Origin of the sequence: Rhodococcus sp. UNC23MFCrub1.1, from assembly GCF_000686025.1 — a bacterium.
Lineage (GTDB): Bacteria > Actinomycetota > Actinomycetes > Mycobacteriales > Mycobacteriaceae > Rhodococcoides.
In genome coordinates, this window is sequence record NZ_JMLQ01000003.1 from 460,371 (window position 1) to 627,891 (window position 167,521).

Here is a 167,521-nt window from a genome sequence, read left to right on the forward strand (position 1 = left end):
CCCGGCCTCGAGTCTCCGACGCTGTCCCCGCTCGCGGACGAGGCGTGGGTGGCCATTCGTGCCATGGTTCCGCGCAAGGGACACAACGCCGTGATGGACGAGCTCGCCGAGCTCGGCGCCAAGGCGATTCTCGCGTCCGACATCCGGTCGTGCCGCGCATTCTGACGCGTCCGCTCCGTTGTGATCGGTCCCAGTAGTTCCTGATCGGTACCGACCAGTCTCCTCTCGTCGCTAGAGTCGCGTCGTCGAGAGGATCCGTCATGACCGTCGTCGATTCTGCGAGCCCCGACCTGCTGGTCTCGCTCGCCGCTGCACTCACCGGAACACTGTCGCGTCCGGGGGAGCCCGGATACGAGCGGTCGGTGCCGTGGAACGTCGCTGTCCCCGTCGATCCGGTGGCAGTCGTCGCGGCCGCCACCGCGGACGACGTCGCCGCCACCGTGCGGGCAGCGCGCGAGGCCGGGCTTCGCGTGGCCGTGCAGGCCACCGGACACGGGGCGGTGCGCATCGGTCCGGACACGATTCTGGTCCTCACCGGTGATCTCGACGAACTGACGATCGACCCCGACACGCGCGTCGCCCGGCTCGGCGCCGGGGTCCGGTGGCAGCAGGTTCTCGACGCCGGCGCGCCGTCCGGATCGGCGCCGCTGTGTGGGTCGTCGCCGAACACCGGCGTCACGGGATTTCTGACCGGTGGGGGAATCGGGCCGGTGGCTCGGACGTACGGGGTCTCGTCGAGTCGTGTGCGCGCGTTCGATCTCGTCACGGGCGACGGCACACTGCGCCGGGTGACACCGGACACCGACGCCGATCTCTTCCGCGGCCTGTGTGGGGGCAAGTCGACACTCGGCATCGTCACCGCGGTCGAGACGGAGCTGCTGCCGATCGCCGAGTTCTACGCGGGCGCACTGTATTACGACGACCGGCACGCGGCGGCGGTACTCGAGGCGTGGCGGGTGTGGAGCGCCACGCTGACCGAGGAGCACAACACCTCGCTCGCGTTCCTCCAGCTTCCACCGCTGCCCGGCGTGCCGGAACCGTTGGCCGGGAAGTTCGTGGTCGCGGTGCGTTTCGCATCGGTCGCGGAGCCGGGGATCGCAGCCGACGTTCTCGCACCGATGCGCGCTGCGGCCCCGACCGTCATCGACACGGTCACGACCATTCCGTACGCGGCGGTGGGGTCGGTACATGCCGACCCGGTGGATCCGATGCCGACACGTGAGGCCACGACGATGCTCCGCGTGTTCGACGAGGAGGCGGCAGCGACCGTATTGGTCATGACCGGCCCCGCGTCGAGTTCACCGCAGGTGATCGTGGAGCTGAGGCTGCTCGGCGGCGCTCTCGGCCGGCCGGGACCGCATCCCGACGTGTACTGCCATCGCGAGGCCGCCTACAGCCTCCTGTGCATCGGAGTGCTGGCGCCTCCCGTCGCCGATGCGGTGATCGCGCACGGCGAGGCAGTCGTGGAGGCTCTGGCACCGTGGTCGACCGGTGGCGCGTTGCCCAACTTCGCGGCGTCCGACGACCCCGCTCACCTCGCACGGGTCTACGACGAGGACACTCGGGCCTGGCTCGGAGCCCTGGCCGAACAGCACGATCCCGCGGGGATCTTCCGCGTCGGACAGGTGGTCCGGCTCGGCTGATCCGGTGTGGAGACGTCAGGCGCGAGCGCGCACCTCGAGTGTCTGGAACGTGCGGCCCACCGACCCCGTCGCGTCGTACAACGTCGAGGTGCACAGCCCGATGCCGTCGTCGCCGATCGCGGTGCGGGCCTGCACACCCACCCATTCGCCGACGGGTTCGCGCACGATCTGCACCGTCAGATCGGTGTTGAGGAACGTCCACTCCGTCGGATCGAGAAGTGCCGCGACGCCGTTGGCGATGTCGGCCACGGCGAACAGTCCGACGATCGGCGACGTCTGCTCGCCGGCCACCACGGGATACCTGGGACGTGCCCACACCCGGCCGGGCTCCGACGCCGTCACCGGGCGGGCGCCCCGGAACTCGAGACTCTCGAGGAACCCGCCGTGCCAGTGGTCCGGAAAGGCCCACCCGGCCTCGGACTCGTCCGGACCGGGCACCAACGGTGGATCGAGAGTCTGCCCGGCCGCCGAGGTGTCGGTCATCGCCACGCGCCAGGCCGTGGCACGCGCGACCGCCCTGGTCGACCCGTCGGGCAGATCCGCGACGAGGTCGGCCGTCAGCATGGCGACCCGGCGACCGGGGCGTTCCACACGGGCCTGCACGGTGAGTTCTCCGACGGGCACCGGCCCGAGGATCTCCATCGTCACCCGCGCGAGCCGGGTGCCCGGCACCGGCGAACACTGCTCCAGTGCTCGCGCGAGCAGCGCCGACGGGGGAGCGCCGTGTTGCATGGTCTCCGCCCACACACTCGTGGTGAGCCGCGTGGCGCGATAGCGATCGGTTCCCTCGACACGGACGAAGAGTGCATCCTCGCTCACGCCGTGACCTCCGTCGGCTCGCTCGGCCACCCCGGGTACTCGGGCGGAGTGCCGCCGAAGGACGGGCACAGGGCCTGGAAGTCGCACCACCCACACAGCTTTCCGGGCTTGGGGCGGAAGTCGCCCGTCTCGCCGGCGGATCGGATGGCCGTCCAGATGGCGGACAGCGTCCGTTCGAACCGGCGGAGCTCGTCCTCGTCCGGGGCGTAGGTGAGAATCTGGCTGTCCTTCAGGAACAGCAGGCGCAGCTGCGCGGGAACGATGCCGCGCGTGCGCATCAGCACCACCGCGTAGAACTTCATCTGGAACAATGCCTTGGCCTCGGCGATCTCGCGCGGCGCCTTGCCCGTCTTGTAGTCGACGACGCGCAGCTGCCCGGTGGGCGCGACGTCGATGCGGTCGATGTAGCCGCGCAACAGCACGCCGTCGTCCAGTTCGGTCTCGACGAGCTGCTCGCACGACTCGGGGTCGAACCGTGTGGGGTCCTCGAGCGAGTAGTAGGACGCCACGAGCGACTGCGCCTCGGCGACGAACTTCTCGCGCTCGTGCTCCTCGACGAGATCGGCCGCGTACTCGTGCGACACGACCATGGCGTCCCATTCCTCCTGCACGAGGGTGCCGGCCCGCGTCGAGACCCGGTCCGCCGCGGGCAACGCGTAGAGCGACTCGAGGGCGGAGTGCACGAGGGTGCCGCGCAACTGCGCCTTCGACGGCGGTGCGGGCAGGCGGTCGATGGCCCGGAACCGGTAGAGCAGGGGGCACTGCTTGTAATCCGCTGCGCGCGAGGGCGACAACGCGGGACGACGGCGAGGACGGTCGGGTGCCGCCGCGGCGACGTCGGTGACGACGGGGTCTTCGGTCGAGATGCTCACGGCGCCGACACTATGCCCGCTCACCGACACGATCCGGTATCTGCCCTACAGTTCCCCGGGGCGCGTCGCGCCCCGAGAGCGCCCCGCTTCGTGGGCGGGACCAGAGTGCACCGGAAAGAGGACCACCCGTGGAACCGACCGACACCGACACGTCTGCGCGCGCGAGCGGACCGTTCCGCGTCGGTGATCGCGTGCAGCTCACCGACGCCAAGGGGCGGCACTACACGGTGGTGCTCGACGCGGCCAAGGAGTTCCACACCCACCGCGGCGGGATCCGCCACGACGATCTGATCGGTGTCGACGAGGGCAGCGTCGTGAAGTCGACGAACGGCACCCCGTATCTCGCTCTGCGCCCGCTTCTCGTCGACTACGTGCTGTCGATGCCGCGCGGCGCGCAGGTCATCTACCCCAAGGACGCCGCCCAGATCGTGCACGAGGGCGACGTCTTCCCGGGTGCCCGCGTGCTCGAGGCCGGCGCCGGTTCCGGCGCCCTGACGTGTTCGCTGCTGCGTGCCGTCGGTCCGCAGGGGCGCGTCATCTCCTACGAGGTGCGCGAGGACCACGCCGTGCACGCGGTGCGCAACGTGGAGACCTTCTTCGGCGAGCGGCCGGAGAACTGGGACCTGGTGATCGACGACGTCGCCGCGTTCGACGTCGCGCGTCACGAGGGCATGGTCGACCGGGTGGTGCTGGACATGCTGGCGCCGTGGGACGCACTCGACGCCGTCGCCGGTGCGCTGGTTCCGGGCGGCGTGCTGATCGTCTACGTGGCCACCGTCACGCAGTTGTCCAAGGTCGTCGAGGCCCTGCGTGCGCAGGAGTGCTGGACCGAGCCGCGGTCGTGGGAGTCGATCGTGCGCGGGTGGCACGTCGTCGGGCTGGCAGTGCGACCCGAGCACCGCATGCAGGGGCACACCGCGTTCCTGGTCAGTGCGCGTCGTCTGGCCGAGGGCACCGTCACCCCGAAACCGCAGCGACGGGCCGGCAAGACCCCCACCGAACCCGCCTGACACCGGGGGTTCATGCACCGACCGTGTGCCGTTCGTCCGCTGTCTGTCGGTGGTCGGTGACAGTGTCTGACCACGGTCGTCACACACGTTTGCGTTTCGCCCGGTAGCGTTGAGAAATCGCTTTGGGAGGAGTCCTGCATGAGCCCTACAGACAACCCGGACCAGTCCGCAGTCCTGGCCGAACTCGATGCCCTGCGAGCCGAGGCCACCGTCCTGCGCCGACAACTCGACGCTTCCCGTGGGGGTGCGCCGTCGGCGGACACCCGTAACACCGACGTGCGTGATCTCGAGTCGCGGGTCGACTCGCTCTCCACACGCAACACGAAGCTGATGGAGACGCTCAAGGAGGCGCGCCAGCAGCTCATCGCCCTGCGCGAGGAGGTCGACCGGCTCGGCGCACCGCCCAGCGGTTACGGCGTCCTGGTGCACACCTACGACGACGCGACGGTGGACGTGTTCACCTCGGGCCGCAAGATGCGCCTGACGTGCTCGCCGAACGTCGACGCCACCGCACTCCGGCCCGGCCAGACCGTGCGTCTGAACGAGGCCCTCACCATCGTCGAGGCGTGTGAATTCGAACGCGTCGGCGAGATCAGCTCCCTTCGCGAGATCCTCGAGGACGGCAAGCGCGCCCTCGTCGTCGGCCACGCCGACGAGGAACGTGTCGTGTGGTTGGCGACTCCGCTGCAGGAGATGGCCGACGACGAGGCACCGGAGGATCCGGACGGGCCGTCGCGCCGCCTGCGCCCCGGCGACTCGTTGCTGGTCGACACCAAGGCCGGCTACGCGTTCGAGCGCATTCCCAAGGCCGAGGTCGAGGACCTCGTGCTCGAGGAGGTCCCCGACGTCGGCTACGAGGACATCGGCGGCCTCGGGCGGCAGATCGAGCAGATCCGCGACGCCGTGGAACTGCCCTTCCTGCACAAGGATCTGTTCCGTGAGTACTCGCTGCGCCCGCCCAAGGGTGTGTTGCTCTACGGGCCTCCCGGGTGCGGCAAGACACTCATCGCCAAGGCGGTCGCCAACTCACTGGCGAAGAAGATCGCCGAGGCACGGGGGCAGGACGCACGCGACGCGAAGTCCTACTTCCTCAACATCAAGGGCCCCGAGCTGCTCAACAAGTTCGTCGGTGAGACCGAACGCCACATCCGGTTGATCTTCCAGCGGGCTCGCGAGAAGGCGTCCGAGGGCACTCCCGTCATCGTGTTCTTCGACGAGATGGACTCCATCTTCCGTACACGTGGGTCGGGCGTCTCGTCCGACGTGGAGACCACCGTCGTCCCTCAGCTGCTGGCCGAGATCGACGGTGTCGAGGGCCTCGAGAACGTCATCGTGATCGGTGCGTCCAACCGCGAGGACATGATCGACCCGGCCATTCTGCGCCCGGGCCGTCTAGACGTGAAGATCAAGATCGAGCGCCCGGACGCCGAGTCCGCGCTCGACATCTTCTCGAAGTACCTCGACGACTCGCTGCCCGTCAACGCCGACGATCTCGCGGAGTTCGGCGGCGATCGCGCCGCCTGCATCCGCGGCATGATCGAACGCGTCGTCGAGCGCATGTACGCCGAGAGCGACGACAACCGATTCCTCGAGGTCACCTATGCCAACGGCGACAAGGAGGTCCTGTACTTCAAGGACTTCAACTCGGGCGCGATGATCCAGAACATCGTCGACCGCGCGAAGAAGTACGCCATCAAGTCGGTGCTCGACACCGGGACACCGGGTCTGCGCGTCGGACACCTCTTCGACTCCATCGTCGACGAGTTCGCCGAGAACGAGGATCTGCCCAACACCACCAATCCCGATGACTGGGCCCGCATCTCGGGCAAGAAAGGTGAGCGGATCGTCTACATCCGCACGCTCGTCACCGGTAAGAACGCCAGTGCGAGCCGCTCGATCGACACCGAGTCGAACACGGGTCAGTACCTCTGACCGCCCACCTGTAGCAGCGCCGAGACGATCACGCGGGTGTCCGGAACGAAGGGCCACGCGGGATCGTCCAGGTGTGTCAGCACCTCGACGTCCGACCACCACCAGCCGTCCGCGATCTCGGACGGCTGGTGGTGCATCGGCCCGTCGTGGCGCACCTCGTACGCGAACAGGTGGCAGCGCACCGTCGCAGCGCCGGATCGTCCCGTCCAGCGGCCGACCACCGGGTCGCCCGTCACGTCCGCTACGACGCCGAGTTCCTCGGCGAGTTCTCGCGAGGCGGTCTGTCGAGGGTCCTCCCCGGCATCGACGACCCCACCGGCCAGAACGTCGTGCATTCCCGCGAACACCGACTTGGTCGTCGTGCGGCGGTGGACGTACACGCGTGACCCGTCGGTGGATCGCACCAGCACGCCGGCACTCGCGTGCCACAGACCGCGCTCGTACACCTCGGTGCGCGGCGCCGCGCCCACCACGTGGCCACGCTCGTCGTACACGGCCACGATCTCGTCGTCAGGCATGCGTCACCGCTCCCACTCGATCAGGGGTCACAGGGTCGATAGCCTAGGGTCGAGAGCATGCAGCGCATCATCGGCATCGAGGTCGAGTACGGAATTTCCTCCCCTACCGAGCCTTCCGCCAATCCGATCCTGACGTCCACCCAGGCGGTGCTGGCTTACGCCGCCGCGGCGGGTGTGCCGCGGGCCAAGCGGACGCGCTGGGACTACGAGGTGGAATCTCCGCTGCGTGACGCACGCGGGTTCGACCTGGGCCGGTTCAGTGGCCCGGCGCCGATCATCGACGCCGACGAGGTCGGCGCGGCCAACATGATCCTCACCAACGGCGCGCGTCTCTACGTCGACCACGCCCACCCGGAGTACTCCGCACCGGAGGTGCGCGATCCGCTCGACGCCGTCATCTGGGACAAGGCGGGGGAGCGCGTCATGGAAGCGGCTGCGCGCCATGCCTCGAGCGTGCCCGGCGCCCCGCGCCTGCAGTTGTACAAGAACAACGTCGACGGCAAGGGCGCGTCCTACGGCACCCACGAGAACTACCTGATGTCTCGCGAGACCCCGTTCTCCGCGATCATCGCCGGGCTCTCGCCGTTCTTCGCCTCCCGCCAGGTGTTCACCGGCTCGGGCCGCGTCGGCATCGGTCAGTCCGGGGACGAGCCCGGATTCCAGCTCTCGCAGCGCGCCGACTACATCGAGGTCGAGGTGGGCCTCGAGACGACGCTCAAGCGCGGCATCATCAACACCCGCGACGAGCCGCACGCCGACGCCGACAAGTACCGGCGCCTGCACGTGATCATCGGTGACGCCAACCTCGCCGAGATGGCGACCTATCTCAAGGTCGGAACGACGGCCCTGGTGCTCGACATCGTCGAGGCCGGCGTGGACCTGTCCGATCTGCAGCTGGCCCGTCCGGTGACGGCGGTGCACCAGATCAGTCACGACCCGACGCTGCGCCGCACGGTCGCGCTCGCGGACGGTCGCGAGCTGACGGCGTTGGCACTGCAGCGCATCTACCTCGAGCGCGTCTCCGCGCATCTCGACGCACAGGGCGAGAAGGATCCGCGCGCCGCCGACGTGGTCGAGAAGTGGGCGATGATCCTCGACAAGCTCGAGCGCGACCCGATGGACTGCGCGTCCCTCCTCGACTGGCCGGCGAAACTGCGGCTGCTCGAAGGGTTCCGCAACCGCGAGGGACTCGGCTGGTCGGCGCCGCGACTGCACCTCGTGGACCTGCAGTACTCGGACGTCCGCCTCGACAAGGGTCTCTACAACCGGCTCGTCGCGCGCGGATCGATGGAACGGCTGGTCTCCGAGCAGGACGTCATGGACGCCGTCTCGAACCCCCCGACCGACACCCGCGCGTACTTCCGCGGCGAGTGCCTCCGCAAGTTCGGCCGCGACATCGCGGCCGCGAGCTGGGACTCGGTCATCTTCGACCTCGGTGGAGACTCGCTGGTGCGTATCCCCACCCTCGAGCCACTGCGGGGGAGCAAGGCCCACGTCGGTGCTCTGCTCGAATCGGTGGACTCGGCCGCAGAACTGGTGGACCAGCTCACCACCTGACGGTCCGCCCGTGCCGGACGTACGGTGGGTTGTCACCCTGTGACGGCGCATGCTCGGTAGGGTGAAGTTTCGCTGCGTGTCGAGAGAACACGCGGTTCGTGACGAGGAGGTCGGCTATGGCACAAGAGCAGACCACACGCTCCGGCGGTGGCGATGACGACGACGGTTCGGCCGAGGGCGCATCGGGTCAGGAACGACGCGAGAAGCTCGCCGAGGAGACCGACGATCTCCTCGACGAGATCGACGACGTGCTCGAGGAGAACGCGGAGGACTTCGTCCGCGCCTACGTGCAAAAGGGCGGCCAGTGACGGACGCGAACTCCGTTCCCCGTCCCCACGAGAGTGACACCACCCTGCGCTACGGGTCGCCGTTCTCCTCCTTCAGTGAACACCTGCGGGCCTACGCACCGCACCTGTTGCCCGAGAACCGTTTTCGTGCGGATCTCGCTCTGTCCCCGGAGGCGACGATGCAGTCCGACATCGCACCGCACGGCACCACCATCGTGGCCGTCACCTTCGACGGCGGCGTCATCCTCGCGGGTGATCGCCGCGCGACGATGGGCAACCTCATCGCCAGTCGCGACGTCGACAAGGTGTACGTCACGGACGACTACTCGGCCGCCGGCATCGCGGGTACCGCCGGCATGGCGATCGAGCTGGTGCGGCTGTTCGCGGTCGAACTCGAGCACTACGAGAAGATCGAGGGCGTCTCCCTCACCTTCAACGGCAAGGCCAACAAGCTGTCCTCCATGGTGCGGGCCAATCTCGGTGCGGCCATGCAGGGTCTGGCTGTGGTTCCGCTGCTCGTCGGCTACGACCTCGACGCCGCCGACGCCCGCCATGCGGGGCGCATCGTCTCCTACGACGTGGTCGGTGGCCGCTACGAGGAACGGTCCGGCTACCACGCGGTGGGATCGGGATCGCTGTTCGCGAAGTCGGCGATGAAGAAGCTCTACCGCGAGGACATGACCGAGGACGAGGCACTGCGCGTCGCGGTCGAATCGCTGTACGACGCTGCCGACGACGATTCGGCGACCGGCGGACCGGATCTGACCCGCGGCATCTACCCGACGGCGGTGGCCATCGGTGCCGGCGGAGCGAACCTGGTGGGATCGGACCGCATCGAGGCTCTGGCCCGTGCGGTACTGCAGGACCGATCGGAAGAAGGGGGTGCGCGCCGATGACGATGCCGTACTACGCGTCCGCCGAACAGATCATGCGCGATCGTTCGGAACTGGCGCGCAAGGGAATCGCACGCGGTCGCAGCGTGGTCGTGCTGACCTACGCGGACGGCGTGCTTTTCGTCGCCGAGAACCGGTCCTCCGCACTGCACAAGGTGAGCGAGCTGTACGACCGCCTCGGCTTCGCCGCGGTGGGCAAGTACAACGAGTTCGAGAATCTACGCCGCGCCGGCATCGTGCACGCCGACACCAAGGGCTACACCTACGACCGTGCGGACGTCACCGGACGATCGTTGGCCAAGGCGTACGCGCAGACGCTCGGCACCATCTTCACCGAGCAGCTCAAGCCGTACGAGGTGGAGATCTGCGTGGCCGAGGTCGGTGCCGTCGACGAGAGCCCCCGGTCCCAGCTCTACCGCATCACGTACGACGGCTCGATCGTCGACGAGGTCGACTTCGTGGTCATGGGCGGTGCCACCGAACCGATCTCGACGGTCCTGCGCGAGAAGTACCGCTCGGGGCTCGATCTCGACGCGGCGGTCGCGCTGGCAGTCGGTGCGCTCCAGGACTCCACGTCGACGCCGCCGACCAACGGTGCCGCGAGCGAGCCCGCGGAGAAGCGCGTCCTCGAGGTCACGAGCCTCGAAGTGGCCGTTCTCGAACAGACGCGGCCGAGGCGTGCGTTCCGGCGGATCTCCGGAGCGGCGCTCCAGGGACTGTTGCCCCCCGGTTCGGAACCTGCGGGCACCTGACCGATCGGGTACGAAGCACCCGTCACGCGCGCGGCGCGTTGGCGGTGCCCGTTCCGTACAGCGTGAGCAGCGAGGGCCGGGCCCGGTAGTCGAAGGCCCGGCCCTCGCCCGCCACCTCCCCGTCCACCGCCACCGCGACCGTGGTCTGCAGGTTGCGCACCGAGACCGCCGGCACCCGCAGATGGCGGTAGGTGGGCGACGTGCCGAGAGTCCCGGTCATCGCGGCGAGTGCGAGGCGGGTACGCGAGAGCCGCATGTGCGCGCGCAGGAACCGCACGTCCAGCACACCGCTCGCGATCGACGGCCGCGACATGGGCACCTGATCGCCCGGCGTGTAGGTGCCGTTGCCGACGAACATCATCCACACCGAGTCGCGGCGCCCGTCGATCTCCACGTGCATCGGCTCGGCCACCGCCAGGACGGCCACCATCGCGGCCGCGGCCGCGGGCCACTTCCCGATGCGTGAGCTCCACTTGTCCCGCAGCCGAACCGAATCCGGGTAGCCCCCGATGCTGGCGGTGTTGACGAAGAGGATCTCCTCACCGCCGTCGATGCTCACACCGCCGAGATCAACCCGGCTGGACGCGCCGCGAGTGACGGCGTCCGCGGTGACCGACACCTCGACCGCGCCGACGTCCCGTGCGAAGTGGTTCAGCGTGCCGCCGGGGAACACCGCGAGAGGAAGCCCCGTCCGCACCGCGGCCGCGACGGCAGCGGCCACCGTGCCGTCGCCTCCGCAGACTCCGAGCGCGAGCACGTCCGATCCTGCGGCGCGGACGAACTGGGCGGTGAAGTCGTCGTCGGCGTCCGGCTCGAGGAACCGCGCCCTCGGCAGGGCCTTCGCCACATCGGCCACGACCTCCGAATTGTGGGTGCCTGCGCCCGGATTGACCAGCACGAGCATTCCCTCACCCTCGTGCAGGGCGGGCGCCAGCCCCGCGGGGCCCAACTCGGCCGACTCGGTGGAGCGCACGGCCCACCAGCGGCGGGTCGACAGCGCGACCGCGACCCCGAGCGCCGCGCCCACCACCACGTCGGACGGCCAGTGCACACCGACGTGCACTCGCGAGTACGCGACGGTCGCGGCCAGCGGGGCGACGAGGAGACCGGCGAGCGGAGCCTCGAGCGCCACGCCCGTCGCGAACGCCGCGGCGGAGGCGGCGTGACCGGACGGGAACGACGAGGAAACGGGCGGGGTCATGATCCGCCGGAGCGCGGGGACCGACGCGGCCGGTGGACGATCGCGGGGGAGCAGCGGCTTGAGCACCCCGTTCGCGAGCGAGCTGGCACCCACGACCGCGAGCATGCCGCGTACGGCACCTCGTCGTCGGGGGCCGCCGGACGCGGCGAGCGCCGACGCCACGATCGCCCACAGAACGCTGTGATCGGCGAGCCCGGTGAGCGTGCGCAGCGCCGGGTCCAACCCCGACGGTCGCGACGCGAAACTGGCCTTCACCAGCGCCAGATCGACGGAACGGGTACGGCCGCGCAGCGATCGGGGATTCACCTGCGCCACACTACGGCTGCCACGGGCTCGGGTAGCCGATGCCGCGGTCGATGCCGTTGTACTGTCGAAGTGTGCAGCGACGAATCATGGGGATCGAGACCGAGTTCGGTGTGACGTGCACGTTCCACGGGCACCGTCGACTCAGCCCGGACGAGGTGGCCCGGTATCTGTTCCGGCGTGTCGTGTCGTGGGGACGCAGCTCCAACGTGTTCCTGCGCAACGGTGCGCGGCTCTACCTGGACGTCGGCTCCCATCCCGAGTACGCCACTGCCGAGTGCGACAGCCTTCTGCAGCTGGTCACGCACGACCGCGCCGGCGAGCGTGTTCTCGAGGACCTGCTCATCGACGCCGAGCAGCGTCTCGTCGAGGAGGGCATCGGCGGCGACATCTACCTGTTCAAGAACAACACCGACTCCGCGGGCAACTCCTACGGCTGCCACGAGAACTACCTCGTGGTGCGCGCCGGCGAGTTCTCCCGCATCTCCGACGTGCTGTTGCCGTTCCTAGTCACCCGCCAGCTCATCTGCGGCGCGGGCAAGATCCTGCAGACGCCGAAGGCCGCCACGTTCTGCCTCTCGCAGCGCGCCGAGCACATCTGGGAGGGCGTGTCGTCCGCGACCACCCGCTCACGGCCCATCATCAACACGCGTGACGAACCGCATGCCGACGCCGAGAAGTACCGTCGTCTGCACGTCATCGTCGGCGACTCCAACATGGCCGAGCCGACGACCATGCTCAAGGTCGGCACCGCAGCGCTCGTCCTGGAGATGATCGAGGCGGGCGTCTCGTTCCGAGACTTCGCCCTGGACAACCCGATTCGCGCCATCCGCGAGGTGTCCCACGACTCGACGGGGCGGCGCCCCGTCCGTCTCGCGGGGGGACGCCAGGCCAGTGCACTCGAGATCCAGCGCGAGTACCACGCCCGCGCCGTCGAGCACCTGCGCAACCGCGAGCCGGACGCGCAGATCGAGCAGGTCGTCGACCTGTGGGGCCGCACCCTCGACGCCGTCGAGGCGCAGGACTTCGCCAAGGTGGACACCGAGATCGACTGGGTGATCAAGCGCAAGCTGTTCGATCGCTATCAGGACAGGTACTCGATGGATCTGTCCGACCCGAAGATCGCCCAGCTGGACCTGGCCTATCACGACATCAAGCGCGGCCGCGGTGTCTTCGACGTGCTGCAGCGCAAGGGACTGGTCAAGCGCGTCACCGAGGACGACCAGATCGACGAGGCGGTGAACACGCCGCCGCAGACGACACGCGCGAAGCTGCGTGGCGAGTTCATCAGCGCCGCACAGGAGGCGGGACGCGACTTCACCGTCGACTGGGTGCATCTCAAGCTCAACGACCAGGCTCAGCGCACGGTGCTGTGCAAGGACCCGTTCCGCTCGGTCGACGAGCGCGTGGAGCGCCTGATCGCGTCGATGTAGAGGCCGACGGTCCTCCTTCTCCACAGGAGTCCCGTCCTCCCCACCCCGGCGATGCGCACGGGTGGGGAGATGCTCAGCCACTAGGCTGGGTCGGTGGCGATCTCCAAAGTCGAGCGGTTGATGAACCTCGTCATTTGCCTGCTCTCGACACGGCAGTACCTGACCGCCGAGCGCATCCGCGAGTCCGTCGCCGGATACGAGGACTCGGCGAGCGACGAGGCCTTCAGTCGCATGTTCGAGCGCGACAAGAACGAGCTGCGTGATCTCGGCGTCCCGCTCGAGACCGGTCAGATCTCGCGCTTCTCGACTGTCGAGGGGTACCGCATCAATCGCGATCGGTACGAACTCCCCGATGTCGACCTGGCCAGCGACGAAGCCGCTGCGGTCGCCGTGGCCGTCCAACTCTGGGAGTCGCCCGAGCTCACCTCCGCCGCTCAGAGCGCGATGTTGAAGTTGCGCGCCGCGGGCGTGCAGGTGGACACCGAGAACTCGCCGGCCGCCGTGACCGCCGTTCCGTCCCGCAGTCGAGGTTCCGAGCCCGCGCTGGGCAAGCTGCTCGCTGCTATCGACGCCGGCCGGTCCGTGCGGTTCTCGCACCGTTCCACCCCGGCCGCCCCCTTCCGGGAGCGCACCGTCGAGCCGTGGGGAGTGGTCACCCACTCCGGACGCTGGTACCTCGTCGGGCACGACACCGAGCGCGACGCCGTCCGTACCTTCCGCCTGTCACGGATCGGGGACGACGTCGTGGCCTTCGGACCGGCGGGATCGGTGCGCAAGCCCGACGACGTCGATCTCGGTGTCATCGTGGCCCGCGCCGCCGCGAGCGGTGACGTGGCGGGCAGCGCCGACGTCTGGGTGTCGGAGGGACGCGGACTCGAGCTGCGCCGTCTCGGCACCGCGGTGGAGACACGTGATCTCGTGGGGCGACGCGGTTCCGTGGTCCGCATCCCGGTGCGGTCGTGGGAGTGGATCGCCCGGGTGGTCGCCGGCCACGGCGCCGACGCGATCGTGCTGTCGCCGACCGAACTCCGCGACATCGTCGTCGGCACCCTGTCCGTGAGCGCGCACCGCGCGCCGACCGACGCCATCTCGCCCGGGAGCAGCTCATGAGCGTTCGCCTGTCCTCGCGGCTGGCCCGGCTGCTCAACCTCGTGCCGTACTTCATCGCCAATCCGGGTATCAGCGCGGCCGACGCCGCGGCCGAGCTCGGGGTCACGACCAAACAGCTGATGGACGACCTGAACCAGCTGTGGATGTGCGGACTGCCCGGATACGGTCCGGGCGATCTCATCGATCTGTCGTTCTCCGAGGACAGCATCGAGGTCACGTTCTCCGCCGGTATCGACAGGCCGCTGCGTCTGACGTCGACGGAAGCGACCGCGCTGCTCATCGCGCTGCGGTCACTCGTCGAGATGCCCGGCATGGTGGACCCGTCCGCGGCGTACCGCGCCATCGCGAAGATCGAGGCCGCGGCGGGTGTCGCGGCGGCCGAGGGGCCGGACGACACGCCCGAGCCGCAGGAGAGTCCCAGTGTCACGACCGTCCGTGGGGCGCTCGCCCGCGGTCGCGCGCTGCACATCACCTACTACTCGGCATCGCGGGACGTGGTGTCCGAACGCACCGTCGATCCGTTGCGCATCGTCCTCGTCGACGATCAGAGCTACCTGCAGGCCTGGTGCCGCGACGCGGAGGGCGTGCGGCTGTTCCGGCTGGACCGCATCGATGCCGCGACCGAGCTGGACGAGCCGTCCGCACCGCCCGAGCAGGCCCGGACCGGTGGGGACGCACTCGATCTCTTCCACGACGATCCGTCGCTGCCGCTCGCACGGCTCGTCGTCGCACCCGACCACGTGTGGATTCTGGACTACTACCCCATGACGCAGACCGCTGCGCACGACGACGGCTCGATCGAGGTCTCGATGCGATTCGCGACGCTCGACTGGATGAGCCGTCTGGCGCTGGGTCTGGGGTCGGGAGTGCGGGTGCTCGGACCGCCCGCACTGGTTCGTGAGGTCACCGCTCGGTCGCGCGACGCCCTCGACGTCTATCGCGCCGTCTCGGGAGCGTGACCGGCCCATCTCGAGTCGTCCGGACATGCAGGACTCGTCCGGTGAACTCTCGGCGAACGGTCGGTACGCGGGTCCACCGGACACCGGGTGGGAGCCCTCGGGTCCGGTAGCATCGAATCCACCGAAACTGGGAGGTTTTCATGGGTGCGTTACAACCCTGGCACTGGATCGTCCTGATCGTCGTGCTCGTACTGCTGTTCGGATCGAAGAAGCTGCCCGAGGCCGCACGTGGCCTGGGACGCTCGATGCGCATCTTCAAGAGTGAAGTGCAGGAGATGCAGAACGACGGCAAGAAGCCGGACACCACCACGAACACGGCGCCGGCACCGCAGTCGCAGTTGCCGTCCCCGAACACGGTCACCCCGACCGTCGCGTCGACCGAACCGACGCACGAGCAGCACCCGCGCTCGGCCTGACACTCGCAGGCACCACGGTCGGGGCGATGTCGCCTCGGCCGTTTCGTGGGTGGTGACCGAGGTTCGCGCCCGCTGCGGCGTGCGCACCTCGGCACCCGTCACCGCGAACCACAGTCTTCAGTCCAGGCACCGCAGTCGACAGGCGAAGAGTCACCGTGCGCATACCGTTCGATCCGCGACAGCGCAGGCGTCGCGTCAATCCCGACGGCACCATGTCGTTGGTGGAGCATCTCTACGAGCTCCGCACGCGTCTGCTGTGGTCGATGCTGGCCATCGTCCTCACCACGATCGTGGGGTTCTTCTGGTACTCGCACTCGCTGCTGGGCATCGAGTCGCTCGGTGACCTGCTCCGCGGGCCGTACTGCTCGCTCCCGTCCGAGAGTCGCGCCGAGCTCACCGACGACGGCACGTGTCGGCTGCTCGCCACCGGACCGTTCGAGCAGTTCATGCTCCGGTTCAAGGTGGCCATCACCGCGGGCGTCGTGCTCGCCTGCCCCATCTGGCTCTATCAGGTGTGGGCGTTCATCACGCCCGGCCTCTACCGCCAGGAACGGCGCTACGCCATCTCGTTCGTCACGGCGGCGGCCGTGCTCTTCGTCTCCGGCGCCGTCCTCGCCTACATCGTCGTCGCGAAGGCCCTGCACTTCCTGCTGACCATCGGCGACAACGTCCAGGTCACCGCTCTCAGTGGCGCCGAGTACTTCGGCTTCGTCATCAACCTGCTCGTCATCTTCGGCGTCAGCTTCGAGATCCCGCTTTTGATCGTCGCGCTCAACGCTGTCGGCGTCCTGAAGTACGAGAAGCTCCGCGGCTGGCGTCGCGGGCTCATCTTCGCGATGTTCGCCTTCGCCGCCGTCGTCACGCCCGGCGGTGACCCCTTCTCGATGACCGCGCTGGCGCTCGCGCTGAGCATCCTCGTCGAGTTCGCCATCCAGATCGCGCGCGTCAACGATCGACGGCGCGCACGGCGCGAGACCGAGGAGTGGGGGAACGTCTCCGACGACGAGGCGTCGCCTCTCGACACCTCCGCCGCCCCGGTCGGCAGGCCCGTCCCGGTGCGTCACGACGCCGAGGCCGACTACTCCGACACTCTCTGAGCTGCCCACGCTGTCTGAGTGACCCCCATCGGCGGACACCCTCTAATCTGGAGTCGTGGCCAATCACAGCGGGCAGCAGAACACCGGCGACATCCGGACTCGACTCGTGGACGGGCCGAAGCTGACGGAGTTCGCGGCGTCGCTTCCGTTCCCGCTCGATCCCTTCCAGATCCGCGCCTGCTCGGCCCTCGAGGACGGGCACGGCGTGCTGGTGTGCGCGCCGACCGGAGCCGGCAAGACCGTCGTCGGCGAGTTCGCCGTCCACCTCGCACTCACCAGCGGCGCGAAGTGTTTCTACACCACCCCCATCAAGGCACTGAGCAACCAGAAGTACGCCGAGCTCGTCGCGCGCTACGGCAAGGGCTACGTCGGCCTGCTGACCGGTGACCAGAGCATCAATTCGGACGCACCGATCGTCATCATGACCACCGAGGTGCTCCGCAACATGCTGTACGCGGAATCGCCTGCGCTGCGCGGACTCTCGCACGTGGTGATGGACGAGGTGCACTACCTCGCCGACCGGTTCCGCGGCGCCGTGTGGGAGGAGGTCATCCTGCACCTGTCCGAGGACGTCCGGCTCGTCAGCCTGTCGGCGACGGTGAGCAACGCCGAGGAGTTCGGCGCCTGGATGGAGACGGTGCGTGGCAACACCACCGTCGTCGTCGACGAGACCCGCCCGGTTCCGCTGTGGCAGCACATCCTCGTCGGTCGCCGCCTGTTCGACCTCTTCGACGCCGAGGCGAACAACGGTGCTCCGGGCGGCGTGGTCGTGGACAAGAACCTCGTCCGGTACGTCAAGGAACGAGTGCAGGCCGAGCGCATGGGCGCCTGGGAGGCCCCACGCGGCCGTGGCCCGCGGTCGGGTCGGTCCGGTGGCCGCCCCGGCCGGCCGGAATCTCGTCCGATCCCGCGGCCCGACGTCATCAAGCTCCTCGACGAGGAGGGGTTGCTTCCCGCCATCACGTTCATCTTCAGCCGCGCCGGGTGCGACGGCGCCGTCGATCAGTGTCTTCGATCGGGACTGCGGCTGACCTCCGAGGAGCAGGCGCGCGAGATCACCGAGGTCGTCGAGCGCCACACCGCCGAGATCCCGCGCAGCGACCTCGAGGTGCTCGGCTACTGGGAGTGGCGCGACGCCCTCGAGCGGGGCATCGCCGCGCATCACGCAGGGATGCTGCCGGTGTTCCGGCACACGGTCGAGGAGCTGTTCGTCCGCGGTCTGGTCCGCGCGGTCTTCGCGACGGAGACCCTCGCCCTCGGCATCAACATGCCGGCGCGGACGGTGGTGCTCGAGCGCCTCGTGAAGTTCAACGGTGAGGCGCACGCCAACCTGTCGGCGGGGGAGTACACGCAACTCACCGGCCGCGCCGGTCGTCGCGGTATCGACGTCGAGGGTCATGCGGTGGTGCTGTGGCAGTCGGGTGTCGAGCCGACGGAGGTGGCCGGGTTGGCCTCCACCCGTACGTTCCCCCTGCGGAGTTCGTTCCGCCCGTCGTACAACATGGCGGTGAACCTGGTCGACCGGATGGGTGTCGACGCGTCCCGGATGCTGCTCGAACGGTCGTTCGCGCAGTACCAGGCCGATGCGTCCGTCGTCGGGTTGGTGCGCGGTATCGAGAAGAACGCCGTGGCTCGGCGCGAGTTGCTCGGCAAGTTGGGCGGCGAGGACTCGCCCTACGTCGAGTACACCGCCCTGCGCGCGCGCCTCAAGGAGCGCGAACGCGAGCTCGAGCGTCAGGGCCGCACGGATCGTCGCAACGATGCCGTCACGTCGCTGGTGTCGCTGCGGCGCGGCGACGTCATCTCCATCCCGTCCGGTCGACGCTCGGGACTGGCTGTCGTCCTGGAGACCGACGCGAACTCGGTGGACCCGCGGCCGCTGGTGCTCACCGAGGACAAGTGGGCGGGGCGCGTGTCGTCGGCGGACTTCCCCACACAGGTGTCGGCTCTCGGCCACATGCGCCTTCCCCGCCACGTCGATCACCGCACGGCGCAGACCCGTCGGGACCTGGCGTCCGCGCTCCGTGGAACGGGAATCAGCGCGCCGGGACGCGGTCGGCGCCGGCAGTCGTCGGCAGGCGACGATCGCGAGCTCGGAGTGCTGCGCCGCGCCGTCCGCTCGCATCCGTGCCACACCTGGCCGGATCGTGAGCATCTCGCCCGGCTGGCCGAGAAGTACAGCCGGCTCGAACGTGACACCGATGCGATGAAGCAGAAGGTCGCCGCGACCACCAACTCGTTGGCCCGTACCTTCGATCGCATCCTGGCGCTGCTCACCGAGCGCGGCTATCTGGCCGCCGGTCCTGACGGCGAGGTCGCGGTCACCGACCGTGGAGCCAAGCTCGGACGTCTGTACTCGGAGTCGGACCTGCTGGTCGCGGAGTGCCTCGCCGAGGGAATCTGGCGAGGCCTCGGGCCGGCCGAGCTCGCCGCCGTGGTCTCGACCGTCGTGTACGAGTCGCGCCAGGAGGGTGAGAGCGCGGAGCAGGGTCCGACCGGGAACATCCGACACGCGTTGACCCGCACCGTCGCCGCGTGGCACGAGCTCCGCGCGGACGAGATCCGACTGAAGCTGCCTCCGACGCGGGAACCCGACACCGGGTTCGCGGTGGCCGTCTACAAGTGGGCTCGCAAGGAGTCGCTCGAGGACGTGCTGTTCGCCGCGGGTCAGCACGGCCGCGCCCTGTCCGGCGGGGACTTCGTACGGTGGTGCCGCCAGGTCATCGATCTGCTCGACCAGATCCGCTCGGCGTCCCCCGACGACGAGGTCACCGCGACCGCCACGAAGGCGATCTCGGCGATACGGCGCGGAGTCGTCGCCGTCGATGCCGCATGATGGTCTCCACAGTCACAGCAGTCACCACAGGCACCCACCGGAGGCGATGATGAGCGGCCCGTACAACCCCGACGACCGTTCCTCGGCCGGTGAGGACACGCCCACCAGCCAGTACCCGAGCGGACAGCAGCCGGGCCACGACCAGCAGGCCTACGGTCAACAGCCCTACGGTCAGCAGCCCTACGGTCAGCAGCCCTATGGTCAACAGCCCTATGGTCAGCAGCCGGGCTACGACCAGCAGGCCTACGGTCAGCAACCCCAGTACGGGCAGCAGCCTTACGGCCAGCAGCCCCAGTACGGCCAACAGCCTTATGGCCAGCAGCCCCAGTACGGCCAGCAGCCTTACGGCCAACAGCCCTACGGCCAGCAGCCCCAGTACGGCCAGCAGCCCTACGGACAGCCGGGTTACCCGCAGGGCAACCAGCAGTGGAACGCCGCGCCGGCGCAGAAGCAGTCGAAGGTGCCGTTCATCGTGGGCGGCGTCGTCATCGCCGCGATCGTCGTGGCGGGTGGGATCTACGCGGCCACGTCGCTGGGCGGCGACACCCTGGACAACTCCGCGGTGCAGAGCGGGGTGGCCAAGATCGTGACGGAGTCCTACGGCGCGATCGACGTCTCCGCGGTGTCCTGCCCGTCGGGCCAGAAGGTGGAGGCGAACACGACCTTCTCCTGCGACCTGACGGTGGACGGTGAGGCGCGCTCGGTGACGGTGACCGTCAAGGACGACCAGGGCACCTACGAGGTCGGCCGGCCCCAGTAGCTCACCGCGCCATCGCGGTGAGAAGGCGGCCGACGGAGTTCTGCACGCCGAGTTCTTCGGCGAGCGCCGCGAGGCGTTCCGGATCGACGGGCTCGTGCGGCAGCACGTCGGGGCGCGACCAGATGATGTCCGCATCGGTCACCACCCGTACCACCGGGAGTGCAGCGTCGATGTAGTCGCGGGAGCTCTGGATCTTCGCGCGCACCCCGGCCGACATCTCGGGGTCGCCCGAGTCGGCAGCGGCGAGCAACGCCTCGAGGGAGCCGAACTTCTGCATGAGGGACGCCGCGGTCTTCTCCCCGACGCCCTTCACCCCGGGCAGTCCGTCGGACGAATCACCGCGCAGCAGTGCGAGTTCCGCGTAGCCCGGCCCGGGTCGGTCCGCGGGCACCCCGTACTTCTCGGCCACTTCTGCCGGGCCGAACAGCTCGGCTTTCGCCAGTCCGCGTCCCGCGTAGAGCACACGCACCGGAACCGGATCGTCGGAGACGACCTGCAACAGGTCGCGGTCTCCGCTGACCACCACCACGGTGCCGTCGCGCTCGGTGGCGGCGAGGGTTCCCAACACGTCGTCCGCCTCGAGACCCTCCGCTCCGGCCGTCGCGATGCCCGCGGCCTCGAGGATCTCCAGGATCAGGTTCACCTGCGGACCCAGTGCGTCGGGTGCCTCCTCCGCGTCCGGGCCCGCAGCGGACTCGGTGAGCACCCGATGCGCCTTGTAGGACGGCACCAGATCGACCCGGAAGGTGGGACGCCAGTCGAGGTCGAGGCAGACGGCCAGTCGGGACGCACCCGTCCGCGTGATGAGGGACGCGACCATGTCGGTGAAACCACGCACCGCGTTCACCGGCCGACCGTCGGGCGCCGTGATCGATTCGGGCAACGCGTGGAAGGCCCGGAACCACAGGCTCGCCGCATCGAGGAGAAGTACCGTGTCTCTGCTCTCGGCCGTCATGCGCCACATCCTGCCGCATGTGGGCGGCACCGGAGTCGATAGCCTGGCGTCATGACGTCTCGGTTTCCCTCCTCCGTGTATCGCACCCGCCTCGACCGAGCGGCGGCTCTCGCTGCCGAGGCCGGTCTCGACGCGCTGCTGATCACGCCCGGACCCGACCTGCGCTATCTACTCGGCTCGCGCGCCGAGTCGTTCGAGCGTCTGACCTGCCTCGTCGTCCCGGCGGACGGCACGCCCGCGTCGGTGGTGGTGCCTCGCATCGAACTGGCGGCGTTGAAGGACTCGGCCGCGGCCGACCTGGGAATCGAGCTGCGGGACTGGGTCGACGGCGTGAATCCGCATCAGGCAGTCGCGGCGCTGCTTCCCGGCCCGGCCCGGACCGCTGTCACCGACGCCATGCCCGCCCTGCATCTCGTTCCGCTGACCGAGGCGCTCGGCGCGATGCCCGTCCTGGCGACGGCGGTCCTGCGCGAGCTCCGGATGACCAAGGACGACGCGGAGATCGGCGCGTTGCGCACGGCGGGCGCCGCCATCGACCGCGTCCACGCGCGCATGGGCGAGTTCCTCGCGGCCGGGCGCACCGAAGCGCAGGTCGCTGCCGACATCTCGGCCGCGATCCTCGAGGAGGGACACACCGAGGCGGCGTTCGTCATCGTCGGCTCGGGCCCGCACGGCGCCGACCCGCACCACGAGGTGTCCGAGCGCGTGATCGAGGAGGGCGACGTCGTCGTCATCGACATCGGTGGCCCCGTCGAGCCGGGCTACAACTCGGACTCCACCCGGACCTACAGCATCGGCGAGCCGTCGGACTCGGTCGCTGCGACCGTGGCGGTCCTCGAGCGCGCGCAGCAGGCAGCCGTCGATGCAGTCCGTCCCGGAGTCACCGCGGAGTCGATCGACGCCGCCGCACGCGACATCCTGGTCGACGCCGGCTACGGCGACGTCTTTGTGCACCGCACCGGGCACGGCATCGGCCTCTCGGTGCACGAGGAGCCGTACATCGTGGCGGGCAACGACATTCCGCTCGAGGTGGGGATGGCGTTCAGCATCGAGCCGGGGGTGTACTTCACCGGCGAGTGGGGCGCCCGCATCGAGGACATCGTCATCGTGACTCCGGAGGGCTGCGAGTCGGTCAACACGCGGCCGCACGGCCTGACCGTGCTTCCGGTGCGATGAGCCTCGATCTCCTCGCCACACTGCGACGCGAGGGCGACCGCCTCGCGTCGATGCCTGTCGAGGCGCTGACGGCGCCGGTACCCACCGTGCCGGGATGGACGCTCGAGCACGTGGTCCGACACACGGGCAAGGTCCACCGGTGGGCGAACGCGGTGATCCTGGCGGGCCCGGGTGCGGACACGGGCGCGGTGGCGAAGCAGCAGGTCGAATCGTTACCCAAGGGCCCGGACAGTCTCCCCGCGTACCGCTCGTCGCTGGAGGCGATGGTCGCCACGTTCGAGTCGACGGATCCCGAGGCGGTCGTGGAGACGTTCGTCGGCGCGCGCACGGCCGCGTGGTGGCTCCGACGGCAGGCACACGAGGTCGCCGTGCACCGCATCGACGCCGCCGACGCCGTCCGCGCCGCCGGGGGAGTGGCGCCCGAGGCGCTCGATCCCGACGCCGCCGCGGACGCCGTGGCCGAGCTGACCGAGGTGCAGTATCCGCACCGACTGCTCCTCGACCGCCTGACGCCCGAGTCGATCGGGCGCACCGTGCACGTGCACGGAACGGACGTGGACGACCTGGAGTGGACGTTCACGCTCGGGGCCGACGTCCTCGCCAGTGCGCGCGGGCACGGGAAAGCCGATGTGGCACTGCGGGGTACGGCAGAGCACCTGCTGCTGGTGCTCTGCCGTCGTCGACCACTCGACGTGCTCACCGTCTTCGGTGACACTTCGGTCGCGGAGTCACTGCTCGACGCGTCCCGCTTCTGACGTCACTCGAGGAAGTCGAGCAGCGCCGTGTTGACCTCCTGGTAGTGGGTCCACAGGAGACCGTGGGGCGCGCCCTCCACCTCGACGTAGGTGGCCTCGGGGAAGGCGTCGTGGAACGGGCGACCCGTCGAATCGATCGGCAGGATGTTGTCCGCGGTGCCGTGCAGGATCAGCGTGGGCTTGCCCGACTCGCGAACGGTGCGGACGTCGTCGCGGAAGTCGGTGAGCCACGTCGGAACCACCGCGTACGCGGCGATCGGCGCACTCGCCGCCGCGACATTCCAGCTGTTGCGGACGGCGGCCTCGCTGATGCGCGTGCCGAGCGTGTCGTCCAGGTTGTAGAAGTCCTTGTAGAACGCGTCGAACCAGGCGAAGCGGTCTCCGCGTGCGGCGGCTTCGATGCCGTCGAACACCGACTGCGGCACACCCGTCGGGTTGTCGTCGGTCTGCAGGAGGAACGGCTCGAGCGACGCGAGGAAGGCGAATTTCGCCACACGGTCGGTCCCGTATCGCGAGGCATACCGCGCCAGTTCACCGGTACCCATGGAGAATCCGACGAGAATCACGTCGCGCAGATCCAGCGCTTCGAGCACCTCGTTCAGGTCTGAGGCGAAGGTGTCGTAGTCGTACCCGGACGTGGGCTTGCTCGACTGTCCGAAGCCTCGACGGTCGTACGTCACGACGCGGTGGCCGGCGTCGAGCAGAGCCGCGGTCTGGCGCTCCCACGAGTGTCCGTCGAGCGGATATCCGTGAATGAGGACGACGGGCTGTCCACTGCCGTGATCCTCGTAGTAGACGTCGACCGGGGTGCTGTTCTCGTGTCCGACAGTGATGTGTCCCATGGCGTGCGCGACCTTTCGACGGGAATGTCTCTCGTGGAGAACGAGCGTTCTCGCTCGTGTCGGCTACAGTAGAGAACGTTGGTTCTCGCCGCAAGTGCTCATGACGACAGGAGGGTTCGTGGAGACCGATCATCGCGCCAGGATCCTCTCGGCGGCAGACACGCTGTTCTATGCCAAGGGGGTGCAGGCCGTCGGTATGGACGAACTGCGCACCGAGGCGGGCGTTCCGCTCAAACGGCTCTACGCGGAGTTCCCGTCCAAGTCCGCGATCGTCACCGCGGTGCTCGACGGCCGGACGACGATGTGGAACAGCCGCATCGACGAGGCCGAGAGCGCACACGAGTCACCGCGGGACAAGCTGTTGTCTATCTTCGACTTCCTGCACGACTGGTTCCTCGAGGACGACTTCCGCGGGTGCGCGTTCATCAACTCGTTCGGGGAACTCGGCGCCACGATGCCCGCGGTGTCCGATGCCGCGCGCGCCCACAAGCTGACGTTCATCGACCATGTCACGACGCTGGCCGTCGCGGCCGGGGCGTCGCCCACCGTGGGACTGCAGATCGCGCTGTTGGCCGAGGGTGCTCAGACCACCGCGGCCATCACGCGGTCGAGCGAGACCGCGCGGGCGGCCAGGGAGGCCGCCGCCCGATTGCTCAGTCCCGCAACGACTGGGAGCCCATCACCCGGGTGACGGTGATCTCGATGACCACGCGCTCCGCGTTCTCCCGCGGCGTCCGGTAGCGCTGGGCGTAACGGTTCTCCGCATCACGCACGGCGTCGGGTTCGCGCAGGATGCGCGCCGGCCCCTCGAGGGTCAGCCATCGCGCCCCGTCGACCTGAGTCACCGCGCCGTAGCCGCCGCGCTCGGCGTTGCGCACCTTCTGCGATCCGTCCCGCGTGATCACTCGCGCCAGACCTGCCTCCGGATCCCACGTGAATCCCACCGCCACCACGTGCGGTGTGCCGTCCTGACGCTTCGTGGCCAGCGTTGCTAGATGACGCTCGGTGAGGAAGGTTCCGGCGTCGGCGTTCAGCGAGGAGGGGGTGGCGGGCATGACCGCCACGATAATCGAGGACACTGGACGCCGTGACCCACCCACCGGCCGGCCGTGACCTGACCACACCCGACCAGTCGAGCACGGGCATTCTGCTGCTCCTCGGTGGTCGCAGCGACATCGGTCTCGAGATCGCGGAGCGCCTCGCGCGCGGCCGCCACGTCGTCCTCGCCGCCCGGCGGTCCGACGATCTGGTCGCCGAGTCGGACCGAGTGCGCGCGGCCGGCGCGAGTCGGGTGACGATGCTCGAGTTCGACGCCGACGACCTGGCGTCGCACGACGGTCTCGTGACGTCAGTTCTGGCTCACGGGCCGATCGACACGGCGGTCCTGGCCTTCGGCATCCTCGGCGATCAGACGCGCGCCGAGACGGATGCGGCGCACGCGGTGGCCGTCGTCCACACGGACTACGTGGCGCAGGTCAGCATGCTGACACATCTCTCGACGGCGTTGCGCGAGCAGGGATCCGGCCGGCTCGTCGTCTTCTCTTCCGTCGCCGGCGCTCGGGTCCGCAGGGCGAACTACGTCTACGGGTCGGCGAAGGCCGGACTGGACGGATTCGCGTCCGGTCTCGCCGACGCGCTGCACGGGACCGGCGTGCGGTTGCTGCTGATCCGACCGGGTTTCGTCATCGGCCGGATGACCGAGGGGATGTCTCCCGCACCGATGTCGAGCACACCCGGCCAGGTGGCCGACGCGGTGGTCCGCGCGTTGAGCTCGCGGACCGACGTCGTGTGGGTGCCCGGCCGTCTGCGCCTACTCGTCGCCCTGATGCGCGTCCTCCCACGTCCGATCTGGCGCCGGATGCCGCGATGATCGACGTCGTGGGCGTGGGCGCCGACGGGTGGGCCGGGCTGTCGCCGACCTCCCGTGACGCCGTCGAATCCGCGGACGTCCTGTTCGGCTCCGAGCGTCAACTCGACGCGGTGCCGGGCACCGCGGCTCGGCGAATCGCGTGGCCCACCCCGATGCTGCCCGCCCTGACCGGTCTCCTGGACGAGCATGCCGGTACGCGGCGATGCGTGCTCGCGAGCGGTGACCCGATGTTTCACGGGATCGGCGTGACGTTGACGCGGCTCCTCGGTGCTGATGCGGTGCGCGTCCTTCCGCACCCGTCGTCGGCGTCGCTCGCGTGCGCCCGTCTCGGCTGGGCGCTCCACGACGTCGAGGTGGTGTCCCTGGTGAACAGGCCGATCGAGACCGTACTGCCCGCCCTGACACACCGACGCCGCGTCCTCGTGCTCGCCGAGAACGAGAGCACCGCAGCCGAACTCGCGACTCTGCTGCTGAGCCGTGACCTCGGCTCCAGTGCCATGTCCGTGCTCGAGCAACTCGGGGGACCGCGCGAGCGGGTGCGTGCGCTGCCCGTCACCGACTGGGTACACGCGCGCGACGTCGACTCACTGAACGTCGTCGCGCTCGAGGTGCGGGGCCGCACCGTCTCGCGCGCACCCGGACTCGACGACGCGCTCTACGTGGGCGACGGTCAGCTGACCAAACGCGAGGTCAGGGCGCTGACTCTCAGCGCCCTCGCGCCCTCACCGGGTGAACGTCTGTGGGACGTCGGCGGCGGGTCGGGAAGCATCGCGATCGAATGGATGCGCACGCATCCGGCATGTTCCGCGATCGCGTTCGAGCGCGTCGAGTCCAGATCCGCCACCATCCGGACCAATGCTGTCGCCCTGGGCGTTCCGTCGCTCGTCGTCCGCGGCGCGGCACCCGATTCCTTGTCCGGTGCGCCCGAACCCGACGCCGTGTTCGTCGGGGGCGGCGCGACGCAACCCGGAGTGATGGACGCCTGCTGGGACGCCCTGCCCGAGGGTGGGCGGCTGGTGGCCAATGCCGTCACCGCCGAGTCGGAATCGCTACTTCTGCAGTGGTATTCGCAACACGGCGGTCTGCTGCGACGACTGCAGGTGCACCGCGGCGAACCGCTCGGCGGATTCACCGGGTGGCGTCCGCAGATGCCGGTGACGCAGTGGAGCGTCGTGAAGAACGAGAAGGAGACAGCGTGACCGTCAGATTCGTCGGCGCGGGACCCGGTGCAGCCGATCTCGTGACCGTCCGCGCAGCCCGCATCATCGCGTCGAGCCCGGTCTGCCTGTACGCCGGGTCGTTGGTGCCACGCGAACTGCTCGACACGTGCCCGGCAGACGCCCGCGTCGTGAACACCGCTCGCATGACGCTCGACGCGATCGTCGACGAACTCGTCACCGCCTCGCGTGACGGCCTCGACGTCGCCCGCGTGCACTCCGGCGATCCGTCGCTGTACAGCGCCGTCGCCGAGCAGTCGCGACGACTCGACGCGGCGGGCGTGGACTACGAGATCGTGCCGGGTGTTCCGGCGTTCGCCGCGGCTGCGGCCGCGCTGGGTCGCGAACTCACCGTGCCCGGGATCTCGCAGAGCGTGGTGTTGACACGGGTGTCGACGTTGTCGACGGCCATGCCCGACGGCGAGGATCTGCCCACGTTGGCACGGAGCGGGGCGACACTGGTCATTCATCTCGGTGCGCGCCAGATCCACAGCATCACCGAGCAACTCGTGCCGCACTACGGATCCGACTGTCCCGCAGCGGTGGTGGCCTTCGCCAGCCGCGCGGACGAGGTGATCGTGCGGGGCACACTGGCCGATCTCGCGGACGCGACGGTGGCGGCAGGCATCGTCAAGACGGCGGTCGTGGTCGTCGGCCGCGTCTTGTCGGCCGAGGGCTTCCCGGACAGCTTCCTGTACTCGGCGGCCCGGCGACGGCTCGATCACTGACTGTCCGGGGCCGGTAAGGTCGCCCCAATGCATGTTCTGGTTCTCGGTGGCACGTCCGAAGCACGTCAGCTCGCGATCAAGCTGGACGGACTGCACGGCACCACCGTGACCTCCTCGCTCGCCGGCCGAGTGGCCGATCCCGTGCTCCCGGTGGGGGAGGTGCGGATCGGCGGCTTCGGTGGAGTGGACGGTCTGCGCGAGTGGATCACGGAGCACGAGGTGACGCACGTCGTCGACGCCACGCATCCCTACGCCGCGACGATGACGGCGCACGCGGTCGAGGTCTGCACGGCGGCCGACGTGCCGCTGGTGCTGGTGCGTCGCGCGCCGTGGAGCCCGCTGGCCGAGGACGACTGGATCACGGTGCCGTCGATGGAGGCGGCAGCGCAGGCACTCGCCGACCGACCCGCTCTCGCCCGCGTCCTGCTCACCATCGGCCGACAGGGCGTGCACCACTTCGCGTCCCTGGACGACCGGCACTTCATCGTGCGGTGCATCGATCCGCCCGAGGGCGAGGTCCCCGCGCACTCGAGCATTCTGGAGTCACGCGGGCCGTTCGACCTCGAGGGCGAGCGCGAGCTGTTGGACGAGCACCGCATCGACGTGGTGGTGAGCAAGAACAGCGGCGGCAAGCTCACGTCGGCCAAGCTTCAGGCCGCCCGCGAGCGCGGCATCCCCGTCGTCATGGTGGAACGGCCGCCCGTTCAGGATGACGTTCCCGTGGTGCCGACAGCCGACAAGTGCGTGACCTGGTTACTGAAGCGACGCACTCCCCGCGCCGCTCCCGACGCGGCCGATGGGATCGACGGTGTCGTAACGTCGTGACGTGAATACCCGCGGGCCGTCCGCGGTGTGATCGACCGTCGTGGTGGACGCTCCGACGATGAGCAGACAGCGCATGTCGATCGTGGCCGGGTCGAGATCCCCGAGCCGGACGACGGTCACCGATTCCTCGGGTCCCGAGACGTCGCGGCCCACGACGACGGGAGTGTCCGGGCCACGGTGCTCGAGCACGAGCGTCTTCAGCGCCTCCACCTGCCAGGTCCGCGAGCGCGAGGCCGGGTTGTAGACGGCGAACGCCATGTCGGCCGCCGCGATCGCGCGGATGCGGCGCTCGACCACGTCCCACGGCTTGAGGCGATCGGACAGGGACAGAACGGCATAGTCGTGGCCCAGGGGAGCGCCGACGCGGCTCGCGACCGCGTTGGCGGCCGTGACCCCGGGGCAGACGCGCACGGGAACGTGGCGCCATCGGTCCTGCGCCGCCACCTCGAGAACCGCTGCGGCCATGGCGAACACGCCGGGATCGCCGGAGGACACGACGACGACCCGACCGCCGCGAGACGCGAGATCGAGTGCCATCTCGGCCCGTTCCGATTCGACTCGGTTGTCACTCGCGTGTCGACGCTGGCCGGCTCGAACGGGCACCCGGTCGATGTAGGTGGTGTAGCCCACGAGATCGGTGGCGCGGAGCAGCTCGCCGCGCACCTCCGGCGTGGTCCACTCGGCCGAGCCCGGCCCCAATCCGACGACCACCACCTCGCCCGACGCAGCGGGTTCGCCGACCACGTAGGACGGGCTCGAGACCACGGCGATGGAGAAGTACGGAACGTCCGTCGCGTCGTCGGCGGCGAGAACGCGTTCGCCGGTGGTGCTCGCGCGCTCGACGTAGCGGGCGCGGTCGATCATGCCGCTGTCGCGCAAGGCTTCGCGCACAGCGGGATACGTGCGGCCCAGCTTGAGGATCGCGGCAGAGTCGGTGTCCTCGAGTCGCCGCGTGAGTTCAGCGCGGGGCAGGGTCCCCGGCAGGATGGTCAGGACCTCGTCACCCTCGACGAGCGGTTCCCCGACCGCCGCGGACGCCGCACTGACCGACGTGACGCCGGGGATCACCTCGGTGTCGAAGCGGTGCGCGAGACGAACGTGCATGTGCTGATACGAGCTGTAGAACATCGGGTCGCCGGCGGCGAGCAGCGCGACCGATCGCCCGGCCTCGAGGTGCGCCGCCAGACGTTCGGACGCTTCGACGTAGAAGTCCGCGAGCGCGCCGTCGTACCCGCCGGGGTGGTCGGTGCCCTCGGTGGTCACCGGGTAGACCAGGTGTTCCTCGATCTGCCCCTCGCGCAGGTACGGCTCCGCGGTGCGGCGCGAGATGCTCTTGCCGTGCCGGGCGCTGTGGAAGGCGACGACGTCGGCGGCGGTGATGACCCGCGCGGCTTTGACCGTCACCAGCTCCGGATCACCCGGGCCGATACCGACACCCCAGAGCTTGCCGCTCATTCGCGTTCCGTCGCAATGGCATTGACGGCGGCCGCGGCGATGGCGCTGCCACCGCGGCGGCCGAGGACGAGCAGGTGGTCGAGGCCGAGACCGGAGGCGACGAGATCGTCCTTCGACTCCGCGGCGCCGATGAAGCCCACGGGCCCACCCAGGATCGCGGACGGGCGCGGAGCGCCCTGCTGGATCAACTCCATGAGCCGGAACAGTGCGGTGGGTGCGTTGCCGATCGCGACGACGGCGCCGTCGAGGTGGTCGACCCACAGATCTACCGCTGCGGCCGTTCTGGTGGTGCCGCGCTCGCGCGCCATCTCCGGGACGTCCGGTGCGTTGAGGGTGCAGATCACCTCGTTGTCGGCCGGGAGCCGTCGACGGGTGATGCCGGACGCGACCATGGTGGCGTCGCAGAGGATGGGAGCCCCCGCGCGCAGCGCAGCACGGCCCTTCGCCACGACGTCGGCCGTCGACGCGATGGACTGCGCCAGATTCACTTCTCCGCACGCGTGGATCATGCGCACGACGACCTGGGCCACATCGTCGGAGAACGCCGACAGATCGGCTTCCGCTCGGATGGTCGCGAAGGAGCGCCGGTAGATCTCGTCGCCGTCGCGAATGTAGTCGTGCATGGCTCCACGATAGGGAGCGATGACGCGCCGTGGTCGGCCAGGGTCCGGCGCCGCGGCACGGGGGAGAGGCACCACGGATCGACACCGAATCGTAACGATGGGTCTGTTCCGATCGGGCTGCACCGTCCGTAACGTTGCCGAGACGAACGACCGCGGGGTCGTCGACGAGAACGGAGCCGAACCATGTTTCCGAGCGATCTGTTCGACCTCGCCGGCCACTGGCTGGTCGACAACTACGCCTTCCCGGGCCAACAGATACTGGCTATCGGTGCCACGCTGTACTACCTGATCGTGACCGCACCGGGCTCCTGATCGGATGCAGGCGGCTCAGGAGCGCTGGTAACCGCTCTCGGTCGCGACCACGTCGGTGACCTCACCGCGGGGTCGGCCACATCGGCGCTCACACCCGACCCAGTGCTCCCGGCCGTCGCCCACCTCGCCGTTCTCCACGGCGGCGTCGAGATCGGCGCGCACGTCCGAGTGCGACTTCGCGCAGCCGGGAGAGCCGACGCACGAGCTTGCCCGCACCCACGGTGACTCCGCGTCGAAGATCAGGCCCATCGGGGCCAACACACGCACGACCTGCTCGGCGACGCCCTCGTCGAGATCGAGGAGCACGATGCCGCGCCACGGCGTGACGTGGATCGGCTTCTCGACCGCCGCGAGGAAGAGGGCGGTGCGGGCCGGCAGCACGCCGTGGGCGAGTGCGGCACCGAGCGCGACGGTGGCGTCGTCCTGCACGAACCATCCGATCGGCGGCTCCACCGACGTCTCGACGGCAACCCGAGGGTGGTCGCCGACAGCGTGATCGACGTGACCGAGCACAGCCTCCACACCGTTCGGCATCTCCGCGATGCGCCAGTGCCCCTGCCGCTCGCGGCGGAACCCGCGCGCCGCGTCGAGCATCACCGCGACCGCGTCGGCCCGCGGGACCCGGACGCCGCTGTCGGCGCCCGCGAGGATGAGGGCGAAGGAGTCCTCGTCGACGGCGTGGACGCCGATGTCGGCGCCGAAACCCGTCACATCGCCGCGGCCGTCGTCGACCGAGAAGAGCACCCGACCCGGCAGGTCGGCCAGCTCAGGATCACTCGTGAGCGAGGTGTCCAGCGATGACACCAGGTCGCGGACGTCGGCCGTTCCGCCGAGACGACCCGAGAGTGGCGACGCCAGGATGTTGCGGACCCGCTCGTGGGTCTCCGACGGCAGAAGTCCCGCGGCCGCGAGCCGGCCGGCCAGGTCGTCGGGATCGCGTACCGCGCGGAGCTGGATGTTCCCTCGGGAGGTGAGCACCAACTCACCGTCGGACAAGTCTGTCGACGCCGCCGCGAGCACACCCATCTGCTCGGCGCTGAGCGCGCCGCCGGGCAGACGCACCCGAGCCAGCAAGCCGTCCTTCGCCTCGTGCAGTTGGAGCGCCCCGGGGCAGGCGTCCCGTCTGCTCCTGTCCCCGGCATCACTCATGCAGTCCAGGCTACGACGTACGATCATCGCGAAGCACCCCGGAAGCCGGTGAGACTCCGGCGCGGTCGCGCCACTGTGACTCCAGCGTCTCCGGAGAAGTCAGACCTGGGGTGCACACCGACGCCGACGGGGCGCGAAAACCCCAGGGAAGGCTCCACCACCGTGATCTTGCTGCTCTCGACATCCGACACCGACTTGCTGAGCGCACGTGCGTCCGGCGCCGAGTACCGCTGGGCCAACCCGTCCCGCATCCTCGTCGACGCCGATCTGCCGACGCTCATGGACGGTGTCGACCTGGTGGTCGTGCGCATTCTCGGCGGGCGCCGGATGTGGGAGAGCGGTATCGACGCGGTGCTCCGCGGCCCCGTTCCGGTGGTCATGCTGGGCGGCGAGCAGGCTCCTGATGCCGAGCTGATGGAACTGTCGACGGTTCCCGCGAATGTGGCAGCGCAGGCGCACCAGTACCTGGCCGAGGGCGGCGCGGACAACCTCCGCGAGCTGTCGTGGTTCCTGTCGGACACCGTTCTGCTCACCGGCCACGGATTCGAGCCGCCCGCCCATCTCCCCACCTGGGGTGTGCTGCGCACCCGTGCGCCTTTTGCGCATCCAGAGGTACGCGAAAGGCGCACGGGGGCAGAGCCCACGATCGCCGTCCTGTACTACCGAGCCCAGCACCTCGCGGGCAACGTCGACTACATCCATGCCCTGTGCGACGCCATCGAGGCGAAGGGCGCCCGCGCGCTCCCGATCTACTGTGCGTCGCTGCGCAGCGCGGAACCCGAACTGCTCGAGGCGTTGCGCGAAGCCGACTCCATGGTGGTCACCGTGCTCGCGGCCGGCGGAACCCGTCCCGCCAACGTGGGCGCCGGTGGCGACGACGAGGCCTGGGACGTCGCCGAGCTCGCCGCGCTCGACGTGCCGATCCTGCAGGGCCTGTGCCTCACCAGCTCCCGCGCGATGTGGGACGCGAACGACGACGGCATGTCCCCGCTGGACGTCGCGACCCAGGTCGCGGTGCCCGAGTTCGACGGTCGCATCATCACCGTTCCGTTCTCGTTCAAGGAGATCGACTCGGACGGCCTGAGCACGTACGTGCCGGACCACGAGCGGTGCGCACGCGTCGCCGGCATCGCGGTCCGGCATGCTCGACTGCGCCGAATTCCCGCAGCCAACAAGCGCATTGCGCTGATGCTGTCCGCGTACCCGACCAAGCACGCCCGCATCGGCAACGCCGTCGGACTCGACACCCCGGCGTCGGCGATCGGTCTGCTGACGCGGATGCGCGAGTTGGGCTACGACATCGGACCCGTCGACGGTGACGACGCGGTGCCCGGCCTCGCCGCGCAGGACGGCGACGCCCTCATCCACGCGCTCATCGCCGCCGGTGGGCAGGACGCCGACTGGCTCACCGCCGAGCAACTCGAGGGCAACCCCATCCGTATCTCGGCCGCGCGCTACCGACGCTGGTTCGACACGCTGCCAGAGGACCTGCGATCCGGCGTCGTCGAACACTGGGGCGAGGCACCGGGCGAGCTGTACGTCGACCGTTCGGCGGATCCGGAGGGCGAGATCGTCATCGCCGCACTGCGGTTCTCCAACGTCGTCCTCATGGTGCAGCCGCCTCGCGGGTTCGGCGAGAACCCCGTGGCGATCTACCACGATCCGGATCTTCCCCCCAGCCACCACTACCTCGCCGCCTACCGCTGGCTCGCGGCCCCGGAGGAGGACGGCGGTTTCGCCGCGGACGCCGTCGTGCACCTCGGCAAGCACGGCAACCTCGAGTGGTTGCCCGGCAAGACTCTCGGCATGTCCGCCTCGTGCGGCACCGACGCCGCGTTGGGCGATCTTCCACTGATCTACCCGTTCCTGGTCAACGACCCGGGCGAGGGGACACAGGCCAAGCGCCGCGCGCACGCGACTCTCGTCGACCACCTCATCCCGCCGATGGCCCGCGCCGAGAGCTACGGCGACATCACCCGCCTCGAGCAGTTGCTCGACGAGCACTCGAACATCTCGACGCTGGACCCGGCCAAACTGCCGGCGATTCGTCAGCAGATCTGGACGCTCATGACCGCGGCCCAGATGCACAAGGACCTCGGCCTGGAGGAACGCCCCGACGAAGAGGTGTTCGACGACATGCTGCTGCACGTCGACGGCTGGCTGTGCGAGATCAAGGACGTGCAGATTCGCGACGGGCTCCACGTCCTCGGGCAGGCTCCGCGCGGTGAGGCGGAGGTCGACCTCGTGCTTGCCATGCTGCGGGCCCGTCAGATGTGGGGTGGGGAGCGCACCGTTCCGGGTCTGCGGGAAGCGTTGGGTCTCAGCGAGGACGGCGACGAGGCCCGTACGTCGGTCGATGCCGTCGAGGAGCAGGCACGTGGTCTCGTTGCGGCACTGCACCGCGCCGACTGGTCGGTGGACGCCGTCGACGGCATCACCGCGGGACTGCCCGACACCGTCGCCGAGATCCTCCGCTTCGCGGCCACCGAGGTGGTTCCCCGTCTGCGCGGAACCGACCAGGAGATCGACCGTGTACTGCATGCGCTGAACGGCGGATTCATCCCGGCCGGTCCCAGCGGGTCGCCGCTGCGTGGACTCATCAATGTGCTGCCGACCGGCCGCAACTTCTACTCGGTCGATCCCAAGGCGGTGCCGTCGCGTCTCGCGTGGGAGACCGGCCAGGCGATGGCCGAGTCGCTCGTGGCCCGCTACCTGCAGGATCACGGCGAGTACCCGCGCTCTGTCGGGTTGTCGGTGTGGGGGACCAGCGCCATGCGTACCTCGGGTGACGACGTCGCCGAGGTGTTCGCACTGCTCGGCGTGCTGCCCGTGTGGGACGAGGCGTCGCGCCGCGTCACGCACCTCGAACCGATCGCTCTGGACGAGCTGAAACGGCCGCGTATCGACGTGACGGTCCGCATCTCCGGCTTCTTCCGCGACGCGTTCCCGCACGTGCTCGCGATGATGGACGACGCCGTCCGCATGGTCGCGGGCCTGGACGAGACCGACGAGCAGAACTACGTGCGTGCGCACGCACAGGCCGATCTCGCGGAGCACGGCGACGACCGCCGGGCCACCACCCGCATCTTCGGATCCAAGCCCGGCACGTACGGCGCGGGACTGCTGCAGTTGATCGACAGCAAGAGCTGGCGCAGTGACGAGGATCTGGCGCAGGTCTACACGACGTGGGGCGGCTTCGCGTACGGCCGCGGACTGAACGGCGTCCCGGCAGCGGACGACATGCGTTCGTCCTACCGGCGCATCGCGGTGGCGGCGAAGAACACCGACACCCGCGAGCACGACATCGCCGACTCCGACGACTACTTCCAGTACCACGGCGGCATGGTGGCGACCGTGCGTGCGCTCACCGGAACGTCTCCCGAGGCGTACATCGGCGACAGCACCCGCCCGGAATCGGTGCGCACCCGCACGCTGCACGAGGAGACGTCCCGCGTGTTCCGTGCGCGCGTCGTCAACCCGCGCTGGATGGACGCGATGCGGCGGCACGGGTACAAGGGCGCATTCGAGATGGCTGCGACGGTCGACTACCTGTTCGGGTACGACGCCACCACGGGAGTCGTGCAGGACTGGATGTACGAGAAGCTCACGCAGGAGTACGTCCTCGACGAGACCAATCGGAAGTTCATGTCGACGTCCAATCCCTGGGCGCTGCACGGAATCTCCGAGCGACTGCTCGAGGCCGTGGAACGCGGCATGTGGGCGGAACCGGACCCGGCAGTGCTCGCGGACCTCCGTGCGGCCTACCTCGAGAGCGAAGGCGAGCTCGAGGGCGACTGACCGGCCTATCCTGTCTCGTATGAGCAACCCGTTCGGTGACGTCGGCACCGCGAAGTACGTCCTCCTGACCACGTTCACCAAGGACGGCACCCCCAAGCCGACACCCATCTGGGCGGCCCTCGACGGGGATCGGCTCCTCATGTGGACTCAGCGGGAGTCGTGGAAGGTCAAGCGGATCCGCAACACGCCGCGCGTCACGGTCGCGACCTGCGATCGCAGTGGAAAGAACGTGGGCCCGGCCATGGACGCTGTCGCCGAGGTGCTGGACGACGCCGGCACCGCGCGTACCCGCGACGTGGTGATCGAGAAGTACGGCATCACCGGCCGCATCGCCGTCACGATGAGCTCCCTGTTCAAGGGCAAGAGCAGCACCGTCGGGTTGGCGTTACGCGTCGCCTGACAGCACACATTTTCTGTCGATGACGTCACCGTCTGGCAACTCAAGGTCGCGCAGATTTTAGATAGGACGAGAACACGCGGGCACCTGTGCCGGGCTGGAGAGTCTGTGCCAAGGTGGCCACGGCGCGGCTCACCGTCGGACCATCAAAAGTCTTTAACAGAAACCTGCAAAGCGCGCCGATCAGTGGGTCTACCTCGGTCGCACCTGGGTAGTGCTCCGCACAAAGTGCGTCTGATACTTCGATAATTCGCTCGGTTATCCGCCCTGCGCCCGATGGAATGTCCGACAGATCTGGTAGTTCGGCGACCCGGTTCAACGATGCGAAATAAGAATCTGTGGAAAGAATTGTCCATACAAGAAGTGCAGAAACAACCGCAGGGCGCGCCGATGGTTCCGTAGACGTGGCCAACCCTGCGGCGGCGGCTCGCGTCCATGCGACTACATCGTCCACATTCACGTCATTGGGCAACGAGCGGATCAGGCTTCGGAACTCACCAAAAGACTTCGATACATCGTCCCATGCTGCGGGCCGTGATATTGCTAGTGCGAGCGCACCGTCGGTCTTCCACTCCGCTTTTTGGGCAAGCATGAACCAAGGCTCATGAATAGGAAGATCGACGACGAAATGGTCGCGCAGTGAATCGGTTGCGATCTTCAGTGCATCTCTTGACCCAACTACTCTAAGCAAATCCAAAGTTCCGAATGCTTTGACACCCATCAGTCTTGCTAGTCGACGTATTACAACGTCGTCGGCCCAAACGGGCAAACCGTTCTCTTGAGCGATAGTTATCACATTTAGCCACTGGTTTCGCTTCATGGAAGTATCAGTGTTCTGCACTGGAAGACGTTCAATGTTGCGCCAAATTTCATTGGCTTCACGGGCATACGATTTAGCATCCTCGTGCGAAAGCGCGAACATCACAGGACGTTGTTCCTGAGTGTCCCATCCCAATGTGGTTGTCGACAGAAGAGAGAGGCTTGCACGGGCCCGCGCGACGTCTTGCCGGACGGATGCTGGAACTGTAACCGTGTCCATATGAGCCGCCAACTTCCGGAATGGTTGATCCGTCCATGGAGCGACTACTAGGGCGGTGGTGTCGACAACAACTCGTCCACCGATCGAGGACCGCGCCGCTTCGACACCTGCCTCGGAGTCGCCAGAGACTGCTAGGACTAAGCCCAAATCGCGCCGAATCATGCTCTCGACACAAGAACGACCGGCAGCTTCCGCGAGCATAGCGAGCGGGAATCGCCCTTCCCTTACCCCGCGTGCCAATTCGTCAACTGCATTGCTCTGCGAAGCACTGTTTCTTAAGAACTCAACGAGGGGGCCGAGATCATCATCCACGAGCGTTATTTGGGTAATTGATGCTCTTTCCCCGTGTTTCGTGAAATAAGCCTCCATGTACTGGCGAAAATCAGAAATCTGAAGTTCGGTGAAACTTGGATCAGGGGCCGTAAGAATAATGGAAATCGCCGCAGCAGCTATTTGCTCATCATCAGCCCAGTCGGCGGCAGCTCGCATTAACATCGAAAACAACTTCGCGTCGCCGAGATCTACGGTTGAGGCCGGGTCTACATCTGTCGGTGCATGTTGTTCCCGGCTAATCGACGACTTTAATATTGCCAGGAAGAGCTGAGCTTTTTCGCGCGCCGAAAAACTTATCGCGGGAGCATTGACAAGAGTGCCTAACGCTTTTGTGTGTTGATTAAGAAAGTACAGTGCCTCCGCGATTCTCCAGTGTTCTATTTCAAGAACCGGCAAATCACGCTGTTGATATTTTTCCAGGAGCTGATTAGTGTATTTGATCACCTCATACCACTTGCCATCTTCGTAGGCTATGTATTGGAGCGCGCGCAGTGCGGTGAGCGTCATGGCAGATTGATGCCAACCAACGAGAACGTCTTGTGCGATTTGGCGTGCGTGGGACAAAAGCCCGTTGTCCATTGCGATCGTCAGTGCCTGCGCTGCCAGCGTGGCATCACCGCGGGCGGCCCCCTCGTCCACGAATAACTCAACGGCCTTGGCTGCCTGACCTACTGCAACCAACGCTTCGGCGTGTGCTTCGAGAACAAGCTCACTACGTTCAAGGCCACGTAATAGTGGTAAAGCAGTTTCTGGCTTGCCCTGACTAAGTAGTACTCGTGCTTGCAAGACATTCGAGAGATCGCCGTCTATCTCACCAATTTCCTCAGTCTTTGCCTTTACTATACGTTGCTCTGACATGCTGAGGGATTCGAACTTTCGGGATAGGGCCATCAACGCCTGAAAGCTCGCGTGGTGTCGACCCGCTGCATGTTCAAGTGCCTCGAAGAGCGCTTCCTTCGCTTCGGTATCCATCTGTGGTCGTACGAGAAGGATCGATGCACGCATGAGCGCGCCTTCCGCGCGGTCTGGATTCTCGGCGGCTAAAGCCAAGGCCAAGTCGTCCCGACCGGAAGACTTGGCGATGAATGCTGCAAGTCGAACCACCTCAGGATCGCGCGACTCTTTGTGTGAAGCGACGCCGTCAGGCGCAGCTAAAAGTAACTTCAGCGCGCCAGAATAATCACCTTGTATTGATCGCGCTCGTGCTGCAACGGCCAGGGCGCTCGCGGAGGATCCGTGCCACGAGATGAGCGCGTCGCGAACCTGAAGCGCCTGTGACTCGACGAGTCTTGCCCGTCGTGAGACTTCGTCGTCCATGTCAGAGGCAGTTCGTCCCACCATGGACACCAGCACGCCGAGCATGGTCTGGGCTTCTGTCAGTTGCGTCCCCTCGGTATTCGGAGACAGGGTGCGTGCCCATTGCGCGAGTTGCAGACCGTCATCGGCGAGGTCTCGGGTCACCGGATTACCGCGCATACGGTGTGCAGCCAACCCCGACTGAATGCCTAAGTGGTCGGCAGATCCAGGATCAAGCATCATCAGCGCAAGTTGTCGAAGAAGTGTCGCCGCTACCAAGTTGCGAATGAGGGGGTTCATTCTAATTGCCACGGTTTTTGATCGCGAGGCAAAAGACGAGTCTGCGGGCGGTTTTAATCCCAGATCTGCGATAGCTTGCTCGGCGAATGACTTGGCCTCAACCAGCTTATTGTTGATCGCGGAGATGTAGAACGCTACGACATTGCCAAATCGTTCAAGCGTTGGGGCGTCGAAATTGGGAGGGCTGGAACTAAACTTCACCTCGTCGTTTTTGGGTTCGTCTAACGCGGTGCCAGTGGACAGTCGTTGAATCCAACCGGTCAGTTTGAAATATGCAAATCCATCGTCATCGCCTGTTAATTTCGCGGCTTCCGCAGCCAGTTCAAATCCGCGTTCGACAACATTTGAGCCGGCTATGTGGGCAAGGGTCGACACAAGGGCCCAACCGTCACCGGTATCGTCTTCACGGAGCCACGCTGGCGGTCGATGGAGAGCACGACTGAACCATGTGGCCGCGGTAGTGCCCGAACCGCGCATCTGTTCCAACGCAGCAGTCGCTGCGTCCGCCCTGGCCGACGAGCGGTCCCTGAGCCTGTCCATCCAAATCTGCGCAGATCCGGGCAAGGGAGTAGGTGGCGGTACATGCTGGTCGGCGGACGGATCGGGAACAGGATGCACTCTGCCATGGCCGCGCTTGAAGTCGTCGGGATGGGCGAACTTGAGGATGTCGCGAAACAGCCTCGCGGCGTTTCCTGCGGCCGCTGGCTGTGATTCGTCGTTGCCGGCGGCGTCCTTGTCTCCGATGAAGTCCGAGATCCCACGCACCGCGAGGACAGGCAGGTCGTGTATGTCCGAACCTGCGGCGAGTCCGAATGACTCCATATCGCAGGCGGCGGCGTTCTGAAACCGGCGTCTTATTTCGCGGAGCATTGGCCCGTTCGGATCCGTCTGCACTGCCTCCACGGAGACGATCGGCGAAACGAATGCATGGGCACTGTTCGCACTAAAGTATTGGCTGCGAATAGTGGGTGTCCATTCACTTTCGGCGATGCAGGCTTTGACGACTCCTAGTAGCGGCGCTGGCACATGGTAGGTACTGTCTCGGCCGAGCAGTTGGCTGCCGGATTCGCTCGGTACCTGTTTGCCGATGTACGGATTGTGAATGGCGCTTGCGACTATCACGTCTGACATACGGTGGTCATCAGGTTTGAGGCCGCCAGCGACGCCTACGAATGCCACTAAATTGGCATCGAGCTCACTGGCGGCGAGCCCCACCAACGCGGCCGATGGTGCGTTCCCCATTCCCGCACGACCGAGGTAGACTGTCCAGTCGATGTGATCCCCAGGAATCTCACCAACGACCATTGGTAGGTGACGAACTCGGACCTTTTTCGGATTAACGAGTCGGTTGTAGACCTCGGTGTGCTCAAGATCGATCGCCGTCACCACGAGTGCGGTCCGACGGTCAGAGGCACCGTTCAATTCCGGCATGTCGCTGACGTTTGCGGTGGTGGTCCATCGAAGTGATCTCCCATGCTGCGTCGACCTGACTAGATCCCGGCTTTGCAAAGTCCGTAGCAGTCGGTTCGCAGTGTTCGGTGCAACGTCAAGGATGTCGGCGACATTTCGGCCCGTCAGTGGATCACTAGAACGGCGCAGCATTCGGAGTACGTCGAGTTCGCGATCTGTCAAGGCCATGCGGCAACTCTGACATGCGAACACTGAATGTGCAAGCAAAACGTATAGCTGCACATAGAACTATCGGGAGCTTTCGTGGCACGAGTGGCCTCCGGTGGACGTCGACGGCGGGTGATCAGATTGGCGAGCTAGCAGGGGTGTAGAGCCCTCGCTGCGACAGGAGTGCGACGGTGACGATGAATCGTCCACATCCGCGACTCCCACGGCAACGACTACCTCACCGCACCCGGCGAATGAGGCCCCTCCTACTGGGCCGCGCTCACGGACGACATGTGGAAGTCGGGGATCCGCATCGGGGGCATCGCTGCGCGGGTGAACCAGTCCGACCACTCACGCGGCAGGGTGGGAACTGTCGTACCCGCCTCTGTCGCGCGGCGCAGGATGTCGAGCGGGCTCTCGTTGAACCGGAAGTTGTTCACGGCAGCAGTCACTCGGCCGTCCTCCACCAGGTAGACGCCGTCCCGCGTCAACCCGGTGAGGAGCATGGTCGTCGGGTCCACCTCGCGGATGTACCAGAGGGTCGTCAACAAGAGTCCGCGTTCGGTGCGCGCGACGAGGTCGTCGACGGAACCGCCGGCGCCGCCCACCATGACGAGGTTGTCACCGGGCACAGTGGGTGTGGCCCCGAATTCTGCTGCGGCGGAACGTGGGTAGGCAAGGGAGGTGATTGCACCGTCGCGGATCCAGTCGGTGCGGCCGGCGTCCATTCCGTTGTCGAACACCGACACCGCGTCGCTCGAGGATCCGGTGACCACGAACGGGGCGTACTCGAGGCCGTTCTCGGACGGGTCGGAGTACAGCGTGAGACCGAGGTGTCCGAGCACCTCACCGACGCGGGTGCCGCCGCCGGGAGCGGACAGGGCGGTGCGGCCCTCCTGCGCGCCCCGGCCGTCCATCGACCACAGCAGATCGATCATCAGATCGGCGACCGCGGACGGTGGGAGGATCGTCTCGTAGCGTCCCGCGGGAAGGTCGACGGTCCGGGCGGACCAGTCGAGCCGGCGCGTCAGTTCGGCCAGGGACGCATCCAGATCGATGTCGCGGAAGTCTCGGGTACCGGTGCCCACCCAGGCACTGGCACCGCCCGAGAGACCACCCCTCTTACCGTTGATCTCGAGCGACCCGACAGGTTCGACGACGCGCCGCCGCACCCCGGTGGACGTGCCCAGCCACACGGTACGGACCGTGTGATGCGCGAAGCCGTACAACGCATCGGCTCCGTCGAATCCCCGCGCCAGGCCGGGTACCACGGAGTCGAACACGTCGATCCCCGTGCGGAGCGGGACGTCGCCCCATCCGGAGTCCGGCGTCGGGGCGCCCTCGACGAGGGGCATCGCATCGGTGGCGGGCTGAGCCGCACGAGCGGCGTCCTCGGCGGCTGCCACGACGCCGGCGACATCATCCGGATCCATGCTCGTGGACGAGACCGTTCCCACCCGCGCCGCCGTGCCGTCCCGCACGATCGAGACGACGGTCCAGGACCTCGAGTCACCCACGCCGTTGGTGGTCATCGAGTTCCCGGCCCACCGCAGGGATGCCTCCGAGATGTCGGCGACGATCACGACGGTGTCCGAGACGGTGGCGTACGACAGCGCACGCTCCACCAGATCGTGGCCGCCGAGGGGAGTGCTGACGCTCACTGACCCGCCTCCGTTCGTGTGTTGAGGACGTTGACCGAACGGAAGAGAGCAACGGGGCAGCCGTGCGACACCGCCGCCACCTGACCGGGCTGCGCCTTGCCGCAGTTGAACGCGCCGCCCAGACGCCACGTGGACGGTCCGCCCACCACCTCCATCGAGCCCCAGAAATCGGTGGTCGTCGCCTGGTACGCCAGGTCCCGGACCTGGCCGGCGAGAGCCCCGTTCTCGATGCGGAAGAAGCGCTGGCCGGTGAACTGGAAGTTGTAGCGCTGCATGTCGATCGACCACGACTTGTCACCCACCACATAGACGCCGTGCTCGACGTCGGCGATGAGATCGTCCACGCTGCGATCGACGTGCGGGTCCGGTTGCAGCGAGACGTTGGCCATTCGCTGGATCGGGACGTGGTGGGGCGAGTCCGCGTACGAGCACCCGTTCGACCGCTCGAGCCCGAGGCGGGGGGCGAACACCCTGTCCAGCTGGTAGCCGACGAGAACCCCGTCGCGCACCAGATCCCACGACTGCGAGGCCACGCCGTCGTCGTCCCACCCGATGCTGGACAACCCGTGGCGTTCGGTGCGGTCGGCGGTCACATGCATCGACTCACTGCCGTAGCGCAGCGTGCCGAGCTGGTCGGGCGTCGCGAAGGACGTTCCGGCGTAGGCGGCCTCGTAGCCGATGGCTCGGTCGTATTCCGTGGCGTGGCCGATGGACTCGTGGATGGTGAGCCACAGGTTGGTCGGGTCGATCACCAGATCGGTGAGACCCGGCTCCACGCCGGGGGCCTTCGTCTTCTCGGCGAGCCAGTCGGGGATGCGCGAGAGTTCGTCGTCCCAGTCCCACAGTCCGTCGGCGCCGGTCCCGTCGGAGGTCAGGTACTCCCAGCCACGTCCCGTCGGGGGAGCGAGGGTGCGCATCGAATCGAAGCCACCCGACGCGGAATCGACGGACACGGCGTCGACATGCGGGTGGAGTCGCACCCGTTGCTGCGTGATGCGCGACCCGGCGAGGTCGGCGTAGAACGACTGCTCCTTGACCTGCAGCACGGAGGCACTCACGTGGTCGACGCCGTCCGAGGCAAGCAGACGGCCGGAGTACTCGCCCAGCAGATCGACCTTGTCGGTGGTGGGGACGTCGAAGGGATCGATCTCGTAGTCCGACACCCACGACACGTTCTCGTACACCGGCTCGGAGGCGAGCACGACGGGATCCCGGTTCAGGTCGCGCAACGCCTGCGCGACGAGCACGGCGCGCGAGGTGACGGAGACGGCCTCGTCCACCGACAGCACCGCGCCGGACGCGAAGCCCCAGGTGCCGTCGACGATCACCCGGACCGCGAGGCCGAGCGTCGTCGCCTCGACACTCGACTGCACCTCGCCGTCGCGGAGAGCGAGCGACTGCGTCCGCAAGCGATGCACCCGCAGATCCGCATGCGTGGCACCGGACGCACGTGCCGCTGTCAGCGCCGCGTCCGCGAGCGCGTGCAGTGGCAGGGCGACGAAATCGCTGTCGACGTCTCTCACATCGGTGACGCTAGCCGAACTGTTGCCACCCGAGTCGGATGACGAGCGCGAACACCACCACCAGCAACACGATGCGCACGAACCCGGCGCCCCGCGAGATCGCCATGCGTGAGCCGACCAGCGAGCCCGCGACGTTCGCGGCGGCCATGGCGAGGCCGAGCAACCACAGGACGTCGTCGGTCGCCGAGAAGTACAGGAGGGCGCCGATGTTGGATCCCAGATTCAGCACCTTCGCCATCGCCGCGCTGCGCACGAACTCGGTGCCGAGCAGGGTGGCGAACGTGATGATGAGGAAGGTGCCGGTGCCCGGACCGAGGATGCCGTCGTAGAACCCGATGGCGACGGCGGCCACCACCACCACGATGGTGATGCGGCGGCGCGTCGGCGGATCACCCACCACGATGCCGACGGTGGGGCGCAGCGTCACCAGCACCGCGACGCCGACCAGCACCACCAGCACGATGGGGATGAAGAGGTCCTTGTCGATGAGGCTGACGGTGGCGGCGCCGAACGCCGCGCCGACCGCGGCCACCACTCCGGCGGGTGCGAGGAGCCGCCAGTTCATCGGGACCTTGCGGGAGAAGGTCAGCACCGCGGCGGTGGTGCCGGCGACGGAGGCCAGCTTGTTGGTGGCCAGCACGGTCTGCTGGGTCGTGGCCGCCGGCGTGACCAACAGGAGTGCGGGCAGCAGGATGAGCCCGCCGCCACCGACCACGGCGTCCACCCAACCCGCCGCCAGCGCGGCAGCCAGCAACACCGACCAGTCACCAGCACCCATGGCGGACATTCGATCACAGCTCCCGCGCTACGCTTCGACCACGATGCGCCGATTCAGCGAATGGCTCCGCCACCGTCCGTTCGCGGTCGACTGTGCGCTGGCGGTGTCACTCTTCCTCATCGAGCTCACGGCCGTCGCTGCCGTGGAGCAGCCACTCGTCTACGTGGCGATGGCGGTCGCCGTGTCCACGCCGATCGCCTGGCGCCGCCGCTACCCGGTGGCCGCCGCCTGGACGGCGCTCGCACTCGGCCAGGTCGCGACTCTGATGGTGTGGGCATCGGAGGAACCGCGCACGCTGCCGCCCGGGCAGCTCGGCTTCGTGGTGATGCTCTACACGCTGGCCGTGTACACCGACCGGCGCACGACCCTCCTCTTCGCGCTGGGCCTCGCGGCCGACATCGTCGTCGTGCGACTCGTGCTCGGGTCCGACTGGACCTCCACCATCTTCTTCGTCCTCCTCTACGCCCTGGCCTACATCACGGCGGAGTTCCTCGGGACTCGCCGGGCCTACGTCGCCGAGGTCAGCGCACGGCTCGCCGTCGCCGAATCCGATCGTGACCGACGCGCCGTCGAGGCGGTGTCCGCCGAGCGCACCCGCATCGCCCGCGAACTGCACGACGTGGTGGCCCACGCGGTGAGCGTCATGATCGTGCAGGCGGACGGGGCGTCCTACGCGCTGCGGTCGGACCCGGAGCGGGCCGCGGCGGCACTCGCGAACATCTCCGCGACCGGCCGCACCGCACTCACCGAACTCCGACGCACGGTGTCGCTGTTGCGGACCGACGAGTCGTCCGAGTCCCACCCCGAGTACGGCACCGCGGCCCTCGCCAAGATCGTGGAGTTGATGCGCGCCGCCGGGCTGCGGGTGTCCATCGAGCAGACGGGCGAACTCGACGACCTGCCGCCGGCGGTGTCGCTCGGGGTGCACCGGCTGGTGCAGGAATCGCTCACCAATGTGCTGCGCCACGGCGGTGAGCGGCCCCGAGCCGTGGTGGCCGTGCGCCGCGAACCGTCCGCGGTGACGGTGTCGGTGATCAATTCCTCGGACGACACCGGCCCGGCCGTCGACATCCACGCCGCACCCACCACCAGCGGCTTCGGCGTCATCGGCATGCGCGAACGTGTCGCCGTGCTGGGCGGAGAGCTCCGCGCCGGTCCGCTGCCGGACGGCCGGTGGCGCGTGGCCGCGACGCTGCCCCTCGAATTGAAGGCCGCGCTGGGCGTCGACCAGGACCACCCGGACCGCTAGGTTGTCTCCCGTGTCCATCTCGGTGCTCCTGGTCGACGATCAGGAACTGATGCGCATGGGTCTGTCGATGGTTCTCGGCGCGCAGCCCGACATCGACGTGGTGGGCGACGTGCCCGACGGTGCCTCCGCGATCGCCGCGGCCGCGCGCCTCGAACCGGACGTCGTGCTGATGGACGTCCGCATGCCCGGTATCGACGGTGTCTCGGCCACCGAACGCATCATCGCGGCGCAACCCGAGGTGCGGGTCATCGTCATGACGACCTTCGACCTGGACGAACACGCCCTGGGCGCACTGCGTGCCGGTGCCAGCGGATTTCTCCTCAAGGACACGCCTCCGGAGGACCTCGTGTCCGCGATCCGCAGCGTGGCGGCAGGGGACGCCGTCGTCTCGCCGCGGGTGACCCGACGTCTGCTCTCCCGCATCGTCGCCGGGCAACCGCGCGATGTTCCCGGACGATCGGCAGCCGTCGAATCGCTCACCGACCGTGAGCGCGAGGTGCTGCTGCTCATCGCCGCCGGCAAGTCGAACGCCGAGATCGCGGGTGAGCTGTTCCTGTCCGAGGCGACCGTCAAGACCCACGTCGGCCGCATGCTCACCAAGCTCGGGCTACGCGATCGCGTCCAGGCCGTCGTGCTCGCCTACGAGCTTGGACTGGTCACTCCGGGCGCCTGACCGGCCGGGAGAAAAACGAGGCGGTCGCGCGTTGACACGGCAGACGGGTTCGACCAGTCGCCGAAAGGACTCCCGCGATGCCACTGCTCTACTTCTTCCTCTACCTCGTCGTCGAGATCAGCGCCCTCGTGTGGCTCGGCTCGGCGATCGGCATCCTGTGGACGGTGTTCGTGGTGATCGCACTGTCCGCTCTGGGCATGGTCGCGATCCGCTCCCAGGGTCGGCGCGTGCTCTCGGAACTGCGCTCGGCCAACGCCGGACGCCGCTCACCCGGCGGCGCGGTCGCGGACGGTGCGCTCGTGGCCCTCGGCTCGGTCCTGCTGACGATTCCCGGTCTCGTCTCGAGCGTCCTCGGCCTGCTGCTGATGATCCCGCTGACCCGCGCGCTGCTTCGTCCGGTCATCGCGCGGTCCGCCGCCCGGCGCGTCGAGACGGCCGTGGCCTCGGGCCGTACGTTCCCGCCCGGCGGTTTCGGGCCGCAGGGATTCGGGCCGCAGGGTTTCGGGGCCGGTCACGTGGTCATCGACGACGACGTGATGCCGGACCGCGGGAATTCGGCCCCTCGCGACACGCGCGGTGTGATCGACGGCACCACCGGCCGCGACGAGCGCTGACCCCCGACACCCCGGCCGCCCGACACCGGGCACACTGGCGAGCGTGAGTACGCATCTGCTGGTCGGCGGACGGATCTACAGCCCGTCCGCGCCCGACGCGACAGCCATGGCCGTCACCGACGGCACCGTCGTCTGGATCGGTGAGGATCGCCCCGCGCGGGCGCTTCATCCCGACGCCGAGGTGGTGGAACTGAACGGGGAGTTCGTGACTCCCGCGTTCGTGGACACCCACGTCCACACCACCGCCACCGGTCTGGCGCTCATCGGACTCGATCTGAGCGGCGCTCGGTCTCTCGACGAGTGCCTGCGTGCTCTCGCGGCGTACGCGGCCGAGGACGGGGGCACCCTGATCTGGGGGCAGAACTGGGACGAGTCGACGTGGCCGGAGGGGCGCGGCCCCACCACCGCGGAGCTCGACGCCGCAGCACCCGGACGGGCCGTGTACCTCTCGCGCATCGACGCGCACTCCGCGGCGTGCTCGACGGTGCTGCGTCGCGCCGCCGGGGACGTGGTCGCCACCGCAGATCCGCAACGGCCGCTCATCGCGGAGGCGCACCATGCCGTGCGCACCCGGGCGCTGGACCTGCTGAGCCCCGCGGGCCGGCACCGCGCCCGCGTCGCCGCGCTCGATCATGCTGCCGCGCACGGGGTCGCCGCCGTGCACGAGTGCGCCGGCCCCGACATCTCCGGCCGCGTCGACCTGGCCGAACTCCTCGCCCTCGAGCACGGCGTCGAGGTGCGCGCCTACTGGGGCGAGGCCGTCTCGACCCCGGACGAGGCGACGGCACTCCTGGCCGCGACCGGCGCGCACGCCCTGGGCGGCGACCTCTTCGTCGACGGTTCGATCGGCTCGCACACCGCCTGGCTGCACGACCACTATGCTGACCACTCCGGTTGCGGCCGTTCGTATCTCGACGTCGACGTGATCGCGGCGCACGTCTCCGCCTGCACGCGGGCCGGGATCCAGGCCGGCTTCCACGTCATCGGCGACGCCGCCACCAGTGCCGTGGTCGAGGCGTTCGGGCGGGTCGTGGCCGAGCTCGGCGGCCCCGCCGTGGCGTCTCGCGGCCATCGCCTCGAGCACATCGAGATGGTGTCGTCCGAGCAGGCCGACGCCCTCGCGGCGTGGGGTGTCATCGCGAGCGTGCAACCGGTGTTCGACACCTACTGGGGCGGTGAGGAGGGCCTGTACGCCACCCGACTCGGCGCGGAGCGCGCTCGCGCACTCAACCCGCTGGCGATGATGGCGTCCGCCGGGGTGTCGCTGGCCATCGGGTCGGACGCACCCGTCACGCCGCTCGAGCCGTGGCGCGGTGTCCGCGGAGCGGTCAACCACCGCACACCGGGCAGTGCCGTCTCGCCCCGCGCCGCGTTCTCCGCGGCCACGCGCGGCGCCTGGCGCGCCGGGGGAGTGCGCGACGGCCTGGCCGGCACGCTGGTGCCGGGCGCGCCGGCCAGCTATGCGGTGTGGGACGCCGCGGAACTGGTCGTGAGCGCACCACGGGACTCGGTGCAGCGCTGGTCCACCGACCCGCGGTCACGAGTTCCGGCCCTGCCTCGCCTCGATCCCGAGGCGCCGGACCCGGTGTGCCTGGAGACCGTGCACCGCGGCACCACGGTGTACCGCGCGTGAGCGTTCCCGCTCGACTGATCCCACCCGCGCGGCTCGCTCTCTCGGCCGGCGCCGGCGCGCTCCTGTTCGCGTCGTTCCCACCGCGATCACTGTGGTTTCTCGCACCCGTCGCCCTGGCGCTCGTCACGTTCGTCCTGACCGAGCGGCGGGTCGACGATCCGGCGCGCGCCCTGTCGCTGAAGGGCGGCTTCCTGTACGGGTTCGCTTTCGGCCTCGGCTTCTTCCTGCCGCTGCTCCCGTGGATCGGCGTGTACGTCGGACCGCTGCCGTGGATCGCGCTCGCCGTCGCGGAGTCACTGTTCCTCGGTCTGTTCGGACTGCTCGCCGTGGTGGTGTCCCGCCTACCGTTCGCCGCGGTGTGGATCACCATGGTGTGGTCACTGACGGAATGGTTGCGCAGCACGGTCCCGTTCGGCGGATTCCCCTGGGGCCGTCTGGCCTTCGGTCAGTCCGAATCACCCCTGCTTCCGCTGGCCGCACTCGGCGGCGCCCCGCTGCTCAGCGCCGCGGTGGCACTGATCGGTGTGTGCCTGACGCTGCTGTGCAGGACGGTGCGCACCGGCTTCGCCGTCACCTCGGTCGCCGGGCTGGTCGCGCTCGCCGCCGTGGCGCCGGTCGTCGCACTCGTCGTGCGCCCCACGCTCGCGGGTCCACAGGACGGTGAGGACACGATCACCATCGCGGCCATCCAGGGCAGCGTTCCCCGGCTGGGCCTCGACTTCAACGCGCAACGCCGCCAGGTGCTCGACAACCACGTGAACGAGACTCTCCGGCTGGCGGAGGAGGTCGAGGCGGGGCGGACCCCGAAGCCCGACGTCGTCATCTGGCCGGAGAACGCGTCGGACGTCGATCCCACCCGCGACGCGACCGCAGCGGCCGAGATCACGGCCGCCTCCGTCCGGATCGACGCACCGATTCTCGTGGGCGCGGTGCTGTCGAATGCCGACGGCACCTCCACCAACTCGGTCATCGCCTGGGACGGAGCCGCCGGACCGGGGGAGCGCCACGACAAGAAGATCGTCCAACCGTTCGGGGAGTATCTGCCGTACCGCAGCTTCTTCCGGCTGTTCTCCTTGTACGCCGACTCGGCGGGCAACTTCGTGCCCGGCGACGGCGACGGCGTCGTGCACGTGCCCGCCGGCACGGATCGCGAGCAGCGGGCTCTCGCGGTGGGTGTCGCGACCTGCTACGAGGTGGCCTTCGACCGCGCACCCACCGAGGCGGTGCGCGCCGGCGCCCAGATTCTCGCGGTGCCCACCAACAACGCGACCTTCGGCGACACGGAGATGACCTACCAGCAGCTGGCCATGTCGCGAGTCCGGGCGGTGGAGCACTCGAGGACCGTCGTGGTCGCCGCCACCAGCGGGGTCAGCGCCGTCATCGCGCCCGATGGTTCCGTGACCTCTCGGACCGCTCTCTTCGACGCCGACCATCTGGTCGCCACGGTGGGTCTGCGCACCGACACCACACTCGCGACGCGGCTGGGATCCACCGTCGAGTACGTGTTCGTGGCCCTCGGCGTCCTGAGTGTGATCGGCGCCACGATACCGAACGTTCGACGGCGCCGGGCCCGCTGACCGGGCACACGGCTCCGCGTCCGCTGGTCGGGGCGGTCTTTCCGCACTTTTCGTGATCTGTCACCGCGATGGACGTAACGTTTCGGGTCCGCAAACCGAGAAGTTGGTAAGTCTCACCCATCCACGACGGGTGGTTGAGCGAATGCCACATACAGCTCAGTACAGAGTGCGACCACGGTCGGGGACACCGGAAGTCACACACAGCACGCAGACGTGCGGCCGAATCGGCCGCGGCGTCGATGCTCTCTGCGTCCGTTCGGTGGAAGTGTGCGTCGTCTCGCACAGCCCGGGGAGCAGGACCGCTCCTCGGCCACGGGACCGACGAGGAGGAGCGAACGATGACGACGTCGGACAGCGCACCGAGAACCACCGAACCGGCCGACACGACACCTACCGTGAACCGGACAGCGTCCGATCCCTTCCCGCTCTCCCCGGCGCAGGCCAGCCTGTGGTTCGCCCAGAAGCTCGCTCCCGAGGTTCCCCTCACCGTCGCGCAGTACGTCGACGTGCAGGGTGACCTCGACATCGACCTGCTCGAGCGCGTGGGTGCCCGCGCGGCCGCGGAACTCCAGTCCGGCGAGATCAGGCTCGTGGAGATCGACGGTCAGCCGTATCAGGTCGTCGACCCGGCAGCCACCGTGCGCACCACTCGGCTCGACGTCCGGTCCGAGGCGGACCCGATCGCCGCGGCCCTGGCCTGGATGCAGAAGGAGATGCGCTCCCCGGTCGATCTGGACCGCGATCCGCTGACCGTCAACGTCGTCTTCCGCGTCGAGGACCACCGCTACTTCTGGTACACCCGCATGCACCACATCGCCGGTGACGGATACGGCGCCGTCACCGCCATGAAGCGCGTCGCCGAGCTGTACACCAACGAGCAGGCCGGTGTTCCCACCCCGGACAGCAAGGCCGGCGACCTGGCCACGCTCTACGCGGCAGAACGCGCGTACCGCACCTCCACCAGGTTCGAGACCGACCGCGCCTTCTGGCAGGACACGCTCCAGGGTCTGCCGGACACCTTCTCCCTCGCCGATCGCACCGCCCCGGCCGCGCCGAGTCGCCTGCGACTCAACGGTGTCACCGACGAGACCGTCGGCGACATGCTCACCTCCGCGGAGGAGCGATTCGACGCCAGTGCCGCTGCCGTCGTGGCCGCGTCCTTCGCCGCCTACCTGCACCGGGTCACCGGGCGCGCCGACGTCGTCATGAGTCTGCCGGTGTCCGTCCGCACCACCGCGGCGCTGCGCCGCTCGGGCGGCATGGTGTCCAACGTCGTACCGATCCGCGTGCACATCTCGCCCGACATGAACATCGGCGACCTGGTGTCGTCGGTGACCCTCGAGATCACCGGTGCGCTGCGCCACCAGAAATACCGCCACGAGGACATCCGCCGCGACCACGGCAGCTCGACCATGCACCGCGGGTTCTTCGGACCCATGGTGAACATCATGCTGTTCGACTGGACCGTCGGTCTGGGCGATCTGGTGGGCCGGCTGCACCTGCTCTCCAGCGGTCCCATCGAGGACTTCACCTTCAACGTCTACAACAGCGGCGGCAACTCGCTGAACATCGACTTCGAGGGCAACCCGTCGCTGTACGACGAGGACACCCTCGCTGCCCATCATCGGCGGTTCCTCGCCTTCTTCGAGAACTTCCTGGGACGCGGGGCACGAACTCGCGTCTCCGGTCTCGACGTCGTGCTGCCCGACGAGTACGACCGTGTGGTCACCGAGTTCAACGACACAGCCGTGAGCGTTCCGCGGACCACGCTGCCCGCGCTGTTCGACGCACAGGTGCGGCGCACCCCGGACGCGACGGCCCTGGAGTTCGCCGGCACCGCACTGACGTACGCGGAACTCGATCGTCGCTCGTCCCGCCTGGCGCGGGCGTTGATCGCCCGCGGCGTCGGACCCGACGTGCTCGTGGGCCTGGCCATGCAGCGCTCGCTCGACCTCGTCGTCGCGATGTACGCGATCGAGAAGGCCGGCGGCGCCTACGTACCGCTCGACCCCGATCATCCCGCCGAGCGTCTCGGCCACGTCCTCGACACCGCCCGGCCCGCGTGCGTGCTGACGGTGTCCACGCAGGGTGTCGTCCTGCCCGACACCGCTGCGCGCGTCGACGTCGACACGCTCGATCTCGCCGGACTCGCCGACACGCCGGTCGGCGACAGTGAGCGCACGGCGACTCTGCGACCCGATTCGCTGGCGTACGTGATCTTCACGTCGGGTTCCACGGGCCGCCCCAAGGGTGTCGGGGTGTCGCACCAGGCGATCGTCAACCGACTGCTGTGGATGCAGAACGAGTACTACCTCGGCGCCGACGACGCCGTGTTGCAGAAGACTCCGGCGACGTTCGACGTCTCGGTGTGGGAGTTCTTCTGGCCGCTCCAGGTCGGCGCCCGCCTGGTGATCGCGGAGCCCGACGGGCATCGCGATCCGCGCTACCTCGCCTCGATCATCGCCGGATCAGGCGTCACCACGGCACATTTCGTGCCCTCGATGCTCGGCGCCTTCGTCGCTGAACTGCGCGCGTCCGACGCCCGGCTCGGTGACCTGCGTCAGGTGTTCTGCAGCGGTGAGGCACTGCCCGCGGAGACGGCATCGGCATTCCGCTCGCTCACCGGGTCCGCGCTGCACAACCTCTACGGGCCGACCGAGGCCGCCGTCGACGTCACCTACTGGGAGGTGACCGACGCCGACGCCGTCACGGTGCCGATCGGACGGCCGGTGTGGAACACCGCGTTGCAGATCCTCGACGCCCGGCTCGAGCCGGTTCCGGTGGGAACGGCGGGCGAGCTCTACCTCGCGGGCGACCAGCTCGCCCGTGGCTACGTCGGTCGGCCCGATCTGAGCGCCGACCGGTTCGTCGCCGACCCGCTGTCGGCGCACGGCACCCGCATGTACCGCACCGGCGACCTGGCGCGTTGGCGGGCCGACGGCGCCGTCGAGTACCTGGGCCGCACCGACTTCCAGGTCAAGATCCGCGGACTGCGGATCGAGCTCGGCGACGTCGAGGCGGCTCTGGTCGCGCATCCCGCCGTGCACCACGCGGTGGCCGTGGCCCACGTCGACGAGCGCGGCGAGACCACGCTCGTCGCGTACGTCGCACCCGAGCCCGGCACCGACGCGGCGAGCGTCGAGGTCCGCGCTGTCGCCGCGACCGTCGCCGACCGCCTCCCGTCCTACATGGTGCCGTCGCTGGTGATCGTTCTCGACGCACTTCCGTTGAGCGCCAACGGCAAGGTCGACCGCAAGGCACTGCCGGAACCGGTGCGCCGCCGGGCCGACGTGCCCTCGGTCCCGCCGCGCACAGAGGTCGAGCGACGCATCGCCGAGACCATCGCCGACGTGCTGGACGTCCCCGCTCCCGGTGTCCACGACAGCTTCTTCGAGATCGGCGGCAACTCGCTGCTGGCCACGCGCGTGGTCTCCCGCATCAGCGCCGAGCTCGGTGCCGACGTGGGCATCAAGGACCTCTTCGAGGCGCCGACCGTGGCACGTCTGGCGGATCGCGTCGCCCATGCGCCCGTGGTCACCACCGGGCCGCCGCTGGTCGCAGGACCTCGCCCGGATCGCATTCCCCTCTCGCTCGCCCAACAGCGACTGTGGTTCCTGAACCGGTTCGACTCGGCGTCCCCGGCGTACAACATGCCGTTCGCCATCACGCTGCACGGCGACCTCGACGCGGACGCTCTGACTGTCGCGCTCGCCGACGTCCTGGAGCGCCACGAGACGCTGCGCACCGTGTATCCCGACTCCGCCGACGGTCCGCACCAGGTGGTGCAGGACCCCGCGCACCACGACCTCGCGCCGATCGACACCGACGACTCGGCGCTGGCCGACACCGTGCGGGAGTTCGCGTCTCACGGATTCGACGTCACGCGGGAGCACCCGGTCCGCGTCCGCCTGTTCCGCACCTCGCCGACGTCGCACACGCTGGCCGTGGTGCTGCACCACATCGCGTCGGACGGGTTCTCCTTCGGCCCCCTCGCGACCGATGTCATGACCGCCTACGCTGCGCGGACGCAGGGGAGTGCGCCGCTGTGGGCACCGCTCGACGTGCAGTACGCGGACTTCACGCTCTGGCAGCACGCCGCACTCGGAGACGAGAACGATCCGACCTCGATCCTGCGCAGTCAGATCGACTACTGGACCGCGCGGTTGGACGGCCTGCCCGACACGCTCGAGCTGCCGACGGATCGCCCCCGTCCCGCTGCACCGTCGCACCGCGGCGGCGCCCACGACTTCCACATCGACGCCGATCTGCACCAGCAGCTCCTCGTGCTCGCATCGGACACCTCGGCCAGCCTGTTCATGGTCTTGCACGCGGCACTGTCCGCGCTGCTGGGACGGCTCGCGGACTCGGACGACGTCGCGATCGGGTCGCCCATCGCCGGTCGCGGCCACCGCTCGCTCGACGGACTCGTCGGCATGTTCGTCAACACACTGGTGCTGCGGTCGACGCCCGCGCCGCACGTCCCGTTCACCGACCTCCTCCGCGAGGTACGCGATCACGACCTCGAGGCGTTCGCCCGCGCGGACGTCCCGTTCGAGCGTGTCGTCGACGCGGTGGCACCGGAACGCTCGACGTCGCGCCACCCACTGTTCCAGGTCGTTCTCTCCTTCGAGAACCTCGCGCCGGTCCGCGTCGAGATGGCCGGACTGGATGTCGAGGTCGCCGAAATCGACTCCCGCACAGCCAAGTTCGACCTCACACTGCAGCTCTCGGAGCGCACCACGGTCGACGGTCGGCCCGACGGGGTCGATGCGCGCCTGGGCTACGCCCGCGATCTGTTCGACGACGCGACAGCCGCGACGATGGCGCAGCGACTGGTGTCCGTCATGCGATCGGTCGCGGCGGATCCCACCCGAGCGATCGGCGACATCGACCTGTCCACGTCCACCGACGCTCCTGCCGTCCTCGTGGGCGCGGCAGCCGGGCCCACCTCGTCGCTCGCCGACATCCTCGTCTCGGCCGCGCGGCGCGATCCGTCCGCCACCGCCGTCGTCACGGCGGACGGCTCCGTCACGTACGGCGAACTCGACGACGCGTCGGACCTGCTGGCGCACGCGTTGATCGCCGAGGGGGTCGGCCCGGAATCGATCGTGCCCGTGTGTCTCGAGCGCTCGATCGACTCGATCGTCGCGACCTGGGCCGTGACGAAGACCGGCGCCGCCTTCCTCCCGGTGGATCCGCGCTACCCGGCGGACCGCATCGAGCGCATGGTCACCGACGTCGCCGCGTCCCTCGGCATCGCTGCCGCGGGAGCCGCACTGCCCGTTGCGGTCCGGTGGGTCACCGTCGATCACCGATCCGACGAGTCCTCGGCGGCACTGCCCGTACGGGTGCGCCCGGAGAACCCGGCCTACCTCATCTTCACGTCCGGATCCACGGGCACCCCCAAGGCGGTCGTGGTGCCGCACCGCGGCCTCGCCGACTTCGCCCGCGAGCAGGTGGCGACCTACCGAGTCGGACCGCGATCGCGCACACTGCATTTCGCCTCGCCGAGTTTCGACGCCTCGATCCTGGAACTGCTCATGGGATTCGCCGCGGGCGCGACCGTCGTGGTCGCCGGTACCGACGTCTACGGCGGCGACCGCCTCACCGCACTGCTGCGTGATCAGCGGGTGACCCACGCCTTCGTCACCCCTGCTGCTCTCGAGACGGTGGACCCTGCGGACCTCGACGCTCTGACCTTCGTCGGGGTCGGCGGCGACGTCTGCAGTCCCGCCCTCGTCGAACGGTGGGCGCCCGGCCGCCGCATGCTCAACCTGTACGGGCCGTCCGAGGCCACCGTCGTCGCGACCCTGACACCGCCGATGGCACCCGGCTCGCCCGTCACCATCGGCGCCCCGCGCCGCGGTGTCGACGTGCGGGTGCTCGATCGTCGTCTGCGCCCGGTGGTCCCCGGAGTTCCCGGCGAGCTCTACCTGTCCGGGCCGGCGCTGGCCCGCGGGTACCTCGGGCGCCTGCCGCTGACCTCCACCCGCTTCGTCGCCGATCCGTTCGGCACGCCGGGTGACCGTATGTACCGCACCGGCGACGTCGTCGCCGCCGTGACCACCACCGCGGGAACCGAACTGGTGTTCCGCGGCCGAGCCGACGACCAGGTCAAGGTGCGGGGTCACCGCATCGAACTCGCCGAGATCGACGCGGTGCTCCAGCGTCATCCGTCGGTCACGTTCTCCGTCACGAGCGTGCAGAACGCGGGCCGGGCCGACGCCCGCCTGGTCTCGCACCTCACGCTCGCGCCGGGCGCCGCCGGAACCGAACCGGTGCTCGAGCACGCCCGCCGCACCCTGCCCGGGTACATGGTGCCGTCCGCGGTGGTCGTGCTCGACGAGGTGCCCCTCACCCCGTCGGGCAAGCTCGATCGCCGCGCGCTGCCCATGCCCACACCGGAGACGACGGAGGCGGCGTACCGCGAGCCCCGCACCGAGACCGAGTGGACCGTCGCCCGCGTGTTCGCGGACGTCCTCACGGTGCCCCGGGTCGGTCTGGACGACAGCTTCTTCGACGCCGGAGGCAACTCGTTGATGGCGACCCGTGTCACCAGTGCGATCGGCGCCGCGCTGAGCCGTGAGGTGGAGGTGCGCACTCTCTTCGAGGCCCCGACCGTCGAGGCGCTCGCGGCTCACCTCGACGCCGACAGCGGTGCGGCGTCGCGGATCCCGCTCGTCGCGATCCCGGCGGCGAGCCGTCCGGACCGGATTCCGCTGTCGTCGCCGCAGCAACGGCTCTGGTTCCTCAATCGCTTCGACCCCACCTCCGACGCCTACAACATCTCGTTCTCGGTGCACCTGGACGGCGTCCTCGACGGCCCCGCGATGGCACTGGCGTTGGCCGACGTGGTGGAACGGCACGAGAGCCTGCGGACCGTGTTCCCCGAGAGCGATCACGGACCGCACCAGGTCGTCGCACCGGCAGCACCCGTACCGCTCACAACGACCGTCGTGGACCGCGACGACGTCGCGGAGGCGCTGACACGGTTCGCCCGTCGCGGGTTCGATCTCACGGTCGAGACCCCGCTGCGCACCACTCTTCTGTCGATCTCCGAGACGGAGCACGTGCTCGGTCTCGTCGTGCACCACATCGCCGCGGACGGGTGGTCCCTCGGACCGCTGACCCGCGACGTCATGGTCGCCTACGCCGCCCGCATCCGGGGAGCTGCCCCGCAGTGGACCCCACTTCCGGTGCAGTACAGCGACTTCACCCTGTGGCAGCGGGCCGTGCTCGGTGACGAGGCCGACCCGGAGAGCCGGGCACACCGCGACCTATCCTTCTGGACCGACACTCTCGCCGACCTTCCGGACGAGTGCACCCTGCCCGGCGACCGCGTCCGCCCGGCGGCGCCGTCCCACCGGGCCGGCGTCCACGAGTTCGCCGTCGATCCGGCCGTGATGACCGCACTGTCGGCCGTCGCCGAGCGCCGGGGCAGCACCACGTTCATGGCGATGCACGCTGCACTCGCGGTCACGCTCGCTCGGCTCGCCGACACCCGGGACGTGGTGATCGGCACCCCGATCGCCGGCCGACGCGATCGCGCACTGGACGAGCTGGTCGGCATGTTCGTCGGCACTCTTGTCCTGCGCTCCGACGTGGCGCCGTCCGACACCTTCGCCGACCTTCTCGGCCGGGTCCGCAGCACCGATCTCGACGCGTTCGCTCACGCGGACCTGCCGTTCGAGCGTCTGGTCGACGCTCTGTCGCCGTCGCGGACGGCCGGTCGGCACCCGCTCGTGCAGGTCGTGCTGGCCTTCCAGTCCGACGGTGTCACCAGCGGCGAACTCGACGGTCTCACCGTCACCGCGTCGGAGATCGACCTGCAGCGCAGCAAGTTCGACGTCGAGCTCGCCGTCACGGAGAGCACCGACGCCGACGGTGAGCGGTCGTGGCGGTTCCGCGTCACCTACACGCGCGATCTCTACGACGAGAGCACCATCGCCGCCTTCGCGGACCGTGTCAGCGCCGTGCTCACCACGGTGGCCCGAGACCCGTCGGTGACCGTGGGCGACATCGAACTCCTGTCCCATCAGGAGTCCCGCGAGCTGACGACACGGGCCGGCGAGCGTCCCGGCGCACCGGTACTGCTGCCCGACCTGTGGGCCGCCGTCGCGCGGGAGAACGCGAACACCACTGCACTGGTGCATGATCCGTCCCACGGCGTCGACGTCACGGCTCGGCGGTCGCGCACGTACGCCGAGCTCGATGCCGACGCCACCCGTCTCGCCCGGGTCCTGCTCGAACGCGGAGCCGGACCCGAGCGCGTCGTCGCCCTGGCGCTCACCCGGTCGGCGGAGTCCGTCGCGGCGATGCTCGCCGTGGCGATGACAGGCGCGGCCTGGGTCCCCGTCGATCCGCGCTACCCGGCGGACCGCATCGACCACATGCTCACCGACAGCGGGGCCGACCTCGGTGTCTGCACCGTGGCCGACCGCCCGGCGGCAGGACGGGACGTCGACTGGATCGTGCTCGACGACCCGACCACCGTCGCCGACATCGCGACCCGGTCGACGGAACCCGTCACCGACCGTGACCGGACGTCCACGCTGCGTGTCGACCATCCGGCCTACGTCATCTACACCTCCGGATCGACAGGACTGCCCAAGGGCGTCGCCGTGACGCACTCGGGACTCTCCTCGTTCGCAGAGGTGCAGCGCACGACGTTCGGCATCACCGGAACATCGCGGACCCTGCACTTCGCCTCGCCGAGCTTCGACGCGTCGGTGCTCGAGATCCTGATGGCGATGGGCGCCGGCTCCACCGTCGTCGTCGCCCCGAGCGACGTCTACGGCGGCGCGGAACTGGCCGAACTGATCGACCGCGAGTCGGTCTCGCACGCCTTCGTCACCCCGGCCGCGCTCGCGACCGTCGACGTCGCCGCCGGATCACTGCCGAGTCTCACCACCGTGGTGGTGGGCGGCGACACGTGCTCCGCGGACCTGGTGCGGCGCTGGTCGGTCGGACGTTCGCTGTACAACGGGTACGGCCCGACGGAGGCGACCATCGTCGCCGCCATCGCGGAACTGCGTGCCGACGAACCGGTCACCATCGGTACGCCCATCGCCGGAGTCCGCGCCGTGGTGCTCGACGCGCGTCTGCATCCGGTGCCGGTCGGCGTCACGGGTGAGCTGTACCTGTCGGGTGTCGGCGTCGCTCGCGGCTACCTCGACCGCGCGGGACTGACGGCGGGCCGGTTCGTGGCCGATCCGTACGGCACAGCGGGGGAGCGGATGTACCGCACCGGCGATGTCGTGCGGTGGACTGCGGACGGCCGGCTCGACTACGTCGGACGCTCGGACACCCAGGTCAAGATCCGCGGATTCCGCATCGAGCTCGGTGAGATCGACGCCGCACTGACGAGGGACCCGTCCGTCGGCTTCGCGCACACTCTGGTGCACACCGATGCCTCCGGTCGCGCCTCGCTGGCGTCCTACGTCGTCGCCGCCACCGGACACGACATCGATGTCGACGCGGTCACGGGCGGCGTCCGCTCCGTCCTGCCCGGCCACATGGTGCCGGCATCGATGACGGTTCTCGAGCGCATCCCTCTCACTCCCGTCGGCAAGCTGGACGTGCGGGCGCTTCCCGCCCCGGTCGTCGTGGCCGTCGACCGCACTCACGACGCGCCGGCCTCCGAGACCGAGCGGACCGTCGCCGAGACCGTGGCGGCAGTGCTGGACCTCGACGTCGAGGTCGGACGCGACGACAGCTTCTTCGCACTCGGTGGCAACTCCCTGTTGGCCACACAGGTCGCGTCCCGCCTGGGTTCCACTCGCGGCGTTCGGGTTCCGGTCCGGGCACTCTTCGAGCACCCGACGGTCGCAGCCCTCGCCGCGCACATCGACGGGCTCGCCGAGTCCGCCGGCCCCGCTCTCGAGGCACGGCCTCGACCCGACCGGATCCCGCTGTCCTCGGCGCAGCAACGCCTGTGGTTCCTCAACAGGTTCGACCGGGCGTCGGGGGCGTACAACGTGCCCTTCGCGGTGCGCCTGACGGGACCGCTCGACATCGCCGCGCTGGAGGCCGCGCTGCGCGACCTCGTCGACCGCCACGAGGTGCTCCGGACCGTGTACCCGGACTCGCCCGAGGGCCCGCACCAGGTGATCCTGCCTGCGCACGAGGTTCCGGTGGCGCTGGAGCCCGTCGTGACCGAGCCCTCCGCGGTGACGGCCGCGATCGTCACGAGCGCGGCTCGCGGGTTCGACGTGACCACGCAGGCGCCCCTGCGGGTGGACCTGCTCGAGGTGACGGCCGGGGACGAGCACGTCCTCGTCGTCACGCTGCACCACATCGCCGCGGACGGCTGGTCGCTGGCGCCGCTCGCCGCAGACCTGCTCACCGCCTACACCGCGCGGTCCACCGGCACGGCACCCGCGACGGAGCCACTGCCGGTGCAGTACGCGGACTACACGCTGTGGCAGCGTGACCGGCTCGGCTCCGAGGACGACCCGTCGAGCCTCGTCTCGACGCAACTGGCGTACTGGACGGCGGCGTTGACCGGAGCTCCCGACCGTATCGACATCCCCACCGACCGTCCGCGGCCGAGCGTGCCGTCTCACCGGGGCGGGGTGGTCACCACCACGGTGGGTGTCGACACGCACCGGCGGCTCGTCGACCTCGCGCGGCGGGAGAACGCGACGCTGTTCATGGCCGTCCACACCGCCCTCGCCGTCGTGCTCGGCCGTCTAGCCGGCCGCTTCGACACGTCCGTCGGTACCGCGGTCGCCGGCCGCGGCGACGAGGCACTGGACGCGCTGGTCGGAATGTTCGTCAACACGCTGGTACTGCGCACGCGGGTCTCGCCGACCGCGTCGCTGACCGAGGCGTTGCAGCACGTGCGCGCGGTCGATCTGGACGCGTTCGCGCACCCCGACGTTCCGTTCGAACGTCTGGTGGACGTGCTGCACCCACAGCGCAGCACGAGCCATCACCCGTTGTTCCAGATCATGTTGTCGTTGCAGGACGACGTTCCGACGACTGCTCGCATGGGCGAGGTGACCGTCGACGCGGCCGAGGTGGACGTCGCCGTCGCCAAGTTCGACATCCAGTTCACGGTCACCGACCGGCGCACCGACGACCGGGAGCCGGCGGGGCTGACCGTCACCGCCGACTACGCGACCGATCTGTTCGACGCCGCCACCGTGAGCACCATGCTCGATCGTCTGGTGGGCGTGTTGGGCGTCCTGGCCACCGAACCCGACCGCAGCGTCGGAAGCGTCGAGATGTTGACCTCGCAGGAGCGAGCCCATCTGGTGCCCGTGCACGGCGGCGAGACCGATCCCGATCCGTCGCTGACCTTGTCCGAGGTGTTCGAGCAGACCGCACGCCGGGTTCCCGACCGCATCGCGGCGGAGTACCTCGGCGCCCACATCACCTACGGCGAGCTCGACCGACGTTCGACCACGGTGGCCCGAGCTCTCGTCAGGCGCGGTGTCGGACCGGAATCACTGGTTGCCCTTGGCTTCACGCGATCCTTCGACTCCCTCGTCGCGGTCCTGGCCGTCGCGAAGGCCGGCGGCGCCTTCGTCCCGGTCGACCCGCACTACCCGGCCGACCGCGTCCGTCACATGCTGACGGACTCGGCGACCACGTGGGGACTGACGACCGCGGAGCACCTGGCGGCCGTGGACGGAGTCTCGTCGACACGGTGGCTCGTGCTCGACGACGCGGACACCCTGGCCGAGCTGGCTCGTACGGCCGACGAACCCCTCTCGCCCGCAGAGCTTCTCGGACCCATCGGTCTCGTGAACCCCGCGTACGTCATCTACACCTCGGGGTCGACCGGGACGCCGAAGGGTGTCGTCGTCACCCACGCCGGCCTGTCGAACTTCGCCGGCGAGCTGCGCGATCGATTCGAGGTCGACGAGACGGCGCGCGTACTGCACTTCGCGACACCGAGTTTCGACGCCGCCGTCATGGACCAGCTGTTCGCGTACGGATCCGGCGCGACACTCGTCGTGTCACCGCCCGGGGTCTACGGCGGCCGCGAACTGGGCGACCTGCTGGGATCGGAACGCATCACGCACGCCTTCATCACGACCGCGGCATTGTCGACCGCGGACCCGGCGAGCGCGACGTCGTTGCGACACATCCTCGTCGGCGGCGAGGCGTGCCCACCGGAACTGGTGGAGCGCTGGGCTCCGGGACGCTCGCTGTACAACGTGTACGGGCCGACGGAGACGACCATCGTCACGACGATGAGTGCGCCGATGGTGCCCAAGGGTCCGGTCACGATCGGTGGACCGATCCGCGGTGTCGCGGCGCAGGTGCTCGACCGCCAGCTGCAACCGGTGCCGTTCGGCGTCGTCGGCGAGCTGTACCTTGCCGGACCGGAACTCGCTCGCGGCTACCTCGGGCGCACGGCGTTGACGTCGTCGCGGTTCGTCGCCGATCCGCACGGCAAGCCGGGTGAGCGCCTCTACCGCACCGGTGACCTGGTGCGCTGGCGCGAGTCCGCCGACGGCGACCCGACCCTGTCCTACGTGGGCCGGACCGATCATCAGGTCAAGATCCGCGGGTTCCGCATCGAGCTGGGTGAGATCGACGCCGCGTTCGACGTGCACGACGGCGTGGACTTCGCGACCACGATGGGCCACGTCCTGCCCTCGGGGGACACCGTGCTGGTGTCCTACGTCCTGCCGCACCGGGAGTCGTCGGTCGACACGGCGTCGTTGCGTCGCCATCTGCAGGAGCGACTGCCCGGCTACATGGTGCCGCAGTCGATCATGCTGCTGGACGAGCTGCCGCTGACCTCCGTCGGCAAACTCGATCGGCGAGCGCTGCCCGCTCCGGAGTTCGCCGTCACCGGCGAGCATCGCGATCCGGGCACCGCGACCGAGCGCGCCGTCTGCGCTGTCTACGAGGAGATCCTGGGGGTGGCCGGAGTCGGACTCGACGACAGCTTCTTCGAACTCGGCGGCACGTCGCTGGTGGGGACGCGCGTGGTCGCTCGACTCGAAGAGACCCTCGGCACGACGGTTCCGATGCAATGGTTGTTCACCGACTCCACGCCAGCAGCTCTCGCCGCGCGCATCGACGACACCGCGCATCTGTCGGCGGACGAGGTCGCGGCGACGGCCACGGCGTCACTGGACATGCTGCTGCCGCTGCGCCCGCAGGGGTCCGCGTCACCGGTGTTCTGCATTCATCCGGCGTTCGGACTGTCCTGGAGTTACAGCGGTCTGCTCGCCCACCTCGACTCGAATCAGCCGGTGTACGGCCTGCAGTCACCCGTCGTCTCGGGACGCACCGAGGAGTTCGACACGGTCGAGGAGCTGGCCCGGTACTACGTTCGCGAGATCCGGTCGATCCAGCCGCACGGTCCGTACCACCTGCTGGGCTGGTCGCTCGGAGGCCTCATCGCCCACGCGATGACCGTCGAGCTGCAGCGGGTGGGGGAGAGCGTCGCGACGCTGACCATGCTCGACAGCTACGTGCTCGCCGACGAGTACCTCGAGTCGACACCGTCGGTGCGGGATCTCATCGAGGAGTTCACCGGCCACGAGTTGCCGGCAGGCGTGGAACCGACGGTCGCGGAGGCGGCGGCCGCGCTGCGGTCCGAGGGTGGTCCGATGGCGGCGATGACCGTCGACACCCTCGAGCGGCTGTACGCGGGCTACGTGAACGGGACCTCGCTGGCGCACGGGTACTCACCGGGCGTCGTGGACTGCGACGTGCTGTTCTTCACGGCGACCGAGGACGAGGTGAATCGGAACGACGTACGGCGGACCGCCTCGGCCTGGCGTCGACACGTCGGCGGTGCCATCCACGATCACGCGGTGCCGGTCGCACACTCCGCGATGACCGATCCGCAGGCACTCGCGATCATCGGACCGATCGTCGCGCAGCACCTGCGCTGATCTCGGACGGACCCGAGACACACCGAGGGCCCCGGAGCAGATGCTCCGGGGCCCTCGGTGACGACAGGGGAGAGGCGGTCAGACTCCGGCGCCGCGACGCTTCGCCTTGAGCAGATCCATCCGCTCCTTGAGCAGTTCCTCGAGCTCCTCCACCGAACGCCGCTCGAGCAGCATGTCCCAGTGGGTGCGCGGGGGCTTGACCTTCTTGGCCTCGGGCGCGGTGCCCTCGATCAGACTGCCCTCGAGACCGTTGCGGCAGAGCCAGGTGCCGGGCAGCTCGGCGTCGTCGGCGAAGGGAACGTCGAACTCCTCGCCGTTGTCCGTCCGGTATCGAGCCATGCGCCGGGGCGCGAGGTCGTGGTCGCGATCGGTCTCGTAGCTCACCGCTCCGAGTCGACTACCTCGTAGAACGCGATCTGCCATGGTGGAGTCCTCTCTCGATCGTGGTACGCATGTCGCGTCCGTCGAATTCAACGCGCGTGGTGCGCGGAACGTTCCCGCACGCGAACACCCCATTCTAACCGGTGATGCGGCAGGGTCCGCGCACGTCGGTATCGTCGGGTCGATGCGGGGTGAATCCGGGACGGTGGGCGGTGGGATCGGTCGGTCCCGTGCACGGCGCCCGAGCACGTGTCTGTGGTGCGGTCGGCCGGTGGTCGAGGGCGCTGCGGGCCGGCGCCGACGGTACTGCCGTCAGTCCTGCCGTCAGCGCGCCTACGAACAGCGGACGTCGCTGAAGGACACCGTCGTTGCGGACGACGCCGTGGTGCTCACGGAGGCCGAGGCCGGTGCCGCCGCCGATCGCGCGTTCGGAGTCCGGTGCGCCGCCGAGGACGTGGCCACGGCCGTCGCGGAGGGCGCCGACGCGGCCGAACTCGCCGAGCTCTGCGACCGGTTGGTCACCCTGGCCAAGGACGCGGAACGACTGCGCTGATCCTGATCAGACACCCAGGTCGCTCGGGTGGTAGCCCTGCGGATACCCGGGGTACGTCCGGTTGCGCGGATCCTGCGCCGACCGCGATGCCGTCCGCTTGGGCAGCAGACGCTCCACGCGGCCTCGGGCCTGCAGCGCCGACTCGAGCGCCGGGCGCACGGCGGGGACCGGGTCGCCGAACCCGAAGGCGCGGGTCATGTCCTGATCGATCATCGACAGCACGGCGCCGCGCACCGCGGAGCGGACCGGGCGCGGGTACCACGACGCCAGCAGGTCGCGGGTGTACTCGCCGATGGCCTTGTTGTCGTCGGAGTAGACGAACCGCTCGCGCTCGTACCGCACCTTGAAGGCGTGGAAGTCGGCTGTCGACGCGGGAATGTCCCGGATGCCCATCCGGATCCCGACCTCGCGGTAGAACGCGACGCTCGCGATCCGTTCGTGCGGATGCAGGCGCCGCCACCCGTAGCGGTCGATCCAGTCCAGCGGATCGAACGCGAAGGTGGAGAGCACGTACAGCATGTCGTCGTTCGAGATGTCGTAGCGCGCGTGCATGCGGTTGACCGCGCGGAGCGACGCGCGCCCGCGCTCGGAGTCGTACCCGTGTTCCACGAGTTCCGACATCAGCAGCGCGGTGTCGTCGTACCGCTTCTGAGGGCGGTGCTCGAACTCTCCCGTCCTGCGGAGCAACGCCGAGATGGTGGGCACGCAGTACGTGCGGAACAGCGCGAACTCCAACGCGCGCTGATAGTCCCAGGGAAACTCGCAGCCCGCCGTGATCTTGAGGACGGTGGCCGCGTCCGCCACCGGATCCAGCTCGTCGATCACCCGCACCCACCCGAACCGCCCGAAGCGCGGCCGGGGGAGGGTGGTCATCGCCCGTAGACCTTGGTCAGCAACAGGCGCGCGACCGCGACGTCGCGCCGCTTGCGCGTCATCGTCACCAGGCCCAGCGGGGCGGCGAAGCGTTGCTTCGTCACCGACTTCACCCGGGAGAACTCCCGTAACCCATCCGCGCCGTGGATCCGTCCGAAGCCCGAGTCGCCGACTCCGCCGAACGGCAGCGCGCCCACCGCTGCGAAGCCCAGCACGGAGTTGACCGTCACCACTCCGACCCGGAGCCGGTCCGCCGCCCGCTCGGCCGCGGCCTTCGACGCGGTGAAGACCGACGCGCCCAGCCCGTACTTCGAGGCGTTGGCCCGCTCGATGCCCTCGTCGAGATCACGGACGCGGTTGACCACCACGGTCGGACCGAACGTCTCCTCGGCGACGGCCGAGCTGTCCTCCGGCACGTCGAGCAGCACGATGGGATCGACGTACGGCGCCCGGACGGATTCGAGTCCGCCGACGACGGCGCGACCACCGCGCGCCAGGGCGTCCTCGACCTGGTCCCGCACGATGTCGACCTGCTTCGGCAACGTCATGCGTCCGTACTGCGCATCGTCCGCTTCGCCGACCCGGAGGTCGCGTACACGGGAGGTCAGGATGTCCACGAAACGATCGGCGACCTCCTCGACCACGTAGATGCGCTCCACACCCGCGCAGGTCTGGCCCGCGTTGCCCATGGCGCCGAACGCGGCGAAGGTCGCCGCGGCCTCGAGGTCGGCGGTGGCGTCGACGATGAGCGCGTCCTTGCCGCCGCCCTCGACCACGATCGGCGTGAGCGTCTCCGCGCACACCGCCATGACCTTCTTCGCCGTCGCGGTGGACCCGGTGAAGGCGAGCTTGTCCACTCCCGAGCGGCACAGCGCCTCACCGACCCGACCGTCGCCGGTGACGGTCTGGAGCACCTGGTGCGGCGCCGCCAGCGACGCCCAGGCGTCGGCCAGCCAGGTGCCGGTGCGGGGAGTGAGCTCGCTGGGCTTGAAGACGACGGCGTTGCCGGCGGCCATCGAGTACGCGAGCGACCCCATCGGTGTGTAGACCGGATAGTTCCACGGGCCGATCACGCCGACGACGCCCATCGGTTGATACCGCACGGAGGCAGCGTGATTGATGCTCACCAGACCCGGGAAGACGGACCGCTCCCGCAGGACACGTCGCGCGTTCTTCGCGGCCCACGTGAGATGCTCCACCGCCAGCATGACCTCGAGCAGAGCGTCGTCCTTCGGCTTGCCCGTCTCCTCGCGCACGGTGTCGACGAGCGACCCCGACGTCCGGGCGATCCTGGATCGGAACTCGAGCAGCCACCCCTTGCGATCCGTGAAATCGAGAGCGCCCCACCACAGTGCCGCGTCACGCGCGCGGGCGACGGCCGCGTGCACCTCTCCGTCGGACGGCGTCGGTGCCGCGGTGCGTTCCGGAGAGTGCTGGACCGTCATGTGTGTACCCCTCAGTCAGCCGAATGATCCACTGTGATCGGTGACACTATGGCTGATCGCCGTCCGCGACAATGACCGAGCCGACCGTGGTCGGTGACCCGAACCGACCGTCAGGCGATGTCGCACCCGTCGGTGGGTACGTCGGCGAACCGGTCCATCAGGTACGCCGCGGCCCCACCGCCGTAGCCGTCGATGATCTGCGGACCGAAGTGGTTGGGCAGCACCGCACCCGGCAGGATCGGCGGCAGCGGGTTCGACCGGAACGTCACCGACGCACCCTGGCCGCACCACTCCTCCGCCAACTCCCGCGCCTGCCCGTACGGCACCGTGTCGTCGTTGATGCCGCTGGTGATCAACACCGGGGCCGACGGCCGCAGGGTGCCGGTACGCAGCTTCTCGAAGATGGGACCGGCCTCGGGCACGGATCTCAGGTTCTCCGACATCGAGCGACCGTCCTTCGTCAGCGTCTCGGTGCGCAGGAACGGATACGTCAGGATCGTGTCGGCGATGCACTGGGTCGACAGGTCGTTCAGCACCGTCTTGCCGTGATCGGAGACGCGCTCCTCGACGCGGGCCCGCAACGACGGGTTCCGCTCGAGGACTCCGTTCAGTGCGTACCCGATGACTCCGCCGATGAGAGTGCCGTCCACCGTGTTCAGCACGTCGAGCAGGTCGGCCGTCGGTGCGCCCGCCCACGTGCCCTTGATGTTCAGTTCCGGTGCGTAACTCGCCGCCGACTCGGCCGCGGCGGCGGTGGCGCCGCCGCCCTGCGAATAGCCCCAGAGACCGATGGGGGAGTCGGGGTCGCCTGCCAGCGCGTTCGCCGCTCGCGCGCCGTCGAGCACCGCGTGCGCCTCCTCCGGCCGGTTGACGTAGGTGTGCAACCCCGGCGTGCCGAGACCGATGTAGTCGGTCACGAAGACGCGCGCGCCCATCGAACCCCAGAGCGTCGACGACACGAGTTCCTGGTTCGCCGAGAGGGACAGCGGGTCCGTCGTGAGGTTCAGCCCGAGCGGGAACGCCCGCGACGGCGCGCACTGGTCGCCCTGCCCCACCGTCCCCGGAGCGACCACGACGGTGGGTCTGGGGCCGGCGCCGCGCCAGGGAACGGCCGAGTCGATGAACGTTCCGGTCACCGCGACGGGCTCGTCGTTCTCGGTCCGCGAGGTGTACTTGACGCGCTGCGCGGTGGCGGGATAGCGACCGTCCACTCCCGGCGCAGCGAGAAAGAGCGACATCGGCTCGGTGCGGAGCACCGTGCCCGGCGCACCCGCGACGTCCGTCGGTGGGGAGTAGAAGTCGTCACCGGGGGCTGCGTCGGCGAGTGCGGGTGCGACACCGACCAACGCCACGAGCACCGCTCCGACGATCAGACTGCGTGACAGTGTCATCGACTTCCTTCCCGCTGCGCGGACCCCCCGGCAGGCGCCCTGAAGTAAGACAGTTGCGGCACCAGGTGTCAAGGTCGCGAGGTGAAGCCCGTCACTCCGGCGGCACGGTCATCGACGCCGGGAGCCACCGTAGGAGGAAGGCGCGGAGGTCGTCGTCGTCCGCGATGGACGGATCGTCGAAGAGCACGACGGACAGTCCGAGACGAGTGGTGATGAGGACGATGTCGTCCAACACCTCCGCGACCCGAGGGTCGAGTGCGGTCAGCGGGGACAGTAGATCTCGCACGACGGGAATGGCGTGCTGGACGACATCGGGATGCAGCACCGGGTTGATACCGTTCAACCGCAGCAGCGCTCCCATCGCGGGAATGTCGCGCACCGCCCGCCGACCACCGATCACCATCTCCACGACGTAGTCGCGCACGGTCTCCGGGCCGTCGAGGCGCGACCGGATCTCGGTCATGACCTCGACCGCCAAATGCTCCATCGTGCGGGTCACCAACACCTCGCGCGTGCCGAAGATGGAGTACACGGTCTGTCGGGAGACCCCGGCAGCGGCGGACACACCCGCGATGGTGACGCCGTCGAAACCGTGCTCCGCGATCACCTCGAGGGTGGCCTCCATGATCTTGCCGCTCGATCGCATGGGACCAGTGTGCGGGATCCTCACGTCAGCTGCGGTCGCGCCGAGCCACCTCGAGCTCGAACCCGGCCGGCATGAGGGTGAGGCGTTCCTCGATGGCGAGCTCGTAGCCCGGATCGGGAGCGACGTCGAAGGTCTGGAGGATCGTGCCCAGCACCAGCAGCGACTCGTGGAGAGCGAACTGGCGCCCGATGCAGGCACGCTCGCCCGTGCCGAACGGCTTGTAGGCGTGCGGCGGCCTGGCCCGCACGTTCGCCGACAGGAAGCGGTCCGGGTCGAACACCTCGGGATCCGGCCCCCAGACGGGATCGCGATGCAGACCGGGGATGAGCACCAGGGCCCAGTCGCCCGCTGCCATGGGACGCCCGCCGACCGTCGTGTCGTGGCGTGCCTCCCGCGCGTAACCGGGGGCCGTCGGCCACAGGCGCAGTCCCTCGTCGAGAACCCGTCGGACGAAGCGCAACTTCGCCACCTGCTCGAAGGACGGCGTGTCCGCACCCCACACCTCGTCCACCTCCGCACGCGCCCGAGCCCACATCTCGGGATGCCTCGACAGGTAGTACAGGGCGAACGACAGTGAGCCGGAGGTCGTCTCGTGTCCGGCGATGAGGAAGGTGACGATCTGATGCCGGATGTTCACCTCGTCCAGCGCGTTGGGATCACCGTCGCGTGCCGCCTGGAGCATGATGTCCAGCAGATCGCCGTCGCCGCTCGTCTCGCCGTCGCGGCGGGCCCGCACGATGTCGTCGAGCAGCTCGGCCATGAAGGCCTTGTCGGCATCGTTCCGCCGTTCGCGACGCCGGAACACCAGGTCGCCGACGACGGGGAGCGGCAGCAGTGCGCGGCGCTGGTTGTGCTGCAGGGTCCGCACCATGGCCCGGACGAACGGGTGCGTCTCGGCGCGGGTGAACGAGTCGAAGCTGTAGCTGAACCCGGTACGGCCGATGGTCTCGAGCGTCAACTTGGTCATGTCCGAGGAGACGTCGACCCGATCACGGGACGACCAGTGCGACACCAGCTGTCCGGCGACGTCCACCATGATGTCGTGGTAGCTCCGCATGGCCGACTGCGTGAACGCCGGCCGGAGGAGGTCGTGGGCCTTGCGCCAGTTCGGTTCGTGCGAGTACGCCGTGAACAGTCCGTCCCCGCCGATCGAGCGAAGTCCGGCGACCGCGGGTGCCACGTGCTTGACGAACCGCGACTCGTCGCTGAGTTCCTCCACGAGATCGGCGCCCGACACGATCACGAACCGGCGCCCCAGGACCACCCGCTCGAAGATGGGGCCCAGCTGCGCGGCCAGCGCCACCGAGTCCTGCACCGGGGTGCTCGCGTGTACGCCCAGCACGTCGCCCAGCACCGGGAGTCGTCGAGGGGGATGGGGAAGCGGAGAAGTGGACGAGATCGTGGTGACCACGGTCGGACCCTTTCGCGTGGGTGGCCGGCGTACTGAACCGGGATACAACAGCGGACGGTACCCCCTACTGAACGCGTGTCAAGTATCACGAGGAGTCCCGTAACATGGCGCAGGTCATGACCACTCCCCGCAAACGCCTGTCACCCGATCAGCGTCGGCACCAGCTGCTCGAGATCGGGTCACGACTGTTCGCGGAACGGCCTTACGACGAGGTGTGGATCGAGGAGGTCGCCGACCTGGCCGGCGTCTCGCGTGGGCTGATGTATCACTACTTTCCGTCCAAGAGGGATTTCTTCGCCGACATCATCCGGCTCGAATCCGCGCGGATGGTCGAGATCACGGCTCCCGACACCACGCTGCCCGTCGAGCACCAGGTGTCCGCCGGACTGCGCGCCTACATCCGCTACTCCACCGATCACGCTCACGGACTACGGGCCATCAATCGAGGAACGATGTCGGGCGACGTCGGTATCCAGGCGATCCTCACGGCCGAGTTCGAGACGCAGCAGCAACGGATCCTGGCGGCTCTGGGACCCGACGACGGCGCGGACGAAGTGACGCGGGTGGCCGTGGCCGGGTGGGTGTCGTTCGTTCGCGCCGTGTGCGTGGACTGGGTGGACCGGCAGTCGATCTCGGCCGACGAGGTGCATGATCTCTGCATGCGCGCACTGCACGGACTGCTGCGCCGTTCCTGAGAGGAGGACGCGTGACCGACACCGGTGCGGACTCGCGACACCTCGACGATCTGCGTCGTCTCCGTCGAGTACGGGATCGAATGGACCGCGAGTACGCCACGCCACTGAACCTCGAGACCCTGGCGCGCGACGCGCACGTGTCCGCGGGGCACCTGAGCCGGCAGTTCCGCGCCGCGTACGGAGAGTCGCCCTACGCGTACCTGATGACGCGGCGCATCGAACGAGCCATGGCGCTGCTCCGGGGGTCGGAGAGGTCGGTGACGGAGATCTGCTTCACCGTGGGGTGCTCCTCACTGGGCACCTTCAGTACCCGTTTCTCCGAACTGACCGGACTGTCCCCGTCCGCGTATCGGCAGCAGAACCAGTCCACGGAGGTCGGCGCGCCGTCGTGTGTCGAGAAGGTGGTCACCCGACCGATCAGGAATCGAGAAGCGGACCGCGTAAGGCGAACCTAGTGTCGTCGCCATGACACTCACCATCGCCTCCAGCTTCCTCCCGCAGGACGATCCGGAGGCCGCACTGGCCTTCTACCGCGACCTTCTCGGCTTCGAGGTCCGCCTCGACGTCGGGTACGAGAACCTGCGGTGGCTCACCGTCGGCCCGCCCGGGCAGCCGGACACCGCCATCGTTCTGACACCGCCCGCGGTGGACCCCGCCATCACCGAGGACGAGCGCCGCACCATCACCGAGATGATGGCCAAGGGCACGTACGGCGGCATCCTGCTCGCGAGCGACGACCTCGAGGCGACCTTCGATGCACTCCAGGCCGCGGATGCGGACATCGTGCAGGAACCGACCGACCAGCCCTACGGGATCCGGGACTGCGCGGTGCGTGATCCCGCGGGCAACCTGATCCGCATCCAGCAGCGTCAGCGGTAGTCGCTCAGATCGAGGTTCGCGTCGTCCGAGCCGCCGAACCTGCCGGCCAGCGCTCGCACCGGCGCCGAACCGGCCAGTCGCACAGCAGAGTTGAAGACCGCGAGCCCCACTGCCGTCTTCGGGTGCGCCAGCCTCGGCGTTCCCGGCGGCAGCGACTGCACCGTGTCGACGAAGGGACGCATCCGCGCGTCCCACGCCGTGAACGCTGCCCGGTGATCATCGGTGCGGGCGAGTTCGGCGGCCAGTACATAGGCACCGGTGATCGCCAGTGTCGTGCCCATCCCACTCACCGGAGTCGCGCACCAGGCCGCGTCGCCCACCATCGCGACCCGGCCCGACGACCACCGTGGGGCGTGGACCTGAGCGAGACGGTCGACGTACAGCTCCGAGGCGGAATCGAGCGACTCCAGGATGCGGGGAGTCTCCCATTCGGCGCCGGCGAACGTCGCCCGAAGGGCGGCGACGACCTCCGACTGCCCTGCCCGCTCGAGGCCGGTCGGCCCCGACAACCAGGACAGGCTGAAGCGCGTGGTGCCCTGGTTGTCCGGGCGCAAGCCGGCCACACGTCCGCCGGTCGCGTTGTACCAGCGCCACCATGCATCGTCGTCCGAGGTGCGGGGGAGCACCCCGTAGGCGGTGTACAGCCCGAGATCTCGCGTGACGGCCTCGCCGGGAAAGACGATCTCCCGGCTCCCGGACCGCACTCCGTCGGCGAACACCACGAGGTCGTAGCGCTCGGGAGCGCCGTGCTCGAACGTCACGTCGACACCGTGGGCGTCCTGATCGCAGCCCACGACCCGGTCGCCGTAGCGGTACTCGACGTCCGGTCCCGACGCGTCGACGAGGATGCGCGCGAGTTCGCCGCGGAGGATCTCCAGCTCGGCCGTCGCGCCTCCGCTGTCCGCCGTACCGGCCGGGAACGTCGCGATCGTCGCGCCCCGTCGATCGACGAACCGGGTGCCCTGTTCCGTCGTGGTTGCGGCGAAGAGAGCGTCCTCCAGACCCATGCGGCGTACGACCTCGCGGCCGGGACCACGAATGTCGATGTTCTGCCCGCCGAGCCGAGGCGACGGAGCGCGCTCGACGACCGTCACGGCACGACCCGACCTCGCGAGCCAGTACGCGAGGGTCGGGCCGGCGATGCTGGCCCCGGTGATCAGTACGCGTCGTTCCACAGTCACGATCTTCGCCTTCCGTGCTCACGACCTGTGAGGTACAGGAAGGACCTCGTCGACCGACGGTACGTCGGTCGACGTGCTCAGGCACGGTGTCCAGGTGATACCAGATACTGGTAACGAGACGTGTTGATGTGGGACGAGTAGATCGTTGCAGCTCACGGGAATTTTGTTGGTAGAGTTCATGTCGCTGAAGCCGGGATCGTGTGGCCGCGACGACGGGGTCGTGACGTGGACCGGCATCTCGGCGAGCAGGTCACGGGCGGCTGCGACGGTTAGCCGACCCGCTTTAGACCTAGGCCGCTACAACACTCAACGAGGCCACTCCGCCCTCGGCGGACAACCACCCGTCAGCCGGGCTCGTCGCGTGACAACAACGCGTCGGGTCACTACAACTAGTCGCTCGGGTGACGATGCCGGTTCATGGCGTCAAGTCCAAGTGTCGGCGGCTGTCGCGCTTGAGGAAGGCTCTCGGGAGTACGGCTAACTCGCGAACTGCTTCGCTCTGAACTTCACCGTTGCCGTTGTGCCACTCGATGCCAATGCCGACGTCGAAGCGAATCTTCTAGCGGACCAAGGGGAACTCTCATTTCGAGTAGCAAACCACTTCAATCCGCAACTAATGGGTATTGGTAGCGGCCCGGTTTCACAATACCAAATGGCGATCTGCGCAATAATGCTCGTCTGTTTGAACTTGTCCTAGTTCAACGCCGATAACCGTTGCGCTATGCCGGGCTTGCGGACCCGTGTAGGGCGGCCCGAAGGGCCTTCGCGTTGCTATCGAGATCGGCGGCAGGCCACCTGGCGTCGGATGGCCACAGGTCCGGCATTCGATCGTGTCGGAGCCTGGGGACAATGTGAATGTGCAGATGAAACACGGTCTGACCGGCTGATGATCCGTTGGATTGAATGATGTTGACACCGCTGGCGCCTGTGGCGGTTCGCGTCGCTGCAGCGATGTGGCGGGTGGTGTCGGCTAGAACGTGAGCGGTGGCTGTGTCGAGTGAAAATATGTCTGGGATGTGGACGTAGGGGATGACTAGGACGTGCCCCAACACAGCTGGCACGTCCGGCAGAAAGGCGAGCACCTGGCTGGTCCGCAGGATCTCCCGGGCCGGAGCATCGCCATTCGCTATCAAACAGAATGCGCAGCCATGGGCGGGGGTGGCCGCGATCGGTGACGGCATCCGTTGACTCCTATTACTTGGGTCGATTTGTGGGCGGGGTTGTACCTACCGTTGTGGTTGTGGTTGTGGTGCTGGTAATGGTCGTCGAGGTGGTCGCCGGTGCGGGTGTGGTGTCGGCATTGGTGGTCTGGCCACTGAGCACTAGGAGTGTCGTGATGACGCACGTAACTACAGCCAGTGGGGCGTAGAACAGGGAGAGGCTGATTGACCTGCCGGTTGCGAACCATGCGTGTCGGGTGACGTAACCGCGGGGGTCAATCTCAAAGTTATGCAGCGTTTTCGAGGCTACGTCGCGGTAGATGTCTCGGAATGCGCGTTCTTGGCGCAGATAGTAAGTATCGAGGATCCAGAAGGCGGCGATGGGAATTAGGGCGGCGAGGGCCACTCCGAATTGCTGACGACTGATGGCGAACCCGATTAGGGCCGATGACAGGGTGACTGCCCACCCCTTCATGAGGAACGAGTTGTTGGCGAGGCGGGTGATGACTGCCTGCACGAAGTCCATGTGCTTGTGGTGGTCGGCACGGTCGATGGGCGGCTGGGGTGGCCCTGCGGCGGGAGGTTGAATGTTCGTCATCAGACCCCTGGTCGGACGAACGAGCTTAGGCGTTGCGATGTGCCGGACGGCGATATTGCGATCGGACCCAGATTTCCTGGGGAAATCTGTTGTTGTTCGATTCTGGGGTAGAGGCCTATGTACTCATCCCCGGTAAACCGGCCGCCGCTTGAATTGTCTATCGGGAGGATCGAGACCCGTTCCCGGCCTTTGCGGCCGTCGAAGTATCCCAGTTCCCAAGGCATCCATCTCGATGCCTGTGCGTTCTGTGACGTCGCGTAGATCAGAGTGTGTGATCGGTCCATTTGCCTGCGAAGCTGTGAGGCTGTCGCTGGCGACACCTTCTCGCGGTCGAGTTGAGTGTCGTCAATCCAGTCCACGTACACGGTGAGCCCTTTGCTCTGCAGCCACTCCCGTACCCCGAGGATCACCCGAGCATCGCGCACGCTATGGCTGAGGAACACATCGAACGTCCCAACGGCTGCTTTAGTCTGTAGGCCGAGGCTGGTGGCCGCAGCTGATGCCGTCACTGCGCCAGCTCGTTTGGTGAAGAAGCTTTCGTCGTAGATAGTCACAGCCGGGTGACGCCCCGCTCGGCCCAGGAGCCAATGTTGCTGCGGACCTGCGCGTAGGTGGCTTGAGTGTCGATCCTGCCCGCCCCGTCGCGGCGGGTGGGGTCGAACAGCGGGATGCGTCCTGCTCCGATACCGGCGGCGACGAACGGGTCGGCGCCGATCGAATCCGACGTCCCCATTGAGGACAGGCCGTGGATGCGAACACCAACCATTGGTCGCCGGTCGTTCCATGCCTTAATGATCTCATACTTGACCCACGGGCGGGTTGAGGTCTGTTGACCGACAAGCACGATGACCGCGCGCTTGTATCGCATTTGGTCGTCGATCCAGGTCTCGATGGCCTCAGGGCCGCGCCGTCGAACGGACTCCCATTCTTGCGAATTCAAAACGGGCTGCCCCTCGAGCGCGTCAATGTTGCGTACCAGCTGGACTCGATGCACGTCGCGGTCGTAGTGGAAACTGTAGAAAACGGTTTTTGGCATGTACCTCTCTCCAATCACGGCGAACCCAGTGTTATGTGGGGCGCACCAAGCCGGTCGCCCACATCCGGATGGTGACCCACCTGTCCGAATCGTGCCCGATTCTTCCTGATTGCACAGTGCGTTTGTAGTTCCACTGTCGGTGTCGTCGAGGAGGCTGATGGTCGCGGGGCGATGCGGCAGGGTTCACTCAATATACAAGTCCACACGGGGCAGAGCGGACGGGAAAATGCGACTCCGGGCGCGACACCGACGGTGAGCGTTGGGGGATGTCGGGGGTTGCCAAGGATGGTGGCTGCCCCGGGTTGAGTTGATCCGGTGTAAATGTCTAGTCCTGTGAGACTGGGGGTGTCGAGCCAGATGCGGGTAGCTGACCCGCGCCGGAAGGCGCGTGAGAACTTTTCGATGGGTATGCGGGCGGGGACTGGGTGGCCGGCCCTGAGGAGGCGGCGGGTGTGGGCTGTGAACGCGGGGACGAGCCACAGCGGTCAGGACACCTTCAGAAGGACGTTCGTTACGTCAATCCGAGCACTGCGCGAGGGAGCTCACCGTGACGGAACCAGGCGACATCGTGGCCCAGCCAACACGGAATGGCATGATCGCCAGGGTGTGGAACAAATCTGGCTGGCTCGCGGGACCGCACACCGAACTGCTCAGGGTTGTCGAAAGCGCGGACTTCGACCCCGAGTACATCGCTATCTGCCTGTCGTCACGACTGACGGACCTAGTTTCGTGCCGATAATCGACATTATGTCAACTATTGTGAATCTCCCGCCCCCTACCGCGCCAGGTACCTCGCCAGGTGCAGTCCACCCGAGAACGTCCGCGTCTCCACCAACTCCAGACCCGCCCACTCGTCGAGCGCCGTGAAGAACGGCGTACCGGCGCCCACCAGAACGGGGTGCGTCATGATCACGTACTCGTCGATCAGCCCGGCCCGCATCGCAGCCGCGGCCAGTGTGGCGCCGCCGATGTCCATCGGGCCACCGTCGCCGGCCTTCAGGCGGACGATCTCCGCCACGGCGTCACCTGTGACGAGCCGCGCGTTGCCCTCCACCGCGTCCAGGGTCGACGAGAACACCACCTTGGGCATGTCGCGCCACCGACGGGCGTACGCGACGTGCGCGGGCGTCGCCCCTGGCTGCCGATCGGCCGTCGGCCAGTGCGCGTTCATCGCCTCCCACAGCCTCCGCCCGTAGAGCGTGAGGCCCGTCGAGTCGACGCGGTCGGACCACCACTGGAACGCCTCGTCGCTCGGCACGCTCCAGCCGAGGTCGCCATCGGGCGCCGCGACGTAACCGTCCACACTCGTGTTCATCGCGAATCTCAGTGTGCGCATGACGTTTCCCCGTCAGCGGCGCACATCGAACACCTGCTTCTGGACACCGTTGCCGTAGACCTCGTGCTCGACGAGCGTCAGCACCGTGGTGTCCTTGTCCGTGTCGCTGAACAGGCGCAGTCCGGCGCCGAGCAGCAACGGGAACACCAGCAGGTGGTATCTGTCGACCAGCCCGGCGTCGGCCAACGCACGTCCCAGCGTCGCGCTCCCGTGCACGAGGATCGGTCCGCCCTCGGTCTCCTTCAGCGCGGCGACGTCGTCGAGTGATCGAAGAACCGTTGCAGGCCAACGCGAATCATCATCATCGAGCGTCGTCGAGACCACGTACCGCGGCATCGCGTTGTATCCGGCGAAGTCCTCCATCGTCGGCCACACGGGCGCGAACGCCTCGTAGGATCGGCGACCGAGCAGCAGTGCGGCGGCCTCCCCCTGCTCCCGCCCCTTGATCTCGTACGCGGCCTCGTCGAACTCGACGTCCGTGAAAGTCCAGCCCGCGTTGCGGTATCCGGCCTCTCCACCAGGCGCCTCCATCACGCCGTCGAGCGAGACGAACGCGGTGACGATCAACGTGCGCATGTGCACTCCTTCGTTCCCGGTGGGCGCTGGTCGGCCCACGAACACTCTGACCGACGCGCACCCCGAAAGTCATCGGTTGCGCCACACCCCGGATCGCCTGTAATACTTACCCTCATGGCTAACCATACGGCAGAACTCGACGCCGTGCTCACCGCCCTCGGAGATTCGACGCGGCGAGCAGTCGTCCGGCGTCTCGGTGCCGGTCCGGCAAGCGTCGGTGAACTGGCGGCGCCGTTCCCGATCGCGCTTCCGACCTTCCTCAAACACGTCCGCAGTCTCGAGTCGAGCGGGCTCATTCGCACGGCCAAAGTAGGACGCGTCCGGACGTGCACTCTGCACAGGGAACGACTCGACCTCGTCCAGGACTGGCTCGACGATCAACGACACCTCTGGGAGAGCCGCACGGATCGGCTCGAACAACTCGTCACCTCCCCGACTCCGACGGAAGAAGACTCATGACCGCGCTCCCGATCGATCCTGCCCTCGACCTCGTACTCGATCGCGTCATCGCGGCTCCTCGTCACCGCATCTGGGAGGCATGGACGAACTCGTCGTTGCTGTCACAGTGGTGGACACCGGCACCCACCGTCACTCGGGTGGACCACCTGGAGGTGCGACCGGGCGGGGCGTTCGTCACCGAGATGAGCGACGACGGAACGACATTCGTGCCCCACACCGACGCCGTGTTCCTCGTCGTCGAGCCCGACACCCGGCTGGTGTTCACCAACACTCTCGACAGCGGGTGGCGCCCCGCGTCGCCGCAACCGGTCGCGATGTCAGCGGAGATCACGCTGACCCACCACCCGCGCGGCACTGCTTACCGGGCCGTCGTCCGTCACGGAGATCCGACGACACGCGATCGTCACGCGAGCCTCGGGTTCGCGGAAGGGTGGGGCTCGGTCACCGCAGCACTCGCCCGGCTGGTCGAGTAGTCGGGCGGCTGTAGCGTGTCGGGCGTGAACTCCTCTCGTACCCTCGGTGTCCTGCTGGCCTCGTCCGCGTCGCTCGTCCTGGTGCTGTCCGGATGCAGCTCCGACAACGACACGCCATCTGCCGCCACCTCCTCCAGCGCCGCATCCTCGTCCGCGGGGTCGTCGTCGACCGCAGCTGCCGAGTCGTGCCCCACCGCGGCGCCCGAGTCCGGTGCCGCGGCCGAGTGGGACCTCGACGGTGACACGGGCAGCATCGCGGTGACCGGGTCCACCGACGATGCCGCTCCCCTGGTCACCGTCGAGGCACCCTTCAGCGTCGCGGAGACGCAGGTGCAGACATTGCAGGCCGGCGACGGCCCCGTCGTCGCGGCGGACGCCACCGTCTCCGTCTGCTACATGGGCGTCAACGGACGCGACGGATCCACCTTCGACAGCAGCTACGAGCGCGGCGCCCCGGTCGAATTCCCCCTCGACGGTGTCGTGGCCGGTTTCCAGAAGGCCATCGCCGGCCAGACCGTGGGATCGACGATCGGCGTCGCGGTGACCTCCGCGGACGGTTACCCCAACGGTCAGCCGCGCGCGGGCATCCAGCAGGGCGATTCTCTGATCTTCGCGATCAAGGTTCTCGGCGTCAGCTGAGCAGCATGACGAGGGACGTGCCGGTCGACCGCGGACCGCTGTTCGACGGTGTCCGCATCGGCCGGCCGGCGACCGGTGCGTTGATCGACGCGGGGTATCGCACGGTGCACGACCTCCCGGCGAACCTCGCGACTTTGTCCGCGCTACACGGAGTGGGGCCGTCCGCGATCAGGCGGTTGGCCGAGGCACGCGACGATCGGCGATGAGGGGAACCTCGCCAGAATCGACGCGGCACTGCGGCACCGCAGGCGGAGACTCCGCACAACGATGCGCGAGAGGAGATCTGGGCGGTTCTGGGCGAGATCCTCGTCGACCGCCTCGTCGCGAACGTGTCGGCCGGCGAGCTGGCGTCGTCGCTGCGTGAAATCGACGAGCTCTGCGACCGAGTGGAGTCGTCGTGGACGGTGATCGATGCTCCCGATCTCGTCGCCGACCTCTGGACTGTGCCGGCGTACCTACGCCACTGCGCACCCTGGCTCGACGACGATGACAGGGCGGCGGTCCGCAGGAACGTCGGGTCCCCCTGGACCACAGCAGATCTCCCGGTCCTCGATGTCGCTCGTCGCCGCCTCGGCGATCCACGGGCGACGGCGATGCGCGCGCGCCGCGCTCGTGCCACGCTCGGTGCGCACCACCGGCGTGGGCGTCCGGCACGCCGACGTCGACGACCTGGCGGCGGTGCTGGACGAGCGGGCCGCGACGAGTGAGGGTGTGGCCTGCGTCATCGGGATGCCGTCTCTACCGGACACCGCGAGGATCCGATCGTCGAGCGCACGATCGGCGAAGGGCCTCGGGTTCGATCTCGTCGACCGGTCGAGTGCGGACAGCGCCGTCGATCGCTACGTGGCGATGACCCGCGCGACCCAGCAGCTCGTCGTACTCCGTTGATCAGCGGTCGAGGGTGATCACGACACGCACGCCCCCCTTGTCGGAGACCACCGCCTGTGCGCTCCCCCGATGCTGATGGCCCGCGATGTCGACGGTCACCGGGGCGGGGTCGGGATGGAAGTTGCGCCACCATGCCTTCTGACTCGGCGCTGCGACCATCACGGTCACCGTCTCGCCCGATCGCCGGTAGGAGACGGGCAGCGAGATCGCACGGCCCGACCGTCGACCGGTATAGGTGATGGTGGCCAGGCCACGCCCGAGAACGGCGGACAACACGGGCAGTCGCATCAGCGGTCGAACGACCTGGTTCGCGGCGTTGGCGACGGTCTGGAACGCGGTCATCTTCGTACCCCCTGCGAGCGTTGGATGTCGCCTCGCATCATGCCCCCGCGGGGGCCGGACGACACGCCGTTCGACCGGTGTTCGCGCCCCGTTTCCTGACTCATTCCAGAAAAGTCGTGCATACTGTTCGACGTGAGCCCATCGTCGAACTACCCGGAGATGCTGCGTGGTGCCGCGCTCCGAGTCACCCGCCCCCGTCTGGCGGTGCTCGACGCGGTGCACGAACATCCGCACGCCGACACCGACACCGTCTACGGAGCCGTTCGGGCCACCCTGCCCGACGTCTCCCGCCAGGCCGTGTACGACGTGCTCCACGCTCTCACCACCGCGGGACTGGTACGGCGCATCCAGCCGTCCGGCTCGGTCTCGAGGTACGAGAGCAGAATCGGCGACAATCACCACCATGTCGTGTGCCGCGCGTGCGGCACCATCGCCGACGTGGAATGCGCCGTCGGCGAGGCTCCGTGCCTCACTCCGTCGGAGGCCCATGGTTTCGTCGTCGACGAGGCAGAGGTCATCTACTGGGGCCTGTGCGAGAACTGCTCCACCAGCGTCAGCCCCTGATCTCGAGGCGCGAAGGCGCCGCGAAATCAGTTCATTCATCTTCTCTTGGAGGGAAACTCGTGTCCGAGGACCACACAACACGCGAAAAAGAGATGAACCAGGACCAGCCGCAGGACGCGTCCGGCGGCTGCCCTGTCATGCACGACAAGATGCCGATGCCGGTCGAGGGTGGCACCAACCACGAGTGGTGGCCCAAGGCACTGAACCTCAAGATCCTGAAGAAGAACCCCGCCGTCGGCGATCCGATGGGCGCCGACTACGACTACGCGGCCGAGTTCAACTCGCTCGATCTCGCCGAGGTCAAGCGCGACATCGAAGCGGTCATGACGAACTCGCAGCCGTGGTGGCCCGCGGACTTCGGCCACTACGGCCCCTTCTTCATCCGTATGGCGTGGCACGCAGCCGGCACGTACCGCAAGCAGGACGGACGCGGCGGAGCCGGAGCCGGCATGCAGCGCTTCGCACCGTTGAACAGCTGGCCGGACAACGCGAGCCTGGACAAGGCCCGTCGCCTGATCTGGCCCGTGAAGCAGAAGTACGGCCGCAAGCTCTCCTGGGCCGACCTCATCGTCCTGACCGGCAACGTCGCCATCGAGTCCATGGGACTGCCCACCTACGGCTACGCCGGCGGTCGCGTCGACGCCTGGGAGCCGGACGAGGACGTCTACTGGGGCCCCGAGCAGACCTGGCTGGGCGACGAGCGCTACGACGGTGATCGCACGAGCCTCGAGAACCCGCTGGCCGCCGTGCAGATGGGCCTGATCTACGTCAATCCCGAAGGCCCGAACGGCAACCCGGATCCCGTGCAGTCCGCACTGGACATCCGCGAGACCTTCGGTCGCATGGCCATGAACGACGTCGAGACCGCAGCACTGGCCGTCGGCGGACACACCTTCGGCAAGACCCACGGTGCGGCCGACCCCGATGCGCACATCGGAGCCGAGCCCGAGGGCGCCCCGATCGAGCAGATGGGCCTGGGCTGGAAGAACAGCTTCCAGAGCGGTGTCGGCGCAGACGCGATCACGAGTGGCCTCGAGGTCATCTGGACCCCGACCCCGACGCAGTGGGACAACACCTTCCTCGAGACGCTCTACGGCTTCGAGTGGGAGCTCTACAAGAGCCCCGGCGGCGCACACCAGTGGCGTCCGAAGAACGGTGAGGGTGCGGACCTGGTTCCCGACCCCGCCGACCCGACGAAGCGTCGCCATCCGTCGATGCTGACCTCGGACATCGCGATGCGCGTCGACCCGATCTACGAACAGATCACCCGTCGCTGGCTCGACCACCCCGAGGAGCTCGCAGAAGAGTTCCAGAAGGCGTGGTTCAAGCTCACCCACCGCGACATGGGACCGGTCAGCCGGTACCTCGGACCCGAGGTGCCGTCGGAGACCCTGCTGTGGCAGGACCCGATCCCGGCCGTCGACCACGAACTGATCGACGATGCACAGATCGCCGAGCTCAAGTCCACCATCCTCGATTCCGGACTGAGCACCGAGCAGCTCATCTCGACCGCGTGGGCCGCAGCATCGTCCTTCCGCGTCAGCGACAAGCGCGGCGGCGCCAACGGCGGTCGCCTGCGCCTGCAGCCGCAGGCGGGCTGGGAGGTCAACGAGCCTGACGAGTTGGCACAGGTCATCCGCGTGCTCGAGGGCATCCAGGAGTCGTTCTCCGGAACGGTGTCGTTCGCCGACCTCGTCGTCCTCGGCGGCGTCGCGGCACTCGAGAAGGCATCGGGCGTCAGCGTTCCGTTCACCCCGGGCCGCATGGACACCACGCAGGAGCAGACGGACGTCGATTCGTTCTCCGACCTCGAGCTGAAGGCCGACGGCTTCCGTAACTTCCTCGGCAAGGGCCAGAAGCTGCCGGCGGAGTACTCCCTCGTCGACCGGGCGAACCTGTTGTCACTCAGCGCACCCGAGCTGACCGTCCTCGTCGGTGGTCTGCGTGTTCTCGGCGCCAACTACCAGAACTCGTCGCACGGCGTTCTGACCGACAAGGTCGGCACACTGTCCAACGACTTCTTCGTGAACCTCCTCGACATGGGCACCGAGTGGGTCCCCACGTCCGAGGACGGCATCTACGAGGCCAAGGATGCTGCCACCGGTGCGACGAAGTGGACCGGCACCCGTAACGACCTGGTGTTCGGCTCGAACTCCGAACTCCGTGCCATCGCCGAGGTGTACGCCTGCGACGACGCGAAGGACAAGTTCGTCCAGGACTTCGTCGCCGCGTGGGACAAGGTCATGATGCTGGATCGCTTCGAACTGGCCTGATCTCGCTCCTGAACACCACACCACCCCCGCACCGAGTCCTCGGTGCGGGGGTGGTGTCGTCTCAGCGTCGGGTGCGGCGGACGGAGATGGGGAGCCCGGTCAGCGCTCTCGCCGCCGAGCCTGCCATGGCCAGACAGCCTGCGGCGCTGCGCCACGACGCCGCCACCGAGAAGACGGTCCTGGTGGCCGCGGGTCCCGGTCGGCGCCCGGCGAACCGGTCGTCGAGCCATCGGAGCGTCAGCGGGACCGACAGCGGCAGCAGCGTGATGTGCTCGCTCGTGCGATCGCGGACGTACTCGACCTCGGCGCCCGCATCTCGATAGCGCATCACCTGCCCGTCGACGTCGTCCACGGCGATGATCTGATCGTGCGTCGCCTGCAGGACGAGCAGCGGGAATCCGGGCGCCGAGCGGCCCGGCTGGATCTCCTCGAAGATCGTCACCATCTCCGGCCGAGCCATGACGTCGGCGATGGGAATGGTCGAGTAGGCGTCGAGGTCGAACCCGCGGAGCGCGATGATGGCTTGCATCGTGGTCATCTTGTTCGTCGACGCCAGCAGCTCGAGACCCTCTTCGGTGACGAACTCCTGCATGACGTCGTCCAGGGCCGGGTAGGTACGCCGCAGACCCTCGATGACGAGAGTCGGCAGCGCGGCGTAGCGGGTGGCGTTCAGCCGGAAGAACGCCGACGCCGGATCACCCACCGGCGACCCGAGAACGGCTCCGACGACATCGATCTCGGGTGCGTACTCCCCCGCGGCCTCCGCCGCCCAGGACGACGCGAGCCCGCCACCCGAGTATCCCCACAGTCCGACCGGTGTGGTCGTGTCGAGACCGAGCTCGTCGAACGAGAGCGCGGCCCGGACGGCGTCGAGAGTGCAGTACCCGGGCTCGAGCGGAGCACCCCAATGCCCCTCGGCGCCTTCGTGATCCGGGATCGAGACCGCCCAACCCAGACGCAGGGCGTGCAGGACGAGCAGGAACTCGTACTGCGGCACCGTGCCGCGCGCCCGTGACCCGAGCCGGAGCGCGTACGACGGGAACGATCGACCGGAGACGGCGTCGATGGCGCACTGATACGACAGGAGTGGTCGCGTCGCGTCGGGGACGGCTCCGGCGGGCAGCAAGACCGTGGTGACACTCACGCGTGGCACGCGCTCGAGGTCCTCGGTGCGATACAGCAGCTGCCAGGCCTGCACGCGCTGCCGCACCCGGCCGAACACACCGATGCGCACGGGTCTGGTGCGCAGGACGTCGCCGCACGCGGCACTCTCGAAACCGTCGGGCGCGACGTAGAACGGGTCCCGCTCCGGGGTGGTGACCGGGCCCTCGGACCAGTGCTCGGTCTCGGGCGGGCCGCCCGCGTCCCTGTCGTACTGCTCGATGCTCATGCCCACGGTTACCCCTGTCGTCGGGTCACACTAACCTTCCGGCCCGTGAGCAGGACCGATCAGCCCTCGACGGTGCCGGCGCGGGTGGCCGGATCGTCGTCCGAGGCCCGTGCGAGCACCGGGACGAGCGCGTCCACCGCGTACGGAAGGCTGAGGGGGCTGGCGAAACCGAGTGCGGCCGGCACGGTGGTCCCGAATTCGCCGACGTAGACGGTGCGGTCCTCCTTCACCACGTTCAGGCTCTGCAGCAGCGGATCACCGGCGACGTCCTCGGGAGTGACGCCCAGCAGCACGAGAGTCTGCTGATCGAGCAGGTCGTAGCGCTCCGGGCTCACCGTTCCGGTGGTCTCGGGCGTCGCGAAGCCGAGGTCGGTGAAGAACCTGTTCCGCGGGTCACCGCTGTCGAGGATGTAGAAGGTGCCGTCGAGATAGAGCGCGACCGCAGCGGTGCGGCCGGCGAAGGACGGGTTCTGGGTCGTGGCGTCTACGAACGTCGCGTCGACCTCGTCACGCACGGTCTCTGCCTCGGCCGTCTTGCCCAGGGCGGTTCCATACGCGGTCAACTGGTCTCGCCACGACGGGGTCTCCGACCCGTCCGAGCCGGGGATGTCGCCGACCGTCGTGGCGATCTGTCCGAGCTGCTGGTACTCGGGCTCCTCCAGATAGGCGTACGTCGCCATGATGAGGTCGGGCTCCGCGGCCGCGACACCTTCGAGATCGAGTGTGTCGCTTCCCACCTCGGGAATCGTGGCACCGTTCAGCTGCTGCTGGGCCCACGGTCGGGCGGTGTAGTCGTACCCCGTGAATCCGCGGGTGGCCACGGGTGTGACACCGAGAGCGAGCGCGAAGTCCTGGTCGTTGTACCCGGCGGTCACCAGACGCTCCGGCGCACCCTCGACCGTCACGGTCCCGAACTTGTCGGTGACCTCGGCCGGGAAGGCTCCCGACGCGTCCGCGGCCGGCGCCGAGTCCGTGTCCGACGAGCTGCACGCCGCCGTTCCGAGCAGAAGAACGGTGGCCGCGACGGACACACCGACGGAGACGCGCATGAAGAACCTTTCGGGGACGACTGGTGGAGCAGGCTTGCGGTAAGGCTACCCTCAGCTCAACGGGAGAGCTCGAGGGCCTCACCCAGTCGACGCCAGTCGTCCACCGGCGGAACGTTCATCGCGGATCCGAGGACCTGGACGAGGACGCTGGTGGCTCCCGCCTCGATGTGCTCGCGCACTCGGGCCACAGTCGCGTCGAGTCCGCGCGTCACCATCGCCTCGGCGAGCTTCTCGCTGCCGCCGCGGACGAAGTCGTCCTGCCCGAAACCCAGACGCTCCCAGTTGTTCCGGTAGTTGGGCAGCCCGGTGTAGATGTTCAGATGCGCGTGCGCGCGTTCGGCCCACACCTCCGCGTCGGTGTCGGCGACCGGGTCCACCACCGCCGCCTGCTCGACGACCAGTTCCGGGCGCTTCTCGCCGTCTCCGGCATCGAGGATCTCGCGGGCCGTCGCCGTGTGCTCCGGTGTGACGAGGTACGGATGCGCCCCCGCGGTGCGATCGCGGGACAGCTCGAGCATCTTCGGACCCAGCGCCGCCAGCAGTCGTGGTGGGTTCTGCTCTTCCCCCGCCACTGCTGCGGGTGCGTTGTCGAGTGCGTCGAGATACTCCCGCATCGCCGCGACGGGCTTGCCGTAGTTGTGACCGCGCATGCGCTCGACCAGCGGAGCGTGCGACACGCCGAGTCCCAGAACGAACCGACCACCCGAGACGGCATGCAGGGTACGTGCCGCCGACGCGGTCGCCACGGCGTCGCGGGCGTAGATGCTCGCGATGCCGGTACCGACGATCAGCGACGACGAGGCGCCGAGGTACATCTGCGCGGCGGTGAGCGCCTCGCGGCCGTAGGCCTCGCCGAACCAGAGCGAGTGCCAGCCCTGCGATTCCACCTCCCCCACCACGTCGGGAACCGCGGAGGCGGAGACCCCGTCGAGTGTTCCGGTCCAGATGCCGATCGTCGCGTGTGCCGTCATGGCGTCCAGTGTGCCCGCACTCGCACCCTACGAATCCGGGGGACCGTCGACGGTCTGCCGGAGCCGTTCGAGGGTGGCCGCGATGTGGTCGCCGTTGACCGTGGCGCGGTCGCGGACACCCGTCGCCAGTCCGCCGACGCCGACGAACCACCGCGGACGCCGGTCCCACATCCGCTCGGTCACCGTGGTCTCGCCGCCGTCGCCACCGCCGTCGATGTCGTAGCGCCAGTGCGCGATCGGCAGCGAGAACGGGCCGTAGTGCACGTCGAAGGCGAAGGTCACTCCGGGGTCGGCGGCGGTCACGGTGCATGTGGTCGACCATCGATGCAGACCGTTGCGGTTCCGACCGACGAAGGACGCACCCGGACGGGCGCCGGAGCTCCCCACCCACCGCATCGAGTGCGTCTCGTCCGCCAGATCGGCGAGTCGGTCGAGATCGGTCAGGAGGGCGTACACGTCCTCGGCATCGGCGCGGACCGTCACGGATCCGGACGCGAGCGGAGCGGTCGAGTCAGGCGTCACCGGTGCACCGTAGCGACCCGACAGCCTCGATGCGGGCGATCGACGACGGTGTCGCCTGAAGTCAAGAACGACGGCCCGCCGTCCGCGATGATCGAGACGTTGGTACCGCCGAGCTCAGGAGTTGTCATGTCGTCCTTGCCCCCCTTCCGCTTTCCCGGCGCCACCGCGCTCGTCACCGGCGCCGCCAGTGGCATGGGTGAGCAGATGGCCCACGAGCTCGCGCGACGGGGCACCGATCTGATCCTGCTCGACCGGGACGCCGATCGGCTCGCCGACGTCGCACGCGCCATCGAGTCCGCCTCACCGGCACGCAGCGTCGACGTCGTCGTCGCGGACCTCTCCGACCTCGACGCGCTCGGCGTGGTCATCGACGGTGTGATCGAGCGGCACGAGCGCATCGACCTGCTGATCAACAACGCCGGTATCGCGTTCGGCGGCTCGTTCGAGCAACTCACCGCCAAGGACTTCGACTCGGTGATGACCATCAACTTCCATGCGCCGGTGGACATCACCCGACGTCTGCTGCCGACGATGCGCCGATCCACGGGCGCGCACATCGTCAACGTGTCGAGCTTGTTCGGCATCGTGGCGCCTCCGGGGCAGTCGGCCTACTCGTCGTCGAAGTTCGCCATCCGCGGGTTCACCGAGTGCCTGCGCCACGAACTGGCGCCGACGATCGGCGTGACGTCGGTGCACCCCGGCGGCATCAAGACCCGCATCGCCGAGACGGCCGGTTCGGCCGCCGGAGCGACGGACAAGGAGATCGCGGACGGCAAGGCCACCTTCGCCAAACTGCTCACCTATCCCGCGGACAAGGCTGCACTCCGCATCCTCGACGGGGTCGAGAAGCGCAAGGGACGGGTCCTCATCGCCGCGAGTGCCCACACCGTCGACATCCTCGCCCGCGTGTTCCCGTCCGCCTACTACGCCGTGATGCGCCGCGGCATGTGACGGACGCGCTGCCGCTCTCAGGACAGATCGAGAGCGGCAGCGAGGTCGGTCTCCACCTGGTCCCTCGTCACGCCGAGACCACTGAGCAGCCCCGTCCCGTTCTCGAACTCCAGCATCGCGAGCAGCACGTGTTCGGTGCCGACGTAGTCGTGGCCGAGGCGCAGCGCCTCGCGGAACGTCAGTTCCAGAATCTTCGCCGTCGCAGCATCGAACGGAACGAGTGCCGGCGGCTCACCGTGCTCCCGCGCGGACGAACCTCGTGCCGAGACGGCGGCGCGTACGTCGTCGGGCGTCACCGATTGTGTCGCGAGCAGACGGGTGCCGAACGAGTCGGGGTCCTGCACCAGTCCGATCACGAGATGGTCGGGAGTGATCGACGACACCCGTTGCGCTCGGGCCTCGGTCTGCGCCGCCACCACGATGTTCTTCGCGCGCTCTGTGAAACGAGCGAAACCCTGGCTCGCGTTCAACGCCTCGTCGGCGTGCGGCCTGGCCACGAACTTCTTCTGCACGGCCTGTTTGCTCACTCCCATACTGCGGCCGATGTCGGTCCAGGACGCCCCGGACCGACGTGCCTGGTCGACGAAGTGTCCGACGAGGTGGTCGGCCACGTCGCCGAGGCGCTCGGCGGCGACGACGGCTCGCGAGAGCTGGATCAGAGGGTCGGTGTCGGTGCGGGAGACAGCGACGATCAGATCGTCGAGGCGCACACCGGGCGCGGGATCGGTGTCGGTCATGCGTCGACCGTAGAATGACGACCACCCATCGTCAACCCTGAGTTGACGATGGATGGTCCTGCGCGTTGCGGGTCAGGCGACTCCGGCGGCGCGTCGCACCGACCGACGCGGCGTCCCCGAGAGGGTCTTGCCGAGGTCGCCCCGCAGCGTGGTGATGGAGTCGAGAATGTAGTTCTGACGCACCAGCCACGGGCCGTGATCGCCCTGCCGGGGAAAGGCGTCGATCGAGCGCTGGACGTAGCCGGACTGCAGGTCCAGCAGCGGACGCTCCTCGAGCGGGCCGTCGGGCTGCGGGACGATGGACGCGAAGTCCTTGTCGTCCATGTAGCCGAGCACGCGGCACACGAGACGCGACGTCAGATCGGCGCGCAGAGTCCACGACGCGTTGGTGTATCCGATGCAGATGGCGAAGTTCGGGACACCTGTCATCATGGCGCCCTGCCACACGAACTGCTTCGACAGATCGACGGTCACGCCGTCCACCTTGGGCTCGATGCCGCCGAAGGCGAGCAGTTGCAGCCCCGTCGCCGTGACGATCACGTCGGCGGGCAACGAGGCGCCCGACTGCAGGTCGATGCCGTCGGGGCGCACGGAGGCGATGCGGTCGGTGACCACCGACGCCTTCCCCTTCTTCATCGCCTTGAACAGATCGGCGTCGGGGACGGCGCACAGTCGCTGATCCCACGGGTTGTACTCGGGCGTGAAGTGCTCGGCCACCAGCTTCTCGTCGCCCAGGATCTTGGTCGAGAGGTTGGTGAGGAGTCGCCGTGCCGCCTGCGGACGACGCCGGCAGAACTGATAGAAGCCGGTGCTGAACAGAATGTTCTTGACCCGGATCACGCTGTGCGCCAGGCCAGCCGGGAGAAGATCACGAATCTTGTCCGCCTGCTTGTCACGTCCGGGGACCGCGCTGATCCAGGTGGGTGAACGCTGCAGCATCGTGACGTGACCGGCGTCGCGCGCCATCGACGGCACGAGGGTCACTGCGGTGGCGCCACTGCCGATCACAACGACGTTCTTGCCGGCGTAGTCCAGATCGTCGGGCCAGAACTGGGGATGCACCACGGTGCCCTCGAACGTGTCGAGTCCCGGGATGTCGGGGTTGTAGCCCTTGGCGTAGTCGTAGTAGCCCGAGCAGCAGTACAGGAAGCCGCACGTCATCTGCTGCTGCGAGGTTCCCGACTCGTCGGTCACGTCGAGAGTCAGGGTCCAGCGAGCCTCCGCGGTGGAGAAATCCGCGCCGACGACGCGGGTCCCGTACCGGATGTGCTCGTCGATCCCGAACTCCGCAGCGGTCTCCTCGATGTACTTCAGAATCGAGTGCCCGTCGGCGATGGACTTTGCTTCGCGCCACGGCTTGAACTGGTAGCCGAGCGTGTACATGTCGGAGTCCGAGCGCACACCGGGGTAGCGGAACAGATCCCAGGTGCCGCCCATCGAGGACCGCGCCTCGAGGATGGCCCACGACTTGCCGGGATGCTCCGTCGACAGGCGGTAGCCCGCACCGACGCCGGAGAGCCCGGCGCCGACGACGATCACGTCGAGATGCTCGAGGGTGGTGTCGGTCGGGGACGAGTCGAGTCGATCGGTGGTGGACGTCATGACTCCAGTGTCCTCGTGCCACCACCCGATGGCTTGACACCACACGACAACTAGTTGACTTCAGACGACAGCTGACCCAAGGTGAGCGCTGTGCCCGCCATCCGCTCCGCCGGTCTCCGCGGCTTCCGCGCGACCGTGGCCGAACTGGGCGGGGACGCCGAGGCGTACGCCGTCGCGGCGGGGCTGCCCGTGGACGCGCTCGACGCCGACGACCTCCTCGTCGAGGACGTCGCCATGGCCGCGGTTCTCGAGATCGCCGCGGCGGAGCTGGCGTGCCCCGATCTGGGGTTGCGGATCGCACGGCGCCAGGATCTCGGCATGCTCGGGCCGCTCGCACTCGCGATCCAGAACTCCTCGACCGTGGGCGAGGCACTCGAGTGCACCGAGCACTACCTGTTCATCCATGCCCAGTCGCTCAGCCTGCGTGCCGAACTCGACCCGTACGGGACGCCGGGGATCGTCGCGCTGCGGTACGGAACGAAGCCCGGGGTCGTCGCGCCCGTCCAGGGCACCGACATGGGGCTGGGGTTCCTCCACCGCGCCACCATCGCACTGGTCGGCGGGTCGTACGGACTCCGCTCGGTCGAGCTCCCCTACGTGCCGGCGGCTCCGGTGTCGGTCTACGAGAACTTCTTCGGCGTCGCGGTCAGCGTCGGCCGTCCCGCCGCCGTCCTCCGGGTCCCGGCCACACTCCAGAACCGACCGCTCCACGGCGGAGACTCGAACCTCAAACGGCTGGCCCTGGCCTTCCTCGCTCGGCAGGGCGCCGGACCCACCACCGAGGTGGCACCGCGAGTGCGCACCATCCTGCAGCAGTCCCTCGGCACCACCCCACCGCACATCGACGGTGCCGCACATCTGCTGAACCTGCACCCGCGGACGTTGCAACGCCGATTGGCCGGGGAGGGAACGTCGTTCGCGGCGATCGTCGACGAGGTGCGCCGCACGGAGGCCCATCGGTACCTCACGACGACGTCGCTGCCGATGAGTCAGATCGCGGCCGCTGTGGGACTGTCCGAGCAGTCCGCCTTCACTCGTGCGTGCCGACGGTGGTGGAACGCGACGCCCACCACCGTCCGCCGCGGCGCTCTCTGACCCGACTCAACTGAAGTCGGTCGACGCCAGATCCTTCTCGTCGTCCACGATGGCCTTGACGATCCGGTCGGCGACAGCGTCCGGATCGAGACCGTCCGGCATGGTGGGCGCCGTGCCCGCGATCGCGCGCCCGGCCAGACCGGTCTCGGTGTGCGGCGGACGTACGTCCACGACCCGCAGCTTGCGCCGACGCGCTTCCGGTCGAGCCGCCTCGACGAACGAGCTGATCCCGGCCTTCGCCGCGCAGTACGCAGCCATCCCGCCGACGGGCTTCTCCGCGATCACCCCACTGATGCTGACGACGACGCCCCCGGACTCCACCTCGGTGAGTGCCGATCGCACCAGCCGCAGTGGCGCCAGCAGATCCACCAGCAGGAGATCGTCGACGGTGTCGTCGTCCACCTCGGCCGCGGGTCCGAACGCCACCACGCCCGAGGCGATCACGACGCCGTCGAGCGTTCCGGTGTGGCTCTTGGCCGCCGCGATCAGGTCGGCCGGGGCCGCGGGGTGGGTCAGGTCCGACGCCACGAGGTGCGCGCTGCCCAGGTCGACACCGGCCAGCGTCTGCTCCGAGCGGCCGGACGCGGTGACGGTGGCGCCGGCGTCGAGCAGGCGGCGAGTGATGCGCGATCCGAGAGCGCCGGAAGCGCCGGTCACCAGGAAGTGCTTGCCCGGGAGGTCCATGTCAGTTCTCCAATCCGGCGAGTGTGTCGACCACGGCTGCGGTGGCGGACCGGGTCCAGGTCACCGGGTCCTGTCCCTGCGGGCTCACGCACAGGGTGTCGACTCCGAGCGCGGCGAACCCTTCCATCTCCCGGAGGAATCCGGCCTCGTCGGCCACCGGGTCGAGCGAGGTGATGATGGTCTTCTCGATTGCCGCGTAGTCGCGGTTCTCGCGCTCGCAGTGACCGCGCAGCACGTCGAGCTTGTGTGCCACGGTCTCCTGGTCGGGGGCGAAGAGGTTGCACAGCGAGGCGTACCGCGCGACGAACGCAAGTGTCTTCTTCTCCCCCGACCCGCCGACCATGATGGGCGGACCCGGACTCTGCAGCGGCCTCGGCTCGCAGAGCGTCTCGGCCAGCGAGTAGTGCGTGCCCTCGAAGGGTCCGTCGTCGTCGCTCCACATCTGTCTGCAGATGCGCAACGTCTCCTCGAGACGCTCGAACCGCTCGGCCGTCGACGGGAACGGCACACCGAGGCCGCGGTGCTCGCGCTCGTACCAGGCCGCACCGATGCCGAGCATCGCTCGACCGCCGGAGAGCACGTCCAGGGTCGTGACCGTCTTCGCCAGGAGCCCCGGATGCCGATAGGTCACGCCCGTGACGAGCAGGCCCAGGCGGATGCTCTCGGTCCGGCCCGCGAGGAAGCCCAGCGAGGTGTAGCCCTCGAGCATGGGGTCCTGCGCGGTCGCCAGATTCTCCATCTGGAACCAGTGGTCCATGAGCGTGAACAGCGTGCACCCGCCGTCCTCCGCAGCGCGCGCGGAGTCGGAGAGCAGTCCCGCCGTGGCCGCGGAGCCACCCGGAAGGGTGAAGTAGGGATAGTGGACTGCCAACTGCACGATGGTTCTCCTCGATGGTCGGATCAGCACTCCGCCGACGCGGTGCACTCCCGGGGAACATTCGGAGCACCGGGCACCGTTGGTCCTCGTATGACTGGTTCGAGAACGACACGCACCGTGGTCGCCACGGCCTTCGGTGGACCCGACGTCCTGGCGATCCGCGACGAGGTGGTCGACGAACCGGGTCCCGGACAGGTCGTCGTGGACATTCGCGCCGCCGGCGTCAATCCGTTCGATCACAAGCTCTACAGCGGCGCATTCGGGACGGACGAGAGCACACTCCCGCTGCACCTCGGCAGCGAGGCGTCGGGCGTGGTGTCCGCGGTGGGGCGCGACGCCGTCGGACCGGCGGGTCCCGTCCGTGTCGGCGACGAGGTCATCGTTCTGGCAGACGGTGCCTACGCCGATCGCCTTCTCGTCGATGTCGACGCGGTGCTGCCGAAACCGCAGGCGCTCGGCTGGGAGGAAGCGGCCGGGTACTCCCTCACTGCGGCCACCGCCTACGACATGGCGGAGCTCGCGAGCGTAGAGGAGGGCGACTGCGTCCTGATCCACGGAGCATCCGGCGCCGTCGGCTCGCAGGCGGTCCAGCTCGCCCTGCACCGCGGAGCACAGGTGATCGGCACCGCGAATCCCCGCAACCTCGACGCGGTGCGCGCCCTCGGCGCCGTCGCAGTCGCGTACGGCGACGGTCTGCTCGACCGGGTACGCACCGCGGCGCCCGACGGCGTGGATGCCGCGCTGGACACGGCCGGCACCGACGAGGCGATCGACGTGTCCCTGGTGGTGGTGCAGGACCGGACGCGCATCGTGACCATCACTGCCTTCGGTCGGGCAGCCGACGAGGGTTTCCGGTCCGCGGGCGGCGGGAACAACGAGAGCGCCGCACGGCGCAAGGAGGCGCGTCTGCCTCTGCTCGAGTTGGCCGGATCGGTGATCACCGTGACGGTGGCCGGGACGTTTCCCCTCGCGGAGGCGGCCACCGCTCACCGCGAACTGCAGACGCACCACCCGCGCGGCAAGTACGTCCTCGTCCCCTGACGACGGCCTCGCGGAGACGCGCGGGGGTGGGGAGACTACCGTTGAGCTCAGAACGCATAGACATCTAGGAGCGGATACATGAGCGTCGAGACGAACGAGAAGAAGCGCCACCGCGTCGTCGTCATCGGTTCCGGCTTTGGTGGCCTCTTCGGCACACAGGCCCTCAAGCGAGCCGATGTGGACGTCACGCTCATCGCGCGGACCACCCACCACCTGTTCCAGCCACTGCTCTACCAGGTGGCCACAGGCATCCTCTCGGTCGGCGAGATCGCCCCCGCGACCCGCGTCATCCTGCGCAAGCAGAAGAACGCCGAGGTTCTGATGGGTGACGTCGAGACCATCGACCTGACGAACAAGACCGTCACCTCGCGGCTGCTCGAGCGCGAGACCGTGACGCCGTTCGACAGTCTCATCGTGGCTGCGGGCGCACAGCAGTCCTACTTCGGCAACGACCACTTCGCCGAGTTCGCACCCGGCATGAAGACGATCGACGACGCCCTGGAACTGCGCGGACGCATCCTCGGCGCGTTCGAGCAGGCCGAGTTGTCCACCGATCCGGCCGAGCGCGAGCGCCTGATGACGTTCGTCGTGGTCGGCGCAGGCCCCACCGGCGTCGAGCTCGCGGGCCAGATCTCCGAGCTCGCGACGCGCACGCTCGACGGAGCCTTCCGCAACATCGACGCCAAGGACGCGAAGGTGGTGCTGCTCGACGCGGCGCCCGCCGTGCTCCCCCCGATGGGAAAGAAGCTGGGCGAGAAGGCCGCGAAGCGCCTCACTAAGCTCGGTGTCGACATCCAGCTCAACGCGATGGTCACCGGCGTCGACAACGACGGTCTCACCGTCAAGGACAAGGACGGCACCGAACGCCGCATCGAGGCGCAGTGCAAGGTCTGGTCCGCCGGCGTGCAGGCCAGCCCGCTGGGCAAGCAGCTCGCCGACCAGTCCGACGGCACCGAGGTCGACCGCGCGGGCCGTGTCGTGGTGGAGCCGGATCTGACCGTCAAGGGACACCCCAACGTGTTCGTGGTCGGCGACATGATGTCGGTCAAGGACGTCCCGGGTATGGCGCAGGGCGCGATCCAGGGCGCGAAGTACGCGGTGAAGCAGATCAAGGCTTCACTCGACGGACAGAACCCGTCCGAGCGCAAGCCGTTCTCGTACTTCGACAAGGGGTCGATGGCCACGGTGTCGCGATTCAGCGCCGTGTGCAAGGTCGGCAAGCTGGAGTTCGGCGGATTCATCGCCTGGGTCGCATGGCTCGGACTCCACCTCTTCTACCAGGTGGGATACCGGAACCGTCTGACGACGGTGATCTCCTGGTTCGTCACCTTCCTGGGCAAGGGTCGGGCGCAGATGGCGTCCACCGAACAGCAGGTGTTCGCGCGCCTCGCGATCGAGCAACTCCACACGCTCGAGCAGGAGAACCGCGTCGACGGCGTGGCGATCCCCACCCGCACGGTCGAGGCGACCTCGAAGGCGGCGGACCGCGAGTCCGGTGCCACGGCCGACGCAGCGGAACAGAGCAAGCAGCTCGACAGCACGGAGAAGCGGGCCGCCTCCGGCGCCTCACCCACACCGGCGGAGCGTCAGGGCGAGGAGCCCTCCGCGAACGACGGAGCGGCGGAGACCGCGGAGGCCAAGCGCGCAGGCTGATCTCCCCGCGCCGAGAGCGCAGCGACCGACCGGGTGACCGGGAGCCGATGGCCGAGCCAGGTGGACAGTGTTCCGCCTCCGGCCATCGGCATCGTCGTCTCCAGACCGGCCACGGCGTCTCCGGAGGGACTGTCCGCCAAGCACTCCGGCCAGGTCAACGTACTGATCGACGCGGTCGGCGCGAAGAGCGCGTCGTGCCCTGCGGCGCCCCTGCCCAGGTCGAGTCGGTGGCGGAGCACCGGACCGGCCACGCCGTCGACTCGAAGGAGACCCGACCACCGGCCGTCCAGTTCCCCGGTGCGGCCGATCTGGATTCGTTCGCGCACGGCGGCGCGTACCCGGTCGCCGAGATGCAGCGACACCGACGATCGGTGGTCCGCCGACCCGGCGACGATGGTGGGTTCCGGGTCCACGATCACCTCGGCGCCGTCCTCGACGTCCACGGTCCACGACGCGTGTGACACGTCGGTCGAGCGCCCGGGCAACGCCACCGAGGCGGCGACACTGCACACGTGCAGCCGCGCCCCCGCCTCGACCACGATCCGGACGTCGATGGTGTCCCCACCCAGCGGGGTCGCGGCCGAGCCGACGAGGTGGACGCGGTCGACACCGGTCCGGCGCACGGCGAGCCCACCCACCGCCTCGATGCGCGGTGACCTGCTCCGCGACGCGACGACGAGCACCGTCGAGCGCAGGGCGCCGTGCGTCGTCACGTCAGGCGGCGACGGCAGCGAGCTGCTCGCGCACCCAGGTGAGCACCACCGTCGCGGCAGGATCCTCCGTGAGCGAGATCAGAGCGGTGGGACGACCCTCACGCACCCGCACCGCGTCGTTCTCCATGACCGTGAGGTCGGCACCCACCATGGGGGCGAGATCGGTCTTGTTGATCACGAGCAGATCCGAGAACGTCACGCCGGGACCGCCCTTACGCGGCACCTTGTCACCGCCGGCGACGTCCACGACGAAGATCTGCACATCGATCAGCCCGGACGAGAACGTCGCGGTGAGGTTGTCGCCGCCCGACTCGACGAGGATCAGATCGAGTGGCGGATTGGCGTCGACCAGGTCGTCGATGGCGTCCAGGTTCGCCGTGATGTCGTCACGGATCGCCGTGTGCGGGCAGCCGCCGGTCTGCACGGCCGTGATGCGCTCGTCCGGCAGAACTGCGTGGCGGCGCAGGAAGTCGGCATCCTCCGTCGTGTAGATGTCGTTGGTCAGCACGGCCAGCGACAGTTCTTCGCGCAGCTGGCGGCACAGCGCCGCCACCAGTGCGGTCTTGCCGGATCCGACGGGACCGCCGATACCAACGCGCAGCGCTTCTCCGGGTGTGCGGACGCGCTTGGGCCGGTCCAGGGCGTGGGAGTGGGGCTCGCCGTCGATGAGATGCGGAGGCATGGGTGTTCTCTCTTTCTGTGGGGTGATCAGGAGACGAAGAGGGGGCGTTCGCGCCGGACGTGACGTTCGCCGAGGTGGTCCAGCAGCGGATCCGATTCGTCGGACAGAGCCGGGAGCGCGCGTGCGACCGAGGCCGCGATCCGGTCGCACTCGGCCGCAAGCGCCACGGTGCACCCCGCCACGGCGCCCGGGTCCAACGCGAGAAGTCGCTGGGCGGCGATGGCGGCGCCCGTCATGGCCGTGTAGATCTGCACGGACGCCGTCTCGTACGGTCCCGCGCCGGTGACGGCACCGACGACTCCCGCCACGACGGGCAGGTGCGGGCGCCGTCCGACCGCCGTCCAGTCGTGGTCCGGCCACACCGTCTCGGCGAGGCGACGCAACCCCCTCCCCTGGGCGCGGGACGCGGCGCGAGCCGCAGGAGACGGCGTGCGGGCGTCGGTCTCGCGATCGGCGGTGTCCGCGGGCAGGACACCGGCGGCCACAGCGGCAGCGATCGACGCCGCCACGGCGCCGCTGATGCGCATACGCCGCAGCAGATACGCCTCGAGCGTCGGCAGGTCCCGGACGAGTCCCTCGGCGATCGCCTCCTCGACTCCCCCCGAGTGCACGTGCCCACCGATCGGGAGCCGTGAGTCGGCGAGGGTGAGCAACGTGGCGAGGCCGACACCGGAATGCGGATTCGTCATCAGAACAGGAAGTACCGCTGCGCCATCGGCAGCTCCGTCGCCGGCTGCTCGGTCCAGACGTCGCCGTCGATGCGGACGGTGAAGGTGTCCGGATCGACCTCGATGCGGGGAACCGCGTCGTTGTTCACCATCTGTGCCTTCCCGATGCCGCGGACGTTCCCGACCGGAACGAGTCGACGCGCGACGTCGAGGCGATCGGCCAGCCCGTCGTCGAGCGCCTGGGGCGCGACGAAGTGCACGGACGTGGCGGCCGCCGCCTTGGGTGCCGCTCCGAACATCGGTCGCGGCAGTTCCGGCTGCGGTGTCGGAATCGAGGCGTTGGCGTCGCCCATGGTGGCCCACGCGATCATGCCACCCTTGATCACCAGATGCGGCCGGACACCGAAGAACGCCGGCTCCCACAGCACGAGGTCGGCCAACTTGCCGGGCTCGACGGATCCGACCTCGCCGTCGAGTCCGTGCGCCACGGCCGGGCAGATCGTGTACTTCGCGACGTACCGCATCGCGCGGTTGTTGTCCGCACGGTAGTCACCGGCGAGGAAGCCACGACGCTTCTTCATCACGTGGGCCGTCTGCCACGTCCGCATGACCACCTCACCGATGCGTCCCATGGCCTGCGAGTCGCTGCCGATCATCGAGATGGCACCCATGTCGTGCAACAGATCCTCGGCCGCGATGGTCGAGGGGCGGATGCGGCTCTCGGCGAAGGCGAGGTCCTCGGGAATGGACGGGCTGAGGTGGTGACAGACCATCAGCATGTCGAGATGCTCGTCGAGTGTGTTGACCGTGTGCGGCCGAGTCGGGTTGGTCGAACTCGGGAGCACGTGGGGCTGCGAGGCGACCGTGATGATGTCCGGCGCGTGCCCGCCGCCCGCACCCTCCGTGTGGTACGAGTGGATGCCGCGACCGGCGATCGCGCCGAGGGTGTCCTCGACGAAGCCCGCCTCGTTCAGAGTGTCCGAGTGGAGCGCCGCCTGCACACCGGCCTCGTCGCAGACCCGCAGGCACGCGTCGATGGCGGCCGGGGTCGAGCCCCAGTCCTCGTGCAGCTTGAAACCCGATGCGCCGGAACGTAACTGCTCCCACATCGCGTCGGGTGAGACGGTGTTGCCCTTGCCCAGCAGCGCGACGTTCAGCGGCCACCCGTCCATGGCCTCGAGCATCCGCGCCAGATGCCAGGCACCCGGGGTCACGGTGGTCGCCTTCGTGCCCTCGGCGGGGCCGGTGCCGCCGGCGATGATGGTGGTGATGCCACCGCCGAGCGCCTCCTCCATGAGCTGGGGGGCGATGAGGTGCACGTGGCAGTCGATGGCGCCGGCGGTCAGGATCTTGCCGTTGCCGGCGATGATCTCGGTGGACGGCCCGATGACGAGACCGGGATGCACTCCCGGCATGGTGTCCGGGTTCCCGGCCTTGCCCAGCGCCACGATCCGTCCGTCACGCAGTCCGACGTCGGCCTTGATCACGCCCCAGTGGTCGAGAACCACGACACCGGTGATGACCGTGTCGGGCGCACCGTCGGCCCGCGTGGCCCGCGACTGTCCCATCGACTCGCGGATCACCTTGCCGCCACCGAACACGGCCTCGTCGCCGGCGAGACCCGGCCCACCGCTGCGGTCCTCGGTGATCTCGATCAGCAGATCGGTGTCTGCCAGGCGGATCCGGTCACCCGTGGTGGGTCCGTACAGCTCCGCGTAGCGCGAACGATCGAGGTACGCCATCAGTGACCGTCCCGGGGTGTCGTGTCGTCCAGTGCGCCGGGCGGGGTGAGCGAGATGCCGTGAACCTCGCGGAGACCGCCGATGTCGACGAGCACGACCTCCTGCGCGATACCCGGTTCGAACCGCACCGCGGTGCCCGCCGGGATGTCGAGGCGTTTCCCGTGCGCGGCGACGCGATCGAACGTCAGCGCGGCGTTGGCCTGCGGGAGATGGACGTGACTACCCACCTGCACCGGCCGATCGCCGTCGTTCACGACGTCGAGAGTGAGCGACGCACGACCGGCGTTGAGCTCGATCGACCCGTCCTCGGTGATGATCTCTCCGGGAATCACGCGTACTCCTTCACGAGATCGGGTCATGAACGGTGATGAGCTTGGTGCCGTCCGGGAACGTGGCCTCCACCTGCACCTCGTGCAGCATCTCCGGGATGCCGTCCATCACGTCGGCGCGGGTCAGCACCTCACGGCCCGACGACATCAGTTCCGCCACGGACCGCCCGTCGCGTGCGCCCTCGAGCAGGTGGTCGGTGATCAGCGCGATCGCCTCCGGATGGTTCAACCGGAGTCCGCGCTGCTGCCGGCGACGCGCCAGTTCCGCGGCGTAGCTGAGCAGCAACCTCTCCTGCTCGTGCGGAGACAATCTCATGGGGGACACTTCCCTTCGCGGCGAACGACGGCGACAGGCAATGCTGGCACGACCTCGGCCGTCGCGCTCGCCGGACGCGCGTCAGGACGCGCCGATCCGCCCGGTGTCCTCGATGTTCTGCAGTCGGACCTGGCCGCGGGCGATGAGACGGTCCGCGGCATCGGTGATGGTGACGGTCCAGATCTGCTGGGTCCGCCCGCGGTGCACGGGCAGTGCCTCGGCGGAGAGCACGCCCTCGCGGGCGGCGCGGATGAAATCGGTGGTGTTGTTGACTCCGACGACGTGGCCGCGATCCCCCAACCACAGGGCGCCCGCCGTGCTCGCCAGCGACTCGACGACGGCGCAGTGCACGCCGCCGTGCACGATCCCGAACGGCTGCAAGAGCTCCGGGCGCACGGTCCACTCCGCGGTGACCCGATCGGGCCCCAGTTCGCGGAACTGCAGACCCAGCACCTTCCCGAAACCGCTGTCCAGCTGCTCTCGAAGTTCGTCCGACACCGACGGTGACACATCGTTCATGGCGTTCAGTGAATCACGTGGACGGACACGAAGCGGCGGGCCTCGCAGTGTGTCGCGAGGCCCGCCGGGGCACGGACGCCGACGTCGCTGCAGCCCTCAGGACGTCGGCACGATCCGAAGTTCGTGTGGCTCGGACTATACAGGATAGCCTTGCCTAAGTCACGCAAGTCGCCGTAACCGAACGCGCCACCCCGCGTCGACGAACGCATCGAGGAGCATCTGCCCCCTGCGCCAGCCGCCGTCACGAGACACGCCACCCAGCAACGGAACTCGTGCCGAGGCGCCGAGGACCGACTCGCCCACGATGCGGCTCATCTGCGTGGCGTCCAGAGGACCGAGCGCGGACAACCCTGCCGCGGCGACCTCGAGCGAGCGAGCAGCGCGATGCGCGGTCCAGGCCGCGAGCGCCTCGTCGCACGGCATGACCACCGTTCCCGCGGTCGCGCCCGAGCCGGACACCGAGCGCAGCGCCGTGTCCCGCACGCCCGCCCAGTCGATGCCCACGTCGCTGTCGAGATGGATCCAGAGATTCTCGGGGCCGGGGTCCCACACCCGTCCACATCCGACGAACGCCGCGGCCGACCGTCCCACGACCGCGTGCACGAGTGCGGCCGCCACCTGGTCCACCGCACGACGCGGGTCCGGATGGTCGAGCGACGACCGGCGCAGCAGGGCCTCGAAGCGGCCCGACTCGAGCCCGGTGGCGAACGACCACCAGCGACGCTTGCTCTGCTCGGCCATGTCCGCGACGGCGTACACGCGGGGGGCCTCCGGATCGAGGTGTCGCAGAGCGGTCATGGTGTGCCGGAAGGCGGTGGACACCGCGGCTCGACGATCGTGCGGTGAGACGACGGTGTCGATCGTGACTGTCATCGGATGGAACTCCTCGTCTGCAGGTGCCCGGACGGTGACACGCACCGACCGGTCGAGGCGACCGGTCGAGTCATAAGGTAAGCCTAACCAATACATCAAAGACAACCGGGTGTGGTTCGCATCACCGCGAGACCGCGCCGCCACACGACTGCTTAGGCTTGCGTAACCTTCCATGAGAGACACCACCACACCGATCGAGGAGGACCGCGTGACCGACACCGCGTCCGGACCTCTCGCATCTCACCCCGGCCCGAACGACCTCCCCGAGCCCGGCACCACGGTTCGTCCCGATCGCGACTACTCGATCGCCGACGCGGATCGGCGGGCGCCCGGCCGGGTGACCGTCGCGGCAGCCTCGGCGGTCGACGTCGGTGTCGTCCTGCTCCCCCTCGTGCTCGGCCTCGTCGTCGTCCGATCGCTCGCCGACGACAACGGCGGCGGCCAGGTCGACCGCGCGGTCTTCGGCGTCATCGCGGTGCTCGCGGCCGCGGGTGTGCTGGTGTGGAACCGGGGGTTCCGGGACGGTCGCGCCGGACAGAGCGTCGGAAAGTCCCTGTTCGCCCTCGTGCTGCGGGACGCCGAGACCGGTGACGCGGTGGGCGTCCGACCTGCTCTGACGCTGCGTCGGAAGCCCGGTGTCGAGACGGTCCGGCTCACCGTCGCGGTCGCGGAGGACTTCGAACCGGTCGCTCCGGACACCTCCTCGGCAGCGACCCGTCGACGCCGAACCTCCGGACTGATCATCCTCGTCGCCGCCATCGTGCTCGTCGCGCTCATGAGCGTGGCCGTCGGTGCGCGGCCGCTCACCTTCGCCGAGATCTTCCATGCGCTGTTCTCCGCCACCGGGACCGACACCGACGTGATCGTCCGGTCGCTACGCCTCCCCCGCACGATCCTCGGACTCGTCGTGGGCATCGCACTCGGCGTCGCCGGCGCCCTGATCCAGGGCCACACCCGCAATCCGCTCGCCGATGCCGGGTTGCTCGGCCTCAACGCCGGTGCCGCCTTCTTCGTCGTCATGGCGATCTACCTCTTCGGCATCACCTCCCCCGGTGGCTACCTCTGGTTCGCCTTCGCCGGCGCTGCAACCGCCAGCATCGTCGTGTTCGGTACCGCGTCTCTGGGCGGGGCGAGGGCCAACCCGCTGTCGTTGGCCCTCGCGGGAGCCGCGATCGCGTTCTTCCTGCAGGCCATGACCAACGCGGTGGTGCTGCTCGATCAGACCACCCTCGACAGCTACCGGTTCTGGGTCGTCGGCTCCGTCTCGGGACGCGGGCCGGACATCTTCTGGACCGTGCTCCCGTTCATCGTCATCGGGCTGATCATCGCCGTCGCGGGCACGCCCGCCCTCAACACGATCAGCCTCGGCGACGACGTCGCCCGCTCACTGGGCACCAACATCACCCTCACGCGCGTCGTCGGCATCGTGGCCATCACACTTCTGACCGGCGCGGCGACCGCTGCGTGTGGGCCCGTGGCCTTCGTCGGACTGGTGGTGCCCCACATCGCGCGTGCCATCACCGGCCCGGACTATCGCTGGCTGCTCCCGTTCGCCGGCGCGCTGGGCGGTGTCCTGCTCGTGCTCGCCGACGTCATCGGTCGCGTCGTCGTGCGGCCCGGTGAACTGCAGGTCGGCATCGTGCTCGCGCTGATCGGCGCGCCGTTCTTCATCGCCCTGGTACGCCGTCGGACGTTGGTGTCGCTGTGACCGCCCACCCGACCGTCCGTTCCGCGGCGACCGCGCCGTCGGTGGCGGGTCGCCCGGCCTTCCGCATGGGACCGCTGTCGACGGTGCGTCGCCCCGCCAGGGTGCTCGTCACCCTCGCCCTCGCGATCGTGCTGTTCCTCGTGTTCTGTCTGAACGTCGGGCGCGGCGACTACCCGCTGTCGATCCCGGACGTCGTGAACGTGTTGGTGGGCGGCGGCTCGCGGATCGAGCGTTTCGTCGTCATGGACCTCCGCCTGCCGCGTGCCCTCACGGGCGCGCTCGTAGGAGCTGCGCTCGCCGTCTCCGGCGCGTTGATGCAGTCGATCACCCGCAACTCACTCGCGAGCCCGGACATTCTCGGCATCACGTCCGGCGCGAGCGTCGCCGCCATCTCGCTGATCGTCCTGAGCGGCACCAGTACGGCCGTGGGCCTGTTCGCCACGCTCGGCGTGACCCTCGCCGCTCTCGTCGGCGGGCTGCTCACCGCAGCGCTGGTGTACCTGTTGTCGTGGCGGGGCGGAGTTCAGGGCATGCGGCTGGTGCTCGTGGGCATCGCGATCAACGCCATGATGGTCGCGCTGATCGGCTGGATGTTGGTCAATGCCGACATCACCGACGTCACCCGCGCCCAGCTGTGGCTCACCGGGACGCTGTCCGGCGCCACGTGGTCGCAGGTGTGGCCCGTCACCGCCGCCGTGGTCGTTCTCGGAGCGGGCTCGGTGATCATGTCGTTCCGACTGTCCGCCATGCGGCTCGGGCCGGACACCGCCCGCTCGCTGGGCGTGGACGTGCAGCGGTCCCAGGCCGTCCTGCTCGTCATCTCGGTCGCGATGGCCGCCATCGCCACGAGCGTCGCCGGCCCGATCGGATTCGTGGCCCTCGCCGCGCCGCAGATCGCCCTGCGGCTGACCCGGTGCGCCGAGCCTCCGCTGATCGCCTCGGCCCTCACCGGCGCCGTCACCGTGGTGGGGTCCGACCTGGTGGCGCGCACGATTCTGCCGGTCGAGCTCCCCGTCGGCATCGTCACGTCCGTCCTCGGCGGACCCTTCCTCCTCTATCTGCTGGTCCGAGTCAACCGAAAGGCGACAGTATGAGCGTGCACGCGCATCCGGAGATCACCGGAGCCACACCTCCGCACCGTCTCGCCGCGGAGAACATCTCGGTCGGCTACGGCGACCGCATCATCATCGAGGGGCTCGACCTCGAGATCCACACCGGCGTCGTCACGACGGTCATCGGACCCAACGGCTGCGGCAAGTCGACTCTGCTGCGCGCCCTCGGCCGCCTGCTGTCCCCGCGCCAGGGCCAGGTGACGCTGGACGGCAAGGCGATCGGCCACATGAAGACCCGCGACGTCGCGCGCACTCTCGGGGTGCTCCCGCAGTCGCCGATCGCCCCGGAGGGGCTGACGGTGGCGGACCTGGTGGCACGAGGCCGCCATCCCCACCAGTCCTGGATCCGGCAGTGGTCCCGCGACGACGAGTCCGAGGTGGCGCGTGCGCTGAAGCTCACCGGTATCGAGGATCTCGCCGAACGTCCCGTCGATCAGCTCTCGGGAGGACAGCGCCAGCGTGCCTGGATCTCCATGGCACTGGCGCAGGGCACCGACGTCCTGCTCCTCGACGAGCCGACCACCTACCTCGATCTCGCGCACTCCATCGAGGTCCTCGACCTGGTGGACCGGATGCACGACGAGATGGGCCGGACCGTGGTGATGGTGCTGCACGACCTCAACCTGGCCGTCCGCTACAGCGACCGTCTCGTGGTCATGCACGAGGGAGCGATCGTCGCCAGCGGTGCGCCGTCCGAGGTCATCTCCGAGAAGATGCTCTTCGACGTCTTCGGCCTGTCCGCGGCCGTCATCGACGACCCGGTCTCCGATCGTCCGCTGATCGTGCCCATCGGCACCCGCCACGTCCGGGCGGGCGCCGGCATCCGACCGGCCTGACGGTCAGCGGTCGATCATCGTCTTCACGAGCCGGACACTCTGACCGAAGGACACGTCCGGCAGGTAGGCCCGTCCGATGGCGTTGCCGATGCTCGGTAGCGCAGCCGGATCGGGGAACGTCATGTACATCGGCTCGTACACCGGCTGGAACTTCGACTTGAACGCCAGCAACGACCGGAAGCCGTAGACCGGTTCGAGCGTGCGGCCCACGACGTCGAGCAGACGCTCGAGCATCCCCGAGAGTGTCGACGTCTGCGCCGTGTCCTCGGTCGGATCGCCCACCTTGGCCAGCGGCGCTCCCGACAGACTGAGGAACTGCGCGCCCTCCTCCTGCAGGGACAGTGCGGCGGACGCGATGAGGAATTCCATCGCGGGCCGGAAGCCCTCGGACCGACGGCGCATGAAGTCCAGGGTCCAGCCCACGACGACGCCGTCGCGGTACACCGGCATCCACGAGGTGATGCCGTGCACGGTGCGCTGCTCGTCCACGGCGATGAGGCACCGGACCTGCGGATCGTCGACCTCGTCCAGGCCGCCGAGCGTGAAGCCCATCTCGGGCATGCCCTTGTCGGCGACCCACTCCTCGGAGATCGCGGTGATCTGGTCCGTGATCGCCAGCGGCGCCGTCGGGAACGAGATCCACTCGGCCTCGACACCGGCCTTCTTCGCCCGGTTCACCGCGGTGCGGACGTCCTGGAACTTCTTGCCCGTGAAGGCGAGATCCGCGAGCGGGAGCACGGTCTCCTCCCCCACCTGGATGCTCTCCCAACCCAGAGCGCCGGTGATCGCCGCGACGTCCGGCGTCACCGAGTAGAAGCAGGGCGACCATCCGTTCGCGGCGGCGTACTCGGAGAAGCCGACGATGGCCGCCTCCCGGTCCGCGGGCGGACCCACCGGATCGCCGGTGGTGAGAGCGATACCCGAGATCACCCGGAACGCGACGTAACTGTGACCGTCGGGCGAGAACCAGTACCGGTTGCCGCGCCACGTCGTCATCCAGGACAGGGCGCTGCCGCTGCTGCTCGTCAGCACCGCCCGGGCGCGCTCGGTGGCGTCGGTCTCCACGCCGTACGCCGGTCTCACGAACGACCCCGCGGTCGCGACGACCAGCACCGCCCAGAACACGATGCCGGTCCATTCGTAGAGCACGGTGGCGAGCCAGCTCGTCGGCAGGAAGGGCGGGTCGAACCACTGCAGCAGAACCGGGGGCACGAGCCGCTGCGGGAAGTCGCCGAGCAGCGTCAGCACTCCCGGGCTGCCGTCGAAGCCGGACCGGATCAGCGCGCCGACGGCGACGTAGAGAACGGCGAGAACCGCGCCGGCCCCGACCACGGTGGCCCACAGTCGCGTGTACGTACCGGCAGGCGCGGACACGTCGAAGTTCGTGCGCGTGACCACCAGCAGTGCCATGACCGCCAGGGGGACGACGAACGGGACGGCGGTGCGGTAGAGCGTCGGATCTGCGACGCCGTAGAACAGCGTGTCGCCGTTGTCCAGATCGGCGAAGCGGATCAGGTAGTTGGCGAGCGCCAGGGCCAGCAGCACGACCTGCGAGACCATCGCACCGATCCAGGCGAACCGACGCCCGCGGCGCAGTCCGTCGCTGAGGACCAACAGATAGACCGAGGGCATGACGCTGGCCAGCACCGGTCCCACGCCACCGAGTCGGAGATCGAGCAGCCCGCGTCGGCAGTCGGTGGACCCCGGATCTGCACCACAGACCAGGTTCACCTCGTCGAGCGTCCACTCCTGGCTGCGGAACAGTTCGCGCAGGACGGCGAACGGGCCCACCGCATTGGGCGAGAAGGCAGCGATCATCGGGCCGATCGCGGACGCCGCGACGATGAGGGCCACCAGCACCCGACCCTCGCGGCGGGTACCGGCGAGATGGGTGGCGCGAGAGGATCGTCCGACGATCAACGGACCCGCCACTGCGCCGACCACGACCGAGCCGAGCGCGGTGATGTCGGCGAGATGGCCACCGAACAGGGCCATCACGACGGTCAGCGCCACGAGGCCCACCCGCACCCGCCGACGCCAGAGCGTTCCCATGTTCGCGCTGGCCACCATCAGCGTGCCGAGGATCCAGGCCGTGGGGCCCGAGGTGACACCGAGATGGAGCTGGAAACCCCACCCCTCGTCGAGCAACTGCCCGAGAGCGGCCAGCGCGAGACCCAGCAGCGAGCCGCCCACCTGGGTCACCAGGACGGCGACCGCGAAGCGCCGGGTACCCATCCGGTGCTCGATCGGCGCGGCCACGACGAGGAACAACGCGGTGGCGACGACGAAAGCGGCCACCCCCACGGCGAACAGCCCCGACGTGACGGGGGTCCAGAGCCGCAGGTTCTCGATCGGAACGATGCCCAGCGCGGTGTGGTGGTCGAGGAAGCTGCGATAGCTGCGCGTGGTGAGGGAGAGCACGACCAGCCCCACCCACATGACGGCCAGCAGTGCCAGGCTGACCGGAGCCCCCTTGGCGCCGTAGGCGATCGTGGACCACAACCGTGCGCCCTGGCGACGGGTTCGTCCCCACCACGCGGCGATGTCGGTCCGCGCACGGGCGACCGGACCCGGTGCGGGAGATCCTGCGGCGGACGGATCGGTCACGACGTCAACCCCAGCCGGGTGCAGAGCCAGTCCAGCTCCAGCTTCAGGCCCGCAGACCACGTCTCGTAACTGTGTCCACCCGGGACCTCGGCATAACGCACGTCCATTCCGGCTTTCTGTGCGGCGGCGAGCAGCTGCTTCGCCGAGTTCTGGTAATCGGGATCACTGGCGCCGACGACGAAGGCGCCGGCGCTGGTGGGGTACTGGCGTGTGGCCATGAGGTTCATCGGGTTCACGGCCTCGAATGCGGCCTCGCTTCCGCCGAACGCCGCGTCCAGCGTGCGCTGCTTGTCCCCCAACGTCGGTTCGAGCTGCCCCGAGAGAACGAGGAAGGTCGGATAGAGCTGCGGATAGTTGGTGGTCATCTGCATGGCGCAGGTACCGCCGTAGGAGAGCCCGCCGATCGCCCAGTGCGCCGGATCGGTGTCCACCTGCAGGGTCGCGTTCACCCACGCCGGCACGTCCTTCGCCAGATAGGACGCCACGTTGCCGAGCGGAGAGTCGACGCACAGCGGATTGGCGATGGTGGACCCGGTCGCGTCCGCCACCACCACGACGGGTGCGAGACCTGCGTGATCGGCGGCGTAGGCGTCCATCGTCTGGACCAACCGGCCGCCGGTGAGCCAGTCGTCGGGCGCTCCGGGTTGGCCGGCGAGCAGCACGAGGACGGGCAGCAGCGGCCGGCGTGCGGTGAAGTACGCGGGCGGCAGGTAGACCTTCGCGTTCCGAGCCGAGAAACCCGACTCCGTGCCCGGGATCGGCGTGTCCAGGATGCGACCACCGGTCGGCATGTCGGCGGGGGCGGTCCACACGCTCGCGAGAGGTGTACCGGTGATCGGGTCGGCGGTGCGGCCGGTGACGTCGTCGACGTCCACCTCCTGCACGGACGAGATCCCCAGGGCGGTACCGACGGTGGGGTAGGCGTCGAAGACCAGGTTGACCTGCAGCGCGGACGTCGCGACCACGGCCACCGTCGCGATCACGGTCACCACGCGGGTCCACCACCGTGTCGCGGCCAGCATCCGCGGCACGAGGAGGAACAGACCCAGGACTCCGAGACCGACCCAGACGTAGACCGACGTCTCGACGGGATCGGGGAAGACCCGCCAGATCTTCTCGATGCCGAACCACGCCGCCACCGTGAGGACGGCCGCCACCGCGACGGCCACCGGGACGGCGCGGGTGAGGTGCCGCCGACGCCGCGCGAGCACGAGCCAGACGAGCCCGAGCACTCCGACGACCGTGACGACGATCGGGACCGGTCCACTGACCAACGACGTGTCGACGAATGCCACGGCGCAACAGTAGCCGCGCAGTAGTTCTCGACGCGTGTTTCCGCGCCGGTGGACGCGCGCCGACGTGCGACGACCCGCTGCTACACCGTGTAGTACGCATTTGCGTCGGAGTAGCCGTATCATCTGACGAATGGCAGGCCTGGGCGATCTCGAACGAGCAGTGATGGAACATTTGTGGTCGAGTTCGGAGCCGCAGACCGTCCGTCAGGTCCACGAGGCACTGGCGTCGAAGCGTGAGCTCGCATACACGACGGTCATGACGGTCCTGCAGCGTCTGGCGAAGAAGAAGCTCGTCACCCAGCAGCGGGACGACCGCGCGCATCGGTACGCTCCGGTACATGGGCGCGAAGAGCTTGTCGCCAGCCTCATGGTCGACGCCCTCCAGCAGGCCGACCGCTCCGGCGGACGCGCTGCTGCCCTGGTCCACTTCGTGGGTCGGGTCGGCGCCGACGAGGCCGCCGCACTCCGGGAGGCCCTCGCGGCACTGGAGACGCAGGACGACGGTTCCTCCAACGCTTGACCTCTCGACCCTCGACGCTCCTTCCCACACGACGGTGAGGACATGAACGCACCGACAGCACTGGTCTTCGCGGTACTCGCGTTGATCCTGACGGGACCGGTTCCCGCGATGCTGTCCCGTGCGACATGGCCGCACCGGACACCGCGCGCCGCCCTGGTGCTGTGGCAGGCGATCGCACTCGCCGCGGTGCTCTCGGCCTTCAGTTCCGGTCTCGCGATCGCGAGCCAGCTGCTCGTCCCCGGACCGGACGGCCGGCCCACCACGGCGCCGACGGCCGAGATCGACGCCCTCGGCCTCCCGCTGTGGATCCTCTACGTGACGGTGCTCGCGATCACCCTCGTCATCGGTGCGCGGCTCGTCTGGGCCACGTCCCTGGTGGCGATCAAGACCCGACGACGGCGTGCGCGACACCGCACGCTGGTCGACATCCTCGATCGCAGTGCGGGCGAGACCAGTGCCCACGGAACCGACGTGCGGGTCCTCGAGAGCCTCGACCCCATCGCCTACTGCCTGCCCGGACTGCGGCAACGCGTCGTGGTCAGCGAGGGCACGTTGTCCAACCTGGACGACGACGAGCTGGCCGCCATCCTGACCCACGAACGCTCCCACCTGCGCGCGCGGCACGATCTCGTTCTCGAGGCGTTCATGGCCGTCAACCAGGCGTTCCCGCACGTCGTGCGCAGCCGGTCCGCGCTGGGGTCGGTGCAGCTGCTGGTCGAGCTGCTCGCGGACGATTCCGCGGTGCGCGTCACGGGCCCTCGTCCCCTCGCCCGCGCTCTCGTGGCCTGCTCCGGATCGTCGGCGCCGCGGGGAGCTCTGGCCGCGGGTGGGCCGAGCACGCTGGTGCGGGTGCGCCGGTTGGCCACTCCCGGTTCCACCCCGGGTGTCGCCACTCTCGCCTATCTCGCGTCGGCGGCCATCCTCGTGGTGCCGACCATCTACGTCGCCGTGCCGTGGTTGACCGAGCTGACGCGCCTCGCACGACACGGTTCGTGACTACTGGCTCACACGAGTCGGCATCGGCACCACTCGTCGCGTAGTGTTACCGGTGGTTCATCAGAACCATCCGTTAGTCGATATGGCACAAATTTCGCCGTCGCTCCGATCCGTCCCCTCGTGGACGCCACGGAGTCGTACCGGTGACAAGACACCTCACATTGCGCCCGAGCTCCGCTTGCGCATCGATGACCAGGTGATGTGTGCCCTGGCTCGTCACGCTGCGCGGTGATTCATCGTTGCTGTGCACCGACGCGCCTGCAACCCCGAGAGGTACCACCGCGTTGACCAGCGCCACCCCCGTTTCTGTTTCTGCCACCAGCACTCCCGAGGCGTCCGAGACCACGTTCTCCGACCTCGGACTTCCCGCGGCCATCGTCGCGGCGCTCGCCAAGAACGGCATCACCGTTCCCTCGCCCATCCAGAAGATGGCCATCACCGACGCCCTCGCCGGCCGTAACGTTCTCGGCCGCGCACAGACCGGATCGGGCAAGACGCTCGCGTTCGGTCTGCCGATGCTCGCCCGCCTGGCGTCGACCGGTACCAAGCCCGCCGCGAAGCGTCCCCGCGCACTGGTGCTGGTCCCCACCCGCGAGCTCGCCTTCCAGGTCGTCGACTCGCTGCAGTCCTACGCCACCGTCCTCGGACTGAGCGTGCGTCCGGCCGTCGGCGGCACCCCGTTCGGTCGTCAGGCCGATCAGCTCCGCCGCGGTGTCGACGTTCTCGTCGCCACCCCCGGACGCCTCGGCGATCACCTGCGTCAGGGCACCTGCGTCCTCGAGGCAGTGGAGATCACCGCACTCGACGAGGCCGACCAGATGGCCGACATGGGCTTCCTGCCCGAGGTGCGCGACATCCTCGGACAGACCGCGAACGGTGGCCAGCGCATGCTGTTCTCCGCCACGCTGGATCGCGAGGTCCAGTCGTTGGTCCGCCAGTTCCTGGCCGACCACGTCCAGCACTCGACCGGTGACAGCAAGGCCGCCGTCGAGTCGATGGATCACTACATCCTCAATGTCGGCCGTGGACAGAAGGACATCGTCCTGTCCGAGATCGCCGCTCGCGAGGGTGGCCGGACCATCATGTTCGCCCGCACCAAGCTCGGCTGCGACGGCATCACCGATCGCCTGCGCGCAGTCGGCATCCACGCCGAGTCGCTGCACGGCGGCAAGGCTCAGAACCAGCGCACCCGCGTGCTCGACCGCTTCAAGAGCGGCCGCACCCCCGTGCTCGTCGCCACCGACGTCGCCGCACGCGGCATCCACGTCGACGGCATCGACCTGGTCGTGCACGTCGATCCGCCCGCGGATCACAAGGACTACATGCACCGCGCCGGCCGTACGGCACGTGCCGGTGCGGCGGGCACCGTCGTCGCCATCGCGCTGCCCAACCAGCGCCGCATCATCAGCCGGCTGACCGGCCAGGCCGGGGTGAAGGTCACCTCGGTGGACGTCTCCCCCGGTTCGGTGGAGCTCGGTTCCATCACCGGAGCCAAGGCTCCGTCCGGCGAGCCGGTGCGTGAGGCACCGCGTCGCGAGCGTCCCAGTGGCCCCTCTCGCTTCGGCGCCTCGGGATCCCCGCGCACCGGTGGCTACCGTGGCGGCGACTCCGGCGGATACCGGGGTCGCGACGAGAACCGCACGGGTGGGTACCGCGGCGGTGAGTCGAGCGGTGGCTACAAGGGCCGCGACGAGAACCGCACCGGCGGCTACCGCGGCGGCGAGTCCACCGGTGGCTACAAGGGCCGCGACGAGAACCGCACGGGCGCAACGGCTTCGCGCACCGGCGGGTTCCGCAGCCGTGCTGCGGGCACCGCGCGCGACTGACAGCTCTCCCGTCCTTGTCCGGCCCCGACTTTCGCGTCGGGGCCGGGCAGGGAAAGCTGGGGGAATGACTTCCTCGGATTCTTCACCTCTCGCCCAGATCGGTGTCACCGGCCTCGCTGTCATGGGGTCCAACCTGGCGCGGAACTTCGCCCGCCACGGACACGTGGTCGCGGTGCACAACCGGAGTTACTCCAAGACACAGACTCTGCTCGACGCGCACGGCAGTGACGGCACCTTCGTCGCGTCCGAGAGCATCGAGGACTTCGTGGCCAGCCTCGAGAAGCCACGCAAGGTCGTCATCATGGTCAAGGCCGGCGATCCCACGGACGCGGTCATCGAGGAACTCGCCGGCGTCATGGACGAGGGCGACATCATCATCGACGGCGGCAACGCCCTCTACACGGACACCATCCGCCGCGAGTCCTCGTTGAAGGACCGCGGCCTTCTCTTCGTCGGCGCCGGCATCTCCGGCGGCGAGGAGGGTGCACTCAACGGCCCCTCGATCATGCCCGGCGGCCCCGCGAAGTCGTACGAGTCGGTCGGGCCCCTGCTCGAGTCGATCTCGGCACACGTGGACGGCACCCCGTGCTGCACCCACATCGGCCCCGATGGGTCCGGGCACTTCGTGAAGATGGTGCACAACGGCATCGAGTACGCCGACATGCAGCTCATCGGTGAGGCCTACAACCTGCTGCGCGACGCGCTGGGCATGGATCCGGACGCGGTCGCCGACGTCTTCCGCCAGTGGAACGAGGGCGACCTCGAGAGCTACCTCGTCGAGATCACCGCGCAGGTGCTCGCCCACAAGGACGCGAAGACCGGGAAGCCGCTGGTCGACGTCATCGTCGACGCCGCCGAGCAGAAGGGCACCGGTCGCTGGACCGTCAAGTCCGCGCTGGATCTCGGAGTCCCCGTCACCGGCATCGCCGAGGCGGTGTTCGCCCGAGCACTCTCGGGCGCGCGCGGCCAGCGCGAGGCGTCCAAGGGTCTGGCGTCGGGAACGCTCTCGGCGAAGCCCGAGGACATCGAGACCTTCACCGAGGACATCCGTTCCGCGCTGTACGCCTCCAAGGTCGTCGCCTACTCGCAGGGCTTCGATCAGATCGCCGCCGGTTCGGCCGAGTACGACTGGAATCTGCACCCCGGCGATCTCGCCACCATCTGGCGCGGAGGATGCATCATCCGGGCCCGGTTCCTGAACCGCATCAAGGACGCCTACGACGAGAACCCGGAACTGCCCGCGCTGTTGCTGGCGCCGTACTTCCGTGACGCCGTCGAGAATGCCGTCGACAGCTGGCGTCGCGTCGTGTCCACCGCGACACTCCTCGGAATCCCGGTGCCCGGCTTCGCCTCCGCCCTGTCGTACTACGACGGACTGCGCGCCGAACGTCTGCCCGCCGCGCTGACGCAGGGTCTGCGCGACTTCTTCGGAGCGCACACTTACGAGCGCATCGACGCCGACGGCAAGTTCCACACCCTGTGGAGCGAGGACCGGTCCGAGATCGAGGCCTGACCTCCGCCGTGAGTTCGTCCGTGCTCGCGGTCGGGCTCTCGCTCGTCGCGGCATTCCTCTTCGCCTGCGCCGCCGTCGCTCAGCAGACGGCGGCGTCGGCGGTCGCGGACGGGGACTCGTTGATCTCGGGTCTCGTGCGCAGCCCGCGGTGGTGGGCCGGGGTGGTCGGCGACCTGGGCGGATACCTGGTGCAGGTGGCGGCCTTGGCCGTCGGGTCGGTGTCCGTGGTGCAGCCGTTGCTCGTCAGCATGCTCCTGTTCGCGCTTCCCCTCGCCGCGAAGTACTCCGGTCTGCGGATGCGGCGCGCCACCTGGATCTCGGCCGTGGGTCTCACGGTCGCGTTGGTGGCGTTCGTCGCGGTCGGCGACCCCACCGAGGGCACCGCCGACGCGCCGCTGTCGGTGTGGGCACTGCCGTTGGCCGCCGTGGTGGCGGTGGCGCTGGTCGGCGCCGTCGCCGGTGTGCTCACGCGCGAGCCCGGTCGTGCGGCGCTGCTGCTCGGAGTCGGCGGTGGGCTGCTGTTCGGCGTTGCCGTCGCGTTCACCAAGTACGTCACCGACCTGGTGGAGTCCGATCTGCTCGGCGCCCTCACCGCGTGGCAGACGTACGCGCTGATCGCCGCGGGAGTCTCGGGCTTCTACCTGCAGCAGCGTGCGTTCCAGGCAGGTCCGCTCGCGGCGTCGCTGCCGGCGGTGACCGTGTGCGAGCCGCTGGCGGCGGTGTTCCTCGGCATCGTGGTGCTCGACGAACGGCTCCGCCTCGACGGACTGCGCGGCGTGGTCGTCGCCTCCGCGGTGATCGTCATGATCGTGACCACCGTGGTTCTCTCGCGGGAGCAGGGGCGTGCGGACGACGCCGTCCCGGTTGTCTGACCCACCCTCGACGTCGCCGCCGCAAGATATATCCGTCGGTCGCGTACGCTGGCGTCCCGTGCATTTCCTTCGCGACCAGCGCCCGCCCTACGACCTGACGTACGACGACGTGTTCCTCGTCCCGAACCACACGACGGTCACGTCCCGTTTCGACGTCGATCTGGCGAGTGTCGACGGCTCCGGGACCACCATTCCCATCGTCGTCGCCAACATGACCGCCGTGGCCGGCCGCCGGATGGCGGAGACGGTCGCGCGACGCGGCGGCATCGTCGTCATCCCGCAGGACCTGCCGACCGCGGCCGTCGCCGAGACGGTCTCCTTCGTCAAGAGCCGGAACCTGGTGGCGGACACCCCGGTCGTGTTGACGGCGGAGGACTCGGTCTCCGACGCTCTCGCCCTCATGCCCAAGCGTGCCCACGGCGTCGTCGTGGTCGTGGACGGTGACACCGCCGTGGGCATCGTCTCCGAGGCGTCGTGCACGGACGTCGATCGCTTCGCGCGCCTCTCGACGGTGATGGACAAGGACTTCGTGACGGCCTCCGTGGACACGAGTCCCCGCGAGATCTTCGAGCAGCTCGAGGCCCGGCACGAGAACCTCGCCGTGCTGACCGGACCGGACGGCGCACTCGCGGGAGTGCTCACCCGCACCGGTGCGCTGCGCGCCGGCATCTACCGGCCCGCCACCGACGCCGACGGACGCCTGCGCATCGCCGCCGCCGTCGGCATCAATGGTGACGTGGGCGCGAAGGCCGCCGCCCTGGTCGAGGCCGGGGCCGACGTCCTGGTGCTCGACACCGCCCACGGCCACCAGCAGAAGATGCTCGATGCGCTGGCCGTCGTCGCGGCGCTCGATCTGGGCGTGCCCCTGGTCGCCGGCAACGTCGTGTCAGCAGCAGGTACCCGTGACCTGATCGAGGCCGGCGCGGACATCGTCAAGGTCGGTGTGGGCCCCGGCGCCATGTGCACCACCCGCATGATGACCGGCGTGGGCCGCCCGCAGTTCTCGGCCGTCGAGGAGTGCGCCGCCGCGGCGCGCGAGCTGGGCAAGCACGTGTGGGCCGACGGCGGGGTCCGACATCCCCGCGACGTCGCGCTCGCCGTCGCTGCGGGTGCCTCCAACGTCATGATCGGGTCCTGGTTCGCCGGCACCCACGAGTCGCCCGGAGATCTCCGCGTCGACGCCGCCGGGGTGGCCTACAAGGAGAGCTTCGGCATGGCGTCGAAGCGAGCCGTGGCCGCACGCACCGCGGCGGACAGCGCGTTCGACCAGGCGCGCAAGGGCCTGTTCGAGGAAGGCATCTCCAGCTCGCGGATGCGCCTCGATCCGGAGCGGCCCGGTGTCGAGGACCTCATCGATCACATCTGCGCGGGTGTGCGCAGCACCTGCACGTACGCCGGTGCGCGCTCGCTCGAGGAGCTGCATCGGGATGCCGTGCTCGGCATCCAGTCTGCGGCGGGCTTCGCCGAGGGGCGGCCGCTCCCGTCCGGCTGGTGATCTCGGCCGCACTCGTGCTCACGCCGCCGACTCGGTGATTCCGGGTCGGCGACGATACGATGTGTGCGATAGCGGCGCCCCCGAGCGGGTACCGCTGTGACACGCGCCGATTCTGCGGCGCAGGCGTCGCCTCCATGCGAACGCCACACGACAGGAAGGACACCGGTGCCCGAGGCACCCACGACGACGCCGACCCCCGGGTCCGGCACTCCGTCCCCGGAACGACCGTCCCGAGACCGCCCCTCCCCCGACGGGGAGTCGTCCGGCGGTCTCTCTCCGGAGGGCTCCTCTAGGTCGCCGGGCTCACCCGGCGCTTCCCCGACGACCACCTCGAGTCGCAGCGAGGTGTGTCCCTCGTGACCGTTCTCGTTCCGATCCTGTCCCTCGTGGGCTTCGTCGCGCTGACGGCGGGAACGGCGATCTTCGTCGCCGCGGAGTTCTCCCTCACCGCACTCGAACGCAGCACCGTCGACGCGGCGGCCCGCGACGGTGACATGCGCTCCCGCCAGGTCCAGCACGCGCACAGGACGCTGTCGTTCCAGCTCTCCGGTGCGCAGCTCGGCATCACCATCACCACACTGATCACCGGCTACATCGCCGAACCGGTGCTGGCGCGGTTCATCACCCCCGCCGCCACGGCACTCGGTGCGTCCGACTCGCTCGCCGGCGCCGTGTCACTGGTGCTGGCGCTCGTCATCGCCACGTCGGCGTCGATGGTGTTCGGCGAGCTGGTGCCCAAGAACATGGCCATCTCCAATCCGATGAAAATGGCGCGGGCGACGGCCGGCCTGCAGGCAGGATTCTCCCTCGTCTTCCGCTGGGCCATCAACGGTCTCAACGGTTCCGCGAACTGGGTGGTCCGCCGCCTCGGCGTCGAGCCCGCGGAGGAACTGCGTTCGGCGCGCTCGCCCCAGGAACTCGGGTCGCTGGTGCGCTCCTCCGCGGAACACGGCTCCATCGACCATCGCACCGCTCTCCTCGTCGACCGCTCGCTGCAGTTCGGCGAGCGCACGGCGGAGGAGTTGATGACCCCCCGCGTGAAGATCGAGACCCTCGCCGCGGACGACACGGTCGCCGACCTGATCGACACCGCGGCCCGCACCGGGTTCTCCCGGTTCCCCGTCGTCAACGGCGACCTCGACGACACCGTGGGCGTCGTTCACATCAAGCACGCGTTCACCGTGCCCGCCGAGCGCCGCGCCGGAACGACGGTCAGCTCCCTCGCGCAGCGTGTCCCCAACGTCCCCTCGAGCCTGGACGGCGATACCGTCATGGAACGGGTGCGCGCCGACGGCATGCAGGTCGCCATCGTGGTGGACGAGTACGGCGGCACCGCGGGCATCGTCACCATGGAGGACCTCATCGAGGAGATCGTCGGCGACGTCCGCGACGAGCACGACACCCGCGAGGTCGACGTCCAACGCGTCGCCGACGGGTGGCTCTGCTCCGGACTCCTGCGCATCGACGAGGTCACCGAGTTCACCGGGTACGCGGCACCCGAGGGCGAGTACGACACCCTCGGTGGCCTGGTGTTGACGCAGTTCGAACGCATCCCCGACGCCGGCGACCAGGTCATCCTGCCGCCCCCGAGCGGAGACCTCGAGTCCGACGAGGGCGGCTGGGTCGCGCGCGTGGACGCGATGGACGGGCGCCGGATCGACCGGATCCTCGTTCGCCCGGCCGCGGAGGACGAGATCACCCGGCTGCGCGCCGAGACCGTCCGCGAGCACGACCGGGAGGCCCTCGATGGGTGACCTTCTCGCCGTCGGCCTCGCGGTCGTCCTCCTGCTCCTCAACGCCTTCTTCGTCGGTGCCGAGTTCTCTCTGATTTCGGCACGCCGCGACCGCCTAGAGAGTCTGGCGGTGCAGGGCAAGAAGCGGGCTCAGACGGTCATCGAGGCCGGTCAGAACCTGTCGATGATGCTCGCGGCCGCGCAGCTCGGCATCACCATCTGCTCGATCCTGCTCGGGCGCGTGGCGGAACCCGCCGTGGCCCACCTGATCGAGCGTCCGTTCGAGCTGCTCGGCGTACCCGACTCCCTGCTGCACCCCATCGGGTTCGCCCTCGCCCTGGGCATCGTGGTGATCCTGCACATCCTCATCGGCGAGATGGTGCCGAAGAACATCGCCATCGCCGGACCGGAAGCGACGGCGATGTTGCTGGTGCCCGTGCATCTGTGGTGGTTGCGCGTCGCGAAGCCGCTGATCTCGTTCTACAACCTGTGCGCCAACGGCACACTGCGGTTGTTGCGCGTCGAGCCGAAGGACGAGCTGGACTCGTCGGTGTCGGCGGACCAGCTCTCCGACATGATCGGCGAGTCCCGCTCGGAGGGACTCATCGACGAGGAGGAGCACCGCCGGCTGACGCAGGCTCTCGAGACGTCGGGTCGCACCGTGCGGGAGGTCCTCATCCCGCTGGACAAGGCCCGCACGGTGGTCTGCGGACCCAAGGGACCCACGCTGGGTGCGATCGAGGAGGCGGTCCGCGAGACCGGTTTCTCGCGGTACCCGGTCCGCGACGAGACCGACGGCATGATCGGGTATCTCCACATCAAGGACGTCCTCGATCTGATGGCGGACCCGCTGGCCGACTCGGGGACGATCATCCCGCGCTCGGACGTCCGCCTTCTGCCGATCATCGACGCGCGCACCCCTCTCGACGAGGCGTTGGCCGGTCTCCGCCGCCGACGCAGTCACCTCGGCGCCGTGGTGGAGACGGGCAGGGGCACCATCGGCATCGTCGCTCTCGAGGACCTCGTCGAGGAGTTCGTCGGCACGGTGCGCGACGGCACCCACCTCGTGGAGGACGTCGTCCCCGGGCCCGACGCGCCGTGACGTCCGTCGTGTCGGACACCGATCTCGTCGTTCTCGGACCGGACGCGTGGCATCCTCGGCGGCTCGCTCACGGCGAGCGGGTGGACGAGATGATCGGTGCCTATCTGGAGCGGCGCGCGGTCGGCGAGCCGCATCCGGTGCTCGACTTCCTCTTCACCTACTACAGCCTCAAGCCGGGCCATCTGCGCCGGTGGCACCCCGGTCACGGCTCGGTACTGACCGGGCCGGGCATCGAGGACTACCGCGGACGCTCCGGGTACGTGGACGTCGCCGTGGGCGGGCGACCCGGCGTCACGGTGTCGTCCGAGTTCCTCGACCGGCGGTCGTCCGCGATCGAGTTCGTGAGCACCCTGATCGGCCGGACGGCCACCCGCCCCGCGCAGCTGGGCTGCTTCGGTCTGCACGAGTGGGCGATGGTCTACCGCGGCGGGGACGAGGCTCTGCGTCACGACGTGCCGCTGCGCCTCGGTCACGACGGCACCGACGCGGTGGTGGAGTCGATGCCGTTGCGCTGCACCCACTACGACGCGTTCCGTTTCTTCACCCCGGACGCGGTCCCGCGGAACGCGCTCGAGCTGACGCCGGAGCACCGGCTCCTGACGGAACAGCCGGGCTGCCTGCACGCGTCGATGGATCTGTACAAGTGGGTGGCGAAGCTCGGACCGCTGCTGCCGTCCGAACTGCTGCTCGACTGCTTCGCGCTGTCGATGACGGCGCGTGAACTGGACATGCGGGCGAGCCCGTACGACCTCACGGCGTACGGCTACTCTCCCGTGCGTGTCGAGACCCCGACCGGGCGCGCCGAGTATGTGCGCTCCCAGTCGGCGATCGCGGAACGAGGCGCCGCTCTGCGAGTCGCGATCGGCGGCCTGCTCGCCGATCTGCGCTGACGGTTCGGGTCAGACGCCCACGGCCGAGAGTTCGGCGAACTCCTCGTCGCTGAGCTCGATGCTCGCGGCGGCGACGTTGTCCTCGAGGTGGGACACCGACGACGTTCCGGGAATCGGCAGCATCACCGGGGATCGACGCAACAGCCACGCGAGGGCGAGCTGTGACGCGGAGACGCCGTGCCGCTGGGCCAGCTCCGTCAGCGGGCTGCCCTCGCCGGTGAGCTTTCCGGTGGCGAGCGGGAACCACGGAATGAAGCCGATGTTCTGCTCGGTCGACCAGTCGAGGAGCTCCTCGGAGGAGCGGTCCGTGAGGTTGAAGAGGTTCTGGACGGACACGATCGGAGCGATCCTCTGTGCTTGTGTCACCTCCTCGACGGACACCTGGCTGAGGCCGATGTGCCGGATCTTGCCCTCGTCCTGCAGCGCCTTCAGTTCGCCGACCTGATCTTCGAGCGCGACGTCCGGGTCGATGCGGTGCAGCTGGAACAGGTCGATGCGGTCCACACCGAGACGGCGCAGCGACAACTCGGCTTGCTGGCGGAGGTATGCGGGACGACCGACCGGGGTCCACTGCCCGGGGCCCTGCCGGGTGAGCCCGGCCTTGGTCGCGATCACGATGTCGTCGGCGTAGGGACGCAGCGCCTCGGCGAGCAGGTCCTCGGCCACCTCGGGGCCGTAGCTGTCTGCGGTGTCGAAGAAGGTCACGCCCAGCTCCACCGATCGCCGCAGCACGCGGATCGCCTCGTCGCGGTCACGCGGCGGCCCCCAGACGCCTTCTCCGGGCAGCTGCATGGTGCCGTAACCGAGCCGGGTGATCTCGAGGTCTCCACCGAGCAGGAAGGTGCCGCTCGCGTCGGCGGGGCGGGAAGTCGTCGATGTCGTCATGGCGAGTACGACGCCGTGGGGGTCGCAGGTATTCCTGCTCGTGATCGTCCCGCGCGCCACCACCGGTGGGCTCCGCACTACCACTGGGTAACATCGGGGCGATCCAGCGCGGCACGACGCCGCGACAGGCGAGAGTCAAGTGAGGGGCTGTGATGACGGAACGCGTCCAGGTCGGCGATCTGCAGGTGGCGGCAGTGCTGCACGAGTTCGTGGAGAAGCAGGCTCTGCCCGGCACGGGTGTGGATCAGGATGCGTTCTGGGCGGGTGTGCAGTCCCTCCTCGAGGATCTCGCGCCCCGTAACCGGGCGCTCCTCGAGGCCCGCGACGAGATCCAGGGCAAGCTCGACGCCTGGCACTCCGAGCACCCCGGAGCCGGCTACGACCGCGCGCAGTACAAGGCGTTCCTGAAGGAGATCGGGTACCTGCAGGACGAGCCTGCCGCGTTCGCGATCACGACCGAGGGCGTCGACACCGAGATCACCACGACGGCCGGCCCGCAGCTGGTCGTCCCCGTCCTCAACGCACGCTTCGCCATCAACGCCTCCAACGCCCGGTGGGGCTCGCTGTACGACGCGCTCTACGGCACCGACGCCATCTCCGAGGACGGCGGCGCGGAGAAGGGCACCAGCTACAACAAGGTGCGTGGCGACAAGGTCATCGCGTGGGCTCGCACGTTCCTCGACGACGCGGTGCCGCTGACGTCCGGCTCGCACGCGGACGCCACGTCGTACGTCGTCGACGGGTCCGCCCTGGCGGTCACCCTGTCCTCCGGCGACACCGTCGGTCTCGCGTCACCGGACTCGCTGCTCGGCTACACGGGTGAGCCGTCCGCACCGACCGGCATCCTGTTCGTCCACAACGGCTTGCACTTCGAACTGCAGATCGACGCCGAGAGTCCCATCGGCAGCACCGATGCCGCGGGCGTGAAGGACGTGCTGCTCGAGTCCGCGGTCACCGCGATCATGGACTTCGAGGACTCCGTCGCCGCCGTGGACGCCGACGACAAGGTGCTCGGCTATCACAACTGGCTCGGTCTGATGCGCGGCGATCTCGCCGAGGAGGTGTCGAAGAACGGGAAGACTTTCACCCGCACCATGAATCCGGATCGCGTCTACACCGCTCTGGACGGCTCCGAACTCGTGCTGCACGGCCGGTCGCTTCTGTTCGTCCGCAACGTCGGGCACCTGATGACCACCGATGCGATCCTCGACAAGGACGGCAACGAGATCCCCGAGGGCATTCTCGATGCCGTCATGACGTCCCTGACGGGTAAGCACAGCCTGCGAGACGACGTCGCGCTGAGCAACAGCCGCACCGGCTCGCTCTACATCGTGAAGCCCAAGATGCACGGTCCCGACGAGGTCGCCTTCACGAACGAGCTGTTCTCGCGGGTCGAGGACGTCGTGGGCCTCCCCCGCAACACCCTCAAGGTCGGCATCATGGACGAGGAGCGTCGCACGACGGTCAACCTCGCGGCCTGCATCCTCGCGGCGAAGGAACGCGTCGTGTTCATCAACACCGGCTTCCTCGACCGGACCGGCGACGAGATCCACACCTCCATGGAGGCCGGAGCCGTCGTGCGCAAGGCCGAGATGAAGAAGCAGAAGTGGATCGCCGCCTACGAGGACTGGAACGTCGACACCGGTCTCGCGGCGGGCCTCGAGGGCAAGGCGCAGATCGGCAAGGGAATGTGGGCGATGCCCGATCTCATGCACGACATGCTCGAGCAGAAGATCGGTCACCCGCGCGCGGGTGCGAACACCGCCTGGGTCCCGTCGCCCACCGCGGCCACGCTGCATGCCACCCACTACCACCAGGTCGACGTCTTCGCCCGCCAGGAGGAGATCGCGAAGGCTCGCCGCGCCACGGTCGACGACATCCTCGAGATCCCACTGGCTGCCGACACCTCCTGGAGCGACGAGGACAAGCAGCGTGAGCTCGACAACAACTGCCAGTCGATCCTGGGATACGTCGTCCGGTGGATCGACCACGGCGTCGGCTGCTCGAAAGTTCCGGACATCGAGGACGTCGCGCTCATGGAGGACCGTGCGACGCTGCGCATCTCGAGCCAGCTGCTGGCCAACTGGGTCCGTCACGGCGTCGTGACCGAGCAGGACGTCGTCGCCTCGCTGGCACGCATGGCGCCGGTGGTCGATCGGCAGAACGCCGACGACCCGACCTACCGACCGCTCGCCGAGAACTCGGATTCCAACATCGCCTTCAACGCCGCCAAGGACCTCATCCTCGAGGGAACCCGGCAGCCGAACGGGTACACGGAGCCGATCCTCCACGCGCGCCGTCGCGAGTACAAGGCAGCGAACCAGGCATCCTGACAGGGAGGCCGGGAGCAGCACGAGAGAGGACGGGTCCCGAGGGTGGGAGAGCATCGTCGCACCGCGTCCACGTCGGGTGGTCGTCGCGGTGTGAGCCGCGGACCCGTCGTGGTCGTCGTCGTTCTCGTGCTGCTCGTCGCGGCCGTCCTGGGCTGGTTCGCCCTGCGCGATCGGATCACCGACGAGGGTGAGCAGGCCGCGAAGGCCTGTGTGGAGGGTGACGCCGTGCTTGCCGTCACGGCCGATCCCGACATCGCCGACGCCGTGCGTACGGTCGCCGCGGCGTGGGACGCCACGGCGCCGGTGGTGCGCGATCACTGCGTCACCACGACGGTGACCGAGACGGCGTCGGACGTCGCGGCAGCGGCCCTCGCGGCCGATCCGTCCGACGCGGCGGCCGGTCCTCGTCCGTCGCTGTGGATCCCGGCGACTTCGGCGGATGCGGCGCCGCTGATCGACGCGCGGCGGGTCGACAGCACCCCCCGGTCTCTCGCCACCAGTCCCGTCGTCCTCGGCGTCGCGCCGACGCTCGCCGACACCCTGGGAGCGGCGGCCGTGGGGTGGGCCGACCTGCCTCGTCTCGCCGCCACCCCCGGGTCGCTCGACGCCATCGGCGCCGTGGGCTGGGGATCCCTGCGACCGGCACTGCCGGCGGGGTCGACCACCACCGCGGCTCTGGTGTCGGTGGCTGCGGCGGTCGTCGATCCCACCGCCTCCACCGCGTCGCTGACCGCCGATCAGGCTGCGTCCGCGCCCGTCGTGTCGGCGGTCTCCGCGCTCTCCCGCGCGGCGACGGACGCGTCTCCCACACCGCCCGCCGATGCTGCGGCCGCTCTCGATGCGATGGTGCAGGGCGACGACCCCGCGGCCGCCCCGGTCCACGCCGTCCCGGTCACCGAACAGCAGTTGTACGGCCGGATCACGGAGGGCCAGCAGCTGGCCGCCTTCCGCCCGGCCGGTTCGACGCCGAGCGCCGACCATCCTGCAGTGGTGCTCTCGGACGGTGATGCGACCGGACGCGCGGCTGCGGCCGCGTTCGCGGAGTTCGCCCGCGGAGCCGATCAGCAGCAGGCGTTCCTGCGACAGGGATTCCGCGTTCCCACCGCCGACGGAACCACCGAGGCGACACCTCCGTCGGTGGCGGGACTGACGTTCCCGGCGATCGGTCAGCCCGCCGCATCGCCCGAGCCGGCGGCGCGTACGGCGGTGCTCGACACCCTCGCGTCACCCACCCGCCCGTCGAGCACCACCGTCCTGCTCGACGTGTCGGGATCGATGGAGTCGATCGACGGGTCCGCCACGCGCCTGACCAACGTGACGTCCGCCCTGCGTCAGGTGATCGGCGCGGTTCCCGACACCAGCCGGATCGGCCTGTGGACGTACAGCCGGGCACTGGACGGATCACGGCCGTACCGGGTGGAGGTACCGCTCACGGAGGCGAACTCCGAGTCCCGCGCCGCACTGGACAGCTCTTTCGCCGGTCTGTCTCCCGCCACCGCCACCTCGACCTACGCCTCCGTGCAGGCGGCCTACGAATCGGCGGTGCAGAACTGGTCGGGCGACGGGACCAACTCGGTTCTTCTCGTCACCGACGGCCCGAACGACGACACCTCGATCTCCGCCGCGTCCTTCCTCCAGTCGATCGCGGCCGCGTCGGACCCTGCGCGTCCGGTCCGCATCGACGTGGTCTCGCTGACCCAGAACTCGGACATCGCAACGCTGCGCAGCCTCGCGGGCCAGACCGGAGGCGACCTCGTCGAGGTGTCCTCCTCCGACCCCACACTCACCGCCACGCTCGACCGATTGTCCTCCGACCGGTGACGATCTCCACCGAATGCCGAAGGGCTTCCCCGTGATTCGCATGCTGACGTTCGCCGTGCTCCTGGCGATCGTGACGTTCGTCCTGCACCGCCGTCTGGTGGTGGCCACCGGACTCACCGGCGCCGCGCGCCTCGCCGCAGATGCCGTTCTCGTGGTGTTCTGGGCCGCCGCGGTGGTCGGGATCGGCAGCGGTGAGGTACTGGATCCCTCGTGGGCCCGCTACGTCGCGTACCCGGGTCTGACCTGGCTCGCCGCACTCCTGTACCTCTGCCTCGGTTCCCTGCTGATCGCCGTGGGCGCCCTGGTGGTGCGGATCGGAGCGCGTGTCGCCCACCGCGACGGGGTGTCCGCACGGCGCACCTTCGTGCGTCCCGCCACCGCCGTTCTCGTCCTCGGCACCGTGGTGGCCGTCGCGTACGGAGCCGTCGCGGCCGCCACCCCGAAGGTGACCCGGACGACAGTCGAACTCGCAGCACTGCCCGCGTCGTTCGACGGTGTGCGGGTGGGACTGGTGTCCGACCTGCACGTCGGCCCGGCGCGCGGCGAGGCGTTCGTGCAGGGGGTCGTCGACACCCTCATGGCGGAGAAGCCGGATCTCGTCATCATCGCCGGGGACCTCGTCGACGGAACCGTGGACCTCGTGGGCCCGGCACTGGCTCCGCTGAGCGAACTGTCGGCGCCCCTGGGTGTCGTGGTCACCAGCGGCAACCACGAGTTCTATGCGGGCGACGGCGGCGCGTGGCTCGACCTGTACGACTCGCTGGGACTGCGGGTCCTGCGCAACGAGACGGTCCCGCTCACCCGCGGCGTCGACACGATCGACCTGGTCGGCATCGAGGACCTCACGGCGCCGGAACCGTACGAGCCGGATCTGGCGGCAGCCCTCGAGGGCACCGACCCGGCCCGTTTCCAGTTGCTCTCGGCGCACCAGCCCAAGCAGGCGACGCAGGCGTCCGATCTCGGTGTGGACATGCAGGTCTCCGGCCACACCCACGGCGGACAGATCTGGCCGATCGTGTATCTCGTACCGCTGCAACAGCCCTCGGTCCAGGGCCTCGACACCATCGGCGACACCACGCTGTACACCACCCGCGGCGCCGGCGCCTGGGGTCCCCCGGTACGCATCGGCGCGCCGCCCGAGATCTCTCTGCTGGAGCTCCGGACGGCGCGCTGATCACATCGCGTCAGTGGGTCAGGCGAAGGCCTCGATCGGCGGGCAGGAGCACACGAGGTTGCGATCGCCGTGTGCGCCGTCGATCCGCCGCACCGACGGCCACACCTTGGCGCGCGAGGTGCCGGCCGGGTAGACGGCCTCCTCGCGCGAGTACGGGTGCGTCCAGTCCGTGACGAGGCAGTGCGCCGTGTGCGGCGCGCCCCGGAGCGGGTTGTCGTCCACGGTCCACTCCCCCGACGCCACTCGTTCGATCTCCGCGCGGATGGCGATCATGGCGTCGACGAAGGCGTCGATCTCGTCGAGATTCTCGCTCTCGGTCGGCTCGATCATGAGGGTGCCCGACACCGGGAAGCTCATCGTCGGTGCGTGGAAACCGTAGTCCGCCAACCGCTTCGCGACATCGTCGACCGTCACCCCGGTGCGCTTGGTGATGGGCCGCAGATCGAGGATGCACTCGTGCGCGACCATCGAGCGATCGCCGGTGTAGAGCACCGGGAAGTACTCGTCGAGTCGGCGGGCGATGTAGTTCGCCGACGCGATCGCGGTGAGGGTCGCGCGCCGTAGACCGGCGGCACCCATCATGCGGATGTAGGCCCACGTGATCGGCAGGATGGACGCCGAACCGTACGGTGCGGCCGAGATCGCACCGGTCTCACCGAGACCCTCCACGAACGGGTGTCCGGGCAGGAACTGCGCGAGGTGGGAGCGGACGCCGATCGGACCGACGCCGGGGCCGCCGCCGCCGTGCGGGATGCAGAACGTCTTGTGCAGGTTCAGGTGGCTGACGTCGCCGCCGAAGCGACCGGGGCGCGCCACGCCGACCAGAGCGTTGAGGTTCGCGCCGTCGACGTACACCTGGCCACCCGCGTCGTGCACCGCGGCGCAGATGTCGCCGATCTCGTGTTCGTAGACGCCGTGCGTCGAGGGGTAGGTGATCATGATGGCGGCCAGCGACTCGGCGTGCTCGGCCACCTTGGCGCGCAGGTCGTCGACGTCCACGTCACCGTTGGTGCGACACGCCACCACCACGACCTTCATCCCGGCCATCACGGCGGACGCCGCGTTGGTGCCGTGGGCGCTGGACGGGATGAGGCAGATGGTGCGTGCGTCGTCCCCGCGGCTGCGGTGATAGTTGCGGATCGCCAGCAGGCCTGCGTACTCGCCCTGGCTGCCCGCGTTCGGCTGCAGGGACACCGCGTCGTAGCCGGTGACCGCGACGAGCCACTCCTCGAGGTCGCTGATGATGCGCGCCATGCCGGGAGCATCGTCAGCGGGTGCGAAGGGGTGCAGGGCGTTGAAGCCCGGCCACGTGATGGGCTCCATCTCCGCGGTGGCGTTGAGCTTCATGGTGCACGAGCCCAACGGGATCATGCTGCGGTCGAGGGCGATGTCCTTGTCGGACAGCGCGCGGAGGTACCGGAGCATGGCGGTCTCGGTGCGGTACCGCGTGAACGCCGGGTGCGTCAGGAACTCCGACGTACGGGAGAGGGCGTCGGGAACGGTGATCGGCGCGGAGCCGGAGGCCGGCTCGACACCGAAGGCCTGCAGCACGGCCTGCACATGAGCGTCGATCGTGGCCTCGTCGCAGGAGATGCCGACGTGGTCGTCGTCGACGAAGCGGAGGTTGATCGCGGCGGTCGTCTTCGCGGCGGCGACCACCTCGGCCGCGCGGCCGGGTACGCGGGCGAGGACGGTGTCGAAGTAGTTCTCGTGCACCACGGTGACGCCACCGGCGCGCAGCGCGGCACCCAGCGAGGCCGCGTGGCCGGCGACGCGCCGCGCGATGGCGGTGAGCCCGTCGGCACCGTGGTAGCTCGCGTACATCGCGGCGACGACGGCGAGGAGCACCTGCGCGGTGCAGATGTTGGACGTCGCCTTCTCGCGGCGGATGTGCTGCTCACGTGTCTGCAGAGCCAGGCGGTAGGCGGGCGATCCGTCGGCGTCGACGGAGACGCCGACGAGGCGGCCCGGCAACTGACGAGCGTGGGAGGTGCGCACGGCCAGGTATCCCGCATGGGGTCCACCGAAGCCCATCGGGACGCCGAACCGCTGCGACGTGCCGAAGCACGCGTCGGCCCCCTGCTCGCCGGGCGAGGTGACGAGAGTGGCGGCGAGGAGGTCCGCGCCGACGGCCACGAGGGCGCCCCGATCGTGCGCCTCGGCGATCACCGACGTGAGGTCGACGATGCGGCCCGATGCTCCCGGCGTCTGCGACACGACACCGAAGAACTCGCCCTCGGGCAGGCCCGCCGCGAGGTCGGCGTCGACGAGCTCGATGCCGAGCGGCTCCGCGCGCGTCGCGATGACGGCGCGGGTCTGCGGGAACAGGTCGGTGTCGAGGACCAGGCGGGCCGACTTCGACTTGCCGGCACGGCGCAGCAGCGTCATGGCCTCCGCCGCGGCGGTGCCCTCGTCGAGCATCGAGGAGTTGGCGATGTCCATACCCGTCAGGTCGGACACCATGGTCTGGAAGTTGAGCAGTGCCTCAAGTCGGCCCTGGCTGATCTCGGGCTGGTACGGCGTGTACGCGGTGTACCAGGCCGGGTTCTCGAGGATGTTGCGCACCAGGACGGGCGGGGTGAGCGTGGCGCTGTAACCCTGGCCGATCATGGACGTCGCGACGGTGTTGCTCGCGGCCAGCGCGGCCAGTTCGGCGAGTGCCTCGTGCTCGGAGACCGGCGCGGGCAGAGCGTCCAGACCGTCCGCGATGCCGTCGACGACCGCGTCGAGTATGTCGGCGGGAACCGCGGCGGCAGCGAGATCGTCCAGGCTCGCCACACCGATGACGTCGAGAAGTCGCGCGGTCTGCTCCGTGTCGGGCCCGATGTGGCGGTCGACGAAGGTACGGAGTCCGGAGGTCGAGCGGGGTTCGGCGGTCACGTGATCTCCCGTGGTGGTGGCGAGGTGCACGCCCCACACGCAGGGAGGGACGCCCCTCTCCCTCTGTCGTGATGCCCGAGACCACCGGGCGCCTGAGAGATTCGGCCGCCGCGTGCGGCGCCTTTCCCCGTGGGCGGGTGGACGATTCCACCACTTTCCAGAGGCGTCGGAGCCCGCACGGTCCCGGGTGCCTGAGAGATTGACGGAGAGGTGCTGCTCCTTCGGCGCTCGTCGGGCTCGGTCCTGTGACGGACCGTGTCCCGGCGAAGCTCTCCCGCGCGGCGTCGACGCTTCCTCAGTATATGGGAGTGCGCGTTGGCGGGTCAGCCGGTCTTGCGGCTCGCGCGATTCTTGCGGCGGGAGGCGAGCTCGTCCTCGGGCGTCGGCTGGCTCTCGCCGCCGTCGGCACGCTCGGCGGGGAAGTCGGCGATGGCGCCGGTCAGTTCACGCATGGCTCCGCTGACCGCGATCCCGAAGACGCCCTGTCCGCCCTGCAGCAGGTCGACGACCTCCTCGGCGGACGTGCACTCGTAGACGGTGGTGCCGTCCGAGAACAGCGTGATGCGGGCCAGATCCGCCACGCCACGACGACGGAGATGGTCGACGGCGACGCGGATGTTCTGGAGCGAGATGCCGGTGTCGAGCAGTCGCTTGACGATCTTGAGAACCAGGATGTCCTTGAAGGAGTACAGCCGCTGGCTGCCGGATCCTGCCGCGCCGCGGATGGACGGCACCACGAGGCCGGTGCGGGCCCAGTAGTCCAGCTGCCGATAGGTGATGCCGGCGATCTGGCACGCACTGGGGACGCGGTAGCCGACCAACTCGTCCGGAACCGAATCGTCGGGGAAGAGACCGGGTTGCACCTCGTCCACGTCGTTCGATGCCAGCAGGCTCATCTGCTCCGGCTCCTGCGGCTGATCTGCCACGTGTTTCTCTCCCTCTCGGATGGTCCGCCTGGAGTCCTCGTCCGCGGACCTGTGCGGTACGCGCGGTGAGAACGACGATGACATCCGTGACGCTCGGCGAGGTCGAGAATACGCCCTCACCGCGGTGAGCGGCACGTCCTTCATCGACCCGAACGCTATGGACCGCGGAGCCGTGAGGCAACGCGCCACGCGGTAAGCCTCAACCTCAACTCAAGGGTGAGACTCGATCGTTATCTAACCGTCGGTCGCCTTGAAGTCGTCCGGCGAGATGGTGTCCAGAAATTCCTTGAACTTCTCCACCTCGTCCTCGCGCTCGTCGGGCATGACCAGACCGGCTTCGGCCAGAACGGGCTCCTCCGCGAAGATCGGCACGCCGGCTCGCAGGGCGATGGCGACCGAGTCCGACGGGCGTGCCGAGACACGCACGTCCTGGTCGAAGACCAGGTCGGCGTAGAAGGTGCCCTCCTGGAGATCGACGATGCGGACTTCCTTCAGGGATCGCCCGAGGGCCGTGACGATGTCACCGATGAGATCGTGGGTCAGCGGACGCGGCGGTTGCACGCCCTGCTGCTCCAGTGCGATCGCCGTGGCTTCCGTCTGGCCGATCCAGATCGGCAGGTACCGTTCGCCGTCCGACTCCCGCAACAGCAGAACAGGTTGATTCTGTGGCTGCTCCACCCGGATACCGATCACGCGCATCTCGCCCATCGCGCCGCCTCCCAGCTGCTGTGACTCGTCGCCCGCGCACTCGACGGGGCGGACGTGCTCTCCAGTGTATTGACCCGCGGCGCCGACGACCGGCCGTGCGAGCGGCCGACGCACGCCCTCGGGACTACTTGTCCAGTATCCCGTGCACCGCGGACTTGACCAATGACGTGTGCAGCGACAGCGACAACGCGGCCAGCTCCCGGACGAGCTCCTCGGCGCGGTCTCGCGCGCCCGCGTCACGGCCCAGCGCCACCGGCCCGGCGACCTGAGCCAGCAGGTTCGCCTCGCGGTCCGCGGCGAGCTTGAACGCGCGCAGATGCCGCACCTCGAGTCCGTACTGCGCCATCGCCCACGCGGTGCGCACGAGCACCACGGCTTCCTCGTCGTAGAAGCCGGCCGGACCCGCCGAGACGAGGCCGCTCTTCTGCAGTTCGAGCAGGAACGGCTCGTCCACGCCCGCACGCTCGAGCAGGTCGGCACGACTCATCCGGACGCGCCGCTCCCCGAGAAACTCGGTGGGCGAGACACTTCCGGGCGCCAGAGCCAGCACACGTGGCCCCTTCGGCGCCGCGGCGACACCGTCGGGACCCACGGAACGGATGCCGTTGTCCAGCGCGTCCAACTGCTCCTTGATGACCTTCAGCGGGAGGTAGTGATCACGCTGCGCCGTGAGGACGTAGCGCAGGCGCTCGCAGTCCTCGACGGAGAATCTCCGGTAACCCGACGCCGTTCGTTCCGGGGAGATCAGTCCCTCGGCCTCGAGAAAACGGATCTTCGAAATGGTGACGTCGGGGAAGTCCGGGCGCAGTCGATCGAGTACGGACCCGATCGACATGCCGCCACCGGACTGCTGCCCGACTGCCGTCATCAGCTACCTGCGCCGGCAGACGTCTCGCCGAGCTGGCCGCCTGCGGACTGACCCTTCGGACCGGTCAGGAACACGAGGCGGAACTTGCCGATCTGCACCTCGTCGCCGTTCGCCAGAACGGCGGAGTCGACGGGCTCACGGTTGACGTAGGTGCCGTTGAGGCTGCCGACATCGACGACCTGGAAGTCCTCGTCGTCCTGACGGAACTCCGCGTGGCGACGGCTCACGGTGACGTCGTCGAGGAAGATGTCGCTGTCCGGGTGGCGTCCCGCGGACGTCGTGGGCTGGTCCAGCAGGAAGCGAGAGCCCGCGTTGGGGCCCCGCTTGACGACGAGCAGGGCGGAACCGACGGGCAGACCCTCGACTCCGGAGACCGGTGCGTCGGAGGAGCCCTGGGGCGCCGCTGCGGAATCGATCTCGTTCAGGAAGTCCGCTCGGAAGACCGAGGTGGTCTCCGCGGGGGACTCTCCGTAGACGCCGTCGTTGCCGTTATCGCTCACGTTTCTCCTCCTCGATCTGATCGCCCCTCACCCACGAGGCGATTCAGCACATTCTCTTGTCACGCTTGTCTGACGGTTCCGCGGTTCCCCGACCGGGGTGCCGCCGAACCACGTGAGGACCTTACCGACCGTACCTTGCACACACCGTCGCCCGGGCGTGCTTGCCCGCCCGCCGGGCACGGCTGTTACGTGGTCGTGATCGACGCGTACCCCTCGGCGTCCATCATCGCCTCGAGAGCGTCGTCGAGATCGCTCTCGGAGTCGACGGACAGGTCCACGAGCCAGCCGGCGCCGTACGGATCGCTGTTCACCAGTTCGGGGTCGCCGTCCAGTTCACCGTTCACTGCAACCACTTTGGCCGACAGCGGGGCGTAGATGTCGGAGACGCTCTTGGTGGACTCCACCTCGCCGAGCGACTCACCGGCCGACACCGCATCGTCCTCGGTGGGCAGCTGAACGAAGACGACGTCGCCGAGCTGCGACTGTGCGTAGTCGGTGACGCCCACGCGCACGGTGGTGGGGCCGGTCCGCTGGACCCATTCGTGCTCGGCCGTGTACCGCAACTCGGTGGGGATATCGGTCTGGCTCACGTGAACCGGGTCCTTTCGCAGGCGTTGTCGCGGTGCGGACGAGGAGAACCGCACTCGCGCTGAGCGTATTGGCGAGCTTTCCGCCTCCGCAAGGCGGGCGCTCCCCGGCTCATCGTGCGGCGAGCGGGAGGCGTCGGACCGGACCGAGCGCCAGGCCGAGATACAGCGCGCCGGTGTAGAGGTACAGCGCGGTCCCCCACACCAGCAGGGCCTGCGCGGGAACCGCGATCACGTCGGCGCCGACCCAGTCCACCCGCGCGGCGAGGAGGAACGGCAGGGCGCTCATCAGAACGAACGTCGCGGCCTTGCCGAGGTAGATCACCTCGGGCGGAGCGAGTCCCCGCCGCCGGTAGAGCAGCAGGGTGAGTGCGAGGATGCCGTCCCGCGCGATCAGCACCACGGCCACCCACCACGGGAGGATGCCCGCGAGGGCGAACCCCACCAGTGTGGTGACGACGTACAGGCGATCGACGAACGGGTCGAGCAGAGCACCCAGGGCCGACGACTGGTCGAGCAGCCGGGCGAGCTTGCCGTCCAACCAGTCCGTGGCCCCGCTGAGCAGGAGCAGCAGTAGCGCCCAGCCGTACGCCTGCTCCCCCAGCAACAACCACAGGAACACCGGCACCCCGAGCAGACGAACGACACTCAGAGCATTGGGCACCGTCAGGATGCGATCGCCGACGACACCGGCGACCACGTCGCGAGGGCTGTCGGACGCCGGATCGGTCATCCCCCGAGCTTTCCACACGGGCGCGCCGTCCGGATCCGACGAGCCGCTACCGCCAGGCGAAGACCGGCTGCTCGTAGTCGTGCACGCGGGTGTGCCGCCCACCGAGCACCACCTCGCGGAACTGGTGCACCACCGCGCCCGTGGGCGCGTGCACCAGGCTCGAGCGAAAAGGCCACTGCACCACCGGTCGCGGCGACTCGGCGATCGACACGAACCGGGCGTCGACGTCGATCTCGTCCGCGGTGACGCGGTACAGGAACTCCACCTCGTCCGGATTGGGCACCGCGTCCCCGGTCCAGTCCGCGATCCACACCACGAACGGACGGATGACGTAGCCGGAGCGGGTCCGATAGTCGTCGAGCGTCCCGAGCACGGAGTCCGGGCCGACTCGGATGCCGACCTCCTCGTCGAGTTCGCGCAGGGCGGCCTCGACCGGTGTCTCGCCGTCGTCGACACGCCCGCCGGGCAACGCGAACTGACCCGGATGCGCGCGCATACGGGAGGGCCGCTTCGTCAGCAGCACGTGCCGATCGCCGGGCTCCCCGCCGACGGCCACCACGACCGATGCCCGCCGCTCGTCACCGCCCTCGATGAGCCGACTCTCGAAACCGTTCAGCGTCCGCACGATCTCTGCACGTTCGAGGCGCGTGTCCATCAGGCGACACTAGCCAGGCTCACCGGGCCGGTGCGCGCAGCGCGCGCACGGCCGGCGCCGCCGAGTACGGCAGGATGCGCGAGCGATCCGCCGGAAGGGCCAGCTCCACGACAGCGGACTCGTCGATCCGGTACGGCTGCGCGAGCACCACGCCGGCGAAGGCCTTGCGCAGCCGTGACATCTCGGCCCGGACCGTGATGGCACGGCCGTTGTCGCCGAACAGTTCCGTCGCGAGTTCTGCCGCGGTGCGCCCGTCCCTCCTCGCGGCGAGCAGGAAGAGGATCTCCGCGTGCCGAGGTGTCGGCTCGTGGGACCAGGTTCCGAAGGGACTCGACACCTCGACCACGGTGCGCGAGGGGTCGGACACGTCGATGCGGATGTTCGTCGGCGTCGACTCCCCGTCGACCACTCCGTCGCGTTGCGAGGACGCCGGTCGCACCATCCAGCCACCGGGCAGCGGCTCCAGATCGCACACGCCGAGCGTCGGTACCCACAGTCGGCCCGGCGTCACCTCGTCGGGGAGCAGCACCCGATTGCGCACCGGGACCGACGCCACCGCCGCGACCCACCCGTGCCCGTCGACGGCCAGCGCGGGCGTCTCCGACCGAGCCAGCATCGGCGCGGCCACCGAGCGCAGATTGTCGAGCGTGCGTCGATGCTGTTCGCGAAGTTGAGCTTCGGCGAGTCGAGACACGGCATCGATCAGCGCCAGCGTGGTCGGGTGCACCGAACTCGCGGGTCCGCTGACGTCGACGAGGCCCAGCACCCGGCCGGTACGCGGATCCTTGATGGGACTGCTCGCGCAGGTCCACGCGTGGTGAGTGCGCACGAAGTGCTCGGCGGAGAAGATCTGCACCGCCGAGCGCGAGACCAGTGCCGTGCCGATGGCGTTGGTTCCCACACTGTCCTCGGCCCAGTCGGCCCCCTCGACGAAGCCGAGCCGATCGGCGCGGTCGAGCACCGAGGGTGCCCCGCTGCGCCACAGCACCCGCCCGAGCCGGTCCGCGACCACCAGTAGGTTGTCGGAGTCCTGCAGAACCGAACGCAGGCTCCCGGTCAACTCCGGCAGGATCTCCACGAGCCCCGAGTCCCGACGCATCTGCTCGAGTGCCGCGGCGTCGACAGCATCGGCGGGTCCGCGGTTCTCCGGATCGACACCCAGGTTCATCACGCGCTGCCACGAGTCACCGATGACGTCGCGGGGGCGAGCGGGCGCGCGGGCACCCGACATGGTCGCGTCGTACACGGCGGACAGCAGCTGTGCGTACCGACGTGGGTCCTCACCTGCCGCGACGGCGGGCTCGGGTTCGGAGGTTCGAGTCATCGACACCGATTGTGCTCCACATCACAGTGCGCGTCATGCCCGGGTCTGTCCCGATCGGTCATCGGTAGACGAGTCCGCCGTCGATGAGACCGGCCTGACCGGTCATGTACGCCGCGTCGGGCCCGGCGAGGTAGGACACGTATCCCGCGACGTCGTCGGGAGTCTCGGCTCGGCCCAACGCGATACCGCCCACGAACTTCTCGTAGGTCGCGCCCTCCTCCGCGCCGGTCAGTTCGGCGAACCGCTTGTCGATGGTGACCCACATGTCCGTGCCGACCACACCCGGGCAGTAGGCGTTCACGGTGATCCCGGCGGACGCGTACTCCTTGGCGGCGGCCTGCGTGAGACCGCGCACGGCGAACTTGGTGGCGCTGTACACACCGAGCATCTCGAACCCGTCGTGCCCTGCGATGGACGACGCGTTGATGATGCGGCCGGGCCGACCGAGTTCGATGAACGTCGCGGCGGCCGCCTGGATACCCCACAGCACACCTTCGACGTTGATCGACAGGATGCGGCCGACCTCCTCCGGCGTGGCCTCGGACAGCGGGCCGACGAGTGCGATCCCGGCATTGTTGACCATGATGTCGAGACCTCCCAACTCGGCGGCGGCCCGGTTCACGGCGTCGAACACCTGGCGGCGATCGCTGACGTCGGCGACGATCGTCGTGGCTGCGCGACCGAGCTCCCGCACCTCGTCGGCGACCTTGCCGATGCCGTCGGGGTGCACGTCGACGAGGGCGATGTCCGCGCCGTCCCGCGCGAGTCGGAGGGCGATTCCCCTCCCGATTCCCTGTCCTGCGCCGGTGACGAGTGCGACCTGTCCGTCGATGCTCATGCGTGTCTCCTTCATGTGATGGTGGATGTCCGGGACGGAGGTCAGAGCGACGGATCGACGAGAACCTTCATCTTCGTGCCGGCATGCAGTGCCTCGAAGCCGTCGTCGATCACCGCGTCCATCCCGATGCGCGACACCCACCCGGTGGGGTCGTACACGCCGTCGGCCATCAGAGCGATGACGGCGTCGTAGTCGGCGGAGGTGTAGCAGAGCGACCCCTGGATGCGGGCCTCCTTCATCACCAGATCGAGAAGCGGTGTGGTGAGCGGCTTCTCGTAGATCGCCACGCTGACCATCGGCTTGCGGGACCCGACGCACGCCAGCGCGGTCGCCACCGCCGGCGCGACACCGGCCGCGTCGTACACGGCGTCGGCGCCGCGCCCGTCGGTCTCGTCGGCCACCAAAGCGGGGACGTCGACGGACGTGGGGTCGAGAGTGCGTGCACCGTGCGCCTCGATCGCTGCCCGCCGGGTCGCGGACGGCTCCACCACGAGGATGTCGTCGAGCCCCTTGCCGCGCAGCGCGAACCAGAGTCCGATGCCGATCGGTCCCGCCCCGAACACCATCGCGGTGTCGCCTTCGCGCACCTCACCCAGAGTCGCCGCGTGGTAGGCCACCGACATCGGCTCCACCAGCGCACCCAGATCGAGGGACACGGAGTCCGGCAGCGCGTGCAGCATTTCGGTCGGCACCACCGTGTACTCGGCCATACCGCCGTCGGACATCAGTCCGTGGAAGCCGATCGACTGGCACACGTTGTAGTTGCCGGCTCGACACGGACCACAGTGCCCGCAGCGGTACAGCGGTTCGATGGCGACACGGTCACCGATCGACCATCCCGTCACTCCCGCGCCGATCTCGGTGATGGTGCCCGAGAACTCGTGGCCGAGAATCAGCGGCATCTGCTGACCGGTCAGGGCGTGGGGCTCGGTGGGAACGAAGATGGGACCGGCGTAGTACTCGTGCAGGTCGGTACCGCAGATGCCGTTCGCGCCGACGGCGATCTTCACCTGGTCCGGTCCCGGGTCGGGCTCCGGGACATCGGCGATCTCGACCTTGCCGGGCCCGTGGTACACCGCTGCGCGCATCGTTCGACTCCTCACCCGCCGTCCCAGCGACGGCCGTGATCACCGTTCTATGTGACACGCGGCACAGCACGACAGGGTTGCAGTCGGTTGCACTTGCGACTGCAACCCGCTGCAACTCTTCCTCGGACCGCGTCCACGGCGTGTGCTGTGCATCACACGAGCACGACCACGGAACGACGAAGACGGAGTTGTCATGACCCAGACCCTCGAGCCACCCACGCAGACCACTCCGCAGGAGCGAGTAAATGCATGGTTGGCCGATTTCGAAGCGGGGCTCGCTGCGCGGGACATCGATCGAGTCGTCGCGATGTTCGCCGTCGACAGCTTCTGGCGCGACCTGGTGACGTTCACCTGGAACCTGAAGACCGTCGAGGGACGCGACGGTATCGCGGACATGCTGACGGCACGGCTCGCCGACGTCGGTCCGCAGGGTTTCCGCACGACCGAGACACCCGACGAGGCCGACGGTGTCACCTCCGCATGGATCGAGTTCGAGACCGCGACGGCACGCGGCAAGGGACATCTGCGGCTACGCACCGACGCGGAGTCCGGCGAGTCGCTCGCCTGGACCTTGCTGACGACGATGCAGGAACTGAAGGGGTACGAGGAACCGCGCGGGCACGCGCGACCGATGGGGGCTGTGCACGGCTCGAACAAGGAGACGAAGACCTGGGCCGAGCGACGCGAGGCGGAGGAGAAGGAACTGGGATACGGCATCCAGCCCTACGCCCTCGTCGTCGGCGGCGGTCAGGGTGGCATCGCTCTGGGCGCTCGCCTGCGTCAGATGGGCGTCCCGGCCATCGTCGTCGATCGCGGCGAGCGCCCCGGTGATCAGTGGCGAGGACGCTACAAGTCGCTGTGCCTCCACGATCCGGTCTGGTACGACCACCTCCCCTACCTGCCGTTCCCGGACAACTGGCCGGTGTTCGCCCCGAAGGACAAGATCGGCGACTGGCTCGAGATGTACACGAAGGTCATGGAGGTGCCGTACTGGTCGAAGACGACGGCCCTGTCGGCGACCTTCGACGAGGCGGCCGGGGAATGGACCGTGGTGGTCGATCGTGACGGCGAGGAGGTGACGCTGCGACCGAAGCAGCTGGTGATGGCGACGGGCATGTCCGGCAAGGCCTCCATCCCCGACTTCCCGGGAATGGACGTCTTCCGGGGCGAGCAGCATCACTCGAGTCAGCATCCCGGTCCGGACGCCTACGTCGGCAAGAAGGTCGTGGTGGTGGGCTCGAACAACTCGGCGCACGACATCTGCAAGGCGCTGTTCGAGACGGGCGCCGACGTCACGATGCTCCAGCGATCGTCCACTCACATCGTCAAGTCCGACTCGCTGTGCGAGATCGCGCTGGGCGACCTGTACTCCGAGCGCGCCGTCGAATCCGGAATGACCACGCAGAAAGCGGATCTCACCTTCGCCTCACTGCCGTACCGCATCATGCACGAGTTCCAGATCCCGGTGTACCAGCAGATCGCCGAGAAGGACAGGGACTTCTACGACCGCCTCGAGAAGGCCGGCTTCCAGCACGACTTCGGAGACGACGGCTCCGGACTCTTCATGAAGTACCTGCGGCGCGGCTCCGGCTACTACATCGATGTCGGCGCCTCGGAGCTGGTGGCGGACGGCAGCATCCACCTCGTCGGCGGCCAGGTCGACCACCTGACGGAGAACTCGGTGGTGCTGTCCGACGGGACGGAACTCGAGGCCGATCTCGTCGTGTACGCGACGGGCTACGGATCGATGAACGGCTGGGTGGCCGACCTGGTGGACCAGGAGACGGCCGACAAGGTGGGCAAGTGCTGGGGTCTCGGTTCCGACACCACCAAGGACCCCGGCCCGTGGGAGGGCGAGCAGCGCAACATGTGGAAGCCGACGCAGCAGGACAACCTGTGGTTCCACGGCGGCAACCTGCACCAGTCGCGGCACTACTCGCTCTACCTCGGCCTACAGCTGAAGGCTCGGTACGAAGGCCTGGACACCCCCGTGTACGGGCTGCAGGAGGTCCATCACCTGCGCTGACAGACGCGTGCGCCGTGTGCGTGTCCCTCGACACGCACACGGCGGTCGTCGGAGCGAGAGAACGTCACTTCACGGTCGGTGTGAGGCCGGTCGTCACTGACCGAGCCAGAGCCGCTTCCGGCAGACGGCGAGCATGGGCTCGACCAGCGCGCGGTCGGTGACCCGAACGCCGTTCTCCAGCAACACCTTCGCACGACCGAAGAACTCGTGGGGCGTGAGTCCGAACTCCACCAGGATGTCCTCGGCGCGGCCGCCGCCGTAGACGTACCACCGCCGCAGGAAGGCGACCATCGCGAGGTCGGTCTCCGACGGATCCGTCGGATCGGTGGACAGGGGTGCTGCGCCGGGCGTCGTCGACCGGGAGGCTGCGGGGAAGGGTGTGCGTGTCACGACGCGAGTATTGCCCATCGATCCGACACTGCGGTGACGGATCGGTGAACATGCCGACGAGTCACAGCAATTTCTCAGCGGCTGTTCACTCCGGGACAGCGTGATCACCGGGCCGCGCGGGTATGTGATCCCCACCACGCCACCGCGGCGTCGTCCACCGTTCCGGTAGCGGAGGCAATAGATTCGACGGTGTTCGTCGTTCGTCGGCGGCACGACCGCCGGAGGGGCAGCACGATGAACGTTCGACACAGACGACCGGCCACCTGGTTCGCGACCGCCGCAGTGGGCGTCGCACTGGTCACCGCCCTCGCGGCCCCCGCGAGCGCCGCGCCCGCACCGGGCGACTTCTCCGGCGTCCCGGAGCGGACCTCCCTGTCGTACACCTCGCTCTCCACGGGCGTCCACGTCGGCACTGCCAACGAGAACGAGGCACGGCCGGGACTCTCCACGGTCAAGCTCTACCTGGCGGATCACGTGCTCCGACAGGGTGATTCGTCCGCGGAGGACCGCGACCTCGCCGCTCGCATGATCCAGGTGAGCGACGACTGGGCCGCCTCGCTGCTCGACAGCAAGTACCCCGGCGCCATCGACGCCGCGGCGCGCGAGTACGGACTGACCGCGACCTCGCGAGGCAGCTTCTGGGGCGACTCCTACACCAGCACGGCCGACACCGTGCGCTTCCTCGACACCAAGAAGCGCACCGATCCCGGCAGCCCCGTCCTCACGTGGATGACCACGGCGCTACCGGTCGCGGCCGACGGCACGGTCCAGGACTGGGGCACCGGTCGGCTCGCCGCCGCCACCGGAACGAAGTGGGGCTGGGCGGACGACGGGTCCAGCGTCGTCGCCTCGGCCTCCATCGGCGACGACTTCACGGTCGCGGCCAACACCTACGGCGGCCCGGCGACCCAGAGCGACGACGTACTCACCGCGCTGGGGGCGTTCGGTCTGGCGACCCCGACGATCGTGACCGCGCCGAGTGTTCCGTCGCTGCTGGACGCCATCCTCGGCATTCGCTGACACCGACATCGACCGGCCTCACGCCGACTTCTTACGACTCCGATTGCCGGATCGAGCGGAGACCGCACCACCGAGCAGGATCATGCGCATGGTCCGTTCGGCGGCGTCGGTGAGCAACCGCTCGCCGTTCGCGACCGCCTCGGACAACGGCATCGGCACCGTGATGATGGACGCAATGGCGGCGATGCCCACGTCGTGCACCGCCGGCGCTCCGCGACCGAGTGATCCCGCCAACGCGATCACCGGCACGCCGAACTGCTGGCAGCGCCGCGCCACCTCCGCCGGGACCTTGCCACGCGGGGTCTGGAAGTCGATGGACCCTTCGGCAGTGATGACGAGGTCCGCCTTGCGGATTCGGCGGTCGAGGTCGATTCCCGACAGGCCCGAGTCCAGCAACGCATCGAATCGGGACCGCAACTGCGCCCCGACCCCGGCCGCGAGTCCTGCACCCAGTCCGCCCGACGCTCCCGTGCCCGCTCCGGTCGCCACATCGCCGGCGGCCACACCGTCCCGCTCGAGGACGCGCGCCCAGTTGTCCAGGGCGGCGGAGAGTTCGTCCACCTGATCCGGGGACGCCCCCTTCTGAGGTCCGAACACGCGGGCGACACCGCTGGGTCCGCACAGTACGTTGTGCGGATTGCACGCGAGCACGACGTCGACCTCGGCGAGACGGGGATGCAGCGCCGTCAGATCGAGGTGGTGCGCCCGGATCAGTTCTCGACCGCCGCGGCCGATCTCATGGCCCTGCACGTCGAGGATCCTGGCGCCGAGCGCCTGCAGTGCCCCGGCTCCCCCGTCGCAGGTGCCGGAATCGCCGCAACCCACCAGGATCGTGTCCGCGCCCGCGTCGAGCGCCGCGGCCATGAGCTGGCCGACACCGTAGGTGGTGGTCGCGCCGGGATCGCGCCGATCGTGCGGTACGAGGGAGAGCCCCGCCGCAGCCGCCATCTCCACCACGGCGACGGAGCGCTCGGAGCCACCGAGTCGGGCCCAGTGCGAGGGCACCGGCTCCCCCACCGGTCCGACGACCGTCGTCTCGTGGAGGGTGCCGCGCGTCGCGGCCGCCAGTGTGCGTGCCGTTCCCTCACCGCCGTCGGCGATGGGCGCGGTGTCGACCCGAACTCCGGGTAGTGCGCGCCGCACCCCCGATGCGATGGCGGACGCGACGGACTCGGCGCAGAGGCTCTCCTTGAAGCCGCTGGGGGCGACGAGGATGCGCTGGGGAACTCGTGTGGACATGGTTCTCCTGAGATAGGGGTGGGAGCAGTCAGGGCAGGTACAGCGGAAGACCGAGGGCAGGCCACAGCCATACCGAGCAGACGAGAACGAGAGCGACGGACACCGGGGCGACGGCGGCGGACAGGCGGAGAAGGTGGCCTGCCGAGAACCCCGGGACGGAGTCGCTCGCGGCGAACATCGCCACCGGTTTGGCCGAACTGGTGAGGGTGAGGCAGAAGCCGGCGGCAGCGGTGGAAGCGAACGCCGCGGCGGCAGGATCGATGCCGAGCACCGGCGCAGTGGCGACGACGACGGGGACGAGCACCGCGGAGCGGGCGGACCGTGACTGGACCACGAGGTGGGACAGCAGCGACACCAGCACCAGTACGACCACGAACACGGTCGCCGCGGACGACCCGAGCGCGCTGATGGGCCCGAAGACCAGGTCGGCGAACCACTCGGCGGCACCCGTCGTGGTCAGCGCCATTCCGAGACACAGTGTTCCGGCCATGAAGAGCAGCAGGCTCCACGGGATGGTGCGAACGGCGGCCGGCAGCGTGGTGGCCCCGACGAACGGTGCCGACGCGAGCAGTGCGCCGATCATCGCGACGATGGCCGGTTCGACACCGTGCACCGGCTCGGTGCACCACAGGGTCACGACGGCGACCAGAACGAGCAGGACACGCTTCTGCGGGACGGTGAATGGCCCGGTGGACCCGACGAACGCGTCGCGTGTCACCGAGAGCGGTCGGCGTCGCTCCGCTCGATCGGTGAACAGGGACAGCGCGATCTCCGCCGCGAGATGCGACCACACGATCGCGAGCGGCAGTCCGAGAATCGCCCACTGCAGGAACCCGATGCCCGATCCGGTCGTCGTGCGCACGATCTCGCTGGTGATGAGGTGCGCGCCGGCCCCCAGCAGCGACCCGACCGCGGAGCAGAGGATCACCGCGGGGAAGACCAGGGACAGCGTCAGCACCACTCGGGGCCGTTCACGCAGAACGGTCGCCAGAGCGAGGAACACCGGCAGCGCCAGCGCAGCCCGGCCCGACGTCGACGGGATCGCGAAGGTCGTCAGGAGCAGCACGAGGGTGACCAGATGGACGAGCTGCCGCGGTGACCGGGCAGCCGACAGCACGCGTGCCGCAACCCGAGCGGACAGGCCGCTGGCCGTCACCGCCGCGGCGATGACGAACGACCCGACCAACAGCCAGATCACGGTGTCACCCAGTGTGCGCGTGAAGGTCTCGGTGGACACGGGACCCAGGATCACCAACGTCAGAGCGGCGCCCAGAGCGACGTGGGTGTCGTCGAGGGGCGAGAAGATCCACATCCACACCGCGACGAGGAAGACCAGCACCGTGATGGTCCCGTGTGCGGTCAGATCGCCGGCCACTCCTGCAAGGACGACACCGACGGCGAGCACCGCGAGAATGACGGCACTGACGAGGGTCCGCGGCGACGGCGTCGGAACTCGCCGCGGCGTCCGGGTCGGGACAGGACTGGTGGGAGTACGCCGCCCGGGCGGCGTCGTCGCGAACTCGGTGACGGTCATCGGACGCGGTATCCCATCCCGCGCACGGTCTCCACGCGCTCGGCGCCGATCTTCGCGCGCAACGCACGCACGTAGACGTCGACCACGTTCGAGGCCGGATCGAAGTCGTATCCCCACACCTGCCCGAGGATCTGCTCACGGGACAGCACCTGGTCGGGGTGGCGCAGGAACGTCTCGAGCAGAGCGAACTCGCGCGCCGTCAGATCGACGACCGACTCCCCCACGTGCACACGGCGTGACCGCAGATCGAGACGAAGGTCCCCCGAGGTCAGCGAGTTGTCCGCCGAACCTGCGATGTCGTCCTGCAACCGCAGGCGTACCCGTGCGAGGAGCTCGGCGAACTGGAAGGGCTTGGTCATGTAGTCGTTGGCGCCGCCCTCGAGCCCGGCAACGGTGTCGCGCACGCTGTCCCGAGCGGTCAGGACCACCACGGGTGTCGACACACCCTCGCCGCGCAACTGTCGGAGCACCGTGAACCCGTCCATCGCCGGCAGGCCGATGTCGAGCACCACCATGTCGAAGCCACCGCCACGCGCCATCATGAGCGCGGTCTCGCCGTCGGCGACGTGCTCGGTGGTGTACCCGGCGGCCCGCAGACCCTTGCCGACGAAGGAGGCGATGTGGATGTCGTCCTCCGCGATCAGGATTCGGCTCATCGGATCTCCTTCGTGAGTGCATCGTCTGTCGTGGGCGCCGGGCCGGTCTCGGACCGCGGGCTGTGGCCCGGAGCCGGGAGGTCGAGGCCGAACGTCGCCCCCTCGCCGTGCACACTGCGCACCCAGGCGGAGCCGCCGTGGGCGTCGGCGATGGCACGGACGATGGCGAGTCCGAGGCCGGCTCCCGACCGCGCTGCCGGTGACGTCCGGTCGGCGGGCGATCCGCGTTGGAAACGGTCGAAGATGACGGGCGCGTCCTCGGGGCGGACGCCGGGCCCGTCGTCGGCGATCCACAGCGACAACCGTCGAGCGTCCCCGTCGTCGTGGAAGGTCGATCCGAGCCGGATGCGGCTCCCGTCCTCGGTGTGTCCGACGGCGTTGGCCGCGAGCTGGACCATGGCCTGCGTGACGCGCTGGGCGTCCAGAACACACGAGCCCTCCGCGACCTGCATCAGCAACCACTGCCGATCGCCGAGCGTCTGCACCTTCGACTCGATATCGAGGACGAGTTGCGCCGCATCGACGGGGGCGGGCACGACGAAATCGGGCTGCTCGGCCTTGGCCAACATGAGCAGATCGCTGACGATCCGCCCCATGCGGGCGAGCTCGCTGTCGACGAGCGCCAACGTACGCCGCCGGTCCTCCGGGTCCTCCGACATGAGCTCGAGATGCCCCCGGACGATCGTGATCGGCGTGCGCAGTTCGTGTCCGGCATCGTCCACGAACTGTCGCTGGGTGACGTACGCCTGCTCCAGCCGGTCGAGCATCGCATTGAACGTCTCGGCGAGATCGGAGATGTCGTCGCGCCCGTGGACCGGGACGCGCGCGGTCAGATCCGTCTCCCCGATCTCGGCCGCGACCGTGCGCACCGTGCGGACGGGAGCGAGAATGCGACCGGCGACGAGATACGCGATTCCAGTCGTCAGCAGCAGTCCGACGGCGCCGACCACTGCCATGGTTCGCATGGTCCGATCGACGAGATCACGGTTCGCACCGGTGAACGCCGTGACGACGAACGTGCCGGCGCGGCCGGTCGCGTCGTCGATGACGACGTGCCCCCACCGCATCTCGCCGTTGTCGGTGTCCAGCACTCCGGCGGGTTCGGCCGACTGCACGACCGTCGTCAGGATCGGTGACCCCGGTGCGAGCACGGTCGGCACATCGACGCCGGGCTGAGTCAGTACCGAGTCGCCCACGACGCCGAACATCACTTCACCCGTGCCGGCCGACTGCCGGGCGAGGTACACCTCGAGAAGCCGCTCCACCGAGACGAACGGCTGCGTCGTCGTGGGATCGACCCCCTCGGACGCGAAGGTCCGGAACTCCTCGGCTTCCTGCGCGACGTCCCCGTTGGCGCGCACGTCGACGTCGCGCAACAACAGATTGCGGGCGGTCACCAGCACGACCACCAACAGAAGAAGGGTCGTCAACATGATCCAGGCGGTGATCTTCCACCGTGCCGGAAGAGCCGATCCGCGGCGAGCCGAGACACCGGCGGCGTCACTCATCGTCGTCACCGCCGTCGACGTCGTCGACGTCGTCGGCGCCGTCATCGCCGTCGTCCGCGTCGTCCGCGTCGTCGTCGGAGAAGTCGACGATCGGCGGTGCCTGCACGGCCGGCGCGGGCGAGGCAGGCGGGACATCAGGTGTGGGAGCGATCACCTCGGGCGTCGGCTCCGGCTCCACACTCACCACGACGGGCGAGGGGTCGAGGCGTGGCGCCGGTGATCGCGTCACCAGGACCCCGGCGACGAGAACGCACGCGATGGCCACCAGGACGGCGGCCGCGGCGAGTGGGCGGGAGGAGCGCATGACAGCAACTATGCCGGGGGTCCATGACCGTCCCATGAGACGACGATGAAGGTTTCTTCATGTTCGACACGCCGTGAGTGGCCTCAACGGCCGAGCAGGACGCCGATCTGCATCTCGATCTCTGCCGCCACGTCCGCGACGCTCTTGGTCGCGTTCGCCGTCAGAGCCATGCTGAGAAACAGGATGGCGGAGACGATGTGGGCCTGCACCTGCCGGTCCGGGTGGTGCGTCGCGTCGTCGTCGTCGCGGCCGAGGATCTCCGCGACGACCGCCTCGGTCCGCGCGGCGAGTGACAACGCTTCACGACGATGAGGTTCCGTGTCGTCACCGAACACGACCTCTCGCTGATAGGTCCGGCCGTTCTCGATCTGCTTGCGGTTGCACTCGACGACCGGCCTGAGGACGGCCATGACGGCCTCGACCGGATCCACGACGTGGGCGGCCGCGGCGATGCCCCGCTCGAGCGCGCTCGCATAGTCCGAGTTCTGCACCAGAAGAAGCAGTTCACCCTTGTTCTTCGCGTACAGGAAGACCGTTCCGGTTCCCACGTCGGCGCGGTCGGCGACCTGTTGTGTGGTCACCTCACTCACGCCGTACTCGGCGAAGAGGTCGCGTGCCGCCGTGGTGATGCGGTCGAGCTTGTCCTGCTTGTTCCGTTCTCGACGGCTCATCGCCGGGGAGGAAGACACCGCCGCTGCCCTCCTTCGCGCACTCCTGACGGGTGATGTACTCCCGTCATTCTCCCACGGCAGGCTCTCTCAGCTGCCGAGGAAGTCGACGACCACGGGCGCGGCCTCCGCGCGCACCGCACTGGACGCGAACATGGAAAATGGCCCCGGACAACCGTCCGGAGCCATTTCTGTGTCGGGCTGACAGGATTTGAACCTGCGACCACCTGACCCCCAGTCAGGTGCGCTACCAAGCTGCGCCACAGCCCGCGATCCCTCGAAAGGGATCGTGTGTGCCCCGAAGGGAACGAGCAAACACTACCCCAGTGACGACGCTGGACGCCAATCGCCTCAGCAGCACCACCGGGGCAGTCGCCTACTTCTTCTTGCGGTCCCGCTTCTCCCGGATACGCACCGAGATCCGCACCGGACTGCCGTCGAAGTTGAACTCCTCACGCAGTCGGCGCTCGAGGAACCGGCGGTACCCGGCCTCGAGGAAACCGGTGGTGAACAGCACGAACGTCGGCGGGCGCGTGCTCGCCTGCGTGGCGAACATGACGCGCGGCAGTCGACCACCACGCATCGGCGGCGGCGTCGCGGCCACGACCTCCTTGAGCCAGGAGTTCAGCTGACCGGTCGAGATGCGCTTGTCCCACGACGCGAGCGACGTCTCCAGAGCGGGCACGAGCTTCTGCACCGCACGACCGGTCTTGGCCGAGACGTTGACGCGCTGCGCCCACGGCACGCGCATCAGGTCCCGGTCGATCTCCTTCTCGAGCTGGCCACGACGGTCGTCGTCGACGAGGTCCCACTTGTTGAACGCGATGACCAGTGCGCGGCCCGCGTCGGCGACCATCGAGAGCACCCGCAGGTCCTGCTCGGAGATGACCTCGGACGCGTCGAGCAGCAGGATCGCGACCTCGGCCGCGTCGATGGCGCCCTTGGTGCGGAGCGAGGCGTAGAACTCGGCGCCGCTGGCGTGGCTGACGCGCTTGCGCAACCCCGCGGTGTCGACGAAACGCCACACCTTGCCGCCCAGTTCCACCAGTGAGTCCACCGGGTCGACGGTGGTGCCGGCGATGTCGTGCACGACCGATCGCTCGTCGCCGGTGAGCTTGTTCAGCAGGCTGGACTTGCCCACGTTCGGCTTGCCGACCAGGGCGACACGACGAGGGCCGGCGACACCGGTTCCCTCGCGGGGCGTCTCGGGCAGGACTGCCAGGACGTCGTCGAGCAGATCGCCCGTACCGCGGCCGTGCGTCGCACTGACCGGACGGGGCTCACCGAGACCCAGCGACCACAGCAGTGCCGCTTCGGATTCCGTGCGCTCGTCGTCGACCTTGTTGGCCACCAGGATGACCGGCGTCTTCGACCGACGCAGGACTCGTGCCACGGCCTCGTCCGTCGCCGTCGCACCGACGACGGCGTCGACGACGAGCAGGATGGCGTCCGCCGTCTGCATCGCCATCTCGGCCTGCCGGGCGATCGACTGCTGCATCCCTTTGGCGTCGGGCTCCCAACCGCCGGTGTCCTGCACCATGAATCGACGTCCGGACCAGTTGGCCTCGTACGAGACACGGTCGCGGGTGACGCCGGGAACGTCCTCCACGACGGCCTCGCGGCGGCCGATGATGCGGTTGACGAGCGTGGACTTGCCCACGTTGGGCCGACCGACGACGGCGAGGGTGGGAACGGCGACCTCGGCCTCGGCCTCGCCGTCACCCTCGAAGTCGATGTCCTCCCAGTCCGACTCCTCGGACCAGATGCCGTCCGAGGCGTAGACCTCGGTCGCGTCGAGCGTGTCGAATGTGTTGTCGCTCATGAGCGTGCTCCTTCCGGGGCATGAGTCGGACGCCCGATGTCCAGACGCTCGGTGACCAGACGCATCAGTTCGTCGATCACCGCGTCCTTGTCGAGGTCGCTGGTGTCCACGGTGACCGCATCGTCCGCGGGTCGCAGCGGGGACGTGGCACGTGTGGAGTCCGCGTGGTCCCGACGCTGGACGTCGGCGAGCACGGCGTCGTAGTCGTCCCCGCGGCCCTCGGCGATGTTCTGGTCGTTACGACGCGTGGCGCGCGTCTCCGCGGACGCGGTCAGATAGATCTTGATGTGAGCGTCGGTGAGGACGACGGTGCCGATGTCGCGACCCTCCACGACGATGCGACCGGCAGTGTCGGCGATCTCTCGTTGCAGCGCAACGAGTTTCTCGCGCACAGCGGGCACGGCGGACACCGCGGAGACGGCCGCCGTCACGGCGGACCCGCGGATCGGACCGGTGACGTCCTCGCCCGACACCTCGACCCGCTCCCCCGTGGGATCGGTGCCGATGGAGAGGTCGATGGACTCGGTGAGCGCAGCGACGGCGTCGGCGTCTCCGGGATCGACGTCGTTCGTCAGCACCCATGCCGTCGCCGCGCGGTACATCGCACCGGTGTCGAGGTAGGACGCACCGAGCCGGGTCGCCAACAGGCGGGAGACGGACGACTTGCCGGTACCGGACGGGCCGTCCATCGCGACGATCAGTCGATCCTCCGACGCGGTCACAGGCCGACCGCCCCGTACAGACTGCCGACCTCGCCGCGACCGAGCACCCGCAGCGTGCCGGGGCGCTGGTCGCCGAGGGCGACGGCCCCGATGTCGGTGCGCACCAGGCGTTTCACCGGGAACCCGACCGAGTCGAACAGTCGGCGCACGATGTGCTTGCGACCCTCGTGCAGCACGACCTTCACGAGCGTCTTGCCCTCGTTCACGTCGAGCACCGCGTAGGAGTCCACCTTCGCCGGTCCGTCGTCGAGTTCGACTCCGGAACGCAGCTTCTTGCCCGCGTCGCGGTCCAGGACACCCTGCACCGTGGCGAGGTACGTCTTGGACACCTCGAAGGAGGGGTGCATCAGCCGGTGGGCCAGATCGCCGTCGTTGGTGAGCAGGATCAGGCCTTCGGTGTCGGCATCGAGTCGGCCGACGTGGAAGAGCCGCTGTCCTGCCTGGACCCGCTCCGAGACGATGTCGCCGATGCAGGGCCGACCGAGGTCGTCCGACATCGTGGACTGCCATCCGCGCGGCTTGTTCAGCGCGATGTGGACCAGATCGGCCTTGATGACGACACGGGTGCCGTCCACCCGCACGACCGCGACCTCGGGGTCGACGCGGACACCTTGCTCGGTGACGATGCGGCCGTCGACCTCGACGCGTCCCTCGTCGATGAGCTGCTCGGCGGCGCGACGCGAGGCGACACCTGCCTGGGCGAGCACCTTCTGCAAGCGCACACCGTCCTCCGGAGCCACGTGCGGCCGCGGGCCGTCGGTGTGCTGATGGCGGGCGGGCTTGGCGTTGCTGATGGTCGGAGCAGCCGTCGTCTTGCGCTCCGGCTTCGGCGACTTGCCGGGCTTGGAGCCGCTGTTCTTCGGAGCCACCCGGGGGTACCCGGACTTGCCGCCGGGCTTACGGCTCTCGGTGCGCTTGCTGTACGCAGCAGCGGCGACCTTCTTGTTGGGGCGCTTCTTCTGTCGTTCGGGAGTGGAGGCGTCGGATGCGCCGTCCCGGTCCGGTGTGCCATCACGGCGAGCGGAGTCGTTCACGTTTCTTACCTATTCGTCTGTGGTGTCGGTGCCGAACTCGGTGGTCGAGTTCGACTCGGTGTTCTCTCGTCGACGCTCGGCACGCAGGACCCGCGGATCGGAGTCCATGCTGTCACTGATGTCGTCGATCATGTCCACGCCCGGAAGCAGCGGAGCAAGTTCGGGGAGGTCGGACAGTGACGCCAACCCCAACCGTTCGAGGAACATTTCCGTGGTGACGTACTGCGTCGCCGCAGAGTCCGGGTCGGGACCCGCCTCGGCGATGAGACCTCTCGCGAGGAGAGTGCGCATCACGCCGTCCACGTTCACTCCGCGCACAGCACTGACTCGTGCGCGGGTAACCGGTTGACGATAGGCGATCACAGCGAGGGTTTCCAGTGCCGCTCGGGTGAGCTTGGACCGCGCACCGTCGAGGAGGAGCCGTTCGACATAGGGCGCGTACTCGGTGCGGGTGTAGAAACGCCACCCGTCGCCGGCGAACCGCAGGTCGATGCCACTGCCGCGGGCGGTGAGGTCGGCGGCCATGGCGGTCAGCGCCTGCCGGATGCGCGTTTCGTCACAGTCCAGGGCCGAGGCGAGCTGCGGGACGGATGCCGGGGTGTCGACCACGAGCAGCACCGACTCGAGCGCCGCGCGCACCTCGGCGTCCGACAGGGCGTCGGGAGCGTCCTCGCTCGCTGTCATCCGTAGTCCTCCATCCTCGAGACGTCCATCCGGTCGATGTCGGCAGCGTCGTCGTCGCCGGTCCAGGTGACCGCGAGATCGCCCAACGCCTCGGGTTGGTCGAACGCGACGACCTTCTCGCGATACAGCTCGAGCAGCGCGAGGAACCGTGCGACCACCTCGACGGTGACCTCGCAGTCGCGGACCAGGTCGGCGAACGTCGCCCACTCACCCATTCCGCGGTCGCGCAGCATCGCCAGGATCGCCCGCGCGTGTTCCGGGACCGACACCGCCGACGCGTGGAGATGGCCGAGACCGACCGTCGGCACCTCGCGCGGGGTGAACGCCGCCGCGGCGATCTCGGCGAAGCGGCGCGGATCCACACCGAGCAACACCTCCGGCAGCAGCGACGCGAACGAGTCCTCGAGCGAGACCGATCGCGGATAGCGCCGCAGCGCGGCGTTCTCCAGTTCGCCGAACAACTGAGCCACCTGTTTGTAGGCCCGATACTGCAGCAGCCGGGCGAACAGCAGGTCCCGCACCTCGAGCAACGCCAGGTCCTCGGCGTCGTCCACCTCGCCCGACGGCAGGAGGCGGGCGGCCTTGAGGTCCAGCAGGGTCGCCGCGACCACCAGGAACTCGGTGGTCTGGTCGAGACCCATCTCCGCGCCCATCGCGCGGGTGTACGCGATGAAGTCGTCGGTGACGGTGTGCAGTGCGACCTCGGTGACGTCGAGTCGGTGCTGCCCGATCAGGGTCAGCAACAGGTCGAACGGGCCTTCGAAGTTGGTGAGCCGCACCTGGAATCCGGTGGGCGTCGGCGCGTCCCCGACCGTCGTGTCCGTCACGACCGTCCCGTCGGTCAAGACTGGGGTGCGGTGTCCCGGTGGATGACCTCGCGGGCCAACGACCGGTACGCGTCGGCACCCGCGGACTTCGGCGCCCACGTGGTGATCGGCTCGCCGGCGACGCTCGTCTCCGGGAAACGCACGGTGCGCGTGATGACGGTGTCGAAGACGACGTCGCCGAACACCTCGACCACGCGATTCATGACCTCTCGCGAGTGCAGCGTGCGGGCGTCGAACATCGTGACCACGATGCCCTCGAGCTTCAGCCGCGGATTGAGACGATCGCGCACCTTGTCGACGGTGTCGTTGAGCAACGCGAGTCCGCGCAGACTGAAGTACTCGCACTCCATCGGGATGAGCACGGAATCGGCGCACGCGAGGGCATTGACCGTCAACAGGCCGAGCGACGGCTGGCAGTCGATGAGGACGTAGTCGTAGCGATCGAGGATCGGGTGCAGCACGCGTCCCAAAGTCTGTTCGCGGCCGACCTCGGTGACCAGTTGGATCTCGGCCGCGGAGAGATCGATGTTGCTGGGGAGCAGGTCCATCCCGTCCACCCGCGTACGCATGAGGACGTCGTCGATCGCTACCCGCGGCTCCACCAGCAGGTTGTGCACCGTGAGGTCCAACTCGTGGTGTGGCACACCGAGACCCGCGGAGAGCGCGCCCTGCGGATCGAGGTCGACCAGCAGGACTCGGCGTCCGTACTCGGCCAGCGACGCACCCAGATTGATGGTCGACGTGGTCTTGCCGACGCCGCCCTTCTGGTTGCACATCGCGATGACCGTCGCCGGTCCGTGCGAGGACAGCGGCTGCGGATCCGGGATGTCGCGATACGGGCGCCCCGTCGGACCCATGCCCGACGGGTGGGCCAGGGTCGGATGTTCCGGTTCGGGCTGACGAGTGCGGAACAGTGCTCCGTCGTCGTGCGCCGCTGACACCACCGGACCTCCATCCTCACCTCGTGCTGCAGTTCCCCTGAACGCTACCGCGTGTCGGGTGCAGCTTCGTGCGGACACGCTACCGTGCGCGCGGATGCGCTTCGGCCCACACTTCGCGCAACGTCGTGACGGTGACCAGTGTGTAGATCTGCGTGGTGGTCACCGAGGCGTGACCCAGAAGTTCCTGCACCACACGTACGTCCGCGCCGCCGTCGAGCAGGTGGGTCGCGAAGGAGTGCCGCAACGTGTGCGGGGAGACGCTGGCTCCGATCCCGGCGCGCTCCGCCGCGGTCTGCAGGACCTGCCACGCGCTCTGGCGTGACAACCGGCCGCCCCGCACGTTCAGCAGAAGCGCGGGCGTGCCCTGTGACACCAGTGCGGGTCGACCACGGACGAGGTACGCGTCGAAGGCGTCGAGTGCGGGACGGCCGATGGGCACGATGCGCTCCTTGCCGCCCTTGCCGTGCAGGACCACGGACCGCGACTCGGAGTCGATGTCGTCGACGTCGAGTCCCACGGCCTCGGAGATGCGCGCACCGGTGGAGTAGAGGAGCTCGAGCAGCGCCCGGTCGCGAAGACCGCGCGGGGTGTCCGCGGCCTCCCCGGCGACGGCATCGAGGAGCGCGAACACCTGCTCGACGGAGAGCGACTTCGGGAGCCGGCGGCCCGGCGCCGGCGGTTTGACCCCGGCAGCGACGTCGACGTCGACGATGCCCTCGGCCAGCGCGAAGCGGTGGACTCCGCGAACCGCGATGACCGTGCGCGCGGCGCTGCTCGCCGCCAGCGGCGGGAACAGCTCGTTGCCGGACCGGAGGGCCGTCACGAACTCCGCGACGTCCACCTCGGTGACGTCGCGGAGACTGTTCCGGTCGAGTTCACCCAGATGGCTGGCGTAGCGCGAGAGGTCGCGGCGGTACGAGGTGATGGTGTTGCGAGCTGACCCGCGCTCGACGGCGAGGTGATCGAGATAGGTCGCGATCACCTCGCCCGGCGAGTCAGCTGCCATGCGCGCCCTTGCGCTTCTCGAACGCGGTGGGTCGATCACGCCAGGGTGCATCGCTCGGCCGCAACGGAACCGAGCGTGACCGCACCGCCGCCAGCGCCAGGATTCCCGCCACCGCCGACGCGTTCACGATCTCGCCGCTGAACACGCGCGACACCGCCTCGTCCACCGGGACGCGGACGAGCTCGATGTCGGCTTCCTCGTCGTGAGCCTCCGGTCGATCGACCTCGGTCACCTCGTCGGCCAGGTAGATCCGCACGGTCTCGTCCGTGAACCCGGGTGACGCCGCCACGTCGACCAGCAACGACATGGACGCCGCGGCGAGCCCCGTCTCCTCGGTCAGCTCACGCTTCGCGGCCTCGACGGGATCCTCCCCCGGCTCGTCCAACAGACCCGCGGGAAGCTCGAGCAGGCGACGCCCCAGAGGATGCCGGTACTGGCTGATCAGCACGATGCGCTCGTCGTCGTCCAGCGCGACCACGGCGACCGCACCGTGATGCTCGACGACCTCACGTTCGGCCCGACGACCGCCGGGCATCGTCACCTGGTCGAGCCGGAGCGCGAGAATCGCACCCTGGTACTCGACGGACGATTCGAGGATCTCGAACTCGTGACGATCGGCCATGGTCAGGCCTTCGTCGCGGCGGGTTCGGCCGGCTGCGCCGTGACGGACTCGTCACCGTGGACGTCGACGGGCAGCCGCTCCTCGGACTTGTACGAGAGCGCAGCGGAGATCAGCGACGCGAAGAGCGGGTGCGGCCGCGTCGGCCGGCTCTTGAGTTCGGGATGCGCCTGCGTGCCGACGAAGAACGGATGCGCGCTCCGCGGCAGTTCGACGAACTCGACCAGGTGGCCGTCCGGGGACGTGCCGCTGAACTGCAGTCCACTCTCCGCGATGCGGTCGCGGTAGCTGTTGTTGACCTCGTAGCGATGGCGGTGACGCTCGGAGACGGACTCGCTGCCGTAGGCCTGCGACACCACAGACCCCTTGGTGAGCGTGGCGGGGTAGGCCCCGAGGCGCATCGTGCCGCCCAGGTCCGCCTCGCCGGCGACCGCCTGCTCCTGGTCCGCCATCGTCGAGATGACCGGCTGTGTCGTCTCGGGCTCGAACTCGGCCGAGTTCGCATCGGTGAGACCGACGGTCCGCGCCGCCTCGATGACCATGCACTGCAGACCCAGGCAGAGCCCGAGCGTCGGGATCTTGTGCGTCCGGGCGTGGGTGATCGCGCCGAGCTTGCCCTCGATACCGCGGATGCCGAAGCCGCCGGGAATCACCACGGCGTCGATGTCGGCGAGCGCCAGCTTGGCGCCGGCCGCGGTGTCGCAGTCGTCGGACTGCACCCACACGAGTTCGACCTTCGCGCGGTTGGCGAAACCGCCGGCCCGCAGCGCCTCGGTCACCGACAGGTAGGCGTCGGGCAGATCGACGTACTTGCCGACCAGGGCGACGCGCACCGTCTCGCGAGGCTGGTGCACTCGCTCGAGGAGGGTTCCCCACACGGTCCAGTCGACGTCCCGGAACGGCAGTCCGAGCTGCCGCACGACATACGCGTCGAGACCCTCGCCGTGCAGCACGCGCGGGATGTCGTAGATGGAGGGCGCGTCGGGGGTGGAGATGCACCCGTCGACGTCCACGTCGCACATGAGCGCGATCTTCGCCTTGAGGGCCTGCGGCACGTCGCGGTCGGATCGCAGGATCAGCGCGTCGGGCTGAATACCGATGCTGCGCAACGCCGCCACCGAGTGCTGCGTCGGCTTGGTCTTGAGCTCACCCGAGGGCGCGAGGAACGGAACGAGCGAGACGTGGAGGAAGAAGACGTTCTCCCGGCCCACGTCGTGGCGGACCTGACGCGCCGCTTCGAGGAAGGGCTGCGACTCGATGTCGCCGACGGTGCCACCGATCTCGGTGATGACGACGTCGGGCTCCTGGCCCTGCAGATCCGGTCCGCGCATCGCGAGGATGCGGGCCTTGATCTCGTCGGTGATGTGCGGGATGACCTGGACGGTGTCGCCGAGGTACTCGCCGCGACGCTCCTTGGCGATCACCGTGGAGTACACCTGGCCGGTGGTCACGTTGGCGTATCCGGAGAGATCCCGATCGAGGAACCGCTCGTAGTGGCCGACGTCGAGGTCGGTCTCCGCGCCGTCCTCGGTGACGAAGACCTCGCCGTGCTGGAACGGGTTCATCGTTCCGGGATCGACGTTGAGGTAGGGATCGAGCTTCTGCATCGTGACGCGAAGGCCACGTGAGGTGAGAAGCTGACCGAGGCTCGAGGCCGTGAGCCCCTTGCCGAGCGACGACGCGACGCCGCCGCTGACGAAGATGTGCTTGATGTCGGCCCGCGTGTGAATGCGTGACTGCAAAGAGACTCCCGTGACGGTGCGACCCGATGGTGACAGCGAGCGAATCGCTCAACATCGAGTGGTTCGGAACCTGGCCGACCCACGGGACTTCACGGTAACACCTTCACGCGAGTTCGGTCGACACCACGCGGGCGACGACGGCTGGAGTACCTAGCTCGGGGTCGCCCCGACCGTCACGGCCGTCGCGGCAGGACCCGTTCCGTACCGACCCGTACCACCGGCGAGCTGCTCACCGAGTGCCAAGGCGACGGTGATGCGCCCCGACGTGCGATCGACGTCGTCGACGGTGCTGGTCCCGGCTGCGAGGGCGGAATCCGACCGCACCACCGCGATGGGACCGCTGCCCTCGGCCGAACCGGCACGGCCCGCGAGCACGGTTCCGGCTCCGCGTCCGTCCAGAGCGCCGGCGAAGCGAGCCACGATCGCGCCGCGGTTGCCGTCCTCACCCGAGTCGGCGGCCTGTCCGGAGACCACCACCGCGAGCTGTGCCGGTGCCACGGCACCGTCGTCGTACGTGATGAAGCCGCCGCCGCGCAGGGTGTCGAGGGCCAGGCCCAGTTCCTCCGGCGTGCTCTGCGGTTGGGCGGTCTGTGCGTTCAGCAACAGCACCGTACCGAGCAGATCGCCCGCGAGGCTGCCCTGATCCACCGATCCCGTACGCAGTTGCGCGCCTGCGGGAACCACGTTGGTGAGGCGCGTGCGGAGATCGTCGCCGCTGGCGGCGGACACGAACGCCTCGGTGAGCCCCACTCGTCCGGTCACCGACCCGCCCGCGTCGGCGATGGTGCGCTGCACACCCTCCACGTCGGCGGGGTCTGCGTCGGGCGTGGTGACCAGCACGACGGTGCGGTCGGCCAGCGCTCCCGCGACCACCCGGGTCGCGACGGCCGCGTCGAAACCGTCGGCGGCGTTGAGTTGCTCACCGAGTGCGTTGTTCGCCGACTGCAGGTCGTTCACCTCGGTCTGCAGATCGTCCCGGTCGTCGCGCAGTCCGGACAGCACTCGACCGGACAGCAGGCCGGAGCCGAGGACGACTCCGACCGCGAGCGCCAGGAACACCGCGATCAACGAGATGGTGTGCTGACGAAGCGAAATCACTGAAGCAGCCCCTGCACCCACAGGGCGAAGCTGTTCCAGGTCTCGATCGCCCAGTCCAGAGTCGCACCGCTGCCGTTGGTCACGACGAGCGCCGCGATGACGGCGATGAGGGCTGCGAGGACGAGCAGCGCCACCGCGCCACCGGAGACCCGGCTGCGGTACAACGTCGCCATGGCCTTGGCGTCCACCAGTTTCGGACCGACCTTGAGTCGGGTCATGAACGTCGACGGTGTGTCCGCGCGCTTGCTGGCGTCGAAGAACTCGTCGAGCGACGCGGCACATCCGACCGTGACGATGAGTGAGGCGCCGTGGTGGTCGGCGAGCAGGAGCGCGAGGTCCGCCGGGGTGCCCGTGGCCGGGAACGTCATGGCTCCGATGCCCAGGTCCTGGATGCGCTCGAGGCCTTTGGCGTGGCCGTCGGAATCGGCGGGGAGCACCACCTCGGCGCCGGACTTCAGGGTGCGGCTGCTCACGTCGTCCGGGTCGCCGACGATCAGGTCGGGGCGGTATCCCGCCTCCGACAGCGTGTCGGCGCCGGCGCCGACACCGATGAGGATCGGCGAGTACTCCTTGATGAACGGCTTGAGCGACTTGAGATCGGCCACGTGGTCGGTGCCCTCGGCGACGACCACGACGTGACGACCGTTCATGTCGACGTCCACCTCGGGCACTCCGACGCCGTCGATCAGCAGCGGCGACTCGGTGCGGATGAACTCGATCGTGTTGCCCGAGAACGCTTCCAGGTGATCGATCAGACCAGACTTGGCCTCGATCATGCGGTCGGAGATGTCGGCCTCGGACTGCTCGGTGCCGGTGGCGAGACGTCGCTCCCCGGCGTACACGTTGCCGTCGTGCAGGCGGATCTTCGAACCGTCCTTGACCTTCTTGAAGACGTCGGAGCCCACCTCGTCGATGAGCTCGATGCCGTTGGCGACGAGCACCTCCGGACCGAGATTGGGGTAGCGCCCCGAGATCGAGGCGGAGGCGTTGACCACGGCCGTCACGCCGGCCTGTACCAGCAGGTCGGCGGTGATCCGGTCGAGGTCGAGTTCGTCGAGAACGACGATGTCTCCGGGACCGACACGGCGCAGGAGCTTGGCCGTGGAGCGATCGACCCGAGCGATTCCCGTGACTCCGGGAAGTGAGTCATGACTACGCGAGAGCAGAGCCGGCATCTTCATGCACACGATGATGGACAACAACACGGCAGCATCGGCGGAGGCGCGCCGTAACAACTACCACATCATTCACATCAGTCACACCAGCACATCGCTCTCAGGCGGTCGCGGACTCCCGTTCCGCCGTCGCGGTGCGCAACAGTTCCTCGGCATGTGCCCGGCCGGTCTCGGTGTCGTCGAGCCCGGCGAGCATGCGCGCGAGTTCCACGACACGCTCGGAATCCGTCAGAGTGCGCACACCACTGTTGGGGCCGCCACGTTTTCCGTCGGTCTTGTTCACCACCAGGTGCGTGTCGGCGAACGCCGCGACCTGCGGGAGGTGCGTCACGACGATGACCTGATGCGTCCTGGCCAGGCGTGCCAGCCGCTTGCCGATCTCCACGGCGGCGCGACCACCCACGCCGGCATCGACCTCGTCGAAGACCATGGTCGCTCCGGCATCCGATCGCGCGAGGACCACCTCGAGCGCCAACATCACGCGGGAGAGCTCACCGCCGGACGCGCTCTTGTTGAGCGGCAGCGACTGCGCACCGCTGTGCGCGGACAGACGGAACTCGATCTCGTCGGTGCCGGTCGACCCGGCGTGCAGCGCGGTTCCGTCGACGGACAGCGCCGACCGATCGTCCGCACCCGCAGCGCGGGGGCGCACCTCGACGTCCAGCTTGGCCTTGCCCATCGCCAGGCCGGCGAGTTCGGCGCTGACCGCCTTGGACAGTTTCGCCGCAGCCTTCACCCGCGCGGCCGACAGCTTGCGTGCGACCTCGGCGGTCGCTGCACCGGTGGTGGAGACGCGCTCGGTCAGCGCTGCCACGGCGTCGGCGGAGACGTCCAGTCCCGTCAGGCGGGTTCGTGCGTCCTCCGCCCACGCGAGCACTCCGTCCACGTCGGCGGCGTACTTGCGAGTCAGACTCTTGAGCTCCGCTTGACGGGAGAGCAGCGTGTCCAGTGACTCCGGATCGGCGGGCAGATCCTCGAGGTACGAGGTGAGCTCGGCTCCGACGTCGGTCACCACCGCGATAGCCTCGGCGAGTCGTGGGCCGACGGCCGAGAGAATCTCGTCGTCGGTCGAGGCGAGTCGATCGCGGGCCTCGCCCAACAGCGCCATGACGGACACGTCGCCGGGGTCGTCGCCACCGGTGAGCGCCGTGTGCGCGGCGGACGCCGCATCGCGGAGCGAGTCGAGATCGCTGAGCCGCCGGACGGTCGCCGCGATGTCGGTGTCCTCGTGCGGTGCCGGTGCGACCGCGTCGATCTCGTTCAGGGCGAACGTGAGCTGGTCCGCCTCGCGCGCGAGTTCGCGAGCCTTCTCCGTCCGCTCCCGCAGTTCGGTCACCGCAGCGACCCACTGCGAGCGGCGAGTGCGGTACGTCTCGAGCAGCGGCCCGATGGCGTCCGCAGCGAAGCGGTCCAGAGCGGCCAACTGCTGATCACTGCGTTGCAGACGCAGTTGATCGTTCTGTCCGTGCACCGTGAGCAACGATCCGGTGAATTCCGACAGGACGCCTGCGGGCACACTGCGGCCGCCGAGATGAGCACGTGATCGGCCGTCGCTGCCGACCGTCCGGAGGGCGATGATGCTGTCGTCCTCGTCGCGCCGACCGCCGGTGGACTCGAGCAACTGCTCCACGTCGCCGCGGACCTGGTCGGTGACGTGGTCGGTGGTGAAACGACCCTCGACCACCGCGCGGTCGGCGCCGACACGGACACGCCCGGCGTCGGCGCGCGCGCCGGAGAGCAGATGCAGGCTGGTGACGACCATCGTCTTGCCGGCACCGGTCTCACCGGTGAGCACCGTCAGACCCTCCGAGAACGACGCCGTCGCCTCGGCGATGACTCCCAGGCCGTCGATACGAATTTCGGACAACACGTCGGTTACGTCACCCTCCCCCGCCAGCCGGTGACCGGCAAGGCGAACTTGTGTACGAGTCGATCGGCGAACGGCGCGGAGTCGAGCCGGATCCACTTGATCGGCTCACATCCTCGCACCACCTCGACGCGAGCACCGGCGGGCAGGCGCAGGGTGCGCCTGCCGTCGCAGAACACCACCGCGTCGTGTCCGCCGTCGAAGGTCTCGATGGCGATGTGTGACTCGGGACTGGTCACCAGCGGCCGCGCGAACAGCGCGTGGGCGTTACTGGGGATGACGAGGATCGCCTCGAGCTCCGGCCACACGACCGGACCACCGGCCGAGAACGCATAGGCGGTGGACCCGGTGGGGGTCGACAGCAGAACACCGTCGCACCCGAACGAGGACACCGGACGGTCGTCCACCTCGAGCACCACCTCGAGCACCCCGAGCCGCGACCCGTTCTCGATACTGGCCTCGTTCAGCGCCCACCCACGTTCGATGATCTCGCCGTCGACGTGCACGGTGATGTCCAGCGTCATCCGCGGTTCGATGCGGTACTCGCGGCGCACCACGATGGCCAGGGTCTCCTCGAGATCGTCGGCCTCCGCCTCGGCGAGGAATCCGATGCGTCCCAGGTTCACGCCGAGCACCGGGATGGACGCCACCCGCGCGAGTTCCGCAGCGCGCAGGAAGGTTCCGTCGCCGCCGAGGACGAGGACGAGCTCGCAGCCCACCGCCGCCGACGGACCGAACTCCACGACGGAGACGTCGGACTGCGGTGTGGAGAGCGCATCGATCCCCGACGTCGACTCCAACCGCGACGTGTCGTGCTCGTCGACGAGCACGCGCAGTGCGATCCCGTGATCGTGGAACACCTTCGCCGCGCGCAGAGCCGTCTGCTCGATGTCCGGGCGACCCGGATGCGCGACGAGCAGGATGGTGCGCTCGGGCACGGTCGACTCGCTCACTGAGGCCCCTTCTCCACGGCGTCGGACACCAGTTGCTCGACGGACGTCGACTGGGCTGTGCTGGGATCGTCGTCCGGACCCGGAACGGTGAGCCACAGGAAGTACTCGACGTTGCCGGACGGACCGGGCAGTGGGCTCGGCTCCACACCGGACGTGACCAGGCCCAGGTCGGCCGCGGCGCGCGCGACTCCCAGCACCGCATCTGCGCGCAGGGCGGGATCACGGACCACTCCCCCTGCACCGACGCGATCCTTGCCGACCTCGAACTGGGGCTTGACCATCGGGAGGATGCTGGCACCCGGACGGGCACACGCGGCGAACGCCGGGAGTACGAGAACCAACGAGATGAAGGACAGGTCGGCGACCACGAGGTCGACCGGCCCGCCGATGGCCTCGGCATCGATGCCGCGGACGTTCGTACGGTCGAGGACTCGCACCCGCTCGTCGGTCCGTAGCCGCCACACCAACTGTCCGTAGCCTACGTCGACCGCCACGACCTCGCGTGCACCCTTGGACAACAGCACGTCGGTGAACCCACCGGTGGACGCACCCGCGTCGAGACACCGCGCGCCCTCCACCGTGACACCGCGTGGCTCGAAGGCGGCGAGCGCGCCCAGTAGCTTGTGTGCACCTCGAGAGGCCCACGACACCTCGTCGGAGACCTCGGTGACCCGTAGCGCCGTGCCGGGCTCGACCGCGGTGGCGGGCTTCGTGGCCACGGTGCCGGCGATCAGCACTCGACCGTCCGAGATGAGCTCCGAGGCGTGATCCCGAGATCGGGCCAGACCGCGGCGGACGAGTTCCGCGTCCACCCGAGCGCGACGAGCCATGTCAGTTCATGTCCACGGACGCGAGCGCGTCGACGAGTACCTCGTGCGCGCGGTCGAGGATGCGGGCCTGCCGCGTCAGCGTGACCAGGCCGTGCGGGTCGTCCGTACCCTCGCCGAACGGCGCCGACGCCGCCACGTCCGCCTCAGCGACCAGCGCGTCGACAGCCGAGACGACGGCGTCGGGATCGACGGACGTGCCCTCGACATCGGAGTGCGACGGCAAGTGCTGACCGGGGCGGGGAACGGGCGTGCTCATCGCGGACAACGCTAGCCGATACCCCCGACGACGTCGGTCGGCGGTGGTGACCGTCAGTGTCAGGCGGTCCACCGCGCGACGACATCCGCAGCCGCACCGGACGCGCCCTCGACGGTGTCGAAGCCGCCGAGCGCCCAGACCGCGGGGAGAACGTCGCGCAGTGCCTCGATCCAGAGGTCGCCGTCGGCGTCGACGTCGCCCGTGGTCTCGACTCGCAGCACGGAACCGGACAGCGACACCGACCAGGTGTCGGAAGGCTCGGAGGGAACGAGAGACGCGGCCGGCTCCTCGAGCAGAGCCGACAGGGACGACGCGAGGTACGTGGGGCGCTCGTGCGGGACGGCAGTGAGCACGTCGTGCACGGTGCTCACTCCGGTGAGCACGAGGAGTGACGGCACACCCACCTCGTTGGCTCCCGCGATGTCCGTGTCCAGACGGTCACCCACCACCAGCGGCGTGGTCGACCCGCTGCGCTCGAGCGCGTCCTTCATGAGAGGTGCCTCGGGCTTGCCCGCCACGATCGGGGTGGCCCCCGTCGCTGCGGCGACCGCCGCGACCATGGCACCGTTTCCCGGCCCGAGACCGCGAGGCGTCGGCAGGCTGGTGTCGGCATTCGTGGCCACCCAGCGTGCGCCGGCACGGACCGCGTAGGTCGCCTCGGCGATGTTCGCCCACCCCGTCTCGGGGGAATGTCCCTGGACGACCGCGGCCGGAGTGGGGTCCGCTGTACGAACCGGCACCAGGCCGGCGGCGGACACCTCTGCCTCGAGGGCCTCGGTTCCGACGACCAGCACGGACGCACCTGCGGGCAGGAGACCAGCGAGAAGCCGCCCCGCCGCCTGGGAACTCGTCACCACCGACTCGTCGGGCGCACGGAAACCGAGATCGCGTAGGTGCTCGGCCACCTGAGCGGGAGACCGACTGGCGTTGTTGGTGACGTAGCAGAGCTGAGAGGAGCACTCGCGGAGAATGTCGACGGCACCGTCGATCGGATCGGGACCCCGGTACAGAGTCCCGTCGAGATCGAGCAGCAGGGCGTCGTGAGCGTCGGTCAGACGGGTCACTGACCGGTCAGTTCGTCGACTCGGTCCTCGGCGTCCGTCTCACCCTCGACGTCGGCGGCGGCGGCACGGAGGAACCACTGCACCCCGTCGTCCGCTCGACCGGCGGCCACGAGAGCGTCGGCGTAGGCGTAGTACAGCCGCGCTGCAGCCGACCCCGTGCGATCTCCCTCGAGATCCGGAGTCTGCAGCGTCACCACCGCCTGGTCGTACTGCCCCATGTCCATGCGGGCACCCGCGACGACGATGCGCAGTTCGGACGCATCGTCACCCGTCAGCTGGCGAGCCTCGTCGCTGCGTCCGAGCTCGATGGCGCGCTCCGGCCGACCGAGGCCCCGCTCACAATCAGCCATGACGGACAGCAGGCCTGGCCCACCGGCCATACGGCGGGCGGCGCGGAGCTCGGACAGAGCCTCCGCCCACTCTCCTGCGTGATACGCGGCGATGCCGGCCGTCTCTCGGACCACGGCGATGCGGCCGGCACGCTGCCGCGCCGCTCGCGCGTGCAGCAGTGCTGCGGCGGGATCGTCTCCGATCAGCTGACTGACCATGACCATGTGTCGTGCAACAGCTTCCGCGTTGCTCTTGTCGAGGCTCAACAGGTCTCGACGGACCCCGGGTTCGAGATCTTTCGCGTCGACGTCGTCCGGCAGATCGGGCTCGACCGGACGAGGAGCGCGAGAATCAGGGCCTCGCCCACCGCCGGCGCGCGGACCTGCGCTCCCTTCACCGCCGCGACGACGGGGAGGTGCACCCTGTCCTCGAGTGCGGTCGGGTGCCTGGCCCCTGCCGGAACCCTGCCGACGGTCGCCGGACGTCGATCGATCCCCGGAGCGCCCACGGTCGCCGGTATGGCGACGTTCGTCCTGGCTCCCGGAACGGTCACCGGAGCGAGGGGCCGATGATCGGGACGACCCGCGTTCCCCCGCGCTGTCGCGGCGAGGTGCCCGGTTGTCGCGCGCGGGCGGCCGGCGGTCCGAATCGGACGTACGACCTTCCGATGACGGCTCTTCCGGCACGGTGGTTCCTTTCGATCGATCGGCGACCGAGCTCTCCCGCTCGTCACCGGTGGTGTCATCATGCCGCACTCACGATCGGAGTGCAGAAACACGAAAGGGGACCCATGTGAATGGGTCCCCTTTCGGAACGGATTGTTCGGCGGTGTCCTACTCTCCCACACCCTGTCGGGTGCAGTACCATCGGCGCTGGAGGGCTTAGCTTCCGGGTTCGGAATGGGTCCGGGCGTTTCCCCTCCGCTATGGCCACCGAAACTCTGTGAAACAACAGAGCACGAGGCACACACGTTCCCTGTCACCGGTGCTGCTGGTGATGGATAGGTGGTGCGGGTTTCAGTTATCTGCTGACCAACTCGTGTGTTGTCTCAGATACTGCACAGTGGACGCGTAGCTTCTTTGTGGTAAGTCCTCGGCCTATTAGTACCAGTCACCTGCACCCATTGCTGGGCTTCCAGTTCTGGCCTATCAACCCGGTGGTCTGCCGGGGGCCTTACCCCCTCGAGGGGGTGAGAAACCTCATCTTGGAACAGGCTTCCCGCTTAGATGCTTTCAGCGGTTATCCCTTCCGAACGTAGCTAACCAGCGGTGCTCCTGGTGGAACAACTGGCACACCAGAGGTTCGTCCGTCCCGGTCCTCTCGTACTAGGGACAGCCTTCCTCAAGTTTCTGACGCGCGCGGCGGATAGAGACCGAACTGTCTCACGACGTTCTAAACCCAGCTCGCGTGCCGCTTTAATGGGCGAACAGCCCAACCCTTGGGACCTACTCCAGCCCCAGGATGCGACGAGCCGACATCGAGGTGCCAAACCATCCCGTCGATATGGACTCTTGGGGAAGATCAGCCTGTTATCCCCGGGGTACCTTTTATCCGTTGAGCGACACCGCTTCCACTTGCCGGTGCCGGATCACTAGTCCCGACTTTCGTCCCTGCTCGACTTGTCAGTCTCACAGTCAAGCTCCCTTGTGCACTTGCACTCGACACCTGATTGCCAACCAGGCTGAGGGAACCTTTGGGCGCCTCCGTTACATTTTGGGAGGCAACCGCCCCAGTTAAACTACCCACCAGGCACTGTCCCTGAACCAGATCATGGTCCGAGGTTGAGGTATCCAATACGATCAGAGTGGTATTTCAACAACGACTCCACACACACTGGCGTGCATGCTTCACAGTCTCCCACCTATCCTACACAAACCGAACCGAACACCAATACCAAGCTGTAGTGAAGGTCCCGGGGTCTTTTCGTCCTGCCGCGCGTAACGAGCATCTTTACTCGTAATGCAATTTCGCCGAGTCTATGGTTGAGACAGCTGAGAAGTCGTTACGCCATTCGTGCAGGTCGGAACTTACCCGACAAGGAATTTCGCTACCTTAGGATGGTTATAGTTACCACCGCCGTTTACTGGGGCTTAAATTCTCAGCTTCGCTCCCGAAGGAACTAACCGGTCCTCTTAACCTTCCAGCACCGGGCAGGCGTCAGTCCGTATACATCGTCTTACGACTTCGCACGGACCTGTGTTTTTAGTAAACAGTCGCTTCTCACTGGTCTCTGCGACCCACACCAGCTCACAAAGCAAGAGCCATCACCAGCAGGGGTCCCCCTTCTCCCGAAGTTACGGGGGCATTTTGCCGAGTTCCTTAACCATAGTTATCTCGATCGCCTTGGTATTCTCTACCTGATCACCTGTGTCGGTTTGGGGTACGGGCCGTGTACCAGCTCGCTAGAGGCTTTTCTCGGCAGCATAGGATCACTGAATTCGCCTCATTCGGCTATGCATCACCTCTCAGGCTGTGTGAGACCCGGATTTGCCTAGGTCTCGCCCTACAGG

Annotated in this window: 144 protein-coding genes, 1 tRNA gene, 2 rRNA genes, 2 pseudogenes and 1 riboswitch (1 of these 150 running past the window's edge); of the genes and pseudogenes, 63 read left to right on the forward strand and 86 right to left on the reverse strand. The window is 68.7% G+C overall.

The window, feature by feature from the left end; all coding sequences use genetic code 11:
• Together hisG and BR07_RS0110110 are read left to right on the forward strand one after the other, a co-directional pair.
• On the forward strand, positions 1–165 hold the end of the coding sequence (gene hisG, locus BR07_RS0110105) for an ATP phosphoribosyltransferase (protein ID WP_027505349.1). The gene continues 687 nt to the left of window position 1, outside the view; the window shows 165 of its 852 coding nt (coding positions 688–852); the start codon falls outside the window, past its left edge; the stop codon is at positions 163–165.
• Between the two features lie 95 nt (positions 166–260).
• Positions 261–1,643, forward strand: coding sequence for an FAD-binding oxidoreductase (locus tag BR07_RS0110110; protein ID WP_027505350.1), 1,383 nt, complete (start codon positions 261–263; stop codon positions 1,641–1,643).
• A 15-nt stretch (positions 1,644–1,658) separates the two neighbouring features.
• Here BR07_RS0110110 and BR07_RS0110115 read toward each other — a convergent pair whose 3' ends face one another.
• Together BR07_RS0110115 and BR07_RS0110120 are read right to left on the reverse strand one after the other, a co-directional pair.
• On the reverse strand, positions 1,659–2,462 hold the full coding sequence (locus BR07_RS0110115; RefSeq protein WP_027505351.1) for a thioesterase family protein: 804 nt from the start codon (positions 2,460–2,462) through the stop codon (positions 1,659–1,661).
• Complete coding sequence (locus BR07_RS0110120) at positions 2,459–3,334, reverse strand: RecB family exonuclease (protein ID WP_027505352.1); 876 nt, start codon at positions 3,332–3,334, stop codon at positions 2,459–2,461. The genes BR07_RS0110115 and BR07_RS0110120 overlap by 4 nt, the downstream gene beginning before the upstream one ends.
• A 128-nt stretch (positions 3,335–3,462) precedes the next feature.
• Here BR07_RS0110120 and BR07_RS0110125 point away from each other — a divergent pair, with 128 nt between their 5' ends.
• Together BR07_RS0110125 and arc are read left to right on the forward strand one after the other, a co-directional pair.
• The gene (locus BR07_RS0110125; RefSeq protein ID WP_027505353.1) at positions 3,463–4,344 is read left to right on the forward strand and encodes a tRNA (adenine-N1)-methyltransferase; all 882 of its coding nucleotides are present in this window, start codon (positions 3,463–3,465) and stop codon (positions 4,342–4,344) included.
• Positions 4,345–4,482: 138 nt separating this feature from the next.
• Complete coding sequence (gene arc, locus BR07_RS0110130; protein ID WP_027505354.1) at positions 4,483–6,276, forward strand: proteasome ATPase; 1,794 nt, start codon at positions 4,483–4,485, stop codon at positions 6,274–6,276.
• Here the strand turns inward: arc and BR07_RS0110135 are convergent.
• The gene (locus BR07_RS0110135) at positions 6,264–6,794 is read right to left on the reverse strand and encodes an NUDIX hydrolase (protein WP_027505355.1); all 531 of its coding nucleotides are present in this window, start codon (positions 6,792–6,794) and stop codon (positions 6,264–6,266) included. The genes arc and BR07_RS0110135 overlap by 13 nt on opposite strands.
• Before the next feature lie 57 nt (positions 6,795–6,851).
• Here BR07_RS0110135 and dop point away from each other — a divergent pair, with 57 nt between their 5' ends.
• The 4 genes from dop to prcA all read left to right on the forward strand — a co-directional run bounded on the left by dop (position 6,852) and on the right by prcA (position 10,283).
• Positions 6,852–8,351 carry a depupylase/deamidase Dop gene (gene dop, locus BR07_RS0110140; RefSeq protein WP_027505356.1) on the forward strand — a complete coding sequence of 500 codons (1,500 nt, stop codon included), beginning with the start codon at positions 6,852–6,854 and terminating at the stop codon, positions 8,349–8,351.
• Positions 8,352–8,467: 116 nt separating this feature from the next.
• Positions 8,468–8,659, forward strand: coding sequence for a ubiquitin-like protein Pup (locus BR07_RS0110145; RefSeq protein ID WP_027505357.1), 192 nt, complete (start codon positions 8,468–8,470; stop codon positions 8,657–8,659).
• Positions 8,656–9,534: a proteasome subunit beta gene (prcB, locus tag BR07_RS0110150; protein WP_027505358.1), complete on the forward strand. Its 879-nt coding sequence runs from the start codon at positions 8,656–8,658 to the stop codon at positions 9,532–9,534. Before BR07_RS0110145 ends, prcB begins: the two co-directional genes overlap by 4 nt.
• On the forward strand, positions 9,531–10,283 hold the full coding sequence (gene prcA / locus BR07_RS0110155) for a proteasome subunit alpha (RefSeq protein ID WP_027505359.1): 753 nt from the start codon (positions 9,531–9,533) through the stop codon (positions 10,281–10,283). The genes prcB and prcA overlap by 4 nt, the downstream gene beginning before the upstream one ends.
• Positions 10,284–10,305: 22 nt before the next feature.
• Here prcA and BR07_RS0110160 read toward each other — a convergent pair whose 3' ends face one another.
• Positions 10,306–11,790 carry a bifunctional phosphatase PAP2/diacylglycerol kinase family protein gene (locus BR07_RS0110160; RefSeq protein WP_231476278.1) on the reverse strand — a complete coding sequence of 495 codons (1,485 nt, stop codon included), beginning with the start codon at positions 11,788–11,790 and terminating at the stop codon, positions 10,306–10,308.
• 71 nt (positions 11,791–11,861) lie between these two features.
• Between BR07_RS0110160 and pafA the strand changes: the two genes are divergently transcribed.
• The 7 genes from pafA to BR07_RS0110195 all read left to right on the forward strand — a co-directional run bounded on the left by pafA (position 11,862) and on the right by BR07_RS0110195 (position 20,398).
• The gene (pafA, locus tag BR07_RS0110165) at positions 11,862–13,220 is read left to right on the forward strand and encodes a Pup--protein ligase (protein ID WP_197027762.1); all 1,359 of its coding nucleotides are present in this window, start codon (positions 11,862–11,864) and stop codon (positions 13,218–13,220) included.
• A 93-nt stretch (positions 13,221–13,313) separates the two neighbouring features.
• Positions 13,314–14,330, forward strand: a complete 1,017-nt coding sequence (locus BR07_RS0110170; protein ID WP_027505362.1) for a helix-turn-helix transcriptional regulator — start codon at positions 13,314–13,316, stop codon at positions 14,328–14,330.
• Positions 14,327–15,289, forward strand: coding sequence for a helix-turn-helix transcriptional regulator (locus BR07_RS0110175; RefSeq protein WP_027505363.1), 963 nt, complete (start codon positions 14,327–14,329; stop codon positions 15,287–15,289). Before BR07_RS0110170 ends, BR07_RS0110175 begins: the two co-directional genes overlap by 4 nt.
• A gap of 140 nt (positions 15,290–15,429) precedes the next feature.
• Positions 15,430–15,705 (forward strand): Sec-independent protein translocase subunit TatA, encoded by a 276-nt coding sequence (tatA, locus tag BR07_RS0110180; RefSeq protein ID WP_027505364.1) that lies wholly within the window; start codon positions 15,430–15,432, stop codon positions 15,703–15,705.
• A gap of 155 nt (positions 15,706–15,860) precedes the next feature.
• Entirely contained in the window at positions 15,861–16,802 is a 942-nt protein-coding gene (gene tatC, locus BR07_RS0110185) for a twin-arginine translocase subunit TatC (RefSeq protein WP_027505365.1), read from the forward strand.
• Positions 16,803–16,908: 106 nt separating this feature from the next.
• Positions 16,909–19,638, forward strand: coding sequence for a DEAD/DEAH box helicase (locus BR07_RS0110190; protein ID WP_027505366.1), 2,730 nt, complete (start codon positions 16,909–16,911; stop codon positions 19,636–19,638).
• 49 nt (positions 19,639–19,687) lie between these two features.
• Entirely contained in the window at positions 19,688–20,398 is a 711-nt protein-coding gene (locus BR07_RS0110195; protein WP_027505367.1) for a DUF4333 domain-containing protein, read from the forward strand.
• A 1-nt stretch (position 20,399) separates the two neighbouring features.
• Here the strand turns inward: BR07_RS0110195 and BR07_RS0110200 are convergent, their stop codons facing one another.
• Complete coding sequence (locus tag BR07_RS0110200) at positions 20,400–21,362, reverse strand: 5'-3' exonuclease (RefSeq protein ID WP_027505368.1); 963 nt, start codon at positions 21,360–21,362, stop codon at positions 20,400–20,402.
• A 42-nt stretch (positions 21,363–21,404) separates the two neighbouring features.
• On the opposite strand from BR07_RS0110200, the gene BR07_RS0110205 reads away from it, so the two are divergent.
• Together BR07_RS0110205 and BR07_RS0110210 are read left to right on the forward strand one after the other, a co-directional pair.
• A complete protein-coding gene (locus tag BR07_RS0110205) occupies positions 21,405–22,529 on the forward strand; it encodes a M24 family metallopeptidase (RefSeq protein WP_027505369.1) in 1,125 nt (374 codons plus the stop codon).
• Positions 22,526–23,284 carry a maleylpyruvate isomerase family mycothiol-dependent enzyme gene (locus BR07_RS0110210; protein WP_051613232.1) on the forward strand — a complete coding sequence of 253 codons (759 nt, stop codon included), beginning with the start codon at positions 22,526–22,528 and terminating at the stop codon, positions 23,282–23,284. Before BR07_RS0110205 ends, BR07_RS0110210 begins: the two co-directional genes overlap by 4 nt.
• A 2-nt stretch (positions 23,285–23,286) precedes the next feature.
• Here the strand turns inward: BR07_RS0110210 and BR07_RS0110215 are convergent, their stop codons facing one another.
• Entirely contained in the window at positions 23,287–24,126 is an 840-nt protein-coding gene (locus BR07_RS0110215) for an alpha/beta fold hydrolase (RefSeq protein ID WP_027505371.1), read from the reverse strand.
• 100 nt (positions 24,127–24,226) lie between these two features.
• On the opposite strand from BR07_RS0110215, the gene BR07_RS0110220 reads away from it, so the two are divergent.
• Positions 24,227–24,817, forward strand: a complete 591-nt coding sequence (locus BR07_RS0110220; protein ID WP_027505372.1) for a TetR/AcrR family transcriptional regulator — start codon at positions 24,227–24,229, stop codon at positions 24,815–24,817.
• Here the strand turns inward: BR07_RS0110220 and BR07_RS0110225 are convergent.
• Positions 24,780–25,181, reverse strand: coding sequence for a PPOX class F420-dependent oxidoreductase (locus BR07_RS0110225; protein WP_027505373.1), 402 nt, complete (start codon positions 25,179–25,181; stop codon positions 24,780–24,782). The genes BR07_RS0110220 and BR07_RS0110225 overlap by 38 nt on opposite strands.
• A 32-nt stretch (positions 25,182–25,213) precedes the next feature.
• Between BR07_RS0110225 and BR07_RS0110230 the strand changes: the two genes are divergently transcribed.
• Genes BR07_RS0110230 through BR07_RS24075 form a run of 4 tightly spaced genes read left to right on the forward strand, consistent with a single transcriptional unit; the run spans position 25,214 to position 28,766 of the window.
• Positions 25,214–25,996, forward strand: a complete 783-nt coding sequence (locus BR07_RS0110230) for an SDR family NAD(P)-dependent oxidoreductase (RefSeq protein WP_231476279.1) — start codon at positions 25,214–25,216, stop codon at positions 25,994–25,996.
• The gene (locus BR07_RS0110235) at positions 25,993–27,195 is read left to right on the forward strand and encodes a bifunctional cobalt-precorrin-7 (C(5))-methyltransferase/cobalt-precorrin-6B (C(15))-methyltransferase (protein WP_027505375.1); all 1,203 of its coding nucleotides are present in this window, start codon (positions 25,993–25,995) and stop codon (positions 27,193–27,195) included. The genes BR07_RS0110230 and BR07_RS0110235 overlap by 4 nt, the downstream gene beginning before the upstream one ends.
• Positions 27,192–27,941 carry a precorrin-4 C(11)-methyltransferase gene (gene cobM / locus BR07_RS0110240; RefSeq protein WP_027505376.1) on the forward strand — a complete coding sequence of 250 codons (750 nt, stop codon included), beginning with the start codon at positions 27,192–27,194 and terminating at the stop codon, positions 27,939–27,941. Before BR07_RS0110235 ends, cobM begins: the two co-directional genes overlap by 4 nt.
• Before the next feature lie 27 nt (positions 27,942–27,968).
• Positions 27,969–28,766 carry a cobalt-precorrin-6A reductase gene (locus BR07_RS24075; RefSeq protein ID WP_051613233.1) on the forward strand — a complete coding sequence of 266 codons (798 nt, stop codon included), beginning with the start codon at positions 27,969–27,971 and terminating at the stop codon, positions 28,764–28,766.
• Here the strand turns inward: BR07_RS24075 and cobJ are convergent.
• A complete protein-coding gene (gene cobJ, locus BR07_RS24080; RefSeq protein ID WP_051613234.1) occupies positions 28,695–30,221 on the reverse strand; it encodes a precorrin-3B C(17)-methyltransferase in 1,527 nt (508 codons plus the stop codon). The genes BR07_RS24075 and cobJ overlap by 72 nt on opposite strands.
• Complete coding sequence (locus tag BR07_RS0110255) at positions 30,218–30,844, reverse strand: precorrin-8X methylmutase (protein ID WP_027505377.1); 627 nt, start codon at positions 30,842–30,844, stop codon at positions 30,218–30,220. Before BR07_RS0110255 ends, cobJ begins: the two co-directional genes overlap by 4 nt.
• Positions 30,845–31,027: 183 nt before the next feature.
• Between BR07_RS0110255 and BR07_RS27780 the strand changes: the two genes are divergently transcribed.
• Complete coding sequence (locus tag BR07_RS27780) at positions 31,028–31,156, forward strand: hypothetical protein (RefSeq protein ID WP_261775611.1); 129 nt, start codon at positions 31,028–31,030, stop codon at positions 31,154–31,156.
• Positions 31,157–31,171: 15 nt separating this feature from the next.
• Here BR07_RS27780 and cobG read toward each other — a convergent pair whose 3' ends face one another.
• Entirely contained in the window at positions 31,172–32,305 is a 1,134-nt protein-coding gene (gene cobG / locus BR07_RS0110265) for a precorrin-3B synthase (RefSeq protein WP_027505378.1), read from the reverse strand.
• Positions 32,306–32,467: 162 nt separating this feature from the next.
• Between cobG and cobN the strand changes: the two genes are divergently transcribed.
• Positions 32,468–36,103 carry a cobaltochelatase subunit CobN gene (cobN, locus tag BR07_RS0110270; protein WP_027505379.1) on the forward strand — a complete coding sequence of 1,212 codons (3,636 nt, stop codon included), beginning with the start codon at positions 32,468–32,470 and terminating at the stop codon, positions 36,101–36,103.
• 19 nt (positions 36,104–36,122) lie between these two features.
• The gene (locus BR07_RS0110275; RefSeq protein ID WP_027505380.1) at positions 36,123–36,503 is read left to right on the forward strand and encodes a PPOX class F420-dependent oxidoreductase; all 381 of its coding nucleotides are present in this window, start codon (positions 36,123–36,125) and stop codon (positions 36,501–36,503) included.
• A gap of 40 nt (positions 36,504–36,543) precedes the next feature.
• Here the strand turns inward: BR07_RS0110275 and BR07_RS26560 are convergent, their stop codons facing one another.
• From BR07_RS26560 to BR07_RS0110300, 5 genes and pseudogenes are all read right to left on the reverse strand, one after another.
• On the reverse strand, positions 36,544–40,899 hold the full coding sequence (locus BR07_RS26560) for a phosphorylase family protein (protein ID WP_231476280.1): 4,356 nt from the start codon (positions 40,897–40,899) through the stop codon (positions 36,544–36,546).
• A gap of 63 nt (positions 40,900–40,962) precedes the next feature.
• Positions 40,963–41,106 (reverse strand): annotated as a pseudogene (locus BR07_RS27875) (helix-turn-helix domain-containing protein); the annotation flags it as partial.
• A gap of 245 nt (positions 41,107–41,351) precedes the next feature.
• Entirely contained in the window at positions 41,352–42,746 is a 1,395-nt protein-coding gene (locus BR07_RS0110290; RefSeq protein ID WP_027505382.1) for a metallopeptidase TldD-related protein, read from the reverse strand.
• Entirely contained in the window at positions 42,743–44,269 is a 1,527-nt protein-coding gene (locus tag BR07_RS0110295) for a TldD/PmbA family protein (RefSeq protein WP_027505383.1), read from the reverse strand. Before BR07_RS0110295 ends, BR07_RS0110290 begins: the two co-directional genes overlap by 4 nt.
• Before the next feature lie 10 nt (positions 44,270–44,279).
• Entirely contained in the window at positions 44,280–45,047 is a 768-nt protein-coding gene (locus BR07_RS0110300) for a TSUP family transporter (protein ID WP_027505384.1), read from the reverse strand.
• A gap of 43 nt (positions 45,048–45,090) precedes the next feature.
• On the opposite strand from BR07_RS0110300, the gene BR07_RS24085 reads away from it, so the two are divergent.
• The 6 genes from BR07_RS24085 (at position 45,091) to BR07_RS24095 (ending at position 64,658) form a co-directional block, all read left to right on the forward strand.
• A complete protein-coding gene (locus BR07_RS24085) occupies positions 45,091–46,296 on the forward strand; it encodes a sensor histidine kinase (protein ID WP_051613278.1) in 1,206 nt (401 codons plus the stop codon).
• A gap of 10 nt (positions 46,297–46,306) precedes the next feature.
• Positions 46,307–46,969 (forward strand): response regulator, encoded by a 663-nt coding sequence (locus tag BR07_RS0110310; protein WP_027505385.1) that lies wholly within the window; start codon positions 46,307–46,309, stop codon positions 46,967–46,969.
• Between the two features lie 77 nt (positions 46,970–47,046).
• Positions 47,047–47,583: an FxsA family protein gene (locus BR07_RS24090; RefSeq protein WP_037185404.1), complete on the forward strand. Its 537-nt coding sequence runs from the start codon at positions 47,047–47,049 to the stop codon at positions 47,581–47,583.
• Between the two features lie 43 nt (positions 47,584–47,626).
• Complete coding sequence (locus BR07_RS0110320; protein ID WP_027505386.1) at positions 47,627–49,216, forward strand: amidohydrolase; 1,590 nt, start codon at positions 47,627–47,629, stop codon at positions 49,214–49,216.
• Positions 49,213–50,793: an apolipoprotein N-acyltransferase gene (gene lnt, locus BR07_RS0110325; protein ID WP_051613279.1), complete on the forward strand. Its 1,581-nt coding sequence runs from the start codon at positions 49,213–49,215 to the stop codon at positions 50,791–50,793. The genes BR07_RS0110320 and lnt overlap by 4 nt, the downstream gene beginning before the upstream one ends.
• A gap of 338 nt (positions 50,794–51,131) precedes the next feature.
• Positions 51,132–64,658, forward strand: coding sequence for a non-ribosomal peptide synthetase (locus tag BR07_RS24095; protein ID WP_051613235.1), 13,527 nt, complete (start codon positions 51,132–51,134; stop codon positions 64,656–64,658).
• Between the two features lie 78 nt (positions 64,659–64,736).
• On the opposite strand, the gene BR07_RS0110335 is transcribed toward BR07_RS24095, so the two are convergent.
• Positions 64,737–65,081 (reverse strand): RNA polymerase-binding protein RbpA, encoded by a 345-nt coding sequence (locus tag BR07_RS0110335; RefSeq protein ID WP_027505388.1) that lies wholly within the window; start codon positions 65,079–65,081, stop codon positions 64,737–64,739.
• Positions 65,082–65,223: 142 nt separating this feature from the next.
• On the opposite strand from BR07_RS0110335, the gene BR07_RS0110340 reads away from it, so the two are divergent.
• Positions 65,224–65,592, forward strand: a complete 369-nt coding sequence (locus BR07_RS0110340) for a hypothetical protein (RefSeq protein WP_051613280.1) — start codon at positions 65,224–65,226, stop codon at positions 65,590–65,592.
• A 6-nt stretch (positions 65,593–65,598) separates the two neighbouring features.
• Here BR07_RS0110340 and BR07_RS24100 read toward each other — a convergent pair whose 3' ends face one another.
• From BR07_RS24100 to BR07_RS0110365, 5 genes are all read right to left on the reverse strand, one after another.
• On the reverse strand, positions 65,599–66,465 hold the full coding sequence (locus BR07_RS24100) for an oxygenase MpaB family protein (RefSeq protein ID WP_051613236.1): 867 nt from the start codon (positions 66,463–66,465) through the stop codon (positions 65,599–65,601).
• Complete coding sequence (locus tag BR07_RS24105; RefSeq protein WP_051613237.1) at positions 66,462–67,910, reverse strand: aldehyde dehydrogenase family protein; 1,449 nt, start codon at positions 67,908–67,910, stop codon at positions 66,462–66,464. The genes BR07_RS24100 and BR07_RS24105 overlap by 4 nt, the downstream gene beginning before the upstream one ends.
• Before the next feature lie 110 nt (positions 67,911–68,020).
• Positions 68,021–69,301 (reverse strand): lipase family protein, encoded by a 1,281-nt coding sequence (locus tag BR07_RS0110355; RefSeq protein ID WP_027505390.1) that lies wholly within the window; start codon positions 69,299–69,301, stop codon positions 68,021–68,023.
• A 91-nt stretch (positions 69,302–69,392) separates the two neighbouring features.
• Entirely contained in the window at positions 69,393–69,947 is a 555-nt protein-coding gene (locus BR07_RS0110360) for a TetR/AcrR family transcriptional regulator (RefSeq protein ID WP_027505391.1), read from the reverse strand.
• 25 nt (positions 69,948–69,972) lie between these two features.
• Positions 69,973–71,358, reverse strand: coding sequence for a cytochrome P450 (locus tag BR07_RS0110365; protein ID WP_027505392.1), 1,386 nt, complete (start codon positions 71,356–71,358; stop codon positions 69,973–69,975).
• Positions 71,359–71,474: 116 nt separating this feature from the next.
• On the opposite strand from BR07_RS0110365, the gene BR07_RS0110370 reads away from it, so the two are divergent.
• The 3 genes from BR07_RS0110370 to BR07_RS0110380 are packed head-to-tail and all read left to right on the forward strand — an operon-like array spanning position 71,475 to position 72,932.
• Positions 71,475–72,053, forward strand: coding sequence for a TetR/AcrR family transcriptional regulator (locus BR07_RS0110370; protein ID WP_027505393.1), 579 nt, complete (start codon positions 71,475–71,477; stop codon positions 72,051–72,053).
• A gap of 11 nt (positions 72,054–72,064) precedes the next feature.
• A complete protein-coding gene (locus BR07_RS0110375) occupies positions 72,065–72,508 on the forward strand; it encodes a helix-turn-helix transcriptional regulator (protein ID WP_027505394.1) in 444 nt (147 codons plus the stop codon).
• Positions 72,509–72,518: 10 nt separating this feature from the next.
• Positions 72,519–72,932, forward strand: coding sequence for a VOC family protein (locus BR07_RS0110380; protein WP_027505395.1), 414 nt, complete (start codon positions 72,519–72,521; stop codon positions 72,930–72,932).
• Here BR07_RS0110380 and BR07_RS0110385 read toward each other — a convergent pair.
• From BR07_RS0110385 to BR07_RS0110405, 7 genes are all read right to left on the reverse strand, one after another.
• Complete coding sequence (locus BR07_RS0110385; protein ID WP_197027763.1) at positions 72,923–74,113, reverse strand: FAD-dependent monooxygenase; 1,191 nt, start codon at positions 74,111–74,113, stop codon at positions 72,923–72,925. The two genes, BR07_RS0110380 and BR07_RS0110385, sit on opposite strands and share 10 nt — an antisense overlap.
• Positions 74,114–74,832: 719 nt before the next feature.
• A complete protein-coding gene (locus tag BR07_RS27880) occupies positions 74,833–75,294 on the reverse strand; it encodes an HIT family protein (protein WP_081821200.1) in 462 nt (153 codons plus the stop codon).
• Positions 75,295–75,307: 13 nt separating this feature from the next.
• Entirely contained in the window at positions 75,308–75,871 is a 564-nt protein-coding gene (locus tag BR07_RS26220; protein ID WP_155956986.1) for a hypothetical protein, read from the reverse strand.
• A complete protein-coding gene (locus BR07_RS26570) occupies positions 75,871–76,425 on the reverse strand; it encodes a toll/interleukin-1 receptor domain-containing protein (protein WP_197027764.1) in 555 nt (184 codons plus the stop codon). Before BR07_RS26570 ends, BR07_RS26220 begins: the two co-directional genes overlap by 1 nt.
• Positions 76,422–76,907 (reverse strand): TIR domain-containing protein, encoded by a 486-nt coding sequence (locus BR07_RS0110395; protein WP_027505397.1) that lies wholly within the window; start codon positions 76,905–76,907, stop codon positions 76,422–76,424. Before BR07_RS0110395 ends, BR07_RS26570 begins: the two co-directional genes overlap by 4 nt.
• A gap of 775 nt (positions 76,908–77,682) precedes the next feature.
• Positions 77,683–78,243 carry a dihydrofolate reductase family protein gene (locus BR07_RS0110400; protein WP_027505398.1) on the reverse strand — a complete coding sequence of 187 codons (561 nt, stop codon included), beginning with the start codon at positions 78,241–78,243 and terminating at the stop codon, positions 77,683–77,685.
• 12 nt (positions 78,244–78,255) lie between these two features.
• Entirely contained in the window at positions 78,256–78,819 is a 564-nt protein-coding gene (locus tag BR07_RS0110405) for a dihydrofolate reductase family protein (RefSeq protein WP_027505399.1), read from the reverse strand.
• A 114-nt stretch (positions 78,820–78,933) separates the two neighbouring features.
• On the opposite strand from BR07_RS0110405, the gene BR07_RS0110410 reads away from it, so the two are divergent.
• The 5 genes from BR07_RS0110410 (at position 78,934) to BR07_RS0110430 (ending at position 81,278) form a co-directional block, all read left to right on the forward strand.
• Positions 78,934–79,278 carry an ArsR/SmtB family transcription factor gene (locus BR07_RS0110410; protein WP_027505400.1) on the forward strand — a complete coding sequence of 115 codons (345 nt, stop codon included), beginning with the start codon at positions 78,934–78,936 and terminating at the stop codon, positions 79,276–79,278.
• The gene (locus tag BR07_RS0110415; RefSeq protein WP_027505401.1) at positions 79,275–79,751 is read left to right on the forward strand and encodes an SRPBCC domain-containing protein; all 477 of its coding nucleotides are present in this window, start codon (positions 79,275–79,277) and stop codon (positions 79,749–79,751) included. The genes BR07_RS0110410 and BR07_RS0110415 overlap by 4 nt, the downstream gene beginning before the upstream one ends.
• 15 nt (positions 79,752–79,766) lie before the next feature.
• On the forward strand, positions 79,767–80,390 hold the full coding sequence (locus BR07_RS0110420; RefSeq protein ID WP_155956988.1) for an FKBP-type peptidyl-prolyl cis-trans isomerase: 624 nt from the start codon (positions 79,767–79,769) through the stop codon (positions 80,388–80,390).
• Between the two features lie 5 nt (positions 80,391–80,395).
• The gene (locus tag BR07_RS0110425; protein ID WP_027505403.1) at positions 80,396–80,596 is read left to right on the forward strand and encodes a hypothetical protein; all 201 of its coding nucleotides are present in this window, start codon (positions 80,396–80,398) and stop codon (positions 80,594–80,596) included.
• Between the two features lie 346 nt (positions 80,597–80,942).
• Positions 80,943–81,278 carry a hypothetical protein gene (locus BR07_RS0110430; protein ID WP_027505404.1) on the forward strand — a complete coding sequence of 112 codons (336 nt, stop codon included), beginning with the start codon at positions 80,943–80,945 and terminating at the stop codon, positions 81,276–81,278.
• Here BR07_RS0110430 and BR07_RS0110435 read toward each other — a convergent pair whose 3' ends face one another.
• Entirely contained in the window at positions 81,279–81,620 is a 342-nt protein-coding gene (locus tag BR07_RS0110435; protein WP_027505405.1) for a nitroreductase/quinone reductase family protein, read from the reverse strand.
• Between the two features lie 159 nt (positions 81,621–81,779).
• Here BR07_RS0110435 and BR07_RS0110440 point away from each other — a divergent pair, with 159 nt between their 5' ends.
• On the forward strand, positions 81,780–82,184 hold the full coding sequence (locus BR07_RS0110440) for a Fur family transcriptional regulator (RefSeq protein ID WP_037185410.1): 405 nt from the start codon (positions 81,780–81,782) through the stop codon (positions 82,182–82,184).
• A 92-nt stretch (positions 82,185–82,276) separates the two neighbouring features.
• On the forward strand, positions 82,277–84,457 hold the full coding sequence (gene katG, locus BR07_RS0110445; RefSeq protein ID WP_027505407.1) for a catalase/peroxidase HPI: 2,181 nt from the start codon (positions 82,277–82,279) through the stop codon (positions 84,455–84,457).
• A gap of 61 nt (positions 84,458–84,518) precedes the next feature.
• On the opposite strand, the gene BR07_RS24115 is transcribed toward katG, so the two are convergent.
• Genes BR07_RS24115 through BR07_RS0110465 form a run of 4 tightly spaced genes read right to left on the reverse strand, consistent with a single transcriptional unit; the run spans position 84,519 to position 88,389 of the window.
• Positions 84,519–85,847, reverse strand: a complete 1,329-nt coding sequence (locus BR07_RS24115; protein WP_051613239.1) for a lipase family protein — start codon at positions 85,845–85,847, stop codon at positions 84,519–84,521.
• 59 nt (positions 85,848–85,906) lie between these two features.
• Positions 85,907–86,896, reverse strand: coding sequence for an ABC transporter substrate-binding protein (locus BR07_RS24120; RefSeq protein WP_037185413.1), 990 nt, complete (start codon positions 86,894–86,896; stop codon positions 85,907–85,909).
• Positions 86,897–86,952: 56 nt separating this feature from the next.
• Complete coding sequence (locus BR07_RS24125) at positions 86,953–87,867, reverse strand: TIGR03620 family F420-dependent LLM class oxidoreductase (protein ID WP_037185417.1); 915 nt, start codon at positions 87,865–87,867, stop codon at positions 86,953–86,955.
• 27 nt (positions 87,868–87,894) lie between these two features.
• Positions 87,895–88,389, reverse strand: a complete 495-nt coding sequence (locus BR07_RS0110465) for an SRPBCC family protein (protein WP_027505408.1) — start codon at positions 88,387–88,389, stop codon at positions 87,895–87,897.
• A gap of 126 nt (positions 88,390–88,515) precedes the next feature.
• On the opposite strand from BR07_RS0110465, the gene BR07_RS24130 reads away from it, so the two are divergent.
• On the forward strand, positions 88,516–89,340 hold the full coding sequence (locus BR07_RS24130) for an SDR family NAD(P)-dependent oxidoreductase (RefSeq protein WP_037185420.1): 825 nt from the start codon (positions 88,516–88,518) through the stop codon (positions 89,338–89,340).
• Between the two features lie 17 nt (positions 89,341–89,357).
• On the opposite strand, the gene BR07_RS0110475 is transcribed toward BR07_RS24130, so the two are convergent.
• Both BR07_RS0110475 and BR07_RS0110480 read right to left on the reverse strand, forming a co-directional pair.
• The gene (locus BR07_RS0110475; protein WP_037185422.1) at positions 89,358–90,077 is read right to left on the reverse strand and encodes a Clp protease N-terminal domain-containing protein; all 720 of its coding nucleotides are present in this window, start codon (positions 90,075–90,077) and stop codon (positions 89,358–89,360) included.
• 72 nt (positions 90,078–90,149) lie between these two features.
• Positions 90,150–91,679 (reverse strand): flavin-containing monooxygenase, encoded by a 1,530-nt coding sequence (locus BR07_RS0110480; RefSeq protein WP_051613240.1) that lies wholly within the window; start codon positions 91,677–91,679, stop codon positions 90,150–90,152.
• An 81-nt stretch (positions 91,680–91,760) separates the two neighbouring features.
• Between BR07_RS0110480 and BR07_RS0110485 the strand changes: the two genes are divergently transcribed.
• Positions 91,761–92,774: an AraC family transcriptional regulator gene (locus BR07_RS0110485; protein ID WP_027505411.1), complete on the forward strand. Its 1,014-nt coding sequence runs from the start codon at positions 91,761–91,763 to the stop codon at positions 92,772–92,774.
• Between the two features lie 6 nt (positions 92,775–92,780).
• On the opposite strand, the gene BR07_RS0110490 is transcribed toward BR07_RS0110485, so the two are convergent.
• Both BR07_RS0110490 and BR07_RS0110495 read right to left on the reverse strand, forming a co-directional pair.
• Positions 92,781–93,458, reverse strand: a complete 678-nt coding sequence (locus BR07_RS0110490) for an SDR family NAD(P)-dependent oxidoreductase (protein ID WP_027505412.1) — start codon at positions 93,456–93,458, stop codon at positions 92,781–92,783.
• Position 93,459: 1 nt separating this feature from the next.
• Positions 93,460–94,335, reverse strand: coding sequence for an LLM class F420-dependent oxidoreductase (locus tag BR07_RS0110495; protein WP_027505413.1), 876 nt, complete (start codon positions 94,333–94,335; stop codon positions 93,460–93,462).
• Between the two features lie 90 nt (positions 94,336–94,425).
• On the opposite strand from BR07_RS0110495, the gene BR07_RS0110500 reads away from it, so the two are divergent.
• Complete coding sequence (locus BR07_RS0110500; protein ID WP_037185428.1) at positions 94,426–95,376, forward strand: NADP-dependent oxidoreductase; 951 nt, start codon at positions 94,426–94,428, stop codon at positions 95,374–95,376.
• 78 nt (positions 95,377–95,454) lie between these two features.
• A pseudogene (locus tag BR07_RS24135) lies at positions 95,455–96,793 on the forward strand (NAD(P)/FAD-dependent oxidoreductase); the annotation flags it as partial.
• Positions 96,794–96,962: 169 nt separating this feature from the next.
• Here the strand turns inward: BR07_RS24135 and BR07_RS24140 are convergent.
• From BR07_RS24140 to BR07_RS0110545, 8 genes are all read right to left on the reverse strand, one after another.
• The gene (locus tag BR07_RS24140) at positions 96,963–97,724 is read right to left on the reverse strand and encodes an urease accessory protein UreD (RefSeq protein ID WP_081821225.1); all 762 of its coding nucleotides are present in this window, start codon (positions 97,722–97,724) and stop codon (positions 96,963–96,965) included.
• A 19-nt stretch (positions 97,725–97,743) separates the two neighbouring features.
• On the reverse strand, positions 97,744–98,424 hold the full coding sequence (gene ureG / locus BR07_RS0110515) for an urease accessory protein UreG (RefSeq protein WP_027505415.1): 681 nt from the start codon (positions 98,422–98,424) through the stop codon (positions 97,744–97,746).
• Positions 98,425–98,450: 26 nt separating this feature from the next.
• Complete coding sequence (locus BR07_RS0110520; protein WP_027505416.1) at positions 98,451–99,113, reverse strand: urease accessory protein UreF; 663 nt, start codon at positions 99,111–99,113, stop codon at positions 98,451–98,453.
• Positions 99,113–100,834 (reverse strand): urease subunit alpha, encoded by a 1,722-nt coding sequence (locus BR07_RS0110525; RefSeq protein ID WP_027505417.1) that lies wholly within the window; start codon positions 100,832–100,834, stop codon positions 99,113–99,115. The genes BR07_RS0110520 and BR07_RS0110525 overlap by 1 nt, the downstream gene beginning before the upstream one ends.
• Positions 100,834–101,166 (reverse strand): urease subunit beta, encoded by a 333-nt coding sequence (locus BR07_RS0110530; protein ID WP_027505418.1) that lies wholly within the window; start codon positions 101,164–101,166, stop codon positions 100,834–100,836. The genes BR07_RS0110525 and BR07_RS0110530 overlap by 1 nt, the downstream gene beginning before the upstream one ends.
• Before the next feature lie 10 nt (positions 101,167–101,176).
• Complete coding sequence (locus BR07_RS0110535) at positions 101,177–101,479, reverse strand: urease subunit gamma (RefSeq protein ID WP_027505419.1); 303 nt, start codon at positions 101,477–101,479, stop codon at positions 101,177–101,179.
• A gap of 81 nt (positions 101,480–101,560) precedes the next feature.
• Positions 101,561–101,998, reverse strand: coding sequence for a PaaI family thioesterase (locus BR07_RS0110540; protein ID WP_027505420.1), 438 nt, complete (start codon positions 101,996–101,998; stop codon positions 101,561–101,563).
• A gap of 159 nt (positions 101,999–102,157) precedes the next feature.
• The gene (locus BR07_RS0110545) at positions 102,158–102,871 is read right to left on the reverse strand and encodes a hypothetical protein (RefSeq protein ID WP_037185644.1); all 714 of its coding nucleotides are present in this window, start codon (positions 102,869–102,871) and stop codon (positions 102,158–102,160) included.
• A 172-nt stretch (positions 102,872–103,043) separates the two neighbouring features.
• On the opposite strand from BR07_RS0110545, the gene BR07_RS26575 reads away from it, so the two are divergent.
• The 3 genes from BR07_RS26575 to BR07_RS0110560 all read left to right on the forward strand — a co-directional run bounded on the left by BR07_RS26575 (position 103,044) and on the right by BR07_RS0110560 (position 106,527).
• The gene (locus BR07_RS26575; RefSeq protein ID WP_081821203.1) at positions 103,044–104,579 is read left to right on the forward strand and encodes a FecCD family ABC transporter permease; all 1,536 of its coding nucleotides are present in this window, start codon (positions 103,044–103,046) and stop codon (positions 104,577–104,579) included.
• A gap of 65 nt (positions 104,580–104,644) precedes the next feature.
• Complete coding sequence (locus BR07_RS0110555; protein ID WP_081821226.1) at positions 104,645–105,673, forward strand: FecCD family ABC transporter permease; 1,029 nt, start codon at positions 104,645–104,647, stop codon at positions 105,671–105,673.
• Positions 105,670–106,527: an ABC transporter ATP-binding protein gene (locus BR07_RS0110560; RefSeq protein ID WP_037185434.1), complete on the forward strand. Its 858-nt coding sequence runs from the start codon at positions 105,670–105,672 to the stop codon at positions 106,525–106,527. The genes BR07_RS0110555 and BR07_RS0110560 overlap by 4 nt, the downstream gene beginning before the upstream one ends.
• A 3-nt stretch (positions 106,528–106,530) precedes the next feature.
• Here the strand turns inward: BR07_RS0110560 and BR07_RS0110565 are convergent, their stop codons facing one another.
• Together BR07_RS0110565 and BR07_RS0110570 are read right to left on the reverse strand one after the other, a co-directional pair.
• On the reverse strand, positions 106,531–109,071 hold the full coding sequence (locus tag BR07_RS0110565; RefSeq protein WP_442970314.1) for a bifunctional lysylphosphatidylglycerol flippase/synthetase MprF: 2,541 nt from the start codon (positions 109,069–109,071) through the stop codon (positions 106,531–106,533).
• Between the two features lie 59 nt (positions 109,072–109,130).
• Positions 109,131–110,429 carry an alpha/beta hydrolase gene (locus tag BR07_RS0110570; RefSeq protein WP_027505426.1) on the reverse strand — a complete coding sequence of 433 codons (1,299 nt, stop codon included), beginning with the start codon at positions 110,427–110,429 and terminating at the stop codon, positions 109,131–109,133.
• A gap of 130 nt (positions 110,430–110,559) precedes the next feature.
• Between BR07_RS0110570 and BR07_RS0110575 the strand changes: the two genes are divergently transcribed.
• From BR07_RS0110575 to BR07_RS24155, 9 genes are all read left to right on the forward strand, one after another.
• A complete protein-coding gene (locus BR07_RS0110575) occupies positions 110,560–110,949 on the forward strand; it encodes a BlaI/MecI/CopY family transcriptional regulator (protein WP_027505427.1) in 390 nt (129 codons plus the stop codon).
• 42 nt (positions 110,950–110,991) lie between these two features.
• Positions 110,992–111,945, forward strand: coding sequence for a M56 family metallopeptidase (locus BR07_RS0110580; RefSeq protein ID WP_027505428.1), 954 nt, complete (start codon positions 110,992–110,994; stop codon positions 111,943–111,945).
• Between the two features lie 284 nt (positions 111,946–112,229).
• Entirely contained in the window at positions 112,230–113,771 is a 1,542-nt protein-coding gene (locus tag BR07_RS24145) for a DEAD/DEAH box helicase (RefSeq protein ID WP_051613283.1), read from the forward strand.
• Positions 113,772–113,835: 64 nt separating this feature from the next.
• Positions 113,836–115,284 (forward strand): NADP-dependent phosphogluconate dehydrogenase, encoded by a 1,449-nt coding sequence (gndA, locus tag BR07_RS0110590; protein WP_027505429.1) that lies wholly within the window; start codon positions 113,836–113,838, stop codon positions 115,282–115,284.
• A gap of 8 nt (positions 115,285–115,292) precedes the next feature.
• Complete coding sequence (locus BR07_RS0110595) at positions 115,293–116,156, forward strand: DMT family transporter (protein WP_231476281.1); 864 nt, start codon at positions 115,293–115,295, stop codon at positions 116,154–116,156.
• Positions 116,157–116,214: 58 nt separating this feature from the next.
• A complete protein-coding gene (locus BR07_RS0110600) occupies positions 116,215–117,651 on the forward strand; it encodes a GuaB1 family IMP dehydrogenase-related protein (protein ID WP_027505431.1) in 1,437 nt (478 codons plus the stop codon).
• A 356-nt stretch (positions 117,652–118,007) separates the two neighbouring features.
• Positions 118,008–119,405 carry a hemolysin family protein gene (locus BR07_RS24150; RefSeq protein WP_051613284.1) on the forward strand — a complete coding sequence of 466 codons (1,398 nt, stop codon included), beginning with the start codon at positions 118,008–118,010 and terminating at the stop codon, positions 119,403–119,405.
• A complete protein-coding gene (locus BR07_RS0110610; RefSeq protein WP_027505432.1) occupies positions 119,398–120,486 on the forward strand; it encodes a hemolysin family protein in 1,089 nt (362 codons plus the stop codon). The genes BR07_RS24150 and BR07_RS0110610 overlap by 8 nt, the downstream gene beginning before the upstream one ends.
• Positions 120,483–121,376: a hypothetical protein gene (locus tag BR07_RS24155; RefSeq protein WP_037185438.1), complete on the forward strand. Its 894-nt coding sequence runs from the start codon at positions 120,483–120,485 to the stop codon at positions 121,374–121,376. Before BR07_RS0110610 ends, BR07_RS24155 begins: the two co-directional genes overlap by 4 nt.
• Before the next feature lie 9 nt (positions 121,377–121,385).
• Here the strand turns inward: BR07_RS24155 and BR07_RS0110620 are convergent, their stop codons facing one another.
• Positions 121,386–122,261 carry an aldo/keto reductase gene (locus BR07_RS0110620; RefSeq protein ID WP_027505433.1) on the reverse strand — a complete coding sequence of 292 codons (876 nt, stop codon included), beginning with the start codon at positions 122,259–122,261 and terminating at the stop codon, positions 121,386–121,388.
• A gap of 152 nt (positions 122,262–122,413) precedes the next feature.
• On the opposite strand from BR07_RS0110620, the gene BR07_RS0110625 reads away from it, so the two are divergent.
• The 3 genes from BR07_RS0110625 to BR07_RS0110635 are packed head-to-tail and all read left to right on the forward strand — an operon-like array spanning position 122,414 to position 127,589.
• Entirely contained in the window at positions 122,414–124,594 is a 2,181-nt protein-coding gene (locus tag BR07_RS0110625; protein ID WP_027505434.1) for a malate synthase G, read from the forward strand.
• A gap of 42 nt (positions 124,595–124,636) precedes the next feature.
• On the forward strand, positions 124,637–126,415 hold the full coding sequence (locus BR07_RS0110630) for a VWA domain-containing protein (protein WP_027505435.1): 1,779 nt from the start codon (positions 124,637–124,639) through the stop codon (positions 126,413–126,415).
• A 31-nt stretch (positions 126,416–126,446) separates the two neighbouring features.
• Positions 126,447–127,589 (forward strand): metallophosphoesterase, encoded by a 1,143-nt coding sequence (locus BR07_RS0110635; RefSeq protein ID WP_027505436.1) that lies wholly within the window; start codon positions 126,447–126,449, stop codon positions 127,587–127,589.
• 18 nt (positions 127,590–127,607) lie between these two features.
• Here the strand turns inward: BR07_RS0110635 and gcvP are convergent, their stop codons facing one another.
• The 11 genes from gcvP to BR07_RS0110695 all read right to left on the reverse strand — a co-directional run bounded on the left by gcvP (position 127,608) and on the right by BR07_RS0110695 (position 138,696).
• The gene (gene gcvP / locus BR07_RS0110640) at positions 127,608–130,469 is read right to left on the reverse strand and encodes an aminomethyl-transferring glycine dehydrogenase (RefSeq protein ID WP_027505437.1); all 2,862 of its coding nucleotides are present in this window, start codon (positions 130,467–130,469) and stop codon (positions 127,608–127,610) included.
• Between the two features lie 168 nt (positions 130,470–130,637).
• Positions 130,638–130,756, reverse strand: a riboswitch (glycine riboswitch).
• A gap of 36 nt (positions 130,757–130,792) precedes the next feature.
• Entirely contained in the window at positions 130,793–131,395 is a 603-nt protein-coding gene (locus BR07_RS0110645; protein ID WP_027505438.1) for a MerR family transcriptional regulator, read from the reverse strand.
• 234 nt (positions 131,396–131,629) lie between these two features.
• Positions 131,630–132,103: a bifunctional nuclease family protein gene (locus BR07_RS0110655; protein ID WP_027505439.1), complete on the reverse strand. Its 474-nt coding sequence runs from the start codon at positions 132,101–132,103 to the stop codon at positions 131,630–131,632.
• A 124-nt stretch (positions 132,104–132,227) separates the two neighbouring features.
• Positions 132,228–132,971, reverse strand: a complete 744-nt coding sequence (gene ftsR / locus BR07_RS0110660) for a transcriptional regulator FtsR (RefSeq protein WP_027505440.1) — start codon at positions 132,969–132,971, stop codon at positions 132,228–132,230.
• Positions 132,971–133,471 carry a glycogen accumulation regulator GarA gene (gene garA, locus BR07_RS0110665; RefSeq protein ID WP_027505441.1) on the reverse strand — a complete coding sequence of 167 codons (501 nt, stop codon included), beginning with the start codon at positions 133,469–133,471 and terminating at the stop codon, positions 132,971–132,973. The genes ftsR and garA overlap by 1 nt, the downstream gene beginning before the upstream one ends.
• 185 nt (positions 133,472–133,656) lie before the next feature.
• Entirely contained in the window at positions 133,657–134,061 is a 405-nt protein-coding gene (gcvH, locus tag BR07_RS0110670) for a glycine cleavage system protein GcvH (RefSeq protein WP_027505442.1), read from the reverse strand.
• Positions 134,062–134,170: 109 nt separating this feature from the next.
• A complete protein-coding gene (locus BR07_RS0110675; protein WP_051613241.1) occupies positions 134,171–134,791 on the reverse strand; it encodes a CDP-alcohol phosphatidyltransferase family protein in 621 nt (206 codons plus the stop codon).
• Between the two features lie 46 nt (positions 134,792–134,837).
• Positions 134,838–135,446, reverse strand: coding sequence for an NUDIX hydrolase (locus BR07_RS0110680; protein WP_027505444.1), 609 nt, complete (start codon positions 135,444–135,446; stop codon positions 134,838–134,840).
• A gap of 19 nt (positions 135,447–135,465) precedes the next feature.
• Positions 135,466–136,770: a GAF domain-containing protein gene (locus BR07_RS0110685; RefSeq protein WP_027505445.1), complete on the reverse strand. Its 1,305-nt coding sequence runs from the start codon at positions 136,768–136,770 to the stop codon at positions 135,466–135,468.
• Positions 136,771–136,828: 58 nt separating this feature from the next.
• Positions 136,829–137,608 carry an acetoin reductase gene (locus BR07_RS0110690; protein WP_027505446.1) on the reverse strand — a complete coding sequence of 260 codons (780 nt, stop codon included), beginning with the start codon at positions 137,606–137,608 and terminating at the stop codon, positions 136,829–136,831.
• A 41-nt stretch (positions 137,609–137,649) separates the two neighbouring features.
• On the reverse strand, positions 137,650–138,696 hold the full coding sequence (locus BR07_RS0110695) for a 2,3-butanediol dehydrogenase (RefSeq protein WP_027505447.1): 1,047 nt from the start codon (positions 138,694–138,696) through the stop codon (positions 137,650–137,652).
• 193 nt (positions 138,697–138,889) lie between these two features.
• On the opposite strand from BR07_RS0110695, the gene BR07_RS0110700 reads away from it, so the two are divergent.
• Positions 138,890–140,722 carry an NAD(P)/FAD-dependent oxidoreductase gene (locus tag BR07_RS0110700; protein WP_027505448.1) on the forward strand — a complete coding sequence of 611 codons (1,833 nt, stop codon included), beginning with the start codon at positions 138,890–138,892 and terminating at the stop codon, positions 140,720–140,722.
• Positions 140,723–140,815: 93 nt separating this feature from the next.
• On the opposite strand, the gene BR07_RS0110705 is transcribed toward BR07_RS0110700, so the two are convergent.
• Positions 140,816–141,112 carry a hypothetical protein gene (locus BR07_RS0110705; protein ID WP_155956990.1) on the reverse strand — a complete coding sequence of 99 codons (297 nt, stop codon included), beginning with the start codon at positions 141,110–141,112 and terminating at the stop codon, positions 140,816–140,818.
• A 234-nt stretch (positions 141,113–141,346) separates the two neighbouring features.
• Here BR07_RS0110705 and BR07_RS24160 point away from each other — a divergent pair, with 234 nt between their 5' ends.
• On the forward strand, positions 141,347–142,132 hold the full coding sequence (locus BR07_RS24160; RefSeq protein WP_051613242.1) for a hypothetical protein: 786 nt from the start codon (positions 141,347–141,349) through the stop codon (positions 142,130–142,132).
• Between the two features lie 18 nt (positions 142,133–142,150).
• Here the strand turns inward: BR07_RS24160 and BR07_RS0110715 are convergent, their stop codons facing one another.
• From BR07_RS0110715 to BR07_RS0110845, 26 genes are all read right to left on the reverse strand, one after another.
• On the reverse strand, positions 142,151–143,371 hold the full coding sequence (locus BR07_RS0110715; RefSeq protein ID WP_027505450.1) for a glycerate kinase family protein: 1,221 nt from the start codon (positions 143,369–143,371) through the stop codon (positions 142,151–142,153).
• A 28-nt stretch (positions 143,372–143,399) separates the two neighbouring features.
• The gene (locus BR07_RS0110720; RefSeq protein WP_027505451.1) at positions 143,400–144,905 is read right to left on the reverse strand and encodes an SLC13 family permease; all 1,506 of its coding nucleotides are present in this window, start codon (positions 144,903–144,905) and stop codon (positions 143,400–143,402) included.
• Positions 144,902–145,561, reverse strand: coding sequence for a response regulator transcription factor (locus BR07_RS0110725; RefSeq protein WP_027505452.1), 660 nt, complete (start codon positions 145,559–145,561; stop codon positions 144,902–144,904). The genes BR07_RS0110720 and BR07_RS0110725 overlap by 4 nt, the downstream gene beginning before the upstream one ends.
• Positions 145,558–147,069 (reverse strand): sensor histidine kinase, encoded by a 1,512-nt coding sequence (locus BR07_RS0110730; RefSeq protein ID WP_027505453.1) that lies wholly within the window; start codon positions 147,067–147,069, stop codon positions 145,558–145,560. The genes BR07_RS0110725 and BR07_RS0110730 overlap by 4 nt, the downstream gene beginning before the upstream one ends.
• On the reverse strand, positions 147,062–147,373 hold the full coding sequence (locus tag BR07_RS0110735; RefSeq protein WP_027505454.1) for a hypothetical protein: 312 nt from the start codon (positions 147,371–147,373) through the stop codon (positions 147,062–147,064). The genes BR07_RS0110730 and BR07_RS0110735 overlap by 8 nt, the downstream gene beginning before the upstream one ends.
• Positions 147,374–147,456: 83 nt before the next feature.
• Complete coding sequence (locus BR07_RS0110740; protein WP_027505455.1) at positions 147,457–148,062, reverse strand: TetR/AcrR family transcriptional regulator; 606 nt, start codon at positions 148,060–148,062, stop codon at positions 147,457–147,459.
• 175 nt (positions 148,063–148,237) lie between these two features.
• Positions 148,238–148,311: transfer RNA gene (locus tag BR07_RS0110745), tRNA-Pro, on the reverse strand.
• A 106-nt stretch (positions 148,312–148,417) separates the two neighbouring features.
• A complete protein-coding gene (gene der / locus BR07_RS0110750) occupies positions 148,418–149,863 on the reverse strand; it encodes a ribosome biogenesis GTPase Der (RefSeq protein ID WP_027505456.1) in 1,446 nt (481 codons plus the stop codon).
• Entirely contained in the window at positions 149,860–150,552 is a 693-nt protein-coding gene (cmk, locus tag BR07_RS0110755; protein ID WP_037185658.1) for a (d)CMP kinase, read from the reverse strand. The genes der and cmk overlap by 4 nt, the downstream gene beginning before the upstream one ends.
• Positions 150,553–150,581: 29 nt before the next feature.
• The gene (locus BR07_RS0110760) at positions 150,582–151,619 is read right to left on the reverse strand and encodes a pseudouridine synthase (RefSeq protein WP_081821205.1); all 1,038 of its coding nucleotides are present in this window, start codon (positions 151,617–151,619) and stop codon (positions 150,582–150,584) included.
• Between the two features lie 9 nt (positions 151,620–151,628).
• Entirely contained in the window at positions 151,629–152,303 is a 675-nt protein-coding gene (gene scpB, locus BR07_RS24165; protein WP_051613243.1) for an SMC-Scp complex subunit ScpB, read from the reverse strand.
• A complete protein-coding gene (locus BR07_RS0110770; protein WP_051613244.1) occupies positions 152,300–153,148 on the reverse strand; it encodes a segregation/condensation protein A in 849 nt (282 codons plus the stop codon). Before BR07_RS0110770 ends, scpB begins: the two co-directional genes overlap by 4 nt.
• Positions 153,145–154,044 (reverse strand): ParA family protein, encoded by a 900-nt coding sequence (locus BR07_RS0110775; protein ID WP_051613290.1) that lies wholly within the window; start codon positions 154,042–154,044, stop codon positions 153,145–153,147. Before BR07_RS0110775 ends, BR07_RS0110770 begins: the two co-directional genes overlap by 4 nt.
• 106 nt (positions 154,045–154,150) lie before the next feature.
• Entirely contained in the window at positions 154,151–155,077 is a 927-nt protein-coding gene (gene xerD / locus BR07_RS0110780) for a site-specific tyrosine recombinase XerD (protein WP_037185447.1), read from the reverse strand.
• Complete coding sequence (locus BR07_RS0110785) at positions 155,067–155,705, reverse strand: NUDIX domain-containing protein (RefSeq protein ID WP_037185450.1); 639 nt, start codon at positions 155,703–155,705, stop codon at positions 155,067–155,069. The genes xerD and BR07_RS0110785 overlap by 11 nt, the downstream gene beginning before the upstream one ends.
• On the reverse strand, positions 155,702–157,438 hold the full coding sequence (locus BR07_RS0110790) for a CTP synthase (RefSeq protein ID WP_051613245.1): 1,737 nt from the start codon (positions 157,436–157,438) through the stop codon (positions 155,702–155,704). Before BR07_RS0110790 ends, BR07_RS0110785 begins: the two co-directional genes overlap by 4 nt.
• Positions 157,439–157,588: 150 nt before the next feature.
• A complete protein-coding gene (locus BR07_RS0110795) occupies positions 157,589–158,536 on the reverse strand; it encodes a copper transporter (protein ID WP_027505464.1) in 948 nt (315 codons plus the stop codon).
• Positions 158,533–159,717: a putative cytokinetic ring protein SteA gene (steA, locus tag BR07_RS0110800; protein WP_027505465.1), complete on the reverse strand. Its 1,185-nt coding sequence runs from the start codon at positions 159,715–159,717 to the stop codon at positions 158,533–158,535. Before steA ends, BR07_RS0110795 begins: the two co-directional genes overlap by 4 nt.
• A gap of 94 nt (positions 159,718–159,811) precedes the next feature.
• Positions 159,812–161,581, reverse strand: a complete 1,770-nt coding sequence (gene recN / locus BR07_RS0110805) for a DNA repair protein RecN (protein WP_027505466.1) — start codon at positions 161,579–161,581, stop codon at positions 159,812–159,814.
• Positions 161,582–161,586: 5 nt separating this feature from the next.
• Positions 161,587–162,531: an NAD kinase gene (locus BR07_RS0110810; RefSeq protein WP_027505467.1), complete on the reverse strand. Its 945-nt coding sequence runs from the start codon at positions 162,529–162,531 to the stop codon at positions 161,587–161,589.
• The gene (locus BR07_RS0110815; protein WP_027505468.1) at positions 162,528–163,361 is read right to left on the reverse strand and encodes a TlyA family RNA methyltransferase; all 834 of its coding nucleotides are present in this window, start codon (positions 163,359–163,361) and stop codon (positions 162,528–162,530) included. The genes BR07_RS0110810 and BR07_RS0110815 overlap by 4 nt, the downstream gene beginning before the upstream one ends.
• A 1-nt stretch (position 163,362) precedes the next feature.
• On the reverse strand, positions 163,363–163,617 hold the full coding sequence (locus tag BR07_RS0110820; protein ID WP_027505469.1) for a hypothetical protein: 255 nt from the start codon (positions 163,615–163,617) through the stop codon (positions 163,363–163,365).
• A 59-nt stretch (positions 163,618–163,676) separates the two neighbouring features.
• Positions 163,677–164,681: an HAD-IIA family hydrolase gene (locus BR07_RS0110825; protein ID WP_027505470.1), complete on the reverse strand. Its 1,005-nt coding sequence runs from the start codon at positions 164,679–164,681 to the stop codon at positions 163,677–163,679.
• The gene (locus tag BR07_RS26580) at positions 164,678–165,697 is read right to left on the reverse strand and encodes a hypothetical protein (protein ID WP_442970313.1); all 1,020 of its coding nucleotides are present in this window, start codon (positions 165,695–165,697) and stop codon (positions 164,678–164,680) included. The genes BR07_RS0110825 and BR07_RS26580 overlap by 4 nt, the downstream gene beginning before the upstream one ends.
• A gap of 134 nt (positions 165,698–165,831) precedes the next feature.
• Positions 165,832–165,948, reverse strand: a 5S ribosomal RNA gene (gene rrf / locus BR07_RS0110840).
• Positions 165,949–166,091: 143 nt separating this feature from the next.
• Positions 166,092–167,521: ribosomal RNA gene (locus tag BR07_RS0110845) — 23S ribosomal RNA — on the reverse strand; the annotation flags it as partial.

Coding starts and splice junctions, on each gene's coding strand:
- BR07_RS0110175 (WP_027505363.1), top strand. CDS start 14,327: ATGAGCGTTCGCCTGTCCTCGCGGCTGGCCCGGCTGCTCAACCTCGTG.
- BR07_RS0110255 (WP_027505377.1), bottom strand. CDS start 30,844: ATGCACGACTACATTCGCGACGGCGACGAGATCTACCGGCGCTCCTTC.
- BR07_RS0110695 (WP_027505447.1), bottom strand. CDS start 138,696: ATGCGCGCAGCGGTGTACCACGGGCCCGGCAAGGTCGAGATCGCCGAT.
- BR07_RS0110110 (WP_027505350.1), top strand. CDS start 261: ATGACCGTCGTCGATTCTGCGAGCCCCGACCTGCTGGTCTCGCTCGCC.
- BR07_RS0110720 (WP_027505451.1), bottom strand. CDS start 144,905: ATGACCGTCACCGAGTTCGCGACGACGCCGCCCGGGCGGCGTACTCCC.
- BR07_RS0110555 (WP_081821226.1), top strand. CDS start 104,645: ATGGGACCGCTGTCGACGGTGCGTCGCCCCGCCAGGGTGCTCGTCACC.
- prcA (WP_027505359.1), top strand. CDS start 9,531: ATGACGATGCCGTACTACGCGTCCGCCGAACAGATCATGCGCGATCGT.
- BR07_RS24120 (WP_037185413.1), bottom strand. CDS start 86,896: ATGCGCGTCTCCGTCGGTGTGTCCGTCGCGGCCACCGTTCTTCTGCTC.
- cobG (WP_027505378.1), bottom strand. CDS start 32,305: ATGAGTGATGCCGGGGACAGGAGCAGACGGGACGCCTGCCCCGGGGCG.
- BR07_RS0110490 (WP_027505412.1), bottom strand. CDS start 93,458: ATGGACCTCCCGGGCAAGCACTTCCTGGTGACCGGCGCTTCCGGCGCT.
- BR07_RS24075 (WP_051613233.1), top strand. CDS start 27,969: ATGCATGTTCTGGTTCTCGGTGGCACGTCCGAAGCACGTCAGCTCGCG.
- gndA (WP_027505429.1), top strand. CDS start 113,836: ATGACTTCCTCGGATTCTTCACCTCTCGCCCAGATCGGTGTCACCGGC.
- BR07_RS0110475 (WP_037185422.1), bottom strand. CDS start 90,077: ATGACCGACACCGATCCCGCGCCCGGTGTGCGCCTCGACGATCTGATC.
- BR07_RS26220 (WP_155956986.1), bottom strand. CDS start 75,871: ATGACGAACATTCAACCTCCCGCCGCAGGGCCACCCCAGCCGCCCATC.
- BR07_RS24100 (WP_051613236.1), bottom strand. CDS start 66,465: ATGACCACCCTCCCCCGGCCGCGCTTCGGGCGGTTCGGGTGGGTGCGG.
- BR07_RS24125 (WP_037185417.1), bottom strand. CDS start 87,867: ATGACGGCACACGCGACGATCGGCATCTGGACCGGAACACTCGACGGG.
- BR07_RS0110425 (WP_027505403.1), top strand. CDS start 80,396: ATGACGAGGGACGTGCCGGTCGACCGCGGACCGCTGTTCGACGGTGTC.
- BR07_RS24160 (WP_051613242.1), top strand. CDS start 141,347: ATGAACGTTCGACACAGACGACCGGCCACCTGGTTCGCGACCGCCGCA.
- BR07_RS0110215 (WP_027505371.1), bottom strand. CDS start 24,126: ATGGGACACATCACTGTCGGACACGAGAACAGCACCCCGGTCGACGTC.
- BR07_RS0110625 (WP_027505434.1), top strand. CDS start 122,414: ATGACGGAACGCGTCCAGGTCGGCGATCTGCAGGTGGCGGCAGTGCTG.
- dop (WP_027505356.1), top strand. CDS start 6,852: ATGCAGCGCATCATCGGCATCGAGGTCGAGTACGGAATTTCCTCCCCT.
- ureG (WP_027505415.1), bottom strand. CDS start 98,424: ATGCCTCCGCATCTCATCGACGGCGAGCCCCACTCCCACGCCCTGGAC.
- BR07_RS0110200 (WP_027505368.1), bottom strand. CDS start 21,362: ATGTGGCGCATGACGGCCGAGAGCAGAGACACGGTACTTCTCCTCGAT.
- BR07_RS0110685 (WP_027505445.1), bottom strand. CDS start 136,770: ATGACTCGAACCTCCGAACCCGAGCCCGCCGTCGCGGCAGGTGAGGAC.
- BR07_RS24130 (WP_037185420.1), top strand. CDS start 88,516: ATGTCGTCCTTGCCCCCCTTCCGCTTTCCCGGCGCCACCGCGCTCGTC.
- BR07_RS0110355 (WP_027505390.1), bottom strand. CDS start 69,301: ATGACACTGTCACGCAGTCTGATCGTCGGAGCGGTGCTCGTGGCGTTG.
- BR07_RS0110820 (WP_027505469.1), bottom strand. CDS start 163,617: ATGAGCACGCCCGTTCCCCGCCCCGGTCAGCACTTGCCGTCGCACTCC.
- BR07_RS0110655 (WP_027505439.1), bottom strand. CDS start 132,103: ATGGGCGAGATGCGCGTGATCGGTATCCGGGTGGAGCAGCCACAGAAT.
- BR07_RS0110300 (WP_027505384.1), bottom strand. CDS start 45,047: ATGGGTGCTGGTGACTGGTCGGTGTTGCTGGCTGCCGCGCTGGCGGCG.
- BR07_RS0110210 (WP_051613232.1), top strand. CDS start 22,526: ATGAGCCTCGATCTCCTCGCCACACTGCGACGCGAGGGCGACCGCCTC.
- BR07_RS0110205 (WP_027505369.1), top strand. CDS start 21,405: ATGACGTCTCGGTTTCCCTCCTCCGTGTATCGCACCCGCCTCGACCGA.
- BR07_RS0110335 (WP_027505388.1), bottom strand. CDS start 65,081: ATGGCAGATCGCGTTCTACGAGGTAGTCGACTCGGAGCGGTGAGCTAC.
- cmk (WP_037185658.1), bottom strand. CDS start 150,552: ATGGACGGCCCGTCCGGTACCGGCAAGTCGTCCGTCTCCCGCCTGTTG.
- BR07_RS0110620 (WP_027505433.1), bottom strand. CDS start 122,261: ATGACGACATCGACGACTTCCCGCCCCGCCGACGCGAGCGGCACCTTC.
- BR07_RS0110610 (WP_027505432.1), top strand. CDS start 119,398: ATGGGTGACCTTCTCGCCGTCGGCCTCGCGGTCGTCCTCCTGCTCCTC.
- BR07_RS0110580 (WP_027505428.1), top strand. CDS start 110,992: ATGAACGCACCGACAGCACTGGTCTTCGCGGTACTCGCGTTGATCCTG.
- BR07_RS0110380 (WP_027505395.1), top strand. CDS start 72,519: ATGACACTCACCATCGCCTCCAGCTTCCTCCCGCAGGACGATCCGGAG.
- BR07_RS0110410 (WP_027505400.1), top strand. CDS start 78,934: ATGGCTAACCATACGGCAGAACTCGACGCCGTGCTCACCGCCCTCGGA.
- BR07_RS24085 (WP_051613278.1), top strand. CDS start 45,091: ATGCGCCGATTCAGCGAATGGCTCCGCCACCGTCCGTTCGCGGTCGAC.
- BR07_RS0110725 (WP_027505452.1), bottom strand. CDS start 145,561: ATGAGCCGAATCCTGATCGCGGAGGACGACATCCACATCGCCTCCTTC.
- BR07_RS24090 (WP_037185404.1), top strand. CDS start 47,047: ATGCCACTGCTCTACTTCTTCCTCTACCTCGTCGTCGAGATCAGCGCC.
- BR07_RS0110435 (WP_027505405.1), bottom strand. CDS start 81,620: ATGACCGCGTTCCAGACCGTCGCCAACGCCGCGAACCAGGTCGTTCGA.
- BR07_RS24105 (WP_051613237.1), bottom strand. CDS start 67,910: ATGACGGTCCAGCACTCTCCGGAACGCACCGCGGCACCGACGCCGTCC.
- BR07_RS0110135 (WP_027505355.1), bottom strand. CDS start 6,794: ATGCCTGACGACGAGATCGTGGCCGTGTACGACGAGCGTGGCCACGTG.
- BR07_RS0110520 (WP_027505416.1), bottom strand. CDS start 99,113: ATGACGAATCCGCATTCCGGTGTCGGCCTCGCCACGTTGCTCACCCTC.
- BR07_RS0110370 (WP_027505393.1), top strand. CDS start 71,475: ATGACCACTCCCCGCAAACGCCTGTCACCCGATCAGCGTCGGCACCAG.
- BR07_RS0110235 (WP_027505375.1), top strand. CDS start 25,993: ATGATCGACGTCGTGGGCGTGGGCGCCGACGGGTGGGCCGGGCTGTCG.
- BR07_RS0110400 (WP_027505398.1), bottom strand. CDS start 78,243: ATGCGCACACTGAGATTCGCGATGAACACGAGTGTGGACGGTTACGTC.
- BR07_RS27880 (WP_081821200.1), bottom strand. CDS start 75,294: ATGCCGTCACCGATCGCGGCCACCCCCGCCCATGGCTGCGCATTCTGT.
- BR07_RS0110540 (WP_027505420.1), bottom strand. CDS start 101,998: ATGAACGATGTGTCACCGTCGGTGTCGGACGAACTTCGAGAGCAGCTG.
- BR07_RS0110690 (WP_027505446.1), bottom strand. CDS start 137,608: ATGAGCATCGACGGACAGGTCGCACTCGTCACCGGCGCAGGACAGGGA.
- BR07_RS0110560 (WP_037185434.1), top strand. CDS start 105,670: ATGAGCGTGCACGCGCATCCGGAGATCACCGGAGCCACACCTCCGCAC.
- BR07_RS0110480 (WP_051613240.1), bottom strand. CDS start 91,679: ATGACGTCCACCACCGATCGACTCGACTCGTCCCCGACCGACACCACC.
- BR07_RS0110500 (WP_037185428.1), top strand. CDS start 94,426: ATGACTGGTTCGAGAACGACACGCACCGTGGTCGCCACGGCCTTCGGT.
- BR07_RS0110575 (WP_027505427.1), top strand. CDS start 110,560: ATGGCAGGCCTGGGCGATCTCGAACGAGCAGTGATGGAACATTTGTGG.
- BR07_RS24095 (WP_051613235.1), top strand. CDS start 51,132: ATGACGACGTCGGACAGCGCACCGAGAACCACCGAACCGGCCGACACG.
- scpB (WP_051613243.1), bottom strand. CDS start 152,303: ATGACAGCGAGCGAGGACGCTCCCGACGCCCTGTCGGACGCCGAGGTG.
- BR07_RS0110545 (WP_037185644.1), bottom strand. CDS start 102,871: ATGACAGTCACGATCGACACCGTCGTCTCACCGCACGATCGTCGAGCC.
- BR07_RS0110680 (WP_027505444.1), bottom strand. CDS start 135,446: ATGGACACGCGCCTCGAACGTGCAGAGATCGTGCGGACGCTGAACGGT.
- BR07_RS0110700 (WP_027505448.1), top strand. CDS start 138,890: ATGACCCAGACCCTCGAGCCACCCACGCAGACCACTCCGCAGGAGCGA.
- arc (WP_027505354.1), top strand. CDS start 4,483: ATGAGCCCTACAGACAACCCGGACCAGTCCGCAGTCCTGGCCGAACTC.
- xerD (WP_037185447.1), bottom strand. CDS start 155,077: ATGGCAGCTGACTCGCCGGGCGAGGTGATCGCGACCTATCTCGATCAC.
- BR07_RS0110405 (WP_027505399.1), bottom strand. CDS start 78,819: ATGCGCACGTTGATCGTCACCGCGTTCGTCTCGCTCGACGGCGTGATG.
- cobJ (WP_051613234.1), bottom strand. CDS start 30,221: ATGAGCGGCAAGCTCTGGGGTGTCGGTATCGGCCCGGGTGATCCGGAG.
- BR07_RS0110675 (WP_051613241.1), bottom strand. CDS start 134,791: ATGACCGATCCGGCGTCCGACAGCCCTCGCGACGTGGTCGCCGGTGTC.
- BR07_RS26560 (WP_231476280.1), bottom strand. CDS start 40,899: ATGCCGGAATTGAACGGTGCCTCTGACCGTCGGACCGCACTCGTGGTG.
- BR07_RS0110535 (WP_027505419.1), bottom strand. CDS start 101,479: ATGAGATTGTCTCCGCACGAGCAGGAGAGGTTGCTGCTCAGCTACGCC.
- steA (WP_027505465.1), bottom strand. CDS start 159,717: ATGAAGATGCCGGCTCTGCTCTCGCGTAGTCATGACTCACTTCCCGGA.
- BR07_RS0110360 (WP_027505391.1), bottom strand. CDS start 69,947: ATGCGATCGAGCGGCAAGATCATGGAGGCCACCCTCGAGGTGATCGCG.
- BR07_RS0110145 (WP_027505357.1), top strand. CDS start 8,468: ATGGCACAAGAGCAGACCACACGCTCCGGCGGTGGCGATGACGACGAC.
- BR07_RS0110715 (WP_027505450.1), bottom strand. CDS start 143,371: ATGTCCACACGAGTTCCCCAGCGCATCCTCGTCGCCCCCAGCGGCTTC.
- BR07_RS0110415 (WP_027505401.1), top strand. CDS start 79,275: ATGACCGCGCTCCCGATCGATCCTGCCCTCGACCTCGTACTCGATCGC.
- BR07_RS0110195 (WP_027505367.1), top strand. CDS start 19,688: ATGAGCGGCCCGTACAACCCCGACGACCGTTCCTCGGCCGGTGAGGAC.
- BR07_RS0110735 (WP_027505454.1), bottom strand. CDS start 147,373: ATGCGCTCCTCCCGCCCACTCGCCGCGGCCGCCGTCCTGGTGGCCATC.
- BR07_RS0110275 (WP_027505380.1), top strand. CDS start 36,123: ATGAGCAACCCGTTCGGTGACGTCGGCACCGCGAAGTACGTCCTCCTG.
- katG (WP_027505407.1), top strand. CDS start 82,277: ATGAACCAGGACCAGCCGCAGGACGCGTCCGGCGGCTGCCCTGTCATG.
- BR07_RS27780 (WP_261775611.1), top strand. CDS start 31,028: ATGTTTCCGAGCGATCTGTTCGACCTCGCCGGCCACTGGCTGGTCGAC.
- BR07_RS24115 (WP_051613239.1), bottom strand. CDS start 85,847: ATGAGCATCGAGCAGTACGACAGGGACGCGGGCGGCCCGCCCGAGACC.
- BR07_RS0110440 (WP_037185410.1), top strand. CDS start 81,780: ATGCTGCGTGGTGCCGCGCTCCGAGTCACCCGCCCCCGTCTGGCGGTG.
- der (WP_027505456.1), bottom strand. CDS start 149,863: ATGAGCGACAACACATTCGACACGCTCGACGCGACCGAGGTCTACGCC.
- BR07_RS26575 (WP_081821203.1), top strand. CDS start 103,044: ATGAGAGACACCACCACACCGATCGAGGAGGACCGCGTGACCGACACC.
- BR07_RS0110730 (WP_027505453.1), bottom strand. CDS start 147,069: ATGAGTGACGCCGCCGGTGTCTCGGCTCGCCGCGGATCGGCTCTTCCG.
- tatA (WP_027505364.1), top strand. CDS start 15,430: ATGGGTGCGTTACAACCCTGGCACTGGATCGTCCTGATCGTCGTGCTC.
- BR07_RS0110815 (WP_027505468.1), bottom strand. CDS start 163,361: ATGGCTCGTCGCGCTCGGGTGGACGCGGAACTCGTCCGCCGCGGTCTG.
- BR07_RS0110225 (WP_027505373.1), bottom strand. CDS start 25,181: ATGCCCGCCACCCCCTCCTCGCTGAACGCCGACGCCGGAACCTTCCTC.
- ftsR (WP_027505440.1), bottom strand. CDS start 132,971: ATGACGGCAGTCGGGCAGCAGTCCGGTGGCGGCATGTCGATCGGGTCC.
- BR07_RS0110340 (WP_051613280.1), top strand. CDS start 65,224: ATGCGGGGTGAATCCGGGACGGTGGGCGGTGGGATCGGTCGGTCCCGT.
- BR07_RS0110395 (WP_027505397.1), bottom strand. CDS start 76,907: ATGCCAAAAACCGTTTTCTACAGTTTCCACTACGACCGCGACGTGCAT.
- BR07_RS0110525 (WP_027505417.1), bottom strand. CDS start 100,834: ATGGCGTACCTCGATCGTTCGCGCTACGCGGAGCTGTACGGACCCACC.
- BR07_RS0110430 (WP_027505404.1), top strand. CDS start 80,943: ATGTCGCTCGTCGCCGCCTCGGCGATCCACGGGCGACGGCGATGCGCG.
- BR07_RS0110220 (WP_027505372.1), top strand. CDS start 24,227: ATGACGACAGGAGGGTTCGTGGAGACCGATCATCGCGCCAGGATCCTC.